The sequence below is a fragment of the Zoogloea sp. GW822-FHT05C07 genome (assembly GCF_058800215.1).
The window spans coordinates 2,301,503-2,527,357 of record NZ_CM179510.1 but is presented as its reverse complement, the minus strand read 5'-3'; the positions used below and the strand labels follow the sequence as shown (position 1 = coordinate 2,527,357).

The 225,855-nt window shown below is 66.0% G+C and carries 206 protein-coding genes, 3 tRNA genes, 3 rRNA genes, 1 pseudogene and 1 riboswitch (2 of these 214 only partly in view); of the genes and pseudogenes, 99 read left to right on the top strand and 114 right to left on the bottom strand.

Annotated elements, in window-relative coordinates:
* A protein-coding gene (locus AC3QL2_RS11900; protein WP_493235867.1) for a diguanylate cyclase domain-containing protein crosses the window boundary here: on the top strand, positions 1–1,293 show its 3' portion. Its footprint begins 72 nt before the window's first position; only the last 1,293 of its 1,365 coding nucleotides appear in the window; the start codon falls outside the window, past its left edge; its stop codon occupies positions 1,291–1,293.
* A 23-nt stretch (positions 1,294–1,316) separates the two neighbouring features.
* Here the strand turns inward: AC3QL2_RS11900 and AC3QL2_RS11895 are convergent, their stop codons facing one another.
* On the bottom strand, positions 1,317–1,952 hold the full coding sequence (locus AC3QL2_RS11895) for a MarC family protein (protein WP_493235868.1): 636 nt from the start codon (positions 1,950–1,952) through the stop codon (positions 1,317–1,319).
* A gap of 210 nt (positions 1,953–2,162) precedes the next feature.
* Between AC3QL2_RS11895 and AC3QL2_RS11890 the strand changes: the two genes are divergently transcribed.
* Complete coding sequence (locus AC3QL2_RS11890; protein ID WP_493235869.1) at positions 2,163–2,927, top strand: metallophosphoesterase family protein; 765 nt, start codon at positions 2,163–2,165, stop codon at positions 2,925–2,927.
* A gap of 146 nt (positions 2,928–3,073) precedes the next feature.
* On the opposite strand, the gene AC3QL2_RS11885 is transcribed toward AC3QL2_RS11890, so the two are convergent.
* The 3 genes from AC3QL2_RS11885 to AC3QL2_RS11875 form a co-directional block, all read right to left on the bottom strand.
* Positions 3,074–6,232: an ATP-binding protein gene (locus AC3QL2_RS11885; protein WP_493235870.1), complete on the bottom strand. Its 3,159-nt coding sequence runs from the start codon at positions 6,230–6,232 to the stop codon at positions 3,074–3,076.
* Positions 6,233–6,321: 89 nt separating this feature from the next.
* Entirely contained in the window at positions 6,322–7,701 is a 1,380-nt protein-coding gene (locus tag AC3QL2_RS11880; protein ID WP_493235871.1) for an NAD(P)/FAD-dependent oxidoreductase, read from the bottom strand.
* A gap of 172 nt (positions 7,702–7,873) precedes the next feature.
* The gene (locus AC3QL2_RS11875; protein WP_493235872.1) at positions 7,874–8,317 is read right to left on the bottom strand and encodes an amidohydrolase family protein; all 444 of its coding nucleotides are present in this window, start codon (positions 8,315–8,317) and stop codon (positions 7,874–7,876) included.
* Between the two features lie 14 nt (positions 8,318–8,331).
* Between AC3QL2_RS11875 and AC3QL2_RS11870 the strand changes: the two genes are divergently transcribed.
* The 3 genes from AC3QL2_RS11870 (at position 8,332) to AC3QL2_RS11860 (ending at position 10,226) form a co-directional block, all read left to right on the top strand.
* Entirely contained in the window at positions 8,332–8,538 is a 207-nt protein-coding gene (locus AC3QL2_RS11870) for a hypothetical protein (RefSeq protein ID WP_493235873.1), read from the top strand.
* The gene (locus AC3QL2_RS11865; RefSeq protein ID WP_493235874.1) at positions 8,535–8,834 is read left to right on the top strand and encodes a hypothetical protein; all 300 of its coding nucleotides are present in this window, start codon (positions 8,535–8,537) and stop codon (positions 8,832–8,834) included. The genes AC3QL2_RS11870 and AC3QL2_RS11865 overlap by 4 nt, the downstream gene beginning before the upstream one ends.
* A gap of 96 nt (positions 8,835–8,930) precedes the next feature.
* Positions 8,931–10,226 carry an amidohydrolase gene (locus tag AC3QL2_RS11860; RefSeq protein ID WP_493235876.1) on the top strand — a complete coding sequence of 432 codons (1,296 nt, stop codon included), beginning with the start codon at positions 8,931–8,933 and terminating at the stop codon, positions 10,224–10,226.
* A gap of 35 nt (positions 10,227–10,261) precedes the next feature.
* Here AC3QL2_RS11860 and AC3QL2_RS11855 read toward each other — a convergent pair whose 3' ends face one another.
* On the bottom strand, positions 10,262–11,386 hold the full coding sequence (locus tag AC3QL2_RS11855; protein ID WP_493235877.1) for an FIST signal transduction protein: 1,125 nt from the start codon (positions 11,384–11,386) through the stop codon (positions 10,262–10,264).
* Positions 11,387–11,399: 13 nt separating this feature from the next.
* The gene (locus AC3QL2_RS11850) at positions 11,400–12,596 is read right to left on the bottom strand and encodes a GGDEF domain-containing protein (protein WP_493235878.1); all 1,197 of its coding nucleotides are present in this window, start codon (positions 12,594–12,596) and stop codon (positions 11,400–11,402) included.
* Positions 12,597–12,810: 214 nt separating this feature from the next.
* On the opposite strand from AC3QL2_RS11850, the gene sbcD reads away from it, so the two are divergent.
* Together sbcD and AC3QL2_RS11840 are read left to right on the top strand one after the other, a co-directional pair.
* Positions 12,811–14,040 carry an exonuclease subunit SbcD gene (sbcD, locus tag AC3QL2_RS11845; protein ID WP_493235879.1) on the top strand — a complete coding sequence of 410 codons (1,230 nt, stop codon included), beginning with the start codon at positions 12,811–12,813 and terminating at the stop codon, positions 14,038–14,040.
* A complete protein-coding gene (locus AC3QL2_RS11840) occupies positions 14,037–17,486 on the top strand; it encodes an AAA family ATPase (RefSeq protein ID WP_493235880.1) in 3,450 nt (1,149 codons plus the stop codon). The genes sbcD and AC3QL2_RS11840 overlap by 4 nt, the downstream gene beginning before the upstream one ends.
* 101 nt (positions 17,487–17,587) lie before the next feature.
* Here AC3QL2_RS11840 and AC3QL2_RS11835 read toward each other — a convergent pair whose 3' ends face one another.
* The 4 genes from AC3QL2_RS11835 to AC3QL2_RS11820 form a co-directional block, all read right to left on the bottom strand.
* Entirely contained in the window at positions 17,588–18,625 is a 1,038-nt protein-coding gene (locus tag AC3QL2_RS11835) for an NAD(P)H-dependent flavin oxidoreductase (protein WP_493235881.1), read from the bottom strand.
* A 12-nt stretch (positions 18,626–18,637) separates the two neighbouring features.
* Positions 18,638–19,942 (bottom strand): HD-GYP domain-containing protein, encoded by a 1,305-nt coding sequence (locus tag AC3QL2_RS11830; protein ID WP_493235882.1) that lies wholly within the window; start codon positions 19,940–19,942, stop codon positions 18,638–18,640.
* 63 nt (positions 19,943–20,005) lie between these two features.
* Positions 20,006–20,695, bottom strand: coding sequence for an HD domain-containing protein (locus tag AC3QL2_RS11825; RefSeq protein WP_493235883.1), 690 nt, complete (start codon positions 20,693–20,695; stop codon positions 20,006–20,008).
* 88 nt (positions 20,696–20,783) lie between these two features.
* Entirely contained in the window at positions 20,784–21,263 is a 480-nt protein-coding gene (locus AC3QL2_RS11820) for a DUF3617 domain-containing protein (RefSeq protein WP_493235884.1), read from the bottom strand.
* Positions 21,264–21,659: 396 nt separating this feature from the next.
* Between AC3QL2_RS11820 and AC3QL2_RS11815 the strand changes: the two genes are divergently transcribed.
* Complete coding sequence (locus tag AC3QL2_RS11815) at positions 21,660–23,795, top strand: methyl-accepting chemotaxis protein (protein ID WP_493235885.1); 2,136 nt, start codon at positions 21,660–21,662, stop codon at positions 23,793–23,795.
* A 21-nt stretch (positions 23,796–23,816) separates the two neighbouring features.
* Here the strand turns inward: AC3QL2_RS11815 and AC3QL2_RS11810 are convergent, their stop codons facing one another.
* Both AC3QL2_RS11810 and AC3QL2_RS11805 read right to left on the bottom strand, forming a co-directional pair.
* Positions 23,817–24,488 (bottom strand): hypothetical protein, encoded by a 672-nt coding sequence (locus AC3QL2_RS11810; protein ID WP_493235887.1) that lies wholly within the window; start codon positions 24,486–24,488, stop codon positions 23,817–23,819.
* A gap of 5 nt (positions 24,489–24,493) precedes the next feature.
* On the bottom strand, positions 24,494–25,000 hold the full coding sequence (locus tag AC3QL2_RS11805; protein ID WP_493235888.1) for an acyl-CoA thioesterase: 507 nt from the start codon (positions 24,998–25,000) through the stop codon (positions 24,494–24,496).
* Between the two features lie 190 nt (positions 25,001–25,190).
* Here AC3QL2_RS11805 and AC3QL2_RS11800 point away from each other — a divergent pair, with 190 nt between their 5' ends.
* Positions 25,191–26,486, top strand: coding sequence for an ATP-binding protein (locus AC3QL2_RS11800; RefSeq protein ID WP_493235889.1), 1,296 nt, complete (start codon positions 25,191–25,193; stop codon positions 26,484–26,486).
* 82 nt (positions 26,487–26,568) lie between these two features.
* Here the strand turns inward: AC3QL2_RS11800 and AC3QL2_RS11795 are convergent, their stop codons facing one another.
* Positions 26,569–27,450, bottom strand: coding sequence for a TorF family putative porin (locus AC3QL2_RS11795; protein ID WP_493235890.1), 882 nt, complete (start codon positions 27,448–27,450; stop codon positions 26,569–26,571).
* Between the two features lie 171 nt (positions 27,451–27,621).
* Here AC3QL2_RS11795 and AC3QL2_RS11790 point away from each other — a divergent pair, with 171 nt between their 5' ends.
* The 7 genes from AC3QL2_RS11790 to AC3QL2_RS11760 are packed head-to-tail and all read left to right on the top strand — an operon-like array spanning position 27,622 to position 35,851.
* The gene (locus tag AC3QL2_RS11790; protein ID WP_493235891.1) at positions 27,622–29,316 is read left to right on the top strand and encodes an APC family permease; all 1,695 of its coding nucleotides are present in this window, start codon (positions 27,622–27,624) and stop codon (positions 29,314–29,316) included.
* Positions 29,317–29,327: 11 nt separating this feature from the next.
* On the top strand, positions 29,328–29,909 hold the full coding sequence (locus AC3QL2_RS11785) for a dimethylamine monooxygenase subunit DmmA family protein (protein WP_493235893.1): 582 nt from the start codon (positions 29,328–29,330) through the stop codon (positions 29,907–29,909).
* The gene (locus tag AC3QL2_RS11780) at positions 29,906–30,856 is read left to right on the top strand and encodes a PDR/VanB family oxidoreductase (protein ID WP_493235894.1); all 951 of its coding nucleotides are present in this window, start codon (positions 29,906–29,908) and stop codon (positions 30,854–30,856) included. Before AC3QL2_RS11785 ends, AC3QL2_RS11780 begins: the two co-directional genes overlap by 4 nt.
* Positions 30,857–30,888: 32 nt before the next feature.
* Positions 30,889–31,965, top strand: coding sequence for a heme-dependent oxidative N-demethylase family protein (locus AC3QL2_RS11775; RefSeq protein WP_493235895.1), 1,077 nt, complete (start codon positions 30,889–30,891; stop codon positions 31,963–31,965).
* Between the two features lie 51 nt (positions 31,966–32,016).
* Positions 32,017–33,399, top strand: coding sequence for an acyl-CoA dehydrogenase family protein (locus AC3QL2_RS11770; RefSeq protein WP_493235896.1), 1,383 nt, complete (start codon positions 32,017–32,019; stop codon positions 33,397–33,399).
* 20 nt (positions 33,400–33,419) lie between these two features.
* Entirely contained in the window at positions 33,420–33,950 is a 531-nt protein-coding gene (locus AC3QL2_RS11765) for a flavin reductase family protein (protein WP_493235897.1), read from the top strand.
* A complete protein-coding gene (locus AC3QL2_RS11760; protein WP_493235899.1) occupies positions 33,947–35,851 on the top strand; it encodes a DUF1989 domain-containing protein in 1,905 nt (634 codons plus the stop codon). Before AC3QL2_RS11765 ends, AC3QL2_RS11760 begins: the two co-directional genes overlap by 4 nt.
* 18 nt (positions 35,852–35,869) lie before the next feature.
* Here AC3QL2_RS11760 and AC3QL2_RS11755 read toward each other — a convergent pair whose 3' ends face one another.
* Complete coding sequence (locus AC3QL2_RS11755; RefSeq protein WP_493235900.1) at positions 35,870–36,709, bottom strand: HDOD domain-containing protein; 840 nt, start codon at positions 36,707–36,709, stop codon at positions 35,870–35,872.
* Between the two features lie 194 nt (positions 36,710–36,903).
* Complete coding sequence (locus AC3QL2_RS11750) at positions 36,904–37,695, bottom strand: IclR family transcriptional regulator domain-containing protein (RefSeq protein WP_493235902.1); 792 nt, start codon at positions 37,693–37,695, stop codon at positions 36,904–36,906.
* A 74-nt stretch (positions 37,696–37,769) separates the two neighbouring features.
* Between AC3QL2_RS11750 and AC3QL2_RS11745 the strand changes: the two genes are divergently transcribed.
* The 7 genes from AC3QL2_RS11745 (at position 37,770) to AC3QL2_RS11715 (ending at position 46,812) form a co-directional block, all read left to right on the top strand.
* On the top strand, positions 37,770–38,633 hold the full coding sequence (locus tag AC3QL2_RS11745) for a bile acid:sodium symporter family protein (protein ID WP_493235903.1): 864 nt from the start codon (positions 37,770–37,772) through the stop codon (positions 38,631–38,633).
* A 320-nt stretch (positions 38,634–38,953) separates the two neighbouring features.
* Entirely contained in the window at positions 38,954–40,777 is a 1,824-nt protein-coding gene (locus tag AC3QL2_RS11740) for a DUF1302 domain-containing protein (RefSeq protein ID WP_493235905.1), read from the top strand.
* A gap of 22 nt (positions 40,778–40,799) precedes the next feature.
* Positions 40,800–42,545, top strand: coding sequence for an arylsulfatase (locus tag AC3QL2_RS11735; RefSeq protein ID WP_493235907.1), 1,746 nt, complete (start codon positions 40,800–40,802; stop codon positions 42,543–42,545).
* Between the two features lie 193 nt (positions 42,546–42,738).
* On the top strand, positions 42,739–44,769 hold the full coding sequence (locus AC3QL2_RS11730) for a tetratricopeptide repeat protein (protein WP_493235909.1): 2,031 nt from the start codon (positions 42,739–42,741) through the stop codon (positions 44,767–44,769).
* An 822-nt stretch (positions 44,770–45,591) separates the two neighbouring features.
* On the top strand, positions 45,592–46,239 hold the full coding sequence (locus tag AC3QL2_RS11725; RefSeq protein ID WP_493235911.1) for a DUF6928 family protein: 648 nt from the start codon (positions 45,592–45,594) through the stop codon (positions 46,237–46,239).
* Positions 46,240–46,282: 43 nt separating this feature from the next.
* Positions 46,283–46,654, top strand: a complete 372-nt coding sequence (locus tag AC3QL2_RS11720; RefSeq protein WP_493235913.1) for an SMI1/KNR4 family protein — start codon at positions 46,283–46,285, stop codon at positions 46,652–46,654.
* Positions 46,543–46,812 carry an SMI1/KNR4 family protein gene (locus AC3QL2_RS11715; RefSeq protein WP_493236693.1) on the top strand — a complete coding sequence of 90 codons (270 nt, stop codon included), beginning with the start codon at positions 46,543–46,545 and terminating at the stop codon, positions 46,810–46,812. Before AC3QL2_RS11720 ends, AC3QL2_RS11715 begins: the two co-directional genes overlap by 112 nt.
* A gap of 77 nt (positions 46,813–46,889) precedes the next feature.
* Here the strand turns inward: AC3QL2_RS11715 and AC3QL2_RS11710 are convergent, their stop codons facing one another.
* On the bottom strand, positions 46,890–47,168 hold the full coding sequence (locus AC3QL2_RS11710; RefSeq protein WP_493235914.1) for a hypothetical protein: 279 nt from the start codon (positions 47,166–47,168) through the stop codon (positions 46,890–46,892).
* Between the two features lie 597 nt (positions 47,169–47,765).
* On the opposite strand from AC3QL2_RS11710, the gene AC3QL2_RS11705 reads away from it, so the two are divergent.
* From AC3QL2_RS11705 to AC3QL2_RS11690, 4 genes are all read left to right on the top strand, one after another.
* Positions 47,766–48,230: a penicillin-insensitive murein endopeptidase gene (locus tag AC3QL2_RS11705; protein WP_493235916.1), complete on the top strand. Its 465-nt coding sequence runs from the start codon at positions 47,766–47,768 to the stop codon at positions 48,228–48,230.
* An 8-nt stretch (positions 48,231–48,238) separates the two neighbouring features.
* Positions 48,239–48,610: a hypothetical protein gene (locus AC3QL2_RS11700; RefSeq protein ID WP_493235918.1), complete on the top strand. Its 372-nt coding sequence runs from the start codon at positions 48,239–48,241 to the stop codon at positions 48,608–48,610.
* Positions 48,611–48,731: 121 nt separating this feature from the next.
* Positions 48,732–49,334 carry a class I SAM-dependent DNA methyltransferase gene (locus AC3QL2_RS11695; RefSeq protein WP_493235920.1) on the top strand — a complete coding sequence of 201 codons (603 nt, stop codon included), beginning with the start codon at positions 48,732–48,734 and terminating at the stop codon, positions 49,332–49,334.
* 359 nt (positions 49,335–49,693) lie between these two features.
* Positions 49,694–50,236: a DUF2867 domain-containing protein gene (locus AC3QL2_RS11690; RefSeq protein WP_493235922.1), complete on the top strand. Its 543-nt coding sequence runs from the start codon at positions 49,694–49,696 to the stop codon at positions 50,234–50,236.
* A 47-nt stretch (positions 50,237–50,283) separates the two neighbouring features.
* Here AC3QL2_RS11690 and AC3QL2_RS11685 read toward each other — a convergent pair whose 3' ends face one another.
* Together AC3QL2_RS11685 and AC3QL2_RS11680 are read right to left on the bottom strand one after the other, a co-directional pair.
* The gene (locus AC3QL2_RS11685; RefSeq protein WP_493235924.1) at positions 50,284–51,903 is read right to left on the bottom strand and encodes a response regulator; all 1,620 of its coding nucleotides are present in this window, start codon (positions 51,901–51,903) and stop codon (positions 50,284–50,286) included.
* A gap of 12 nt (positions 51,904–51,915) precedes the next feature.
* The gene (locus AC3QL2_RS11680; protein ID WP_493235926.1) at positions 51,916–52,587 is read right to left on the bottom strand and encodes a sensor histidine kinase; all 672 of its coding nucleotides are present in this window, start codon (positions 52,585–52,587) and stop codon (positions 51,916–51,918) included.
* 450 nt (positions 52,588–53,037) lie between these two features.
* Between AC3QL2_RS11680 and AC3QL2_RS11675 the strand changes: the two genes are divergently transcribed.
* Positions 53,038–54,054: a zinc-dependent alcohol dehydrogenase family protein gene (locus tag AC3QL2_RS11675; protein ID WP_493235928.1), complete on the top strand. Its 1,017-nt coding sequence runs from the start codon at positions 53,038–53,040 to the stop codon at positions 54,052–54,054.
* A gap of 9 nt (positions 54,055–54,063) precedes the next feature.
* Here the strand turns inward: AC3QL2_RS11675 and AC3QL2_RS11670 are convergent, their stop codons facing one another.
* A complete protein-coding gene (locus AC3QL2_RS11670) occupies positions 54,064–54,714 on the bottom strand; it encodes a pyridoxamine 5'-phosphate oxidase family protein (RefSeq protein WP_493235929.1) in 651 nt (216 codons plus the stop codon).
* Positions 54,715–54,800: 86 nt separating this feature from the next.
* On the opposite strand from AC3QL2_RS11670, the gene pdxR reads away from it, so the two are divergent.
* The gene (gene pdxR, locus AC3QL2_RS11665) at positions 54,801–56,252 is read left to right on the top strand and encodes a MocR-like pyridoxine biosynthesis transcription factor PdxR (protein WP_493235931.1); all 1,452 of its coding nucleotides are present in this window, start codon (positions 54,801–54,803) and stop codon (positions 56,250–56,252) included.
* Between the two features lie 20 nt (positions 56,253–56,272).
* On the opposite strand, the gene AC3QL2_RS11660 is transcribed toward pdxR, so the two are convergent.
* From AC3QL2_RS11660 to AC3QL2_RS11605, 12 genes are all read right to left on the bottom strand, one after another.
* Entirely contained in the window at positions 56,273–59,293 is a 3,021-nt protein-coding gene (locus tag AC3QL2_RS11660; RefSeq protein ID WP_493235933.1) for a bifunctional diguanylate cyclase/phosphodiesterase, read from the bottom strand.
* Positions 59,294–59,306: 13 nt separating this feature from the next.
* A complete protein-coding gene (locus tag AC3QL2_RS11655; RefSeq protein ID WP_493235934.1) occupies positions 59,307–60,107 on the bottom strand; it encodes a substrate-binding periplasmic protein in 801 nt (266 codons plus the stop codon).
* A gap of 145 nt (positions 60,108–60,252) precedes the next feature.
* Positions 60,253–60,942 carry a response regulator gene (locus tag AC3QL2_RS11650; RefSeq protein ID WP_493235935.1) on the bottom strand — a complete coding sequence of 230 codons (690 nt, stop codon included), beginning with the start codon at positions 60,940–60,942 and terminating at the stop codon, positions 60,253–60,255.
* Positions 60,943–60,947: 5 nt separating this feature from the next.
* Positions 60,948–62,240, bottom strand: a complete 1,293-nt coding sequence (locus tag AC3QL2_RS11645) for an ATP-binding protein (RefSeq protein WP_493235936.1) — start codon at positions 62,238–62,240, stop codon at positions 60,948–60,950.
* A 110-nt stretch (positions 62,241–62,350) separates the two neighbouring features.
* The gene (locus AC3QL2_RS11640; protein WP_493235937.1) at positions 62,351–63,424 is read right to left on the bottom strand and encodes an RnfABCDGE type electron transport complex subunit D; all 1,074 of its coding nucleotides are present in this window, start codon (positions 63,422–63,424) and stop codon (positions 62,351–62,353) included.
* Positions 63,421–64,941 carry an electron transport complex subunit RsxC gene (gene rsxC, locus AC3QL2_RS11635; protein WP_481120452.1) on the bottom strand — a complete coding sequence of 507 codons (1,521 nt, stop codon included), beginning with the start codon at positions 64,939–64,941 and terminating at the stop codon, positions 63,421–63,423. The genes AC3QL2_RS11640 and rsxC overlap by 4 nt, the downstream gene beginning before the upstream one ends.
* A gap of 10 nt (positions 64,942–64,951) precedes the next feature.
* The gene (locus AC3QL2_RS11630; RefSeq protein ID WP_493235938.1) at positions 64,952–65,485 is read right to left on the bottom strand and encodes an RnfABCDGE type electron transport complex subunit B; all 534 of its coding nucleotides are present in this window, start codon (positions 65,483–65,485) and stop codon (positions 64,952–64,954) included.
* Positions 65,486–65,513: 28 nt separating this feature from the next.
* Positions 65,514–66,095, bottom strand: a complete 582-nt coding sequence (rsxA, locus tag AC3QL2_RS11625) for an electron transport complex subunit RsxA (protein WP_493235939.1) — start codon at positions 66,093–66,095, stop codon at positions 65,514–65,516.
* A gap of 15 nt (positions 66,096–66,110) precedes the next feature.
* On the bottom strand, positions 66,111–66,632 hold the full coding sequence (locus AC3QL2_RS11620) for a SoxR reducing system RseC family protein (RefSeq protein ID WP_493235940.1): 522 nt from the start codon (positions 66,630–66,632) through the stop codon (positions 66,111–66,113).
* 29 nt (positions 66,633–66,661) lie between these two features.
* Positions 66,662–67,348, bottom strand: coding sequence for an electron transport complex subunit E (locus tag AC3QL2_RS11615; RefSeq protein ID WP_493235941.1), 687 nt, complete (start codon positions 67,346–67,348; stop codon positions 66,662–66,664).
* A gap of 1 nt (position 67,349) precedes the next feature.
* Positions 67,350–67,988: an electron transport complex subunit RsxG gene (gene rsxG / locus AC3QL2_RS11610; protein WP_493235942.1), complete on the bottom strand. Its 639-nt coding sequence runs from the start codon at positions 67,986–67,988 to the stop codon at positions 67,350–67,352.
* A 254-nt stretch (positions 67,989–68,242) separates the two neighbouring features.
* Positions 68,243–70,048, bottom strand: coding sequence for a sensor domain-containing diguanylate cyclase (locus tag AC3QL2_RS11605; RefSeq protein WP_493235943.1), 1,806 nt, complete (start codon positions 70,046–70,048; stop codon positions 68,243–68,245).
* 158 nt (positions 70,049–70,206) lie between these two features.
* Between AC3QL2_RS11605 and AC3QL2_RS11600 the strand changes: the two genes are divergently transcribed.
* The 5 genes from AC3QL2_RS11600 to folD all read left to right on the top strand — a co-directional run bounded on the left by AC3QL2_RS11600 (position 70,207) and on the right by folD (position 75,701).
* On the top strand, positions 70,207–71,805 hold the full coding sequence (locus AC3QL2_RS11600) for an ATP-binding protein (protein WP_493235944.1): 1,599 nt from the start codon (positions 70,207–70,209) through the stop codon (positions 71,803–71,805).
* Positions 71,789–72,466 carry a response regulator gene (locus AC3QL2_RS11595; RefSeq protein ID WP_493235945.1) on the top strand — a complete coding sequence of 226 codons (678 nt, stop codon included), beginning with the start codon at positions 71,789–71,791 and terminating at the stop codon, positions 72,464–72,466. Before AC3QL2_RS11600 ends, AC3QL2_RS11595 begins: the two co-directional genes overlap by 17 nt.
* A 187-nt stretch (positions 72,467–72,653) precedes the next feature.
* Entirely contained in the window at positions 72,654–73,784 is a 1,131-nt protein-coding gene (locus AC3QL2_RS11590) for an aminomethyl transferase family protein (protein ID WP_493235946.1), read from the top strand.
* A 139-nt stretch (positions 73,785–73,923) separates the two neighbouring features.
* Complete coding sequence (gene purU, locus AC3QL2_RS11585; RefSeq protein WP_493240391.1) at positions 73,924–74,787, top strand: formyltetrahydrofolate deformylase; 864 nt, start codon at positions 73,924–73,926, stop codon at positions 74,785–74,787.
* Complete coding sequence (gene folD, locus AC3QL2_RS11580) at positions 74,784–75,701, top strand: bifunctional methylenetetrahydrofolate dehydrogenase/methenyltetrahydrofolate cyclohydrolase FolD (RefSeq protein ID WP_493240390.1); 918 nt, start codon at positions 74,784–74,786, stop codon at positions 75,699–75,701. Before purU ends, folD begins: the two co-directional genes overlap by 4 nt.
* A gap of 518 nt (positions 75,702–76,219) precedes the next feature.
* On the opposite strand, the pseudogene AC3QL2_RS11575 reads toward folD, so the two are convergent.
* From AC3QL2_RS11575 to AC3QL2_RS11545, 7 genes and pseudogenes are all read right to left on the bottom strand, one after another.
* Positions 76,220–77,316, bottom strand: a pseudogene (locus AC3QL2_RS11575) (IS5 family transposase).
* A gap of 189 nt (positions 77,317–77,505) precedes the next feature.
* Positions 77,506–77,618 (bottom strand): 5S ribosomal RNA (gene rrf / locus AC3QL2_RS11570).
* A 118-nt stretch (positions 77,619–77,736) separates the two neighbouring features.
* A 23S ribosomal RNA gene (locus AC3QL2_RS11565) occupies positions 77,737–80,619 on the bottom strand.
* Positions 80,620–80,855: 236 nt separating this feature from the next.
* Positions 80,856–80,931, bottom strand: a tRNA-Ala gene (locus tag AC3QL2_RS11560).
* A gap of 10 nt (positions 80,932–80,941) precedes the next feature.
* Positions 80,942–81,018 (bottom strand) — tRNA-Ile (locus AC3QL2_RS11555).
* 137 nt (positions 81,019–81,155) lie between these two features.
* Positions 81,156–82,693: ribosomal RNA gene (locus tag AC3QL2_RS11550) — 16S ribosomal RNA — on the bottom strand.
* The 16S, 23S and 5S rRNA genes sit together here with 2 tRNA genes alongside, the layout of an rRNA operon.
* Positions 82,694–83,150: 457 nt before the next feature.
* Positions 83,151–84,857 (bottom strand): ATP-binding domain-containing protein, encoded by a 1,707-nt coding sequence (locus AC3QL2_RS11545; protein ID WP_493234528.1) that lies wholly within the window; start codon positions 84,855–84,857, stop codon positions 83,151–83,153.
* 177 nt (positions 84,858–85,034) lie between these two features.
* On the opposite strand from AC3QL2_RS11545, the gene nirJ reads away from it, so the two are divergent.
* The 3 genes from nirJ to AC3QL2_RS11530 all read left to right on the top strand — a co-directional run bounded on the left by nirJ (position 85,035) and on the right by AC3QL2_RS11530 (position 88,256).
* A complete protein-coding gene (gene nirJ, locus AC3QL2_RS11540; protein ID WP_493234527.1) occupies positions 85,035–86,228 on the top strand; it encodes a heme d1 biosynthesis radical SAM protein NirJ in 1,194 nt (397 codons plus the stop codon).
* 103 nt (positions 86,229–86,331) lie between these two features.
* Complete coding sequence (locus AC3QL2_RS11535) at positions 86,332–87,891, top strand: cytochrome D1 domain-containing protein (RefSeq protein ID WP_493234526.1); 1,560 nt, start codon at positions 86,332–86,334, stop codon at positions 87,889–87,891.
* Between the two features lie 128 nt (positions 87,892–88,019).
* Positions 88,020–88,256: a DUF2249 domain-containing protein gene (locus AC3QL2_RS11530; protein WP_493234525.1), complete on the top strand. Its 237-nt coding sequence runs from the start codon at positions 88,020–88,022 to the stop codon at positions 88,254–88,256.
* A gap of 16 nt (positions 88,257–88,272) precedes the next feature.
* Here AC3QL2_RS11530 and AC3QL2_RS11525 read toward each other — a convergent pair whose 3' ends face one another.
* Positions 88,273–88,968 (bottom strand): Crp/Fnr family transcriptional regulator, encoded by a 696-nt coding sequence (locus AC3QL2_RS11525; protein WP_493234524.1) that lies wholly within the window; start codon positions 88,966–88,968, stop codon positions 88,273–88,275.
* A 92-nt stretch (positions 88,969–89,060) separates the two neighbouring features.
* Between AC3QL2_RS11525 and AC3QL2_RS11520 the strand changes: the two genes are divergently transcribed.
* The 3 genes from AC3QL2_RS11520 to AC3QL2_RS11510 all read left to right on the top strand — a co-directional run bounded on the left by AC3QL2_RS11520 (position 89,061) and on the right by AC3QL2_RS11510 (position 92,191).
* Positions 89,061–90,335 (top strand): NnrS family protein, encoded by a 1,275-nt coding sequence (locus AC3QL2_RS11520; protein WP_493234523.1) that lies wholly within the window; start codon positions 89,061–89,063, stop codon positions 90,333–90,335.
* A 117-nt stretch (positions 90,336–90,452) separates the two neighbouring features.
* Complete coding sequence (locus tag AC3QL2_RS11515) at positions 90,453–91,214, top strand: TerC family protein (RefSeq protein WP_493234522.1); 762 nt, start codon at positions 90,453–90,455, stop codon at positions 91,212–91,214.
* Entirely contained in the window at positions 91,211–92,191 is a 981-nt protein-coding gene (locus AC3QL2_RS11510; protein ID WP_493234521.1) for a serine/threonine protein kinase, read from the top strand. Before AC3QL2_RS11515 ends, AC3QL2_RS11510 begins: the two co-directional genes overlap by 4 nt.
* 11 nt (positions 92,192–92,202) lie before the next feature.
* On the opposite strand, the gene AC3QL2_RS11505 is transcribed toward AC3QL2_RS11510, so the two are convergent.
* Positions 92,203–92,679 carry an HAD domain-containing protein gene (locus AC3QL2_RS11505; RefSeq protein WP_493234520.1) on the bottom strand — a complete coding sequence of 159 codons (477 nt, stop codon included), beginning with the start codon at positions 92,677–92,679 and terminating at the stop codon, positions 92,203–92,205.
* Positions 92,680–92,860: 181 nt separating this feature from the next.
* Here AC3QL2_RS11505 and fabI point away from each other — a divergent pair, with 181 nt between their 5' ends.
* The 6 genes from fabI (at position 92,861) to AC3QL2_RS11475 (ending at position 98,280) form a co-directional block, all read left to right on the top strand.
* Positions 92,861–93,640 (top strand): enoyl-ACP reductase FabI, encoded by a 780-nt coding sequence (gene fabI, locus AC3QL2_RS11500; RefSeq protein ID WP_079434692.1) that lies wholly within the window; start codon positions 92,861–92,863, stop codon positions 93,638–93,640.
* Between the two features lie 16 nt (positions 93,641–93,656).
* Positions 93,657–94,250: a hypothetical protein gene (locus tag AC3QL2_RS11495; RefSeq protein ID WP_493234519.1), complete on the top strand. Its 594-nt coding sequence runs from the start codon at positions 93,657–93,659 to the stop codon at positions 94,248–94,250.
* A gap of 210 nt (positions 94,251–94,460) precedes the next feature.
* Positions 94,461–96,101: a methyl-accepting chemotaxis protein gene (locus AC3QL2_RS11490; RefSeq protein ID WP_493234518.1), complete on the top strand. Its 1,641-nt coding sequence runs from the start codon at positions 94,461–94,463 to the stop codon at positions 96,099–96,101.
* Between the two features lie 73 nt (positions 96,102–96,174).
* A complete protein-coding gene (locus AC3QL2_RS11485; protein WP_493234517.1) occupies positions 96,175–96,747 on the top strand; it encodes a DUF4337 domain-containing protein in 573 nt (190 codons plus the stop codon).
* An 82-nt stretch (positions 96,748–96,829) separates the two neighbouring features.
* Positions 96,830–97,876 (top strand): cyanophycinase, encoded by a 1,047-nt coding sequence (locus AC3QL2_RS11480; protein WP_493234516.1) that lies wholly within the window; start codon positions 96,830–96,832, stop codon positions 97,874–97,876.
* A 20-nt stretch (positions 97,877–97,896) separates the two neighbouring features.
* On the top strand, positions 97,897–98,280 hold the full coding sequence (locus AC3QL2_RS11475) for a TSUP family transporter (RefSeq protein WP_493234515.1): 384 nt from the start codon (positions 97,897–97,899) through the stop codon (positions 98,278–98,280).
* A gap of 41 nt (positions 98,281–98,321) precedes the next feature.
* Here the strand turns inward: AC3QL2_RS11475 and AC3QL2_RS11470 are convergent, their stop codons facing one another.
* Positions 98,322–99,230: a recombination-associated protein RdgC gene (locus tag AC3QL2_RS11470; RefSeq protein ID WP_493234514.1), complete on the bottom strand. Its 909-nt coding sequence runs from the start codon at positions 99,228–99,230 to the stop codon at positions 98,322–98,324.
* A 153-nt stretch (positions 99,231–99,383) separates the two neighbouring features.
* Between AC3QL2_RS11470 and AC3QL2_RS11465 the strand changes: the two genes are divergently transcribed.
* Entirely contained in the window at positions 99,384–99,791 is a 408-nt protein-coding gene (locus tag AC3QL2_RS11465; RefSeq protein ID WP_493234513.1) for a hypothetical protein, read from the top strand.
* Here the strand turns inward: AC3QL2_RS11465 and bluB are convergent.
* The 3 genes from bluB to AC3QL2_RS11450 form a co-directional block, all read right to left on the bottom strand.
* Positions 99,780–100,451, bottom strand: coding sequence for a 5,6-dimethylbenzimidazole synthase (bluB, locus tag AC3QL2_RS11460; protein ID WP_493234512.1), 672 nt, complete (start codon positions 100,449–100,451; stop codon positions 99,780–99,782). The two genes, AC3QL2_RS11465 and bluB, sit on opposite strands and share 12 nt — an antisense overlap.
* A gap of 84 nt (positions 100,452–100,535) precedes the next feature.
* Positions 100,536–102,002 (bottom strand): ATP-dependent RNA helicase DbpA, encoded by a 1,467-nt coding sequence (dbpA, locus tag AC3QL2_RS11455; protein WP_493234511.1) that lies wholly within the window; start codon positions 102,000–102,002, stop codon positions 100,536–100,538.
* Between the two features lie 58 nt (positions 102,003–102,060).
* Positions 102,061–102,861, bottom strand: a complete 801-nt coding sequence (locus AC3QL2_RS11450; protein WP_493234510.1) for a J domain-containing protein — start codon at positions 102,859–102,861, stop codon at positions 102,061–102,063.
* A 156-nt stretch (positions 102,862–103,017) separates the two neighbouring features.
* Between AC3QL2_RS11450 and AC3QL2_RS11445 the strand changes: the two genes are divergently transcribed.
* The gene (locus AC3QL2_RS11445; RefSeq protein ID WP_493234509.1) at positions 103,018–103,959 is read left to right on the top strand and encodes a VTT domain-containing protein; all 942 of its coding nucleotides are present in this window, start codon (positions 103,018–103,020) and stop codon (positions 103,957–103,959) included.
* On the opposite strand, the gene AC3QL2_RS11440 is transcribed toward AC3QL2_RS11445, so the two are convergent.
* The 9 genes from AC3QL2_RS11440 to AC3QL2_RS11400 all read right to left on the bottom strand — a co-directional run bounded on the left by AC3QL2_RS11440 (position 103,953) and on the right by AC3QL2_RS11400 (position 112,071).
* The gene (locus AC3QL2_RS11440) at positions 103,953–104,831 is read right to left on the bottom strand and encodes a pirin family protein (RefSeq protein ID WP_493234508.1); all 879 of its coding nucleotides are present in this window, start codon (positions 104,829–104,831) and stop codon (positions 103,953–103,955) included. The genes AC3QL2_RS11445 and AC3QL2_RS11440 overlap by 7 nt on opposite strands.
* An 18-nt stretch (positions 104,832–104,849) precedes the next feature.
* Positions 104,850–105,260 carry an OsmC family protein gene (locus AC3QL2_RS11435; protein WP_493234507.1) on the bottom strand — a complete coding sequence of 137 codons (411 nt, stop codon included), beginning with the start codon at positions 105,258–105,260 and terminating at the stop codon, positions 104,850–104,852.
* A 67-nt stretch (positions 105,261–105,327) separates the two neighbouring features.
* Positions 105,328–106,137, bottom strand: a complete 810-nt coding sequence (gene nudC / locus AC3QL2_RS11430) for an NAD(+) diphosphatase (protein ID WP_493234506.1) — start codon at positions 106,135–106,137, stop codon at positions 105,328–105,330.
* A 183-nt stretch (positions 106,138–106,320) separates the two neighbouring features.
* Positions 106,321–107,166 (bottom strand): putative RNA methyltransferase, encoded by an 846-nt coding sequence (locus tag AC3QL2_RS11425; RefSeq protein WP_493234505.1) that lies wholly within the window; start codon positions 107,164–107,166, stop codon positions 106,321–106,323.
* A gap of 113 nt (positions 107,167–107,279) precedes the next feature.
* Positions 107,280–108,287, bottom strand: a complete 1,008-nt coding sequence (locus tag AC3QL2_RS11420) for a diguanylate cyclase domain-containing protein (protein ID WP_493234504.1) — start codon at positions 108,285–108,287, stop codon at positions 107,280–107,282.
* Positions 108,288–108,435: 148 nt separating this feature from the next.
* Positions 108,436–109,125 carry an ABC transporter ATP-binding protein gene (locus AC3QL2_RS11415; protein WP_493234503.1) on the bottom strand — a complete coding sequence of 230 codons (690 nt, stop codon included), beginning with the start codon at positions 109,123–109,125 and terminating at the stop codon, positions 108,436–108,438.
* The gene (locus tag AC3QL2_RS11410; protein ID WP_493234502.1) at positions 109,122–110,342 is read right to left on the bottom strand and encodes an ABC transporter permease; all 1,221 of its coding nucleotides are present in this window, start codon (positions 110,340–110,342) and stop codon (positions 109,122–109,124) included. Before AC3QL2_RS11410 ends, AC3QL2_RS11415 begins: the two co-directional genes overlap by 4 nt.
* Positions 110,339–111,577 carry an efflux RND transporter periplasmic adaptor subunit gene (locus AC3QL2_RS11405; RefSeq protein ID WP_493234501.1) on the bottom strand — a complete coding sequence of 413 codons (1,239 nt, stop codon included), beginning with the start codon at positions 111,575–111,577 and terminating at the stop codon, positions 110,339–110,341. Before AC3QL2_RS11405 ends, AC3QL2_RS11410 begins: the two co-directional genes overlap by 4 nt.
* Positions 111,574–112,071 (bottom strand): peroxiredoxin family protein, encoded by a 498-nt coding sequence (locus AC3QL2_RS11400; protein WP_493234500.1) that lies wholly within the window; start codon positions 112,069–112,071, stop codon positions 111,574–111,576. The genes AC3QL2_RS11405 and AC3QL2_RS11400 overlap by 4 nt, the downstream gene beginning before the upstream one ends.
* 31 nt (positions 112,072–112,102) lie before the next feature.
* Between AC3QL2_RS11400 and AC3QL2_RS11395 the strand changes: the two genes are divergently transcribed.
* Positions 112,103–112,786 (top strand): DUF4197 domain-containing protein, encoded by a 684-nt coding sequence (locus AC3QL2_RS11395; RefSeq protein WP_493234499.1) that lies wholly within the window; start codon positions 112,103–112,105, stop codon positions 112,784–112,786.
* 13 nt (positions 112,787–112,799) lie between these two features.
* Here the strand turns inward: AC3QL2_RS11395 and AC3QL2_RS11390 are convergent, their stop codons facing one another.
* On the bottom strand, positions 112,800–113,564 hold the full coding sequence (locus AC3QL2_RS11390; RefSeq protein ID WP_493234498.1) for a hypothetical protein: 765 nt from the start codon (positions 113,562–113,564) through the stop codon (positions 112,800–112,802).
* Between the two features lie 160 nt (positions 113,565–113,724).
* Here AC3QL2_RS11390 and AC3QL2_RS11385 point away from each other — a divergent pair, with 160 nt between their 5' ends.
* The 4 genes from AC3QL2_RS11385 (at position 113,725) to AC3QL2_RS11370 (ending at position 118,133) form a co-directional block, all read left to right on the top strand.
* The gene (locus AC3QL2_RS11385) at positions 113,725–115,011 is read left to right on the top strand and encodes a Glu/Leu/Phe/Val family dehydrogenase (RefSeq protein ID WP_493234497.1); all 1,287 of its coding nucleotides are present in this window, start codon (positions 113,725–113,727) and stop codon (positions 115,009–115,011) included.
* A 43-nt stretch (positions 115,012–115,054) separates the two neighbouring features.
* A complete protein-coding gene (locus AC3QL2_RS11380) occupies positions 115,055–115,996 on the top strand; it encodes a glycosyltransferase family 25 protein (protein ID WP_493234496.1) in 942 nt (313 codons plus the stop codon).
* 145 nt (positions 115,997–116,141) lie between these two features.
* Positions 116,142–117,071 (top strand): glycosyltransferase family 9 protein, encoded by a 930-nt coding sequence (locus AC3QL2_RS11375; RefSeq protein ID WP_493234495.1) that lies wholly within the window; start codon positions 116,142–116,144, stop codon positions 117,069–117,071.
* A gap of 45 nt (positions 117,072–117,116) precedes the next feature.
* Complete coding sequence (locus tag AC3QL2_RS11370; RefSeq protein WP_493234494.1) at positions 117,117–118,133, top strand: transporter; 1,017 nt, start codon at positions 117,117–117,119, stop codon at positions 118,131–118,133.
* A gap of 14 nt (positions 118,134–118,147) precedes the next feature.
* On the opposite strand, the gene AC3QL2_RS11365 is transcribed toward AC3QL2_RS11370, so the two are convergent.
* From AC3QL2_RS11365 to rfaE1, 13 genes are all read right to left on the bottom strand, one after another.
* Positions 118,148–118,888, bottom strand: a complete 741-nt coding sequence (locus AC3QL2_RS11365) for a polysaccharide deacetylase family protein (protein ID WP_493234493.1) — start codon at positions 118,886–118,888, stop codon at positions 118,148–118,150.
* On the bottom strand, positions 118,885–119,952 hold the full coding sequence (locus AC3QL2_RS11360) for a glycosyltransferase (protein WP_493234492.1): 1,068 nt from the start codon (positions 119,950–119,952) through the stop codon (positions 118,885–118,887). The genes AC3QL2_RS11365 and AC3QL2_RS11360 overlap by 4 nt, the downstream gene beginning before the upstream one ends.
* Positions 119,949–121,031, bottom strand: a complete 1,083-nt coding sequence (locus tag AC3QL2_RS11355) for a glycosyltransferase (protein WP_493234491.1) — start codon at positions 121,029–121,031, stop codon at positions 119,949–119,951. Before AC3QL2_RS11355 ends, AC3QL2_RS11360 begins: the two co-directional genes overlap by 4 nt.
* Positions 121,028–122,083: a lipopolysaccharide heptosyltransferase II gene (gene waaF, locus AC3QL2_RS11350; RefSeq protein ID WP_493234490.1), complete on the bottom strand. Its 1,056-nt coding sequence runs from the start codon at positions 122,081–122,083 to the stop codon at positions 121,028–121,030. The genes AC3QL2_RS11355 and waaF overlap by 4 nt, the downstream gene beginning before the upstream one ends.
* A complete protein-coding gene (locus AC3QL2_RS11345) occupies positions 122,080–122,832 on the bottom strand; it encodes a polysaccharide deacetylase family protein (RefSeq protein ID WP_493234489.1) in 753 nt (250 codons plus the stop codon). The genes waaF and AC3QL2_RS11345 overlap by 4 nt, the downstream gene beginning before the upstream one ends.
* 80 nt (positions 122,833–122,912) lie before the next feature.
* Positions 122,913–123,590: a hypothetical protein gene (locus tag AC3QL2_RS11340; RefSeq protein ID WP_493234488.1), complete on the bottom strand. Its 678-nt coding sequence runs from the start codon at positions 123,588–123,590 to the stop codon at positions 122,913–122,915.
* Positions 123,591–123,595: 5 nt separating this feature from the next.
* Positions 123,596–124,312, bottom strand: a complete 717-nt coding sequence (locus AC3QL2_RS11335; protein WP_493234487.1) for a glycosyltransferase family 25 protein — start codon at positions 124,310–124,312, stop codon at positions 123,596–123,598.
* Positions 124,309–125,550 (bottom strand): O-antigen ligase family protein, encoded by a 1,242-nt coding sequence (locus tag AC3QL2_RS11330; RefSeq protein WP_493234486.1) that lies wholly within the window; start codon positions 125,548–125,550, stop codon positions 124,309–124,311. The genes AC3QL2_RS11335 and AC3QL2_RS11330 overlap by 4 nt, the downstream gene beginning before the upstream one ends.
* Positions 125,547–126,578, bottom strand: a complete 1,032-nt coding sequence (locus AC3QL2_RS11325) for a polysialyltransferase family glycosyltransferase (RefSeq protein ID WP_493234485.1) — start codon at positions 126,576–126,578, stop codon at positions 125,547–125,549. Before AC3QL2_RS11325 ends, AC3QL2_RS11330 begins: the two co-directional genes overlap by 4 nt.
* 4 nt (positions 126,579–126,582) lie before the next feature.
* A complete protein-coding gene (gene msbA, locus AC3QL2_RS11320; protein WP_493234484.1) occupies positions 126,583–128,328 on the bottom strand; it encodes a lipid A export permease/ATP-binding protein MsbA in 1,746 nt (581 codons plus the stop codon).
* Between the two features lie 121 nt (positions 128,329–128,449).
* Positions 128,450–129,598, bottom strand: a complete 1,149-nt coding sequence (locus tag AC3QL2_RS11315) for a glycosyltransferase family 9 protein (RefSeq protein WP_493234483.1) — start codon at positions 129,596–129,598, stop codon at positions 128,450–128,452.
* A 129-nt stretch (positions 129,599–129,727) separates the two neighbouring features.
* Positions 129,728–130,384, bottom strand: a complete 657-nt coding sequence (locus tag AC3QL2_RS11310) for a protein-tyrosine phosphatase family protein (protein WP_493234482.1) — start codon at positions 130,382–130,384, stop codon at positions 129,728–129,730.
* 15 nt (positions 130,385–130,399) lie between these two features.
* The gene (rfaE1, locus tag AC3QL2_RS11305) at positions 130,400–131,731 is read right to left on the bottom strand and encodes a D-glycero-beta-D-manno-heptose-7-phosphate kinase (RefSeq protein WP_493234481.1); all 1,332 of its coding nucleotides are present in this window, start codon (positions 131,729–131,731) and stop codon (positions 130,400–130,402) included.
* Positions 131,732–131,920: 189 nt separating this feature from the next.
* Between rfaE1 and AC3QL2_RS11300 the strand changes: the two genes are divergently transcribed.
* Positions 131,921–132,550, top strand: coding sequence for a Clp protease ClpP (locus AC3QL2_RS11300; protein ID WP_493234480.1), 630 nt, complete (start codon positions 131,921–131,923; stop codon positions 132,548–132,550).
* Between the two features lie 61 nt (positions 132,551–132,611).
* On the opposite strand, the gene AC3QL2_RS11295 is transcribed toward AC3QL2_RS11300, so the two are convergent.
* The 12 genes from AC3QL2_RS11295 to cobU form a co-directional block, all read right to left on the bottom strand.
* Positions 132,612–133,169: a PqiC family protein gene (locus AC3QL2_RS11295; protein ID WP_493234479.1), complete on the bottom strand. Its 558-nt coding sequence runs from the start codon at positions 133,167–133,169 to the stop codon at positions 132,612–132,614.
* Positions 133,166–134,803 (bottom strand): PqiB family protein, encoded by a 1,638-nt coding sequence (locus AC3QL2_RS11290; protein WP_493234478.1) that lies wholly within the window; start codon positions 134,801–134,803, stop codon positions 133,166–133,168. The genes AC3QL2_RS11295 and AC3QL2_RS11290 overlap by 4 nt, the downstream gene beginning before the upstream one ends.
* Complete coding sequence (locus AC3QL2_RS11285; RefSeq protein ID WP_493234477.1) at positions 134,796–135,440, bottom strand: paraquat-inducible protein A; 645 nt, start codon at positions 135,438–135,440, stop codon at positions 134,796–134,798. The genes AC3QL2_RS11290 and AC3QL2_RS11285 overlap by 8 nt, the downstream gene beginning before the upstream one ends.
* Entirely contained in the window at positions 135,437–136,066 is a 630-nt protein-coding gene (locus AC3QL2_RS11280) for a paraquat-inducible protein A (protein ID WP_493234476.1), read from the bottom strand. The genes AC3QL2_RS11285 and AC3QL2_RS11280 overlap by 4 nt, the downstream gene beginning before the upstream one ends.
* 67 nt (positions 136,067–136,133) lie before the next feature.
* Complete coding sequence (locus tag AC3QL2_RS11275; protein ID WP_493234475.1) at positions 136,134–136,604, bottom strand: hypothetical protein; 471 nt, start codon at positions 136,602–136,604, stop codon at positions 136,134–136,136.
* A gap of 120 nt (positions 136,605–136,724) precedes the next feature.
* Positions 136,725–137,567, bottom strand: coding sequence for an alpha/beta fold hydrolase (locus AC3QL2_RS11270; RefSeq protein WP_493234474.1), 843 nt, complete (start codon positions 137,565–137,567; stop codon positions 136,725–136,727).
* A gap of 61 nt (positions 137,568–137,628) precedes the next feature.
* A complete protein-coding gene (locus AC3QL2_RS11265) occupies positions 137,629–138,150 on the bottom strand; it encodes a GNAT family N-acetyltransferase (protein ID WP_493234473.1) in 522 nt (173 codons plus the stop codon).
* A 55-nt stretch (positions 138,151–138,205) separates the two neighbouring features.
* A complete protein-coding gene (gene cobC, locus AC3QL2_RS11260) occupies positions 138,206–138,757 on the bottom strand; it encodes an alpha-ribazole phosphatase family protein (RefSeq protein ID WP_493234472.1) in 552 nt (183 codons plus the stop codon).
* Positions 138,742–139,512 (bottom strand): adenosylcobinamide-GDP ribazoletransferase, encoded by a 771-nt coding sequence (locus AC3QL2_RS11255; RefSeq protein WP_493234532.1) that lies wholly within the window; start codon positions 139,510–139,512, stop codon positions 138,742–138,744. Before AC3QL2_RS11255 ends, cobC begins: the two co-directional genes overlap by 16 nt.
* Positions 139,513–139,546: 34 nt before the next feature.
* Entirely contained in the window at positions 139,547–140,593 is a 1,047-nt protein-coding gene (gene cobT / locus AC3QL2_RS11250; protein WP_493234471.1) for a nicotinate-nucleotide--dimethylbenzimidazole phosphoribosyltransferase, read from the bottom strand.
* Positions 140,594–140,701: 108 nt separating this feature from the next.
* Positions 140,702–141,010: a protease inhibitor I42 family protein gene (locus AC3QL2_RS11245; protein WP_493234470.1), complete on the bottom strand. Its 309-nt coding sequence runs from the start codon at positions 141,008–141,010 to the stop codon at positions 140,702–140,704.
* Between the two features lie 109 nt (positions 141,011–141,119).
* Complete coding sequence (gene cobU, locus AC3QL2_RS11240) at positions 141,120–141,668, bottom strand: bifunctional adenosylcobinamide kinase/adenosylcobinamide-phosphate guanylyltransferase (protein ID WP_493234469.1); 549 nt, start codon at positions 141,666–141,668, stop codon at positions 141,120–141,122.
* A gap of 103 nt (positions 141,669–141,771) precedes the next feature.
* Positions 141,772–142,018: riboswitch (cobalamin riboswitch) on the top strand.
* A gap of 132 nt (positions 142,019–142,150) precedes the next feature.
* Between cobU and AC3QL2_RS11235 the strand changes: the two genes are divergently transcribed.
* From AC3QL2_RS11235 to AC3QL2_RS11210, 6 genes are all read left to right on the top strand, one after another.
* Positions 142,151–143,965, top strand: a complete 1,815-nt coding sequence (locus AC3QL2_RS11235; RefSeq protein WP_493234468.1) for a TonB-dependent receptor domain-containing protein — start codon at positions 142,151–142,153, stop codon at positions 143,963–143,965.
* 62 nt (positions 143,966–144,027) lie between these two features.
* Positions 144,028–145,011: a FecCD family ABC transporter permease gene (locus AC3QL2_RS11230; protein ID WP_493234531.1), complete on the top strand. Its 984-nt coding sequence runs from the start codon at positions 144,028–144,030 to the stop codon at positions 145,009–145,011.
* On the top strand, positions 145,008–145,790 hold the full coding sequence (locus AC3QL2_RS11225; RefSeq protein WP_493234467.1) for an ABC transporter ATP-binding protein: 783 nt from the start codon (positions 145,008–145,010) through the stop codon (positions 145,788–145,790). Before AC3QL2_RS11230 ends, AC3QL2_RS11225 begins: the two co-directional genes overlap by 4 nt.
* 132 nt (positions 145,791–145,922) lie before the next feature.
* Positions 145,923–146,546: a cob(I)yrinic acid a,c-diamide adenosyltransferase gene (cobO, locus tag AC3QL2_RS11220; RefSeq protein ID WP_493234466.1), complete on the top strand. Its 624-nt coding sequence runs from the start codon at positions 145,923–145,925 to the stop codon at positions 146,544–146,546.
* An 87-nt stretch (positions 146,547–146,633) separates the two neighbouring features.
* Positions 146,634–147,587: a D-2-hydroxyacid dehydrogenase gene (locus tag AC3QL2_RS11215; RefSeq protein WP_493234465.1), complete on the top strand. Its 954-nt coding sequence runs from the start codon at positions 146,634–146,636 to the stop codon at positions 147,585–147,587.
* 24 nt (positions 147,588–147,611) lie between these two features.
* On the top strand, positions 147,612–149,030 hold the full coding sequence (locus AC3QL2_RS11210; protein WP_493234464.1) for a DHA2 family efflux MFS transporter permease subunit: 1,419 nt from the start codon (positions 147,612–147,614) through the stop codon (positions 149,028–149,030).
* Between the two features lie 18 nt (positions 149,031–149,048).
* On the opposite strand, the gene AC3QL2_RS11205 is transcribed toward AC3QL2_RS11210, so the two are convergent.
* Both AC3QL2_RS11205 and AC3QL2_RS11200 read right to left on the bottom strand, forming a co-directional pair.
* On the bottom strand, positions 149,049–152,408 hold the full coding sequence (locus tag AC3QL2_RS11205) for an SNF2-related protein (RefSeq protein WP_493234463.1): 3,360 nt from the start codon (positions 152,406–152,408) through the stop codon (positions 149,049–149,051).
* Between the two features lie 62 nt (positions 152,409–152,470).
* The gene (locus tag AC3QL2_RS11200) at positions 152,471–153,283 is read right to left on the bottom strand and encodes an SIR2 family NAD-dependent protein deacylase (RefSeq protein WP_493234462.1); all 813 of its coding nucleotides are present in this window, start codon (positions 153,281–153,283) and stop codon (positions 152,471–152,473) included.
* A 141-nt stretch (positions 153,284–153,424) separates the two neighbouring features.
* On the opposite strand from AC3QL2_RS11200, the gene AC3QL2_RS11195 reads away from it, so the two are divergent.
* The 3 genes from AC3QL2_RS11195 to AC3QL2_RS11185 all read left to right on the top strand — a co-directional run bounded on the left by AC3QL2_RS11195 (position 153,425) and on the right by AC3QL2_RS11185 (position 156,445).
* On the top strand, positions 153,425–154,243 hold the full coding sequence (locus AC3QL2_RS11195) for a class II glutamine amidotransferase (protein ID WP_493234461.1): 819 nt from the start codon (positions 153,425–153,427) through the stop codon (positions 154,241–154,243).
* A 125-nt stretch (positions 154,244–154,368) separates the two neighbouring features.
* A complete protein-coding gene (locus AC3QL2_RS11190) occupies positions 154,369–154,809 on the top strand; it encodes an HIT family protein (RefSeq protein WP_493234460.1) in 441 nt (146 codons plus the stop codon).
* Between the two features lie 16 nt (positions 154,810–154,825).
* The gene (locus AC3QL2_RS11185) at positions 154,826–156,445 is read left to right on the top strand and encodes a cyclic-di-GMP receptor FimW-related protein (RefSeq protein WP_493234459.1); all 1,620 of its coding nucleotides are present in this window, start codon (positions 154,826–154,828) and stop codon (positions 156,443–156,445) included.
* Between the two features lie 9 nt (positions 156,446–156,454).
* Here the strand turns inward: AC3QL2_RS11185 and phoR are convergent, their stop codons facing one another.
* Both phoR and phoB read right to left on the bottom strand, forming a co-directional pair.
* Positions 156,455–157,801 carry a phosphate regulon sensor histidine kinase PhoR gene (phoR, locus tag AC3QL2_RS11180; protein WP_493234458.1) on the bottom strand — a complete coding sequence of 449 codons (1,347 nt, stop codon included), beginning with the start codon at positions 157,799–157,801 and terminating at the stop codon, positions 156,455–156,457.
* 3 nt (positions 157,802–157,804) lie between these two features.
* A complete protein-coding gene (gene phoB / locus AC3QL2_RS11175) occupies positions 157,805–158,515 on the bottom strand; it encodes a phosphate regulon transcriptional regulator PhoB (RefSeq protein ID WP_493234457.1) in 711 nt (236 codons plus the stop codon).
* A gap of 166 nt (positions 158,516–158,681) precedes the next feature.
* Here phoB and AC3QL2_RS11170 point away from each other — a divergent pair, with 166 nt between their 5' ends.
* The 3 genes from AC3QL2_RS11170 (at position 158,682) to AC3QL2_RS11160 (ending at position 160,579) form a co-directional block, all read left to right on the top strand.
* Positions 158,682–159,107 carry a gamma-butyrobetaine hydroxylase family protein gene (locus AC3QL2_RS11170; protein WP_493234456.1) on the top strand — a complete coding sequence of 142 codons (426 nt, stop codon included), beginning with the start codon at positions 158,682–158,684 and terminating at the stop codon, positions 159,105–159,107.
* 56 nt (positions 159,108–159,163) lie between these two features.
* Positions 159,164–159,901, top strand: a complete 738-nt coding sequence (gene ubiE / locus AC3QL2_RS11165) for a bifunctional demethylmenaquinone methyltransferase/2-methoxy-6-polyprenyl-1,4-benzoquinol methylase UbiE (protein ID WP_493234530.1) — start codon at positions 159,164–159,166, stop codon at positions 159,899–159,901.
* 102 nt (positions 159,902–160,003) lie between these two features.
* Positions 160,004–160,579 carry a ubiquinone biosynthesis accessory factor UbiJ gene (locus tag AC3QL2_RS11160; protein WP_493234455.1) on the top strand — a complete coding sequence of 192 codons (576 nt, stop codon included), beginning with the start codon at positions 160,004–160,006 and terminating at the stop codon, positions 160,577–160,579.
* Between the two features lie 152 nt (positions 160,580–160,731).
* Here AC3QL2_RS11160 and AC3QL2_RS11155 read toward each other — a convergent pair whose 3' ends face one another.
* The 9 genes from AC3QL2_RS11155 to AC3QL2_RS11115 all read right to left on the bottom strand — a co-directional run bounded on the left by AC3QL2_RS11155 (position 160,732) and on the right by AC3QL2_RS11115 (position 167,806).
* Entirely contained in the window at positions 160,732–161,157 is a 426-nt protein-coding gene (locus tag AC3QL2_RS11155) for a F0F1 ATP synthase subunit epsilon (protein ID WP_481116575.1), read from the bottom strand.
* Between the two features lie 62 nt (positions 161,158–161,219).
* Positions 161,220–162,596 (bottom strand): F0F1 ATP synthase subunit beta, encoded by a 1,377-nt coding sequence (gene atpD / locus AC3QL2_RS11150; protein ID WP_079434625.1) that lies wholly within the window; start codon positions 162,594–162,596, stop codon positions 161,220–161,222.
* Between the two features lie 27 nt (positions 162,597–162,623).
* Positions 162,624–163,493 (bottom strand): F0F1 ATP synthase subunit gamma, encoded by an 870-nt coding sequence (gene atpG / locus AC3QL2_RS11145; RefSeq protein WP_079434624.1) that lies wholly within the window; start codon positions 163,491–163,493, stop codon positions 162,624–162,626.
* Positions 163,494–163,514: 21 nt separating this feature from the next.
* Positions 163,515–165,053 (bottom strand): F0F1 ATP synthase subunit alpha, encoded by a 1,539-nt coding sequence (gene atpA / locus AC3QL2_RS11140; RefSeq protein ID WP_493234454.1) that lies wholly within the window; start codon positions 165,051–165,053, stop codon positions 163,515–163,517.
* Positions 165,054–165,064: 11 nt separating this feature from the next.
* Positions 165,065–165,601 carry a F0F1 ATP synthase subunit delta gene (locus AC3QL2_RS11135; protein WP_493234453.1) on the bottom strand — a complete coding sequence of 179 codons (537 nt, stop codon included), beginning with the start codon at positions 165,599–165,601 and terminating at the stop codon, positions 165,065–165,067.
* A 3-nt stretch (positions 165,602–165,604) separates the two neighbouring features.
* Entirely contained in the window at positions 165,605–166,078 is a 474-nt protein-coding gene (locus AC3QL2_RS11130) for a F0F1 ATP synthase subunit B (RefSeq protein WP_481116570.1), read from the bottom strand.
* Positions 166,079–166,113: 35 nt separating this feature from the next.
* On the bottom strand, positions 166,114–166,359 hold the full coding sequence (gene atpE / locus AC3QL2_RS11125; RefSeq protein WP_079434620.1) for a F0F1 ATP synthase subunit C: 246 nt from the start codon (positions 166,357–166,359) through the stop codon (positions 166,114–166,116).
* Positions 166,360–166,430: 71 nt separating this feature from the next.
* Complete coding sequence (gene atpB / locus AC3QL2_RS11120) at positions 166,431–167,273, bottom strand: F0F1 ATP synthase subunit A (protein WP_493234452.1); 843 nt, start codon at positions 167,271–167,273, stop codon at positions 166,431–166,433.
* A 2-nt stretch (positions 167,274–167,275) separates the two neighbouring features.
* Complete coding sequence (locus tag AC3QL2_RS11115; RefSeq protein ID WP_493234451.1) at positions 167,276–167,806, bottom strand: ATP synthase subunit I; 531 nt, start codon at positions 167,804–167,806, stop codon at positions 167,276–167,278.
* Here AC3QL2_RS11115 and AC3QL2_RS11110 point away from each other — a divergent pair.
* The 7 genes from AC3QL2_RS11110 (at position 167,805) to AC3QL2_RS11080 (ending at position 175,519) form a co-directional block, all read left to right on the top strand.
* Positions 167,805–168,116 (top strand): ArsR/SmtB family transcription factor, encoded by a 312-nt coding sequence (locus AC3QL2_RS11110; RefSeq protein WP_493234450.1) that lies wholly within the window; start codon positions 167,805–167,807, stop codon positions 168,114–168,116. The genes AC3QL2_RS11115 and AC3QL2_RS11110 overlap by 2 nt on opposite strands.
* 18 nt (positions 168,117–168,134) lie before the next feature.
* Positions 168,135–170,273, top strand: a complete 2,139-nt coding sequence (gene aas, locus AC3QL2_RS11105) for a bifunctional acyl-ACP--phospholipid O-acyltransferase/long-chain-fatty-acid--ACP ligase (protein ID WP_493234449.1) — start codon at positions 168,135–168,137, stop codon at positions 170,271–170,273.
* Positions 170,274–170,298: 25 nt separating this feature from the next.
* Positions 170,299–171,066, top strand: coding sequence for a rhombotarget lipoprotein (gene rhlP, locus AC3QL2_RS11100; protein ID WP_493234448.1), 768 nt, complete (start codon positions 170,299–170,301; stop codon positions 171,064–171,066).
* A gap of 91 nt (positions 171,067–171,157) precedes the next feature.
* Complete coding sequence (locus AC3QL2_RS11095; RefSeq protein WP_493234447.1) at positions 171,158–173,083, top strand: MFS transporter; 1,926 nt, start codon at positions 171,158–171,160, stop codon at positions 173,081–173,083.
* 15 nt (positions 173,084–173,098) lie between these two features.
* Complete coding sequence (locus AC3QL2_RS11090; protein WP_493234446.1) at positions 173,099–173,335, top strand: hypothetical protein; 237 nt, start codon at positions 173,099–173,101, stop codon at positions 173,333–173,335.
* Entirely contained in the window at positions 173,332–174,096 is a 765-nt protein-coding gene (locus AC3QL2_RS11085; RefSeq protein WP_493234445.1) for a prolipoprotein diacylglyceryl transferase, read from the top strand. The genes AC3QL2_RS11090 and AC3QL2_RS11085 overlap by 4 nt, the downstream gene beginning before the upstream one ends.
* A complete protein-coding gene (locus AC3QL2_RS11080; RefSeq protein WP_493234444.1) occupies positions 174,062–175,519 on the top strand; it encodes a radical SAM protein in 1,458 nt (485 codons plus the stop codon). Before AC3QL2_RS11085 ends, AC3QL2_RS11080 begins: the two co-directional genes overlap by 35 nt.
* A 62-nt stretch (positions 175,520–175,581) precedes the next feature.
* Here the strand turns inward: AC3QL2_RS11080 and AC3QL2_RS11075 are convergent, their stop codons facing one another.
* From AC3QL2_RS11075 to earP, 4 genes are all read right to left on the bottom strand, one after another.
* Positions 175,582–176,298, bottom strand: a complete 717-nt coding sequence (locus AC3QL2_RS11075; protein ID WP_493234443.1) for a superoxide dismutase — start codon at positions 176,296–176,298, stop codon at positions 175,582–175,584.
* A gap of 109 nt (positions 176,299–176,407) precedes the next feature.
* Positions 176,408–176,953 carry a YaeQ family protein gene (locus AC3QL2_RS11070; protein ID WP_493234442.1) on the bottom strand — a complete coding sequence of 182 codons (546 nt, stop codon included), beginning with the start codon at positions 176,951–176,953 and terminating at the stop codon, positions 176,408–176,410.
* A gap of 69 nt (positions 176,954–177,022) precedes the next feature.
* On the bottom strand, positions 177,023–177,583 hold the full coding sequence (gene efp / locus AC3QL2_RS11065) for an elongation factor P (protein WP_374480639.1): 561 nt from the start codon (positions 177,581–177,583) through the stop codon (positions 177,023–177,025).
* 54 nt (positions 177,584–177,637) lie between these two features.
* Positions 177,638–178,747 (bottom strand): elongation factor P maturation arginine rhamnosyltransferase EarP, encoded by a 1,110-nt coding sequence (gene earP / locus AC3QL2_RS11060; protein WP_493234529.1) that lies wholly within the window; start codon positions 178,745–178,747, stop codon positions 177,638–177,640.
* A gap of 342 nt (positions 178,748–179,089) precedes the next feature.
* Between earP and AC3QL2_RS11055 the strand changes: the two genes are divergently transcribed.
* The 4 genes from AC3QL2_RS11055 (at position 179,090) to AC3QL2_RS11040 (ending at position 182,304) form a co-directional block, all read left to right on the top strand.
* Positions 179,090–179,359: a hypothetical protein gene (locus AC3QL2_RS11055; RefSeq protein ID WP_493234441.1), complete on the top strand. Its 270-nt coding sequence runs from the start codon at positions 179,090–179,092 to the stop codon at positions 179,357–179,359.
* A 360-nt stretch (positions 179,360–179,719) separates the two neighbouring features.
* The gene (locus tag AC3QL2_RS11050) at positions 179,720–180,625 is read left to right on the top strand and encodes a DMT family transporter (protein ID WP_493234440.1); all 906 of its coding nucleotides are present in this window, start codon (positions 179,720–179,722) and stop codon (positions 180,623–180,625) included.
* A gap of 29 nt (positions 180,626–180,654) precedes the next feature.
* A complete protein-coding gene (locus AC3QL2_RS11045; RefSeq protein WP_493234439.1) occupies positions 180,655–181,128 on the top strand; it encodes an SRPBCC family protein in 474 nt (157 codons plus the stop codon).
* Positions 181,129–181,257: 129 nt separating this feature from the next.
* Positions 181,258–182,304: a pyridoxal-phosphate-dependent aminotransferase family protein gene (locus AC3QL2_RS11040; RefSeq protein ID WP_493234438.1), complete on the top strand. Its 1,047-nt coding sequence runs from the start codon at positions 181,258–181,260 to the stop codon at positions 182,302–182,304.
* A gap of 7 nt (positions 182,305–182,311) precedes the next feature.
* On the opposite strand, the gene AC3QL2_RS11035 is transcribed toward AC3QL2_RS11040, so the two are convergent.
* The 3 genes from AC3QL2_RS11035 to AC3QL2_RS11025 all read right to left on the bottom strand — a co-directional run bounded on the left by AC3QL2_RS11035 (position 182,312) and on the right by AC3QL2_RS11025 (position 183,757).
* On the bottom strand, positions 182,312–182,875 hold the full coding sequence (locus AC3QL2_RS11035; RefSeq protein WP_493234437.1) for a CPBP family intramembrane glutamic endopeptidase: 564 nt from the start codon (positions 182,873–182,875) through the stop codon (positions 182,312–182,314).
* 296 nt (positions 182,876–183,171) lie between these two features.
* Positions 183,172–183,396 (bottom strand): hypothetical protein, encoded by a 225-nt coding sequence (locus AC3QL2_RS11030; RefSeq protein ID WP_493234436.1) that lies wholly within the window; start codon positions 183,394–183,396, stop codon positions 183,172–183,174.
* Between the two features lie 88 nt (positions 183,397–183,484).
* Positions 183,485–183,757 carry a ComEA family DNA-binding protein gene (locus AC3QL2_RS11025; RefSeq protein ID WP_493234435.1) on the bottom strand — a complete coding sequence of 91 codons (273 nt, stop codon included), beginning with the start codon at positions 183,755–183,757 and terminating at the stop codon, positions 183,485–183,487.
* Positions 183,758–183,907: 150 nt separating this feature from the next.
* Between AC3QL2_RS11025 and AC3QL2_RS11020 the strand changes: the two genes are divergently transcribed.
* The 4 genes from AC3QL2_RS11020 (at position 183,908) to AC3QL2_RS11005 (ending at position 188,490) form a co-directional block, all read left to right on the top strand.
* A complete protein-coding gene (locus tag AC3QL2_RS11020; RefSeq protein WP_493234434.1) occupies positions 183,908–184,075 on the top strand; it encodes a hypothetical protein in 168 nt (55 codons plus the stop codon).
* A gap of 135 nt (positions 184,076–184,210) precedes the next feature.
* Entirely contained in the window at positions 184,211–186,016 is a 1,806-nt protein-coding gene (gene tfpB, locus AC3QL2_RS11015; protein WP_493234433.1) for a type IV pilus assembly ATPase TfpB, read from the top strand.
* Between the two features lie 129 nt (positions 186,017–186,145).
* The gene (locus tag AC3QL2_RS11010) at positions 186,146–187,477 is read left to right on the top strand and encodes an NYN domain-containing protein (protein WP_493234432.1); all 1,332 of its coding nucleotides are present in this window, start codon (positions 186,146–186,148) and stop codon (positions 187,475–187,477) included.
* Positions 187,478–187,578: 101 nt separating this feature from the next.
* Positions 187,579–188,490: a DMT family transporter gene (locus tag AC3QL2_RS11005; protein ID WP_493234431.1), complete on the top strand. Its 912-nt coding sequence runs from the start codon at positions 187,579–187,581 to the stop codon at positions 188,488–188,490.
* On the opposite strand, the gene AC3QL2_RS11000 is transcribed toward AC3QL2_RS11005, so the two are convergent.
* From AC3QL2_RS11000 to fdnG, 9 genes are all read right to left on the bottom strand, one after another.
* A complete protein-coding gene (locus tag AC3QL2_RS11000) occupies positions 188,480–188,881 on the bottom strand; it encodes a DsrE family protein (RefSeq protein WP_493234430.1) in 402 nt (133 codons plus the stop codon). The genes AC3QL2_RS11005 and AC3QL2_RS11000 overlap by 11 nt on opposite strands.
* A complete protein-coding gene (locus AC3QL2_RS10995) occupies positions 188,871–189,347 on the bottom strand; it encodes a glycine cleavage system protein H (protein WP_493234429.1) in 477 nt (158 codons plus the stop codon). The genes AC3QL2_RS11000 and AC3QL2_RS10995 overlap by 11 nt, the downstream gene beginning before the upstream one ends.
* Positions 189,348–189,372: 25 nt before the next feature.
* Positions 189,373–189,469: transfer RNA gene (locus AC3QL2_RS10990), tRNA-Sec, on the bottom strand.
* A gap of 27 nt (positions 189,470–189,496) precedes the next feature.
* Positions 189,497–191,431 carry a selenocysteine-specific translation elongation factor gene (gene selB / locus AC3QL2_RS10985; protein WP_493234428.1) on the bottom strand — a complete coding sequence of 645 codons (1,935 nt, stop codon included), beginning with the start codon at positions 191,429–191,431 and terminating at the stop codon, positions 189,497–189,499.
* Positions 191,425–192,852: an L-seryl-tRNA(Sec) selenium transferase gene (gene selA, locus AC3QL2_RS10980; RefSeq protein WP_493234427.1), complete on the bottom strand. Its 1,428-nt coding sequence runs from the start codon at positions 192,850–192,852 to the stop codon at positions 191,425–191,427. The genes selB and selA overlap by 7 nt, the downstream gene beginning before the upstream one ends.
* Before the next feature lie 13 nt (positions 192,853–192,865).
* Positions 192,866–193,795: a formate dehydrogenase accessory protein FdhE gene (gene fdhE, locus AC3QL2_RS10975; protein ID WP_493234426.1), complete on the bottom strand. Its 930-nt coding sequence runs from the start codon at positions 193,793–193,795 to the stop codon at positions 192,866–192,868.
* A 97-nt stretch (positions 193,796–193,892) separates the two neighbouring features.
* Positions 193,893–194,519, bottom strand: coding sequence for a formate dehydrogenase subunit gamma (locus AC3QL2_RS10970; RefSeq protein WP_493234425.1), 627 nt, complete (start codon positions 194,517–194,519; stop codon positions 193,893–193,895).
* Complete coding sequence (gene fdxH / locus AC3QL2_RS10965) at positions 194,516–195,412, bottom strand: formate dehydrogenase subunit beta (protein ID WP_493234424.1); 897 nt, start codon at positions 195,410–195,412, stop codon at positions 194,516–194,518. The genes AC3QL2_RS10970 and fdxH overlap by 4 nt, the downstream gene beginning before the upstream one ends.
* 10 nt (positions 195,413–195,422) lie before the next feature.
* Positions 195,423–198,494 carry a formate dehydrogenase-N subunit alpha gene (fdnG, locus tag AC3QL2_RS10960; protein ID WP_493234423.1) on the bottom strand — a complete coding sequence of 1,024 codons (3,072 nt, stop codon included), beginning with the start codon at positions 198,492–198,494 and terminating at the stop codon, positions 195,423–195,425.
* A 389-nt stretch (positions 198,495–198,883) separates the two neighbouring features.
* Between fdnG and AC3QL2_RS10955 the strand changes: the two genes are divergently transcribed.
* The 4 genes from AC3QL2_RS10955 to phnE all read left to right on the top strand — a co-directional run bounded on the left by AC3QL2_RS10955 (position 198,884) and on the right by phnE (position 202,309).
* Positions 198,884–199,765, top strand: coding sequence for a putative selenate ABC transporter substrate-binding protein (locus AC3QL2_RS10955; RefSeq protein WP_493234422.1), 882 nt, complete (start codon positions 198,884–198,886; stop codon positions 199,763–199,765).
* Between the two features lie 137 nt (positions 199,766–199,902).
* Positions 199,903–200,724, top strand: coding sequence for a phosphonate ABC transporter ATP-binding protein (locus AC3QL2_RS10950; protein WP_493234421.1), 822 nt, complete (start codon positions 199,903–199,905; stop codon positions 200,722–200,724).
* Positions 200,721–201,542 carry a PhnE/PtxC family ABC transporter permease gene (locus tag AC3QL2_RS10945; protein ID WP_493234420.1) on the top strand — a complete coding sequence of 274 codons (822 nt, stop codon included), beginning with the start codon at positions 200,721–200,723 and terminating at the stop codon, positions 201,540–201,542. Before AC3QL2_RS10950 ends, AC3QL2_RS10945 begins: the two co-directional genes overlap by 4 nt.
* Positions 201,539–202,309 (top strand): phosphonate ABC transporter, permease protein PhnE, encoded by a 771-nt coding sequence (gene phnE, locus AC3QL2_RS10940; RefSeq protein ID WP_493234419.1) that lies wholly within the window; start codon positions 201,539–201,541, stop codon positions 202,307–202,309. Before AC3QL2_RS10945 ends, phnE begins: the two co-directional genes overlap by 4 nt.
* Here phnE and AC3QL2_RS10935 read toward each other — a convergent pair.
* The gene (locus AC3QL2_RS10935) at positions 202,306–204,405 is read right to left on the bottom strand and encodes a sensor histidine kinase (RefSeq protein ID WP_493234418.1); all 2,100 of its coding nucleotides are present in this window, start codon (positions 204,403–204,405) and stop codon (positions 202,306–202,308) included. The two genes, phnE and AC3QL2_RS10935, sit on opposite strands and share 4 nt — an antisense overlap.
* A 19-nt stretch (positions 204,406–204,424) precedes the next feature.
* Positions 204,425–205,807: a sigma-54-dependent transcriptional regulator gene (locus tag AC3QL2_RS10930; RefSeq protein WP_493234417.1), complete on the bottom strand. Its 1,383-nt coding sequence runs from the start codon at positions 205,805–205,807 to the stop codon at positions 204,425–204,427.
* Between the two features lie 200 nt (positions 205,808–206,007).
* Here AC3QL2_RS10930 and AC3QL2_RS10925 point away from each other — a divergent pair, with 200 nt between their 5' ends.
* The 5 genes from AC3QL2_RS10925 to AC3QL2_RS10905 all read left to right on the top strand — a co-directional run bounded on the left by AC3QL2_RS10925 (position 206,008) and on the right by AC3QL2_RS10905 (position 210,241).
* The gene (locus tag AC3QL2_RS10925; protein WP_493234416.1) at positions 206,008–206,520 is read left to right on the top strand and encodes a PAS domain-containing protein; all 513 of its coding nucleotides are present in this window, start codon (positions 206,008–206,010) and stop codon (positions 206,518–206,520) included.
* Complete coding sequence (locus AC3QL2_RS10920; protein ID WP_493234415.1) at positions 206,495–207,946, top strand: methyl-accepting chemotaxis protein; 1,452 nt, start codon at positions 206,495–206,497, stop codon at positions 207,944–207,946. The genes AC3QL2_RS10925 and AC3QL2_RS10920 overlap by 26 nt, the downstream gene beginning before the upstream one ends.
* A gap of 14 nt (positions 207,947–207,960) precedes the next feature.
* Entirely contained in the window at positions 207,961–208,290 is a 330-nt protein-coding gene (locus tag AC3QL2_RS10915; protein ID WP_493234414.1) for an SMR family transporter, read from the top strand.
* 72 nt (positions 208,291–208,362) lie between these two features.
* A complete protein-coding gene (locus AC3QL2_RS10910; RefSeq protein WP_493234413.1) occupies positions 208,363–209,172 on the top strand; it encodes a sterol desaturase family protein in 810 nt (269 codons plus the stop codon).
* A 31-nt stretch (positions 209,173–209,203) separates the two neighbouring features.
* The gene (locus tag AC3QL2_RS10905; RefSeq protein WP_493234412.1) at positions 209,204–210,241 is read left to right on the top strand and encodes an NAD-dependent epimerase/dehydratase family protein; all 1,038 of its coding nucleotides are present in this window, start codon (positions 209,204–209,206) and stop codon (positions 210,239–210,241) included.
* Positions 210,242–210,340: 99 nt separating this feature from the next.
* Here AC3QL2_RS10905 and ilvA read toward each other — a convergent pair whose 3' ends face one another.
* Positions 210,341–211,861 (bottom strand): threonine ammonia-lyase, biosynthetic, encoded by a 1,521-nt coding sequence (gene ilvA / locus AC3QL2_RS10900; protein WP_493234411.1) that lies wholly within the window; start codon positions 211,859–211,861, stop codon positions 210,341–210,343.
* Positions 211,862–211,958: 97 nt separating this feature from the next.
* On the opposite strand from ilvA, the gene AC3QL2_RS10895 reads away from it, so the two are divergent.
* The 3 genes from AC3QL2_RS10895 to AC3QL2_RS10885 all read left to right on the top strand — a co-directional run bounded on the left by AC3QL2_RS10895 (position 211,959) and on the right by AC3QL2_RS10885 (position 217,607).
* Positions 211,959–212,309 carry a RidA family protein gene (locus AC3QL2_RS10895; RefSeq protein ID WP_493234410.1) on the top strand — a complete coding sequence of 117 codons (351 nt, stop codon included), beginning with the start codon at positions 211,959–211,961 and terminating at the stop codon, positions 212,307–212,309.
* Between the two features lie 235 nt (positions 212,310–212,544).
* Positions 212,545–213,537 (top strand): SGNH/GDSL hydrolase family protein, encoded by a 993-nt coding sequence (locus tag AC3QL2_RS10890; RefSeq protein ID WP_493234409.1) that lies wholly within the window; start codon positions 212,545–212,547, stop codon positions 213,535–213,537.
* Between the two features lie 191 nt (positions 213,538–213,728).
* Complete coding sequence (locus AC3QL2_RS10885; RefSeq protein ID WP_493234408.1) at positions 213,729–217,607, top strand: DUF3683 domain-containing protein; 3,879 nt, start codon at positions 213,729–213,731, stop codon at positions 217,605–217,607.
* A gap of 101 nt (positions 217,608–217,708) precedes the next feature.
* On the opposite strand, the gene AC3QL2_RS10880 is transcribed toward AC3QL2_RS10885, so the two are convergent.
* Positions 217,709–218,434: a carbonic anhydrase family protein gene (locus tag AC3QL2_RS10880; protein ID WP_493234407.1), complete on the bottom strand. Its 726-nt coding sequence runs from the start codon at positions 218,432–218,434 to the stop codon at positions 217,709–217,711.
* 186 nt (positions 218,435–218,620) lie between these two features.
* On the opposite strand from AC3QL2_RS10880, the gene AC3QL2_RS10875 reads away from it, so the two are divergent.
* From AC3QL2_RS10875 to AC3QL2_RS10860, 4 genes are all read left to right on the top strand, one after another.
* Complete coding sequence (locus tag AC3QL2_RS10875; protein ID WP_493234406.1) at positions 218,621–220,609, top strand: SAM-dependent methyltransferase; 1,989 nt, start codon at positions 218,621–218,623, stop codon at positions 220,607–220,609.
* 24 nt (positions 220,610–220,633) lie between these two features.
* Positions 220,634–221,425 carry a uroporphyrinogen-III C-methyltransferase gene (cobA, locus tag AC3QL2_RS10870; protein WP_493234405.1) on the top strand — a complete coding sequence of 264 codons (792 nt, stop codon included), beginning with the start codon at positions 220,634–220,636 and terminating at the stop codon, positions 221,423–221,425.
* A complete protein-coding gene (locus tag AC3QL2_RS10865) occupies positions 221,422–222,714 on the top strand; it encodes a cobyrinic acid a,c-diamide synthase CobB (RefSeq protein WP_493234404.1) in 1,293 nt (430 codons plus the stop codon). The genes cobA and AC3QL2_RS10865 overlap by 4 nt, the downstream gene beginning before the upstream one ends.
* A 117-nt stretch (positions 222,715–222,831) precedes the next feature.
* On the top strand, positions 222,832–223,356 hold the full coding sequence (locus AC3QL2_RS10860; protein WP_493234403.1) for a hypothetical protein: 525 nt from the start codon (positions 222,832–222,834) through the stop codon (positions 223,354–223,356).
* A 10-nt stretch (positions 223,357–223,366) separates the two neighbouring features.
* On the opposite strand, the gene AC3QL2_RS10855 is transcribed toward AC3QL2_RS10860, so the two are convergent.
* Entirely contained in the window at positions 223,367–224,053 is a 687-nt protein-coding gene (locus tag AC3QL2_RS10855; RefSeq protein ID WP_493234402.1) for a flagellar basal body L-ring protein FlgH, read from the bottom strand.
* 193 nt (positions 224,054–224,246) lie between these two features.
* Here AC3QL2_RS10855 and AC3QL2_RS10850 point away from each other — a divergent pair, with 193 nt between their 5' ends.
* Positions 224,247–224,459 (top strand): hypothetical protein, encoded by a 213-nt coding sequence (locus AC3QL2_RS10850; protein WP_493234401.1) that lies wholly within the window; start codon positions 224,247–224,249, stop codon positions 224,457–224,459.
* A gap of 44 nt (positions 224,460–224,503) precedes the next feature.
* Here the strand turns inward: AC3QL2_RS10850 and AC3QL2_RS10845 are convergent, their stop codons facing one another.
* Positions 224,504–225,664, bottom strand: coding sequence for an aminotransferase-like domain-containing protein (locus AC3QL2_RS10845; RefSeq protein WP_493234400.1), 1,161 nt, complete (start codon positions 225,662–225,664; stop codon positions 224,504–224,506).
* A 73-nt stretch (positions 225,665–225,737) separates the two neighbouring features.
* On the opposite strand from AC3QL2_RS10845, the gene AC3QL2_RS10840 reads away from it, so the two are divergent.
* Positions 225,738–225,855, top strand: the 5' end (the start) of a protein-coding gene (locus AC3QL2_RS10840; RefSeq protein WP_493234399.1) for a MarR family winged helix-turn-helix transcriptional regulator. 317 nt of this gene lie beyond the right edge of the window; 118 of the gene's 435 nt are visible here — the first part of the coding sequence; its start codon is at positions 225,738–225,740; its stop codon lies off the right edge, out of view.

The following is a 225,855-nucleotide window of genomic DNA, read 5'->3' as shown; positions in this document are numbered from 1 at the left end:
TTGGGCGCGTTGATCTTCACCAAGGACCGGGACGGGGTCTACACCTATGCAAACCAGCGCTTCTGCGAAACCCTCGGCACCTCGCTGGACGCCATCATCGGGCGGAGTTCGGCTGATTTCTTCGATGCCGACACCGCCGCCAGGCTGCACCACGACGACCAGGAAGTCCTCGCCACCGGCCTGCCCCTGTCCCGCCGCGAAGCACGCCTGAACAAGGACGATCCCGAGGAACGCTATTACTTGGCCGTCAAGGCACCGGTCTTCGACAGCGACGGCCGCATTGCGGGCCTGTCCGGCGTGCTCATCGACATCACCGAACTGAAAGCCGCCGAAGATGAGCTGAAGCGCTCGGAAGCGCGCTTCCGGGTACTCTTCGAGGCCAGCCACGAGGCGCTGGCGGTCCTCGACGAAAAGCACCTGATCGACTGCAACCAGAGCACGCTGGACCTGCTCGGCATCCCCAGCCGGGAGGTCTTCCGCGGGCTCAGTGCCAGCATGCTGACCCCACCGGTGCAGCCCTGCGGCACCACATCGGCCGAACTGGCCGCCCGGCACATGGAGACCGCCCGCCGCCAGGGCCATCATCAGCTGGAATGGACTGTGCTGCGCCACGACACCCGGGCCGAAATACCGCTCGAGATCACCCTCAGCGCACTGGAGCTGGACGGCCAGCCGGCCCTGCTGGCCACCATGCGCGATCTTACCGAACGCAAGCGCTACGAGGAGCAGATCCACCAGCTGGCCTACTACGATGCGCTCACCGGCCTCCCCAACCGCCGCCTGTTCTTCGACCGCCTGGCCCAGACCCTGGCCCGCAGCCAGCGCAGCGGCCACCATGGGGCGATCATCTATCTCGACCTGGACAACTTCAAACCCCTCAACGACTGCCACGGCCACAAGGCCGGCGACCTGCTGTTGCAGGAGGTCGCTTACCGCCTGTCCGGCTGCCTGCGCGACGAGGACACGGTGGCACGCCTCGGCGGCGATGAATTCGCGGTGCTGCTGGCCCAGATCGACAACAGCCAGGCCGACAGCCAGCGGGACGCCACCTTGCAGCATGCCCGCGACGTCGCGGAACGCATCCGCGACGCGCTGGCCCGCCCCTACCTCCTCACCATGGACAAGGGCGACGCACCCACCAAACAGGTGGAACACCATTGCTCGGCCAGCCTCGGCGTGACCCTCTTCCCGCCCTGCGAAATGGACGGCGAAGCCATGCTCCGGCGCGCCGACGCCGCGATGTATGCCGCCAAGGCCGCCGGCCGCAACCAGATCTGCTTCGCCGCAGGCTGAGGCTCCAGCCCCCGGTGCCCCGGCTACGCCCCGCCGAGCAGCGGAAACAGCTGGCGCAGTCCGGTGGCCATCATCTCGATGGCCATCGCCGACAGGATGAAGCCGCTGACCCGCTCCACCACGTTCAGCGTGGCCTGGCGGATCTCCCGCCCGGCAGTGCAGGCGATGCGGAAACTGAGCCAGCACGACAGCCCGACCAGCACGATCGGCAGCACCACGTGGATCAGGTCCAGCCGGCTGTCCCACACGCTGTTGCCCATCACGTAGCTGAAGGCTGCCGGGCCGGCCAGCAGCGGCACCGCCAGCGGCACGATGGACGCCTCCCGGCGCTCCGGCTGGCCACCGTTGGCCGGCGAACCCTTGAAGCTGGTCTCCTTGCCGAGCACCATCGCAATCGCCAGCAGCAGCACGATGATGCCGCCCCCCACCTGCATCGCCCCCAGCGATACGCCGAGGAAGCTCAGCAAGGGCAGGCCCAGGAAGGCTGCCACCAGCAACGCCACCGTCACGCTGACGCCTATCGTCCGCGCGAAGCGCAGCCGGGCCGCTGGATCCAAGCCCTCGGTGGCGGACAGGAAGATCGGAATCATCGACACCGGCCCCACCAGCGCAAACAGGGTCACGGTCTTCTTGATGGCGAGGGCGGCAATGGCAAGCATGGAGCACACGGAACAGGACGATGCCCAGATTGTTGTCCGCCCCGCAGCGCGCAGGCAACCGGGGTTTCCGCCAACGCGGCCGACGCATCGCCGGCCCCCCCACCGAGGGCTGCGGACTTCCATGCACGGTGCGCTGGCGGCTATGCTTGAGAGCGGACGCCGACGGACCACCACTCCTGTCCAATCCCCCATACCGCTGAGCCACAACCGATGAAACTCCAGATCGTCTCCGACCTGCACCTGGGGCTGGCGCCCTGCGAACTGCCTGATACCGGCGCGGACCTGCTGATCCTTGCCGGCGACATCCAGCGTCCGCCGGCAGCGCTGCAATGGGCTGCGGCACTTGAGCGCCCGACAATCTACGTGGCCGGCAACCACGAGTACTACGGCTCGAGCATCCCGGCCACCAACCGGCTGCTGCAGGATCTCAGCCGCGACAGCCAAGTGACGGTGCTCGACTGCGGTGAAAAGCGCATCGGCGACATGCGCATCCTCGGCGCCACGCTGTGGAGCGATTTCCGCGTCGTCGGCGACGGCGCCGCCCGCGAGCGGGCCATGCAGGAAGCCGTCCGCTTCAGCCGCGACTTCAGCCGCATCGCCATCGCCGGAGACCGGCCGGACTACCTGACCCCGCAGCACTGTGCCACGCTGTTCGAGTGCCACGCGGACTGGCTGGCCCGCCGCCTCGCCGAACCCTTCGCCGGCCACACGGTGGTGGTGACCCATTTCGCGCCGTCACCGCTCAGCATCGCCCCGCGCTTCAGCGGTTCGCCGCTCAACGCCTGCTTCGTCTCCGACCTGGAAAGCCTGGTCGCCAGCAGCGGCGCCGCGTTGTGGATACACGGCCACACCCATGACAGCTTTGACTACCGCCTCGGCACCACCCGCGTGCTGGCCAACCCACGCGGCTACGTACGCGACGGCATCGCCGAGAATCCGGCTTTCGATCCTGGGCTGACGGTCACGGTGGGCTGACGGCGCCCACTGCACACCCGGCCCCGGCTTCCCCCGGCCACGAGCACATCGGACAACGCACCAATCCCATCAGCCCACGCTTCAAAACCACAACGACCACCGGACGGGGCGGCGGGAAGATGCGGGCAAGCCCGCCGGGCATCCATTCAGGCCGGCCGGTCCGTCCTGTCCTGCTCGTCCAGGAGTTGCAACGCCCGCGGGAAGTCGAGCCGGCCGACCGCGTCACCGATCTGTGCGTACGCGTCCGGCGCGAGAATCCCCTCCAGCCCGCCTGAAATGGACTTGAAGGTTTCCAGTGCGTCGAGGTTCTGCCCGGCCAGTTGTTCCTTGAAGATCGCAAGCGTGGCCGCATCGAGCGGATGAACGTCCGACTCGTGGCCAGCCCGCTGCGCGGGCCGCGATTCCCGCCAAGCATCCAGGCCTGTGACCAGTGCATCGACCTGCGCCCGGCAGGCCTCGAGTCGTTCCACCGACAGTTGCCCAGCGCGCGCATCGCTTTCGAGGCGTCCGAGCTCGGCCGCCAGCGCCATCGCGCCGATGTTGCCTGCCTGCCCGCGCAGGCGATGCAGGGCGCTCTCCGCCGAATGCCATTGCTGCGTGCCGATGGCCTGGCGGGCCTGCTCCATCAGATCAGAGGACTCCCCCAGAAAACCATCCAGCAGGCGGAGGAACAACCGGCGGTCGTCGGCGAGCCGGTAACGGACCTGTGCCAGCTCGATCCCCCTGATCGCCGGCCATCCTTCGTCGTCTGCCTGCGCCGCATCCGGGCGCGGCTCGATGGACAACGGGCGCCCCCGTCGCTGCTCGACGTGCTGGCGCAGCCGACGTATCAATTCGAGCGGTTCGATCGGCTTGGTCAGGAATCCATCCATCCCCGCCGCAAGTGCGTGCTCGCGCTCTGCAACGGTCGCGCCGGCGGTCAGCGCCAGCACCGGCAGATTCCGCCCGCCGGGCAGGGCGCGCATCCGCCGCGTCACTTCGTAGCCGTCCATTTCCGGCATCTGTACGTCCATCAGCACCGCATCGAAAGCCGCCGGACTCGTCTCCAGCTGCCCGAGGGCCTCCTGCCCCGAACTGCACAGGGTGGCCGTGGCGCCTTCGTGCTCGAGCAGACGCCGGCAAACGGCCAGATTCATCTCGCTGTCGTCCACCACCAATACCCGCAGCCCCGGCAGGCAGCGGCTGCCCCCTCCCTCCAGCGCCGCCAATTCGGGACCGGGGCTGTCATCAACGATGAGGATGGGCGGGTGGCCGGACGCCGTGGAGTCCGGCCTTTCGTCCTCCCGCGCCGCGATCCGCAGCGGCAGTTCGAACCAGAAAGTGCTGCCGCCGCCCGGCGTGCTTTCCGCACCAACGCGCCCCCCCATGTTTTCAGCCAGTTGCCTGACCAGCGACAGCCCCAGACCGCTGCCGCCGTACTTCCGCGTGGTGGAGGCATCGGCCTGCGTGAAGGGCTGGAACAGCCTGGGCAACACATCGCCGGCGATGCCGATGCCGGTGTCGGTCACGCTGAAGCGCAGCGTGACCACCTCGGCATTGCGGTCGACGACACCGAGTTGCAGCTCGATACGCCCCGCCGCGGTGAACTTGAGAGCATTGCCGACCAGGTTGATCAGTATCTGGCGGATCTTCTGGGCGTCGCCTTCGAGGCTTTCCGGATAGGCCTCCAGGTTGGCGGGGGGCAGGAAGATCAGCCCCTTGGCCCGGGCTTCGGGGCCGAACAGGCGCTCGACATCGAGAAGGATGTCCCGCAGCCTGAAGCGGACCGTTTCAAGCACGATTTCGCCCGCCTCGATCTTGGCGAGGTCGAGGACATCGTTGATCTGCGCCAACAGGTTACGGCTGGCGCTCTGGATCGTCGCCAGCTGTTCGCGCTGATCTGCATCCAGACTACTCAGGCCCAGCGTGTGCGTCATGCCGATGATCGCATTGAGGGGCGTCCGCATTTCATGGCTCATCGTGCTCAGGAACAGGCTCTTGGCCTGGTTGGCTTTCTGCGCCTGACGCCTTGCCTCCTCGATTTCCGTGATGTCGAAAACCAGGGCATAGAAGCCTTGCACTTCCCCATCGCGAACATCGGGGATGTATTCGGCCAATGTATGGTGCTGGCTGCCATCCGGCATCGTCAGCGTGCGCTCGAAGCGCTGCCGCTCACCTTTCAGGGCCCCGTCGATATACGGCTCGTTGAGACGAAAGAGTTCATCCCCCAGCAGATCCCGGATCGGTATTCCGCTCATCTGCTCGGCGGTCCTGCCGAACCAGTTCAAATACGCCCAATTGGCAAAGCGATTGCGCAGATCCCTGTCCCAATAGCCGATCATGCCGGGGACGGCATCGGCCACCGTGCGCAGAAAGCGCTCGCGCTCCTCCAGATCGTGGGTCCGCTCGTGGACGCGCCGGTTGAGTTGCGACATATGCGCCCCGAGCAAACTCGCCCATTTGAGCAACAGCCAGCCGATCACCAGGTTCGCCAGGGCGAGAACCCCCGCGGTCATCTTCCATTTGCCGGAAAAATCCGCCGTCGCGCGCCCGGCGGTCATCCAGAAGGGGAAATGTTCGAAGCGCTGATAGCAATAGACACGTTCCACACCGTCGATGGGCGCCACGACCGAGTAGGTGAAGTGATCGGCCGTCGGCCGGCTGCGCAGCAGATCCAGCGCGGTCTGCGAGACATTGCGATTGCCGACGCCGCTGTTGGCCCCCGACAGCGCGGGGTAGCGGACGACCTGGGCGAGATCCAGGGTTCGCACATTGATCGTTCCGTGCGCACCGAGGTCGATCTTCGCCAGGGCCTGCCCCAGTCTTTCAATCGGAATGACGGCAAAGATCATCCCCTGGAACTTGCCCTCCTTCTCATCGAGCGGGCGCGCCAATACCAGCGACCACTGGCCGTCGAGCTTCGCCTGCACCGGGCCGGCAAACTGGAGCCCCTTCAGCCCAGCCCTGGCTTTCGAGAAATACTCCCGGTCCGCGATGTTGGGGATGGCGTTCTGGCCGCCGCGGATCCCCGTATTCAGCACCACATTTCCATCCGCGTCGGCAACCCCGAGGCGTATCACCAGCGGATGTTCGGCCAGCTCGATGCTCAGCCTGTCGATGAAGTCGGCAACGAGCTGCGGGCTGCTGTGCGAGCGGTGATGCTGGAAACGCTGCCCGGTGGCCTTCAGCAAGGCATCAACTTCCGAGAACCCGCTTTCAACCTGGACAGCAACGGTCTTCGCCGTGTTGAGTACCGATATCTCCGCCAGGGTGTAGCTTTCGGCGCGGGAATTCCACACCACGAGCGCGGACAGCGCCGCGATCACTGCAATCGCAGACGCTGCGATCCAGATATACGGCGACGTGGTCCGAAGTCTTGAAAGGCGCATCGACCCGAGCACTTCAAGCGTGCATCTCAGTGCAGCTTGACGTGCGGCTCCGTCCGCTTGGTGATCAAACGCGCCAGCGTATCGAGCGCAACCTTCGTGAATCCGTGCAGCGCGAGTTCGTGCATCTTGTACAGGGAGTTGTACATGAGCCTGGCGAACAGGCCTTCGACCCAGATGTTGCTGCCAACCAGCCCGCCCATCAGGTTGCCGACCGTCGAATATTTGCCGAGGGAAACCAGCGAGCCGAAGTCGCGGTAGCGCCAGGGTTTGAGCGGCTGGCCGCGCAGGCGGGCGCGGATCTGCTTGAACATGTGCTGCGCCTGCTGGTGTGCCGCCTGGGCCCGCGGCGGGACCATGACGCCCGCTGGCTTCCCTTCCCACTGGCAGGCCGCGCAGTCGCCGATGACGAAGACGTTCTCGTCCCGGGTGGTCTGCAAGGTCGGCAAGACGAGCAGCTGATTGATCCGGTTGCTCTCCAGCCCGCCAAAATCCTTCAACATTTCCGGGGCCTTGACCCCCGCGGCCCAGACCACCAGTTCCGAGGCGATGATTTCCCCGCTGGCGAGCCGGATGCCATCGGCCATCACCTCGGCAACCGTCGCCTGCGTCTTGATCTCCACGCCGATCTTCTCCAGCAGGCGGGTCGCCCCGGCGGAAATACGCTCCGGCGCCGCCGGCAGGATGCGCGGGGCCGCCTCGATGACCACGATCCGGATGTCCTTCTCCGGATCGATCCGGTCGAGACCGTAGGAAACCAGTGCCCGCGCGGTGTTGTGCAACTCGGCAGCCAGCTCGACCCCGGTGGCGCCGGCACCGATGATGGCCACCGTCAGCTGCCCGGGACGGAACGGGGTGTGCTGGGCATGGGCGCGGATGCACGCATTGACCATGCGCCGATGGAAGCGGACGGCCTGCTCCGGCGTCTCGAGGGCGATGGCATGCTCCTTCACCCCCGGCACGCCGAAATCATTGGTCAGGCTGCCGACCGAAATGACCAGCGTGTCGTAGTGGAAGATGCGGGGGGCGATCAGCTCCTCGCCATGTTCGTCCACATAGGGCGCCGTGATGACCTGGCGCTTCTCGCGATCGATCGCCACCACCTCGCCGAACCGGTAGCTGTAGCCATGCCAATAGGACTGGGCCAGGTGATTCAACTCGTAGGTGCCGAGATCCATGCTCCCGGCGGCGATCTCGTGCAGGTGCGGCTTCCAGAAGTGAGTGCGCGACTTCTCGACCAGCGAAATGGCGGCCTGGCCTTTCCGGCCAAATTTGTCGCCGAGACGCGTGGCCAGCTCGAGTCCGCCGGCACCACCGCCGACGATGACGACTTGATGCAGGCCCGGATTGCCGGCCGCGACGTCGAAGGATGCATCAGGATGACGAGGTGTGGAATTGCTCATATTCATTGAGGGTCTTGTCAGTAAGTAAATCCGAAGATCCCGCCCACCACGGCAAGATGAATACACCCGGCGCACACGCGCCGGGCAGGCAATCAGGCCAGTGATTGTATTTCGTGGGGCCGAAAAAGGGGCGCGACGGCGCCGCTGGGAAGCCGACCTTCGATACGCGGCGGGCGCCTTATCGGGCCGCCAGGGTCGGTAGCAGGGACAGGGCATTTTCCCGCCCGATGGCCCGCAGCTCCGCGCTGGACAGGCCGAGGCTGTGGAAGTCGCGCGCGGTCTCACCCAGCGGCACGTAAGGGTTGTCGCTGCCCATCAGGATCTGCGATACCGGAACGACGCTAGTGATGGCGGCCACCGCCGGCTTGTTCGCCGTGCCGGCCAGATCGAAGAAATGCCGCCGCAGTTCCTGCTCGATGCCCAGCGGCGCAAGGGTGGACAGGCTTGCCGGCCCGTACTGCTTCATGCGCCCGACCATCATCGGCATGTTGCCGCCCGCGTGCGTGAAGATGAAGCGGATATCCCGGTAACGGGAGAAGGCACCGGGGAACAGCAGGTTGGTGATGGCACGGGCCGTATCCTGCGGAATCTCGGTGATCAGCGGCGTGACGTCGGGCAGCACAGGGCGATCGTCGGATGGCCGAAGACGACCGCCTTCAGCACATCGAGCGCGTACTCGATCTCCAATGGGCGCCTGTTGTACAGGCATGCATCCTGAACAGGCCGGACGACACCTTGCGCAGTCCATTGGTCTATAACGACAAAACCACCACCCCGGAAAGGAGCACGATCGCGGCAGTCCATAACCCTGCCATTCACTTCGACATGGGAGCACGTCCATGAAGATCAAAGTCAATTTCGCGCTGGCGGCACTATGCGTTCTGCCCACCATCGCATTTGCCCAGGGTCACGCTGGAAAGCGCGAACCGACGGCAGTCGCCCATTCAACGGCCGAAGCCACCGACCACAAGGGCAAGGCCGACCACTTCGCCCACAAGGATTCACCCTGCGCCCACGGGGAACGGGCCCGCACGCAGGCCGCGACCGAAAAAGCCCCCGACGCACCGCATGAAACCGCGTCCGTCGTCTACCCGCCCGGTTTCTCGACCGGCCCCAGCAGCAACGACAATGTTGAATGACTGAAGCTGTGCAGGGCAGCACATAGCGCACCCACGTGAATCCGACGGAGAACAAGAATGAACGAGAACCCATGCCTATCCCTGCTCTGCAGTTCAATGCTGATGATAAGCGTGGGGATCAGCAGTGCCCGCGCCACAGACAGTACAGCCCTTGAAACCGAGGTGCGCACGCGGGCGGCAGCGGTGGAAACCCAACTCATCGCATGGCGCCGCAACATCCACCAGCATCCGGAACTCGGCGACCAGGAAGTGCACACGGCAAAGCTGGTCGCCGATCATCTGCGCAGCCTCGGCATCGAGGTGCAGACCGGCGTCGCCCGACATGGCGTGGTGGGGATTCTGCGCGGGGCTCAGCCAGGCCCGGTAGTTGCCTTGCGGGCCGACATGGACGCCCTTCCGGTCAAGGAGCCAGCCGGCCTGCCATTTGCCTCCACGGCCAAAGGCAACTACCAGGGTAACGAGGTCTCCGTAATGCACGCCTGCGGCCATGACGCCCACACCGCGATGCTGATGGCGACCGCGTCGGTGCTGGCTGGTATGAAGCCGCAGCTGCCGGGTACGGTCATGTTCATCTTCCAGCCCGCCGAAGAAGGGCCAAGCCTGTTCATGCCGGGCCCGGGCAAGACCTGGGGCGCGCGCATGATGCTGGAAGAAGGCCTGTTCAAGCGGCTAAAGCCTGCCGCCGTGTTCGGCCTCCACGTGATGCCCGGCCGTTCCGGCGAGATCACCTGGCGCGTGGGATCGACCACGGCCAGCAGCGATACGCTCAACATCACCGTCAAGGGCAAGCAAGGCCACGGCGGCATGCCCTGGTTCACGGTCGATCCGGTGGCCACCTCGGCCTTGATGATCAGTGGCCTGCAGACCGTCGTCAGCCGCAAGGCCAACCTCACGGTGTCGCCGGTGGTCGTGACGATCGGTTCCATTCACGGCGGCACGGGCCCCAACATCGTGCCCGAAAGCGTGGAGATGAGCGGCACCATCCGCACCTACGACAAGCAGGTGCGCAAACAGGTCGGCGAAGACATCCGGCTGAGTGCCGAGAAGATCGCCGAGAGCAGCGGCGCCCACGCCGACGTGAGCATCGTCCCGATGTATGACGAAACCGTGAACGACGAAGCGCTGGCCCAGCAGATGGCCCCGGTGCTGAAACGCGCCACCGACGGAAAGGTCGGCACAGCAGCCCTACCGGGAGCCGCGGAGGACTTTTCGTTCTACGCCAAGCAGACGCCGGCACTGTTCGTGTTTCTCGGCATCACACCGGAAGGACAAGACCCTGCCAAGGCCGCCCCCAACCACAATCCCCAGTTCTTCGTGGATGAGAAGGCGCTGGTGGTCGGTACGCGGGCAATGGCGTCGATGGCAGTGAACTTTCTGGCTCGGCAGCGGTGACACGCACCCGTCGATGCGGCCACCTTACGCAACGCTCAAAAACACACCAGCGCCGCGTTGTGGAAATCGGGGATACCGATGTCCTCGAAGGAAGAGATTTCACCAAGAGACAGGGCCCCAACCAGGCGCTCTGCTCCGGTGCGACTGCGCAGCTGGCGCAGTTCCTCCAGGGAGTCACCCTGCAGGTGCAGGCGGCGGCCGGCGCAGTAGAAGGTCAGCAGCGCGTCGCGCGGTGAATCCACATCGCAGCCCAGGGCGTTGGCGATGGCCGCGACGCAGTGGCTGCTTTCCAGGTCGGGCGCCTTGAGCAGGCTGAGGATGGAACAGGGCGGGATCTCGCCGACGCAGATGATGGCGCCGTCCTCCTCGAAGCCGACCGGGATGCGCACCACCACGTTGGCGGCCATCACCAGTCCGAAGGGGTAATGCACCGCGTAGTCATAGAAATTGTCGTGGGTCAGCGTCACGCCGTACTCGGCCTGGATCAGCTCCCGATAGACGTCCATCGCCGGGCGCTGGTTGATCAGCTTGATCTTGTTGCCCTGGGCGGAGGTGGCCTGCATCAGACGCTTCGCAACGGGGTATTCGTGCTTGACGACGCTCTTGAGGGCCGGCATCAACAAGCTGGCCACGCCGTTTTCCACTAACCGCTCCCTGTCGAACAGGCAGGGGATGCGCTGGAAGGTCTCACTACCGGCATTGATGCCCGAATACTCAACGCTGTCCTGCAGTTCGCCATAGATGCCGAGCAGGATGGAGCCGATGGTGGGCACGGTGGCATCGAAGATCAGGAACAAGGTGTCGCCCCGGCCTTCATGCCGGCGAATCCGGCGGACTGCGTCGGCGATGCGCGCACTGGAGGACGGCACGTCCGCATCAAGCTGGTCGAGCAGGAAGGTCGGCGGCATCGGGTCGAGACCGATCAGCCAGGCACCGCGGGACACGAATTCGTCATTGACGATCAGCGCCGGGAAGATCGCACCGACCAGCGGCACATTGGCGTCCCGGAACACCGCCTGGAGGGCCGGAACCTGCGCCTTTTCCGCTTCGGGCAACAGCAACAGCACACCGACCTTGGGGTGGTCCTGCCGCCACTGGGCGATCATGCCCTCCACCGCGGCGGGGCTGGCGTCCGTATAAGCGAAAAGTCGATTGGGCATGGGTAAGTAAATTCTAACTTTCGGTAACCATGCCGCGGAACGCCAGGCACACCTGGTTACGCCCCTTCTGCTTGGCCTGGTACAGGGCCTTGTCGGCGGCCTTCAGCAAGGATGCCAATTCGGACGAATCGTCGGCCAGTTGGGCCACCCCCACCGAGACCGTGAAGCGGATCTCGGCCTCAGCGCTCGAAACGCAGCAGGCTCCCAGCACGCAGCGCAAGCGCTCGGCCACCACCAACGCCTCGTCCAGCGCCGTGTCGGGCAGTAGCGCGACGAACTCTTCGCCACCAAAGCGGGCCAGCAGGTCTTGCTCGCGCAGTTCCTGCTGGGCGACGCCGGCGAGCACGCGCAGGACTTCGTCGCCGACTGCGTGGCCGTGGGCATCGTTGATGCGCTTGAAGTGGTCCACGTCGAAGATCAGCAGGGACAGGGCACGCTGGTGACGCTGGGCGCGGGCCAGTTCGCGCTGGGCACCCATCTCGAAATCACGACGGTTGCTGACACCGGTCAGCGGGTCGATATGGGCCAGCGCCTGCAGCCGCTGGTTGGCTTCGGACAACGCCTCCCCGGTCATCTTGTCGAGCAGCGCGCGCAGGAAGGCGCGGCGCCGCTCCAGCGTGGTGCTCCAGCTGATGAACAGGCTGAACAGCAGCACCGGCAGATACACCAGCGAGAACACCAGCACCACTTCCCGGTTGCCGGCAGCCAGCCGGTACACACCGTGCATGATCACCGCCGAGATCAGCAGCGAGATCGCTAGGGAAGGCAGGAAGCGCACCTGCACGCACAGGTTGGCGAGCACGATGAAGATCACCGAGGCGTATTGGTAGCTGCTCACCCACGGGCTGTTGCTACGGGCCAGCAGCCAGAACCACAGCACCGCCGCAAAGAAGATCTGCACCGGCAGCAGCAGGTCGAGCAGGCGGATGTTCCGCGACCACAGGAACATCGCCAGCGTCAGCGGCAGCACCAGCGCAACGTAGGCCGAACGCACGGCGAGGGACAGGCCGAAGACATCCGGCACGACAATCATGTCGGCCAGCACGTAGGACATGTAGGCGACCTGCCCGAGCAGCGTGACCATCAGCAGAAAGCGCCGATAGTGCTCGTCCTGGTAGGCGTGGAAGGCATCCTGCAGGCCTGGCGGAATCAGCGACAGGCAATCCTTCAGGGCGCGCTCGATGATCTGGCGCTGATCCGGTTCAGACATGGATATCTCGGGAGCGTGTCTCCTCGACCGGCAGCGGGAAGATCGGCTTCCACTGCCAGGGTCGTGACGCTTTGTGCTTGGAATAATTGTAAATATATCAAATTTGATGATTCACTGAATTCGCACTTCAACCCGACAGTGGCAAATTTCCTCCCCGCCATCGGCGGACCGGCTGGAGTAAATTAGCGCCCCTGCCGCCTTCCGTTCCGACTCCATGCGCATCCTCCATACGTCCGACTGGCACCTCGGCCAGCATTTCATCGGCAAGACCCGCCAGGCCGAGCACCAGGCACTGATCGCCTGGCTGCTCGAACAGGTGCGGGAACACGCGGTGGATGCGCTGCTGATCGCCGGCGACATCTTCGACACCGGCACGCCGCCGAGCTACGCGCGGGAGCTGTATTCGCAGCTGGTGGTGGGCCTACACGAGGCCGGTGTGGCGCTGCTGCTGCTCGGCGGCAACCACGATTCGGTGGCGACCCTCGGCGAGAGCCGCGACCTGCTGGCCCGCCTCGGCGCCACTGTGGTACCGGCCGCCGACGGGGCGGACGAACAGGTGCGCGTGCTGCCCCGGCGGGATGGCACGCCGGGCTGCGTGGTCTGCGCGATCCCCTTCATCCGCCCCCGCGACGTGATCCGCAGTCAGGCCGGCGACAGCGCGGAGGACAAGCAGGCATCGCTGCAGGCGGCGATCCAGGCCCATTACCACGACGTTTTCGCCGCCGCCGAGATGCGCCGCAGCGCACTCGCCACCGAGCTGGGCCGCAGCCTGCCGCTGATCGCCACCGGCCACCTGACCACCGTCGGCGCCAGCGCCAGCGAGTCGGTGCGTGAGATCTACGTGGGCGCGCTGGAAGCCTTTCCGACCAGCGCCTTCCCGCCTGCCGACTACATCGCCCTCGGCCACATCCACCGCCCGCAGCGGGTCGGCGGGCTGGAACACATCCGCTACAGTGGCTCGCCGATCCCGCTGTCCTTCGACGAGGCCGGCCAGCAGAAAGAAGTGCTGCTGGTGGACCTGGACGCCGCTGGCCTGCAGGCCGTTACGCCGCTGCCGGTGCCGCGCTTCCAGGCGCTGGCCAGCCTCACCGGCAGCCTCGACGACCTGAAACCCGCCATCGCCGCCGCCGCGCTCGACGGCAATCCTGAAAACCCGGTCTGGCTGGAAGTGGTGGTGCGCACCGACGACTACCTGGCCGACCTGCCGGCCCGCATCGAAAGCATGACCGACGGCCTGCCGGTGGAAGTGCTGCGCATCCGCCGGGCCCGCGGCACCGCCGCGGCCAGCCTGATCTCCGAGGCCCGGGAAACGCTCGACGAACTGACGCCGGACGACGTCTTCGCGCGCCGCCTGGCCCTGGAAGAGCTGACCGACGAACTGCGCGCCGCCCTCACCGAGCGCTTCCGCAGCGTGCTCGCCGGCCTCGAGGAGAACCCGGCATGAAGATCCTGCGCCTGCGCCTCAAGAACCTGAACTCCCTTAAGGACGAGTGGAGCGTCGACTTCACGCGGCCGCCCTTCTCCGACAACGGCCTGTTCGCGATCACCGGCCCCACCGGCGCCGGCAAGTCCACGCTGCTCGACGCCATCTGCCTGGCCCTCTACCACGAGACGCCGCGCCTGAAGAGCATCTCCGCGTCGGCCAACGACATCATGACCCGCCACACCGCCGACTGCCTGGCGGAGGTCGAGTTCGACGTGAAGGGCACGGTGTACCGGGCCTTCTGGAGCCAGCGCCGGGCCCGCAACAAGCCCGACGGCGCGCTGCAGGCACCCAAGGTCGAGCTGGCCGAAGTGGATGCCGCCAGTGGCGAAGGCAAGATCCTCAGCAGCCAGATCAACGACAAGTTGAAGCGCATCGAGGCCATCACCGGGCTCGACTTCGCCCGCTTCACCAAGTCGATGCTGCTCGCCCAGGGCGGCTTCGCGGCCTTCCTCAACGCCAGCGCCAACGAACGCGCCGAGCTGCTCGAAGAGCTGACCGGCAGCGACATCTACGGCTTGATCTCCGAACGCGTCTACCGCCAGACCCAGGAAGCCCGCCAGCAGCTCGACCACCTGAAGGCCCGGGCCGAAGGCGTCGAACTGCTGAGCGCGGAAGCCCGCGCCGAGAAGGCGCAAGCCCTCGCCGCCCTCGCCAGCGCCCAGACAGAGGCCCGCCGCGAGCGGGACGCCACGCTGGCCCTGCGCCAGTGGCGGAGCGGCGTGGACGACGCCGAACGGGAAGCCGGCGTGGCCGCCACCCGCCTGCAGGCCGCCGACCAGGCCATTGCCGACGCCACCCCGCTGCTCGGCCGGCTGGCCGCCGGCGAACCTGCGGAAGCCCTCAAGCCGGTGCATGAACAATGGCAGCAGGCCGAAGCCGCCGTCCGCCACAGCGAAGCGCAGTTACAGCAACTCGCCACCGAACGCCTCACGCTGGAACAAGATCAGGACCGCCAGCACGCCACCGCCGACCAGCTGGCCCGCCACGTCGCCGCCGTCACGCGCCGGCACTGGCAACAACTGCAGGACGAGCAGCTGCGCCTCGACGCCTTCTGCACCAGCCACGCGCGCCGCGCCCAACTGGGCGAGCAGCTCGGCGCCTGGCGCCAGCAGTTCGAGCAACGCCAGTCGCTGCAGCAGGGCCTCATCGACGGCCAGCGCAGCCTCGACGCACTGGCCGCCGAAATCCTCAGCCACGACACCCGACTCGCCCAGCACACCCAGGCCCTGGCTAGCGCCGAACAGGCCCGGACGCAGGCCGAAGCGGAACTCAACGCTGCCCAGGCGACCCAGCTCCAGCGTCTGAACGGCGCCAGCCTGGACGCGCTGCGCCAGCGCTGGCAACACGCCCAGGGCACCGTCGCCCTGTGGCAGCAGCTCGACGAACTGGCCGGCCGGCGCCGCGAACAATCGGCCCGCCATGCCGAGCTGACGGGGCAACTGCAACGGGAGCAGGCCGTCATCGAGGCCCAGGACAAGGCCCTCGTCGCGCTGCGGGAGAAACACGCCGTCCTCAAGGAACAGGTCGGCGACAAGCAGAAGATGCTCGACCAGGAACGGCGCATCCTGAGCCTGGAAGCCCACCGCCAGCACCTCCAGCCCGGCCAGGCCTGCCCCCTGTGCGGCGCCACCGAACACCCGGCCGTCGCCGCCTACCAGGCCCTCGACGTGTCCGCCACCGAAGGCGCGCTGAAAGCCCGACAAACCGAACTGGAGGCGCTGATCGAACAGGGCCAGAAAGCCCGCAACGAGCTGACGGCGCTGCAAACCCGCCGCGACGCCGCGCAGGCCGAACACACCCGCCTCGGCGGCGAACTGGCCCGCCTGGCCGCCGAGTGGTCCGACCGCCACGCCGTACTGGCCGACACGGTCGCCGTCGACGACTGGCAGCAGCCCGAGCGCCTGCAGGCCGCCCGCGCCACCGCAACCCAGGCCCTGAACCGCCTCGCCGAAACCCTGCAAGCCGCCGAGCAGGGCGAACGCCTCGTCCAGCAGGCCACCCAACTCGCCCACGCACGCAGCCAGACCTGGCAGGCCGCCGGCAATCAACTGGAACTGGCCCGCCAGGCACTGGCCACCGCCCGGACCCGCCACGCCGATAGCGGTAAACAACTCGACGCGCGCCGGCAGGAGCTGGCCACCCTCGACGCCCGCCTCGGCAGCAGCCTGGCCGACGCTGGCTTCAGCCTGCCCACCGAGCCGGCGTCGTGGCTGCGCGAACGCGACGCCGAATGGCAGGAATGGCAGGGCGTACAGCAGCGCCGCCAGCAGCTGGCCGCCGAACTCAGCCGCCAGCAGGCCCGCTGCGAGGCCGCCGATGCCGACGCCGCCCAGTGGGAATCCCGCTGGGAGAAGCTGCAGGAGATGCGCGAAACCGTCGTCATCGAGCTACCGTCCCCCGGCGACGATGCCCCCGCCGCGCTGGCCCGCTGCGCCGAACGGATCAGCGGCCTGGCCGCCGAACTCGCCGCGCTGCACGGCCGCCGCCAGCAACTGGAACACAGCCTGGCCGACCAGCGCAGCGCGCTGCTCACGGCCACCGGAACCTGGCAAGCCGCCCTCGCCGCCAGCCCCTTCGCCGACCGGGACGCCTTCCTCGCCGCGCTGTTGCCAGCCGACGAGCGCCAGCGCCTGCAGCAGCACAAGGACGGCCTGCAGCAGGCCCGCCAGCAGGCCGACACCCTGCTGCGCGCCGCCCGCGACAAGCACGCCGGCCTGCTCGCCGAAGCCCGCACGGCGCTGCCGCTGATCGAACTGGAACGCCTGCTGGCGGAACAGGAAGGCCGCCTGAAGGACATCGACGAACGCCACGGCGCCGAGCGGGCGCTGCTCGACAGCGACGCCCAGCGCCGCAACAGCCAGCAGGCGCTGTTCGCGCAGATCGATGCCCAGGCCGCCGAAACCGAGCTATGGCTACGCCTCGACGGCCTGATCGGCTCCGCCAAGGGCGACAAGTTCCGCAAGTTCGCCCAGGGCCTGACCCTGGACCACCTGCTGCACCTGGCCAACCGCCACCTGGCCCGCCTGCACGGCCGCTACCTGCTGCGCCGCAGGACCAGCGGCGAGCTGGAACTGGACATCGTGGACAGCTGGCAGGGCGAAGCCGCCCGCGACACCCGCACCCTGTCCGGCGGCGAGAGCTTCCTGGTCAGCCTGGCGCTGGCGCTGGCCCTGTCGGACCTGGTCAGCCACAAGACCTCCATCGACTCCCTGTTCCTCGACGAAGGCTTCGGCACCCTCGACGGCGAGACCCTCGACATCGCGCTGGATGCCCTCGACACGCTGAATGCCAGCGGCAAGATGATCGGCATCATCAGCCACGTGGAAGGCCTCAAGGAACGCATCACCGCCCAGATCCGCGTGGACAAGGGCGGCGGCGTGGGGCATTCGCGGCTGGTGGTGTAGGCGCGCCACGCCCGTGCCGGCGATTGCGTTCGCCGGCACGGGCAATCCCCCAGTTCAATTCGCCTCCGCAGTCCGGATAGGCTGCGGCGCGGCCTCCTGACCTACGCCCCCTCGGCCAGCGCCCGCGTCACTTCCGCCGCGCCGACCTCCCGGCAGCCGAGCACGTTCTGGCCGCACCACAGCGGCGAGAAGTCACCGCTGCCACGGCTCTCTGCGGCGGCGCGCAGGGGAGCGATGGCGGCGGTGGAGAGGGGGAACTCCGGTGCCAGCGGGCTGAGCGGTCCCAACTCACGCATCGCACGATTGACGATGCCGCGCGCCGGGCGGCCGGTGAACAGGTTGGTGAGGGCCGTGTGGCCGGCGGCCGAACTCTTGAGGGCGGCACGGTGCACGGCGCTGGTGGTGGCCTCGGGGCACAGCAGGTAGGCGGTGCCGGCCTGCACGCCGGCCGCGCCGAGGGCCAGCGCCGCCGCCACGCCACGCGCATCGACGATGCCACCGGCGGCGATCACCGGCACTTTCACCGCATGCACGATGCGCGGCAGCAGCGCGAAGGTGCCCGACTGGACACTCAGGTCGTGGTTCAGGAAATGGCCGCGGTGGCCGCCCGCCTCCAGGCCCTGGGCGATGATCGCGTCGGCGCCGTGGGCTTCGAGCCACAGGGCTTCCTCCACCGTGGTGGCGGACGACAGCACCTTGGCACCCCATTTCCTGACCCGAGCCAGCAGGTCGGCGGACGGCAGGCCGAAGTGGAAGCTGACCACCGGCGGGCGAAAGACTTCGATGATGTCCGCCGTCTCGGCCGTGAACGGATTGCGGCCGGGGCCGGCCGGAATGCCCGCCGGATCGATGCCGAACTCCGCGTAGTACGGCGCCAGTGCGGCACGCCACGCAGCCTCCCGCTCGGCGCTGGGCTGCGGCGGGCGGTGGCAGAAGAAATTGACGTTGTAGGGCTTGTCGGTGGCCACGTGGATGGCCGACAGCTCCTTCTCCAGCGCTTCGGGGCTCAGCATCGCGCAGGGCAGCGAGCCGAGGCCGCCGGCCTCGGATACCGCGATGGCCAGCGCGCTCCCCTGCACGCCGGCCAGCGGGGCCTGGATGACTGGGAGGGTGATGCCGAAAAGCTCGGTGATGCTCATCAGAAGATCTCCTTAGATGCCGAAATGCAGGCGGACGCGTTCGTCCAGCAATTGTCTGGCCTGGCCTTCATCGCAATCGGCCAGGCGCTCGAATATGTCCCGCGCAATGGGCCGGAAGGCATCCATCACGGCGGGGTCGAAATGGCTGCCGCTGTCCCGGTCGAGGATCGCCATGGCGGCCTCGAAATCCAGCGGGGCTTTATAGGGGCGCTTGGAGCACAGCGCGTCGAACACATCGGCAACCGCGAAGATCCGCGCCGCCAGCGGGATCGCCTCGCCGGCCAGGCCGCGCGGATAGCCGGCGCCGTTCCATTTCTCGTGGTGGCCGGCCACCACCGCCGCGGCGCCTTCCAGCCAGCCGATGCCGGTGACGATCTCCTCGCCCTGCTGCACATGGGTATGCATGGTGTCGGATTCGTGCGCGTCGAGTTTGCCGGGCTTGAGCAGGATCGCGTCTGGGATGCCGATCTTGCCGACGTCGTGCAGGAAGCTGCCAGCTATCAGAGCCTGCATCGCCTGGCCGCGCAGACCCAGCCGCTCGGCGATGCGGGTGGCGATCCAGGCGACCCGGTAGTTGTGGGCGCCGGTGTCCGAATCCCGCTTGGCGATGGCGCGGCCGAGGGCATCCATCATCGAAATGTGCGAATCGAGCACCTCGCGGGCCTTGCGCTGGTTATCGGCGGACAGGCGCACGACCACCGGGTAGATCACCGCGCCGCACAGCAGCGAGGCCAGCCCGGCCAGCAGCGCCGCATGCAGCGCGTGGCTGCGGATCTGCTGGCGCTGCCAGTCGGGCACCACGCGCACGCCTTCGAAATAACCGGAGATCCGCGGCAGGCCATCGCCGGCAGCATCCTGCAGCGGCACGAAGATGCGCAGGATCCAGCGTGTATTGCCGTCCAGCCACAGGCTTTCGTAGGACGCGCTGCGGTGCGCCGGGCTGAGGTGTTCCGGCAGCCGCGCTTCGACCGTGGTCCCTTCGGCGGACATCGCGACGGCCAGCTTGTGGCCCTCGGCGTCGTAAAGCTCGGCAATGTCGAACAGCCCGCCGGCGATCGCGTGGGCCGCCTTGGCGGCCTTGTCGGCAGCCTCAGGGCCGTTGAGCGCCAGGGCATCGAAATGACGCAGCAGGCGGCGCGACTCTTCCATCCCCAGCGACACGGCGGCCTCCTCGGCCTGCTCCCGCGCCAGGAACCAGGCGATCGGGCCGGCCAGCACCGCCAGCAGCACGCTGACGGCAGTGATCCGCATGGCGGTACGCCGGTTGAAAGTGTTCATGCCCGCGACGATGCGCGCCTGCTGTGACGAGGATTCCATTATCGCCGCGGGGCACGGGTCACCGCCAACCCGTGCGAAGGCTGCCGCCGGATTGCGCCAGAGTCAGTCCCCGCCGGCAACATCGGTGGCGGGGACTGATTCCGCCCCCCACTCGGCCACGAACACCGCCCGGAATTCCCGCAGCCAGGCTACGCGCTGCTCGCCGAGACGCCTGGCGGCGGCGGTGTTCATCAAGGCCGGCAAGGTGGCCAGCTTCACCTCGATGTGATCGAGGGAATAGGCCCGGTCGTCGGCCGGGCGCCGCAGCGCGAGGGGATCGTCGGCGTGAGCCAGCGCCGAGCCCATGCGCCCGGCGGTGTAGAACATGCGTGCGAGGCCGACTGCGCCGAGGGCGTCCATGCGGTCGGCGTCCTGCACGATCTGCGCTTCCAGGCTGCGCGGCGGAATGCCCGCCGAAAAACTGTGGGCCTCGATGGCGTGGGCCACGGCGTCGAGCCGCTCCGCCGGAAAGCCCGCCTCCACCAGCCTGGCGCGGGCCTGCTGCGCCGCCAGCCGGGAGGCCTGGGCGCGGCGCGGGTCGTCCTTGGGCAGATTGACGAGGTCGTGCAGATAACAAGCGGCCAGCACCACCAGGCCGTCGGCCGCGGGGTACTCGGCCAGCAACTGCTGCGCAACGCGCCACACCCGGTGCAGGTGCTGCACGTCATGGGCGCCGTCACCATCGGCGGCAGCCGCGGCGAGGGCGATCATGCGCGGCTGCCAGTGAGCGAGAATGCCAGGGAAATCGGACATGGATGCAAACCTCGTGGTCGAAGGGCGGACAGAGCCGCGAATGATCCACGAGTTCGCGCCGGCCTGCCGGATCGAGGCGGCCGCCGACTTACAACTGCAGCATGTCCTTGGTACACGCCCCCGCGTACACCGAATCCATCGTGATGCGGATCTGCAGGTCCTGGTTGCCCTTGCGGACCGACTGCTGGACCTCGGAACGTACGTGACGGGCGGCGACGGTATTGTTGATCCACATCTCGACGGCGTTGCCGTCGGCCAGGGTGCAGGTCATCTTCCAGGCGGCGCTGGTCTCGCTGCGGGTCGCATCGGAAATGCTGCAATGGGCCCCCTGCTTTTCCATCTTGTCCCGGTCGAGCCCCGGCGTCAGGTAGGGGTCGCGGGCCAGGAAGGCCGGCGACAGGCAGATCTGCGTCGTGCTCTCCGACACCGTGCGGGGCGGACTGGCCGGCGTTTCGCGGGCGGTGACCACCGTCTTGACCTTCCAGCCGCCGGGCTGAACCGTGGTCGGACCAGCAAGGGCCGGCAGCGTGGCCAGCATGAGGGGCAGCATCAGGACACGGACAGACATGGAGACCTCCCGCCGGAAGATGAATGGATGACGCGATGGTGCCACGGCCGGCAGGGCCACGGTCAATGGGACATGGAACCCACGCGTAGCGACGTAGCCAGCCCGGTCGAAGCCCCGCCCCCAGGTGAGGCCATGGTATCGCCCTGCCTCGCAGGCACCACTACGGTGCATATACTCCCTTAGAGGTATATGAAGCCGGATTTTTCCCAGAATTTCGCACTAATACAGTGCGCAAGGTAAAAAACCGTGGCGCCAGCCGGAAGCGCCATATGGCATACGCCATAGCGCTAAGAGCCTGATTCACCAAGCTGGTGCGGCCCCTGAAGCTGGCGGGAAGGCAAACAGGCGCAGCTCTTGCTAAACGACCCTGCCTAGTTTTGTAGCAGGAATCAGTCAATGCTCAAGAGTCAGAACATGTCCCTCAGCGGCGCAGAGAAAGCCTGGCTGCCGTGGTTCGGCCGGACCGGCAAGATCGCCATGGGCTGGGCCACGTCGCGCAACCGGCACCGCTATCCCGCCATCGAACAGACCTTCGAGGCCTTCGCGCAGACCCGCGTGCGCATCCTGAGCACCTGGGCCGAACAGCAGTGGGCCCATCTGGAAGGGCTGGCTCGCGAGCTGGCCGGCAGCTGGCCGGACGTGGATGCCCGCCTGCTGCAGCAGCGCCGCCAGCGCGCCGAGGACTTTTCCGAACTGTTCGTCGTCAACCAGCAGGGCATGATCACCGGCTCCACCGCCAAAAGCCGCGCCGGCGCCCGCGTGGCGGCCACCGCGCCGCTGCGCGCCGGGCTGGCTGGGCGCTTCCTGCATGGCCCCTATCGCGACCCGGTCACCCAGAACCTGCCGCCGTCCACGTCCCGCTTCCACGATGCGGTGACGCTGATGTTCTACCAGCCGATCAGCGTGGATGGCAGCATCGTCGGCGCCCTGTGCGGCCGGGTGCCCAACGACGTGATCGGCGACCTGATCCAGCGCGAGGCCGGCCACATCTTCCACGAGTCCGGCGACAACTACCTGTTCATGGTCAAGTCGGTGTTCGACCCGCAGATCACCCCCGGCACGGCCCTGTCCCGCTCGCGCTTCGAGGACGCCACCTTCACCGGCGGCGACAACCTGAAGGACGGCGTCCGCACCGCCTTCGGCACCGTGCGCGTGCAGGAGCACACCGAGCTGGAACTGGTCTTCAACGATCCGGCCACCGGCCAGCTCCACCCCGGCGTGCGCGAGACGATCCGCAAGGGCGACAACCTCTTCGTCACCTACCCGGGCTATTCCGACTACCGCCACGTGCCGGTCATCGGCAAGGGCGTCACCTTCCGCCTGCCCGGCTCGCCGGACACCTGGGGGATGATGTGCGAGGCCGACCTGGAAGAGGTCTACCGCTACCGCAGCATCCCCTTCCGCCTGCTGCGCCTGTACATGGCGATCACGCTGGGCAGCTGGGGCGTCGCCGGCCTGCTCGCCGAGCTGGCCGGCCTCGGCCAGGCCGCCGTGCTCGGCACCGGGCTGGCCCTGCAACTGGTCGGCGCGGCGCTGTTCCACCAGCTCGGCTGCATGCCGGTCAGCCAGCGGCTGCGCGAGGCGACCCGCGTGCTGCGCTCCACCACCGAAGGCGGCGGCAACCTGTCCCAGCGCCTGCCGCGGGCCAGCGAACGGATCGACGAAGCCACCGTGCTGGCCCAGTGGGCCAACAGCTTCATCGACAACCTGGAGCAAATGATCCGCCAGGTCGCCAAGACCACCAGCGAGATCGGCGACACCAACCGCAACATGTTGCAGAAGAACAGCCACGCGGACCAGGTCTCGACGAGCATGCAGGGCGCCATCGACGACATCCTCAGCGCGATCCGCGTGCAGCTCAGCGAAATCGACGCCGCCACCACCAACACCGCCACCATGCAACAAGTCGTCCATCGCGTCAGCGAAGAGGCGCGCGAGCAATTCGCGCTGGTGGAAGCCCGCAGTCAAGGCATCCGCAGCTCGGTCAACCTGTCGGCGACGACGATCCGTCAGCTCGAACAGCGCACGCTGGAGATCGGCCGCATCGTCACGCTGATCAACGAGATCGCCGACCAGACCAACCTGCTGGCCCTCAACGCAGCCATCGAAGCGGCCCGCGCCGGCGAGACCGGGCGCGGCTTCGCAGTGGTGGCCGACGAGGTGCGCAAGCTGGCCGAACGCACCCGCGGCGCCACCGCCGACATCCGCGAGATGATCGACGGCGTGCAGAGCCAGGCCGAGGAGGCCGTGCGCACGATGGAAAGCGGCATGTCGGAGATGGAGGAAGGCCTGCGCCTGGCCACCGCCGCCAGCACCGACAAGCGGGAGATCGAGGCGGTCGTCGAGCGGCTGTTCATCACCATCAGCCAGATCGCCGCAGCGACCCATGCCTACGGCGACCGGGTGGAATCCATCTCCTCCGCCGCCGAGGCGATGCGCCACGCCACGCGGGAATCGGCCCGCAGCGCCGAGCTCACCGGCTTTGCGACCGGCAAGCTGGAACAGACCATGGGGCAGTTCCAGGTCGCCTGACGCGCGGCCTGGGAGCCGGCGTCACTCCGCTGCCGGTGCCCCGCCGGCCCGCCCGGACTCCACTGGCGGCAGCGGCGCGGCCTTGGGATGGGCATCGCCGCCGAGAGGCGGCTTGTGCGCCGCCCGGCTGATCCGCCGCACGGGGATGGACATGGCCACCACTTGCGGGTCCGGGTCGCGGATCAGCACGACATGGAGGGTCAGCGTGCCGAGCTTGCCCGCTTCGATCAGGCCCGGCAGATCCGCTTCGGTGAGCCCATCGTCGAAGGGCACATACGCAAAGGCCGCATCCCGGTGGCGCAGCATGATCGTGGTGTAGCTCTTCCAGTCGCTCACCACCCCCTTGGCATCGATCGGCCGGAACTTGATCTCGTAATCGCCCGTCGCGGTGTTGCCGTGGGCCGCGTTGCCCGCCTTGAGCTGGCGGCCGAAGCGGAAATTGGGATTCAGCACCAGCAGCGGGGCATCACGCAGATTGCGCACCTCGAAGTTGAGCGTATTCGGGTAGAGCGGATGCCCCGTGCCAACCGTGTAGGTGACATGCACCGAGAAGCCCGGCACCCGGCGGCGATACCAGGTACGGATGAACACGCCAATCGACACCGCCGCAAGGGTGGTGAGCATGTCCCAGATGCCATGATCCGCCAGCCACTTGAGGAGTTCCGCCACATCCGTCGGCGAGAAGGGCAGCATGTGCGTCAGCCCTCGCTGCGCGCACCATCCGCCAGGCCGTCGCGCAGCGCCGTGTAGCGCTGCTCCAGCTCCCGGCGCAGCTCCTTGCGGGCCTGGGCGGCCTGGTAGCGGCGCTTCTCGTCCGGCGTGAAGGCACGCAGCGCTGGCACACTGACCGGCTTGCGGTTCTCGTCCACGGCAACCATCGTGAAGAAGCAGCTGTTGGCATGGCGCACGACCTGGGTGCGGATGTCCTCGGCGATGACCTTCACGCCGATCTCCATCGACGAATTGCCGGTGTAATTGACCGACGCCATGAAGGTCACCAGCTCGCCAACGTGGATGGGCTGGCGGAACATCACCTGGTCCACCGACAAAGTCACCACATAGCAGCCCGAATAACGCGCCGCGCAGGCATAGGCCACCTGGTCGAGCAGCTTGAGGATGGCGCCACCATGCACGTTACCGGAAAAGTTGGCCATGTCCGGCGTCATCAGCACCGTCATGGTCAGCTGGTGGGCGGGGAAATTCATTGTTGTCTCCGTGGGGTCTGCAAGCATGGACCTCAGGATAAACGCGGTAAGGCGGGATGTCTCCCCACGCCGGGCGGAATCGGGCATCCTGTCATGCACGGAACGTGCAGACATGCAGACGGGCCCGCCCTGCACTGCATGTCCCTTGGAAAACCGCACTATCAATCCTGCAAGCACCCCGGACGCCGCCATGAATGCCCAGGACACCAGCGCACAGCCCCCCCACGCCACCCGCAGCGTGGTGCTCGTCGTCGACGACGAACCGGTGAACCGGCTGGTACTGGGCCGCGTCCTCGAACCCTTCTACACGGTCGTCAAGGCCGCCAACGGAACCGAAGCCCTGCAGGCGGCAACCCAGGCCCCGCCGCCCGACCTGATCCTGCTCGACATCATGATGCCGGACCTGGATGGCTTCGAAGTCCTCCAGCTGCTGCGCGGCGATCCCCGCAGCGCCGCCATCCCGGTGATCTTCGTAACCGCACTGACCGATGATGACAGCGAGCAGCGCGGCTTCGAGCTGGGCGCCTGCGACTACATCCACAAGCCGATCCGCGCGATCGTCGTGCGCGCCCGGGTGCGTGCGCAGCTGGAAGCCAAGGCCGCCCGTGACATGCTGGACAAGAACAACCTGCGCCTGCGGCACAAGGTGGAAGGCGGCGCCAAGGCGCTGGAAAACGCCCAGATGCAGCTGCTGCAGTCGGAGAAGATGGCCTCCCTCGGCCAGCTCGCCGCCGGCGTCGCCCATGAGATCAACAACCCTATCGGCTTCGTCGGCTCCAACCTGGGCAGCCTGGAGCACTACCTGCAGGATCTGTTCGCCATCATCGACGCCTACGAGGCCGGCGCCGCGGCCAGCGGCACGCCGACAGCCTATGCCGCCGCCACCGCCCTGCGCCAGCAGCTCGAATACGACTTCATCAAGGACGACGCGCTGCAGCTGCTACGGGAATCCGCCGACGGCGTGGACCGTATCCGCAAGATCGTCAGCGACCTAAAGGACTATTCCCGCACCAGCAGCGCCGACTGGCACTGGGCCGACCTGCACGCCGGCCTCGAATCGACGCTCAACATCGCCGCCAACGCACTGAAATACCACTGCACGGTGGTCAAGGACTACGGCGAGCTGCCGCAGGTCCATTGCCTGCCGTCCCAGCTCAACCAGGTCTTCATGAACCTGATCATCAACGCCGCCCAGGCCATCGAAGGCCAGGGCACGATCACCCTGGTCACCCGGCGCAGTGGTGACAACGCGGTGCAGATCAGCGTCAGCGACACCGGCAAGGGCATTCCACCGGAAGACCTGCAGCGCATCTTCGAGCCCTTCTACACCACCAAGCCGATCGGCCAGGGCACCGGCCTCGGCCTGTCCCTGTCATGGGGCATCGTCGACCGCCACCACGGCCACATCGATGTGACCAGCGAAGTCGGCACGGGCAGCACCTTCACTGTCACGCTGCCGATCGAGTCCCCCACCGAACGTACCTAGGCGCCTTCGGCAAAAAAACGGCCCGCCGTTGCCGGTGGGCCGAATCAGGTGCCAACTTGCCTGAGGAGAAACGGGGGCCGGATCAGAAGACCCGGTTGACCGACGCGATCCAGGTGCCGGCGTTCATGTCCTTGGTAGTGCCGTTACCGGCGACGCTGGGGTAGTTCTTCCAGTAATCGGCACCGGCTGTCGTCGTGTAGGCCAGACCCAGCGTCCAGCTGCCCGGCATGGCTTTGGTAACGCCGACCTTGTAATCGGAATAGTCCAAGCCCTTCGAATTTGCAATGGTCTGACGACCGGCATGCAGCGTGGCGGTCCACGTCGGCAGGAATTCGTAGCTCACGTTGGCTTCGATGTACCACGAGCCGGTGGTGTCCTTGCCGGTCACGCCCGCCCCCGGCTTGTTGGGGAAGGCGCCGGGGCCGGCGTTGTTGTCGGTGAAGCCGAAGTAGCCCACGTCGGTCATCGCCCGCGAGTACTTCAGGTTGAGCCACTGCCAGGTGCCGGAGAGGTAGAACTCGGTGGAGTTGTAGGTCTTCTTGGCGTAGCTGCCGGCCGGCGTGATCTTGTCGTAGTTGGCCTGCGGGAAGATGAACTGCAACACCCCCACGTCGTAGGCAAAATCACCCACTGCGCCCCGGTAGCCGCCGTACACATCGACCTCGATATTGGCGTTGGCGTACAGGTTGGCGCTGGTGTTGGACATCCAGGTGCCCACGTAGAGGCCTGACGCATGGGCGTAATCCACGCCCCCCTGGATCGCCGGGTTGCCCCAGGTCTGGCGGATGCCGCGGAACACGTATTCCGACACCACGCCGATGTTGCTGGTCAGTTCGGGGGCGGGCGCCGGCGCATCCTCGGCGCGGGCGGGCGCGGCCAGCGTGGCGGCAGCGATGGCCGGCAGCGCACAGCGGCCAAGGTGCCGGACAGCCTTCCGGAGAGCAGTCTTCTTCGCGGGTTTCATGCTTTTGCCTCTGTCGGTGTTGGGATGGCAGCCATTTCACGCCCGTGCGCCTACTCCCTCAATTCCCCCTCGGACCTACTCCCAAAGTCGAATTGTTCGCCCCCCCCCGGCGGCGGACAGTGCATGCCATTGCAGTCCCATCGCATTTTTTCGACATCGAGGAGTACGCAGATGAACACGACGACAGTGGATGCCGCGAGTAACGGCATCGGGAGCGGCGGCGCGAGCGCAACGCTCCACCGCAAGATCGGCTGGGCCGGGGCCTTCTGGGTGGCCAGCGGCGTTCCGGCCCTGGTGCTGTTCTCCATCGGCTCCATTGCCGCCACGGTGGGCAAGCCGTCCTGGGCGGTGTGGATCATTTCCATCGCCTTCGGCTTCCTGCAGTCCTTCTCCTACGCGGAGATCGCCGGCCTGTTCCCGCACAAGTCCGGCGGCGCGTCGGTGTACGGGGCGGTGGCCTGGGTGCGCTACAGCAAGCTGCTGGCGCCGCTCTCCGTGTGGTGCAACTGGCTGGCCTGGTCGCCGGTGCTGGCCATCGGCTCCGGGCTGGCAGCGGGCTACATCCTGTCGATCCTGTTCGCGCCGGACGCGGCCATCAACACCTGGCAGATCACCCTGCTCGACCTGGGCTTCATCAAGGGCGGCCTGTCCCTGCGCATCAATGCCACCTTCGTGCTCGGCGCGGCGGTGCTGCTGGCGGCCTTCGCCATCCAGCACCGCGGCATCCTGCAGGCGGCGCGCATGCAGATGGTGCTCGGCATCGCCGCGCTGGCGCCGCTGATGCTGATCGGCCTGTGGCCGCTGCTGTCCGGCGACATGCCCGCCGCCAACCTGACCCCGCTGTTCCCGCTGGCCAAGGACGCCAGCGGCGCGGTGATCGACGGCGCCTGGGACATGGGCGGCCTGACGCTGATGGCCGGCGGCCTGTTCATGGCGGCCTGGTCCACCTACGGCTTCGAGACGGCGGTGTGCTACACCCGCGAATTCCGTGACCCGCGCACCGACACCTTCAAGGCCATCCTGTATTCCGGCCTGCTGTGCATCTTCGTGTTCACCGTGGTGCCGCTGGCCTTCCAGGGCAACATCGGCCTCGGCCAGCTGGTCACGCCGGAGGTGAAGGACGCCGCTGGCAACGTGGTCACCCCGGCGGTCTACGACGGCATCCTGTCGCCGGACATCTACAGCGGCATGGGCGTCGCCCACGCCATGGCCCACATGCTGGGCGGCGGCACGCTGGTCGAGCACGTGCTGATGGCGATGCTGGTGCTGGCCTTGGTGCTGTCCATCATGACCTCGATGGCCGGCTCCTCGCGCACCCTCTACCAGGCCTCCGCCGACGGCTGGCTGCCCAAGTACCTGTCCCGCGTGAATGCCAACGGCGCGCCGGTCCCGGCGATGTGGACCGACCTCGGCTTCAACCTGATCCTGCTGTTGATGTCCGACTACGTCTTCGTGCTGGCCATCTCCAACGTCTGCTACATCCTCTTCAACTTCCTCAACCTCAACGCCGCCTGGATCCACCGCATCGACCGCCCGAGCTGGCCGCGCCCGTTCAAGGCCCCGCTGTGGCTGATCGCCATCGGCACCGTGCTGGCCTTCGCCAACCTGTGGCTGATGGGCATGGGCGCCGACATCTGGGGCGCCGGCACGCTGGCCTCCGGCCTGCTCGTCGCTGCGCTGATCGTGCCGGTCTTCCTGTACCGCCACTACGTCACCGACAAGGGCCAGTTCCCCGCCGCGATGCAGGAAGACATGCACCTCGGCAGCGAGGACGGCGTCGGCACCCGCGCCGGCATCCTGCCCTACCTGACCCTCGCCGGCGGCGCCGCAGTGGTGGCCATCGCCCACGCCTGTGCGGTGATCTGAGGAGAACGACCATGCTGCATTCCGACATCAAGAGCCGCCCCACCTACGCCCAGCTGGAACCGGACCTGTCCGGCAGCCAGCACCTGCTGATCGTCGAAGGCGACACCGTATTGCCGGGCCGCCTCGACTCCCTGGCCGGCACCTTCGCGCCGGTGGAAGAGAACCTGCACACCTGGCTGGTCGGCACCCAGGCCGGCGGCCTGGGCCTCGGCAAGGTGTGGCGCCTGCCCGAGGTAGCCGACGTGATCGATGCCTTCGCCTGCGCCACCCGCGGCTACGGCATCGGCGACCGCCTCTATGTGCAGGGCACCGAGCCCTTCCTGTGGTCGGTGGCCAAGGCCGCGGCGATCATCGGCTTCAGCGCCGAGCAGATCCACCTGCACCACGCCGGCAGCCTGCGCCGCCGGGTGTGGTGTACCCACTGCCACACCGTCACCGAGAACGTCACCACCAGCATCGCCAACTGTACCGGCTGCCACCGCCACCTCCTGGTACGCGACCACTTCTCCCGCCGCCTCGGTGCCTTCATGGGCGTGATGGTGGATGCGGAAGCGCCGGGCGAAGTGCCGGCCGTCGAGGAGAGCTTCGCATGATCGGCGAAACCCTCACGCTGAAGGTGGCCGCCGCCACCGCCATCTCGCCGAGCCTGCGCCACCTGCGCCTGGTGGCGGCGGACGGCCACAAGCTGCCCCCTGCCGCGGCCGGCGCCCACCTCCAGCTCGTGCTCAAGGGCGCCACGCGCACCCACCGCAACGCCTATTCGCTGATCAGCCGCCCCGGCGCCCGTGACGCCTACGAGATCATCGTGCGGCGCGTGCCCGACTCCCGCGGCGGCTCGGCCTTCATTCACGAGCAGATCAAGGTCGGCGACGTGCTGGAGGCCGGCTGGCCCGGCAACCTGTTCGCGCCGGTGCGCACCGCCCGCCGCCACCTGATGATCGCCGGCGGCATCGGCATCACGCCCTTCCTGTCCTACCTGGCCGACTTCGCCTTCGGCGGCGCCGACTACGCGCTGCACCTGTGCTGCCGCGAAGACGAGCAGCACGTCTTCGACCCGTGGCTGGCCGGCAAGAGCGGCGTCAGCGTGCACTGGGACGCCGACGGCCGCCGCCTCGAGATCCCCGCCCTGCTCGCCGCCCAGCCGGTCGGCACCCACCTTTACGTGTGCGGGCCGGCCGCCATGAACGACGAGGTGCTGGAACTCGCCGCGGCCGCCGGCTGGCCCGCCAGCCACGTGCATTGCGAGCACTTCGGCAGCGCCCTGTCCGGCGGCGAGGCCTTCCGCGCCTTCCTCGCCAAGTCCGGCGTCGAGGTCAGCGTCGGCGAAGACGAGAGCCTGCTCGAAGCCATCGAGCGACTCGGCGTCAAAGCCCCCTGCCTGTGCCGCGGCGGCGCCTGCGGCGTGTGCGCGACGCCGCTGCTGGAAGGCGAAGCCGACCACCGCGACCACTACCTGTCCGCCGCCGAGCGGGAAGCCGGCCGCCTGATCCTGCCCTGCGTGTCGCGGGCGCGGAGCGGGCGCCTGGTGCTGGACCTGTGAATCCGCCCCTGAGCGTCCCCGAGGAGATCGACATGAGCATCGCTTTCAAACCCGAAGAAACCTTCCGCGGCGACTACAGCTACCGCAACAGCGACGCCGCGGTGCTGCGCTTTCCCTTCCCCTTCGCGGAAGACCGCTACATGTACAGCGTCAATATCGAGCCGCACGTGCGCAGCGGCGCGACCGACGTGTATCTGCACGGCTTCGACGTGGATGAGCACTACATCGCCGAATGCCGCGACAAGGCCATCACGCTGGAGCGCGACCCCGGCCGCTGCCAGGTGCTGCCGCACATGATGATGGCCCAGTGGGACACGCTGGAGCTGCTGATGGAAAGCCTGTCCGCCGACTACCCGGAGCAGTTCTCGCTGATCAAGGAAGGCGACGACTTCGGCAGCCGGTGGACGTGGATCAACCGCCCGCTGGGCATCGAGCAGAGCTTCGTCTTCGGCAACGCCGAAACCCTGCCCTGCGAACCCTTCGAGTACATCACCCGCCAGGCCCAGGGCGACTTCGCGATCTGCGACCAGCGCGACGACAACCTCTTCATGGACGCCGGCATGGTCACCTCCCAGGCCGACTGGTCGCTGGAGTTCGACGTCGGCATGAGCTTCATGGAGTGGCACGGCCCGGTGCCGCTGGCCCACCAGACCGGCGTCTTCGAGCGCGCGCTGAAATACCTACTGATGCTGCGTCACGGCCAGCCGGTGCGCCGCCTCAACTGGACCATGAGCATCAACCCGCGCCTCGACACCTCGCCGGAGAGCTACCCCGAGTGGGGCCCGGACCGGGCCAGCGTCACCCCCGACAACGCCGGCCAGAAGGTGCACCTGCGCGTCGAGCTGCAGACCCTGTGGCGCCTGCCGCGCAGCAACGCGATTTTGTTCCCGATCCGCTGCTACCTGGCCTCCCTCGACGACCTGGCCCGCGTGCCCCGCTGGGGCGCCCGCCTGCACCGGGTGCTGTCCTCGCTGCCGCCCCAGCTCGTCGAATACAAGGGCCTGACCCGCTACCTGCCGGCCGCCCTCGAATGGCTGGCCAAGCACGACGACGGCCGCGAACTGCCCCTCGGCACCGAACCCGGCACCACCCTCCTCAGCCCCCGCTGAGGCGCCTGCACCGCATTCATCGACACCCGAAACCACAAAAAGGAAACAGCCATGAACGCCATCACCCAAATGACCCCCACCGGCATCGGTTCCGAATGGAGCCCCCAATGGCTGCTCACCCCTGAGCAGAAGGCCCTACAAGCCGACCTGATCGCCCTGTGCGAAACCACGCTGCGTCCCAACGCCATCGAGAGCGACAAGAAGTACATCTACCCGCGCAAGAACTTCGAAGCGCTGGCCGCCATGGGCCTGATGAGCCTGACCATCCCGAAGGAACTCGGCGGCCGCGGTGAAAGCCACCTGTGCGCCGCGATGGTGGTCGAGACCATCGCCCGCTACGGCTGCCCGTCCACCGCCATGTGTTACACAATGCACCTGGGCGCCTGCGCCGCCGCACTGCTGCGCCACCACGACAACGAGCGCCTGAAGGACATCCTGCGCCGGGTGGACAAGGACGTGCTGATCGGCACCCTGTCCTACTCCGACCCGGAAACCGGCTCCCACTTCTGGTACCCGATGTCGTCCCGCGCCGAGCGCACCGACAATGGCTGGAAGGTCTTCAAGAAGGCCTCCTGGACCACCTCCGGCGGCTTCGCCGACTGGTACATCATCCAGACCACCTCTCCGGACTTCGGCGGCGACTACTCCAACCTGTCCTGCTTCCTGGTCACCAAAGACCAGATCCACGCCGACCCGGCCAACTGGGATGGCCTCGGCATGCGCGGCAACCAGTCCGGCCCGATCGCGGTGGACGGCGTCGAGATCGCCCCGGATGCGCTGGTCGGCCCGATCGGCGACGGCGCCAAGTCCAACGACGAAGTGGTCGACCCCTTCTTCCTGGTGTGCTCCTCGGCCTGCTGGAACGGCATCTGCCTGGCCGCGATGGACATCACCAAGAACCACACCACCCGCAAGGTGCATAACGACGTGGGCATGCGCGTGGCCGACTACCCGACCATCCAGGACTACGTCGGCGAGTGCCTGATCGACACCAACGCCAGCCGCAGCTACGTGTACCTGGCCGCCAAGGCGCTGGACGAGCAGACCAACAACTGCGACTGGTCCGCCCACGCCACCATCGACCACCTGCCGCGCACCGAGCTGCTCAACTGGCTGTGGCAGGTCAAGTTCTTCGCCTCCAAGAACGTCACCTTCGTGGTGGACAAGATGCTCCACGCCTGCGGCGGCACCGGCTACAAGCCGGCCCTCGGCATCGAGCGCCTGCTGCGCGACGGCAAGGCCGGCTGGGTGATGGGCCCCACCAACGAAGTGCTGCGCCAGTTCGTCGGCAAGGCCGCGCTGCTCGGCTTCGAGGTGCTGGACTACTGGAACCAGTCGGTGAACCAGCGCGTCCTCAACAACGAGCTCAAGAAGATGAGCAAGGAAGAGAAAGCCGCCTTCGCCAGCAAGCTCCTCGCCGAGGCGCAAGCTTAAGTCCAGGGAGCCCCGCCGCCATGCACGCCACCACCAGCCAGCCCATCGCCGCCCACCGGGCGCCCTTCGACGGGCGTTTGTTCCGCCGCGTCCTCGGCCTCTTCCCCACCGGCGTCACCATCGTCACCACCTGGGACGACGAGGGCCGGCCGGTGGGGGCAACCGTCAGCTCCTTCAACTCCGTATCCCTCGATCCGCCGCTGGTGCTCTTCAGCCTGGCCAAGAACATGGCCTGCTGCGAGGCCTTCGCCGCCGGCGGGCCGCTGGCCATCCACGTGCTCGGCGACGAGCAGGAGTCGCTGTCCAACCGCTTCGCGCGGGGCGGCGGCGACAAGTGGGCGGACCTGGTCTACGGCGCCGGCGAGCACGGCGCGCCGCTGCTCGACGGGGCCCTGGCCACCTTCGAATGCCGGCCCTTCGCCCAGTATCCGGGCGGCGACCACACCATCTTCGTCGCCGAAGTCCATCAACTGCGCTGCCGCGACGGCGAGCCGCTGGTCTTCGCCGGCGGCAGCTACCGGCGCCTGGCCGAGCGGGAGGTGTGCGCATGAACGACGTCGTCCCGCCCGCGGATGTGGCGCAGGAAGGCGACCCCTTCCTGCTCGCCGCCGAGGCCGCGCCGCGCCTGGCCCAGGCCTTTCCCGAACCGCTGGCGGTGATCCGCGTCACCGCCGCCAGCGCCCGTGCCTTCGAAGTGAAGGCCGGGCAGTACATCCAGGTCATCGATGTGGATGGCCGCCAGTGCTCCGACCTCCTCGCCTTCGACGCCGCGGCGCTGGCCGCCGGCGAGGAATGGGGCCTCGACCCGACCGTGACACGCACCCTGGCCGGCGCCGCCTATCCCCAGCCCGGCCTGCACGCCAAGTACTTCGACGCCCGCATGCAGCCGCTGCTCGAAACCGTGCAGGACACCGTCGGCCGCCACGACGCCTTCGCGCTGGCGTGCACCGCCAAGTACTACGAGGACGCCGGCTTTCCCGGCCACGCCAACTGCAGCGACAACTTCAACGCCGCGCTGGCCGGCTTCGGCATCCGCCCGCGCGCCGGCTGGCCGGCCATCAACTTCTTCTACAACACCTTCATCCAGCCCTGCGGCAGCCTCGGCTTTGCCGAACCGTGGTCCAAGCCCGGCGACTACGTGTTGCTCAGGGCGCTGAAGGACCTGGTGGTGGCGGTGTCGTCCTGCGCCGACGACATCGACCCCGCCAACGCCTGGCAGCCCACCGACATCGAGGCGCGCGTCTACGACGCCGCCCATTCCTTCCCCCGCGCGATGGCCCACCGCATGACACCCGACTCCCCCGTCCGCCTGACCCGGCCGACCGCCTTCGCGCCGGCAACCGAAACCCTCACCCGCGACTTCATCGACTACAAGGGCTACTGGCTGCCGCGCAGCTTCGTCGGCCACGGCACGCTGGCCGAATACTGGGCCTGCCGCGAGAAGGTGGCGGTCATGGACCTGTCGGCGCTGCGCAAGTTCGACGTCACCGGCCCCGACGCCGAAGCCCTGCTGCAGAAGGTGCAGACCCGCGACCTGCGCAAGCTGGCCGTCGGCCAGGTGGTCTACACCGCCGTCTGCCACGCCCACGGCGGCATGATGGACGACGGCACGGTGTTCCGCCTCGGCCGCGATGTGTTCCGCTTCGTCTGCGGCGAAGACACCACCGGCCTGTGGCTGCAGGAACAGGCCGCCGCCACCGGCTTCAACGTGCATATCCGCGAAGCCACCGACGCCCTGCACAACCTCGCCGTGCAAGGCCCCAGGAGCCGCGAGTTGCTCAAGAAGATCCTGTGGACCAGCCCGCTGCAGCCGACGCCGGACGAACTCGGCTGGTTCCGCTTCGCCGCTGCCCGCCTTGGCGGCCCCACCGGCATCCCGCTGGTGGTGTCGCGCACCGGCTATACCGGTGAGCTGGGCTATGAGCTGTGGTGCGCGCCCAAGGACGGCCCCGCGCTGTGGAACGCAGTGATGGAAGCCGGCGCCCCGCTGGGCATCGTGCCGCTCGGCTTCGACGCCCTCGACATGCTGCGCATCGAAGCCGGCCTTGCCTTCGCCGGCCACGAGTTCTGCGACCAGACCGATCCCTTCGAAGCCGGTATCGGCTTCACCGTCGCCCTGTCAAAGCCGGACGACTTCATCGGCAAAGCCGCCCTGGAGGAACGCAAGGCCCACCCCCGCCGCAAACTGGTCGGCCTCGCCATCGCCAGCAACGAAGCCGCCAGCCATGGCGATGGCCTCTACGTCGGCCGCGCCAAGGTCGGCGAAATCACCAGCACCACCCGCTCGCCGGTCCTCGACATGCAGATCGCCCTCGCCCGCGTGGATGTCGCCTACTCGGCGCTCGACACCGAACTGCAGGTCGGTCAACTGGATGGGCACCGCAAACGACTGGATGCGAAAGTGGTGGTGTTTCCGCACTACGACCCGACGAAATCGCGGGTCAGGGCTTAACAGCGTGCGCAGCGACGCTCACTGATCGGAGTAGCTTTCATTGAGATCGCATACATCCTGCTCAGAGATGCCGAGGTGGGCCATCACCACGGACTTGCCACGGCTCCAGTTGGTGTCATCGGTCAGGTAGCGCTGGCTGTGTGCAATGTGCTCGGCGAGCGTCGCGAAGGACACCAGGGTGCGCGCTTGCGCGGCGGTGTGGTCGGCATCGTCACCGAAAATCGACAGGTCGTGATGCAGCAGCGTGGCCTTGCTGATCGCCTCGGGCAGCCCCCAGGTGCGCGTCAGAAAGTAGCCGACCGCGGAGTGGTTGGTCGCGTGGTGTTCTTCTTCGACGCTGGTGAAGCTCTGATCGTAGGCCGCGTTGGCGGCCTCCAGGGTCTCGGTGTAGCCGGGAAAGCGCTTCATCAGCACCGCGATGCCGCAATCGTGGAACAGGCCGAAGGAATAAGCCATCTCGGTCGGCACGCCCTTGAATTCGCGGCTCAGGTTCGCACACAAGCTTGCGACGCGCGCGGCAGAATCCCAGAAACGCTCAAGGTGCAGGCTGCTGCCGCCAGAGAGCGTGGCACGCAGCATGACCCCGGCCGTCAACGCGGAAAGCGCCCGCATCCCCAATATCGACACGGCCTGGGCGATGCTGCCGACATGGCGTGACAGGCCCAGGGCGGGGGAATTGGCGACCTTCAGCACCGAAGCGGCCAGCGCCACATCGGTGCTCACGATTTGCGCGATGCGCCCCAGCGAGCCGTTCGGGGAGGCAATTTCCTGCTGCAGCGAGAGCAGGACTGCGGGACAGGGCGGAATGTCGATACCGCGCAAAAGACGGTCGAGCGTGGCGTGGTCGGGAGACTCCATGGCGACGCGAAACCCGGAAAGAAAATGGTGATTTTAACAAATTTACCATTTTTAAAAAATAAAACTCGACATCGAAGGACCTCCAGCTGCACGGCCCCCTGTCGCCACCATACCCGCCACGCCTTGCTGGACTTGCACCGCCTCATCGGCGGCGCGCGCCCGGCAACGGCTTTGGCGTTAGGTAGAGCAAAGACTCAGCTGGCAGCAAGCACCGCACCGATTGCCGCAGCGGACTCCTTGAGGTCGGCAAGATGCGCCTGGACCAGCTTTGCGCGGAGCTGGAACTTGCGCGGCCACAGCAGGCTGATACACGCGATTACGTCGTCACCATGGAAAATGGGTACTGCGATGGCGTCGAGCTGGTCGTCATGCAAGCTCTTGTCCAGGTTCGATCCGCCGAACAGTGGATCACGGGCGCCGTAGCCCTGCGCGCGGGTTTCGGCGAGCATCGTGTCCAGTTCCCGTTCCAGCACCTGACGACTGCGGGGATTCGCAGGCGGGTTGGCGCGCGCACGGGCAATCGCGGCCTCGCGTTGTTCATCACGGCAAAAGGCAAGATAGGCGCGGCTGGGGGCCGCCAGGAACATGTCGACTTTATAGCCCAGCTCGTATTCCGCGATACCGAGCCCGACGTAGCGGCGTGAGGTTTCGACCAGTTCCAGGTAGCCCTCCCGCGGGACCGTCAGATCGGATGGCCAGATAGCCTTCTTCTGCAACTGGACGAGAAACGGTGCGGCTATCTCGGCGATCTGCAAGGTCCGTTCATCCAGTTGCCGGCGGGCCGCGATCGAGATCGTGCGGCGATAACATCCATCGCCCATCGCGCGCCAGATGAAGCGGTTCTTCCGGAGGGTTTCGAGGATACGCAGCAGCGTAGCCTTGGGAATGGCCGTTTTCTCGTGCAGTTCGGCAAGAGACTGCCCGCGCAGCTCATCCAGTTCCTGAAGTACAAGCAGCCCGCGTTCCAGCGTGTTGATGGTCTTCATCACCGTCGGCCCGTTTGACAAATCTCGAGATTAAATCAGAAAATTGATCGACCCGGCCTCAGGAAGTCACGCCCATGCACGCCGATCTCCAAGCGCTTCTGGTGGCCTGCGTCGTCACGATGATGCTCTGCGTCGGACTGGATTTCCCGCTGGCCTCCTGGCGATCCCTTCTCAGAAATCCCTTGCCGCTATGGGTTGGGTTGGCAACCCAGAATCTTGTCGTTCCCCTGGTGGGATTTACGGTCGCCCTGCTGTTTCGTGATCAGAGCGAAATAGCGCTGGGCATCGTTTTGATTGTAGCCGCCCCCGGTGGACCAATCGCGAACGCAATCGTGCATTTTGCCGGTGCGCGCATCGACATATCCGTGTCGCTGACGGTGATCAATGCGCTCGTCAGCCTGGTCACCGTTCCCTTGATCGCCAGCGCAGGTTTTGCGCTTCTGGCCGAAGAGAACACAGCTATCCGCTTGCCTGTTGCAGAGACGCTGGCCCATATCGCCTTCATCATCGTGATGCCGATTGTCAGCGGCTTCGCCATTCAGCGTATTGCGGGCCGGTCTGTTGCGCGGATCAGCAAATGGGCACGAGCCGGTACCGGGGTCATGATGACACTCATCCTCATCATCGTCTGTGTTGCAAACGCCCGGGGACTTTCCACCCATTTCAGCCAGATGGTCCCGGCGGCCCTGACACTTTGTCTGGCCATGCTGGCCTGCGCTCACCTGTTTTCGCGTTTCAGCCGCCTCGACGCCGAGACGCGCTTCGCGATCGCCAACGAGTCCAGCGTGCACAACGTACCGCTGGCCCTGATCATGGCCGAAGAGATCATCCATCGCCCAGAACTGGCCGCAATGATTGCCGTTTACGCGCAATCGATCGGCCTCCTGACGCTCGCCTGGGCGCTCATCCATCGGCGTCGGCTCACCCCCGCGAAATAGCCGGCCCCTCCTCGCATGTAACCTGGCTGTAGCAAAAAGCCCCGACGCACACAAGTCGAGAACCGCGTGCATCGGTGCATGGTTTCACCTGGTGACACGGATGCGCTTGTCGATTGTGCAAGCGACACATCACTGAAAAACTGAATCCCACGAAAAGCCGAGCCGACCGTGCCGGACTTTTCAGTGACACAGGCTGAATAAAAATAGCTTCAAGGTCTCCACGTGGCAGAGGGGTATCTCACCGCAGAAAGGTGATATCTCCGCTGCGGCAGATGATCGACCCATACAGCCAAAAAACAAAATAACGAGGAGACAATTAGTTGAAGATCAAGCTGCCATGCGGGCGCCACGCCCTCAGGCCGGCGGATTTCATTCGCCTGGCCATTCCCTGCGGACTCGCGCTGAACCATGCCTATGCGGCGACGAATTTTGAGCTTGCCGGCGCAACCGGCAGTTTCAAGGCCGACGTAACGCTGGGCACGCAATTCAGGACTTCTTCCCCCAGCGCCGAACTCCTCAATGGCAACAATGCCGCAACCGTCGGCCGCAGCGGAAACCCCAGCGGTGCCACGGGACGCAATAACGACGACGGCAACCTGAATTACAAGCGTGGCGACCAGACCTCCACAGTCGCGAAAGTCCTTCTGGAATCGTCCCTGAAGGGCGACGTGTTCGAAGGGGTCCTGAAGGCCAAAGCCTGGTACGACTACCAGTTGAGCGACGGCGGCGTTCCCTACGGCAATTCGATCAATGGATACACGGCGGGCGCAGCGCTGGGCCAGCGTGGCGCAAGTTCGCTGGCGCGGGCCTCGGGAATCAGCCTGCTCGACGCCTATGTGAAGGCCAGGATGCGGCTCGGCGCCGTGGCCTCGGACGTGTCCGTCGGCAATCAGGTATTGAGCGGATGGGGCGAGAGATTCGCCTTCGGTGGCGGCCTTTCCGCCCTCCAGCCACGGGATTTCGCGGCGGCGGCCAGGCCGGGCGCCTTGCCCGGCGAAATCTTCCGTCCTTTCCCGATGATTGCGCTGAAGGCGGCATCGGCGGATCTGGGCAGCGTGGAAGCCTTTTACCAGTTGGGACGGGCCGAGAATGCGCTGCCCCTGTGCGGCACATTCGCCAGCCCTGCCGACTTTCAGGCGGATGGATGCAACAAGGTCTATGTCGGGCCGGGTTCGGATGCATCACGCGACCGCATCGGCCAATATTTGACCCGCCCCGGCAATCTCCACGCCAGCGACCACGGCCAATACGGCCTGGCTTATCGCTTCACGCTGGAGCCGATCAAGACCCAGGTCTCCCTGCACTACGCCAATTACGCCTCGCGCATGGGCCTGATCGGGGTCACCAAGAGCACGAACCCGACCAACCCGCTGATCAATGGCGATCCGCTCGGCTCGAACGTCAGCTATTTCCTGGAATATCCGGAAGATATCAGGGTCTTTGGCCTGGGCTTCAACAGCCAGATCGGCAAGACAAAGATCTCGGGCGAATTGACTTATCGCCCCAATCAGCCCGTTTCCCTGAATGGCCCCGACATCCTGAATGCCTTTGCCAGCTACAGCGCGGCGACACCGCTGCGTTCCGCTGCGCAGAATGCGCCGCTGGGACAGCCTTTCCACGGCTTCGACCGTTTCAAGGTCAGCCAATTGCAGCTGGCTGCCACGCGTGCCTTCGACAATGTGATCGGTGCACAGGAATTCACGCTTTACGGCGAAGTCGGCATCCGGCATGTGGATGGGCTGCCCGACGTCAATGAAATGCGTTACGGCCGGGCCACGGTATTCGGAATCGGCCCTATTGGCGGCGTCTGCCAGGGCGGCTCGACAAAGGGTTCGGCCCAGTGCAGCACCGACGGCTTTGCCTCAAGCACCATGTGGGGCTATCGCTTGCGCGGAAGTGCGCGTTACGCAGGTGCCATTTTTGGCGCCGATCTGGTGCCGACGCTTTCATTCGGACAGGACGTCAAGGGCTGGTCCGACGAAGGCGTATTCAACCAGGGCCGCAAGATCATGAACCTGTCGGTGCGCGCCATCATGAACAAGAAATACTGGGTGGATGTGACGGCACAGTCGGCATGGGGCGGCACGTATGACCCGATGCGCGATCGCGATTTCGTGAATCTGTCCATCGGTGCAAGTTTCTAACGATCAAAAGGAGACACAGTTCATGAAGCTCACCCGCCTTTTGGGGCTGTCATTGCTTTCCGTCGGGCTCGCATCCCCGTCGTTCGCCGCCAACGCCCAGCGTCCCAATATCCTGCTCATTCTCGCCGACGATCTCGGGCTGACGGACGTCGGTGCCTACGGATCGGAAATCTCGACGCCCAATATCGACCGCCTGGCCAAGGGCGGCGCGCGCATGAGCAGCTTCTACGCGTCGCCCTTCTGTTCGCCGACGCGCGCGATGCTGATGTCCGGCACCGACAATCACCTGGCGGGCTTCGGCGACATGGCCGAACTCCTGTTGCCCGAACAACGGGGCAAGCCGGGTTACGAGGGCTACCTGAACGAGCGTGTCCTGGCCATTCCGCAGGTCCTGCATGACGCGGGCTACCGCACGGTCATGGCCGGCAAGTGGCATCTCGGTACCGCCGAGAATCAAAGCCCGGCAGCCCGCGGTTTCGATCAGTCCTACGCGATGGTGCAAGGCGGCGCCAGCCATTTCGGAGATCAGACGGGCATCGTCGCGCTCGACGCGAACAAGCCGCCCAAGGCGCTCTATCGGGAGAACGGAAAGTCCATCGATATTCCCCGGGACGGTTTCTATTCCTCCGAGGTCTTTGCCAACAAGGTCATGGAATACCTGGACAAGACCGACGACACTAAAAAGCCTTTCTTTGCCTATCTCGCATTTACCGCTCCGCACTGGCCTCTGCAGGCCCCCGATGCCGATATCCAGAAATACGTCGATCGCTATAAGGGCGGCTATGACCAGATCCGGCGCGAACGCGTGGAGCGCCTGAAGAAGGCGGGCTTGCTGGATCCGAATACGCCGGTCTTCGAGGGCAATTCCCGTTGGCCGAAATGGGATTCCCTGTCACCGGCCGAAAAGCGTGCGGAAGCCAAACGGATGGCCGTCTATGCTGCGATGGTGGACAACATGGACCGCCAGATCGGCCGCGTGCTTGCCTACCTCGAAAAGAAGGGGGAACTGGACAATACGGTCGTGTTCTTCCTTTCCGATAACGGCGCGGACGGCAATTCCGTCTATGACGTGGGCGAAACGCGGAAATGGCTGCACCGGGACATGGACAACAGCATCGAGAACACCGGACGCCCCGGTTCCTTTGTCGAATATGGGCCCGGATGGGCACAGGTCGGCATGACGCCGATGCGCATGTACAAGGCCTTTACCTACGAAGGCGGCATCTCGGTGCCGGCCATCGCCTGGGGCCCCGGCGTCGGGATCAAGGGCAGCGAGCGTGGCGCGCTGACCCATGTGTCGGATATTGCGCCGACCATTTATGAACTGGCCGGCACGCACCATCCGGGTACCCAGTATCGCGGCAAGTCCATCCTGCCGGTGCGTGGCAAATCCCTGTTGAGCTACCTGAAAGGGGAAGCGCCGAACGTGCATGACGCCAACGAAGCGATTGGCTGGGAACTGGGCGGGCGCAAGGCGCTGCGCAAGGGGGACTGGAAGATCGTGTATGCCAATCAGCCGTGGGGTAGCGGTCACTGGGAGCTCTACAACATCGTCCAGGACCGCACCGAGAGCCATGATCTCGCCACCGCGATGCCGGACAAGCTGAACGAACTGCTGGCCGCGTGGAAGCAGTACGTCGCCGAAACGGGCACGCTGGAGATCGAAGGACTGGCGAATCGGCCGGGCTACAGCAATGCGGGCCGCTACTACGAGGATCTGGCGGTGGAAGCTGCGCAGAAGCCCAAGGCGCCGGCAGCAACGAAGTAGGCTCCCGGCTGGCGTGCCCGTGATCTGCCTGCATCGATGGCTCCGAGTCCTGCTGCTGAGCGTCTTTGTGGCACTCAGCAGCGAAGCGGCGCCATCCGCGGGCACGCCCTCTGGCTACGTGAACGAGCGGGTCTGCGGTGAATGCCATGTCGGCGTAACGCGCGCCTGGCAAACCTCCCACCATGCATCGGCCATGCAAGCCGCCACCCGCCGCACGGTGGCGGGTGATTTCTCGGCCGGCACGGTGGGCGATGGGGCCGACAGCGTGCGGCTGGCGCAGCAGGGCGATGCCTTTTACGCCTGGGCCAGGGATGCGGACGGCCAGCGCCGCAAGCACCGCATCCTCTACACCCTCGGCGTGAGCCCGCTGCAGCAGTACCTGGTGGCCGCACCGGGCGGGCGCCTGCAGACCCTCACCATCGCGTGGGATGTCAGGCAACGGCGCTGGTTCAGCCTTGCCGAACCCGACGCACAGCCCGGCGACGCGATGCACTGGAGCGGCCGCTACCGTAACTGGAACCTCATGTGCGCCGAGTGCCACACCACCGGCCTGCGCAAGGGCTACGACAGCGCCACCGATCGTTATACGACCCGCTGGGATGCGCTCGGGGTCGGCTGCCAGGCCTGCCACGGCCCCGGGCAAGCCCATGTGGATGGGGCGCGCCGGGGCAAGAAGGTGGCGATGCCCGTCCTGCAGACGACGCAGGGGCGCGCGCAAAGGCAGGTCGATCTGTGCGCCCGTTGCCACACCGTCCGCAGCCGGCTGGTCGAGGCGGACCAACCCGATCACCCCTTGCTCGACCAGTTCCGGCCCGAGGTCCTACGCGAGGGCCTGTACTTTCCCGACGGCCAGCAGCAGGGCGAAGTCTTCGAGGCCGGCTCCTTCAAGCAATCTCGGATGTTTGCCGCCGGCGTCGGCTGCACCGACTGCCACGACCCCCACAGCGGAAAACTGAAGCGCGCAGGCAATGCCACCTGCACGCTGTGCCACAGCCCTGCCGGCAATCCGCGCTTCCCGACGCTGGCGCTGAAACGCTACGACGACGCCTCCCACCATCAGCATCAACCCGGCACGCCGGGCAGCGACTGCGTGGACTGCCACATGCCCACGCGCACCTACATGGGCGTCCATGCCCGCCGCGATCACGCGATCAGGATTCCGCGCCCTGAGCTCAGCGACGAACTGGGCGTTCCCAACGCCTGCGACCAATGCCATGCCGGGCGCGGCAAGCGCTGGGCCGCCAATATGCTCGCCGCCCGGCCCTTGCCTGCCGATGTCCAGTACGACTTCGCAGCAACCTTCCTGCGCGCCCGCAAGGGCGATGTGGCCACGGCAGGTGAATTGACCCGCATCGTGACCGATGGAACCCGCCCCACCATCATCCGCGCCACCGCCGTCGATCTGCTCGGCAGCCTCGGCGCGGAGATTCCGGAAGCGGCCCTCCGCGATGCCGATCCGCTGGTCCGCTCGTACGCCGCCGCCGCAGTCGCGACTGGCCGTGGATCGAGGAAGGCGCTGATCGACCTGCTGGACGATCCGGTACGCGCCGTACGCATGGCCGCAGCGCGCAGCCTCCTCACCCTGGGGCAATCCGTCCCGGCCGGGCACGCGCTGGCCTATGCGGTAGCCCTCGACGAATACAAGCAGGCCCAGTTGGTCATGGCCGACTTTCCGTCCGCGCGCTTAAACCTGGCGTTGCTGGCCCGCGATCAAGGCGCCGTCGACACCGCAATCGACCATCTGCAGTCCACCTTGCGGATGGACAGCCGATTCGAAGCTGCCCGGCTCGAACTGGCGCGACAGCAGGCCGCCCTCGGCGACACCACCAACGCAGAAACGACCCTGAGGGAAGGCCTTCCCCTCACCCGCAAGCCGGCGGAATTGCAGCTCGCCCTGGGCTCCTTGCTGTCGAAGGCAGGACGATTTGCCGAGGCCGAGCAGGCGTTTGCCGCCGCCATACGTGCCAATCCCGCGGCATCGCGTGCCCGCTACAGCCATGCGTTGGTGCTGCTTCGTCTGTCACGCTGGACCGAAGCCGGCACGGAATTGCAGGCATTGCGCGCCGCGTTTCCCGATAACGCCGATGTCGCCTACGCACTCGCATCGCTCTGGATACAGAGCGGCCAGACGGCAACGGCCCGCACCGCCCTTCCGGAACTGATGCGCGCCCATCCGGATGATCAGCGCTTGCGGCGCCTGTGGATGGAGCTGGGAGCGCCGTGACCCTCTGCAGGCAAACCCCCAGTAAGCCAATCCGCTCCATCGATTGGGCCTGATTCCCAAGCACCACCGCCAAGGACGGGCACACACCCCGCTCACTTGACGTCGCACCCATAAAGATCGAAGTGGTGCCGACAGTCTTACGACTGACAGCAGGCGACTGAATCCATTTTGCGCGGCAAACAGTCGACAGTGATGGCGGCACACGCGACGTTGACGAACGATGACCAAGTCATACATGCTTAACGCATTGACTCAATGCGTGACCACCAAACGACAAACAGCCGGACGAGGATACCTATGCTTAAACCCTCACGACGCTCCTTCCTTGGCCTGCTCCTGCTACTCGCATCAGGAGTTTCCGATGCATTCCTGGCCATCGAACGAAAACCACTTCCTGCAAATATAAAGGGATGGTCCCCCGACTGGTTGATCGGTACGACCTGGAACCTTGTCAGTGAAACAAGGGATTCCCAATTCCACTTCGGAGAAAACGGAAATGTAGCGCTTACTGAAGGTCCAAAAGGGGGTCCCTGGGCTGCACCATTGCTCTCATGGCAGATCAAGAACGGAAAGCTCTTCATTGGCGAGTCGACTCAACCAGACGATGGATTGGAGTTTGTATCAATAACTGGAAACACACTCCGGGCTCGCTCGAAAGGCAAGGAAGTTGTTTATGAGATTTTTCGTCACTGACGAGAAAGCTGGATGCCGTAAGTGCCAGTCACTTGGCTATTAGGCAGTGCCCCCTTTCACTACGGGGTAAGTTCGCAATCCAATGCACCGCTACCAAAGTACATTCTGGCAATCGACAGGAACTGATTCATGGGCGCAAAGACCTGGATGCTCGTACTTGCAGACGTCAATGCACGCGAAGCCCTCGCAGCGAAACCTTCGCTGGATCGGGACGCCAGCCTGAAATTCGCGCGCGCCCTGTTCCCTGGAGAAAGACTTGAACCAATCGGGGATGGCGATCTTTCCTATACCTGCCCTCCCGAAAACGAAGTTCATATCGGCTGCTTCCAGGGCGTCTCTATCGTTGCGGCGAGAGAGTTCGCCATCGACTACCCATCCAGGCTGCCGCATAACTTCATTGCCGCCGGTGGTCACGGAGTTGTCACGCTCCACGCAATGCACAGCGTGGTCAACTGGTTTGCCTACGCAGTATGGTCGGATGGACAGCTCGTGCGCGCTCTCAGCCTGTCGCCGGATGACGGAATCGTTGAAGACATCGGCCAGCGCTTACCTTTCGAAGAACCCTATTGGTCTGGCGAGCACCCGGATGCGGATGACGACGAAGAGGGGAGCACTTACCCGTTTCCGTTCCATCCCCTGGACCTCGGTGAGGAAGCTCTGAAGGACCGCTTCGGCTACCAACTCGAAGGCTTCATGGATCCTTCGCTGCTTGAACCAGGGTCAATTCCACTGCTCCGCTACAAACGCTCCCTGCCTTCCTGGTGGAAATTCTGGTGACGAGGCCAAACCCATCATTTCGCCAAATCGGTCGCAGCGATCCATGAGCAAACCGTTTCATGAGTTTCCCCTCTCCGATTTCTGGGAGAACTCGGATTACGCTCAAGAGCAGTATGTGGACGATCCTTTGACAGACGAGAAGGTGGCGGCTGTCGAAATGAGTCTCGGATATAAATTACCCATGGCCTATATCACTCTTGCCAGACTCCAAAACGGAGGCATTCCCAAAAAAGATCCAACCATCGCATGCACATGCGCACATCGTGGGCGGAAGATCACATTGCAATTTCAGGCATCTACTAAATCGGGCACATCAAACCCTGCTCTTTACTTGGCTCCTTCGGCAGTAAATTCTGGTGCATTGAGTGGGGATATCCACCAATCAGCATCTACTTTGCCGACTGTCCATCCGTAGAGCATGACATGCTATGTCTTAACTATCGAGCGTGTGGCCCCAACGGCGAACCTCGTGTAGTCCATGTGGACCAGGAATCCGATTACACGGTATCTCGCGTTGCCGATAACTTTGATGCCTTCATCAGCGGGCTGACATCCCATGATGATTTCGAGTGATTTGATGCGCGAGGTTTATAGGGCCGGAGGATCATTCCCGGCCCTCTTTCACTGAGAATCAGCCAGTTGTCTTTCCTTTATGGACTCTTTCTCTCCTCGTACTTCCTCGCTTCAATCGCTTCCACCAACTCCCGTGCCTCATCCGCAATCATCGAGCACGCCCACAAATAATTTTCCTGGTATTCCGCACCCATGCGCCGGAAAACATCGCCGGCGTTGCCGCGGGTCATGGCGAGGAGCGCCTGCAATTGGGCCTGTCTGGCGGTGAGTTGATCGGTGAGGGCCAGCGCGTCGGCTTCGTCAGCAAGGAGATAGACCGGGCGGGAGGGCGCGGGGAAGGTCATGGACGTACGCATGCGGTAGCCCTCCGCGAGGTGTTATGCGGTTGGCGTGATCCGCCGGTGCGGTGAGCAGGTGTGCGCGGACGGTCGGGTGCCGGAACGGAAATCATCATGAAATTGCCCCTTCGTTGCGGTTGAATCTCCGCCCCCACTTTCCACGGTGGGCGGCGGAACCGTGCGGGGGTGGAAATACCGGAACGAAGGCACCGGCCAGCCTTGCTGGCTGCCCCGCACGGCCCGCCATTGAACAGGCGCAACCATGCTGCCGATATGAGAAAGCCGCGACGAACGCGGCCTCATCGGCCTTCGTTATTTCCGGGTTTCCACGCCCGGTCACCATTGTTTAAGTGACGCGGGGAGTATGGGCAACAGTGTGGGGGACGTCAAGGGATGAGGGAGACACCCCACTTCTCATGCGGCAGGAACGCAACGCACCAAAACATCTTTCCATCACTATGACAATACAATAGTATACCCAAAAATCATCAACTCAGCTCTTCGAAAACTTGATCTCGATGCGTCGATTCTCGAAACCAACCAACATCGAATGAATGTCATATCCCGAAGATGCGAAAAAATAATTTCTCACGCTAAACAACAAGGACGGCTGAAATGAGTGAATTGGCAGCACAGGACTCAAGACGCTATTTTGTACTTCCCCAAGCTCCTGAGGGAGCTTCTTATTATGTGTACGGCACACCGGGTCGCGGCGCAGCACAATACGCTCATGCAACAATGCTCTCGTTCATATTCCTGCTCGACAACCGTTGGGCGGCAATTGACAGCCGAAAAATCGGCATAGGCAATATCAGCCTTGCTAATGGCTTGGAGTTTCCTCCACACCGCAGCCATAGAAGTGGACTGGAAGTCGATATTCGTCCAATCCGAAAGGATGGCAGGCAGACCCCCGTCAGGTATACGGATCTTCAATATGACAAACTCGCAACCAACAAACTGGTTGAGCTGATATGGCAGACAGGAATGATTAAGCGTGTTTGCTTCAATGATTTGACGATTCCACGAGTACAACGCATGGCAGGTCACGACGATCACCTTCATATAGAAGTGATTGCATAGGAGAGAAGATGAGAATCTACGTGGCTGCCTTCATTCTTGTATCTTCGGTCTCATTCAGCGCTCTTGCCGTCGACTGGCAATTCCGCTATCTACCAGCCGATATCAGTTACACCACATACGGCAACAGTCTGGGCGACCCAATCGCCCCGAAAAAGGACGACCGGAAAATTGCATTCGAGATTAGAGGCCACGCGGCACGAGAAATGTTCGAGGCCATCGGGCCCGACCGGCGGGACGTATGTACGGACGCACCAAGGCTACGCATGCGCAGCCGCGACGAAGAGAAACTCGTCTGCACGAAGAGTAGCGAAGGCAAGTACGCCTGCTATTTTGGCTTTGATCTCAAGTCCGGCAAGAGCATTGGCGGCAGCATTTGTTGATATCGCCAATACTCGATCACCCCCGAACAGCATGACATCTCACAATCGTCGTAATCAACAGTGTCCATTAGCCGCCTTGGCACGCTGAAGGAACTCAACACCAAGAGAAGGAGCCCACGCGATGAGCCTCGACCACTTCGCCCATAAGGCGGGCAGTTACGACGGGAACCCCAGCCGGGTGGACAACGTCGCGAACATTGCAAGGGCCATCCGAAATGCCATCACGCTCGGCCGGTCCATGCACCTCATGGATTTCGGTTCGGGCACCGGCCTGCTGCTGGAGCGGATCGCGCCGTATGTCGGGAAGATCACCGCGGTGGATGTTTCCAGTTCGATGAACGCACAACTCCTGGCAAAGCAGGCCGACTTGGGCTGCACGGTGGAGATTGTGGAAATCGATCTCGAAACGTCCGAACTCAGCGGCGCATTTGACGGCATCATTTCCTCGATGACCATGCACCACATCCGGAACACGGACGCGATGTTCCGGAAGTTCCACTCACTGCTGAAGGACGGTGGCTTTATCGCCCTGTCTGACCTGGATCGGGAGGACGGCAGCTTTCATACGGAAGACACCGGCATTCATCATTTCGGTTTTGAGCGCAATGAATTTGCGAAATCCGCGGCGGCAGCGGGGTTCCGGATGATTCAAACGTTTTCGGCCAGCGTGGTGCATAAGCCCCAGGGCGATTTCCCGGTGTTTCTGCTCACCGCGCTTCGATAACCCGGCATTCTGCCGCGTCCTTGTTACCTGCCCACCCTCCGTCGGGCCGCTCCGCATACGAAATCCGACTCACCGGAGGCCCCCTAAAACCGTCCCGACCATCCGAAAGCCCCTCGCGAGCCCCCCCCGCGGTGGTCACGAGTCGCGGCCGGAGCGACGCTCGCCTCAAGGATTCTGATCGGCACCAGGCCACAAAGACGTTCTTTGCCAGTTCCCTACCCGCCGTCATAATATCCATTATGACTTTCCTCTCTGCCGCTCGGATCGGGTTTCCGCAATTCAATCCTGGTACGTCGATACCGGGCAGCGAACCTGGCGGGCAGGTGGGGAAAGTTCTTTTGTAGTCATCGGCTGCCCATATGCCCACGAACATCCGCCCCATTGAAACCGAAGTACCCCCCCATAGCCGAATCCAGCGCTTCCTGGCCGGTGCCAGCTTTTACGATTCGTGGAGCATCACGTCGCACGACGTCGACCGCTCGGCGCTCGATCACTTCATCGCGGCGGCCCGGCGTACGCCGCGCTGGATCGATGCCTGCATGGCGGCACGCAACCGGGTGGTCCGCTTCTTCGGCTTGAAGGATCTCGGCGGACTATCCGGCCTGGAGGGGGGCCGGCGCGGGGTGGATTACATGCCGGGGGAGCGCGTCGGAATCTTTACGGTCTTTGAGAACGGCTTCGATGAGGCGCTGATCGGCGACCGCGACAAGCACCTCAATGTCGTGCTCAGCGTCCATCGCCATGCCCTTCCCGGCGGGCGGGAAGTCGTCGTCACCATCACGACGGTGGTGCATGTGAAGAACGCGCTCGGGCGTCTGTACATGCTGGCGGTCAAGCCCATGCACCGCGTCATCGCCCCGGCGGTGCTCGCCACGATTGGCGGCACCGCTCGCACGGCCTGACCGCGCAGGCTGTGCCGGGAAAACGCAAGGGCAACAGGCAGCGGCTATTAGCGGAGGGTTTCCAGCTTGGCCAGCAGTTCGCCGCAGCGCTTCTCGCCCGGCGAGATCTGGCGGGCGGTGAGGATGGAGCGGCGGGCGTCGTTGTCCATGTCGTGCCGCCAGCCGCCCTTCTGCATCAGAGCGATGACCACATAGGCGTGGTTGAGGAGCAGGCGCGGGTTGCGCGGCATCAGCGACTTGGCTTCGTTGAGGAATTCGAGGGCCTCGCTCAGCTTGCCCTGGCTGGCCAGGCGCACGCCCTGGTTCATGGATTCGGTCGCCTGCTGGCGGGTGGTCTTGATCAGTGCGCGGCCTTCGTCACCCATGCCGCCTTTTTCGAAAACGTCCAGGACGCGGGACGCCAGTTCCTCGTCTTCGTGGTTGTTGAATACGACGAATTGCAGGAGTTTGCTGGCCGTTTCCTTATTGCCCATGAGCATGAAGGTTTCCGCCAGATTCAGCGTGGCGGCGGGCGAAAGGTTTTGCGTGCCACTCTGGATGCGGGCGGCGACGTCACGGGCCGCTGCTTCCGCAAGTTGCGTGTTGCCCGCAACATGATGCACGCGGACTTCGGCCGCCTTGCCCTGCAACCGGGCTTCGTCGTTGTCGATATCGATGCTCAGTTGGGACAGCAGCTTGAGGGCTTCGCCCGGCTTGTTCTGGGCGGTGTAGACCCGGGCCAGGCCGAGGTAGGGTTCGGGCGTCTTGTAGGTGGTCTTGGCGGCGAGCTTGAGGGCCTTCTGATAGGCCGATACGGCGATATCGAGGTCATCGCAGTGCAGGGCGCTTTCCCCCAGGGCCGACTGGCGTTGGGATGAGTTGGGCGACACCATCACCGCGTGGTGCAACACCCGCTGCGCATCGCTCCAGGCCCCCTGGCGCTGGTAGGTGTGCGCCAGCACGTCGTAGGCTTCCAGATAATTCGGGTAGTCGCCGACGAGTTGCTCCAGGGTTTCGCGGGCGCGGGAAAAGTGGCCACGGTGGATATGCAGCTTTGCCATGCCGACCCGCGCCCAGGGCACATCCCGCCGCGCGAGGACGGCGTCGAACAGGCTGCCGGCCTTTTCGGGCTGGCCGAGGTTCAGATAGAGGTCGGCCTGGATGCGCAGGATCTCCATGGAGCTGGTCGGGTCCTGTTCCAGGCGCGCCTTGCATAGCTCGATGGCCTTTTGGTATTCCTTGGCACGCATCGCGGCGGCAATGCCGGCCAGGGCCGCCTTGCGCCCGATCAGCTTGGCCAGCCGGCTCTGCAGCGTGGCCTCGCTCACCGGCTTGAGCAGGTAATCGTCGGGTTGATGCTCGACGGCGCCCATGACCATGTCCGCGGTCTTCTCGGCGGTCACCATGATCCAGATCGTGGAGGCGCTCACCAGGCCATCATGCCGGGCCTCCTCCAGGATCTGCTGGCCGTTCTTGCCCGCGCCAAGGTGGTAGTCGCAGAGGATCACGTCGCACTTGCCCCGCCGCAGAACGCTCAAGGCCTCGACACCATTGGCGGCAACTTCGATGTGGCGCGCACCGCAGCGTCGCAGCAACTCGCGCAGAATCCCGCGCATGGCCTCGAAGTCTTCGACGAGAAGGAAGGAGCGGTCCGCGAAATTAGCCCTGCTCGGGTCTACGACTACCATTGCGATGATTCTCTAGGGCAGGCTCAGGATGAAGACAGCACCGCCCAAGGGGCCACCGTTCTCAAGGCGGGTAGTGCCGCGCAGGGCACGGTTGCCGTGCATCTGTGCGACCTTCGCGGCGAAATAAAGGCCCAGCCCGGTACTGCCGGTCATGGAATTGACGCCGTACGCAGCCTCCTCACTCGACTCCAGCATGAACGCCGGAAAACCTTCACCGTCGTCTTGAACACGGATCTCGAGGTGTGCATCCACGACCTGGAGCGACAGCAGAACCCGACTGCGGGTGTACTTGACCGCATTGTGCAGCGACTGGGTGATGAGGCTGACGATCAGCTCATAATCGAAATACCAACTACGTTCAACCCGCTCCGAGATCACCTCGAGGCCAATCCCCTTGGCGGTCGCAAACGGCAGGACACGGGCCACAACTTCCCTTTCGAAGGAGTCCAGTTCCACGTCCACTGGATCGAAGGGGTACATGTTGTGATTGATCTTGTAGAGGGCCAGCAGCTGGATCAGGTGATGGTTGAGGCGCTGCGCCTCGTAGAGGGCCTGGCAGGTCATGGCCCGGGAAGATGCGTCGGCGGGTAACTCAGCCAGTGCAGACTCGAGATACGCAGTCATGATGCAGACCGAATTCTTCATGTCGTGAGCCGACGATACGAGGAAGGTACTCATATCCATGACGGACAAAGGACTCCCGTCAGCGATGGACCGCGCGCGCTGAGGGGGTAGTTCCGGCATGCTTCAAGGCTCCATTGGATGAGCAAAAGTCAGGGGCGAATGTTACGCCGCGCCGTAATACCTCAGGCCCCTCTATATCTGTTCCTGCAGGGAAAGCCTCACGCTCGACGCGAGCTAAATCGGGCCCACAGGTCTCGTTCAGCGTTTTTCCGCTTCATCGCCGCTACAAAGGGAGCCTCCTCCCTCCTGAACGACACTGAACAACCCAGCGTCTCCGGGGCAACGGAGCTTTCGATGAACGAACGTGGATCTTTATGACTAATAGGTCAGATCACGCCTCCGTGCAATGAGATCCTGATGCATCGGCATGTCGGACATTGTCCTCTTGGCATTCATGCCAGAATGGATGCGCAAGCCCCCATACCAACTAACTACAGAGACAAACCATCCATGAAACGCTTCGAAGTTTTCCCGAACCATCCGGTTTCGCCGCTGCAGATCGCCGAGTTCGAGCCCGCCCCGCTGGGCGACACGGAGGTGGCGGTGGCCATCAAGGCCGTGTCGCTGAACTTCCGCGACATCCTGGTCACCCGCAATACCTATTTCGCCAACATCGTCGATGGCCTGGTGCCGTGCTCCGACGGGGCCGGCGAGGTGGTGGCGGTCGGCAAGGACGTGAAGGGGCTGGCGGTCGGCGACCGGGTCGCAACGCTGTTCTTCCCCCACTGGTACAGCGGCAAAGCCGACGCACGGGCGCTGTCCGACGCGCGCGGCGCGGAATCCACCGGGGCCTTCACCGAGCGTTTCATCACCGACGAGAGCGGCCTGATCAAGCTGCCCGACAGCCTGAGCTATGCCGAAGCAGCCACGCTGCCCTGCGCGGCCATCACGGCCTGGAATTCCCTCTTCGAGGCGGGCGACCTGAAGCCGGGCCAGACGGTGCTGCTGCTGGGCACCGGCGGCGTGTCGATCTTCGCGCTACAGTTCGCCAAGGCGGCCGGCGCAAAGGTGATCATCACCTCCAGTGACGACGCCAAGCTGGAGCGCGCCAAGGCCCTCGGCGCGGACCACGGTATCAACTACAAGACCCACCCGGAATGGCATGAGGAAGTGCTGCGCCTGACTGGCGGCGCGGGCGTGGACGTGGTGCTGGAAGTGGGCGGTCCGGGCACGCTGGAGCGCTCGCTGATGAGCGTCGGCGTCGGCGGCCGGATCGCCTACATCGGCGTGCTGACCGGCCTGGCCGGCGCGGCCAGCCCGGTGATGCTGATCCCGAAGGCGTCGAGCATCCAGGGCATCTTCGTGGGCAGCCGGGCGATGTTCATCGATATGCTGGATGCCATCACGACCCACGACATCAAGCCGGTGATCGACCGGGAGTTCCCGTTCGAGGAAGCCCCCACCGCCCTCAAGCACATGGAGAACGGCGGACACTTCGGCAAGATCGTGATCCGCGTCGGCGACTGAGGATCGATCTCAGTTTGATGGTTCGATGAAACCGGGATGGGCCGGCAGACTGTATGCCTCGCCGCCCACTTCCGGCAGCGGCGCCCCCGCCCGCAGCGCGAGCGGGATCACGCCGGCCCACACCGGGATCGCCATGTCCTCCTCGGAATCTTCCACGCCCCAGTTGCGGATCTTGGTGGCGGCTTCGGCCAGCGGCAGGCGCAGCAGGCGGGTGCCGGCCAGTTCGGCACGGGACGGCAGGCGCACCTGCGCAGCCCGCCCCGGGCTGACATGCTCGACGAAGGCGCGGAAGGCAGCCTCCTTGGCGTCCACCTCATCCACCGCCTCGAAGCGGCCATAGATCGCCACCGAACGGTAGTTCATCGAGTGGTGGAAGGCCGAGCGGGCCAGCACCAGGCCGTCCAGGTGGGTGATGCAGACCGCGCATTCGCCGTCGAGCAGGGTGTTGACCAAACGCGAGTTGTTGGCACCGTGGACGTACAGGAAATCCCCGTCCCGCCAGCAGGCGGTAGGCAGGCAATGCACGCTGCCGCCCTGGTTGAAGGCGATGTGGCAGACCAGGGCCTGGTCGACGATGGCGCGCACGGTGGCAAGGTCGTAGTGGGCGCGCTGGGCCTTGCGGTGGATCTCGGTACGTGGGCTGGGGGCAACGTGGGACATGCTGGGCTCCTTGAAATGTGCGGCCAGCATAGCCGCGGCATGGCACCATCCATGGAACCATGCCCACCTCCCTTCATGGAGCCACGATGTCCCTCGACCTGGAGCTGATCCTCGGTCCGCTGCGTGATGCGGCGGATGCCAGTGAGCCGCGCCAGTCACGGCTGTATCGCCTGCTCAAGGCCTCCATCCTCGACGGCCGCCTGACACCGGGCACGCGCCTGCCCGCCAGCCGCCAGCTCGCCACGGACTACCGCATGGCCCGCAACAGCGTGCTGTTCGCCTACCAGCAACTGCTCGCCGAAGGCTTCCTGGAGGCGGATCGCCAGGGCACGCGGGTGGCGGCGCTACCGCTGGCGGCGGGCCCGGCGCCGGCAACCCGGGTCGGGCAGGAGATCCTGTCCCGGCGCGGACGGCAGCTGCCGCCCATCGACCGGAGCGACGCGTCGCTGCCCTTCGCGCCGGGCATCGCCGATCTCAACGCCTTTCCGTGGCAGCGCTGGGCGAAGCTGCTGCAACTGGCCTGGGGCGAGGTCAGCGCACGCCAGCTGGCCTATACCGAACCGGGCGGCGAGCCGGCCCTGCGCCGGGCGGTGGCGGCCTTCCTGTCGGCGCGGCGCGGTGTGGCGTGCGCGCCGGAGCAGGTCTTCATCGTGGCGGGTGGGCAGGTGGCGCTGGATGCCTGTGCCCACCTGCTGGCCGACGAGGGCGACACGGTGTGGATGGAGGAGCCGGGCTATCCCCACGCTCGCAACGCGATGCTGGCCGCCGGCCTGCGCGTGCGCGGGGTGCCGGTGGACGAGGACGGCATGGCGCCGGACGAGGACTTGTGGCGGACCGATCCGCCGCGCCTGCTCTTTTTGACGCCGTCCCATCAGTATCCGCTGGGCAGCGTACTGAGCCTGGAGCGCCGACTGGCCTTCCTCAACCAGCTGGCGCCCGGTAGCTGGCTGATCGAGGACGACTACGACAGCGACTTCAACCACGCCCAGCCAGGCGCCCGCCCGCTGCCGGCCATCCAGGGCCTGCGGCCGGATGCACCGGTGATCTACGTGGGCACCTTCAGCAAGCTGCTCTACCCCGGCTTGCGCATCGGCTACATGGTGGTGCCGCGCTGGGCGGTGGCGGCCCTCGGCGAAGCCATCGGCACGCTGTACCGCAGCGGGCGATCCGTGGAGCAGCGAGCCCTCGCCCGCTTCCTCGACAGCGGCGAGCTGACACGCCACCTGCGCCGCATGGCGCCGGTGTATCGCGCCCGCCAGCAGGCCCTGCGCGATGCGCTGGGTGCCGCGTTCGGCACGCCGGAACACATCCTCGGCGGCCAGGCCGGGCTGCACCTGGTGCTGCGCCTGCCGGACGGGCCGGCCGACGAGGCGGTTGCGCGGGCCGCGCGGGAATTGGGCGTAATTACCCGCCCCTTGAGCAGCTATTACGCCGACGGCGCGGCGGCGGGCAACGGGCTGGTCCTCGGCTATGGCGTGGCCGACACGCAGCGCATCCCGGAACTGGTTGCGCGCCTGAGGGCGGCGAGCCTCGTCTAGCCGCCCGACCGGCCCCGGGCTCAGGCCCGCTGACGGATGATGCTGGCGACATTCCAGCTACCCAGGAAGCGCTCGAACTCGTCGATCGGCAAGGGTCGGCTGAAGAGGTAGCCCTGGTAGGCCGGGCACCCCTGGCGGGCCAGGAACTGGTGCTGCTCCGGCGTCTCCACCCCTTCGGCGATGACGTTGAGGCCCAGGTTGCGGGCCAGCGCGACGATGCTGCGGGCAATCACCGCGTCGTTGGGATTGGCCTGCACGTCATGGACGAAGGCCTTGTCGATCTTCAGCTGGTCGAGCGGCAGGCGCCGGAGGTAGGCCAGCGACGAATAGCCGGTGCCGAAATCGTCGAGGGAGAAACGGATGCCGCGGCTGCGCAGGGCGGCCATCTTGGCGACGACCTCCTCCAGGTCGGTGAGCATCAGGCTTTCGGTCAGCTCCAGCTTGAGCCGGTGCGGATCGGCCGCGGTGCGGGCCAGCACGTCCTCGACCTGGGCCACGAAATCCGGCTGGCGGAACTGCCGCACGCTGACATTCACGGCGATCTCGATATGCTCCCGGCCCGGCACGACAGCCCAGCATGCGAGCTGGCGGCAGGCCGTCTCCAGGACCCACTGGCCGAGGGGCAGGATCAGGCCGGTTTCTTCGGCCAGCGGGATGAAGGTGCCGGGGGCCACCAGGCCGAGGCCGGGGTGCTGCCAGCGGACCAGTGCCTCGGCGCCGATGACGCTGCCCCGGTCATCCACCTGCGGCTGGTAATAGAGCAGGAACTGCTGCTCCAGCAGCCCGATGCGCAGGTCTTTCTCGAGGGCCGCGCGCGAGCTGACGGCCTCCTGCATCTCCGGGTCGAAGAAGCGGATGGTGTCGCGGCCGGCAGCCTTGGCGCCGTACAGCGCCAGATCGGCGCGTTTCATCAGCTCCTCGCAGCTGCTGTCGGAATCGACAATCAGCGTGATACCGATGCTCGGCGTGCAGCGGTAGTCATGGCCAGCCAGGTCGTAGGGCTCGTCGAGGTTCTGCTGAATCTTGTCAGCGACGATGCGCGCCTGGGCGGCGGCATCCTGGCGGCCCGGGCGGAGATCGTCGAGCAGCACCACGAATTCGTCGCCGCCCAGGCGGGCCACCGTGTCGCTCTCCCGCACGCAACCGCTCAGGCGCAGGGCCACGTGCTGGAGCAGCAGGTCACCCATGTCGTGGCCGAAGGTGTCGTTGAGCGTCTTGAAGTTGTCCAGGTCGATGAACAGCAGGGCCCCCTGGCGCTGGCTGCGGCCCAGCGTGGCCAGCACGTGCTTGAGGCGGTCGAGCAGGAGGCGGCGGTTGGGCAGGCGGGTCAGCGGGTCGTAGAAGGCGAGGTTCTGGATCTCGTATTCCGCTTCCTTGCGCAGGGTGATGTCGGTAAGTGCGGACACGTAATGGCTGATCCGTCCGGCCGTGTCGCGGACGACGGTGATGGTCAGCCACTCCGGAAAGATCTCGCCGCTCTTGCGCCGGTTCCAGATCTCGCCCTGCCAGATCCCGGTCGTCTCGAGGCTGGCGTACATGCCGGCGTAGAACTCGCCGTCGTGGCGGCCGGAACGGAGCAGGCGCGGCGTCTGCCCGATGGCTTCATCCTCGCCATAGCCGGTGATCTCGGTGAAGGCGCGGTTCACCTTCAGGATGACACGGTCGGCATTGGCGATGAACATGCCTTCCTGGGACTCGAAGGCGATGGCCGCGATGCGCAGGTCGATCTCGGCGCGCTTGCGCTCGGTGATGTCGGTCAGCGTCCCCACGTAATGGGTGGGCTGGCCCTCATCGCCGTACACCGCGGTGATGGTCAGGAAATGCGGATGGATCGAGCCGTCCCGGTGCTTGTTGAGGATTTCCCCCGACCAGGCCCCGGTGCTCGCCAGACTCGTCCGGACGGCAGCATAGAAGTCGGCGTCATGCATCCCCGACTTCATGAAATTCATGTATTGACCGATGACTTCCTCAGCCCGGAAGCCGGTGATCGCGGTGAAGGCCTTGTTGACCTGCAGGACCTCGACAGCGGCATTGGTGACGACCATGCCTTCCTGGGACTCGAAGGCGATGGCTGCAATGCGCAGACGGGCGCGCTCCGACTCACGCTCCCGGGCAAGGCGCTCGAAGCGCATGAAATACAGGCCCGCCAGCGTCAAGGCGGCCAGCAGCACCGCACCAACGATGGTCGCGGTACGCATGGCCTCCTGATGCCAGACCGCCAGGGCATGCTCCTTGTCGAGGCGGACGCTGAGCACGAAAGGATAGGCCCGTGAGGCCCGATAGGCGGTGAGCATGGCCCGGCCGTCTGCGCCCTGCTCCTCGAACTGGCCGACTTCCGTAGCGGCGAGGCGGCTCGCCAGATCGTCACCGGGGCGCAGGCTGCCGGGTACGGCTTGCTCGTCGGTACTCAGCAACAACCGGCCGTCGTAGCCGCGCAACTCGACCACCCCCTGCTCCGGGCTGATGTGCGCGCTGTAGAAATTCAGGAAGTAATCGGTGTTGATCGAGGCGGTGACCGTCATCCAACGCGCCTCACCGAGGCGCACGTCGCGGGCGACCGGAATGAAGCTGACCAGCGGTGCGCGCCCCCCCACCGGGCTAGCATCGTAGAAGTCCCGGCCGCCCACGGTGTGGCCGGCACGCAGCACCTCCAGCGGGCGAGCGGCCACCGGCCGGAAATCGGCACGGGGTAGCAGGACACCGAGGTTTCGGGAATCGGTACTGGCCGCGATCCTGTCCTGCTCGTCCAGCACCGCAACGGAACGCAGATAAGGCGCATGGCGTAGGGCCTGGGACAACCCGGCCTGGCTCTGTCCCTCCAGCGCCAGGTAAACGAGGCTGCGTTCGATGACGTTGAGGCTCTGGGTCAGGTGGTTTTCGAAGGTGCGGGCCGTCATCCCGGCTGCTTCGAGCTGCCGGTCAATGCGCTCGGCACGCAGCCGCCACAGTCCGTAGGCCGTGGCGCTACAGGCACTGAGGAGCACCACCAGCACGACCAGCAAAAAGATGGAGCGCCGGCTGAGGCCGGCCTGGGCTGACATGGGGCGGGGGAGACTAGTTGCCTGACTGTCCGCGAATGGCGATCGGCTCAAGCCGGTGGCGCTTGATCGCGCTCATCAGCTGGCCGTTCTGCTTGACCCGGTCGAGAAACTGTTCCACCCGCGCATACCAGCGGTCGTCCCCTTTCTGCATCGCATAGGCGTAAGGCGTCAGGTGATAGTTGGACGTCGGAGCCACCAGGCGCGCCCAGTCGGTGGTCTCGAGCATCCGGCGGCTGAACGGGAAGTCCGTCATGAACACGTCGGCGCGCCCCGATTCGACCTCCTGCTCGCGGCCCTGGGTCGTATCGGTGACCAGCAGGGTGGCGTGGCGGAGCTTGTCACGCATGATCGGCTCGTGCAGCGTGCCCTTGGCGACGGCCACGACGACACCCGGCTTGTCGATGTCGTCCCAGGTCTTGATGCGCCGGTTGCTCCTAGTGGTGATGGCGTAGATGTCGCTGACCAGGTGCGGGCGTGTGAAGCGCAGCTTGTCGGCCCGCGCCGGCGTCACCCCGATGGCGAACATGGCGATGTCGCAGCGGTCCTGCGTGATGTCGTCGATCAGCCGGGCGAAGGAGCTGTCGATGAAACTCACCCGCACGCCCAGTTCCTGGGCGAGCGCCCTGGCCATGTCCACATCGATGCCGTCGAGGGCCTGGGTTTTCGGGTTGCGGTAGGAGATGCCGTAGTAGTCGGGCCAGATGCAGACGCGGACCTCACCAGCCGCCTTGATCCGTTCGAGATGCCCGCTCTCCGCGAGCGCTGGCGTCCCGCACAGCAGGACACACCCCACAGCAACAAGAAGTCTCTTCATTTCGATAGCCATGGAGAGATGCACGCGTCAAACCAATTTGGGCACACTGAATGTCGCGCTATTGTAGAAAAAGGGCCTGCACAAGTCGCGGCAGAAAACGCGAGGATCCGCCCCGATCCGTGACGGATGTGTCATACGACGGCGTTCAGGGCTCGAAACGGTAGCCGACGCCGATCTCGGTCAGGATATGGCGCGGGCAGGCCGGGCTGGTTTCGATCTTCTGGCGCAGGTGACCGACATAGACCCGCAGGTACTGGTGGTTGTCGGCGGCCTTGGCGCCCCAGATGTGGGTCAGCAGGTGGTGGTGGGTCATCACCCGCCCCGGATTGGCGGCCAGGAAGACCAGCAGGCGGTATTCGATCTGGGTCAGGTGCAGGGCCTCGCCGGCCCGTTCGACGACCCGCGTGACGCAGTTGATCTCGTAATCGCCGAAGCGGATCTTCGGCTCCGGCGCGGCGGGCATGGCCTGGCCGCGGCGCAGCAGCACGCGCACGCGGGCCAGCAGCTCGGCGATGCCGAAGGGCTTGGTGAGGTAGTCGTCGGCGCCGGCGTCGAGGGCTTCGACCTTGCTCTTCTCCTGGGTGCGCGCCGACAGCACCAGGATCGGGGTTGGCGACCAGGCGCGGTAGTCGCGGATGAAATCGATGCCGTCCCGGTCCGGCAGGCCGAGGTCGAGGATCACCACCTCCGGCCGCCGCGCCGCCGCCTCCACCGCCGCCTGGCTGGCACTGGCCGCCTCGCAGACGGCGAAGCCCTCGCACTCCAGCGCAGTGGCCACCGCCTCGCGCATCTGGCGCTCGTCCTCCACCAGCAGGATGGTCTTGCTGTCGCTCATCGCCGTCACCCCAGGGCCAGCACGTCCGGCGGATTGCCGATCGGCAGCGTGAAGCGGAAGCAGGCCCCGCCGCCGAGGCGGTTGGACGCGCCGATCTCGCCTTCATGGGCGTCGACGATGCTACGCGAGATGGCCAGCCCGAGTCCGACGCCGGCCACATCCGACTCCTGCCTGCCGCGCTGGAACAGGTTGAACAGGCGGCCGTCGTCGCCGTCCGGCAGGCCGGGGCCGGAATCGCTGACGCTGATCTCCAGCCTGTCGCCAAGCTGGCGCACGGCCAGCTCGATCGGCGCGTCGGCCGGCGCGTACTTGATGGCGTTCTCCAGCAGATTCCACAGCACACGCTCGATCAGCACCGCATCGATGCACACCGGCGGCAGGTTGCGCGGCAGGTCGACGCTGATCTCCCGGTCGCGCCACTGGCCGCGGATCTGCGTCAGCACCACGCCGACCACTTCATCCACCGGCTGCCAAGCACGGTTCAGCTCGACGCTGCCAGAGCTCAGCTTGGCCATGTCGAGGAGGTTCATCATCTGCTGGCAGATCGTCATGGCCTGCTTGCTGATCGCCTCCAGCAGGCGCTTCTGGCGCTCCGGCGAGGCTTTGCCGAGGGCCGCCGTGTCGGCCATGCTGACCAGCGCCGCCAGCGGCGTGCGCAAGTCGTGGGACAGGGCGCCGAGGATGGAGCTGCGCAACACCTCGGAGGCGTGCCGGACCTCGGTCTCCCGCGCCATCTCGGCGAAGCGCGAGCGCTCCAGTGCCACCGCAACGAGGGACGCGACGGTCTCGATGTATTCGACGAAATCCGGGTGGGACACCACCGCCGGCATCGCCTCGAAGGCCAGCACGCCCTGGGTGCCGCTGGCCGCGGCGAGGGGCAGCAGGGCGTGCAGCGCGCCGTCCGGCAGCGGCTCCCAGTTCAGCCGCGCCTGCTCGACGCAGGCCTCGAGGCGGCTGGCGCGCACCGGAAAAGGTGGTGCGATGAACTCCGCCGGCGGGATCAGGCGGGCGTTGCGCGCCCCGACGGCGCTGGCGAGGAAGGCGAAGGTGGTGTCGGCCACGTCGGCCGCGGTGAGCGCGGCGGACAGCTCCCGTGAGAACTCGTAGAGCGTCTTGCTGAGCAGCGACTTGCGCTCGGCGATCTCGGCGTGGCGGCGCAGGCGGAGCGTGGTGTGGCCGACGGTCAGCGCGACCGCCAGCATCAGCGCGGCAGGCAGGAAATAAGGCGTGTCGGTCATATCCGGGCCACGGCTCAGCGGGATCAGCACGAGCATCAGCAGCAGGGCCACCCACGCCATGGCCAGCCCGCCCCCAAGAAAACAGCCCGCAGCCGGGTGGGCTGCGGGCTGGACGGAAGGGCGGCGGCCGGGATCCTCATGGCGTTCGGAGGAAACCCGGCATGGGTGCCTCAATCCGCCACTTGCAGCGGCAGCCCCTTGCGGTTGCGGCCGTAGATGCGGGGGCGGAAGTGGCTGTCGATGATCGGCGTCAGCGCGTTCATCAGCATCACCGCGAAGGCCACGCCTTCCGGATAGCCGGCCCAGGTGCGGATCACGTAGGTCAGCAGGCCGCAGCCGAAGCCGAACACCAGCCGCCCCACCGGTGAGTTGGGGGACGTGACGTAGTCGGTGGCGATGAAGAAGGCACCGAGCATTACGCCGCCGGACATCAGATGGGTCTGGGCGTCAAGGAAGTGGGCCGGGTCGTAGGCGCTCAGCGCGGCGGCGGGCAAGGCAACGCCGGCCAGCATGGCCACCGGGATGTGCCAGCTGATGACGCGCTTGACGATCAGCATCAGACCGCCTGCGATGATCAGCCAGGCCGCCGTCTCGCCCATGCTGCCGGCGCGCTCGCCGATCATCGACAGGACCGGCGCGTGGGCCGCCGACTGCAGCAGATCGACGCCGCGGGACATCTCGGTCTTCGAGAAGCCCAGCGTGGTGGCGCTGGTCATCGCATCGAAGGCCGCCGGAATGCCCTTGAAGAGGATCACCAGGCCGTCCAGCGGGCCCGGCGAGCCATCGGCAAAGAGCGGCGCGGCGCCGACCCAGGAGGTCATCTGCACCGGGAAGGAGATCAGCAGCGCGACGCGGGCCACCATCGCCGGGTTGAAGAGGTTCTGGCCGAGGCCGCCGAAGACATGCTTGCCAAGGACGATGCCGAACAGGCCACCGAAGGCGCCGATCCACCACGGCGCCCACGGCGGCAGGGACACCGCCAGCAGCCAGCCGGTAAGGATCGCCGAGCCGTCGGTGAGCGCCTTGCTGGCCTGGCGGTCCATGGCGCGCAGGAAGAAGGCCTCGCCGAGCATCGCCGAGGCGATGGTGATCAGCCACAGGTAGATCGACGGCCAGCCGTACAGCCAGAAGCCGTACAGCGTGGACGGGGCCAGCGCGACCATCACGGTCGCCATGATGCGGCCGGGATTGTTGGAGGTGGTGGTGTACGGTGCGGCGACCGGACTGCCGAGGTTCTCGTTCATACCGTTTCTCCTTGAGCCTGACCGCTATCCTTGGCCGGTGCCTTGGCAGCCGCCGCCTTGGCTGCCGCGGCAGCGTCCTTCTCGGCCTTGCGGCGCGCGGCGGCTTCGGCCTTTTCCTGTTTCTCCCGTTCGATGCGCGCGGTGCGGGCTTCGGCCAGGCGCTTGGTGGCATCGGTGCGCAGCTTGACGCGCTCGGCGGCCATCAGCTCGCCCTTGGCGTAGCTGAAGTACTGCACCAGCGGGATGTGCGACGGGCACACGTAGGCGCAGCAGCCGCAGGAGATGCAATCGCCGAGGGCGTAGCCCTCCGCCCCTTCGAAATCCTCGACGCGGATGTGCGCCGCCATTTCCATCGGCAGCAGGCCCATCGGACAGGCATCGGCGCAGGTGCCGCAGCGGATGCACGGGCCGGCTTCCGGCGTGGCCGCTTCGGCGGCGTTGAAGGCCAGGATGCCGGAGGCGCCCTTGACCAGCGGGATGCGGTCGTGGGCCAGCGGCGTGCCCATCATCGGTCCGCCGAGGATCAGGCGGGCCGGCTCGCCCTTCAGGCCGACGAAGGCCAGCAGGTCGGTGACCAGCGTGCCGAGCGGCGCATAGATATTGCCCGGCGTGGCGATTGCCCCGCCGTTGAGGGTGACGATGCGCTCCACCAGCGGCTGGCCGAGGCGCACGGCCTTATGCACGGCGGCGCAGGTGGAGACGTTGTGGACCAGCACACCGACTTCCGCAGCGCGGGCGTTGGACGGCACTTCCTTGCCGGTGAGGGTCTGGATCAGCTGCTTGTCGGAGCCCATCGGGTAGCGCGTCGGCACCGGGCAGATCTTCACCTCGGAGAAGGACGCGGCGGCCTTGCGCATCGCGGCGATGGCTTCCGGCTTGTTGTCCTCGATGCCGACCAGCGCCTCTTTGGCGCCGATGGCATGCATGACGAGGCGGACGCCATCGACGACCTGGTCGGCGAAGTCGCGCATGATGCGGTCGTCGCTGGACAGGTAGGGCTCGCACTCGCCGCCATTGACGATCAGCGTTTCCACCTTGAGGCGCTTGCCGAGGGCGAACTTGACCGCCGACGGGAAGGTCGCGCCGCCGAGGCCGACGACGCCGGCTGCAGCGGCCTTGCGGGCGATGTCTTCCGGCGCCAGCGCGAAGGGATCGGCGACCAGGTCGGTATCGATCCAGCGGTCCTGGCCGTCGGACTCGATGGTGATGGCGCGGAAGGGCAGGCCCGAGGCGTGCGGCGCGGTCACGTCACCGATGGAGAACACGGTACCCGACACCGGCGCATGGATCGGCGCCGAGATGTTGCCCTGGGCGTCGGCCAGCAGCTGGCCCTTGAGGACCTTCTGGCCAACCACCACGATCGGGCGCGCGGCGCCGCCGACGTGCTGGCTGAGGGGCATGTAAACGCGCTCGGGCGTCGGCAGAATGCGCAGGGGGGCATCGGCGGCCGGACGCTTGTGGTCGTCCGGATGTACGCCCCAGCTGGGCTCTTTGAAGAAGCGGTCGAGGAATCCCATGATGGCGTACTCAGGCGGCAGAAGAAGCGGGTTGCGGCCAGACCCAGTGCTGCAGGGTCACCGGAATGGGCATCAGGCTCAGCGCTTCGGTGGGGCACACGTTCACGCAGGACGAGCAGCCGGTACAGGCTTCGCGGATCACGTTATGGACCTGCTTGGCGGCACCGATGATGGCGTCGGTCGGGCAGACCTTCAGGCATCGGCTGCAGCCGATGCAGATCTCCTCGGTCACGTCGGCGATCTGCGGGCCGGAATCCACCACCCCGGAGAGGTCCACCTTGATGCCCAGCTTGGCCGCCAGGGCCTCGGCGGTGGCCTTGCCGCCCGGCGGGCAGAGGGTTACCTGTGCTTCGCCCTTGGCCAGCGCGGCGGCAGCCTGGGCACAGCCCACGTAGCCGCACTGGCCGCACTGGGAGCCCGGCAGCATGGCCTGGATCTCGGCTTCGAGCGGGTTCTCTTCAACTGCCAGGTAGCGCGACGCTGTACCGAGCATGCTACCCAGGGCGAGACCCATCAAGGAAAGGCTTCCGACTGATACCAACATGATGATCGTCCTCGTTTCTGGTTTCTGATTAGCTCGCGGCGATGCCCGAGAACCCCATGAAGGCCATGGCCAGCATCCCGGCCACGATGAACGCGATCGGCGGGCCGGCGAACAGGCGCGGCACCTGGACCAGCGCCAGGCGTTCCCGCAGGCCGGCGAAGATCACCATCACCAGGCTGTAGCCGAGGGACGACGCGAAGGCGAACAGGGTCGCGTGGATGAAACTCATGTGCCCTTCGACCAGCAGCAGGGCGACGCCCAGCACCGCGCAGTTGGTGGTGATCAGCGGCAGGTAGATACCGAGCATCTGGAACAGCTCGGGCGAGACCTTCTTGATCGTCATCTCGGTGAATTGCACCGCCGAGGCGATCACCAGGATGAAGGTCACGGTACGCAGGAAGCCCAGCCCGTAGGCGTCGAGCAGGTAGGTTTGCACGGCCCAGTCGGCCATCGACGAGACGGTGATCACGAAGGTCGTCGCGAAGCCCATCCCCGCCGCGGTATCGATGCGCGTGGTCACCCCCATGAAGGAGCACAGCCCGAGGAAGCGGGCGAGGATCACGTTATTGACCAGCGCAGCGCTGATCATGATCATGGCAAATTCTTTCATGGTCTTGTCCCAAGCCTATTTGCAGGTTTCGTCGGGGCGCGCCCGACGCAGAAAACGGGGGGTCGCCTCGCCGCGCACGGCCAGGCGGTGGGCGCCGATACGCGCCACCAGCAGCCCGAAGGCCAGGCCGGCGGCCACGCCGAGCATGGACAACGGATCGCTCTCGTAGGCCGACTGCGCCAGGCCGCCGCCGCACAGAGCCGCCAGCAGCGGGAAGCCGTAGGCCAGTGCCGCGGCCTTCAGCAGCGCGCTGTTATGGACGCCGACCACGATCCGCTCGCCCTCGCGCAGCTCGCCGGGGCTCGACGGGTTGTCGAGGCGGAAACGGCGGGCCTGGATGCGGCTGGCGACCGAGCCGATGCCGGCCGCGCTGTGGCTGCCGCAGCTGGCGCTGGAGGCGCAACTGCCGCAGCTGGTGGTCTGCTCCGGCTCGAGCCAGGCCCAGCCCGGCTCGACGCGGACGACGCGGGCGATGCCTTCCACCATCGGGGTGCTGGAGTCCTGGCTCATGCTGGCGATCTCGCGGGTGGCGTTCATGATCGGGATGGCTGTCAGGGGGTGGCGACTCAGACCGCGTGGGCGCCGGCCATCTGGATTTCCTTGCCGGCACGCAGGTCGAGCACGCGCTTGGCCACCACCAGCAGACCGGTGACGATGAAGCCGCCCGGCGGCAGGATCATCATCAGCACGCCCATGTCGGCGGGCAGCAGGCGCATCTCGATGACCTTGAAGGAGTTGCCAAGCAGCAGCGAGGCGTCGGCGAACAGCGTGCCGGAGCCGATGATTTCCCGCACCGCACCGATCACGGTCAGCGCGATGGTGAAGCCGAGGCCCATGAACAGGCCGTCGAGCAGGGCTGGGAACGCGGGCTGCTTGGCGGCGAAGGCCTCCAGCCGGGCCAGCGGCAGACAGTTGGAGACGATCAGCGGGATGAACAGGCCGAGCACCTTATAGAGCTCATGCATCCAGGCGTTCATCGCCAAATCGACGAGGGTCACCATGGCGGCGACGATCAGGATATAGACCGGAATCCGCACTTCGGTGGTGATCTGGTTGCGGAACACCGCCACCAGGTAGCTCGAGGCGCCCATCACGACGGCGGTGGCGAGCCCCATGCCGAAGCCGTTGGTGGCGCTGGTCGTCATGGCCATCGTCGGGCACATGCCGAGCAGCATGCTGAAGACCCCGTTGTTGTCCCACAGACCATCCTTGACGATGGTGGAATACTGGTTCGAGTTTTCGGCGTTCGACATTTCAATTGCTCCCGGTCAGCTTGTCCTTGTTCGCGGCATAGAATTCCTGTCCGCGCCGTATGGCGGCCACCACGCCGCGCGGCGTGATCGTCGCGCCGGCGAACTGGTCGAAATCCCCACCATCCTTCTTGACCTTCCAGCGCTCAATGGACGGATTGCCCAGCGACAGGCCGGTGAAACGCTCGATCCACGGGCCCTTCTTCGCCTCGATCTTGTCGCCCAGGCCCGGGGTTTCCTTGTGGGCCAGCACGCGCACGCCGAGCAGCTTGCCGCCAGCGTCGATGCCCATCATCAGGCGGATCTCGCCGGCGTAGCCGGTGCCGAAGATCTCGTAGGCCACGCCGGTCACCTGCTTGTCCTTGCGGGCGCGGTAGACGGTGATTTCCTTGCCCTCTTCGTTCTTGACGGTGAGGGTGTCGAGGACCGGGTTGTTGTCGTGGATGTTGTCGGGCAGGACCTGGCTGAGGGAGTTCTGCTTGTCCTCGAGGGCGCGGGCGGCGATGTCGTCGAGGGTGACATCGTTGGTCAGCGCCATCACCAGACCGAAGCCGAGACAGAAGGCGAACAGGATCACCCCGTGGATATAGGGCTTTGGCTTGACGGCGACCGGAGCAATCGGCGAATCGTGCGTGGCGTTCATGATCTGTCGAAATAAGGGGGTTTGCCCTGATTTAGCAGGTCTTGTGCCAAGGACTCGCGGATGCGCCGGAAGGCCCGGAATTGCAGTGTTTTACAGTCGTTGCGGGGGTTTGGAAAGCGGACACGAAGGTACGTTTTGTGGAGGAGACGCTACATGGCCCGGTTTGTCGCACGTATAAAGACAACAAACGACAAAGCCTTGTTTTACGGTCCTTTTTAGGCGGGCCACCTATAAAGGATGCGTAAACAGCCCCTTCAGACGGGCGTTTGGGCGCTCCGCGCGGCCTCGATCAACAGCGCCTGGGCGTCGGCGCAGGCGGCCTGGCCGGACGCCTCGCCGACCGCGATGTCGAGCCCGATGGCATGGCCGTCGATGCGCAGCGGATGGCCGAGCAGCGCGACGAGGGCAGCCGTCAGGCGGGCGCGCCCCGGCGGCGAGGCTGGCTCGTCGGGCAGTGCTCCGGCCCAGGTCAGCGCCGCCGGGCGGAAGTCGGCGATCAGCACCGCGAAGCCGCTGCCGTGGCGAGTCACGCAGTTGCAGTCGCTGTGCAGCACGCGCAGGCGCTTGCCGCTTTCCACCAGCACCCGCTCGGCCATCGCCGCGCCATGTTCGGCGACGATCCGTTCCAGCGACGGAATGGCCAGGTGCACCACCATGAAGGGATAACCGGCGATCGTCGAATGGACGAACACGTGCTGCAGGCGGTCGAGAAACAGGCTGAAGCCGAGCAGGCCGGTGGCGTTGTCGAAGAACAGGCGGCGGCGGGCTTCCTCCTGGGCTTCGCGGCTGCTGCTGACGTCGGTGATGAAGCCTTCCAGGCCGAGGAATTCGCCGCGGCTGGAATGAATGCCGCGCCCCTGCTCCCATACCCAGCGGGTCTGGCCGTCCCGGTCGACGATGCGGTAGCTGAGCTCGTAGCGCTCGCGCCGGGCCAAGCGCATCTGCACGTAGTTCCAGACGAAATCCCGGTCCTCCGGGTGGATCAGGTCGGCGAAACTGGCGGAGCGGTTATCCACCAGTTCCAGCGGCGTGTAGCCGGTCAGCTCGAAACAGCCCTCGCTGACGAACTCCATCGTCCACTCCTTGTCGTTCTGTCCCCGGTAGATCATCCCCGGCAGGTTGTCGAGCATGGTATGCAGGCTGCGCCGCTGCGCACGCAGGGCTTCTTCGCCGCGCCGCCGCTGGTCGATGTCGAGGAGCATGCCGGCAATACCGGCCTCGCCGCCCGGCGGCAGCTCAACCGGCCAGGCGCGCAGCTCCACCCAGCGCGGGCCCGACGTGCGGGCGGCAAGCAGGCGGACTTCCAGCGTCAGCCCGTCCCGTTCGCCGGCCTGCAGCTGGCGCAGACCTTTGGTCAGCGCGGCGCGGTCTTCCACCGGAAAGAGCTGCAGGAAGGGCGTGCCGAGGCTGTCCGCCGCCGGTCGGCCGGTGGTCCGCTCCCAGCGGGAATTGAGATAGGCCACGTGCAATTGGGCATCCAGCGTGAACAGGATCTCCGCGGCGCCGTGGGCGAAGCGGTTGCCCCACTGGTGGTCCGCCGCGCTGCCGTCGTCTTCCGGCAGGGAGAAATGCAGCAGCGCCATCGGCGAACCATCGGCCCGAAACAGGCTGACCCGCGCCGGCCAGGACACGCCGTCGGCACGCAGCAGCGTGATCACGCCATCGCTGACCGGGGTGTCGGCGGCCAGCAGTTCGACCAGCCGTCCCTGATGCTTGGGATGCACGATGTTGTCGAGGGGCATGCCGATCAGCTCATCGCCGCGCTCTTCCAGGCCGAGCGCCTTGAGCAGCGCCCGATTGGCGTGGGCGATGCGCCCGTTCTCAGCGAGCACCGCCGGCTGGCCGCTGTGCTCGGCAAACTGGCTGAGGGACGGGTCGACCAGCGCCGGGCCATCGGGCCGGGCCGCGGCGAGACGCCGGCCGCCAAAGCGCAACGCGGTCCACGCCAGCCCGGGGAGCAGCGGCAGCATCGTGAGGACCGGAGGCTGGCGCCCGGCGTCGCCGCAAACGATGACGGCCAGCACCGAAACCAGCAGCGTCGCAAATAGATAGAGGGTCATGGCGGGAATCCGTAAGCGTGAGCGCCGCACCTGCACGGGGCAGCACCCGCATCAAGCAGGATTCACTCCATCCTGCATGGCATGGAGTCGATCGGAAACGAAAACAGCCGTTTCCCATAAGGCGCAAAAGTTGCTTAAAGAGAACGGCTTATCGACTGATGCTCCCCACCGCCAACGACGCTTACGTGCTGAAACGCTACCCGCTCCTGTCCCGCCTGAGCCTCATGCTGAGCTGCCTGGCCAGCCTGTGCGCGGCCTTGTTCCTCAGCGCCGGGGCCGCCGGCCGCCTGGAGGAAGCGGCCCGCGCAGCCCCCGGCAGCCTGGCGGCCAGCCGGCTGGCGGGCATCGAACTGATGGAGATCGTGCTGGCGCTGGCCTTCGTGATCGGCTGTGCGATCACGCTGCGCATTGCCTACCGGGCCCTGGCGCAACGCACCGACTGTGCGCTGGCCCGCCTGGCCGCGCACACGGTCGGTGCGGACGGGCCGGTCGGCGGGACCGACGAGCTCGACCGGCTGATACGCGCGCTGGACGGCGTGTCGGCCCAGCTGGCCTGCCGCGTCGCCGACAGCGAACGCCTGTCCCGCCACGCCCTTGAACAAGAACGCTTCGCCACCCGCTCGCTGGAATTCATCTACCGCGCCTGTACCTGCTTGGCCGAAAACAACGCCAGCACCCAGTGGCTGACCGCCTTGCTGGAGGACATGGCCGACTGCCTGCGCGCCCGCAGCTGTTCGCTGGGCCTGCTGACGCCCCTCGCCGAAAGCCTGGGCGTGCCGACCCGACTGGGCGCGCCGCGGCTGGCAAGCTTGCTCGACGAGTTCGACGCGGAAACCCTGGCCCGCAAGGGCGGGCTGCGCCGCCAGGCGATCCACGCGGATGGTGAGCGGGTCGAGCTGGCGGTGCCTGTCCGCGACGCCGACGGCATCTACGGCATCCTGGTGGTGGAGGCGCGCAGCGACGTGCTCTTCGAAAGCCGCTACAGCCGGCTGGTGGATGCGGTCGCCAGCCTGTTCGCGCTGTCCCTCGGCAGCCTGCAGCGCACCCAGCGCCGCCGCCGGCTGGCCCTGATGGACGAGCGCAACGCGATCGCCGGCGAACTGCACGACTCGCTGGCCCAGGCCTTGTCCTACATGAAGCTGCAGATCGCCCGCCTGCAGTTGGAGATCGGGCGCAGTTGTGGTGCCTGCACGCCCGGCGGCAAGGTGCTGGAGATCTCCGGCGACATCAAGACCGGCCTCGACAGCGCCTACCGCCACCTGCGCGAGCTGCTGTCGGCCTTCCGCACCAGCATGCCGCCCGGCGGCCTGCAGCAGGCCATCCGCGAAGTAGTGGAGGAATTGTCGGCCCGCGCTGGCACCGAGATCGGCCTCGACTACCGGCTCGGTGACACGCCGCTGTCGGTCAACGAGGAATTTCATCTGCTGCAGATCGTCCGCGAGGCGCTGACCAACGTGATCCGCCATGCCCGCGCCGAGCACGCGCTGATCCGCTTGGATTGCGAAGCCGGCGTGGTGGTCGTGCAGGTGGACGACGACGGCCGCGGGATGGCAGCCGGCAGCGGCGGCGAAGGCCATCACGGCGTCTCGATCATGCACGACCGGGCCCGGCAGCTGGCCGGCAACCTGGACCTGCAGCCCGGCCCCAGCGGGCGCGGCACCCGCGTGGAGCTGCGCTTCCGCCCGCGGGCCGGGCCTCCTCCGTCTTCTCCCCCATTCGCATCCGACAGGGACAGCCCCCATGCACAGCCCCACTGACGACACGCCGCCGATCCGCCTGGTGGTGGTGGACGACCACGCCCTCTTCCGCAAGGGCATCGGCCAGCTGCTCTCCATGTACGGCGACCTCCACGTGGTCGCCGAAGCCGCTTGCGGCGCCGACGGCATCGAAGCCGTACTGACCCACCAACCCGATGTGGCCCTGGTGGACCTGCACATGAAGGGCCTCGACGGCATCTCGGTAGTCCGCGCACTGAAAACCGCCGGCTCGGCAACGCGGCTGGTGATGCTCACCGTGTCCGACTCCAGCTTCGACGTGATGGAAGCGCTGAAGGCCGGCGCCAGCGGCTATCTGCTGAAGGACATGGAGCCCGACGAGTTCTGCCTGAAGCTGCGCCAGGTGGCGGCAGGCGGTACCGTGCTGTCGGCCGAGGTCGGCGGCATTCTGGCCAAACCCCAACCACCGAGCCGGGAGAGCATCGACGCCGGCTGGGCCTCCCTCACCGCGCGGGAGCAGGAAACCCTCGAGCTGGTCTCCAAGGGCGCATCGAACAAGATCGTCGCCCGCTCGCTGGGCATCGCCGAGAGCACCGTAAAGGTCCACGTGAAGCACGTGCTGCAGAAACTCAACCTGCGCAACCGCTTCGAAGCCGCCGTGTGGCTGCGCGAACTGCGCCAGGAGGAGAGCCGGCCGTCCTGAAGACTGGACCGGGCTCCGACTCCTGTCCCCCAATTTCCGTCTGCAGATCATCCCGCACGGGCGGGCGAATTTCGCCCCGGCGGGCCATGCCCTCCGCCTTGAAGTAGTACCAGAGTAGTATTTTCCGGCGCCGGCCCGGCTGGCCTAATGAACTCAAGCTTCATCCCTTTTCGATTAGGAGTTGCAGATGAGTTCATGGAGACTCTCGGTCCTCGCCGACCGCCACCGCGCCCTTGGTTCCAGCCTCGAAGACTGGAATGGCATGGGTACCGCCTGGACCTACCGGACCGATCTGGCCGACGAGCACGCGGCGATCCGCACCCGTGCCGGCCTGATGGACGTGTCGGGCCTCAAGAAAATGCACATCATCGGCCCCCACGCCGAGGCGCTGATCAACTTCGCCACCACCCGCAACGTCAGCAGGCTCTACCCGGGCAAGTCGGTCTATGCCTGCATGCTCAACGAGGCCGGCAAGTTCATCGACGACTGCGTGATCTACCGTAACGGCCCCAACGCCTTCATGGTGGTGCACGGTTCCGGCGCAGGTCACGAGATCCTGACCCGCGCAGCGGTCGGTCGCAACGTGGTGGTGCTGTTCGACGACGACCTGCACGACCTGTCCCTGCAAGGGCCGATGGCCGTCGATTTTCTCGCCAGGCACGTGCCGGGCATCCGTGAGCTGCCCTACTTCCACCACATGCAGACGACCCTCTTCGGCCGTCCGGTGATGCTGTCCCGCACCGGCTACACCGGCGAGCGCGGCTACGAGATCTTCTGTAAGGCCGCCGACGCCCCGCTGATCTGGGACACCATCGTCGCCGAAGGCAAGGAAATGGGCATCATGCCCTGCTCCTTTACGGCCCTCGACTGGCTGCGGGTGGAGAGCTACCTGCTGTTCTACCCCTACGACAACTCCGACATGTACCCGATGGACGGCGAACCGATCGGCGACAGCCTGTGGGAACTGGGCCTGGACTTCACCGTGTCGCCGGGCAAGAAGGAGTTCCGCGGTGCCGCCGAGCACTACCGTCTGCAGGGCAAGGAGCGCTTCAAGATCTTTGGTGTAGAGCTGGCCAGCAAGCAGGCAGCCCAGGCCGGCGACGCCCTCTACGACGGCGACACCAAGGTGGGCTTCGTCACCTGTGGAGTGTATTCGCGGCTGGTAGAGCGCTCGATGGCCATCGTCCGCCTCGACCCTGCTTACGCCGTTGCCGGCCGCAAGCTGCAGTTGCGCGGCCCCAGCCTCGAATGCGGCGCAACGACCCACACGCTGCCCTTCGACGACCCGGACAAGATCAAGCGCACTGCCAAGGGCTGAACGCCCGGATATCCGTGGGGGCGATGCCATTCGCCCTCCGTCGCGTGATCAAGTCCGCAGGCGAATGAATTCGCCCCCACGGGGCTGCCTCACGCAGCCCCCGATGGCCCGTCAGAGGCCGAGCAAAAGGAAACAGCCCATGAGCACCCCCACCCGACGTTACACCCTGTCCCTGTCCTGTCCCGACAAGGTCGGCATCGTCGCCGCCGTCAGCGCCTTTCTGGCCAAGAACCACGGCTGGATCACCGAAGCCAGCCACCACGCAGATCCCGAAGCCCGGCGCTTCTTCATGCGCCAGGAAATCCTGGCCGACTCCCTGCCCTTCGGCATCGACACCCTGCGCGACAAGTTCGCCCCCATCGCCGTCGAGTTCGGCATAGACTGGCGCATCTCCGACAGCGCCCGCAAAAAGCGCGTCGTCATCCTCGTCTCCAAGCAAGAACATTGCCTGTACGACCTCTTCGCCCGCTGGCAGTCCGGCGACCTGGACATCGACATCCCCTGCGTCATCTCCAACCACGAAACCTTCCGCGGTTTCGTCGAGTGGCACGGCATCCCCTTCCACCACGTCCCCGTCACCGCGGACAACAAGCCCGCCGCCTACGCCAAGGTCGAGGAGCTGTTCCGCGAGGCCGACGGCGACGTGATGGTCCTCGCCCGCTACATGCAGATCCTCTCGCCGGAGCTGTGCATCAACTACCCCGGCCAGATCATCAACATCCACCACAGCTTCCTGCCCAGCTTCGTCGGCGCCAAGCCCTATCACCAGGCCCACACCAAGGGCGTCAAGCTCATCGGTGCCACCTGCCACTACGTCACCAGCGAGCTCGACCAGGGGCCGATCATCGAGCAGGACGTCATCCGCGTGGATCACTCCGACGCACCCGACGACCTCGTCCGCTACGGCAAGGACATCGAGAAGGCCGTACTCGCACGCGGACTGCGCTACCACCTGGAAGACCGCGTGCTGATGCATGGCAACAAGACGGTGGTGTTCCGATGACCGCCCAGATCATCGACGGCAAAGCCCTCTCGAAACGCCTGCGCGAAGGCTTCCGGGAGCGCGTCGATCACCTCGCCGACCAGGGCGTTCAGCCCGGCCTGGCCGTCATCCTTGTCGGCGACAACCCCGCGTCCCGTGTCTATGTCGGCAACAAGATCAAGGCCTGCGAGGAGTGCGGCGTGCGCTCCTTCCACATCGCCCTGCCCGCCGATACGCCCCAGGCCGAGGTGCTTGCCACCATCGCCCGCCTCAATGCCGACCCAGCTGTGCATGGCATCCTGATCCAGCTGCCGCTGCCCCCGCACATCGAGCCGCGCAGCGTGCTGGAGGCGATCTCGGTGCACAAGGACGTGGACGGCTTTCACCTCTACAACGTCGGCGGACTCGTCGTCGGCAACACCATCTTCCCGCCGTGCACGCCCTACGGCGTGCAATTGCTGCTCGACACCACCGGCACCGACGTGGCCGGCAAGAACGTGGTCGTGGTCGGCGCCAGCAACATCGTCGGCAAGCCGATGGCCCTGATGCTGCTGCAGCGCGAGGCCACCGTGACGATCTGCCACGCAAAGACCCGCGACCTCGCCCAGCACACCATCCTCGCCGACATCCTCATCGTCGCCGCCGGCAAGCCGGGCCTGATCGTGCCTCAAATGGTCAAGGAAGGCGCCATCGTCATCGACGTGGGCATCAACCGCCTGACGGACGGCCCCAACGCCGGCAAGATCGTCGGCGACGTGGATTTCGACGGCGTGAAGGAAAAGGCCAGCTGGATCACCCCGGTGCCCGGCGGCGTCGGCCCGATGACCGTCACCATGCTCATCGAGAACACCCTGCGCTCCGCCGAACGGGCGCTACGCATGCGCCAGGCCGACGATTTTCAGGATTGGGAAGCACCGGTGCTGAAAGGCGCTTGAATACCGCCCAATACCACGAAATACCACCCGAGCACCAGCACTCTGCATCGTCCGGACGTGATCCGCAATTCGCAAGCCCAGCGCCCATTGAATTCAGGAATGCAGTCCGGACGATACCTTCTGATGCATTGCCGCGAATTCTATTTACCTATCCCCCACAACGGTCCCAAAACCAGGAACAAACCCACAGCTCTCCAATTCTGATGTGTGATGCGATGTGGGCAGATCGTAGGAGCGACTGGCCTCCGCCCCCATATGTTTTTCCCTGCAGGCTATCCATCACCAAAGCGCTCTTGCGCTTGGGCGTCCAACGGTGGATTTCGTCTTCCATCGCCGTACTCATGTGCCATTCCTTTCAGGGCTAGCAGGCCGATTCAAAAAGCTCAGACCCCACGTCCAGCCTGACGCTCATCATTCGGTCTCTCATGACTTCATTCCCGAAATTGGATTCTCAATCCCTTTCTGATGCCCATCGAATGTGCCCGGAAATGGGTTTTCTCCCGATTTCGAGTGCCGCGTCATGCTGCGCGCCCCGCGTCCTGTAATTTCGCAATCCACAGCAGGTTGTACGCCGCTGCCAACAAATAGGCGGCGATCTGGGGTCTCGGGCTTCTCCGATGAAGCGGGTCTTGCATTCCGCCCACCGTCTTCAGCCACCCGAAGATATCTTCAACCCGCATTCTCTTGCGCTGGCTGACCTTGTAGCCTTCGGTGCAGGTCGTCCGTCCATCGAGGCCCGGTGTCTTGCGTCCTTCAATTCGGGCGATATGAGGTTTGATCTTGTGCTCGCGCAAATGCTGGACAAAGTCCTTCACGTGGTAGCCCTTGTCAGCGCCCAGTGTCTTGGGATGAATCCTGCGGCGCCGGGCGCGGGTGAGCAGTTGGCGAGCCGCTTTGTGTTCGGCCATCGTCGCATCGGTGATGAGCAGATCGATGCACAGGCCGCTGCGGTTCTCCATGAGCGCATGGCCGCCGTAACTGAGCTTGGCCCGCTCGCCATTGCTCTTGCGCATGAGTTTCGCGTCGGGATCAGTTGTGCTCTGGTGGGTGGCGTTGGAACGCTTCGCTCCCTTGAAGTCCACCATGCCGGTGCCGTCCCCGCCGGACACCTGGGTGGCTCGTCGTCGTCCTTGCGCTTGAAGCTCTTGAAGGATGCCCAAGAGTCGATCAAGGTGCCATCCACGGTGAAGTGATCGGACGACAGCAGCTTGTCCTTGCGGGCCAGACGCACCACTTCGTCAAAGAAACGACGGGCGATGTCCGTTTCCACCAATCGCTCGCGCAGGCGGCTGAAATTGGATTGATCCAATCCACCCGACTCCAGGTCCAGATCGAGAAACCAGCGAAACAGCAGGTTGTAATCGAGTTGCTCACAGAACTGCCGATCCGAGCGCACCGAGTAAAACGCGATCAGCAACTGCGCCTTGAGCAGCCGCTCCGGCGGAATCGAGGGCCGACCGCCCTTAGCATAAAGCCCGTCGAGTTCCGCCGAAATGGCCGACAGTGCCGAGTCGGCCAGTTTCTTCACCGGACGCAGCGGATGATCGGCCGGAATCCGGGACTCGACCGAGAAATAGTGGAACATCGAGGGCTGGGGATCGACTTCGCCGCGCATCGATGCTGTGCCTAGGGTTTGGGAGATACGGCTAGGACAAGTGGGTATATGGATCGTTCGCTGGGTTCTGTATCAACCTGCTAACACCTGAGCAAGGGTTGAATGCAGGCGTTGGCGGGATCTTGTTTTGTGTTGCCGGCCAATACAAAAAGCCCCCGCAGAGAACTCTGCGGGGGCTTCGATGGGTTAGTCTGACGATGACCTACTTTCACGCACGGCTGTGCACTATCATCGGCGCGGTCTCGTTTCACGGTCCTGTTCGGGATGGGAAGGGGTGGTTCCAAGACGCTATGGTCGTCAGACTATAACTTGTACCGCTCAGGCGCGCTTTCGCGCTGAGCGTCAAAGGGAAGAAGTGTTCTGTGGGGTGTGTGACTGCGCTGTGCGCGGTGTTCATCTTGCACTTTTTTGCAAGGTTATAGGATCAAGCCTCACGGGCAATTAGTACTGGTTAGCTTAACGCATTACTGCGCTTCCACACCCAGCCTATCAACGTCGTGGTCTTCAACGACCCTTCAGGGGAATCAAGTTCCCAGGGATATCTCATCTTGAGGCGAGTTTCCCGCTTAGATGCTTTCAGCGGTTATCTCTTCCGGATTTAGCTACCCGGCGATGCGACTGGCGTCACAACCGGTACACCAGAGATCCGTCCACTCCGGTCCTCTCGTACTAGGAGCAGGCCCCCTCAAATATCCAGCGCCCACGGCAGATAGGGACCAAACTGTCTCACGACGTTTTAAACCCAGCTCACGTACCACTTTAAATGGCGAACAGCCATACCCTTGGGACCGGCTACAGCCCCAGGATGTGATGAGCCGACATCGAGGTGCCAAACTCCGCCGTCGATGTGAACTCTTGGGCGGAATCAGCCTGTTATCCCCAGAGTACCTTTTATCCGTTGAGCGATGGCCCTTCCATACAGAACCACCGGATCACTATGACCTGCTTTCGCACCTGCTCGACTTGTCGGTCTCGCAGTCAAGCCTTCTTTTGCCATTGCACTATCAGTACGATGTCCGACCGTACCTAGAAGACCTTCGTACTCCTCCGTTACCTTTTGGGAGGAGACCGCCCCAGTCAAACTGCCTACCATGCACGGTCCCCGATCTGGATTCACAGACCTAGGTTAGAACCTCAACGACACCAGGGTGGTATTTCAAGGACGGCTCCACCAGAACTAGCGTCCTGGTCTCAGCGCCTCCCACCTATCCTACACAAGTCCCGTCAAAGTCCAATGCAAAGCTACAGTAAAGGTTCATGGGGTCTTTCCGTCTAGCCGCGGGGAGATTGCATCTTCACAAACACTTCAACTTCGCTGAGTCTCAGGAGGAGACAGTGTGGCCATCGTTACGCCATTCGTGCAGGTCGGAACTTACCCGACAAGGAATTTCGCTACCTTAGGACCGTTATAGTTACGGCCGCCGTTTACCGGGGCTTCGATCAAGAGCTTGCACCCCATCACTTAACCTTCCGGCACCGGGCAGGCGTCACACCCTATACGTCCACTTTCGTGTTTGCAGAGTGCTGTGTTTTTAATAAACAGTCGCAGCCACCGATTCTCTGCGGCCTCTTCGCCCTTCGGATGTACTCCTACAAGCTACCGAGGCATACCTTCTCCCGAAGTTACGGTATCAATTTGCCGAGTTCCTTCTCCTGAGTTCTCTCAAGCGCCTTAGTATCTTCTACCTGCCCACCTGTGTCGGTTTGCGGTACGGTCACTCTATGACTGAAGCTTAGAGGCTTTTCCTGGAAGCAGGGTATCAATCACTTCGGTCTCAAAGAGACCTCGTCGTCACGCCTCAGCTAAGCTCTCCGGATTTGCCTAAAGAGCACGCCTACACGCTTAAACCGGGACGTCCAACACCCGGCTGACCTAACCTTCTCCGTCCCCCCATCGCATCATAGAGCGGTACAGGAATATTGACCTGTTTCCCATCGACTACGCATTTCTGCCTCGCCTTAGGGGCCGACTCACCCTGCGTCGATGAACGTTGCGCAGGAAACCTTGGGCTTTCGGCGAGGGTGCTTTTCACACCCTTTATCGCTACTCATGTCAGCATTCGCACTTCTGATATCTCCAGCATCCTTTACAAGACACCTTCACAGACTTACAGAACGCTCCCCTACCATCTCTTACGAGATCCGCAGCTTCGGTTCATGGCTTGAGCCCCGTTACATCTTCCGCGCAGGACGACTCGACTAGTGAGCTATTACGCTTTCTTTAAAGGGTGGCTGCTTCTAAGCCAACCTCCTAGCTGTCTATGCCTTCCCACCTCGTTTTCCACTTAGCCATGTATTTGGGACCTTAGCTGGCGGTCTGGGTTGTTTCCCTCTTGACGATGGACGTTAGCACCCACCGTCTGTCTCCCGTGTATCACTTTCCGGTATTCGGAGTTTGCTATCGCGGGGTAGATCGCAATGACCCCCCCAACGATTACAGTGCTCTACCCCCGGAAGTGTCCGCACGAGGCACTACCTAAATAGTTTTCGGGGAGAACCAGCTATTTCCAAGTTTGTTTAGCCTTTCACCCCTATCCACAGCTCATCCCCTAATTTTTCAACATTAGTGGGTTCGGACCTCCAGTGCGTGTTACCGCACCTTCATCCTGGCCATGGATAGATCACTTGGTTTCGGGTCTACGCCCAGCAACTGAATCGCCCTTATCAGACTCGCTTTCGCTACGCCTCCCCTATCCGGTTAAGCTTGCTACTGAACGTAAGTCGCTGACCCATTATACAAAAGGTACGCAGTCACCCCTTGCGAGGCTCCCACTGTTTGTATGCATGCGGTTTCAGGATCTATTTCACTCCCCTCCCGGGGTTCTTTTCGCCTTTCCCTCACGGTACTGGTTCACTATCGGTCGATCACGAGTATTTAGCCTTGGAGGATGGTCCCCCCATCTTCAGACAGGATTTCACGTGTCCCGCCCTACTTGTCGCACGCTCAGACCCGCCGGCTACTTTTCACATACGGGGCTATCACCCACTATGGCCAAGCTTTCCAGCTTGTTCTGTTAAGTAACCGGTTTAGTCGTGCAGGCTCATCCCCGTTCGCTCGCCACTACTTGGGGAATCTCGGTTGATTTCTTTTCCTCGGGGTACTTAGATGTTTCAGTTCTCCCGGTTCGCTTCCACTGACCTATGAATTCAGTCAGGGATACCTCAAAAGAGGTGGGTTTCCCCATTCGGATATCGGGGGATCAAAGCTCCATTGCCAGCTCCCCCCCGCTTTTCGCAGGCTTGCACGTCCTTCATCGCCTGTGATCGCCAAGGCATCCACCACATGCACTTTGTCGCTTGATCCTATAACGTTGCACTCTGATTGCTCAGAGACAAAGCTATCGACGAACTCGCGCTTGTGCGCATCACCACTGTGCTGGTTCAAAGCCAGCAGTGATGCAAATGCAATCACACAACCCATGTAGCCTCTGTCTCATCAACAGACGCTACACACTTCTTCCACTTTGTTAAAGATCGAACAGTCTTACTGGCAAAAACCAGAACAAAGCACACGCACCGTGCTGCTTTGTTCTGATCTCTGGTGGAGGCAGTCGGGATCGAACCGACGACCCCCGGCTTGCAAAGCCGGTGCTCTCCCAGCTGAGCTATGCCCCCTTTGATCGCTTGGTGGGTCAGGTAGGAATCGAACCTACGACCCCCGCCTTATCAAGACGGTGCTCTAACCGACTGAGCTACTGACCCCCATTACTGTTTCGAGGATCAGCCCAGACAGCCCGACATCAGCCCGCGATGTCTCACTGCCTGACGCCCAGCCTCTCACTGTTCTTTAAAAAACAACCGATAGGTTGTGGATACTCGATTCAGAGGTTTTTCTCTAGAAAGGAGGTGATCCAGCCGCACCTTCCGATACGGCTACCTTGTTACGACTTCACCCCAGTCATGAAGCTCACCGTGGTAAGCGCCCTCCTTGCGGTTAAGCTACCTACTTCTGGTAAACCCCACTCCCATGGTGTGACGGGCGGTGTGTACAAGACCCGGGAACGTATTCACCGCAGCATGCTGATCTGCGATTACTAGCGATTCCGACTTCATGGAGTCGAGTTGCAGACTCCAATCCGGACTACGATCGGCTTTCTGGGATTGGCTCCACCTCGCGGCTTGGCAACCCTCTGTACCGACCATTGTATGACGTGTGAAGCCCTACCCATAAGGGCCATGAGGACTTGACGTCATCCCCACCTTCCTCCGGTTTGTCACCGGCAGTCTCATTAGAGTGCCCAACTTAATGCTGGCAACTAATGACAAGGGTTGCGCTCGTTGCGGGACTTAACCCAACATCTCACGACACGAGCTGACGACAGCCATGCAGCACCTGTGTCCAGGCTCTCTTTCGAGCACCAAGCCATCTCTGGCAAGTTCCTGGCATGTCAAGGGTAGGTAAGGTTTTTCGCGTTGCATCGAATTAATCCACATCATCCACCGCTTGTGCGGGTCCCCGTCAATTCCTTTGAGTTTTAACCTTGCGGCCGTACTCCCCAGGCGGTCAACTTCACGCGTTAGCTGCGTTACTCAATGAGTCTCCTCACCGAACAACTAGTTGACATCGTTTAGGGCGTGGACTACCAGGGTATCTAATCCTGTTTGCTCCCCACGCTTTCGTGCATGAGCGTCAGTACTGGCCCAGGAGGCTGCCTTCGCCATCGGTGTTCCTCCGCATCTCTACGCATTTCACTGCTACACGCGGAATTCCACCTCCCTCTGCCGTACTCGAGTGATGCAGTCACAAACGCAGTTCCCAGGTTGAGCCCGGGGATTTCACATCTGTCTTACATCACCGCCTGCGCACGCTTTACGCCCAGTAATTCCGATTAACGCTCGCACCCTACGTATTACCGCGGCTGCTGGCACGTAGTTAGCCGGTGCTTCTTCTGTCGGTACCGTCATCCCCCCGAGGTATTAACCCGAAGGATTTCTTTCCGACTGAAAGAGCTTTACAACCCGAAGGCCTTCTTCACTCACGCGGCATGGCTGGATCAGGCTTTCGCCCATTGTCCAAAATTCCCCACTGCTGCCTCCCGTAGGAGTCTGGGCCGTGTCTCAGTCCCAGTGTGGCGGATCATCCTCTCAGACCCGCTACGGATCGTCGCCTTGGTAGGCCTTTACCCCACCAACTAGCTAATCCGACATCGGCCGCTCGTATAACGCGAGGTCTTACGATCCCCCGCTTTCCCCCTCAGGGCGTATGCGGTATTAGCGTAACTTTCGCTACGTTATCCCCCATTACACGGCACGTTCCGATGCATTACTCACCCGTTCGCCACTCGCCACCAGGCCGAAGCCCGTGCTGCCGTTCGACTTGCATGTGTAAAGCATGCCGCCAGCGTTCAATCTGAGCCAGGATCAAACTCTTAAGTTCAATCCAAAAACTCCAGAAACCTGACGATTTCTGCAGATACTTCAATTTCTTTGTGGCTTCTGATATAAATCAGTCACCCCTCAAAACCGAGCACCCACACCTATCGGTTGTTCATCTTTTTAAAGAACTGCTGCAGAAGCAGCGAAGAGGTGCGCATTATACAGAGCCTTTTAACCCTGTCAAGCAGTTTGTTTCAGCACTTCGAAACAAACTGCTTAACGCGCCAGCACCGAAACACACAAACCGCTTCAGCACCGCCTCCTCACCCCGTAGCGCCTACTTCGTAACGCGCTGCAGCGAAAGAGCTGCGCATTATAAAGAGTTATCGGAATGCGTCAACACTATTTGGGAAAATAATTCTCGAGCGCCGAGTATCGGGTGTTTGGCCTCTATATGTACCCCTCCAACAAAGACGTTCTTACAGGAAACACACGACCCAGTTGGTAACGTCCAACGCTCAAAAGGCCCTGTCCGCATCGTTCAGCCGGGCCTGGAGAATTGCTGCCGCCCGCTCCGATACAACCAGCGTCAATTTCATCGTAGCACGCGTGGCGCCAACAAAAAGCCGCCGCACAGCCTTGTCGTCGAGGCTTTCAAAATCCACCTCAGTGAGAATCACACAAGGCGCGGCCCGGCCTTTGAAGCGCAACACAGAGTCCGTCAGAATGTCGCCCTCGGTCAGGATCGGATTACCCAGCAGGTCGTAGCGCCCCGTGGGAGCCCTAAGCGAATAAGGGCCGAGTCTCGTGAATGGCGTCAGCGCCGAATGTTCGCGCCCGCGATAGCTGATCAGCGCAATGTGCGAACGCTTGAAGCCCAGACCGATGGCACGGGTGACTGCGCTGACCGAGCGGGCCACCAGTTCGTCGGGCGTCGTGTAAATCAGGATGTCGATGTCCGATCCGCTCAGAGGACTGCCGGCATCGACGGGGTGTTCCAGCGGCAGCAATAGATTGAGGGACGCGAGGATGTCCTTCGGGCTGCGGTAATTGATGTCGGAACGCAGCGTCACCCAGCCCGGCAACTGAACCTGTGGCAGGCCATAGAGGTTCTGCATCGGATCCTCCAGCCACCAGGCCCGCCCACTTGGGCGCAGGAAACGCAGCAGGTTGTCGGCCCAGCGGGCATGGAAGTCCTGCCCTTCGTCGATGATGATCTCGTCGAAACGATCCGCCTCATCCGGAACATGCTTGTCCAGAAAGCCCTCCAATCGGGCGAAGGCGCCTTCACGGCTGAAATCCGGCACTTCGCCGGCTGCCTGACAGACACGGTCAGCCAGTTGGTGATAAGTAAGGACTTGACCGCCCTGCGGGGCGATCAGCGCGATGTGATCGGCCAGCGGCCGGTTGTAGCAAACGTAGAGCGGCTTGCGCCCGGCGGCGAGCGCATCCCGATAGACCGCCATCGCCAGTTGGGTCTTGCCCGAGCCGGCAGTGCCGATCACGCGCAGGCGGAAGGGCTCGCACTCGATGCGCCGCGCCCACTCCGCCAGGCCACCGGCCAACCGTGTATATAGCGCATGCGCCTCGCCGACGACCGCATGCACTTCCGGCACCAGTTGCAGCACGTCGCCGAGGAAGCGGTGCAGCTTATCCTTATAGAGGACCGACTCACCCCGCGCCGGCAGTATGGAGCGCACGGTGTGCGCCAAGTAATCCCGCTTTCCCGCATCGATGATGCGCGCCGGGTCGATACCCGCGGTGCCGGGCTGCTTCACGGTGTAATCCGGGCAGAACAGTAGCGCATCGACCTGCGGCGATTCGATCCCGCAGATCGCCCTCAGACGCTGGGTGAACGCATCGACGGTCCGCGCGAGTCGGAGCGGCACGCTTTTGTCCTTCTGGGCATAGCGCTTCACCAGGCCTTCCGGCGTCTCGGCCAAGAAGCCGGATTTCTGCTCGATCAGCAGCAGCTTGCCAGTCGGCCCGACGACCGCGAAATCGATCTCGCCGACGATGGCGTAATTACCCTGCTGGACCCGCGTCCAGTGCACGCCGTGATAAACCGTGTAAGTGTCGTCCAACTCCGCAGCAAGAATCGCCAGGGTTTCGATTTCGCGCTGGGCGGCGCCGCTGGCCTTCAACTCGCGCCAGCCTTCGGGATGAATGACAGCCATGTCGGGGATTCTCGTGATCGGATCCGGTCTGGATCGCAACCCGGCCATTCTGTCAGCCCGGCCCACCGATTGTCATGCCGCCCGTTGCAGCGCACGCTGCTATACATATGTGAGGTCGCGGTCATCACAGATCCGCCGCCGCTGCAGATGCCCGGTTGATACCCATCAAGGCCGGGCGCCCCTCCCCACGGAGACAATGCCCAAAACCCTTCGGAAGGTGAGGCCATGTTCCGCATTTCGAGCTATATCCGCGAAATCACCACTCCCACGCCCCTCGGCCCACGCCGTGCGCCGCCGGGGCCGGTAGTCATCTGGAACCTGATCCGCCGCTGCAACCTGACCTGCAAGCACTGCTACTCGATCTCCGCCGACAAGGACTTCGCCGGCGAGCTCGACACACCGGAGATCTTCCGCGTGATGGACGACCTGAAGGCCTTCCGCGTACCGGTGCTGATCCTCTCGGGCGGCGAACCCCTGCTGCGGCCGGACATCTTCGAGATCGCCGGCCGCGCCAAGGCGATGGGCTTCTACGTCGGCCTGTCATCCAACGGCACGCTGATCGACAAGGACAACATCGATGCGATCGCCGCCGCGGACTTCGACTATGTGGGTGTCAGCCTCGACGGCATCCGCGCGACCCACGACAAGTTCCGCCGCCTCGACGGCGCCTTCGAGCGTTCGCTGGCCGGCCTGCGCCTGTGCCGCGAGCTCGGCGTGAAGGTCGGCGTGCGCTTCACGATGACCCAGGACAACGCCACCGACCTGCCCGCCGTGTTGCAGCTGGTGGAGGATGAAGGCATCGACCGCTTCTACTTCTCGCACCTCAACTACGCCGGGCGCGGCAACAAGAACCGCGCCGACGATGCCCACCACATCCTCACCCGCAAGGCGATGGATCTGCTGTTCGACACGGCCTGGGACTGCGAGCGGCGCGGCCTCGACAAGGACTTCACCACTGGCAACAACGACGCCGACGGCCCCTTCTTCCTGCACTGGGTGCAACAACGCTTCCCGCAGCATGCGGCCCACGTGGAGGCCAAGCTGCGGCAATGGGGCGGAAACTCCAGCGGCATCAACGTGGCCAACATCGACAACCTGGGCAACGTCCATCCCGACACCATGTGGTGGCACCACACCCTCGGCAATGTCCGCGAGCGCAGCTTCGGCGACATCTGGACCGATCTGTCGGACCCGCTGATGGCCGGCCTCAAACAGTCGCCGCGGCCGGTCAAGGGACGCTGCGCCGACTGCCGCTACCTGTCCATCTGCAACGGCAACACCCGCGTGCGAGCCCAGCAACTGACCGGCGATCCATGGCAGGAAGACCCCGGCTGCTACCTCGACAACACCGAGATCGGCGTCGCCGACGGCGAGCGCCTGGAAGTGAAGCCGTGGGTCCGGCTGCACTCCATCGCCTGAAACGGCAAACCGACGGCACACCGTGAGGGTGACTCGTTCGTCCCCGCCGCCTCAACAAAGCCCGCGGGTGGGCGCATTCGCCCGCACAAGGGACCGGAGCACCATGATCAAGCGCCTCATCCCCGCCATCGCCCTCGCCGCGCTGGCCTTCACCACCCTGCCGGCCCGGGCCGGCGCAGCGGAACTCTTCGCCCAGCACTGCGCCAGCTGCCACGGCGCCGGCCGGCTGGGCGCAATGGGGCCGGCCCTGTTGCCGGACAGCCTCGAGCGCCTCAAGCGCAAGGATGCCGTCGCGACGATCCGCGACGGCCGCACCGCGACGCAGATGCCGCCCTTCTCGGCGGTGCTGTCCGCCGCAGAGATCGACGCCCTCGCCGAGTGGATCTACTCGCCGGTCAGCCCCGCGCCCACGTGGAGCGCCGCCGACATCCGCGCCTCGCGCGTCGAACCCTATCCGCCCGGCAGCCTGCCGGACGCCCGCCAGGGCGACGTGGCCAAGGCCGATCCGATGAATCTGTTCATCGTCGTCGAAGCCGGCGACCACCACGTCAGCGTACTCGACGGCGACCGCATGGAGCGCATCTTCCGCTTCCCATCCCGCTACGCGTTGCACGGCGGTCCCAAGTTCACGCCGGACGGGCGTTACGTGTTCTTCGCATCCCGCGACGGCTGGGTCAGCAAGTTCGACATCTGGAACCTGAAGGTCGTCGCCGAGGTGCGCGCCGGCCTCAACACCCGCAACGCCGCCGTCTCCAGCAACGGGCGCTACGTGGCGGTAGCCAACTACCTGCCCGGCAACCTGGCCATCTTCGACGCCGACCTCAAGCTGCTCAAGCTCATCGACGGCCGCAACCTGAAGGGCGACGCCGCTTCGCGCATCTCGGCGGTATACGATGCGGCGCCGCGCAAGAGCTTCGTGGTCGGCCTGAAGGATCTGCCGGAGATTTGGGAAATCTCCTACGACCCGGCCGCCAAGCCTTTCCACGACGGCTACGTGCACGACTACAAGATGGGCGAGGCGATTTCCACGCCCGGCTACCTCAACCCGCGCCGCACGCTGCTCGAAGAACCCCTCGACGACTTTTTCTTCACCCAGGACTACACCAACGTAGTCGGCGCCAACCGGGACGGGCACGGCAAGGTGGTCAATCTCGACGTGCGCCGGTCGATCAGCAACCTGGACCTGCCCGGCATGCCGCACCTCGGCTCCGGCATTTCCTGGCTACGAGATGGTCACCGTGTGGTGGCCAGCACCAACCTGAAGGACGCGCGGGTCAGCGTCATCGACATGCAGAACTGGCAGACCGTCGCCACGATCCCCACCCTGGGCCCTGGCTTCTTCCTGCGCAGCCATGAAAACAGCCCCTATGCATGGGTCGATTCGATGATGAGCCCGACCGCCCGCGATACCCTGCAGGTGATCGATAAGCAGAGCCTGCAGGTCGTCGCCCAGGTCCGCCCCGAACCGGGCAAAACCTTCGCCCACGTGGAATTCGACCGCAACGGCCGCTATGTGATCGCCAGCCTGATGGAGAAGGACGGCGCGCTGATCTTCCTCGACGCTCAGACCTTCAAGGAGATCAAGCGCCTGCCGGCCTCGAAGCCGATCGGCAAGTACAATCTGTTCAACAAGATCCAGCGCTCGGAAGGCACCAGCCACTAGGCGGGCCGGATCTCAGCCGCACACAGGCACCCGCGGGCCGTCCGTCGCTTGAGCGCGGTCAAGGCCCGCGTTTCCGGCAGGGGCCAATCTGTCATGGCCCTGAGCAGTCCCCAATCGGAGAAGACACCATGAGCGATGCCCTGCCCCCCGTCATCGTCGATGCCCGCGGCCTGATGCCGCCGGAGCCGCTGAACCTGACCCTCGAAGCCCTCGACACCCTGCCGCCGGGCGGCGAGGTGATCCTGCTGATCTACCGGGAGCCGACACCGCTGTACGACATCCTGCGGCGCAACGGCTACACCCATCGCACCGAGATGAACAGCGATGGCGAATTCGCGATCCACATCCGCCACGCCGCCGCCTGAGCGGCGGAGCGCAGCCTCAGTCGTGTTCGGCCAGGCGGGCGGCGTCGTGAATCACGATGTGCTTGCCCTGCACCGAGATCAGGCCGGCATCGGACAGCTCGTGGAAGATCCGCGACAGGGTTTCCGGCGTCAGGCTCAGGCGCGACGCGATCACCTGCTTGCTGGTCGGCAGCTCGACGCTGTGCGTGCCGTCCTTCGGCGCACAGGGCGCGCTTTCGGCCAGCTGCAACAGGTAGCCGATGACCCGCTGGGTGGACGAGCGCAGCGCGTAGGACTCCACGTCCCGCACCATGGTGTGCAGGCGGATCGACATGCCGGCCAGCAGCTTGCGCGCAAAGCGCGGGTCCTGCTCGATCTGGTCGAACACCGCCGCCGAACCGATGTGCAGCACCAGCGTGTCGGCCAGCGCCTCACCGAGCACCGGATAGGGCTGGTCGAGGAACATCACCGCCTCGCCAAAGCTCTGCAGCGGCCCGAGGATCTCGACGACCTTCTCGTTGCCCTGGGCGGACGTGAAGGCCAGCTTGATCTGCCCCCACACGACCAGAAAGAAGCCCTTCGGCAGATCGCCGCGCTGGAACAGGCGGTCGCCCTTCTGCAGGCGCTTCTCCCGCGTCGCGGCGGCCAGGTGGGCCAGATCCTCCGGTGCCAAGGCGCTGAACAGGGGCATGCGGCTGAGCAAGCCGGGAATATCGATCTTGTCGGAGGACATGGCGCGGATTCTCGTATTGGGCGAAATAGCAGCTACAGATTCTAACCTTCTCCGCCCCCCCGGAAACCTCTGTACGGAGTCCTTACCCCTTTATGGATAAGCCCATCTCACTGCAGGCGCGCCCCACAGGTGCAGCGCCCCAACCCGCCGCCGAGCCGCCCGCTTCGGGTGCCGCGGTCCTGTTCGCCGCCCCCCACCGCGCCATGTTCCTGGCCGGCGCGGTGCAAACCCTGCTGGCCTTCGCGCCGTGGGCGTGGGAACTGCTGGCCCGCAATGGCCTGCTGCCAGCCCCCGCCTGGCCGTGGCCACCTGCCTGGGTACACGGCCTGTGGGCCGCCTACGGCATCTTCCCGTTCTTCGTGTTCGGCTTCCTGCTGACCGCCATGCCGCGCTGGCAGGGCATGCCCGACACACCCGGCGCGGTGGCGCGCGCGCCGTGGCTGCTGCTGGCGGCCGGCTGGCTGGGCTTCGATGCGGGCCTGTTCGTCGCCACGCCGGCGTTGCGGATCGGTGGGCTGGCGCTGGTGCTGGCCGGCTGGCTGCTGCTCCTGCGCGCGCTGTGGCCGGTGGCCTTCAAGCCGGAAGCCCAGCGCAAGCACGCGGGCACGGCCTGGTTCGCCCTCGCCGCTGGCGCGCTCGGCCTCATCGCCTGGCTGGCTTTCGCGGCCGGCGCTGCCCCACTGGCCGCCCGCATCGGCGTGTCCATCGGCGTGTGGTGGCTGCTCGCCCCGCTGTTCATGGTGGTCAGCCACCGCATGATTCCCTTCTTCTCGTCGTCCGCCCTGCCCAAGTACGAACTCGTCCGCCCGGACTGGGCGCTGCAGGTGCTGGTTGGCGCCAGCCTGGTCCACGGCCTGCTGGCGATGGCCGAGCACGACGCCTGGGCCTGGCCCGTCGACCTGGCCGCGGCCGGCACGGCCCTGTGGCTGAGCTGGAAATGGCAGTTCCGGCGCAGCTTCGCGGTGCGCCTGCTGGCCATGCTGCACATCGGCTTCCTGTGGCTGGGCATCGCCTGGCTGCTGGCCGGCGTACAAGGCCTGCTGCACGCCTTCGGCATCGTCACCCTGGGCCTGGCGCCGCTGCATGCAATGGCGGTCGGCTTCTTCGCGACGATGACGCTGGCGATGGTGTCGCGCGTCACCCTCGGCCACTCCGGACGGCCGCTGGTGGCCGACGAACTGACCTGGCGGCTGGCCCTCGGTCTCCACGCGGTCGCCGCGGTGCGCGTGCTGGCCGATGTGCTGCCCGGCGCGCAGACGGTGCTGCCGGCGGTCGCCGCCGTCGGCTGGCTGGCCGTATTCACCCCGTGGGTCGTGCGCCTGGTGCCGATCTACCTGAGCCGGCGCGCCGACGGCAAGCCGGGCTGAGCCCGGCCGTCACTGCCTTGCTGCAAGGCAGCGAAGCACATCGTTTTCATGCGACCATGCGCGAGCGCGGGCGGCTGACATGCCGCCCGCGTTTCCCGAAACAACCGCGCTATCGACATGGAATTCCTGACCGACCCGCAACTGCTGATCGCCTTCTTCACCCTCACCGCGCTGGAACTGGTGCTGGGCATCGACAACGTGATCTTCATCTCCATCCTGGTGGACAAGCTGCCGCCGGCCCAGCGCGGCAACGCCCGCCGGCTGGGGCTGTTCCTGGCGATGTTCATGCGGATCGGCCTCCTGATGCTGCTGTCGTGGCTGGCCGGGCTTACCGAGCCCCTCGTCACGGTGCTGGAGCACGGCTTCTCCGGCCGCGACCTGATCCTGCTGGCCGGTGGCCTGTTCCTGGTCTGGAAGAGCACCCAGGAGGTGCACCAGCTGATGGAAGGCGAGGAAGGCGAAGCCTCCAGCGCCGTGCAGGCCACCTTCGGCGCCGTGCTCGTGCAGATCATCCTGATCGACATCGTCTTCTCGCTGGACTCCATCATCACCGCCATCGGCATGGTCAATAACCTTCAGGTGATGATCGCCGCGGTGGTCGCCTCGGTGGGCCTGATGATGCTCGCCTCCGGCCCGATCGGCGACTTCGTGTCGCGCCACCCCACCGTCAAGATGCTGGCCCTGTCCTTCCTGCTGGTGATCGGCGTGGTGCTGATCGCCGACGCCTTCGGCCACCACGTGCCGAAGGGCTACATCTACTCGGCGATGGCCTTCTCGGTGCTGGTCGAAACCCTCAACCTGCGCATGCGCAGCCGCCAGGCCGCCAAGGCCGAGCCGGTCAAGCTGCACGCTGCCTATGCGCGGGAGGAGAAGCAATGACGGCCCCCTTCGGGCCGCTGACTCCCGATTTCGTGCTGTCGGCGGTGGAGGCCACCGGCCTCTTCTGCGACGGCCGGCTTCTGACCCTCAACAGCTACGAGAACCGCGTCTACCAGATCGGCATCGAGGATGCCGCGCCGGTGGTCGCCAAGTTCTACCGCCCGGCGCGCTGGAGCGATGAGGCGATCCTCGAGGAACACGCCTTCCTGGCCGAACTAGTTGCCGCGGAGATCCCCGCCGTGCCGGCGCTGGAGATCGGCGGACGCACTCTGCAGCACACCGACGGCTTCCGGCTGGCCCTGTTCCCGCGCCGCGGTGGCCGCGCGCCGGAGCTGGACGACCCGGAGGTGCTGACTTGGCTGGGCCGCTTCCTCGGGCGCATCCATGCCATTGGCGCCCGCCAGCCCTTCGCCCACCGGCCGACGCTGGACATCCGCAGCTTCGGCGAGGAGCCGCGCGACGCGCTGCTGGCCTCGCCCTTCCTGCCGCCGGAGCTGCGCGACACTTGGCTGTCAGTAGTGGACCAGGCCCTGAACGGCGTGCGCCGCTGCTTCGCGCGGGCCGGCGAGCTGCCGCAGATCCGCCTTCACGGTGATGTACATAGCGGTAACGTGCTATGGACCGACGCCGGCCCTCATTTCGTGGATTTCGACGACGCCCGCAACGGCCCGGCGATCCAGGATCTGTGGATGCTGCTGTCCGGCGACGCGCCGGCGATGGCGCGCCAACTCGACGCGATCCTCGAAGGTTATGAACAGTTCGCCAACTTCGACCCGCGCAGCCTCAACCTGGTGGAAGCCCTGCGCACACTGCGCCTGATCCACTACGCCGGCTGGATCGCCCGCCGCTGGGACGACCCGGCCTTCCCGGCCGCCTTCAGCTGGTTCGACACGCCGCGCTACTGGCAGGACCAAATCCTGGCGCTGCGGGAACAGGTCGCGTTGATGGACGAATCGCCGCTGCTGCGGCAGTTCTGAACGGAAAGAAGTCAGGCCGGCGCCGCCGCTTCGGGCGCCTTGAACTCGCCAGAACGGAAGGCGTCGAGCATGCGGCGCATGCGGCCGGCGTCTTCGTCGGTGAAGCCGCGCTTGAAATCAGTCAGCACCAACCGCGTACGGGTCGGCCAGTTACCAGGAGCGTCATCGATGGCCAGCCATTGCGCATCGCCACCCTTGCGGGCCAGCCACTGGCTGGCCTCCCGCTCGCGCAGGCCATACAGCTCGTCGGGCTTGCGCGGAAAGATCGTCGGCGTGGTGTCGATGACCCGCGGCCGGATGTCCTCCGAAAAGCGCACCACCAGCTTGGGCAACGAGAACAGCGTGCGCCAGTCGGACGCGATGACGACCCGCGTCTCCGGGTAGTCGCGCAACACGTCCTCCAGCGCCGGCAGGCAACGGAAATCCTCGACCTCACCCCAGGGATGGGTGACGCCGTCGAAGTCGAGGAAAACGTAAACCGGGCTCATCGCCCCGGGCGCCGGAGCGGCGAGTTTTCGATCAGGATTTGACGCATCGCAACAATGACATACCAAAAAGCTGGAAACTGAGCGTTAACGAAAAACACCCGTGTAACAGACACGCTAGACTATTCTAAAGTCAGCGATTGTTGCAGTGCGGTAAATTTTCTTATCCCTACGGAGCCCCTTTATGAAACCCATCATCAACCTCGAAGGCAAGGTTGGCCTGATCACCGGCATCGCCAACGAAAAATCCATCTCCACCGGGGTAGCCGAAGCCTGCATCGACGCGGGCGCCAAGGTCATCATTACCTACCAGAACGAGAAGACCCTGGCTTTCATCGAGCCCATCGTCAGCCGCCTGGGCGTCGAGGACGTGATGCTGCTCGACGTGACCAAGCCCGAAATCGTCGATGACGTGTTCGCCCAGATCGACGCCAAGTACGGCAAGCTCGACTTCGCGATCCACTCCATGGCTTTCGCCAAGCGCGACGACCTGCACGGCCGCGTGGTGGACACCTCCGCCGACGGCTTCGCACTGGCGATGGACGTATCCACCCACTCCTTCGTGCGCCTGGCCCGCAAGGCCGAGCCCCTGCTCGAAAAGGCTGGCGGCGGCTCGCTGATCACCATGACCTACCTGGGCAGCGAGAAGGTCATCGCCAACTACGGCATGATGGGCCTGTGCAAGGCCGCGCTGGAAGCCGCCACCCGCTACATGGCCTTCGAGCTGGGCTCCAAGAACATCCGCGTCAACGCGATCTCCCCGGGCCCGCTGATGACCCGTGCCGCCTCCGGCATCGCCGGCTTCGACGGCCTGATGGCCGCCGCGGTGGATCGCTCCCCGCTGCACCGCCTGGTCACGCCGGAAGACATCGGCGCCCTCACGGCCTTCCTGGTTTCCGACGCGGGCCGCAACCTGTCCGGCGGCGTACACTTCGTGGATGCCGGCTACAACATCATCGGGTAATCCCACCCGCTACGTGATGACGGAGCCGGACACCGGGAACGCCGCGGGCGACGCCATCGTCGCCCGCATCGCCGATCCGGTGCCGGCCCATCCGCTCCTCGACGGCCGCCCCGAGCTCGGGCGCGGCGAGTCGTCCATCGTCCTCGACGCCGGCGACGGGGAGCGGGTCTACAAAGTCGTCAGCTCGCCGGCCGACTATTACTTCCTGGCCGCCGACGACCGCCCCACCGGCATCCACTTTCCGCGCCTGTACCAGGACCACGGCGTGGTCGGCAAGGCGAGCAGCGGCTATTCCTTCCGCCTGCTGGAAATCGAGCGCCTGCTACCGGTCAGCGGCGAGGCCGAAGCCCTGGCCCACGTTCTTTCCGACGCCTACTGGCAGGGCTGCGAAAAATGGGCCAACCTGGGCGTCAACCGCGGCCGCCTGGCGCTCTACCACATCGCCCAGGAGCCTCCGCCGGGCCTGCCGGCCAGCATCGTGCAGGCCATCGCCGCGCTGTCCGACTTCATCGAGGAATACCCGGTCCAGCCGGACATTCTCAATCCCCACAACCTGATGATGCGTGCCGATGGCACCCTGGTCTTTTCCGATCCGGTGTTCCTGCCCTGATTCGGCCGGGGGCGTTTCGCCTCCATTCCATACGCACATACAGGGAGCATTTCTCCCCTCCGGCAGCGGCGATCCGGTGCGCCGCGCCTTTGTGGCTGTCACAAAACATTCATTTGATTCGGCAAGACGCCTGTCGATAAATGTGCGGGTTTTTCTGGTGCGACGCACAAAACCTGCCCGGACCACCCGGTTCGACACGGAGTCACCGCCATGAGCATTCGACGCTATCTGATCATCCTCATCACCATCACCACCACGCTGCTGCTGGCCGCCGGCGCGGCGGGCCTCATGATGTTCCAGCACAACACGCGGCTGGTACGCAACCTCACCGACGACGCGATTCCCGGCGCGCTGGCCGCCTCCGACCTGGGCGCCCAGCTCAAGCAGGTGCAGATCGTCCTCACCGAGATCGTCTATGCACCGAGCGCCGAGGTGGCCGCCGGAGCCAGGGAAAAACTGCTTGCCCAGCGCAAGGGGCTGCACGACGCCCTCACGGCGCAGGGGCCGCTGGCCCACTCGGACACCGAGCAGGCCATGCTGCACGAAGCGGAAGAAAGCCTTGCCCAGTACGAAGCGGCGATGGACGAGACCATTGAACAGGCGGTGGCCGGCCAGCGCGCCATCGCCGAGGCCAGCCTGTACGCCAACGTGGCCCAGTACCAGCAGGAACTGCAGCAGATCCTCGAGACCTTGCGCGTCGAGAAGCGCCGCACCAAGGACCGTTCGGTGGCAGCCGTGGAAGAAGGCTTCGTGCAGACCCAGTGGATCCTGTCCGGCGCCACCGGGCTGACGCTGGTCGTGCTGGTCGGCCTGGTGTTCCGCCTGCACGGCAACATCATCAAGCCGCTGCGCGCAATGGAAGGCACGATGGCCTCCATCGCCACCTCGCTGGACTTCACGCAGCGCGTGCCGGTGGTCCGCGACGACGAAATCGGCCAGTCGGTGCGCGCCTTCAACAGCCTCATCGATACGCTGCAGACCAGCCTCGGCGAGATGGTCGAGGTGATCCGCCGCAACGAGGTGGCCTCCATCGAGATGCACCAGTCGGCCGCCGCCATAGCCCGCCTGGCCTCCAACGGCACCCAGTCGTCCCAGGCCATCCACTCGGCGGTGCAGGCCATCCAGGCCCACATCGTCGACATCGACCGGGAAACCCGCCAGGCCGGCGAGATCAGCAACGACTCCAGCGCCCGCGCCACCGAGAACAGCGCGGTGATCCGCAATGCCGCTGGCCGCATCGAGCAGCTGGCCACCAGCATCGACAACGCGTCCCAGCGGGTCTTCGACCTGGCCGCGTCGGTGGTGAAAGTCGAGACCGTCGTCTCGGAGATCCGGCAGATTGCCGACCAGACCAACCTGCTGGCCCTCAACGCCGCCATCGAGGCCGCCCGCGCCGGCGAATCCGGGCGCGGCTTCGCGGTTGTGGCCGACGAGGTGCGCAAGCTGGCCGAACGCGCCGCCGGCTCCACCGAGTTGATCAACCAGCACATCTCGGAGATCCGCACGACCTCCCACGACTCCACCACGCTGATGCAGAAGGTCATCGGCGAGATGCAGGAAAGCACGACGCTGGCCCAGACCGCCGGCAACGCGGTGGAGCGCATCGAGGACTCGACCGGCAAGGTCATAGACGTGGTGAACGAGATCACCCGCCTGGTGGCCATCGGCCAGTCGTCCAGCGACGAGATCGTCGGCCAGGTCGGCATGATCGACAACCTGCTCGGCGACGCCAACCACGCCGCGCTGCACACCAAGCAGGCCGCCGACTCGATCCGCGACATCTCCCAGCACATGGCGCGCATCGTCAAACGTTTCCGCATCGGCGGGCCAGGCCTTGCGAGCGTGCGCTAAACCGCGCCGCTTGGCCTAGAATCCGCAGCGTTTCGCGGGGCGCGGCCCCGCACCCTCAACACGGAGAACCTGCATGTCCGGCGATCATTTCCATGTCCACGGCCCCCATGACCACGCAGTCGAGCACGCCAGCCACGGCGGCGACGGCTTCGCCTCGCGCATCGCGGCGATGACGGCAGTCCTCGCCACCCTCGGCGCACTGTTCAGCTACGCCGGCGGCGCCACCCAGAACGATGCGCTGATGCACAAGAACGAGGCCGCCATCCGCAAGACGGAAGCCTCCAACCAGTGGGGCTACTACCAGGCCAAGAGCTCCAAGCAGAACATCGCCGAGCTGGCCTTTGCGCTGACCAGCGGCGAAGCCCAGACCCGCTACCAGTCGGAAATCGAGCGCTACAAGCACGAGAAGGAAGACATCAAGAGCAAGGCCGAGAAACTCGAAGCCTCCGCCACCGAGGCCGAGGAAGCCAGTGAGCACTCCATGCACGAGCACCATCGCTGGGCCCAGGCGATGACCGCCATGCAGGTCGCCATCTCGCTGGCGGCGATCACCCTGCTGACCCGCAAGAAATGGATGGAATGGGCCTCCCTCGGGGTGGCCGGCGCTGGCTGCGCGATCGCCGCGGTGGCCCTGCTCCACCTTTGAAACCCAAAATGGTCAGAATGCCTTGACAGTCTGAGCACAGCTACGGAGCATGGAGCGGGTCCAACGTCAGGAGGGCCACACCATGCAACACCGTACGCGTTCCATCGAACAAGGCAGTGCATGGCGGCCCTGGCGCCGCCTCGCCGAGGCCTTCGCCGTCATTGTCGGTCTCGCCGTGCTGAGCCCGGCCCACGCCGACAAACCCTACCAATATTACGTGGTCGGCAATCCCGCCGACGCCAGCTCCAGCCAGCCACCCCGCGAACCGTCCGCGCTGCTGATGGGCGGCGGCCCGGACGTGGACGCGGCGTTCCAGTGGATGATTTCCCGCGCTGGCGGCGGCGACTTCGTGGTGATCCGCGCCACCGGCACCGACGCCTACAACCCTTACATCTATGCGATGGGTGGCGTGGATTCGGTGGAGACGCTGATCATCCCGTCGCGGGACGCCGCCAACGATCCCTTCGTGATCGACCGCATCAACAAGGCCGAGGCCTTGTTCATCGCCGGTGGCGACCAGGCCGACTACATCAACTTCTGGAAGGGCACCGGCGTCGAGCAGGCCATCAACGGCCTGATCGCCCGCAAGGTGCCGATCGGCGGCACCAGCGCCGGCCTGGCGGTGCTCGGCCAGTTCGACTTTGCGGCCCTCAACGGTACCGTCTATTCCGACGATGCCCTCAGCAATCCCTACAACAAGCGGGTGACCCTCGACCGGGGCTTCATCACCGCACCGGGGCTGGACTTCGTGATCACCGATGCCCACCTGGACACCCGCGACCGCATGGGCCGGCTGGTCACCTTCCTGGCGCGCATCGTGCAGGACGGCTGGTCGGGCATGGCCCGCGGCATCGGCGTGGACGTGGAGACCGCCCTCGCGGTGGCCGGCACCTCGGCCACGCGGCTTGGCAGCGGTTCGGTGTATTTCCTGCAGACCAACGGCCTGCCGCAGGTCTGCCAGCCTGGCACGCCGCTCACCTACCGCAACGTCGGCGTGCAGCGCCTGTCCGGCAGCGGCCGCTTCGACTTGCTGAACTGGCGCGGCTATGGCGGCGTCACCACCAACTACAACCTCTCGGCAGACCGCGGCACGCTGTATTCGACCCAGACGGGCGGAGCAATTTACTGACCAGACAGGAGGCCAGAGCGATGCCGTCCTGGTTGACTCTTGCCATCATCGGGATCTCCGGCGGCCTGGCTGCCGGAGTCTTCGGCATCGGGGGTGGCGTCATCCTCGTGCCCGCCCTGGTGTATTGGGCAGGGTTCTCCCAGCACCTCGCGACGGGTACCACCCTCGCCGTACTCCTGCCACCGATCGGGCTCGCCGCCGCCTACGAGTATTACCGCAACGGCAACGTGGACATCCGGGCCGCGCTGATCCTGGCCCTGATGATGTTTCTGGGCTCGTGGCTGGGGGCTATCCTGGCCAACCGGCTGGATTCGGCCTCCCTCCGCCTGGTCTTCGGAATTTTCGTGTGCGGCCTCGGCCTGAGCTTGATCGTCAGCGCCTGCAGGCAACGCGGCTGGCTTTGAGCGGGACGACGCTGACCGCCAGCCCCGCTCTGCCCTGACTGTCAGATCACCGCATCCTTCACTTCACCGCCGAGGGCTTCCAGCACGGCCGGGATCAGGCGCGACAGCTCGCCGCTCATCAGCGCGAAGTCGGCCTCGATCTGCATGTCGGTGGCGTCGGCCTGGCGCTCGGCCTCTTCCTTGATGATGTCGAGGAAGGCCAGGCGCTTGATCTCCATCTTCTCGGTGAGCATGAAAGAGACACGGTCGTCGAAGGTCAGCGCGAGGCGCGTCGGCAGCTTGCCGGCGGCCAGGTGGTCCTGCACGTCCTTGCCGTCCAGCGCGTGGCGCACGTAGCGCACGGCGGCCTTCTCGTCGGTGACGGCGCGCAGCTCGCAGTCCAGGTCGATGCTGAAGGCGCCCGACGCCTCGTTGGCGGCCAGCCAGCCGGTCATCACCGACACCGGCGACAGCTGGGTCTTGACCATCTTCACCGGCAGCTCGTCCAGCGTGTCGCGCAGGGCTTCGAGGACTTCCTCGGCGCGGGCCGGGCTGGAGGCGTCGATGACCAGCCAGCCGCCCACCGGGTCGATCCAGCTGAACACCTTGCGACGGCGCGTGAAGGCGCGCGGCAGCAGTTCCTGCAGCACCGCCTCCTTGATTTCCTTCATCTGCTTGCGGCCGGGCTTGTAACCCTGCTGGGCTTCGATCATCTCGGCCTTGTCGGCCGCCACCTCATTGACCACCGACGACGGCAGCAGCTTCTGCTCGACGGCCAGCGCAACCAGGAAATGGCCACCGACCGCCAGCACGAAGCGGTCGTCCTTGGTCGGCGAACTCCAGCCGCGGGTCGCCATGTCCTGGCTGCCGCAGGGCTGGAAGGGCCGCGCGGCGAGCTTCTCGGCGAGGGCTTCGGCAGTCAGGCCCCAGTTTTCGGGAAGACGGTAGATCTGGAGATTGCGGAACCACATGGGCGAGACATCCGTGCTGATGGAGAAGAGGCGGCATTGTAGCGGGACGCCGTCCCCCCGTCGCGGCGCAGCGGCCACAACACGGGCCCGATGCGTGCAGAATGCGGGCATTTCACGAACACGTCGCCTTTGCGCCGGCCACCCGATCTGTCCATGCCCGCTCCATCCCCACTCCAGCAGGCCGCAGCGCTGCCACCCGTCCTACTGGCCGGCTTCATCGGCTACGGCCAGGCCCTCGCGCTGGCCCACTGGCTGATGCCCGTCACGCCGGGCAGCCCGCTGACGCCGGCGATCCTGATGAGCCAGGGTTTCCTGGCCGCCACCCTGCTGGCCGCGCTGGCCTGTTACCCGCTGGCCTGGCTGTACGGCAAGCGGGCCGTGGCGGTCGCCGGCCTGATGACGCTGCCGGTACTGGCGCTGCGCGTGCCGGACAGCATCGCCCCCGGGCGGCACGCGCTGGCGATTTTCCTGTCCGCCTGGGAGATGCTGAGCTTCGTCGTGCTGCTAGTGGGCGGCACCTGGCTCGCCCGGCGTGCGCGCCTGGGCCCGTCAGTCGCCTGACGCTACCGGCTCGCCGGCCCGCCAGCCGTTCTCGAAGACCACCGTTTCCAGCGGCATGCGCTCGGCCCATTGGTGGATCTCCAGCATCGGCCTGGGATAGAACTCGTCCACGTGGCCGATGCACAAAATCGCGACGGGGCGCGCGCCGGTCGGCATGTCGAGCAAAGTGGCAAGGTCCACCGGGTCGAAGATCGACACCCAGCCGAGGCCGATGCCTTCGGCACGGGCCGCCAGCCACATGTTCTGGATCGCGCAGGCCACCGAGGCAAGGTCCATCTCGGGCAGCGTGCGGCGGCCGAAGACGTGCTTCTCGCGGCCGTCGGCCAGCGCCACGACGATCACCTCGCCAGCCTCTAGCAGGCCTTCCACCTTGAGGCGCATGAAGTCCTCTTCCCGCTCGCCGAGGGCACGGGCGGTGTTGCGGCGCTCCTTCTCGACCAGCACGTGCATGCGCTCGCGCAGGCCCCGGTCGGTGATGCGGATGAAGCGCCACGGCTGCATGTAGCCGACGCTGGGGGCGTGGTGGGCCGCCCACAGCAGGCGCGCCAGGATCTCGGGATCGACCGGGTCGGGGCGGAAGTGGCGCATGTCGCGCCGCTCGGCGATGACGCGGTAGATCGCCGCGACGTCGGCCTCCGGGAAACGATGGGAATCAGCCATGATGGAATCCTGTATGGGCCGCAGCAGCGGCCCGTGACGGTACAAATACCCGGGAGCCCACACTGCCCCCCGGCTGGCGGCGGCTCAGTCGTCGAGCAGGCGGACGCGGACCTTCTTGCCCTTGATCTTGCCGTCGGCGAGGCGCTTCAGGGCCTGGCGGACGATGTCGCGCCGCACGGCGACGTAGGTGGATTGCTCGGTCACGTTGATCTTGCCGATCTGTTCGGCGGCAAAGCCGGCCTCGCCGGTCAGCGCGCCGAGCACATCACCGGGGCGGATCTTGTCCTTGCGCCCGCCGAGGATCTGCAGCGTGGCCATCGGCGGCAGCAGCGGCGCGGCGTTCTCGGCCTGCAGTTCGGCGATGGATTCCCACTGCGGCTCGAAGCCCTGGCTGCGGGCGATGTTGCCGACGCGGTTCTTTTCCGTAGGGCCGACCAGGCTCAGCGCCCAGCCGTCGCGCTCGGCACGGCCGGTGCGGCCGACGCGGTGCACATGCACCTCCGGGTCGGGCGTCACGTCCACGTTGATCACCGCTTCCAGGCCGGCGATGTCGAGGCCGCGGGCGGCCACGTCGGTCCCCACCAGCACCGAGCAGCTGCGGTTGGCGAAGCGCACCAGTACCTGGTCGCGCTCGCGCTGGTCGAGGTCACCGTGCAGGGCCAGCGCATGGATGCCCTCGGCGTGCAGCGTGTCCACCAGGTCGCGGCACTGCTGTTTGGTGTTGCAGAAAGCCAGCGTGCTTTCCGGGCGGTAATGGCGCAGCAGCAGGCCGACGGCGGCCAGGCGCTGTTCCCGCGTCACCTCGTAGAAGCGCTGGCGGATCTTGTCGGCCTCGTGCTGCTCGGCCAGCGCGATCTCCCGCGGCTGGCGCATGAACTGGCGGGCCAGGCGCACCACGCCCTCCGGGTAGGTGGCCGAGAACAGCAGGGTCTGGCGGTTCTTCGGGCAGGCCCGGGCGACGTAGGCGATGTCGTCGAAGAAACCCATGTCGAGCATGCGGTCGGCCTCGTCGAGGACCAGTGCGCGCAGCGCATCGAGCTTGAGGCTGCCGCGGGACAGGTGATCCATCAGGCGGCCCGGCGTGCCGACGACGATATGCGCGCCGTGGGCCAGACTGTCGGCCTGCGGCCGGATCGGCGTGCCGCCGCACAGGCTGAGGACCTTGATGTTCTCTTCGGCACGGGCCAGGCGGCGGACTTCCTGGGCGACCTGCTCGGCCAGTTCGCGGGTCGGACACAACACCAGGGCCTGCACGGCGAAGCTGCGCGCGTCGAGGCGGTCCAGCAGCGGCAGCGCGAAGGCCGCCGTCTTGCCGCTGCCGGTCTTGGCCTGGGCGATCAGATCGTCGCCGGCCAGGGCCACCGGCAGCGCGGCGGCCTGGATCGGCGTCATCGTGTGGTAGCCGAGGCGCGCCAGATTGGCGATCACCGCGGCCGGCAGGGGCAGCTGGTCGAAGGGCGCCGGCACGGCGGCGACGGGAGGCGGGACGAAAGTCGCTTCGGGGGAAGCGGCGGAATCAGCGTCCGGCAGCGGGGGAAGAATCGAGCTCATGCCGGATTATCCCGGAAAGCCCCGCCTGCTGCTCGCCAAGCAGGCCAATGCCCCACCCTCAGTTGTTCAGTTGCAGGCGTGCCCGCTCCCGCGCCAGCCGCTCCTGCACGCGGCGCTGCTCCTCTTCCTCGGCGTGGCGTTGCTGCTCTTCCTTCTGACGCTGCTCATATTCGGCCTTGCGGCGGGCCGACTCCTCGGCCTGCTGCAGCTCGGACGACACCCGGTCGGCGTAGTAGCCGCGCTCCTGCAGGGCCCGTTCGCGCTGGCGCTCCTCTTCCTTGCGGGCATACTCGGCGCGCTGCTCCTCGTAGCGGCGCGCCGACTCCGCACGCTGGCGGCGCTCTGCAGCCTCCTGCTCGGCGATCTCCTGTTCCGACAGGTCGCCGTACATCTGGCGCCGCTCGGCCGCGATGACCTTCTGCTGGGCCTCGGCCGCCGCGTCACCGCTGGTGGCCCGCCGGAACGCAAAGACCGAGAAGAAGATCTGGATCAGCATGCCGATGATCATCAGCGTGCCGATCACGCCCAGCATGATGCGCAGCGGCGAGCGCTTGGCGGCCTTGATCTCCACCTGCAGCGGCAGCGGATCCTTGGCCAGCAGCGGCTCGACGGCGGCCTCGGCGACGGCCGGCTGGCTGCGTGCCAGGCCCGCATCGTAGGCAGCCCGCCGCCCCGGATCGGCGAGGATCCACACCGCCTCGCGGATCGCCTTCAACTTGTTGTCCGCGTCGGCGGGCGGCAGGCCGTGCTTGCCCGACTGGTAGTGGCGGGTCAGGCGCAGGTGCGCGGCCTGGATGTCGGCTTCGCTGGCGGTGGGCGCCAGCCCGAGCAGGTCGTAGAGCGTGGTCCTGGCTTTCATGCGGATAGGTCGGTAAGAACCCGGCGGACGGCCGGAAGACAACGGAATTATACGGATCGCCGCCGGCATCCTCCCCGTGAAACCGGTCACCGCAAAGGCGGCAAAAAAACCCGCCGCGGCCGATAATCGGGGCTCCGCCCCCCGACCCACGCCACGATGGAACTCGCCCAGCTCAGCCACACCCTCCGCCAGGACGCCGTCAGCGTGGTGTTCGTCAATGTGCTGCTGCAGCAGATGGGCGTACCGGTACCGGCGCTGCCGACCCTGCTGCTGGCCGGCAGCCTCGCCGCCGGGCCGGATGGACTCGGCAAGCTGCTGGCGGTGGCGGTGCTGGCCTCGGTCGTGGCCGACTGGGCCTGGTACGGCGCCGGTAAAGTGTTCGGCTACCGGGTGCTGGCCGGGCTGTGCCGGCTGTCGATCAACCCGGCCTCCTGCGTCAGCCAGACCGAAGCGCGCTTCATCCGCTGGGGCCTGTCGTCGCTGGTGGTGGCCAAGTTCATCCCCGGCTTCTCGACGGTGGCGCCGCCGATCGCCGGCGCGCTGCGCATGAACCTCGGCGGCTTCCTGCTGGCCGCGGCGGCCGGCGCCGCGCTATGGGCCGGTGCGGCGCTGGGGGCAGGATGGGTGCTGAAGGAGGCAGTCCAGGCCGCCATCCTGGCACTGGACGAACACATGGGCCGCGCGCTGGTGGTGCTCGGCCTGCTGGCCGGCGCGTGGCTGGGCTGGAAGCTGTGGCAGAAATACCGTTTCCGTCAGCAATGCGCGATCGCCCACATCACGCCGACCGAACTGCTGGCGGCATTGGAATCGGCCGACCGGCCGCTGGTGCTGGACCTGCGCGGCGCGACGATGATCGCCGCCACCGGCCCGCTCCCCGACACGCGGGTCGCGGAACACGACCGCCTGCACGAGGCGGTCGGCGACTGGCCGAAGAGCCGCCCCATCGTCACGCTGTGCGCCTGTCCGGAGGATGCCGGCGCAATCCAGGCAGCACGCCATCTGCTGGAAGCCGGCTACCTGTCGGTACGGCCGCTGCAGGGCGGCTACGAAGCCTGGCTGGCGGTCACCGGCCACGCCGTGCCAGCGGAGCCTCAGTAACCCGGCCATGGCAGCGGCGGCGCAACCAGGCGCCGCTCGCCGGGCCCCGCCACCGGTCCGAAGCGGGCATCGCCGGCCTCCCACTCATGCTGGGCCGCGGCGATCTCGTCCTTGCTGAAACCAACGAAGTTCCACCACATCAGCACCGGCTCGCCGAAGGGTTCGCCACCGAGCAGCAGGACGCGCCCGCCCGCCGACAGCTGCGCATCGAAACGCGCCTGCCCGTCACCGAGATAAGCCAGTTCGCCGATGCCGAAGCGCTCGCCATCGATGTCGATATGGCCTTCCAGCGGCAGCACCGCGTATTCGAAACCCGGCTCCAGTGCCAGGCCGACACGGCCGCCCGCCGCGCTGCTCACATCCAGCCCGACCAGCGGCGAATACAGGCGTGCCGGCGCCACGTGGTCGCCATGGCGCCCGGCCAGCAGCGTGAACACGCAGCCCTCGGCGTCCCAGCGCGGCAGGTCTGGATAGTGCTCGAAGGCCGGCTCGCGCTCCCGTTCTTCAAACGGCAGTGCAATCCACAACTGCGCGGCGTGCAGGCGCGTCTCGCCAGGCAGGGAATCCTCGGTATGCACGATGCCGCGCCCAGCGGTCATCAGATTGACCTGGCCCGGGCGGATCACCTGCTCGTGGCCAAGGCTGTCCCGGTGCAGCACTTCGCCCTCGATCATCCACGTGAAGGTCTGCAGGCCGATGTGCGGGTGCGCTCCAACGTGCATGCCCTGGCCGGTCTCGAAGTCCCGCGGCCCGATGTGGTCGAGGAAACACCAGGCGCCCACCATGCGCCGCTCGCGGGTCGGCACGGCGCGCCGGATCGTCAGCCCTTCGCCCAGGTCGGCCGTGCGGGCCTCGATACGCTGGATCGTCATGGTTCCGTCCTCCCGCCCTCAGGCACTCAGTTCGGTATGGATGCGCACCTCGCCGGTGAGCAACTTGTGCATCGGGCAGGCGTTGGCGATCTTCAGCAGCTGGGCGCGCTGCTCGTCGCTGAGTTCGCCGCCCAGGTGGATCAGGCGCTCGATGTCGTTGCCGGCCTCCGGCTTGCCCGCCGGGTTGAGCCGCAACTCCACGCGTACGCCGGTCAGCGGCCACTGGCGGCGCGCCGCCACCATCTTGAGGGTGATCGCCGTGCAGGTGCCGAGGCTGCCGAGAATCAGGCGCTCCGGCGACGGGCCGGCGTTGCCGCCGCCCAGTTCGACAGGTTCGTCGGCGGACCACACGTGGCCCAGGTCATCGGACAGCTGCACGAGGTAGGGCGTGTCCTGCAGGACGGCTTCGACGCGGGGTGTTCCGGACATGGTTCCTCCAAGGAATGACGGCAAGACGCCGGGTCCTGCTGCGACTCGCCGGACCTCGGAACGTTCCTCAGCGCGGATGCCGGCCCTGACGCACCGCATCGATCATCTGGAAGGCGATGGTGGCCGGATGGGGCAGCATCGGCAACGCATCGAGGGGATACCAGCCGATGTCCTCGATCTCGCTTTCCTGGGCCACGACCTCGCCACCGGCGTAATCGGCGAAGAAGCCGAGCATCAGCGAATGGGGGAAGGGCCAGGGCTGGCTGCCGAACCAGCGGATGTTGGCGATCTCGATGCCGGCCTCCTCGCGGATCTCCCGGCGCAGGCAGTCCTCGACGGTTTCGCCGGCCTCGACGAAACCGGCCAGCGCGCTGTAGATCCCCGGCGGGAAATGCGGCGAGCGGGCCAGCAGCAGCTCGTCGCCCTTCAGGATCAGGCCGATGCACACCGGCGAGATGCGCGGATAGGCCTTCGCACCGCAGGCCCGGCATTCCCGCGCCGGCTCGCTGGCGCTGGTGTGCAGCGGGCCACCGCATTCGCCGCAGAAGCGGTGCTGCTGCAGCCACGACACCAGCTGACGGGCACGGGCCAGGGCTTCGTGCAGCCCGTCGGGCCACCGGCCCCACAGCTGACGGTAATCGCGGGTGGTGAATTCCGGCGGCACGCCCAGGTGGGCCGGCCACAGGCGCAGTTCGCAGGGAATGCCATCGAGGCTGCCGATGGTGATCGCCTCCAGGCACGGGCCGAGGGAATCCAGCCGCGTCGGGTCCGGCAGTTGCAGATCGGGATCCAGCAGCAAGGACGTTCCGACAAACGGAAACACCCGCGACGCGATGGCGCCTTCGGCCACCCCAAAGCTCGGCACGAAACCCGACATAAGCAAACTCACCCTAGGCACGGGCCGCCGGCACGCGGCGGCGGAAGACAGGATCTACCCGATGGGGTAGGACAACGGCTTCACGATACGTAATTTTCGGCGCTGCGGCCAGCCGGCCGTCGCAACGCTGCAGCCCCCGCGGCAGGATTTCCCGGCACGCGGGCAGCAAAGCGTGCGCAGCCGTCAGCCCTCCCGCACGAAGCGCGTCAGGCTGACATCCACCGTCAGGTCCAGGGCCTCCAGCGCTGCCGCGCGGGCCCGGCCCTCCGCGGTGGCACGGTACAGGTGGGGCGTCATCGTCAGCAGGTCGGCGATCTGCGCAGCGCTGTCGAGGCGGATGGCGGCGCGCACGCTTTCCACGGCGTGCAGCCGGAAACCCTCCGGCGCCTGCGTCTCCTGCGGGCGTGGCGCCTTCAGCGTCGGGTAGATGATCTCGCGCAGCTCACGCAGGTGATCCGGCCCCGCGTCCACCTGCAGCAGCTCGCCGCCCGCCCGCAGCACGCGGGCGAACTCGCCATACACCGGAAAGCCGAACAGGCACAGCAGCCGGTCCACGGTGCCCGTCAGCACCGGCAGGTTGGCATTGCTGCCGACCACCCAGGCGACCCGCTTGTCGCGCTTGGCGGCGGCCTGCACGGCCCACTTCGAGATGTCGAGGCCCAGCACGGCCAGGTCGGCGCCGCCGGCATCGGCCGCTGCCGCCAGCTCGCGCAGGTAGTAGCCCTCGCCACAGCCGGCGTCGAGGCAGGCCGCCGGCCGGCGGGCGGGCAGATCCGCCAGCACGGCGCGGCTCACCGCATCGGCGATGGGGCCATACACGCCGCGCTCCAGGTAACGCCGCCGTGCCGCCACCATCTCCTTGCTGTCGCCCGGATCGCGGGAGCGCTTCTGCTGGACCGGCAACAGGTGGATGTAACCCTGGCTGGCGATGTCGAAGGTGTGGCCGGCGCCGCAGCGCCAGCTGGCACCGGCGCGCTGCAGCGGCCCGCCGTCGAGGGGGCAGGCCAGGGCCTGGAAGGGAGTGATCATGCGGATTCGGTGAGCGGACGGAAAGGCGGCGGGTCTGCACGATACCCGAGATGGCGGCCCGCCCCAACGCCTGCCGTGTCCCCGACCATTGCGGGTAACCCGGCGAACTTCGCTCAGTTGGGCACGCGGTCGGCGCGCCGGTGGCGACGCGCCTGTTTGGCGGAATACATGCGGCGGTCGGCGACTTCGAGCAACTGTTCGATATCGTCGCTGTCCTCCGGCAGACAGGCCGCGCCGATGCTCACGCTCAGCTCATGGGCCTGGTCCTCGTAGCTGAACGGCCCGACGACGCTGGAATACAGGCGCTGCACCACCGTATCGATGCCGGTCGGCTGGTCGACCGGGGTCAGCAGCATTGCGAACTCGTCGCCGCCGAGCCGCGCCACGGTGTCCGATTCGCGGGAGGCGGTGCGCAGGCGCCGGGCCACTTCGCGGATCGCCGCGTCGCCGACGCGGTGGCCGAAGGTGTCGTTGAGCTGCTTCAGGCCGTCCATGTCGATCATCAACACGCCGGCCGGTCGGCCGTCGCGGCTCCGGCGCGCCACCACGTTACGCAGGCGGTCCATGAACAGGGAGCGGTTGGCCAGATCGGTGAGGCCGTCGTGGGTGGCCTTTTGGAAGAGCTTGTCGCTGTCGAGCTGGGTGGCGAAATGCATCGCCGCCGCTACCAGATCGGACAGCAGGCCGAGCAGGGCTTCGTCCTGCACCCGGAAAGCCCGCGGCTGCTCGGACATGGCCTTCAGGACACCCACCACCTTGTTGTCGAACTTGAGCGGCATGACGATCATCGAGCGCAGGCCGATCCGGCGGCAGGCCGCCTGGTCCACCCGCACGTCGTGCTCGGTATCGTCGCTGCGCAGGATGGAGCCGCTTTCCACGCACATCCCCGACAGGCTGTTGGCCTGGCGCAGGCGCAAGCCCAGGTGAGGGCCGGCGATACCGGACGCCGCCGCATAGACCATATCGCCCTCCTGGGCCAGCTCGATCACCGCGCCGTCGGCATCGATCAGGTCCAGCGTGCGGTCGACCACCAGTGCCATCACTTCGCCCAGGTCCAGCCCGGCCTTGACGATCTCGGTCTGGATCTCGATGACTTTCAGCAACTGCTCCTGGGACGGCATGCCGGAGGGTCCTTGTGGTTATTTCAAAATTATCAAATTCGCGGCAAGACCATACTGAAGGCACGGGCAATTGGCAACTCGGCAGATCACGCCACAGCGCAATCTCTCACGGTGCGTTGAAGCAGCAGGAAACGCGGCAGATGGATGCTCAGCTGTCCGCAGCGAGGCGGCCGTCCACCAGCCTCACGGTACGGTCGCAGCGGGCCGCCAGGCGCGGGTCGTGGGTCACGATGAGGCAGGCACAGTCGGTCTGGCGGTTGAATTCCCGCAGCAGCGCGAAGATGTCGTCGGCGGTGTGGGTGTCGAGGTTGCCGGTCGGCTCGTCGGCGAGGATCAGGCGTGGCCGCAGCGCCAGCGCGCGGGCGATGGCGACGCGCTGCTGCTGACCGCCCGACAGCTCGGCCGGCTTCTTGTGGGCGTGGGCCTTCAGACCGACCGCATCGAGGAGCTGCTGGGCTGTCGCCTCGGCCTCATCGTCGGGCGCGCCGCGGGCAATGATGGCCGGCATCATCACGTTTTCCAGCGCAGTGAACGCCGGCAGCAGGTGGTGGAACTGGAACACGAAGCCGATGCTACGCCCGCGCAGCGCGGTGATCTCGGCTTCCGACAGGGCCGCCGTGTCGCGCCCGCCGATGGACAGACGCCCGCCGGTGGGCCGTTCGAGCAAGCCGATGATGTTGAGCAGCGTGCTCTTGCCGGAGCCGGACGGGCCGATCAGCGCGGCGAACTCGCCCTGCGCCAGGCTCAGGTCGATGCCGTGCAGCACCTCGGCCTCGACCGGCGTGCCGGCGTTGTAGACCTTGGTCAGGCCGGCGAGCTCGATGACCGGGGCGTTCATGAACGGATCGCCTGCACCGGGTCCATCTTCGCCGCGCGGCGCGCCGGGATCAGCGCCGAGGCGAGGCCGACACCGGTCGCCACCAGCGCCGCCAGCACGATGAAGCGCGGCTCCAGCTCGGCGGCGAACAGCGGGCTGCCGTCGGCATTGCGGTAGATCGCCGAGAACATGTTGAGCAGCCCGAAGGCCAGCAGGCTGCCGAAGATCGAACCGACCGCCCCGACCAGCGCGCCCTGGATCAGGAAGACCTGCAGGATCATCGCACGGCTGGCGCCCATCGCTCGCAGGATGCCGATCTCCTTCTGCTTCTGGACCACGCTCACCACCAGCACGCTGGCGATGCCGAGGGCCACGATGACAATCACGAAGCTGCGGATCAGGTTGTTGGAGACGGTCTGGTTGCGCAGCGCGGCGAGGAGTTGCGCATTGGTCTGCATCCAGCTGTCCACGGTGAGACCGGTGGCGCCCTGCAGGCGGGTCGCGATGGCCTGGGCGTCGAAGATGTCGGCCACGGTCAGGTCCAGGTTGGACACCCCGCCGGGCAGGTCGAGCAGGCTCTGGGCCAGCGGCAGCGTCACGAAGACCCAGCGGCGGTTGAGATCCTTGTTGCCGATGTCGAAGATGCCGCCCACCTGCAGCAGCTCGTCGCGCCCGTTGGGCAGCGCCACGCGCAGCTTGTCCTCCAGGCGGATGCCCAGGTCCTTGGCCAGCTCGGAACCGATCACCGCGCGGGTACCGTCCACCGCGAAGCGGCCGGCGACCATGTAGTCCTCCATGCGCACGATGCGCCGGTAACGCTCGGCGTCGATGCCCATCAGCGCGACGGACTTGTTGGCCTGGCCGCGCACGGCGAAGGCCGGTCCGGTGACGGTCGGCGACACCGCGGTGACGCCGGGCATTCCGGCGGCCAGGCGGGCGACGTTCTCCCACTGGTCCACCGAGCGCAGGCGCTGGGCGCGGGGCTCGATGACCGCCGCCGAGGCCGGATCGTCGAAGGCGCGGCGGTTGGCCTCCTCCAGCGGGCGGATCACCACGTGGGGCTGGGTGCCGAGCACCCGGTCCACGATCTGCGCCTGCAACTGGGTGATCAGCTGGGTCAGGAAGACGATCACCGCCACCCCGCCTGTCGTGCCGGCGAGGATCAGCAAGGTCTGCATGCGCCCCTCGCGCAGGAAACGCAGAGCGACCAGCGGGGCGAAAGGCAGGCGCAGCTTCAACGCATCATGCCCTGCGGAACCTGCACACCGCCGACCTTGGGCTTCTTCGGCTCGCGGATGCGCAGGGTGTCGCCTTCCAGCGCGCCGGAGGCCGGCAGCACGGCCAGGTCGCCCTCGGCGAGGCCCTTGAGGATTTCCACCTGGCCGATGCCGGCAAGGCCGAGCTGCACGTCGGCGCGCACCGCCACGCCGTCGCGAGCGACCAGCACCCACGGCTTGCCGCCATCCGGGTCGCGCACCGCTTCGGACGGCAGCACCAGCGTCGCATCGCGGCGGCCGGTGACGGTCTCGACCGACACGGTCATGTCGGGGCGCAGGAAGTCCGGTGGCGTCGGCACACGGAAACGGATCTCGACGGTGCCGCGTTGGGGATCTACCGCCGGCGCCAGGTAGTACAGCGTCGCATCGAAGGGCCGCGCCGGATAGGCGTCGGCGACGCCGCGGGCCTGCTGGCCGGGTTGCAGCAGGCGCAGGTTCTTCTCGTCCACCGTCGCATAGACGCGGGTTTCGCCGTTGTCGGCCAGCTCCAGCAAGACCTTGCCAGCCGCCGCCACGTCGCCGGGCTCGGCCTTGCGGCTGAGCACCACGCCAGCCGACGGCGCGGTGAGGGTCAGCAGCGCGGCCCGCGCGCGGGCGTTGGCGAGCTGGGCGCGAGCCTGGGCGACGCGGGCCTCGGCGGCCACCTTCTCGGTGCCGCCAGACTGCTGGGCGGCCAGTTGGGCGCGGGCCGCTGCCACCGCGGACTCTGCATTGGTGGCGTTGCGCAGCGCATCGTCGGCCTTCGATTGGGCGTAGAAACCACGGGCGACCAGCTGGCGGGCGCGCTCCGCCTCGGCGCGGGCCACCGTCAGGTTGGCTTCGGCCTGGGCCAGTTGCTGGGCTGCCACCGGACGGCCGAGGGCTTCGATCTGGGTCAGGCGTGCTTCAGCCTCGGCCACGGCGGCCACCGCCTGGCCGATCAACGCCTCGGCGTCGTCAGCGCGCAGGCGGGCCAGCACCTGGCCGGCCTTGACCTTGTCACCCTCGCGCACGGTAACTTCAAGCACCGTGGCAGCCAGCGGACTGCCAATGGAAATCCGCGCCGGCGTGACGATGCGGCCGGTAGCGACCACTGACTGGGTCAGCGGCCCCTTGCGCACCGCCGCCACGTCCACCTCGCGCCCCTTTGGCCACAGCAACACAGCAGCCAGCGCGCCGGCCGCGGCCAGCGCCAGGATCAACCCGCGGCGCGTCACGCCGGTTCGGCCAGGAGTTTGTCGAGGAGGGCGTGGAGCTTGGCGAAATCCGGCTCACCGAGGTATTTCTGGACGACCCGGCCCTGCTTGTCGAGCAGGAAGGTGGTCGGCGTCAGGCGCACGTCCTCGAAGCCCTTGGCGGCCTTGCCGCCGCTGTCGAGGGCCACGGTGAAGGGCAGGCCGTTCTTCTGCGCGTAATTGCGCACGTATTCGGGCGGGTCGTAGTCCATCGCGATGGCGACGGTCTCGAAACCCTTCGGTGCAAACTTCTTGTACGTTTCGACGATCTTGGGCATCTCGGCCACGCAGGTGGTGCAGGTGGTGGCCCAGAAGTTGACCAGCACCACCTTGCCCTTCAGGGACGACAGCTGGCGGGTCTGGCCATCGAGGGTCGTGAAGCTCACGTCGGGCGCCGCCGCCGGCTGACTGCAGCCGTGCAGGAAGGCCAGGATCAGGACAGGCGCGACAAGACGCGTGATAGCCTTTAATAACATCGTGTTCAACCAGAAAAGAAGGAGGTATGCCGTGCGTGCGATTCTGAGAGCTTTGCTGCTGCTTGTCATCTGTAGCCAGGCCTGGGCCCTGGGGCTGTCCGACCTGACCGACAAGGATGCGTCGGGTGGCCTGAAGGATGCCCTCGTCCAGGGAGCCGGCAAGGCGGTTGGACAACTGGGCGCCGACGGTGGTTTCCTCAACAATCCGAAAGTGAAGATCGGCCTGCCCGACAGCATCGCACCGCTGGAAGGGGTGCTGCGCACGATGGGCCGCGGCAAGGATGTGGACGCGCTGATCGCCACGATGAACAAGGCCGCCGAGCAGGCCGTGCCGAAGGCCAAGGTCCTGCTGGTGGACGCGGTGAAGAAGATGAGCGTCGAGGACGCCAAGAAGATCCTCACCGGCGGCGACGATTCGGCCACCCAGTACTTCAAGGAGAAGACCTCTGCCCAGCTGGCCGAATCCTTCCTGCCGACGGTGAAGGAAACCACCGACAAGCTGGCCCTGTCCGCCCAGTACAACAAGCTGGCCAGCAAGGCCGGCCAGTTCGGGCTGGTCAAGGGCGACGACCTGAAGATCGAGAACTACGTGACCCGCAAGGCCCTCGACGGCCTCTACCTGATGATCGCCGAGGAAGAGAAGGCGATCCGCAAGGACCCGGTCGGCGCCGCTACCGGCCTCGCCAAGAAAGTCTTCGGGGCACTCGGCCAGTAAGCCGGCGCCGGCCTCAGAAGCGGAAGCCCACCGTCAGGCGGGTGGCGTTCACGTCGCTGAAGTTCTGCCACGGCTCGTAGGCCAGGCGCAGGAACCAGGCCGGGAAGTCGTAGCCGAGGCTGAGGCCCCAGCCTTCCACCGGGCCGCTGTCAGCGATGCCGGTCTTGCGCAGCACGTCGACGGTGACCCGCTGCCCGTTGCCCACCGGCCAGCGCGCCACCGCGTGGACGTGCTGCTGGTGGGTGCCCAGACGGTCGTCGCGGATCGCCATCAAATAATAGGTGCGGCCGCTGTCGTCCCGATAGCCGGCGGCCAGCGACAGCGCGTCGTTGGGGTCGAAGTTGAGATTGAAGTAGGGCTTGGTGTTGGTGCGACCGATGCCGGCCTGCACGAACCACGGCTCGCCCAGCTCGACGCTGAAGCTGCCGCCCCAGAAACCGCCGGACGCCCATTGCAGGGACGGCTGCAGCGCCAGCGTCGAACCCTCGAAGGGCTGCCAGCTGGTATCCACGCCGGCCCGCCCCTGGCTGCCGAAATCCCGGTCGCGATACGCCCCCAGCCACACCGACGAGTCGCCGCGGCGGTAGCGCAGGTTCACGTCCTGGCCGCTAAAGTTACCGCCGTAGCGGTACTCACCGAGGCTCAGCTTGAAGGGCCGGTCGGCCGCCGCAGCCTGCACCGCGGCCGCGTCACCGGGCAGGCGGGCCTCGTCGGAAGCCTGGGCGGCAAGGCTCGCCGCACTGGCGACGGCAAGGACAATCAGCTTCTGGATACGCATCACGGACCGCCGTCGCGAAAAACACACAGCGCGATCATAGCCGACACAGTTCACAGCCGGGATCAACTGGGCGGAACCGAAAGCCCGGCGCACACTCTTCCTCATTAAGGAGGCCGGCAGAGCGTCCTGCCCCGGCTCTCTCATGGAGGAGGAAGACAAAGTGAACAACGTTTCGCATATCCCGTCCTACCTGTCGGCCGAGCACCTCGGCCCGTGGGAGACCTTCCTGGTGCAGGTGGACCGGGTCGAACCGCACCTGAACCCCGAACTGCGCCCCCTGACGCCGATCCTCACCCGCCCGATGCGGGCGCTGATCGTCAACGTGCCGATCCGCCTCGACAACGGCGAGATGGGGCATTTCGAGGGCTATCGGGTCCAGCACAACCTGGCCCGCGGGCCGGGCAAGGGCGGTATCCGCTTCCACCCGGACGTCACGCTGGCCGAGGTGATGGCCCTGTCGGCGTGGATGACCGTCAAGAACGCGGTGGTGAACGTGCCCTTCGGCGGCGCCAAGGGCGGCGTGCGGGTCGATCCGCGGCAGCTTTCCGCCGCCGAGCTGGAGCGCCTGACCCGCCGCTACACCAGTGAGATCCACATCCTGCTCGGCCAGGACAAGGACGTGCCGGCCCCGGACATCAACACCAACGAGCAGACCATGGCGTGGATCATGGACACCTACTCGATGAACGAGGGGCGCACCGCAATGAGCGTGGTCACCGGCAAGCCGATCAGCCTGGGCGGCAGCCTGGGCCGCAAGGACGCCACCGGCCGCGGCGTGTTCGTCGCCACCGTCGAGGCAGCCCGGCACATCGGCCTGGACATCGCCGATGCGCGGGTCGCGGTGCAGGGCTTCGGCAACGTCGGCGAAGCGGCGGCAAGGCTGTTCTCCAACGCCGGCGCAAAGATCGTCGCCATCCAGGACAGCACCGGCGCCATCGTCAATCCGGCCGGCCTCGACGTGCGGGCGGTCAAGGCCTGGCGCCACGAGCACGGCACGCTGCAAGGCGCACCGGGCGCCGAAGCGGTGTCCACCGACAACTTCTGGCAGCTGGAAACCGACGTACTGGTCGCCGCGGCAATGGAAAACCAGATCACCGCCGCCAACGCCGAACACATCCGCACGCGCATCATCACCGAGGGCGCCAACGGCCCGACTACGCCGGAAGCCGACCTGATCCTGCAGGAGCGCGGCATCACGGTGATCCCCGACGTGCTCGCCAACGCCGGCGGCGTGACGGTGAGTTACTTCGAATGGGTGCAGGACATCAGCGCCTTCTTCTGGAGCGAGGACGAGATCAACGCCCGCCTCGACCGCATCATGCGCGAAGCCTTCGCGGCGGTCTGGGATTCGGCCCAGGCCAAGGGCATTCCGCTGCGCACCGCAGCCTTCGTGCTCGGCTGCGAGCGCGTGCTGCTGGCCCACAAGGTGCGCGGGCTGTATCCGTAGGCGCGACTCGGCAGAAGTTTCCGGAAGCAGGGGTTACGGGGAAATGGTTGTTGAGACGCCGACGGGCCAGGCGGAACAGAGGTCCGTGCGCGGTTTTTCACTGGAATCCCTGTTCTCTCCACGTGATAAATTCAACGCGTCGTTTTACAGCCCCGTTTCATTTTTCATGAGCCTTCAAATATTCGTCATTTCCTTGGCTGGCAGTACGGAAAGGCGCGCTCGGGTCGAGACCCAGATGCGGCAGCATGGCGTCTCCTTTGAATTTGTCGACGCGGTGGACGGGCGCAAGCTGCCGGCGGACTTTCTCGCCACGCTGGCCGATCGCAAGAACCTCATCCACGGAGGTGTCTCTGCGACAACACCACGGGAAATCGGATGTGCGTTGAGCCATGTGCGCTGTGCGGACCTGATCGTCGAACGGAATCTACCCGGCGCGGTGATCCTTGAGGACGACGCCGAACTGCTCAAGGAATTTGCGGATTTCATTTTTCATTTTGATCCCCTTCACCCCAGCTGGCATGACGGGGCCGCAATCATTCTGGGCGGCCTGGAAGACGAGCGCCCCGGCGAGCTGGACCGGAAGCGCTGGCTGGTACCCAGCCTTTTCGGGCGGATCACAGTCAATCAACGGGTGCAGATTCTCAAATCGGTCAAAAGTGACCGGTTTTTCCTGAGGGCTTGTGCGTACTATCTGGATCGCACCGCCGCGGGCAAACTGGCGAACTTCAACCGAGACGTTCGCACGGTCGCGGATAACTGGTTATTGTTCTCTCAGAACAAGGTCCTGAGTGCCCTTTATTACCCGCAGCCCTGGCTGGTACGACACCCCCCAGAAAGTGAAACGCCCAGCCTCCTGGAGCCAGAGCGCGCCGCCTTGCGCAACCCTTCTAACGATCTCCGGCCCCATTCCTTGCCATCCGGCCACCGGCGGCTCCGGACACAGCTCCGCATTCTCTGGCGCAAGCGCTTTTGTCTCTTGCGCTGACACAGAAAAACTCTGGAACAACTAGAATCATTCGATCATTCCGGGTGCTGGCACCACTTCACTGGAATCACTCGAGCAGTCCCTTCCGCATTTCACGACAGCACCCGGCTCAAACTTCCACGCCCCCGAACAGAACCTCTCATTTATGTCGATCCACAACAGGGAAAACGACGACGCCCTCTCCCTGAATATCGCAAACGTCACCGCGTTCATCGACTGCACCACCATGCGTCTCGGCGACCGCATGGCCTGTGCCTGGCTCGCCCAGCAGCGGCACCGGCGCAGCGGGGAGCGCTTCGCAGTGCGCGACCGCCATCCTGTGCTGTCGAAGGATTTTCCGCTGCCGCACTACTTTGGCGAGACCTTCGTAGACTGGGACGAGGCGCAAATCACCGCTGCCGCCCTGCCTCAATGGCATTTGGGCAACCTGTGGCTCACGGCCCCGAATGCCTTCGCCGCCACACCCGATGCGGGCTGTTTCGAAACGCTACCGGATGCAGTCCTCGCCCAGGCCCGCGCGATCGCCGCCGGGAAATCGACGCGGCAGCCGCGGATCCTGGTCCACGTGCTCGACGACGCCGCCTACAACATGGCCCGCCGCTGGCGCCGCAAGGACGCCGACGCCCTGTGCGACGAACTGCGCCGGCTCGGCGGCGAGGTGGTCCTGCTCAACCCCGCCTCGGCCCAGTTCCTCGGCGGCTTCGAGCGGATGCTCGCCGAAATGCTGGCCGCCGACATCTTCGTCGGCGGCGACACCGGCCCCAGCCACGTCTTCGCCCTGCTGTGCGCAGACAAACCCCAGGTGGCGGTGTATCCCTCGATGCGGCGCGACGAGCGGAAGTTTGCCGTCGAGCAGGCCGGGCTTGGCCTGCCGAAGCCGTGGAGCAGCCTGCCGCTGCGCCCGGCGCTGCGGGTCATCGAGATGAAACGCCGACTGGCGCTGATCTGGCACGAGCGCCAACCTCTGGTGCGGCGTGCCGGCCTTTTCGACGGGAGGGAGGTCGCCCGCCAGGTGATGGCCGAACTGGCCGCCCATCCGCAAGGCAGCCGACAGGCCACTGTCACGGTAGCGTGACATGATGCAGGTAAGCTCGCCGGCTGGTCCTTCTGCCTACCCACCGTGCTGCCCAACGACGCCTCCTATGGCTCCGACCGCTCGGGGCTGATCTCCGGTTTCCTGTTCCGTCCCGGCTCGGCCGGGGAAGCCCTCGACACGACGCGGGCCGCACAGTGGCTGAGTGGCGCCGAGCCCGCCCTTGACGGAGCCTTCGCGTGGCTGCATTTCAACCTCGCCAACGCAGCCACCGAACGCTGGCTGCGCGAGCACCTGGGCGAGGTGGATGCCTTCTTCGACGCACTTCATGAGGGCTCACGCTCGACGCGCATCGAGTACGCCCACGACGCGCTGATCGCGGTAGTGAACGACGTGCTATACGAATTCGACTTCGAACCGTCGCAGCTCGCCACCCTGTGGCTGTACCTGGACGAGCGCACGGTGATCAGCGCCCGCCTGCAGCCGCTGCGCACCATCGACCGCCTGCGCGAGGCCGTGCGCCAGGGCGAGACCTTCGACTCCACGGTGGCCATGCTGACCCACCTGCTGCGCGATCAGGCCGACGTGCTGGTGCAGATCGTGCGTACCGCCACCGACCAGGTGGACGACGTGGAAGACACCATGCTCGCCGAACGCGGGCAGCGCAGCCGGTCCCGCCTGGGCTCCCTGCGCCGCGTGCTGGTGCGCCTGCGTCGCCTGCTGGCGCCGGAACCGGGTGCCCTGTTCCGCCTGCTCAACCAGCCGCCGCGCTGGATCGCCACCGACGACCTGCAGGACCTGCGCCATTCGACCGAAGAATTCTCGGCCGTGCTGGCCGACATGAGCGCGCTGCAGGAACGCATCAAGCTGCTGCAGGAAGAAGTGGCGGCGCGGGTCACCGAGGAAACCAACCGCAGCGTGTTCGTGCTGACGATGGTCACCGTGCTGGCGCTGCCGATCAACATGATTGCCGGCCTGCTCGGCATGAACGTCGGCGGCATTCCGCTGGCCGACCATCCGGAAGGCTTCTGGATCGTCGTCGCAATCATCGCCAGCTTCACCGTCGGCGCCGCCTGGTGGGCCTTCCGCAGCCACGACGAGTAGCCGCGCAGAGTGTTTTAGCGGCGGATCGGCGGGTGCTTGGGGGTGTTCTTGGCGAGCAGCTTCCAGGCCACGCCGAAGATGTCATCGCCGCGGGACACGGCCTTGCGCGGCAGGCTCAGCAGATCGTCATCCGGCGTCGCCGCAGCGCGCTCGCAGGTGGTGCCGCTGAGGTAACCGGCCGCAGCGGCGGCCTCGACGCAGCGCAGGTCGTGGCTGCCGTAGGGGTAGCAGAAGTGGTCCACGCGCCGGCCGAGCAGGTCTTGCAGCGCGGCCTTGCTGGCATTCAGCTCATCGACGACACGCTCCGTCGTCTGCTCGGCGAGGCGCAGGTGGCTGTGGGAATGGGAGCCGATGGTGAAGCCGAGATCCTGCACCTCGCGCAACTGGGCGGCATTCATCAGCGGCGCCGGCTCGGGCCCCTTGCCGGCATCCCAGCTGGAGGTCTGGCCGATCAGTCCGCTCACCGCATACACCGTCGCCGGGTAGCCGTGCTCCTTGAGCACCGGCGCGGCGTGGGTCAGGAAATCCACATAGGCATCGTCGAAGGTCAGCACCAGCGGCCGTTGCGGCAGCGGCCGTTCGCCGCGCAGGCCGGCCACCGCGTCGTCGAGGCTGATCACCGAATGGCCGAGCAGCTTGAACAGCGTCATCTGCGCGCGGAAACGCGGCAGGTGGCAGTACAGCGCGCCATGGGCCTTAACCCGGCCGGGGAAGTCGCCGACCCGGTGGTACATCAGGATCTGCACCCGCGTCATCGTTTGCAGGCCTCGCGATAAACGGCAATCGTGCGCTCGAACATCGCGTCCTCCGTGAAGCCGCCCTCGAAGATCTGTCGCGCACGGGCGCCAAAAGCGGCGCGCCGGGCCGGATCGCCGAGCAGGTCGTCGATGGCGGCAGCCAGCGTGACGGGATCGTCGGGCGGCACCAGGTGGCCGCTGCCGCCCTCCTCCACCACTTCGCCGATGCCGCCCACGTAGCTGGCGACAATGGGCAGGCTGCAGGCGGAAGCTTCCAGCAGCGTCAGCGACAGGGCTTCCCGGCGCGACGGCGCCAGCAGCAGGTCGGACGCCGCCAGCAGGGCCGGCACGTCTTCGCGCAGGCCGAGGAAACGGACCCGCCCCTCCAGGCCGAGCTCCCGCGCCTGGGCCTGCACCTGCGGGCCCAGGTCGCCGTGGTGGTCGCCGGCCAGCAGCAGCGTCCAGCGCCGCTCGCGGAGGCGCGCCAGCGCGGCCAGCGCGGTGTCGTGGCCCTTGGCAGAGACGATGCGGGCCGCCATCAGCAGGCAGGGTTCGTCGTCGGCCACGCCGAGCTCGCGCCGCGTCACCGCACGCACGTCGGCCGGCAGGCCGGCGGCGAGGTCGGCAATGCCGTGGTGGACCATTCGGATGCGCGCCGGATCGTAGCCGGTACGCTCCAGGAAATCCGCCACCGCCTGAGACACCGCGATGATGCGGTCGGCGCGGCCGAAGTGCTTGCCGGCGTTGTCCGAATGGGCGGTGGCCACGTTGGGCAGGCGCGCCAGCCTGGCGGCCAGGCCGGCGTACCAAGCGCCGCGGGTCAGGTGGCCGTGGATCAGGTCGGCGCCGATGCGGCGGGCGTACAGCGCCAGACGCACGGTGGACGGCAGGTCGTAGATGCCGACCAGCGGCAGGTCGATGCCGTCGAAGCCCTCGGCACGCAGCTGCTGGCCGAGCCAGCCGGCCATCGGCCCGGCGTAGAAGGCCTCGTGGCCGCGCGCGCGCAGGCCGCGCATGAGTTGCAGCGCGTGGCGCTCGGCACCGCCGCTCTTGAGGCTGCGCAGGACGGTGACGATCTTCACTGGCCGAGCACCTTGCGATAAATGGCCAGGTTGCCCTCGACCATGCCGTCGATGGAAAACTCGGCCAGGATGCGCGCCCGCCCAGCCTCGCCGTACTGCGTGCGCAAGACGGGATCGGCAACCAGGCGTTCGATGGCGGCGGCCAGCGCCGGCACGTCGCCCGGCGGACACAGCATGCCGGTCACCCCGTCCTGCACCGCTTCCGGCAAACCACCGGCGCGGCTGGTGATGACCGGCACGCCGGCGGCAGCGGCCTGCAGCAGCGACACGCCGAGGCCTTCCATCTCGGCCGGGTGGACCAGCAGGTCGAGGCCGCCAATCCAGTGGGCCAGGTCGTGGCGGAAGCCGGCGAAATGCACCGTGCCGCCGAGGCCACGGGCCGCCACGTCGGCGCGCAGCTCGGCCTCGAGCGGCCCCTGGCCGAAGACCAGCACCTGCAGTTCGGGATAGCGTTCGACCAGCTCGGGCAGCGCCGCGAACAGGTAGCGATGGCCCTTGCGCGGAATCATCTGGGCCACCACGCCGATCACCAGCGCGTCCTGCGGCAGGCGGAACTCGGCGCGGAAGGCTTCCGGATCGACGGACGTCAGGAAGGGCGCCGGGTCCACCGCGCTGCGCACGCAGCTGACCTTGTGCGGAGCCAGGCCTTCGGACAGCAGCACCTCGCGGATGCCTTCGGAAATGGTGATCACGTGATCGTAGAGGCGGTACTTGAGGGCCACCGCCAGCCTCGATTCCGGGTTGTCCACGCGGCGCGACAGCACGCAGGGCACGCCTGCCAACTTCGCCGCCAGCGCGCCCCAGGTGTCGGCGCCGCGGCGGCTGTGCAGATGCACGAGGTCGGGCTTCTCGGTGCGGATCACGCTGGCCAGGCGGAAGGCCAGGCCGACGTCGCCATCGCCGCCCATCTTCATCTCCAGCAGACGCGCGCCGGCCGGATGGCGGTGGGCGATGTCGCTGCCGGCCGGACAGGCCAGCAGGCTCTCGATGCCACGGGCGGCCAGGCCCTCGGCGATGTACTGGACCTGGCGGGCGCCACCGTAGAGGTGCTTGCCCGCTTCCACGTGCAGAATCTTCATGGTCTTGCTTCTTGGGTCTGAGCGGCCAGCATGGCCTGGGCCTGTTCGAGGACCATGGCCGGCGTGATGTCGCGCAGACAGGTGAATTTGCCGCCGCAGGTCGGCCGACGCCGGCACGGCGAACATTCGAGGCCGAGCCAGATCACGCTGCCGGTGGGGCGGCCGGTGTCCTGATAGGGGCAAGTGGAACCGAAGATGGCCACCGTCGGACGGGCCAGCGCGGTGCCCATGTGGGTCAGGCCGGTATCCACGCCGATCAGCAGCGCCGCGTGGGCGATGGCGGCCACCGCTTCCGGCAGGCGCGTGCGGCCAGCCAGGTTGACGATGCGCGGGTCGGCCGCCGCGATGCGCGCCGCCGCTTCGGCATCCGCCGGACCGCCAAGGATAACCGGGATCAACCCGGTGGCGGCGATCAGCTGCGGTGCCAGCGCCTGCCAGGCGTCCTCGAACCAGTGCTTCTGCGGACGCGTCGTAAACGGCGCGAACACCGCGTAGCGCCCCGGCGCCAGGCCATGCTCGGCGAGCTTGCCGAGCACGCAGGCCTCGGCCGCCGCATCGACGTGTAGCGTCGGCAGGAAGGCGCCGGCGTCGAGACCCAGCTGCTGGGCGAGGTACTGGTATTCGGAACCGATGCGCGCCTGCTCACCGCCGCGCGGGATCACCTCGCTCATCAGCAGCTGGCTGCCTTCCTTGGAACCGAGGCCGACCCGCCGAGGTGCGCCCGACAGCCAGGTGATGAAACCGCTCTTCAGCAGGCCTTGCAGGTCCAGCGCGGTGTCGAAGCGGCGCGCATGCAGCTCGCGCCGCAGCTGGCGCACGCGCCGCCACAGCTCGAGGCGGCGCCCTTCCTTCCACAGTTTGACCCACTCGCCCTTCGACCAGGTGATGACCTCGTCGATATTGGGGTCGGCGAGCAGCAGTTCGTGGATGCCCGGCTCGACCAGCCAGGCGATGTGGGCGTCCGGATGGGTACGGCGGATCGCCGCCGGCAACGCGGAGGCGAACACCACGTCGCCGATGGCGGAGCTGCGGATGATGAGGATGCGCTTCATGCACGCGCGGGCCGGCGGATCGCGGCCTGCCTGGCAGTGTTCTTGGTGAGCAGCTTCCACAGCACGCCGAAGGCGGTGTTGCCCTGGGAGACGGCCTTGCGCGGCAGCGTCAGCAGGTCGTCGGCCGACGTGGCGACGGCGCGCTGGCAGGTCGTGCCGGTGACGTAGCCGGCGTCAGCGGCGGCCTCCACGGCACGCATGTCGTGGCTGCCGTAGGGGTAGCAGAAATGCTTCACCGGCGCGCCGAGCACGTCTTCGAGCATGCGCTTGCTGGCCGTCACCTCCTCGACGATGCGCGGCGTATCGGCCTGGGCCAGGCGCGGATGGCTGACCGTGTGGGAGCCCACCGTGAAGCCCATCGCGTGGATCTCGCGCAGCTGAGCGGCGCTCATCAGCGGGGCGGGCACCAGGCCTTCCGGCGTGACCCATTCGGAGGTTCTGCCGAGCAGGCCGGCCACCGCGTAGACCGTGGCCGGGTAGCCGTGGGCCTGCAGCACGGGTGCAGCCTGTTCGAGGAAGTCCACGTAGGCGTCGTCGAAGGTCAACACCACGGGCTTGGACGGCAGGGATTTCCCGCCGCGCAGGGCCGCCGCCGCATCGTCCAGGCTCACCACCGAGTAGCCGCAGTAGCGCAGCATGGCCATCTGCGCCTTGAAGCGCGGCAGGTGGCAGATTTGCGCGCGATGACTGGGCATGCGCTGCGGAAAATGCCCCACCCGGTGATACATCAGGATGTGGATACGGCTCATCGAATCGGCAAATGACGCGTGCGGGATCGCATGATGCCAGAGGATCGCCCCCCTTGGCGTAAGCACCTGTTGCGGCGCAACTAGAACCAGCGGCTGGCCAGCCAGGCGGCCGCGGCGAGCACGGCGGCGCCGAGGGCCGCGTTGCGGGTTTTCTTGAGGGCGCGCTGCAGCTTGACGTGGCGCCGGCTGGCCTGGAAATGCTCGACCACCGGCGTTTCCGTGCCGCGGTCGAAGATCTTCACATAGCTTTCCGGCAGCGGCCCGATGCGCAGCGCCGGGTGGCGCTCGATGGCGGCGGTAAAGCTGTCCTGGTCCACGCCGAGCAGCATGCCGCCCTGGGCGGCGATCCAGTCGTCCACAAAGGCCCGCGCCGGCGGCGCGTTACGCAGGTACAGCGTGCCGGTCAGGTAGCGGTGGGAGAAGCTGCCGTCGCCCGGCGCCACGAAAACACCCATGTCGGCGTCGAAATCGAAGAACAGGCGCAGGGGCGAGCGCACTACCGAATCGGCGTCCAGATAGACGATGGCCCGCCCGGCGAAGCGCTGCAGGCAGTCGCGCAGGAACTCCGGCTTGATGCGCGTGTTGGCCTCCCAGTAGCCGCGGCTCGGGTAGCGCTTCAGGAAGTACGGCGTGCCGGTCTGCTCGAGGGATGCGCGCAGCTGGGCGGCCTCGGCCGCGTAGGTGTCGGTGTAGAAGGCACACACCAGGAAGGGCGTATCCGGGCGGTCCTGCAGGATTTCGTCGGTGGTGGTGGTCATCGTCGTCAGTGGGCGGCCTGGCGGAGCCGGCGGGCCAGCAGGAACACCGCGAGCTTGCGGCGCTTGGCCTCGATCACCCGCGCCAGGTGGCGGCCGATGGTCTTGCGCTGGTGGCCGTCCATGCGGGCGCCGATGGTGCTGGCAAGGCCCCCATCTTCCTCGACCACGCAGGGAAACACCACCGGAATGCACAGGTCGTGCTTCCAGTAGAGATCGAACTCGTCATCCACCGGCCGCTGCGGCACCGCCAGCCGCTCCAGCAGGCGCCGGGCGCCGGCCTGGCTGACGAGGTAGCCCTGGGCACCGCTGGGATTCTTGTTGGGCAGGATCAGCCGCCGGCCGTCGGCCAGACCGGCCACCGGGATGCCACGCACCGGACCGAGGGAGGACAGGCGGACCAGGTCGTAGGGCAGCGCGAGGCCCGCGATCCCGGCGATCACCCGCGGCAGCTCGGGGCTCAGCACCACGTCGTCCTCGAGCACGACCGCATGGGCCAGCCCGCGTTCGACGACGATCTCCCAGCTGCGCCGGTGGGACAGGTAGCAGCCCAGTTCGCCATTGCTCAGGCGCGGCTCGCTTCCGGCCGGCAGCATGCGCCGGTCGACGCGGGCGCCATCGACAGCCGGCAGGAACTCGGCGTCCAGCCCCAGCGCCGCCAGACGCTGCTGCATCAGCACGCGGCGGTCGGCAGCACGCTCGAGGTTGAGGACGAAGATCTTCATCGCAGCGCCGGCGATGGCAGGTCCCGGCTGCGCGCGCCGAGCAGCAGCACGGCAAAGAGCACGAACAGCAGCGAGGTGTTGGAGCGCCACAGGTAGTCCTCGAACAGGCAGCTGGTGCAGATGAAGGCCACCAGCGCGGTACGCAAGGGCGCCACACTGTCACGCCGGCCGCGCCACAGCAGCGGCGGAAAGTACACGGCAAACAGGACGGCTCCGCCGAGCAGGCCGGTGGTGGTGAGCACGAAGAGGTACTGGTTGTGGGGATTGTCGGTAGTCAGCCAGCCCGGGGAATAACGCGCGTGGAGTTCGGCGTAGTCCCGCGTGTAGTCACCCGCCCCGACGCCCAGCAGCGGATGTTCGGCAAACAGGCGGGCCGAATTCATCAGGAAGGTCAGGCGCAGGCCGGCCGAGGTATTCACCGAATCCTCGTAATGGGTAATCTCATGGGCGGCCATGTCCATCCGGCTGCGGAAATAGTCGTTGCCGGCATAGGCGCCGGCCAGCAGCGCCGACACCAGCACGGCGGACACCGCGCCGGCCAGCAGCGGCCTCCGCGCAAAGCGCTGGAAGACCAGCACCGCCAGCAGCACCAGGAACACCAGCTGCCCGGCCCGGCCGCCGGAAAACAACAGATTGCCGGCGCTCAGCACCGTCAGCAGTGCGCAACCCAGGCGCCGCACCGGCGGCCCCGACAGGCTGGCCCGCGCGGCCAGGTAGGCGGCCCAGGCCAGGATCGGTGCGTACAGGATGTGATCGACGAAGGGCGCCGTGTCCCCCGGCTCCTTGGCAACCCGCAGCCCGGCCGGCCAGGCCGGGAAGACGTGCATCTGCAGCCAGTTGTAGTAGGCCAGCCCCTCGGCCAGCAGGCAGCCGGCCAGGAAGGCGGCAATGCAGCGCGGCAGCAGCTCGCGGCGCGCGATCGTCAGGTACAGCGGGGACAGCAGGAAGAAGGCGTAGCGCCCGACCATGCGCCGCCCCTCGGCCATGTCCTCGGTCCACAACAGGGCCAGCGGAAACAGCCAGAAGAAGGCCTGGAAAATCCAGAACAGGCTGTCGCCGCGCAGCAGCGCCCATTTCTCGCGGAAACGCCCTTCCAGCACGGACAGCAGCAGCATCACCGCGCTCAGGGTATATACCGGCGCCACATGGCCGGGCAGGAAGAAGAAGCTGGCGGCAAACAGCGCTTCGTTGATGCGCGGAATTCGGGAACGCAGGGCCGCCAGCGGCGCTGCCGTCATCGCAGCTCGACCCCGCACACCGCAAAGGCGGCCTGCATGTCGCGCCGTTCGGCGTCGGATTTGAAGCGGACCCGGTCCCAGCCGAAGGCGATTACGCGGGTTTCGGCGGGGCTGGCCTGGCGCGCGAACAGCAGCGCCGTGGAGCGCACGCCCAGCACCGCATCGTAGGTATTGCGGGCGAGGTGCATTTCGAGGGGCTCGTCGAGGGTCACGACGGAGTAATCGGTGCAGTTGAGTTCCAGCGCCGGGTCCTTCGGATGCCCCTTGTAGAAGATCTGCCGGATACCTTCGGCGGCCAGCCAGGCATGGATCTCGGCGCTCACCGCGTCCCGGTCGGCGGGCTTCATCAGGCCGGCACCGACCAGCGGCTGACCGATCACCAGCGCGCGGCGCGGCCCTTCTCCCGCCCGCGCCCCATCGGCGGCCGGCGCGACGAGGGGCGGCAGCACTACTGTCTTGGCCGGGGGATACTCATTGGGCAGGCCCGGAAGCACGTAGATGCGGTCACAGAACCCGGCATCGGAACCGATGCGGTCCCCACAGAAACACCAGTAATCCAGCTCCGGCGCCACCAGGCGGCGCAGCTTGCGGGCTTGCTGGGACAGGCGGCGGAAACCGGTGAGCGGATAGCGGCGGACGCTGATGATGCCGTCCGGCAGGATGCGCGCCTTCATGTCGGCGCAACCGCACAGCCGGGGCAGCGCGCGCAGGAAGTAGTTGATCGCCTCGGTGTCGAACACCGCGCTGTGGATGTGCAGGCTGTCGCAGCGGCCGACCAGCCCGGCCACCAGCCGGATGTTGGCGCGCAGGCGGCGCAGACGGCCGAAGGGGCCGGGCAGCGGCTCGCGGCGCGGCCACGGCATGTAGCTCGATGCGTCCCACTCGGCGGCCCGCACCACGGGCGCCATGCCCGGCTTGTACCAGACCAGCACCTGACGCGCGCCGGCCTCGTGGGTCTCGGCGATGCGCCGCGCCGCCAGGTATTGCAGCGGCGACGCGACGAAGTAAAGGGCGACCCGGCTCGTCATGGCGTCAGGCGGCGTCCGCCGTCACCTGCTCGCCGCTGGCCAGCAGGCGGGCATAGGCCTCGCCGCGGGCCACCAGTTCGTCATGGGTGCCGGCTTCAACGATGCGCCCGCGCTCCATCACGACGATACGGTCGGCGTCGCGGATGGTGGACAGGCGGTGGGCGATGACGATCACCGTGCGGTTGCGGCGCAGCTCGACCAGCGCGTCCTTCACCGCCCGCTCAGATTCGTTGTCGAGGGCCGAGGTGGCTTCGTCGAGCAGCAGGATCGGCGCATCGCGCAGGAAGGCGCGGGCGATCGCGATGCGCTGACGCTGGCCACCGGACAGCTGGCTGCCGTTGGCGCCGACGCGGGTGGCGAGGCCGTCCGGCAGCTTGTCGATGAATTCCATCGCGTGGGCCGCCCGGGCCGCAGCGACGATGGCGGCCTCCGGCACGTCGGGACGGCCGTAGGCGATGTTGGCGGCAACGCTGTCGTCGAACAGCACGACCTGCTGCCCCACCCAGCCGAGTTGGGCACGCAGGTGGGCCAGCGGCAGGCTGTCGAGAGGTGTGCCGTCGAGCAGCACGCGGCCGGAACCGGGCTCGTAGAAACGGGCGATCAGGTTGATCAGCGTAGTCTTGCCGCTGCCAGAGGCGCCGACCAGGGCCACCGTCTGACCCGGATGCACGTCCAGGCTGAAGTGCCGCAGCGCCGCCTCGGTCTGGCCCGGGTAGGCGAAGCTCACGTCGTCGAAGCGCAGTTCGCCGGTGGCCCGCGGCAGCGTGCCGGTGGCGCTATCCACCTCGGGCGGCGTGTCGAGCAACTCGAACAGACTCTGGGCGCCGGCCAGGCCGCGCTGGATCGTCGCATTGATGTTGGTCAGGCGGCGGATCGGCTCGAAGAGCATCGACATCGCGGTGACGAAGGACACGAATTCGCCGGGGCTCAGCTTGTCCTGGGCCGACAGGGACGACGCGGTCCAGATCACCGTGGCCACCGCCGCCGCGGCCAGCACCTGCACCAGCGGCACGTTGGCGGACGACACCCGCACGGTGCGCATGGTCTGCTTGCGCAGCTTGTCGGACACCTCGGCGAAGCGCCGGTCCTCGTGGTCGTGGGTACCGAACAGCTTGATCTCGCGCACGCCGCCGAGGGTCTCCTCGACCATACCGGTCATGCGCCCGGTGGTCTCCTGCATCTCCTGGTTGGAACCACGCAGCTTGCGGCTGGCCACGCGGATCAGCCAGGCGACGATCGGCGCAATGGCGACGATCACCAGGGTCAGCTCCCAGGCGGTGTAGATCAGGTAGCCCGTCAGGCCGATGATGATCAGCGTATCGCGGACGATGATGATCCACGCGTTGGACAGCGCGGCGCCGACCTGCGGGATGTCATAGAGGATGCGCGACAGCATGCGCCCGCCGGTTTCGGCCTGGTGCACGGGAATCGGCAGGTGCATCTGGTGGCGGAAGACCTGCTGGCGCAGGTCGGTGATGGCCTGGTTGGCGATCCACTGGCTGGACACGCTGGCCACATATTCAGCCACGCCCTTGCCGAGGAAGGCCAGCATCAGGAACAGCGGCACCTGCCACTGGGCAACCTGGCTCTTCTTGATCAGGCTCTCGTCCACCAGCGGCTTGAGCAGGCCCGGCAGCACGGGCTCGAGGGACGCGGCGGCGATCATCGCCAGGATGGACAGGGCGACCACCTTCGAATACGGGCGGATCGAACCGAGCAGGCGGCGGTAGAGCTGGATGGAGTCTTTCATTCGTTCAGTGGCCCGGAACCCAGCGCATGGGCCGAAGAGTGCGCAGTGCGCAACACAAGGTCAAACTCGTTTTTGTCATCAGATGTGTGCCCAGCCCCGCTGGCCACGCATGTCATCACAATCAGCGGCCCGGTGATATGCCGGACGTCACTGCCGCCAGGGCGTCCTTCACGTCGAGCTGGTCCAGGGGCACGTGATTCAGACAGCGGATCGCCGGGTCGTGCAGCAGCAGGGGCCGCTTGCCGAGCAGGCAGATGGCCGGCTTGCCGGTGGCCGCCGCCATGTTGAGCACCCCCGTGTCGTTGCCGATGCAGCCGTCCGCCGCAGACAGGATGCCGGCGGTCTGCATGATGGTGCCGCGGGTAAACGGATGGATTGCCGCCCGCTGCGCTTCCGGAACGCCGGCGACGATACGACGGGCGCTCTCCTCCTCACCGGGCCCGCCAAGCAGAACGACGCCGTAGCCCTGTGCGATGAGTTCTGCCGCCAGCGCACCGTAGCGTTCGTCGCCCCAGTGCTTGTGCTTTTCGGAGGTACCAATGGCGAAGCAGACGGTCGGCCGTGGCAGGGCGGCGACGAGTTCCTGCCCGAAGGCGAGCTCCACCGCCGACACCTTCATGCGCGGCACGACGGCCGCCGGCACGATGCCGTGGGCCATCATCAGCGCGGTGGCTTCCTCGTAGATGCCGACGCCGTCGCCCTCGTACTTGGAGATGAAGGGTGGCTGGTTGAGGAACAGGCGCTGGCGCAGATTGGTGCCGAAACCGATACGTACCGGGATCTTGGTCAGCCAGGCGAGGATGGCATGGTGATAGCGACGGGAGAACAGGAAGATCCGCTCGAACTGGTAAACCTGGAGTTCCCGCGCGAAGCGCCGCATGCCCGCAAATCCCCGGTGGTGCCCCTTGCGCCCCTCGCTGCGGCGAGGGTTGCGGTCGTAGAGGATCACATCGTCGATACAGTCCTCGGCAGCGAGAATGTCCTTCGCCCGGGTGGACGGCGCCGCAATGACCGAAACCTTGCCGTTCCGGCTCGTCGCCGCGACCGCCCGGATATAGGGCAGATGCCAGACCAAGTCACCAATGCCAACGTGGCGGATCAGTACCGCGGTTTTCGGATCCGCCCCACGCGCCTGTAATTCCATGTCTCTAGGAGATTCCTGCTGCAGCACCTGCGCGCCGGCAACCACGGCCAGCAATCGCGATGCAGGTTGATGGGATGCCGTCCGTGCCTTTACCCGGCCGTCCGGCGACGCCGGCAGCAGTTTCACCCGCCGGTCCTTTCGGAAGCCTGACCAGCATCCCACGGGTCGATGCAAAGCGCTGTAGGGCAATCATCTGGATTGGCCAGCAATCTGTAATCAAATGTTCTGCCCCCCCTCGCCAAGGTGGCGGCGAGTCTATTCCCGGTGCAGTACCTTGTCCACGAGGAGGCTGGACCAGCCCTCTTCATGGAAACTGGCCTCCAGTGCGTCGCGGTCGTACTCGGTATCCACCCACTCCAGGAAGCCGATCGGGCTGCGCGCATTGCGGGCCACGTAGCTGGCCAGGAAGAAATCCAGGATGCCGGTCTTGGCGCCCTTGAAGTGGCCGTAGCGCCAGTTGAGCTCAGCCAGTGCGTCCTCGACCCGATGCCCCAGGTGCAGGATGCGGTACAGCGCCGAACCCAGCCCGGCCCGGTCGGCCCCCGACTTGCAGTGCAGCAGCGCCGGGAATTCCATGCTCTTGAAGAGTTCGTCCATCGCATGCACCTCTTCCACCTCCGGCGCGGTGCGGGAGTACAGCTTGACGTCGTGGAGCGCCAGGCCGAGCTTGTCGCAGGCTTCCTTCTCCAGTGCGTAAGAGCCGTAGCCGTGGGGCCCGCGCAGGTTCACGACGCTGCGGATGCCGTATTTCTGCTGGTACTTGGCGAGCTGTGCCGGGCTGGGCTGGCTGCAGCGGTACATGCCGCCGCCGAGATGGTAGAAATTGTTGTAGACGGCACGGATCATCCCGTGGTCCACCAGGTGCATGTCGAACCAGGCACGCACGCGCCCGGAGCGCGAAGAAATGTCCATCACCATGGCCGGGCCTCAGTCCGGCAGGGCCAGGGAACGCACGTCGGCCGCCGCCGCGCAGACGTCGCCTTCCAGCGTGGCGAGGGTCGCCTGGCGCGCGAACAGCATGTCGGGCCGCAGCGCGACCAGCAGGCTGTCACGGGTCGCCTCGTCGGCCCGCACGACCCAGTCCACCGGCCGCAGCGCCGCCAGCACCGCCGCAGCGCCGGCGGCAGCGCCAGCCGGTTCCACCACGAGCAGACGGTCCACGTCCTCGCCGGCGCTTTCCAGCCGGGCCAGCGTGTCCGCGCTGGGAACCCCCACCGGGCCCAGCACGACGGCAATCCGCTCGCCCGCCGCCCGGGCGCGCTGACAGGTCACCAGCACGCCATCGGCGGCCAGCACGCCACGGGCCAGCGGCGCGTGGGCATTCATCGCTTCGTAGAGTTCATCGATGCTGGCGGTGGCCGTGCCCAACTTGCCGACCACCACGCCGGCGGCCAGATTGGCCAGCGCCGTGGCAGCACGCAGATCGAGACCGGCGGCGATGCCGCAACCCAGCGCCGCCGACACGGTGTCGCCGGCACCGGTCACATCGAACACCTCCTGGGCCCGCGTGGGCTGATGATGGGCCGGCTGCCCCTTCTGCAGCAGCGTCACCCCCTGCTCGCCACGGGTCACCAGCAGCGCTTCGAGGCCCAGCTCGTCGCGCAGGGCTTCGCCACGGGCGATCAGCGTGGCCTCGTCCGGACAGGGGCCGACCACCGCCTCGAATTCCGCCAGGTTGGGCTTGACGATGGTGGCGCCACGGTAGCGCGAGAAGTCGGTGCCCTTCGGGTCCACCACCACCGGGATGCCCCGCGCCCGCGCCGCGGCGATCAGCGCCGCCACGTCGGACAGCGTGCCCTTGGCGTAATCGGACAACACCAGCACGTCAGCCTGCTCCAGATGGGCGGCCAGCGCGACACCGACCAGTGCGGCCTGGCGGTCGTCGAAGCGCTCCTCGAAATCCAGGCGGATCAGTTGCTGATGGCGGGAGATCACGCGCAGCTTGGTGATCGTCGGCGCATCGCCCACGCGTTCGAAGGCGCAGTCGACACCGCGCTCGACGAGCCCGCTCTCCAGCAGCCGGCCTGCCTCGTCGTCGCCGATCAGGCCGACGACCCGCGCCTGTGCCCCCAGCGATGCCGCGTTGAGGGCCACGTTGCCGGCCCCGCCGGCCCGCGCCTCGTCATTGCGCACCTGCACCACCGGCACCGGCGCTTCCGGCGAAATACGGGCGGTTGCACCATGCCAATAGCGGTCGAGCATCACGTCGCCGCAGACGAGCACGCGACAGGCAGAAAAATCCGGCAGGGAGAAGTGCATACACGGGCGGTGTCCGCCAGGCGGACACCGGAAAGACGTAAAGGCGGAATTATCGCATCAAGGACCTGATGCCGGACGGCCGCTGGCCATTTTGCTCACCGGGACCGCCCCGCGACGCCCCGGCGGTTGTCGCCGGCCAGCCGCAATCGCATACTGCCCCCATGTGCTTCCCACACGGAGGACGAGGCCATGCTGCACGCCACACCGAGCCGCAACCACGCCGCAGCACCACCGGAAGAAGAACTCGAGCCTTTCGGCGGGCTGATCCGCTATGAGCGGCAGGCGCCGATCCACCAGGTGTCCTACTACCTGTGCGGCGAGATCCACGAACCGCAGTTCTACACCGAACTGTTCTACACGCTGCGCACCGCCGCCGAGACCGACCTGATCTACCTGCACATCAACTCGCCCGGCGGCGACTTCAACACCGGCCTGCAGATCGTCAACAACATGCTCGCCTCGGAAGCCCACGTGATCACCGTACTGGAAGCGCGGGCCTACTCGATGGCGGCCTTCATCTTCCTGTCCGGCGACGAGCTGATCGTCCACGACAACTGCCAGCTGATGTTCCACACCTACTCGAGCAGTTTCGCCGGCAAGGGCAGCGAGCAGATGGCCGAGGTACATGCCCTCGGCAACTGGTTCGAGAAGGTCACCACGCGGCTGTGCACGCCTTTCCTGAGCGCCGCCGACATCAGCCACATCCTGCAGGGCAGCGACCTGTGGATGGACTCCGACGAGATCCGCCGCCGCCTCGGGCGCATCAAGCGCACGCCGGCCGGGCCGCGCAAGAGCACCTGCAAGAAGACCGAGAGCTGATCGGCGGCACGCCCAGCCCAGTCACCGGCAGCGATCGGCGAACGCCGGCGCTTGCCGGCCGTCAGGGCAGCGCGGCGGCGATGTCCCTGGCCAGTGCATCGATCAGCCTGCCGTGGGCGGCGGCGAGCGCCGCGTAGGTCGGCGCCGCCACCGGCTCGCTGCCGACGAAGCGCCGGCTGGCCAGGTCCTTGCCGCCCTTCCTGAGCGTCCACACCGCCTCCAGCGTGACGCGCTCGAACCCTTCGGCATCGAAACGCTGAACGTCGATCGGCAGGCTCAGGTCCGGCTCGGCCAGCGCCGCCTGCGGCCACGCGACGACGCGCCCATAGCCGCGCAGTCGGGCGATGTCGGAGGCGATGCGGCGGGCCATCTCGGTCTTCAGCGGGGCGGCCCAGCGGTGCCCGTCGGCCACCTCGACACGCACCCCGTCCACCAGGCGCACCATGTGCAAGCGGTCGATGGCCGCCGGCACGCCGACCGGCCCGACCACCAGGCTCGGCCCCGCCACGGCGGAGGCGCCGTCCGCCACGGCCTGCGGGCCGAGGCTGAAGAACTGGATCGGCGGCGTGGTGCCACAGGCCGCCAGCAGAAGGGCCAGGCTGGCCAGCACGGGTTTCATGGCTTGTCCTCGGGTTTGCCGCGCAACAGCGCTTCGGGGTGACGGTCGAGGCTGTCGGCCAGGTGGCGCAGGGCCTGAGCCGCGCGCGACAGCTCCTGCAGGCTGGCGCGCAGGTCCTGCTGCAGCGGCGCGTCGCTGCCCAACAGCTTACGGGTGTCGGCGATGGCGCCGCGGGCCTCGATGATGGTGTCGCGCACATCGCCGTTGGCCAGGCCGTCGAGACGCTTGACCAGCGCCTCCACCTCGTCGAGGGTGCGGCCGAGGCTGGCGATGGCCTTCTGGGTGTCCTTGCCGATGGCGTCCAGCGGCAGCTTGTCGATGCGCTCGACGACGCGCAGCAGCGTGGTCTGCAGCTCTTCCAGGCTGCCCCGCTGGGTCGGCAGCTGGGGCGGCGTGTGGCTCCAGTCGGCGCGGCCAGGCCCGGCGGCGGGGAAGAAATCCAGCGCCACGTAGAGCTGGCCAGTCACCAGGTTGCCGTTGCGCAGCTGGGCGCGCATGCCGCTGGCGATCAAGCGGTCGATGAAGGCGCGGAAATCCTTGTCCCGAAAATCCTTGCCAGCATACGGCGCCTGGCCCTGCTCGTTGCGCGCCTGCAGGCGGTTGGGGAAGATCGCCACTTCGACGAGCAGTTCGAGATCGGCGCCGCGGGCATGGAAGGCCGGATGGATCGCCGTCACCTCGCCGACCTGGATGCCACGGAAATCCACCCCCGCGCCGACGGACAGGCCGCGCACCGATTCATGGAAGCGCAGCAGATAGGTATGGGCATTGACGTTGGGCTGTTTGAGCGCCTCGTCCCGGTTGCGGAACAGGCGGAACACGTGGCCCTTCGGCGGCGCCTCGTCGGTGTCGCCCTCCGGCGTCTGGAAGGCCAGCCCGCCGGTGAGGATCGACGTGGCCGATTCAGTATTGACCTGCACGCCTTCGGCGCTGAGCTTCACATCCACGCCGCTGGCATTCCAGAAACGGGAGTTGGTGGTGACGAAACGGTCGTAGGGCGCCTGCACGAAGACCTGGATGTCCAGGTGCTTGCCCTGCGCGTCGAGCTTGTAGCCGGTGACCTGACCGGCCTGGATGCGCCGGTAGAACACCGGCGTGCCGACACCGATCGAGCCGAGGCTGTCCGCCTCCAGGCTGAAGCTGCGGCCGGGCACGTCGAAACTGACCACCGGCGCCTCCGGCAGCGCGACGAACTCGCGCCGCGGCTCGGCCGACTTGCCCACGTCCATGCCCACGTGGGCACCCGCCAGCAGCGTGTCGAGACCCGAGATGGAGCCGCCGGAAACCCGCGCACTGACCACCCAGAAACGCGTGTCGTCCACCAGCAGGCGAGACGCCTGGCGGGCCAGCTGGGCGGTGGCGATCACATGGCTGCCGTCCTCGGCGAGGGCCACCGCGGTAATCTGACCGACATCCACGTCGCGGTACTTGATGCGCGTCTTGCCGGGCTCCAGGCCGGTACCGGTGTCGAACTGGATGGTGATCACCGGCCCCTGCTCGTAGTAGCCGCGCACCGCCAGGAACAGGCCGATCAGCGCCGCCACCAGCGGGATGATCCATACCAGCGGAACGCGGAAACGGCGCGGACTCTCCACGACGGCGGTCGGCAGGGAGGGCGGCAGCGGGTCAGTCATGGTCGGCGGTTTCAGAATCGGTGAGGGGGTCCCAGATCAGGCGCGGATCGAATGTCAGCGCGGCAAACATCGTCAGCACGATCACCGCGCCGAAGGCCACCGCGGCCGGGCCGGCATCGACGGTGGCCAAACCCCGGAACTGTACCAGCGCCACCAGCAGCGTGATGACATAGATGTCCAGCATCGACCAGCGCCCGACGAATTCGACCACGCGGTACAGGCGGGCACGCTGCATCACGCGGTGACGGGAACGCATTTGCACGGACGCGGTGAGGTACCCCAGCGCCAGGATCTTCAGCAGCGGCACCACCACGCTGGCGAAGAAAACCACCAGCGCCAGCGGCCACTGGCCGTCCCGCCACAGGAAGATCACCCCGCTCATGATGGTGTCGACCTGGTGGTTGACCGGCGACGAAGTGACCATGATCGGCAGCAGGTTGGCGGGCAGATAGAGCAGCGCCGCGGCGACGAGCAGCGCCCAGGTCGTGTTGATGCTGGCCGGCTTGCGCTGGTGCAGCGGCGCCGCGCAGCGCGGGCAGCGCGACCGCTGGTTCGCGTCCGGCGGCGCCTGCGCCAGCTGGCCGCACACGTGGCAGCTCAACAGGCCGGCCTGGCGGGCGGTGAGTGCGGGTTTCATGCGCCCTCAGGATGGCTCATCCGCCACAACACGCGGCGGTCGAAAGCCCGCCCGGCCAGCGTGAGGATCAGGATCAGCGCCGCGGTGGCCCAGAAGGCCGTGCCGAGGATCACCGAGCCCGAGTGGGCCAGCTTGACCAGCGACACCAGCATGCCGAGCACGAAGACTTCCATCATGCCCCACGGCCGCACCGACAGCACCAGGCGGAAGAAGGTAACCAAGCGCGGCGAGCGGCGGCCGAGGCGCAGCGGCACCAGGACCAGCAGGATCATCAGCATTTCGAGCAGCGGGAACAGCTGCGCGGTGACGAAGACCAGCGCCGACACCGGCTGCATGCCGATGTGCCACAGGTTGCGCACCGCGGCGAACAGCGTCACCTCGGCGTAGCGCCCCTGCAGCTCAAGGCCGATCAACGGAAAGGCATTGGCCAGCACATACAGGATAGCCGCCGTCAGCGTGTAGGCCAGCGTACGGTCCAGGCTGTCCGGCGGGTTGCGCGCCAACTCGGCGCCGCAGCGCACGCAGCGGGCCGTCTCGCCGGGGGCGATGGGCACGTCGTGCTGCAGCAGGTCGCACTCATGGCAGGCGACCAGCGGCGCGGGCAGGTTCGGTGAATCGGCGGGCATGGGCGGGCCACGGACAATGGCTATCCATTGTGCGGTGCACGGCCAGCCCCTGCAAGATCGGGGCCGCTCAGCGCACCGGAGTCGCGGCCTTGATACTCCCCGGGGCCTGTGCCGGACCGGCCGCCGCATCGCCCGGACGGGACGGGACGGCTGGAGCCGGTGCAGACTGCGGGACCACCGCCAGCACAATGGGCGCGTTACTGTCCCGCTGGCGCAGGATCACCCGGTCGGCGAGCACTCGCTCGACACGCAGGTCCTCGTGGTAGGCCTGGCCTTCGGAAACCATCTCCGGCGGCCGCCCGTTGTCAGACAGAATGGCCACCCCGGCCGTCACCCCGTTACCGACGATGGCGCCCTGCGCGACCAGGCCCATCGCCTCGGCAGTCGGCGGCGGCAGATCCTCCTCCTGATAGGCACCCAGCTCGCCCACACTGATCCAGCCGGCCTCTTCAGCGATCCACAAGCCCGCCACGATCAGCACCCCGATGGCCAACAGCACGCGCCGTACGTCGGCCCCATCCACTCCGATCATCATCATCCCCCCTTTCTTCTTCGGGACCCCGCCGCACCGCGTTGCCCAATGACAGTCCCGATTGCATGACGACAGCAGCATTCGACGGCTAGTTTAACGCCGGCCAGCTGTCGACTTCCCTTCAGCTTAGCCTGCAGATTGAGCGGCGACGAAATCCAGCACGTCGCGCACGAAACGCTCCCGCTCCCACAGATGGGGCGCGTGATCGACGCCCTCGTAGATGTGCAGCAGCGCGTCCGGGATACGCTGCTGCACGAAACGCGCGGTACCCGTGGAGTAGAAGTTGCTCGCCCCGCCATAGACCAGCAGCGCTGGCACCGGAATGGCCTGCAGCACGTCCCGGTAGTCGGCAGCGGTCAGGCTGCGCCAGCACTCGATCAGCGGCCCGGGCTCGAGGGCCTGCAGGCGCTGGCGGGCGGTCTGGATGCCGTTGCCGTTCTCGGCGTACTTGGTACGGGCCCGCTCGTTGTGGCCGTCGGCCGCCAGGCGCAGCACCGCCTCGGCGAAGTCCCGCTGCAGTTCGCCGATGAAGGCCGCGTTGCGGCCAGCGTCGAAATCCCCGTAGATGCCGCTCTTCCAGTCGTCGTCGGTGACGAGACGCGGCGACTGGTCGATGAAGACCAGCCGCGACAGGCGGGCGGCACCGAAATCGCGCAGGTATTGCCACAGGGTCAGCGCGCCCATCGAGTGGCCGACCGCCACCACCTGGTCGAGGCGGTAGTGGTCGAGCAGGTTCTGCAGGTCGCGTGCCATGCGCGCGACGGTCGGCACGGTATCGGTCCGCAGCCCGTGCCCGCCGTGGCCGCGGGCGTCCCAGCGATACACGCGGAAGCGGGCCTCGAAGGCTTCGATGAAGGGGTTCCAGTCCCGATGGGTGGACGTCCAGCCATGCAGCAACAGCAGCGGCGGGCCATCGCCGGAGGTCTTCAGGTGCAGCTTTTCGCCGTCGTCGGCAAGGAAGTGGTCCATGTCCATGGGCCCGGCAGAATTCGGTGGATGCCGGAGTGTAGCGGACAAATATGATGAATGATCACCCGTCCACCGGCTGCAGCGGGGTTTCCAGGCGGCGCTGGTAGAAGCCCACGTCGAGCCAGCGACCGAACTTGAAACCGACTTCCGGCAGCGTGCCCGCATGGGCGAAACCGAGCTGTTCGTGCAGCGCGATGCTGCCAGCGTTGGCCATGTCGATGACGCCCACCAGCAGGTGGTAGTCCTGCGCCGTGGCCGCCTCCACCAGACGCTCCAGCAGGGCCCGCCCGAGGCCCTGGCCGCGCTGTTCGCGGTGCACATAGACCGAATGCTCGACGGTGTACTTGTAAGCCGGAAAGGCGCGGAAAGGGCCGTAGCTGGCAAAGCCCAGCAGCGTGCCGGCCTCGTCCACCGCGCCGATCACCGGGTAGTTGCCGGCTGTCTTGGCGGCGAACCAGGACGTCATGCTGTCGCGGCTGCGCGGCTGGTAGTCGTAGAGGGCGGTAGAAGTGGCGATGGCCTCGTTGAAGATGGCCAGGATCGCGTCGCCGTGCTCGGCGAGGGTGCAGGCAATGAATTGCATCGGTGGAACACGGGCTGTGGACACAGCCCCGATTGTGCCCCAGCCCGCCGTCTGCTCAGCGGTTGAACCAGCGCAGCAGCGTGCCCCAGTCGTGGAGGTCCAGGCGGGTCACCTCGCCGCACGCGAAATCCAGGCCGAGCCAGTGTTCCGGCGGCAGCTTGAGCAGGTGGCCGGCCAGCGCGCGCAGCGGGCCACCATGGGCGACCACCACCGCGGCGGGCGGCGGTGCGGCCTGCAACTCAGCGAGAAAATCGTGGACGCGGGCCGCCATCTGGCGCGGCGACTCGCCGCCCGGCGGCGCGAAATCCAGCGGTGCGTCAGCCCACGCGTCGAGTGCGGCGCGGCCGATGTCGTCGTAGCTGCGCCCTTCCCACTCGCCGAAGTGGATCTCCTTCAAACGCGGTTCGAGCCGCGGCGTACCGAAGGCTTCAGCCAGCAGGCGAGCGCGGGCCAGCGGGCTGGCGTACAGCGCGAAGTCGGCCGGCAGCAGCGGACGCAGGCGCGCCGCCACATCGGCGGCGGACTCGGCCAGCCCCAGGTCGGTCTGGCCATAGCAGATCCCCGGCGCCACGGCGGGCCGGGGATGGCGGATCAGGTAAAGCTCCACGCGGCGAGCATCCCCAGGTAGATGGCGATTTCGGCGAGCTGCTGGGTGGCGCCCAAACAATCACCGGTATAACCGCCGAGCCGGCGGGCAAACTTGCGCGCCGCGGCCACCGCCACCACTGCGGCGACGAGCAGCGCGGCCAGCGCCTCCAGCGGCGTCAACAGCAACAGCGGCACGATGCCGGCCAGCGTGGCGATGCCCAGCTCGGTGGCGCTCGGGCGGCGCGCCACTGGCGCCGACTTGGCGCTGTCGTCGCTGCGCGCGTAGTCGAGCACCGCCATTACGCTCACCGCGGCAAGGCGCGACAAGGGATGAGCCACCAGCAGCGCGGCGATCACCGGGTAGTCGTCATCGGCGCCCAGATCGGCGAGGGCCAGGTATTTGGCGAGCAACAGCAGCACCAGGCCGATGGCGCCGTAGCTGCCGATCCGCGAGTCCTTCATGATCGCCAGCGCCTGGTCCTTGGTCCACCCGCCACCGAGGCCGTCGCAGGTGTCGGCCCAGCCGTCCTCGTGGAAGGCACCGGTGGCGCGGACGGTCGCCGCCATCGCCAGCACCACCGCCAGATCCACCGGCAGCAGCTGCGCCGCCAGCCAGTAGGTCGCCGCGCCGATCAGGCCGATCAGCCAGCCGACCAGCGGCAGATAGCGCGCCGCGCGGCCCAGCTTGTCCGGCGCGAAGTCCACCCAGCCCGGCACCGGCAGGCGGCTGAAGAACGCGATGGCGATGAAGATCAGCTCGAGCTGGGCGCGGATCATGACGATGCGGCGGACTGGCGGCCGGCGGGGTTCACGCGTCCTTGCCGCTGACGCCGGCGGATTCGAAGCTGGCCATTTCGTTGAGGAAATTGACCGCCGCCTGCACCAGCGGGAAGGCCAGCGCGGCGCCGGTGCCCTCGCCGAGGCGCAGGTCGAGCTGGACCAGCGGCGCGGCGCCCAGGTGGGCCAGCTGCACGGCGTGGCCAGGCTCTTCGGAACGGTGCGCGAACACGCAGTAGTCGATGATCTCCGGCGCGATCTCGTAGGCCACCAGCAGCGCGCTGGTGACGATGAAGCCGTCGATCAAGAGCAGCATGCCGGCTTCGGCGGCGCCGAGCATCGCACCGGCCATCATCGCGATCTCCAGGCCGCCGTACTCGGTCAGCGCTTCCAGCGGATCGCCACGGCGCCCGCCGCGGGCCACCGCCTTGGCCAGCAAGGCGCGCTTGCGCTCCAGGCCGGCGTCGTCGAGGCCGGTGCCGCGGCCGATCACCACGTCCAGCTCGGTGCCGGTGAGGCAGTGGGTCAGCAGGGACGCGGCGGCGGTGTTACCGATGCCCATCTCGCCGAAACCGATCACGTTGCAGCCGTCGGCGGCCAGGCCGCGGGCCAGCTCGCGGCCACGAGCCAGCGCGGCGTCACGCTGGGCGACGGTCAGCGCCGGCTCTTCCAGGTAGTTGGCGGTGCCCGGCGCCACCTTGGCGTCGATCAGGCCGGGACGGTTGCCGAAGTCGTGGGCCACGCCGGCATCCACCACCGTCAGGCCCATGCCCATCTGGCGTGCGAAGACGTTGATTGCGGCGCCGCCGGCGAGGAAATTCTCGACCATCTGCCAGGTCACGTCCTGGGGATAGGCGGACACGCCGGCCTTGGCCGCGCCGTGGTCACCGGCAAACACCAGCATGTGCGGCCGGCGCAGCTCGGGGCTGAGGGTCTGCTGGATCAGGCCGATCTGGCGGGCCAACGGCTCGAGGCGGCCGAGGGCGCCGAGGGGCTTGGTCTTGGTGTCGATGCGCTGCTGCAGCGCGGGGGCGAGAGACTGGTCGGGACGGACGATGGCGTAGGTCATGGGACGCATCTGCGGACGGTGTCGAGGCCGCGGATGCTAGGACGCCCAAACCATTTGTTCAAGCGCCAACGCGCCTGGACAGCCGCCCCGCGATATCCGCCGGACGGCCGGGAAGCCTTAATTGGCGCGGTTTTGCCGACCCATGGAACGGACCTGCAGGACGACCCGGCGGCTGTTGCGCACCTCGCGCTCCCACGCGCGCTTTAGCACGAAACGCAGTTCGTAGTCGCCGGCCACCTCGCCGATCACCGAAAAGACCTGGCTGCCGTCGCACGGCTGCGCGGCCGTCGCCTGGCTTTCCTCAAGGCAGACGCGGACCGCGCCGTTGGCGCCGTCCACGTACCAGGTGGCGCCGCTGCCCGGATAGGACGGCAGCGCGATGCGGCAGATCTGCCCGACGTTGCTGGCAAGGCGTTGAGTGCTCATGGTGTGGATTCCCGTTTGCTTTTTTTAGGGGATCCATGGTGCCCTGCAGCAAGCTGACACCGCTATGCGGCGGGACATGACCGGGCTGTGACCTATTACCGCCCGGCCCTCAGGCCCCCTTGAGGATCAGCGGCAGGCCCGCGGCGACGAAAGTCACCCGTCCGCAGAGGGCGGCCACGGCCTGGTTGAGGCGCCCGGCCTCGTCGCGGAACAGGCGGCCCAGCGGGCTTTCCGGCACCAGGCCGAGGCCCACCTCGTTGGCGACGAAGATCACCCGCCCCGGCAGCCGCGGAATCAGTTCGAGCAGGGCCGAGCGCTCGCGGGCAAAGGCCGGCAGCAACTCGGCGCCGGCAGCGGGCGGCAGGTTCTCAGCCCCGTCGAGCAGGTTAGCCAGCCACAGGGTCAGGCAATCGACGACCACGCAGCGCTCCGCCGACGCCGTCGCCTGCAGCGCCTCCGCCAGCGCACGCGGCGCTTCGACGACGTTCCAGCCGGCGGGGCGGTCGACCTGGTGGCGGGCGATGCGCACGCGCATCTCTTCGTCCAGCGCCTCGGCGGTGGCGATCACATGCACGGCCAGGCCGCTGGCGGCGGCAGCCTGCTCGGCGTGGCGGCTCTTGCCGGAACGGGCGCCGCCCAGGATAAATTCAGATGACATAAGAAGGCTCCAGTTGATTGACGTAAACGTCAACCAAATTCGGGAAGTGACTGATTTTGGTGGTATTATCGCCGCCGTTGTCGCCACAGGGCCGAATCGGTCCGGCGACACGCGTGCTCCAGGTGCTCCAGCGGCCATCCAGGCCAGGAGTTAAACGGGAAACAGGTGCGCGTCCTTCCACGGAAGCCGCAATGCCTGTGCTGCCCCCGCAACGGTAAGCAAGCGCCAGACGCATCACACAGCCACTGGGCCCACCGGGCCTGGGAAGGCGATGCGTCCTGTCCGGTCGGCATTGTGCCGCACCGGCTCGGCTTGTGAGCCCGGATACCGGCCTCGATCACACAACAGCGGAAGTGCCACGGGGTGGTGGCAATGCGCGCGGCCGTGATCCTGTCCGGCCTTCTGCGGCTACTCCCCGGCATTTCCAGACGCAATCCACCCGAGTCGGCGGGGACGCCACCGGGTCCGGGAGAACCTGACAGATGATCATCCGCCTTTCCACCGCCGCCCTCGCGGTCGCTTCCGCCTTCCCCGCCATTGCGCTGGCTGCGCCGGCCGAGCAGCCCACCGTCGTCGTCACCGCCACCCGCCAGGCCCAGCGTGCCGACGAGTCGCTGGCCGACATCACCGTCATCGAGCGCGAGCAGATCGAACGCGCCGGCTCGACCTTCTCGCTGCCCGAACTGCTGGCCCGCCAGCCCGGCATCCAGATGGCTTCCAGCGGCGGCCCCGGCAAGGCCACCGACATCTTCATCCGCGGCGCCAGCCCGCGCCAGACCCTGCTGATCGTGGACGGCATGCGCCTCGGCTCGACGACCCTCGGCACGCCGAGCTGGCAGGACATCCCGCTGTCGCAGATCGAGCGCATCGAAATCGTCCGCGGCCCGGCCTCCGCGCTGTATGGCGCAGATGCCATCGGCGGCGTGATCCAGATCTTCACCCGCAAGGGCGAAGGCGCACCGAAGGTGGACGCCTTCGTCGGCATCGGCAGCTACGGCACCCGCGAAACCTCGGTCGGCGTGTCCGGCGGTACCGACAAGCTGTCCTACTCGGTGCGCGGCGGCTATGCCGAGAACGATGGCTACAGCGCCATCTACAGCAAGGCCAAGCAGCCCTTCTACTACAACCCGGACAAGGATCCGTACCGCAACAGCAACTTCTCCGCCAACCTGGGCTATCGCCTGACGGACGGCCATGAAGTGGGTGCCTCGATCCTCTACGCCACCAGCCGCAACCACTACGACTCGGGCGTCGGCTTCGACAACTACAACAACAATATCCAGAACGCCTGGAACCTGTTCACCCGCAATCGCCTCACGGACGTGTGGACCAGCACCGTGCGCTTCGGCCAGTCGGTGGACGATTCGAAGGACTTCGCCTCCTACGCCCCCAACGGCGCGTCGATCAAGACCACCCAGCAGCAGTTCATGTGGCAGAACGACATCCGCCTGCCGGTCGGTACCCTGCTCGCCGCCTACGAGAACCTGCACCAGAAGGCCGTCAACCAGGACACCTTCGACGTCAGCCGCACGATCAACTCGGCCCTGCTCGGGTGGACCGCCGGCTTCGGCCCGCACAAGGTCCAGCTCAACGCCCGCCACGACGACAACAGCCAGTTCGGCGGCAAGACCACCGGCTACGCCGGCTACGGCTACCAGATCCTGCCGACGCTACGCGTGCAGGGCAGCATCGGCAACGCCTTCCGCGCGCCGACCTTCAACGAGCTGTACTACCCGGGTTACGGCAACGCCAACCTGAAGGCGGAAAGCGCCTACAACAAGGAAGTCGGCCTGCTGTGGGAACAGCACGGGCACAGCGTCAGCGCTACCTATTTCCGCAACCGCATCAGCAACCTGATCGTCAACGACCAGAACTTCATCCCGCAGAACGTCGGCAGCGCCCGCCTAGAAGGCATCAGCCTGGGCTACGGCGGCCAGCTCGCCGGCTTCGACATCGTCGCCAATATCGACTTCCTCGATCCGAAGGACCTGGACACCGACAAGCGCCTGCAGCGCCGCGCCAACAAGACCGGCAACCTGGCAATCAGCCGCAGCTTCGCGGCCCTCACCGTGGGCGCCGAATGGCAGGGCGCCGGCGGCCGCTACGACCGCACCAACGAGGTCAACCCAATGGGCGGCTACGGGCTGGTAAACGCCTTCGCCAAGTACGCGCTGACCAAGGAGCTGGGCCTCGAAGCACGGGCCAACAACATCCTCGACAAGCAGTACGAAACCACCTGGGGCTACAAGACGGCCGGCGCCAACGTCTTCTTCGGCGTACGCTACGCACCGAAATAAGCCCCATGCACGGAGGGACCATGGCCGACGGGCACACCGCCGCCCGACATCAACCGGTGAGCATGCGCCACATGCGCCTGCGCGCCCGGCTGGTCATCACCGGCCTGATGGCAGCGGCGCTGGTAGCCTTCGCCTGGTCCCTGTCGGCTGGCGCCATGCCGGTGTCCGTGCAGGACATGCTGGCAGCGCTGGGCAACGGTGAAGGCAGCATGGAGGCGGACATCATCCGCCAGCTGCGCCTGCCCCGCGCCATCGCCGCCTTCGCCTGCGGCGGCCTGCTGGCCCTGGCCGGCACGCTGATGCAGGTGCTGCTGCGCAACCCGCTGGCCGATCCCTACGTGCTGGGCATTTCCGGCGGCGCGGCGGTTGGCGCGCTGGGCGCGATCGTGGCCGGCGCGACGGCCGGCTGGATCGACGGCGGCGCTTTCATCGGCGCCCTCGGCGCCACGCTGCTGGTGTTCGGCCTCGCCCACGGCGACGGTTCGTGGACGCAGACCCGTCTGTTGCTCACCGGCGTGATCGTCGCCGCCGGCTGCGGCGCGGCGGTGGCCCTGATGCTGAGCCTAGCCCCCGAAGGGCGGGTCAAGGGCATGCTGTTCTGGTTGATGGGCGACGCCAGCAACGCGACCCGCCCTTGGCCGGCACTGGCTCTGCTGACCCTCGGACTGCTGGCCGCCCTGCCCTTCGCCCGCGAACTCAACCTGCTGGCCCGTGGCGAAATCACTGCCCGTGCCCTCGGCGTGCGGGTCGACCGCCTGCGTGGCCTGGTCTACGGCCTCGGCGCGCTGCTCACCGCAGTGGCGGTGACCACCATCGGCTCGGTGGGCTTCGTCGGCCTGATCGTGCCGCACCTGGTGCGTCTGGCCATCGGCAACGACCAGCGCCTGCTGCTGCCCGCCGCCACGCTGGCCGGCGGCGTGCTGCTGTGCGCCGCCGACACCGCCGCGCGCACCGTAGTGGCACCGATCCAGCTGCCGGTCGGCGTGCTCACCGCACTGATCGGCGTGCCGGTCTTCCTGTTCCTGCTGGCGAAACATCCGCGATGAAGATGGACGTGCGCCCATCGATCCTCGCCACCGAGCGCCTCAGCGTGCAGGTGGGCCGCCGCGACGTGGTGCGCGCTCTGGATTTCACGCTGCAGGCCGGCGACACCCTGGTGATCCTCGGCCGCAACGGCGCTGGCAAGACCACCCTGCTGCACACTCTGGCCGGCCTGCGCGCGGCCACCGATGGCGCCGTGCTGCTGTCCGGCCAACCCTACGCGGCCTGGCCGCGCGGCCACGAAGCCTGCCTGCGCGGCCTGCTGGCCCAGAGCCAGCCCGATTTCTTCAGTGCGACGGTACTCGAAACCGCCCTCGTCGGCCGCCACCCCTACCTGGGCCGCTGGGACTGGGAAGGGCCGGAGGACGAGGCGATCGCCCTCGCCGCGCTGGCTAGCATGGGCCTGGGCGGCTTCGCCGAGCGCCAGGTGCCGACGCTGTCCGGCGGCGAGCGCCAGCGCCTCGCCATCGCCACGCTGTTGGTCCAGCGGCCGCGTCTGTATCTGCTCGACGAACCGCTGGCCCACCTAGACCTGCACCATGAAGTCGCGGTGCTCGACCACTTCCACGAGCTGGCCAGCGCTGGCGCCGGCGTGGCAATGGTCCTCCACGACATCAACCTGACCGCCCGCTACGCCAGCCACGTTCTGCTGCTCGACGGCGAAGGCGGCCATATCTTCGGCACGGCCGCCGAAGTGCTCACCGCCGAGCGCCTGTCGGCGGCCTTCGGCCATCCGCTGCGGGCCGTCGCCGACGGTACGGCAACGCTGTTCGTCCCAGCCTGAAAGCCGCTGGACACAGTCCAGACCTTTACTGTGCCTGTTGTACCTGTGGGGCGAACTCGTTTTCCCCACAAGAAATCCACAGGAAACTCACAAGAAAACCACAAGCCCTCCAACGAGCCCACAAACACCACCATGACCAACCACGACACATCCTCCGACACCGAACGCGATGCCCGTCACAAGACCCGCATGGAACGCAAGAAGGCCGTCGTCGACGCCGCCATCGCCGCTGCCACCGACCAGCGCGGCGTGCTGCTGGTGAACACCGGCAACGGCAAGGGCAAGTCCAGCGCTGCCTTCGGCGTGCTGGCGCGGGCCCTCGGCCACGGCCTCAAGGCCGGCGTGGTGCAATTCGTTAAGGGCCGCTCCGACACCGGCGAGGAAGCCTTCTTCCGCCGCCAGCCGGAGGTCAGCTGGCACGTGATGGGCGACGGCTTCACCTGGGACACCCAGGACCGCAGCGCCGACATTGCCAGCGCCAAGGCTGGCTGGGAACAGGCGCGGGCCTTCCTGCGCGATCCGGAGATCGGCCTGGTGGTACTCGACGAGCTCAACATCGTCCTCAAGTACGCCTACCTCGATGTGAACGAGGTGATCGCCGACCTGCAGGCCCGCCCGCCGATGCAGCACGTCATCGTCACCGGCCGCGGTGCGCCGGAAGCGCTGATCGCGGCGGCCGACACGGTCACCGACATGGGTGTAGTGAAGCACGCCTTCAAGGCCGGCATCGCCGCCCAGGCCGGCCTGGAGTTCTGAGCGCCGGCTGCGGTAAACCCCGGTTCTGCCGGCTGGGCCGGGCACGGTAAGCTTGGTCCCTTCCTTCCGTTTGTCGCCCCGACCACCATGCATCGCATCGTCTACCTGGAATCCGGCGCGCTGATCGCCGACATCCGCCGCCCCGCCTTCGCCCACGAGTGGACCGAGTACGAGGCCACCGCCCAGCATGAGGTAGCGGAACGCCTGGCCGGCGCGACCATCGCGATCGTCAACAAGCGCCAGCTGACCGCCGACATCATCGCCGGCCTGCCGGACCTGCAGATGGTGGCGATCGCCGCCACCGGCTACAACAACGTGGACCTGGAAGCCTGCCGGGCCCGCGGCATCGTCGTCTCCAACGTGCGCGGCTACGCCCGCGAGACGGTGCCCGAGCACGTGCTGGCGCTGATGCTGGCCCTGTCCCGTCAGCTGGCGCCCTACCACCAGTCGGTGGCCGCCGGCCGCTGGCAGAAGAGCGAGCAGTTCTGCTACTTCGATTACCCGATCCGTGACCTGTCCGGCCAGACCCTCGGCCTGCTCGGCAGCGGCACCCTCGGCCAGGGCGTCGCGCGCCTCGCCGAAGCCTTCGGCATGCGGGTGATCCGCGGTGAGCACAAGGGCGCAGCGACGCTGCGCGACGGCTACGTGGCCTTCGAGCAGCTGATCCGCGAAGCCGACGTGATCAGCCTGCACTGCCCCCTCAACGATTCGACGCGCCACCTGATCGGCGCCGCCGAACTGGCCGCGATAAAACCCACCGCGCTGCTGATCAACACCGCCCGCGGCGGCCTGGTGGACGAAGCCGCGCTGGCCGACGCGCTGCGCGCCCGCCGTATTGGCGGCGCCGGCTTCGACGTGCTGACCGAGGAGCCGCCTACCGACAACCCGCTGCTGGCCCCCGACGTGCTCGCCGCCGGCAACTTCATCCTGACGCCCCACGTCGCCTGGTCCAGCCGCGAGGCCATGCAGACCCTGGCCGACCAGCTGACCGGCAACATCGAGGCCTTCGCCGCCGGCGAGCCGGTGAACCGGCTAGTGTAAACACGCCGCAAGCGGGACACGCCCATGCCCCTGCTGCCCCGCGCCGCCTCGTTCGATGCCCACAGCCAGCGTTTCGGCGAGGGGTACAAGTGGATCGTACTGTCCATCATCGGCATCGGCACCGTGTCCGGCGTGCTGTGCACGTCCAGCTTCAACGTGGCGGTGCCGGCGCTGACGCGCCATTTCGGGCTCGGCCAGGACCAGGTCCAGTGGGCGATGACCGGCTTCATGACGGCGATGACCGTCGCCATGCTGCCCACCGCGTGGCTGATCGACCGCATCGGCTTCCGCCGCGTCTTCATGCTGGCCCTGGTGGTTCTCGCGCTGGCCAGCGTGGCCGGCTTCTTCGCGCCCAGCTTCAGACTGGTGGTTGCCGCCCGCATCCTGCAGGGCATCGCCGCCGGCGTGCTGCAGCCGATGGGGGTGCTGGCGCTGATGCGCCTGTTCCCGGCCGAATCGCGCGGGCAGGCGTCAGGCATCCTCACCGTCGGCATCGCCCTCACGCCGGCCATCGCGCCGGCCCTCGGCGGCATGCTGCTCGACCGATTCGGCTGGGAGGCGATCTTCCTGCTCGGCGTGCCCTTCGGCGTGGTGGCCTGGGTGGCCGCCCTATACCTGCTGCCGGAGCCGCGCCAGCTCGTCGCGCGGCCCTTCGACTGGCCCGGCCTGGGCTGGCTGACCCTTGCCACGCTGGCGCTGATCGAGGGCGTGTCGAGCCTCCACCACAGCGGCCCGTGGTCGCCATGGACCCTCGGCCAGGCGGGGCTGGCCTTCGCCGCGACAATCCTCTTCGTGCGCCACGCCCGGCGGCGTCCGGAACCCCTCGTCGAACTCGGGCTGTTCGCCGACCGCAGCTTCACAATGGGTAGCCTGGTGTCCTTCTCCTACGGCTTCGGCCTCTACGCATCCACCTACCTGGTACCGGTGTTCCTGCAGAAGGCGCTGTCCTACGGCGCCGGCGGTGCCGGCATGGCCCTGGTGCCGGCCGGCATCGCGCTGATCCTCACGCTGCCGGTGGCAGGGCGGCTGGCCGACCGCTTCCCGCCCAAGTGGCTCACGGTTGCAGGGCTGCTGGCCTTCGGCCTGTCCCTGGTGATCTTCGCGGTGGAGGCCGGACGCATCTCCTACACCGAGATCATCGTCGCCACAGTGATCGGGCGCATCGGCCTGGGGCTGATCCTGCCGGCCCTCAACCTTGCCACGCTGCATCACCTGGAACCGCACCAGCTCGGCCAGTCGACGGTCGTCATCAGCTACGCGCGGCAGTTGGGCGGCGTGCTGGGGGTAGCCATCGTGGCGGTCTTCGTCGAATGGCGCGAGGTGGTCCATGGCACCGCAGCGCCGGGCATCTTCAGCGCCTACGCGCAGGGCTACATGCTGCTGACGGCGGTCTTCGCCCTCGCCGTGGTGGCGGCGAGCCTGATGCGCGCCACGCGGCGCTGAATCCCGGAGCGCCGGCGTTCAGGCCTTCTTCGGCCGACCGCGTTTCTTCGGCCCGCCGTCCCCGTCGCCCTTCGCCTCGGGCAGCGGCGCCAGCAGCGCGCGGATGTCGTCTTCGCCGAACTTGACGCTGCCCTCGTGATCATCGGCGAGGATGCCGGCGGCCAGTTCGGCCTTCTTCTCCTGCAGGCCGAGGATCTTCTCCTCGATGGAGCCGGCCACCACCAGCTTGTAGACGAACACCGACTTGGTCTGGCCGAGGCGGTGGGCGCGGTCGGTGGCCTGGTTTTCCACCGCCGGGTTCCACCACGGATCGTAGTGAATCACCGTGTCGGCGGCGGTCAGGTTGAGGCCGACGCCGCCGGCCTTCAGGCTGATCAGAAAAACTGGCACGTCGCCGTCCTGGAACTGGCGGACCGGGGTTTCCCGATCGATGGTGTCACCGGTGAGCTGCACGTAACGGATGTAGCGGGCATCCAGCTCGGCGGCGATCAGCGCCAGCATGCCGGTGAACTGGGAGAACAACAGCACCTTGCGGCCCTCGTCCACCAGCTCCGGCAGCATGTCCATCAACAGATCCAGCTTGGCCCGCTCCTTCACCTTGGCGGCGGCGTCGGTCTTCAGCAGGCGCGGGTCGCAGCACACCTGGCGCAGCTTGAGCAGCGCGTCGAGGATGACGATCTGGCTACGCGCGAAGCCGCGGGCGGCGATCTCGTCGCGCACGCGCTGGTCCATCGTCGCCCGCACGGTTTCGTAGAGGTCGCGCTGGCGGCCATCGAGCTCGACGCTGCGCACCACGATGGTCTTCGGCGGCAGCTCCTTGGCCACATCCTCTTTGCGGCGGCGCAGGATGAAGGGCGCGATGCGCTTGGCCAGCAGGTCGCGGCGCACCGTGTCGCCGTATTTCTCGACCGGCGTGCGCCAGCGGGCGGTGAAGTCCTTCACGTCGCCGAGGAAGCCCGGCAGCAGGAAGTCGAACTGGCTCCACAGCTCGCCCAGGTGGTTTTCCAGCGGCGTGCCGGTGAGGCACAGGCGGTGCTCGGCACGCAGCGTGCGCACCACCTGGGCGGCCTGGCTGGCGGCATTCTTCACCGTCTGGGCCTCGTCGAGGATCAGCGAGTGGTATTCGTGGGCGGCGAGCTGTTCGCGGTCGCGCCACAGCAGCGGATAGGTGGTCAGGCACACGTCGGCGTCGGGGATCTTCGCGAAGGCCTCAGCGCGGCCGCTGCCGCGCAGGCTCAGCACCTTGAGGTCCGGCGCGTAGCGCTCCGCCTCCCGCTGCCAGTTGAAGACCAGCGAGGTCGGCACCACCACCAGCGCCGGCTTGGCGAGGCGCCGGCCGCGCTTTTCGACGAGCAGGTGGGCCAGGGTCTGGGCAGTCTTGCCGAGGCCCATGTCGTCGGCCAGGATGCCGCCGAGGCCGTGGCGGCGCAGGTGCTGCAGCCACGACAGGCCTTCCAGCTGATAGGGGCGCAAGTCGAGGGCGAAACCCTTCGGCGCGGCCACCGGCTTGATCGCACCGGCGCCGCGGATGCGCTCGATCCAGCGCGCCAGGCTCTCCAGCCCCTGGGCCCGCCAGCCGTCGCCGAGCACGTCGGCCAGGCGCGGCGCATCGAAGTGCGACACACGGATGGTGCCGGCCGGGTTGTCGAAGAGGTCCACCAACGTACGGGCGATCGGCTTGACCCGCTCGGCGGCCAGCGCCACGCGGTCGCCGTCGTCGAGCTGGACGATGACCTGGCTGTCGTCGGGAATGCGCTCGATCAGCTTGGGGTCGAGCCAGCGCGCGTCCTGCTTGAAGACCGCATGCAGCATCGGCGCCAGGTCCACACGGCGCCCTTCCACCTCGACGCCGAGGGACACGTCGAGCCAACCTTCATCACTCTCCTCGATCTCCACGTGCCAGTCGCTGGCGACCAGCAGGCGGTGGCGGAAATCCCGCGGGCACTCGATGTGCCAGCCGGCCTCGCGCAGCGCCGGCGCCACGAGGGAGAAGAAGTGGCTCCAGTGGGCTTCGCTCTCCAGCCCGTACAGGCCTTCGGTGGGAATCCCCTGGCTGATCAGCCAGCCGCGCTTGAGGGGCAGGAAACCGGCCGCCAGGAAGGCTTGCCAGGCGACCTTCTCGGCCTCCGGGTCGCGCTTCACGCGCACCGCGCGGCCGTCCTGCAGGGTCGCCACGTCATGGGTGGAGCCGGGCTCCAGGCGAGCTTCGCCATAGGCGAAGGCGGGGCTCGCCACGTCGTATTCGCTGCCACCGAAATCGGCCTCGTAGCCGCGATGTCGGCGCCAGCTCCAGCAATAGATGCTGCTCAGGCTCAGCACCGGCCGACACGCGGCGTCCACCAGCGGCAGCTCGACACTCTTGTTGCCCTGCGGCGACGGCAGCGCCGGCGCGAGTTCGGCCAGCGCGCTGGCCACCACCGGCAGTTCCACCGCCGACAGGGCCGGCAGGCTCAGCAGTTCGGCGATCACCGGGGCGTCATCCACCTGGATGCGGCCCGCCTCGCCGCGGCTGCTGTCGATGTAGGCCAGCGGCTCGGTACGCAGCACCAAGGTGGCAGCCGGCTCGGCGGCCACCCGGGCCTTGACGCCGTTTTCGCCGGGAACCCACTCCAGCGTGGCCGGCCTTAGCGCACCGCCGCGCAGCGGCTGGGCATGGCCGCGGCCGTCCATTTCCAGGTAAGCCCGGCCGGTGGCCACCGCCGCTTCCAGCACGGCCAGACCCGGTGCACCTTCGAGCAGCGGCCAGCCGTAGCCGCCGCCGAGCCGGTTGGATTCGCGCAGCAGGCGGAAGATGTGCAGATCCTCGTCGCGCACGAAGGCCGGCGGGCGCAGCAGGGCCTGTTCGTAGTTGGTCCATTCGCTGGCCGAACCGGTCAGCTCGCCGTCGGCCCCGGTGCGCGCCTTGACCAGGCTGAACTCCAGGCTGTCGTTGCCCAGCTGACGGAGGATGCGGCACAGGTAGAAGATGCTGTCCCGCGGCGTGGAGGCCTTGCGCACCTTGGCGGCCTTGTCCACCCGCTCGCGCAGCGTGCGCACCCAGGCCAGCACTTCGGCGCGCGGTTTGTCCACCAGCTTGCCGGGCCGCCGTGCGGCGAGGATCAGCGCCGCGGCGTGCTTGCAGCGGCTGCCCACCGGGCAGGTGCAGCGGGTGTTCAGTTCGATGGAGCTTTCACCGAAGAACTCGCGCCGTTCGATGCGCACGCTGACCCGGTAGGGCACCGGCTCGGTGCCCTGCACCAGGGCCTGCAGCTGGTTGCCGGCCGCCTCGATGTTGCGCACGCGGCCGATGTAGCCGCGGGCGCGGGTCAGCGCATTGGCGGTGAATAATTCACTGAGGAGGGTGTCGTCGAGCTGGGCGAGAAGACGTGCGAGATCCATGCCGGCAGTTTCTGGCGGGCGAAAGGCGGAATTCTAGGCGCACTCGTCGCCTCCGCGAAACCTCAGCCGCGGGCATCGCGGCCAGAGTCGAGGGAAAAGCCCGCCGCGTCGAGCAACGCCGGCAGCGCTTCGGCAGCACGCAGGCACAGGCGGAAATCCACCCTTTCGCTCAGCGGCGTATGACCCGGGTTGATCTCGATGGTCGGAATGCCGCTCTCGATGGCCCACATCACCGGCCCGGCGATGTACGGAAAGGCGCTGCCGGTGCCGACCGAGACGACCAGCTCCGGCCCGGCGGCAAGCACGCTCTCGAAACGGTGCACGGCCTGGTCGGGCAAGGCCTCGCCAAACAGCACCACGTCGGGGCGCAGGATGCCGCCGCAGTAGGGACACTCGGGCGGAATCGTCAGGCCGGCATAGTTGTCCACATGGCGGCCACGCCCGCAATCAACGCAGCGCAGGCGGCGCAGCGTGCCATGCATCTCGATGACATCGCGGGAGCCAGCCTCCAGGTGGAAACCATCCACGTTCTGGGTCAGCACCGTCACGCCATCGCGCAGCGCCTCCAGGCGGGCGATGGCGTAGTGGCCGGCATTGGGATGGGCGCCGCGGCAGCTGGCCTCGATCTGCGACAGGAAGCGCCAGGTGATGTCGGGCCGCCGGGCGAACATCTCGCCGGACAGGGCCTGCTCGATCGGCAGGCCGATGTCGGTGTGGGCATCTTCATAGAGACCGCCGACGCCGCGATAGGTCGGCAGCCCGGAATCGGCCGACAAACCGGCGCCGGTGATGAACAGAATGCGCTCTGCGGTAGCAAAAAGGCGACCTGCGGCCTCGATTTGGGCAACGTAGTCGGCTAGGGTATGGTCTGTCATGCGGAATCCCTGACGCTTGGCGACGGGAACAGCCCGCCGGCCGCCATGTTGCGGCGCGTGCCGCCGAAAGGCAAATGCCATTTAGCATAAGGCCCCGAACGATCGGCGCATCGGGGGCCATCGAGAAGGACCGGAACGACCATGTGCCAGCTACTGGGAATGAACTGCAACACGCCCACCGACATCTGCTTCTCGTTCGCCGGCTTCCAGGCCCGCGGCGGACTGACCGATGTGCACGGCGACGGCTGGGGCATCGCCTTCTTCGAGGGCCGCGGCGTGCGCGTCTTCCTCGATCCCAAGGCCAGCAGCAAGTCGCCGGTGGCCGAACTGGTACGCCACTACCCGATCCACTCCCTAAACGTCATCGCCCACATCCGCAAGGCCACCCAGGGCGTGGTGACGCTGGAGAACACCCATCCGTTCCAGCGCGAGCTGTGGGGCCGCTACTGGGTGTTCGCCCACAACGGCAACCTCAACGGCTTCGATCCCGAACTGCGCGGCTATTTCCAGCCGGTCGGGCAGACCGATTCGGAACGCGCCTTCTGCTACCTGATGGAAGCGCTGCGCCGCCAGTTTCCGGACGGCGAACCGCCACGGGAAGAACTGTTCGCGGTGGTGCGCCGCATCGCCGCCGAAGTCGGCCGCCACGGGGAGTTCAATTTCCTGCTGTCAAACGGCACCTGCCTGTTCGCCCACTGCGCCTCGCGCCTCACCTACGTCGTACGCAAGGCCCCGTTCGACCAGGCTCACCTGAAGGACCAGGACATCACGGTGGATTTCCGTGAGCTGACCTCGCCCGGCGACCGGGTCGCAGTAGTCGCCACCACGCCGCTCACCGACAATGAAAAATGGATACCGATCGAGCCCGGCAGCCTGCTGCTGTTCGTCGATGGCGCACCGGTGGACGCCGGCCCTGCAAACACATGTGCCTTCGTTCGGCAGGAGCCTGCAGCGCACTGAGGATTAATGTCAAAATGAGCGGACATTGCATTCGCATGCGGGAGGCGGGCCACGCCTCACCGCAGACCGGCAATCCGACGGGACCACAATCGTTCATCACAACCTGACCGCAGTTCATCATCGCCATGCCGACAAGTTCGCCGAAAGACTGCCCCTTGTGCTTCCCGGATCCGGAAAACGTGCTCTGGCAGGACGCCAGCTGCCGTGTCATCCGGGTGAACGACCGGGACTATCCCGGCTACTGCCGACTGATCTGGAATGAACACGTCGCCGAGATGAGCGATCTGTCGCCCGCCGATCAGCGCCATTGCTTCAACATCCTGATGGCGGTCGAGGTGGCGCTGCGCGAGTGCTTCCAGCCGGCCAAGATCAACCTGGCCAGCTTCGGCAACATGGTGCCCCACCTGCATTGGCACCTGATCCCACGGGAAGTGGACGACCGCCATTTCCCGGAGCCCATCTGGGGCCAGGTCCAGCGCGGCAGCAGCGGCACGTTCCGTGAAGTGGACGACGCGCGGCTGGCCCTGGCCATCCGCAACGCGATTGCCGAACAACTTTCGGGCTGAAGCGGGGACCGCAGCCATGACGGACAGCCAGCAAACCACCTACACCGACCTGCGCAGCGTCGAGCAATACCGCAAGCTGGTCAGGAATCTCCATACCCTCAACGCCAACGAGAGCCACGCGACTCTGGTGCGCATGCTCGAGGGCCTGCTGGCCAGTCCGCTGGGACCGGAGGAGCAGCTCGAGGTCCTCGAGGCATCGCGGCAGACGATCACCTTCGTCCAGTACGAGATGTCGTCCCGCTACGCCGCCCATCCGCTCCCGCCGGACAGCGCCGAGGACACCACGCTGCGCCAGGTGGTCCGCCTCTGGACCGCACTGAGCACGGCCTACGCACGGCTGGCGGAAGGCCATGCCAGCAGCTCGAACGAGTTCCGGGCCCAGCTGCCGCTGCTGGCCCAGCGCCGTATCCAGTACCTCGGGCAGATCATCATCGAGCATTACCGCGCCCACCGGGCCGAGCCGCCGGGAGCCTGGAAGGCGGTCCACGAGGCTTACCTGGAAGCCGACCGGGCCGGTGCGACGCACAGCCGGGTCATCGACCCCCTCAACAACACCTGGAAGGCCCAGAGTCCCGACGAAGCTTACATCGCGCTGCTACTGATCGACCTCACCAACCCCTACGGTCGCAATCAGCGCGAACTCAACTGGATCTGCCGCTGGGCGCAGCGCTTCGCGCCCTACTGCATCCTGCAGAGCAGCTGGGAACAGGACGACGCCCGCGCCTACGGCCTGGACCCCGGCGAGGATCACGGCCTGCGTCCTATTGCGCTGATCGGCTCGCGGCCCGGCATGCGCCGTTTCGACGGGCACCGGCTGGCGGCGCAGATCAAGGCCATGCTGGCGGAATTCAAGCAGGGCACCAGCCCGGCCTCCCTCGGCCTCGGCGACGATTGCTCCCAGCCGGCCTGCGCCCGGCTGCTGGTCTCCCTGTACCGCCCGTGGGGCATGTCGGCCGCCGGGCGGCGCTTTCCCCGCCGCAACAAGAAGGGGGAAAACAAGATCTGTACCGATTGGGAAGGCATTGGCCTGCTGGTATCGGGGCACCCCTTCGAGCCCCCCAATCGCCGCCAGTTGATGGGCAGCCGTTACGACATCAACGTGATCACTTTCGGCGCACGGGCCGAGGAGAACATGGCAGCGCCCCTGCTGGACGGGGAAACCGAAGCCATCCGGAACGGCTACAGCATCGACACCTGGGAAACCGTGGATCACTCGGTTTCGGGCTTCCGGCTGCAGCGCAAGCACCCGGAACAGCGCATCGAGCATCACCAGCTGGTCGGCATCAAGCCCAGCGACGGCACGCACTACCTGCTGGGCCAGGTCAGCTGGCTGATGTACGAACCGGACAGCACGCTGTTCACCGGCATCCACCTGCTGGCTGGCCTGCCGAGCACCTGCGCGGTGCGGGGCACCGGGATCAACGTCAGCCCGAGCGAACCCTATGTGCAGGCCTTCCTGCTACCGGAGATCGCCGCCATGCAGGCCCCGTCGACGATCGTGCTGCCGGGCGGCTGGTTCCAGGCCGCGCGGGTCCTCGAACTGCACAACGGTTCGTCCCAGCAGATCCGCCTGACGAACCTGGTGGCACGCGGCACCAACTTCGACCAGGCGACCTACGAGCACGTGCAGACCTGAGAAGTCTCCTTACTTCTCCACCAGACGCCGGACCGGGAAACAGGCCGTGAAGCGGCTGCCCCGTCCCGGCTCACTGTCGATCGACAGGTCGCCCTGATGGCGACTCAGGACGTGCTTGACGATGGCAAGACCGAGGCCCGTACCGCCGGTCTCCCGTGACCGGCCCCGGTCCACCCGGTAGAAACGCTCCGTGAGGCGGGGAATGTGCTCCGGCGCAATGCCGATGCCATCGTCTTCCACCGTGTATTCCACCACCGAGCCACGCTGCCGCCAACCAAGGCGGATGTGGCCACCGGCCGGCGTATAGCGCACAGCATTGATGGCCAGGTTGACGAAGGCGCTGTACAGCTCCTTGCTGTTGCCGAGCAGGCGTGCGCGGGTCGCACAATCCAGGGTGATCACATGACGGCCGCCGGACACCACCTGTGCCTCCTGCTGGATCTCCTTCAGCAGGCTGGCCACGTCCACCGGCTCCTCCTGGAGGATGGGTGCGCCCGTCTCCAGCGCCGACAGGGTCAGCAGATCCTGGATCAGCCGCTGCATGCGGCCGGCCTGCTCGGAGGCCAGGCCGAGGTAGTGACGGATATCGTCCTTGTCCAGATCATCGAGGCCATCGATGACGGTCTCCAGGAAGCCGCCCACCACGGTCAGCGGCGTACGCATCTCGTGGGACACATTGGCGACGAAATCGCGGCGCATGGCTTCCAGACGCTCGCCCTGGGTGATGTCCTCCGACATCAGCAGGCGCATGTCGTCGCTGAAGGGCACCACATGAACCATCAGGGTCCGTCCGATGGGACGGCCGGCCGTGAAGACCAGCGGCTCCTCGTAATGACCTTCCTGCAGATAGCGCACGAAATCCGGCTGGCGAACGATGTTGGTCACCGGCGCACCCTGGTCACGGGCCCGGTCCAGGCCGAAATGCTGCTCGCCCAGGCGGTTGACCCATTCGATGGTATTGCTCATCGACAGGAACAGCAGGCCGTTGGGCATCGCCTGGCTGGCTTCACGGAAACGCTCCAGTGCGGCGGACAGACGCTCCTGCTGGCGACTGGCGGTGCGTGCCCGCCGGTTTACATCGGCAAACACGTAGTCCCACAGGCCGAAGGCACGCGGCAGCGGGGCCGCCTCATCCACCGGCGTGCGCAGCCAGCGAACCAGCTTGAAGAGATTGTTGATGTGGTACAGCCCGACCAGCAGCAACGCCACCGCAAAAGTGACGAGTGCCGGCGCCAAGCCGAAGAACACCCCGACTCCGATCGCGAGCAGCGCGATAACCGTCAGAATCGTGAAAACAGCGACACGGATATAGCTGATCGGCCGGATTTCCGTGACTTCTTCCAGAGGCGCTCCCACGGATCAGCGCACCGCCGCCGGCGTCTCCTGCTGGGTCGAGAAGCGGTAGCCGCTGCCGCGCACCGTCTGCACCAGGCCGTCGTGGCCGGTGGGTTCAAGCGCGCAGCGCAGGCGGCGGATGTGCACGTCGACGGTGCGTTCCTCAACGAAGACGTGGTCGCCCCACACCTGGTCGAGCAGCTGGGCGCGGGAATGAACGCGTTCCGGGTGGGTCATCAGGAAATGCAGCAGGCGGAATTCAGTCGGGCCAAGGGTAATCGGGTTGCTGCCCGCTGCCAAGCGATGGGTCGCGGGATCAAGGCGCAGCCCACCCAGTTCGACCGGATCTTCAGTGGTTTCCGGAGCCCGGCGGCGCAGCACCGCCTTGATGCGGGCCACCAGTTCGCGCGGCGAAAAGGGCTTGGTGATGTAGTCGTCGGCGCCGGATTCGAGGCCGAGCACCTTGTCCTGCTCCTCGCCGCGGGCGGTCAGCATGATCAGCGGAATGCCGCGGGTACGCTCCTCGCTGCGCAACCGGCGGGCGAACTCGACGCCCGACATGCCGGGCAGCATCCAGTCGAGCAGGATCAGGTCGGGCAGTGCATCGCGCACGATGCGCTGGGCGGTTTCCGCATCCGACGCCCGCACCACATGGTGGCCAGCGCGCATCAGATTGGCGGCGATCAGTTCCTGGATAGCGGGCTCGTCTTCGACGAGCAGGATGGTGGCAGGCATGGATACCTCGGTGGAATCTCTGGACGCAGGCAGTGTATTTCAGCAACTTGAACTTTTCATGACATGTCACACCCGGCAGCAACCGTGCAATGACAGCCTTCAAGGGGAGCCGGGCTCACCTTCGAGTATCATTCGCACATTGCCCATAGAACCGACGGAGCCCCGCATGGCAGGCCTGCACAAGGACGACCCCATCCCCACCGAGATCAAGCTGCACCAGGTCTCACGCCGGATGGAAATTGCCTTCGATGACGGCAAGCGTTTCGAATTCACCTATGAGTTCCTGCGCGTCTTTTCCCCTTCTGCCGAAGTGCGCGGCCATGGCGTCGGCCAGGAAGTCCTGCAACTGGGCAAGCGCGATGTGGACATCACGCGCATCGAACCCGTCGGCAACTACGCGATCCGCCCGGTTTTCTCCGACGGCCACGACAGCGGGCTGTATTCCTGGGACTACCTCTACGACCTCGGCGAAAGGCACGACGGACTGTGGGAATCCTACCTGCTCCGTCTCGCTACCGAGGGCGGCAGCCGGGATCCCGCTGATCTGCCACCACCGACCCCGAAAACCGGCGGCTGCGGCCATCACCACTGAATCCCGATCACCGGCAGGCTGCCGGTGATCCCATGCATCGCTCCCATTTCCAGATCATGAACGACAAGACCACCCACTTCGGCTTCCAGAAAGTGGCCGAATCCGAAAAGGCCGGCAAGGTTCGCAGCGTTTTCTCCTCCGTCGCCAGCAGCTACGACGTGATGAACGACCTGATGTCCTTCGGCCTGCACCGCCTGTGGAAGACCTTCACCGTGCAGATCGCCGGTGTCCGCAAGGGCGACCGGGTGCTCGACGTGGCAGGCGGCACCGCCGACCTGTCCCTGGCCTTCGCCAAGCGGGTCGGACCGACCGGCCAGGTGTGGCTCACCGACATCAACCACGCCATGCTGTCCCGCGGCCGCGACCGCGTCGTGGATAACGGCTTCCTGCTGCCGGTCGCCCAGTGCGACGCCGAGAAGCTGCCCTTCCCCGACAACCACTTCGACGTGGTGACGGTGGCCTTCGGCCTGCGCAACATGACCCACAAGGATCAGGCCATTGCCGAGATGCGCCGCGTGCTGAAGCCCGGCGGCCGCCTGCTGGTGCTGGAATTCTCCAAGGTCTGGAAGCCCCTCGCGCCCGCCTACGACTTCTATTCCTTCAAGCTGCTGCCGCTGATGGGCGAAAAGGTCGCCAAGGACGCCGACAGCTACCGCTATCTGGCCGAGAGCATCCGCATGCACCCGGACCAGGAATCCCTCAAGACCCTGATGGAAGAAGCCGGCCTGGCCCGCGTCGAGTATTTCAATATGACCGCCGGCGTCGTCGCACTGCACCGGGGTTACAAACTCTGAACCGATAGTGATGCCTCCGGCGCAGGACGCCTGTCGCCGGGACACCACCAGCCTTGCATGACGCGGGGGCCACCGGTCCCCGCAATTCCTGATGGAGTGGAGATGCTTGCCTCTTCAGCCGTTGCCGGCCTCAACCACCTTCTTGCCGATGCGCCCTGGGCGCGGGAACGCCTGGCCCCGTTTGCGGGCCGGGTTGCTGCGCTGCGCCTGAATCCGCTGGAACTGTCCCTCGGCGTGGACAGTGACGGCTACTTCAACGAAACGGCGGCCCCTGAACCCGATGTCGCTCTGGAGCTGCCGCTGAGCACGCTGCCAAAGGCCGTCACCGGCGGCATGGACGCGCTGATGGCTGACATCCGCATCAGTGGCAATGCCGACTTCGCCGACACCCTCGGTTTCGTCTTCCGACAACTGCGCTGGGACGGCGAGGAGGCCCTCGCCAAACTGGTCGGCGACATCGCCGCCCACCGCGCGGTGACGACGGCGCGGGACCTCATCAGCTGGCAGCGCCAGGCGAGCCGCAACTTCGTCGACAACCTCGTCGAATACTACAGTGAGGAGCGCCCGGTACTGGTCAAGCGCCACGCGCTTGAAGAGCTGGCCAGCGCCAGTGCCGAATTGCGCGACGATCTGGCACGGCTCGAAAAACGTCTAGCCAGACTCGAAACGGCCCGCTGAAACGGCTCGCACCGGCCGGCGAGGCTGGTTCGACGGATACCAGCATGGGCGGATGAGTCCGCCCACACCAGGGCAACACAGAAAGCAGGAAGCCAAAAGAGAAAGGGCAGCCCTTGCGGACTGCCCTTTCTCTTTGCAACCGATCGTCTCGATCAGTGACCGCGCTTCTTCAACTTGCTGATTGCCGCGATCTGGGCCAGAGCCGATGCCAGTTCGGACTGGGCCTTGGCGTACTCCAGGGCGGAACCCTGGTTCTGCAAGGCTTCTTCCGCCAGGCGCTTGGCTTCCAGCGCCTTCGCTTCGTCCAGATCCTTGCCACGGATGGCGGTATCCGCCAGAACCGTCACGAGGTTGGGCTGGACTTCCAGCAGGCCGCCGGCCACGAAAACCAGTTCCTCTTCGGACTGGTTCTGGACCTTGACGCGCACGGCGCCCGGCTTGATCCGGGTCATCAGCGGCATGTGGCCGGGCAGAATGCCGAGCTCGCCGGCTTCGCCGGGGAGAGCCACGAATTCGGCCAGACCCGAGAAGATCTGCTCTTCCGCGCTGACGATATCGACGTGAATGGTCATTGCCATAGCTATTTCCTCCTCAAACCGGCGACCTCGTTAAGAGAGCCGCCGGGCGATGGTCGCATTGATCAGAGGGTCTTCGCTTTTTCGAAGACTTCTTCGATCGGGCCGACCATGTAGAAGGCCTGCTCGGGCAGGTGATCCACTTCACCGCTGAGAATCGTCTTGAAGCCCTTGATCGTTTCCTTCAGGGGGACGTACTTGCCGGGGGAACCGGTAAACACTTCCGCCACGAAGAACGGCTGCGACAGGAAACGCTGGATCTTACGAGCACGGGACACCAGAAGCTTGTCTTCCGGAGCCAGTTCGTCCATACCCAGAATCGCGATGATGTCGCGCAGTTCCTTGTAACGCTGAAGGGTCTGCTGAACGCCGCGAGCGGTGTTGTAGTGCTCTTCGCCAACCACCAGCGGATCGAGCTGACGGGAGGTGGAGTCCAGCGGATCGACTGCCGGGTAGATACCCAGCGAAGCGATGTCACGGGACAGCACGACGGTCGAGTCGAGGTGGAGGAAGGTGGTCGCCGGGGACGGATCGGTCAAGTCATCCGCAGGCACATACACGGCCTGGATGGAGGTGATCGAGCCCACCTTGGTGGAGGTGATACGTTCCTGCAGACGGCCCATTTCTTCGGCCAGCGTCGGCTGGTAACCCACCGCGGAAGGCATACGACCCAGCAGCGCGGACACTTCGGTACCGGCCAGGGTGTAGCGGTAGATATTATCCACGAAGAACAGGATGTCACGGCCTTCGTCACGGAAACGCTCGGCCATGGTCAGACCGGTCAGCGCCACACGCAGACGGTTGCCGGGGGGTTCGTTCATCTGACCGAACACCATCGCAACCTTGTCGAGAACGTTGGAGTCCTTCATTTCGTGGTAAAAGTCGTTCCCTTCACGGGTACGCTCGCCCACGCCGGCGAACACCGACAAACCGCTGTGCTGCTTGGCGATGTTGTTGATGAGCTCCATCATGTTCACGGTCTTGCCCACACCGGCACCACCGAACAGACCCACCTTACCGCCCTTCGCGAACGGACAGATCAGATCGATAACCTTGATGCCGGTTTCGAGCAGATCGACGGAGGGAGAGAGCTCATCGAACTTCGGAGCCTTCTGGTGAATGGTCCGGCGCTCGTCGCATTCGATCGGACCAGCTTCGTCGATCGGGCGACCCAGCACGTCCATGATGCGGCCCAGGGTGCCGTGGCCCACCGGCACAGCGATACCCTTGCCGGTGTTCGAAACTTGCATGCCACGACGCAGGCCATCCGAAGACCCCAGCGCAATGGTACGCACAACGCCATCACCGAGCTGTTGCTGAACTTCGAGAACCAGTTCAGAACCTGCCAACTCGAGGGCGTCGTAAATCTTGGGCATCGCGTCGCGCGGGAACTGCACATCCACCACGGCGCCGATGCATTGAACGATCGTTCCTTGACTCATCGTCGTTTCCCCAAACTTGTTAAACCGTTACACCGCGGCTGCGCCGCCGACAATTTCGGACAGTTCCTTCGTGATCGCGGCCTGACGGGTCTTGTTGTAGACCAGTTGCAGTTCGCCGATCACGCTTCCTGCGTTGTCGGAAGCTGCCTTCATCGCCACCATCCGGGCACTCTGTTCGGACGCCATGTTCTCGGCGACAGCCTGGTACACCAGCGCTTCGACATAGCGCACCAGGAGTTCGTCGATCACCACCTGCGCATCCGGCTCGTAGAGGTAGTCCCAGTTCCCTTCCGGGGTACCGAGACGCTCGCCGGTCAGCGGGAGAAGCTGCTCAAGCTGGGGCTCCTGCTTCATCGTGTTGATGAAGCGGGAGTAAACAATGTGCACTTCATCCAGCTCGCCATTCTGGAACGCATCGATCATGACCTTGACCGGTCCGATCAGCTTTTCCAGATGGGGGGTATCCCCGAGCTGGGTGACGTGTGAAACCACCTTGGCACCCAGGCGCTGCATGAAACCCAGCCCCTTGTTGCCGATGGCGGTCACGCGGATGTCGGAGACACCCTTGCTTTCCCAATCCTTGAGCGCATTCAACCCGACACGCAGAGTGTTGGTGTTGAGGCCACCGCACAGACCCTTGTCGGTCGTGACGACGATCAGCCCCACACGCTTGGCATTGTCCTTCTTGACGAGGAACGGATGCTTGTAGTCGGTGATGTTGGCAGCAGACAGATTCGCGGCGAGACGGCGGATCTTCTCGGCATAGGGACGGGCTGCACGCATGCGGTCCTGAGCTTTACGCATCTTGGACGCTGCGACCATCTCCATGGCCTTGGTGATCTTTTTAGTGTTCTGGACACTCTTGATCTTGTTACGGATCTCTTTGCCGCTAGCCATATTGCTCTCCGTATGCCCGCGTTAAGCCCAGCTCTTCTTGAACTCTTCGATGACGGCGGCGAGTTGCTTGTTGCCTTCGGCGTCGAGGTCCTTGGTCGCTTCGATCTTGGCAACCAGATCGGCGGCCTTGGTCTTCACGTACTGGTGCATCGCGGCTTCGCAAGCGAGGGCACGCTTGACCTCGACATCGTCGAAAGCGCCCTTCTCGACTGCGAACAGAGTGATCGCCATTTCGGAAACCGACAGCGGAGCGTACTGCTGCTGCTTCATCAGTTCCGTAACGAGGCGACCGCGCTCGAGCTGCTTGCGGGTGGCTTCGTCCAGGTCGGAAGCGAACTGCGCGAACGCAGCCAGTTCACGATACTGGGCCAGCGCCAGACGCACACCGCCGCCGAGCTTCTTGATGATCTTGGTCTGGGCCGCACCACCGACGCGGGACACCGAAATACCCGCGTTGATAGCGGGACGGATACCAGCGTTGAAAAGGTCGGTTTCCAGGAAGATCTGGCCGTCGGTAATCGAGATCACGTTGGTCGGAACGAACGCAGAAACGTCGCCGGCCTGGGTTTCGATCACGGGGAGAGCGGTCAGCGAACCGGTCTTGCCCTTGATCTCGCCCTTCGTGTATTGCTCAACGTACTCTTCGGACACGCGGGCTGCGCGCTCGAGCAGACGGGAGTGCAGGTAGAACACGTCGCCGGGATAGGCTTCACGGCCGGGGGGACGACGCAGCAGCAGGGACACCTGACGATAGGCCCAGGCTTGCTTGGTCAAATCATCATAAACGATCAGGGCATCTTGACCGCGATCGCGGAAGTATTCGCCCATCGTGCAACCGGAGTACGGAGCGATGTACTGCATCGCGGCGGACTCGGAGGCGGTGGCAGCGACAACGATGGTGTATTCCATCGCGCCGTGCTCTTCCAGTTTGCGAACCACGTTGGCGATGGTCGAAGCCTTCTGACCGATCGCAACGTAGATACAAACCATGTTTTCGCCCTTTTGGTTGATGATCGCATCAACCGCAACGGCAGTCTTACCGGTTTGACGGTCGCCGATGATCAGCTCGCGCTGGCCACGACCGACCGGAACCATGGCGTCAACCGACTTCAGGCCGGTTTGCACCGGCTGGGACACCGACTTACGCCAGATCACGCCCGGAGCAACCTTTTCGATTGGCTCGGACAGCTTGGCGTTGATCGGGCCCTTGCCGTCGATCGGCTGGCCCAAGGAATTCACGACACGACCGATCAGCTCAGGGCCAACCGGAACTTCCAGAATGCGACCGGTACACTTGACAGTGTCGCCTTCGGAAATGCCTTCGTATTCACCCAGGACCACAGCGCCGACGGAGTCGCGCTCGAGGTTCATGGCGAGGCCGAAAACGTTGCCGGGGAATTCCAGCATTTCGCCCTGCATGGCATCGGAGAGGCCGTGGATACGGCAGATACCGTCGGTCACTGAAACCACGGTACCCTCGGTGCGGGCATTCGCGGACAGCTGCAGGTTCTGAATCCGACTCTTGATCAGGTCACTGATTTCAGAGGGGTTGAGTTGCATTGCTTATGCTCCTAGTTCTTTAGCGCGGCGGCCATGTTCGCGAGCTTGCCGCGGACCGAGGCGTCGATGACTTCATCCCCAACGGCGATCTTCACCCCACCAATCAGTTCGGGGTCGACGCTGACGGTCACATTGAGCTTGGCCTTGAAGCGGGCTTCAAGGTCAGCAACCAGTGCGTTCAGCGTGGCATCGTCCATCGGGAAGGCGGAGGTGATGTTCGCCTCCTTGACACCTTCGTGTTCGTTCTTGAGTTCAACGAACAGGTCACGGATCTCGGGAAGCACTTGCAGACGCTCGTTCTCGACCAGGACACGGACATAGTTCTGCTGATCGGCAGACAGTCCGGCACCGGCGACATCGAGGAAAAGCCCTGCCAGTTGTTCCGGCAGGAGCTTGGGATCGGCGATGCAATCCCGCATTTGCGAATCGTTGGCTACGACAGCCAGACGATCAAGTGCTTCCGACCAAGGCCCCAGCGCGTTGCCCGCGGAAGCGAGCTGAAATGCCGCTTCAGCATAGGGGCGTGCGATGGTGACGTTCTCGGCCATGGCTTATTGAAGTTCCTGTTTCAGGTTGGCCAGCAGATCGGCATGGGCCTGAGCGTTGATTTCCTTGCGGAGAATCTTCTCGGCACCAGCGACAGCGAGTTGGGCGACCTGATCACGCAGGGCTTCCTTGGCGCGTTGAGCAGCGACACCGGCTTCGGCTTCGGCGGCTTCACGAGCCTGGGCAATGATACGGGCGGCTTCGGCGCGAGCTTCATCGAGGAAGGTGGCAGCCTGCTTTTCAGCAGAGGCACGCACGTCCGTAGCGGACTCGCGAGCCTTGCGCAGCTCTTCAACGACTTTCTTCTCGGCATGAGCGAGTTCGCTCTTCGCCTTGTCCGCAGCCGCCAGCCCGTCGGCGATCTTCTTCGCACGCTCGTCGAGTGCCTTCACAATGGGGGGCCACACGAACTTCATCGTGACCCACGCCAGAATGAAGAACACAACGAGCTGGGCTACCAGGGTTGCGTTCAAATTCACGGTAATCTTCCTTTAGTCAGGTTGAACCGCGAAACTTAGATCTTGAACGGGTTGGCGAACGCAAACATCATGGCGATACCGACGCCGATCAGGAACGCAGCGTCGATCAGACCGGCCAGCAGGAACATCTTGGTCTGCAGGGCGTTCATCAGTTCGGGCTGACGGGCGGATGCTTCGAGGTACTTGCTACCCATGATGCCGATACCGATACAGGCACCGATAGCACCCAGACCAATGATCAGACCAGCGGCCAGAGCAACAAAACCAAGAACGTGTTCCATGACGACTCCTTTAGTTGAGATGATTTAAATTGAAACTAAAACTGCAAATTGAAACTTGAAACCGGGACTGCTTAGTGGCTTTCGTGAGCCTGGCCGATATACACCAGGGTCAGCATCATGAAGATGAAAGCTTGCAGCGCGACGATCAGGATGTGGAAGACGGCCCAGATGGAACCGGCAACGATGTGGCCGAGGAAGCCGAAAACGGTGGCGGTGCCGCCCATCAGCGCGATCAGCATGAACACCAGCTCACCGGCATACATGTTGCCGAACAGTCGCATGCCGTGGGAAACGGTCTTGGCCAGGAATTCGATCATCTGCATCAGGAAATTGATCGGATACAGCAGGGGATGCGAGCCGAAGGGCGCAGTGAAGAGTTCATGCACCCAGCCGCCGAAGCCCTTGATCTTGATGTTGTAGTACAGGCAGATAAGCAGTACGCCGACGGACATGCCGAGGGTACCGTTCAGGTCGGCGGTCGGAACGACGCGCAGGAAGGCGTGCTCATCACCGGAAATCAGCGCCCAGATCTTGGGCAGCAGATCAACCGGAAGGAAGTCCATGGAGTTCATCAGGAAGATCCAGAAGAACACGGTCAGGGCGACAGGAGCAACGAACTTGCGGGATTCGGCGCTATGCACGATGCCCTTGGCCTGGTCGGCAACCATTTCGACGAGAATTTCGATGGCAGCCTGGAAGCGGCCCGGCACACCGGAAGTGGCGGCACCAGCGGCCTTGATCAGGATCAGCAGCGTGACGATGCCGAGACCGATGGAGAAAAACAGCGTATCGACGTTCCAGACGCTCCAGTCGATGATCGCGCTCTGGGCGTGACCAGTCGAATTGAAGTGGGTCAAGTGGTGGACAATGTATTCACCCGCGGTCGGGGCGTGTGCTTCGTGGCCAGTGCTCATGGTCAGGTCTTCACCAAAAATGCAAATAAATTCGCCTTCAGCGCCACGACCAACCCGAGAAACAACGCCAACCAATGGACGTCTGGATACACGAGTCGAACGGTCGCCAACAATCCTACGGTTGACGCGATCTTCAAGAACTCGCCAACAAAAAACGCAAGCGGGTACGACGCTGCTGGACGCTTGGAAACAGCGTGCAGACGCAGGGCGAAAAACAAATTGGGAAGAACACAGGCTGCGCCTCCCAACGCCGCCGACAACGCACCGCGCACCCCTGAAAATGCTCCAGCGATCAATGTCGCCAGAATCGTCGCGCCTATCTGCAGGAATACCGCTTTAAACATTGGCTCTCTGCGTGGCACGTCGGGTGTTGCGCCGTCCGCCGTACGAAAAACATGTGGATGATAGGGGTTAACCGCAGCCAAGTCAATCGCCACGGCACCGCAGCATGCACCTGGAGTGTCCGTGGAATATGTTTTTTCATGAATCCCCCCATTGACAGATTCCATAAACATATCGATCATTATCGACATGAAGAATGACTACTCCCGAGCTATTCCCGAGGAATGGCGTGAGATATCCGCCGTATTCAGCGCACTGGGCGACGAACACCGGCAACGCATCCTGCTGACCTTCGAGCCTGGCGAGCGCCTCAACGTCGGCCAGATTGCCGAAGTGTCCACGCTGGCGCGGTCGACGGTGTCCCATCACCTGAAGGTCCTGCGGGAATCTGGGGTACTGACTGCCGAGCGGGAAGGCAAGGAAATCTACTTCCATGTGAACAAGACCTATCTGCAGGACACCCTCGGCACCGTGCTGGACTACCTCTCCACCAATCTCTGACCCGCTCATTCCATCATCATGCGATCGTTCATCAAGGCCCTTCTTCGCAGTCTTGCGGCGTTGCTGTTCCGCGTCCGCCTCATCGGCACCCCTGCAGAGCGACATGAACGCCTGCTGATCGTCGCCAACCACGAGTCCTTTCTCGACGGCCTGCTACTGGGTCTGTTCCTGCCCTTTGATCCGGTCTTCGTCGTACACACCGGCATTGCGCAGAACCCGTTCTTCCGCCTGGCACTGTCGCTGGTGGACTATCTCGCGGTGGATCCGACCAGCCCGATGGCAATGAAGAAGGTCATCCGCCTGATCGAGAGCGGGCGCCCGGTGGTGATCTTCCCGGAAGGGCGCATCACGACGACCGGCAGCCTGATGAAGACCTACGATGGCCCGGCCTTCGTGGCCGCCAAGACCGGCGCGACGATCCTGCCAGTCCGCATCGACGGCGCCTCCCGCACCTATTTCTCACGCCTCGCGTCCCATGTGCCGCGCCGTCTGTTTCCACGCATCATGCTGAGCATCCAGCCGACAACGCAGCTAGCGATGCCCGACGGGGCGACCGCCCGCGCGCGACGGCGCAAGGCCGGCGAGGCGATGCGGCAACTGATGCAGGGGCTGATCTTCGCAACCCGCCCCGACCAGACCCTGTTCGAGACCCTGCTTGATGCAGCCGACATCCAGGGACGCAAGCACCGTCTGCTCGAGGACCTGAAGCAGATCGAATACAGCTACGGCGACCTGATCAAGATGGCCCTCGCCCTCGGCCGCCTGGCGGCACGGGAAAGCCGGCAAGACGAAGCGGTCGGCCTGCTTCTGCCCAATCTCACCGCCACCCTCGGCTTGATCTTCGGTCTGACGGCCCACCGCCGGGTCGCTGCAATGCTCAACTACACGGCCGGCACGGAAGGCATGCAGACCGCCTGCACGGCGGCGCAGATTCGGACCATCGTGACGTCCCGTGCCTTCATCGAGCAGGCCAAGCTGGGCGACAAGCTGGCAGCACTGCGCGACGTACGGGTGATCTACCTCGAAGACCTGCGCGAAAAGATCAGCCTCGGCGACAAGCTGTGGCTGGTGCTGTGGGCGCTGCGCTTCCCGCGTACGGCCCTACCGGCCGGATCGCCGGAAGATCCCGCGGTGGTGCTGTTCACGTCCGGTTCGGAGGGTAAGCCGAAGGGCGTCGTGCTGTCCCACCGGGCCCTGCTGGCCAATGTCGCGCAGATCCGTGCGGTCGTCGATCTGTCGATCGACGACAAGATCCTCAATGCGCTGCCGCTGTTCCACTCCTTCGGCCTCACCGCCGGTGCCCTTCTGCCGGTTTTGAGCGGCGCCAAGGTCTTCCTCTACCCATCGCCGCTGCACTACCGGGTGATTCCGGAACTGGCCTACGACCGCAACTGCACCGTGCTGCTCGGTACCAGCACCTTCCTCGGCAATTACGCCAAGTTCGCTCACCCCTACGATTTCTACCGCCTGCGCTACGTCATCGCCGGTGCCGAAAAGCTGGCGACGCCGGTACGCGACCTGTGGTTCGAGAAATTCGGCATCCGCATCTTCGAAGGCTACGGCGCGACCGAGACGGCCCCGGTGCTGGCGGTCAATACGCCGATGGCCTTCCGCAGCGGCACTGTCGGCCAGTTCCTGCCCGGCGTTCAGCACAAGCTGGTGGCGGTGCCGGGCATTCCGAGCGGCGGCATGTTGCACGTGAAATGTCCGAACCTGATGTCCGGCTATCTGCGCGTCGAAGCGCCCGGCGTGCTGCAGGCGCCAGCTTCAGCAGCCGGCGACGGTTGGTACGAGACGGGTGACGTGGTGAATATCGACACCGACGGCTTCGTGAAGATCGTCGGACGCATCAAGCGTTTTGCCAAGGTTGCCGGCGAAATGGTGTCCCTGGAAGTCGTTGAGAAGCTGGCCAATACCAGTTCCCCCGCGGCCCAGCATGCGGCCTCGACGCGCCCTGACGCCGCCCGCGGCGAAGCCATCCTGCTGTACACGACGGACAGGAACCTGACCCGCGAACAACTGCAGACCGCGGCGCGGGATGGCGGCTGGCCGGAGATCGCCGTGCCGCGCCAGATCATCGCCGTCGAAGCCCTGCCGCTGCTGGGTACCGGAAAGATCGATTACGTCACCCTGAAACAATGGGCCGAACAGGCCTGATAGAAACACCTGAAGGAGTCCGCCGATGAAACCCGTCCGATGGATTGCGATCATGCTTTCGGCCACCGCACTTGCCGGCTGTGCATCCTGGTTCGACAACCAGCACCGCACGGCGGAACGCGGGTCGGTCGTCGAATACCTGTATCCCCAGGGCGACAAGCCGACCCTCAAACCCAGCCTGCCCGAACTGCATATTCCGTTGCGGGTCGGCATCGCCTTTGTACCCGGCGACAATTACTCCAACCTAGGCGAAAGCGACCGCAACCAGCTCATCGACCGGGTCAAGGCAGCCTTCGCCAACCGCCCCTATATCGCCAAGATCGAGACCATTCCATCCAACTACCTGCGTTCCCGCGGCAGTTTCGGCAATCTGGAACAAGCCGCCCGGATGTTCAACGTGGATGTGGTCGTCCTGCTGTCCTATGACCAGATCCAATTCACCGACAGCAACCGCCTCTCGCTGCTGTACTGGACCATCGTCGGCTCTTATCTGATCAACGGCAACCAATACGACGTCAATACCCTGGTGGATGCCTCGGTTTTCGATGTCTCCAGCCGCAGCCTGCTGTTCCGGGCCCCCGGCACCAGCCAGGTCAAGGGCACGGCACCGCAGGCGATCCTGTCCGAAAATGCACGACAGGCGCGGGCGGAGGGCTTCCGGCTGGCAGTAGACGATCTGCTGCCCCGCCTTGATGCCCAGATCGAGAACTTCCGCACCCGCATCCGCGAAGAAAAAGCTGCCCGCATCATCAGGGCCGGCACCGCAGACTCGGCCGAAACCGCAAAGCCGTGACAGGGCGCGCGTTTTCATCATTACCCACCGGCATCCGCCATCGCGGGGCCGGACGCGTCGAAATCCCCCTATTCCCCGATCGGACCCACGCATGAGCTCACAGCCGGATCGTCCTTCGTCCCAAAGCGCCAGCCAACCGCACTCCCAGTTCGGCCTTCTGAAGGAAAAGCGTTTTCTCCCCTTCTTCCTGACCCAGTTCCTCGGCGCCTTCAACGACAACCTGTTCAAGAACGCCCTCGTCGTACTGTTGACCTTCCAGGCCGCCAACTGGACGAGCATCACCCCAGCACTGCTGGCCAACCTGGCGGCCGGCATCTTCATCCTGCCGTTCTTCCTGTTCTCGGCCAGCGCCGGCCAGCTAGCCGACAAATACGACAAGGCCTACCTGACCCGGCTGGTCAAGGTGCTGGAAATCGCGATCATGCTGGTCGCGCTGACAGGCTTCCTGCTGCACAGCCTGCCGGTGCTGTTCGGCGCGCTGTTCCTGCTTGGCTGCCACTCGACGCTGTTCGGACCCGTCAAGTACGCGCTGCTGCCCCAACACCTGCACGAAGATGAACTGGTCGGCGGCAACGCACTGGTCGAAGCCGGCACCTTCGTGGCGATCCTGATCGGCACCCTGATCGGCGGCCTGCTGGCCTCCGCCGAACAGGGCGAACTGTGGATCGCCGGCGGCGGACTGGTGGTTGCCATCGCGGGCTACCTGACCAGTCGCGGCGTTCCTCCCGCGCCAGCCCCCGATCCGGAACTGCGCGTCAATCCCAACCCGCTCACCGAAACCTGGCGCAACATCGGTTTCGCCCGCCAGAACCGCACGGTTTTCCTGGCAATCATGGGGATTTCCTGGTTTTGGCTGTACGGCGCGCTGTTTCTCGCCCAGTTCCCCGCCTATGCCAAGTCCATTCTCGGCGGCGGCGAAGGCACCGTCACGCTGCTGCTCGCTACCTTCACGGTGGGTATCGGCCTGGGCTCACTGCTGTGCGAAAAGCTGTCCGGCGGCCACGTGGAAATCGGTCTCGTGCCTTTCGGGTCCATCGGCCTGACGCTCTTCGGTCTCGACTTGGCCCTGGCATCGCCCTCCGTCCTGCCCACTGGCGCACCGCTGCCGGTCAGCGCCGTCCTGAGCCAGCCGGGAACGCTCCACGTACTGCTGGCCCTGATGATGCTCGGCGTTTTCGGCGGCTTCTTCATCGTGCCCCTCTATGCGATGATGCAGACCCGCTCCGCACCCGCACAGCGGGCGCGGGTGATCGCCGCCAACAACATCATCAACGCCTTGTTCATGGTGACCGGCGCACTAGGCGCCGGCAGCCTGCTCAGCGCAGGCCTGTCCATCCCGACCCTGTTCGGTGTAGCCGCGCTAATGAATGCTGCGGTGGCGATCTACATCTACAAGCTGGTGCCGGAGTTCCTGCTGCGCTTCATCGTCTGGCTGCTGGTACACACCGTCTATCGCCTGCGCACCGATGGCATCGAACGGATCCCCGAGGAAGGTCCGGCCTTGATCGTCTGCAATCACGTCAGCTACGTGGACGCATTGATCATCGCTGCCGCCTGCCGCCGCCCGATCCGTTTCGTCATGGATCACCGCATCTTCCGCTGGCCGCTGCTGTCCTTCGTGTTCCGCCACGGCCGCGCCATTCCCATCGCCCCGGCGAAGGAAGACCCGGCCATGCTCGACACCGCCTACACAGAAGTTTCCCAGGCACTGGGCGCCGGTGAGCTGGTATGCCTGTTCCCGGAAGGAAAGATCACTGCCGACGGTGAGCTATCACCTTTCCGCCCGGGCGTCACACGCATCCTCGAGAGCAATCCAGTACCCGTGATCCCGCTGGCATTGCGTGGCCTATGGGGTAGCATGTTCTCCCGCAAGGACGGAACAGCCCTGCCGCGCCCGCTGCGACGGGGCCTGTTCAGCCGCATCGAGCTGATCGCCGGGGCGCCGCTTGCGGCAGCAGCGGTGAGCACCACCAGCCTGCAGACCGTCGTGGCGGAGCTCCGCGGCGACGGGAGATGAAAGGATGAATGCCCGGTGAAGATTGTCATCACGCTGATCAAGATCGCAGTCCTGATCGTCCTGCTGCTGGCCGTCTTCGCCGGCGGCGTGTGTGTCGTCCTGGGCACGGGCGAACCGGCGATTGCCGGCATCGGGCTGGTTTCAATCCTCCTCTTCAGCTGGCCGGCCTGGCTGGTCTGGAAATCCCTCCTCGACCGGAACGACACGGAGGACGAGGACGAAACACCCCCACCAGCCGATCCGCCCCCGTGATCACCGACCCGGCGACCGCACACGCCGTCCATGCGGTGTTCGAGGCTCTGGGCCTGGCCGCCGGAAGCCAGCTATTCTTCCGCTCTCGGCGGCAACAGACCACCGACAGTGCCCTGCGCGGCCCCCGCTTCCTGGTCTTGTGCGCCTGCCTGCTCGGCGCCGCGATCGGCAACAAGCTGGTTTTCTGGGCCGAAATGCCCCATCTGCTCCATGAAACCACCGGCTGGCGCCTGCTGCTGGCCGGGCAATCGATGGTCGGCGGGCTGCTCGGTGGCCTGATCGGCACCGAAATCGCCAAGAAATGGGCTGGAATCCGGACCTCCACCGGCGACGCCTATGTGATGCCAATCCTCCTCGGACTGGCGATCGGCCGGATCGGCTGCTTCCTCGCTGGCCTCAATGACGGCACGTACGGCGTGCCGACCTCCCTGCCGTGGGCGATTGACTTCGGCGACGGCATTCCACGCCATCCTACCCAACTCTATGAAATCGCCTTCGCCGGCGTGCTCGCGCTGCTTCTGCACCAGGCCACTCCATCTTTAGCGGCCTCCAGCGGATTGCGCTTCAAGCTGATGCTGTCCGCCTATCTGGCGTGGCGGCTGGGAATCGACGCACTCAAGCCCGCCCCCTTCCCATGGCCGGGTGGTCTATCCGGCATCCAGTGGATCTGCGCGCTGACGCTCGCCGTCTATCTTCCCTTCACTCTCCGCCAGTGGCGTCGCCTCCATGTCGCGCAAGAACCGTCCCTACCTGTTCCATGACACCACCAGCTCGGTGTGTTCCCAGTGCCTGCGTCGCGTCGAGGCCAAGATCCTGATCAAGGAGGAGCAGGTCTTCCTCGAGAAATGGTGCCCGGCCCACGGTACCGAACGTGTACTGATCGCCGACGATGCCGACTATTACCGGCTTGGTCGCGAAGTTTACGTGAAGGCGCCGGAAATGCCCGAGAATTTCTCGACGCGCATGGAATTCGGCTGCCCCTACGACTGCGGCCTGTGCCCTGACCACATGCAGCACTCCTGCCTGACGGTTCTGGAAATCACCGATCACTGCAACCTGCGCTGCCCGGTGTGCTATGCCGGCTCTGGCCCCGAGCGCCTGAACCACCGCCCGCTGGCCGTCATCGAAACGATGCTGGACGCCGTGGTCCGCAACGAAGGCGAACCGGACATCGTGCAGCTTTCGGGCGGCGAGCCGACGCTCCACCCGGATTTCTTCGCCATCCTCGATGCCGCCAAAGCCCGGCCGATCCGCCACCTGATGGTGAACACCAACGGCATCCGCCTGGCCCAGGAGCCGGAATTCGCCGCCCGGCTGGCCGAATACAAGCCAGGGATCGAGATCTACCTGCAGTTCGACTCCCTGCGCGCCGACGCGCTGCAGGACTTGCGCGGCGCCGACCTGCGGCGTATCCGCGAACAAGCCCTGGACGCCCTCGATCGCCACAACTTATCCACAACCCTGGTAATGACGCTGAAAAAGGGCGTCAACGACGACGAGATCGGCGACATCATCCGCTACGCGCTGACCCGCCCCAGCGTGCGCGGCGTCACGCTGCAGCCGATCCAGGACGCCGGCCGCAACGAAGGCTTCAGCACCGGCACGCACCGCCTGACCCTAAGCGAGATCCGCCGCCGCATCGCCGAACAGTCCGGCTTATTCAGCCTGGACGACATCGTGCCGGTTCCCTGCAACCCGGACACCCTGGCCATGGGCTACGCCCTCAAACTGGGTAGCCAAATCCACCCATTGACCCGCTTCCTCGGTCCGGAAACCCTGCTGGCGGGCTCAGCCAACACCATCATCTTCGAGCGCGATCCGGCCATCAAGGCGCAGCTTTTCCGGCTCTTTTCCACCAATCACTCGCCGGAATCGGGCGCCCGCTGCCTGTCCGACCTGCTGTGCTGCCTGCCAAAGATCGATGCGCCCCAGCTGGGCTACGAAAACGTCTTCCGCGTGCTGATCGTGCAGTTCATGGATGCCGCCAACCTGGACCTGCGGGCACTGAAGAAATCCTGCGTGCACATGGTGCAGCCGGACGGACGCATGATCCCGTTCGAAGCCTACAACCTGTTCTACCGGGACGATCAAAGCCGGCATCTGGCACAGATTCGCGCCGAAATCACGGCAGATACCCAACAACGACGCCAGCACGCAGCGCCGGGCACCACGCGACCCGACTGAAACAGAACGACAACGCCCCTGCGGCAGCATCGGAAACGTCTGCAGCAGGGGATTCGACGGAATCAGCCCAGGTTCTTGAGCGCGAATTCCCAGTTGATCAGCTTGTCGAGCACCGCGTTCACGTAGTCGGCCCGGCGGTTCTGGTAATCCAGGTAGTACGCGTGCTCCCACACGTCGATGGTCAGCAGCGGCTTCAGCCCAGCGGTCAGCGGCACGTCGGCGTTGCCGGTCTTCACCACCTTCAGCTTGTCGCCATCAGCCACCAGCCAGGCCCAGCCGCTACCGAACTGGCCAGTCGCCGCCGTGGCGAGCTCCTTCTTCAGCGCATCCACGCTGCCAAACGAGGCTTCAATCCGCTGTTTCAGGGCTGCCGGCGGCTCACCGCCGCCATTCGGACGCAGGCTGTGCCAGTAGAAGGTATGGTTCCAGGTTTGCGCGGCGTTGTTGAAGATGGCCGTCTTGTCGGCCTTGCCAGCCACTGCGGCGATGATCTTTTCGAGCGACAAATCGGCCAGTTCGGAGCCCGCGATCAGCTTGTTGAGGTTATCCACGTAGGCCTTGTGGTGCTTGCCGTAGTGGAAGCCGATCGTATTGGCGCTGATGACCGGATTAAGGGCATTTTCCGCGTAGGGCAGTGCAGGCAGGACGATGGGGCTGGCGGCCTGCGCCGGGCGGGCCAGACTACCCAGGGAGGCCGCTGCCAGCAAACCGAGGGACGTACCCAGGAACTGGCGGCGACCGGCGACCTGCTCGGACGGGAAAAGCAATGGGGAAGACATGCGGACTCTCCTGTCGGGATTTATCTTTCCGACCCCCGAGACTGAAGGCCGGTACGCGCATTATTCGCATTCCGGCAGGCTTTTGTCATCATCGCTGCAATGCTTCAGGCTAAGCCGCCGGGTAAACGCCGCGCGGATTGAGCGTCAAGGTGGTTTCCCCGGCCGAAAACCATAGCTGTCCGTCCTGGACCGTGCAGCTCAATTCCATGCTGCGCGCCGCCAGTGCGGCAAGCGCCTTTGATTCTTCCTGAGCCAGCGCCAGCACCTTCAGATTCGCCAGCTTGGAGAGCGTTGCCGCATCCTTCTGCCACCAGATATCCACCGTACGGCCACCATAGGCCAGCACGGTGACTTGGTCGGCCCTTCCGGCCGCGCGACGCAACAGGCGCTCATCCGGCAGACCGACTTCGATCCAGTCGAGGATGCGCCCAGTATCGTCCTTGCGCCACAGAGCTGGCTCGTCGTCGGAGGAAATCCCGCGCCCGAATTCGAGCCGCTCGTCCGCATGCAACGCAAAAGCCAGCACACGCACCATCATCCGCTCATCGGTCTCGGACGGATGACGGGCGAGGGTCAGCACATGTTCGCCGAAATGGCCCCGATCCAGGTCGGAGACATTCAATGTGGCGCGAAAAATGGTGGATTTGAGGGCCATGGCGCTTGTTCAGAAAAAAACGAAAGGCCACCTGACGGTGGCCTTTCACCGGACCGGACCAACCTCGACTTACTTGACGCGGTTGCGGTATTCGTCGGTACGGGTGTCGATTTCGATCTTGTCGCCGATTTCCACGAAAGCGGGCACGGACAGTTCGAAACCGCTGGGAGCGATACGGGCGGGCTTCAGAACCTTGCCGGAGGTGTCGCCCTTGACGGCGGGCTCGGTGTATTCCACTTCGCGCACGACGCTGGTCGGCAGTTCCACGGAGATGGCCTTGCCGTTGAAGAACACCACTTCACAGGGCATGCCGTCGATCAGGTACTTCAGCGCGTCGGTCATGTTTTCGGCTTCGACTTCGTACTGTTCGTACTCGGCGTCCATGAAAACGTACATCGGATCGGCGAAGTAGGAATAGGTGACTTCCTTGCGATCGAGAACGACGACTTCGAACTTGTCGTCAGCCTTGTAAACCGACTCGGACGGCGCACCGGTGAGCAGGTTCTTGAGCTTCATCTTGACGACAGCGGCGTTACGGCCGGACTTGTTGTACTCGGCCTTCTGCACCACGAGGGCGTCGCTGCCCACCATGATCACGTTGCCGGAGCGGAGTTCCATTGCGGTTTTCATGCTATTTCCTGCTTGCAAATTGCGCGGCACGTGCCACGGATAAACGGTAACTTATTATTCTAACTTAAGTTTACAGAATTGCACCAGCCGCGCAGCGAGATCCCCGCCCTCCTGTAACTGTGCCGCCCACGTCGTGGCGTGGGTCTTGAGCGCAGGTAAAGCCGCCCGAAACGCGGGCCAGGCCGCCGCCACGCCTTCCCCCCGGTTCCAGGCCAGCCAGAAATCGGACAGCGCACCGGCAACCTCTGGATCGAGCCCTTCCTGGTAACGCGCCAGAAAAGCCCGCAACTTTTCCAGGTGCGCATCCTCTTCCTGCACGTAGATCTGCCACACGAAAGGGATCTCGGCCCACTGGGCGCGCACGAAGGAATCCTCGCCACGCACAAAATTGAGATCGCACGCCCACAGCAATTCGTCATATTTCTGCTGCTCGACAAAGGGCAGGACACGCACGACGAGCTGGTCGCACAGCAACTGATCACCGGCACGCAGGCCACTCACCCCGAATTCGGCCGCCAGTTCAGGCAGGATCCGCCCCTCCGGCACCAGACAGGTGACAGGCGAATCCCCTGCCGACCAGACCTTGATGAGTTCTCTCAAACCCTTGTTTTCATAGGAGAACAAGGAGATCCGAAGTTCATTCGGGCGACGTTCCGGCCAATCAGGCACGGCCAGGAAAGCGGCCGGCACACAAGCTGCCCGGCGCACCGAATAATCCGCCTCGCGGATGAATCCACCCGAGTTCGTCCCCAGGCCGGGGAAAAAGAAGAACTGCGTCAGGGGAAGTTGCGGATGCGGCGATGGCAGACCATGGCAGTCGCCGACCCAGTCCTCGGCGCTGAGGTACTCGAGGTTTATCCACACCGGTTTCGGAGCGCGACGGGCCATCGCGTGCAGGAAAGCGTCGGGGAGATTGCCTGCAAAGGCCGAAATCACCACTTCTCCAGGTTCGACGTCCGGCAGCGGCGCAGCCCAATGGCGGATTTCCACGCCATCGATCAGTTGGCTGGCGGCAAGCACATCGAGCCGGGGAATCAGACGGCGGGCCACCTGGAGGTCATCCACCCACAGACGCACGGCAATCCGGTATTCGGCCGCCAGTTGCCGGGACAAGCGCCAACACACGCCGATGTCGCCGAAATTATCTACAACCGGACAAAACACATCCCAGATGCCCCTGGGGGGCGCAGCAGGAGCGGAAGAGGGCGAACGTTTCGACAAAACTGGGGACAAATCGGGGGTGGACAGGCGGACAGATTGTGCACAAAGCTTCTTTCTGAGGCGAGGCAAAATTTCCTCAACAATCCTCCCACACACTATGCAGTTGCTTTCCGACATCCTTATCAACGCATCAAAACTTTGATAAAAAATGATTTTTCTGTGTTATCCACAGAAATGCGCGTAGCGTAAACGTAAACAGTACTTATATATAAAGAAAAACAGTCAACAATCTCTACCAACCTGAGCCCGTGCCAAACGAGCCACGGCGACCGCAAAGGAATCTCCATGCTTTCGATCACCGACTTGCTGGACTTCATCGAAGTGGATTGGGAAACCGTACAAGTCGTACGCAACGCAACCGGACTCTCCGACGATCAGGCTCATGGACTTGCCAGGGAATTGTTGAAGACCCCCCAAGGGCTCTATCTGGTGCACCAGATGTTTCTGGACCAGCTGTCCATCGCCGAAAAACAGTTCGATTTTCTGCGCCGACGCCACCTGGACAAGGCCTACAGCTACTTTTCCCGCAAGTATCCGCTGACGGAAACCCTCTGAAAGCCGCTTCCTGTGTACAAGCGGACGGTAAACAGTCGCAAAAAATGTGGACAAGCCACGAATCCATGGGAAACGGAATTTTCCTCCCCAATCTGTCCCCGTACTGTTACTGCGGTTCTCCAGAACCTTTTACATGATTCAAGTTTTTGAATCCTAAATGGTTTATTGGGTTATCCACAGAAAATGGCGGTGTACCGTTAACAGAGTCTTATATATATAAAGAAAAACTAAGAACAAAACACCAAGCTGAACCGCAGGAGCCACACCCACACAAATCCCGTTTGGTAGCACCGCAATCGTCGTGTCCGAGTGGACGGTTCTCGCTGATAATCCGCGTCAACGCATCCAGAAACCGTATTTGTGTCCGATCATCGCAGCCCACGTTTTCTCGGCCATCCCTACCTTCTGCTGACGCTCACCGTCCTGTTCTGGTCAGGCAACATGGTGGTTGGACGAGGAATGCGGGACCTGGTCCCACCATTTTCCCTGGCTATCGGACGCTGGATCCTGGCCTTCCTGCTGACCCTGCCCTTTGCCTGGCCGTACCGGCAGACCTTGAAGGGGCTGGATCTCCGGCAATGGATGGTGCTTGTGGTGTTGGGCATACTGGGGGTCGGTGCATACAACACGCTGGCTTACATCGCACTTGCCCACACCACGGCTACCAATGCGGCGCTGCTGAATTCCTTCATCCCGATGGCGATCATCGCGATTTCCTGGTTTTTCGGTCATCGGGCAAAAGGACTCGAGCTTTTTGGTGTCGGCGTCTCTTTCTGTGGCGTGCTGACCATCGTCAGCCACGGTGATCTGGCAATCCTGGGCAGATTGAGCCTGAATGTCGGGGATGTCTGGATGTTGGCGGCGGTGTTGTCCTGGGCTTTGTACACTCTGGGGCTGCGCTGGCGTCCCCCCGGTGTGCATCCGATGGCCCTGCTGGCGGCGCTGACTGCGATCGGCCTGGTGATCCTGCTGCCGTTTGCGTGGCGTGAACTGGCTACGGGAGCGGTTCTGCACCCAGTACCGGCGGCGTTCGCCGGCATCGTCTACACGGGAATCTTTCCGGCTTTTCTCGGTTATGTGTTCTACAACCGCGCTGTTGCCGAGGTCGGGGCTGCCAAAGGTGGACTGTTCATCCACCTGATGCCGGTTTTCAGCACAATCCTGGCCGCCATTTTTCTCGGCGAAGTGCCGCAGCTGTACCATCTGCTCGGAATCGCGATGATTCTTGCCGGCATCTGGCTGACGACCGGTTTCAATCGACGCTAAACTGCGCGACGAACTTAGGGAGCCACTTCTTGCATTTCGAACATCTCATCGAGATCAACAATCCCCTCAACCCGCTCATCGAGTCGCTGAGCGTCGAGCAGGTATGGACTGGCCTGATGTATCGCGTCGAGGAGCCGGGGATCTTCCTGCAGGGGCTGGATCGTTGCGAGATCCTGTCGCGCAGCGAGGGCCAGGTGGAACGGGTTCTCCACTTCGGGCAGGCCAGCATCCGCGACACGGTCACCTATCGTGCGCAGGAGTGGATGTGCTTCGAATCGCGGGCGACCGCCGAGCATGCCGGTGGAACGCTCACGATCCGGCTCGAAGCTCCTGATTCAACGAGAATTTTTCTCCGTTTCACGTACGAGACGACTCTGTCGGAGAACGCTGCCGAGGGGGAAGTGGTGCAGGTGTCCGAATTCGTCAAGTCTGCGTACCGGGAATCGGATGTGGATACGGTGCGCATCATCCGCATGATTGCTGCCAACGGGCGGCCTCAGTAGCATGCCTGCCCGCGGTATTTCAGACTGTCTTCAGGAGAAACCATGAAGGTCGCAAGTCCCGAAATCCGTTCTTTCCAAGTACCGGCCCGCACGTTGATGGGGCCTGGGCCGTCGGATGTGCCGCAGCGGGTGCTCGCCGCGCTGGCGCGGCCGACCATCGGCCATCTCGATCCGGCGTTTGTTGGCATGATGGACGAGCTGAAAAGCCTGCTGCGTTACGTTTTTCAGACCGAAAATGAGCTGACTTTCCCCCTGTCGGCACCGGGTTCGGTGGGCATGGAGAGCTGTTTCGTCAATCTGGTGGCTCCCGGCGACAAGGTCATCGTCTGCATCAACGGTGTTTTTGGCCAGCGCATGGCTGAAAACGTCCGCCGGATCGGCGGTATCCCGGTGATTGTCGAGGATCCATGGGGCGAAGCTGTGGCTCCGGACAAGGTCGAGGATGCTTTCCGAGCCAATCCTGATGCGGCACTGCTGGCCTTCGTCCATGCGGAAACCTCGACCGGTGCGTTGTCCGATGCGGCGACGCTGGCGGCGATTGCCCGCCGTTTCGGTGCGCTGACGATCATGGACTGCGTCACGTCCCTCGCTGGCGTGCCGGTACTGCTCGACGAATGGGGCATCGATGCGGCCTATTCGGGCAGCCAGAAATGCCTGTCGAGCGCTCCAGGCCTCTCTCCGGTCAGTTTTTCCGCCGCGGCGGTGGAGCGGATTCGCAACCGCAAGACCTCCTGCCAGAGCTGGTTTCAGGATTTGAGCCTTGTGCTGGGCTACTGGAGCGGCGCGAAACGCACTTATCACCACACGGCGCCGGTCAATCCGCTCTATGGCCTGCACGAATCGCTGGTGCTGGTGGCCGAGGAAGGGCTGGAAAACGTCTGGCAACGCCACCGGGACAATCATTTGCGCCTGCGTGCCGGGCTGGAGGCGCTCGGTTTGCGTTTCGTTGTCCGTGAGGAAGCACGTTTGCCGCAGCTCAACACGGTGTGGGTTCCGGACGGCATCGATGAAGCGGCTGCACGCAATCGCCTGCTCACCGAATTCGGGCTGGAGATCGGGGCCGGTTTGGGCGTTCTGGCTGGCAAGGTATGGCGTATCGGCCTGATGGGGCATTCCAGCCGTCTTGCCAATATCGCGCTGTGCCTGGAGGCACTGGAGGCAGTGCTCCGGCGGTGACGCGGTTTCAGCTACCCAGGCCTGGGTAGCTGAAACCAAAAAAATGCATCGAATTGACGACAAAATGCACAAAAATTGCCGCTTCTATGCGTCTCGCATGCGCATACGCCCAAGCATAGGAGAGGCCGGCGACAACGGCGAGCGCTGCGTATTGCACGCCGCCAGCCAGATGGGCGGCGCCGAACAATAGGGTCGACAGCACCACCGGGATGAGTTTTCCCCGGTGGCTGAAGTGCTGGTGCAGTTTTTCCTGGATCAGCCCGCGAAAGAAGCATTCCTCGGCGATGCAGGTGAACAGCAGGTTGATTGCCAGGAAATGGCCGGCGAAGGCCGGCCATTTTGGATCCGGACGGACGAATCCCGTCAGCCATGCGAGTCCTAGCGTCGAGATTGCGCCGAATACTGAAAATATCAGCATTAAGGCGCTAATTCGACGGAGTTCAAGTTCTGATTTGATGCGTTTGCCGAAAAATGCCAAGAGTATGAGCCCGGCGGCCGCCTTGTCGAAACCGACACGGAGGTTGAAGGCGTGGGCACCGGGGCTCAGTACTGCCTTGTCGACGACGGTCATCGGGTGAAATCCCGGCCACACATGCAGGGCCAGGATCAACGCAAGGGCACCGGTTGCCCAAGGGCCGGTCTTCGGCAGGTAGCGGACGGAGGCCTGGCTGGCCAGCAGCAGGAGTGCCAGGCTGGGCAGTGCGATCGGAGTGACGGTTTTGCCAGCCAGGGCGAACCCCAGCGCGAGTGTGAAAAGAACGGCCCAAGGGGCGATGGATGTGCGGGCAGGCCACCATACGGCCAGTATGGCCGCACCCAGAAAAACGAAGCTGATTTCCGGCAGATTCTTTTTAATTCAGCGGTTTGCTAGCGGGTTGCGGCGTCGATCTGCTTGCGTCGTTCCTCGGCCTGCTGGTTGGCGGCTTCCAGCTGTTGCTCGATCTGAGCTTTGGCCGCCTGAGCCTGTTCGGCTTCCCGGGCCTTGAGTTGGGCGGCGGTGACTGCGGCAGTACCCGTGTCGGAGACGCCGCAGGCGACCAGCAGTAGTGCCATCGGCACGATGGCGAGGCGGGAAATGAATGCGGAAGGCATGGCAGGCTCCAGGGGATCCGGAAAATGGAGGTGATGATCAACACTACCGCCATTTGCTGCGTTCGTCATGCCTTCCGTCGTCAAAAAATCACTTTTTGGCGCTATCTCCACCGCTAACGCTCAATTCGCCCTTCAGCTTGGTGATGCTCTTGTCGCCGAAACCCTTCACATTCTTCAGGTCGTCGAGGCTCTTGAAGGGGCCGTTCTTGGTCCGGTAGTCGATGATCGCCTGGGCCTTGGAGGGGCCGATGCCCTTCACGCCGTCGAGTTCGCTCTGGTTGGCGGTGTTGATGTTGACGGCAGCCAGCGCAAGGTGGATGCCGACGAGGGACAGGCCGAGGAAAGACAGGATGTGCTTCATGTGGGTCTCCTTGTTGATGACATGGTTATTGTGTAGGTAAATACCAACGTCATCAACATGGAGCGGCAACATTTGGAGACTGTTTGCCACCAACCAAACGGACATCTCATGCGTTAAGGGGAGACATCAACCGATTCCAGGAGTACTGCCATGAAAAAGGGTCTTGTCTGCAGCATTCTTCTCGCCGCCTTGCTGGGGGGCTGCGTCGTTGTGCCGGCTGGTCCGGGCTACTATGGCCGCTATCACCACTACGACGGGCCGCGCGGCTATGGTCCGGGTTACCAGCAGGGCTACGACCGCGGCTACCGGGGCTGGTAGACGCTGCGGGGCCATGGGGTAAAAGCGTGCAAATTTCTGGCGGCGGCGGGGATATGCCTTTATGCTTGGGTCGCATCCGATTCCCGGTGGTCAGGGGCTGCGTTCCGTGGTCTCTCTGCCCATGCCATGTAGCCCATGTCCCGATACTCCGCGGCTGCGGTCGCCATTTCCGAACACCGACTGACCCTTGCCGAAGTGCTCGACATGCTGGTCGGCGATCAGTTCGTCGAGCCCGGCGACGCGGATGCACTGCGCATCGCGCAGGCCAAGAAGCCGGCTGATGTGCATCCCCTGATCGTCGTGGCCGGCCAGAAATGGGCGGCGCGAGGGGATTCCCACCAAGTCCTGACACTGGAAGTGTTGTGCGAATGGCTGGCCAGCCGGGTTGGGCTCGATTACATGCGCATCGATCCGCTGAAGATCGATTTCGCGGCGGTCACCGCGGTGATGTCCTCGGCCTACGCGACCCGCTTTGGCGTACTGCCGCTGGAGGTGGGGCTGCGCGAGGTGGTGGTGGCGACGACCCAGCCTTTCCTGCGGGAATGGGAGAAGGAAGTCGCCGGTATCCTGAAGAAAGAGATCCGCCGCGTCGTCGCCAATCCGGCTGACGTGGCGCGTTACCTGGTCGAGTTCTACAACCTGGCCCGTTCGGTCAAGAAGGCCGCGCAGAGCAGCGGGCATGGCGGCGGCTCGTCCTTCGAGCAGCTGGTGGAACTGGGGCAGGTCAATCGCCAGTACGACGCCAATGACCGCCACATCGTCAACATCGTGGACTGGCTGTGGCAGTACGCCTTCGAGCAGCGGGCCAGCGACATCCACATCGAGCCCCGGCGCGACATGGGCCTGGTGCGTTTCCGCATCGACGGGGTGCTGCACCAGGTGTACCAGATGCCGATGAGCGTGCTGGCCGCCGTGACCAGCCGCATCAAGATCCTCGGCCGCATGGACGTGGTGGAGAAGCGCCGGCCCCAGGATGGCCGCGTGAAAACCCGGGTGACCAGCGGCAAGGAAGTCGAGCTGCGCCTGTCCACGTTGCCCACCGCCTTCGGCGAAAAGTTGGTGATGCGGATCTTCGATCCCGACGTGCTGGTGCGCAACATGGCCGAACTGGGTTTTTCGGACGCCGACCAGTCCCGCTGGCAATCCATTTCGGGCCAGCCCCACGGCATCATCCTGGTCACCGGCCCGACCGGTTCCGGCAAGACCACGACACTCTATTCGACGTTGAAGCAGCTCGCCACGCCGGAGGTGAACGTCTGCACGATCGAGGATCCGATCGAGATGGTGGAGCCCAGCTTCAACCAGATGCAGGTCCACCAGGCCATCGAGCTGGGGTTTGCCGAGGGTGTGCGGGCGCTGATGCGGCAGGATCCGGACATCATCATGGTCGGCGAGATCCGCGACCTGGAAACCGCCGAAATGGCGATCCAGGCTGCGCTCACCGGGCACTTGGTGCTGTCCACGCTGCACACCAACGATGCGCCGTCGGCGGTTACCCGTCTGCTTGACCTGGGCGCGCCGGCCTATCTGCTCAACGCGACGCTGCTTGGCATCATGGCCCAGCGTCTGGTCCGAGTGTTGTGCCCCCACTGCAAGGAGTCCCGGCCGATGACGCCGGAGGAAGAGGCGATCTGGGATCACCTCGTGACGCCGTGGAAGGCGCAGCGGCCGGCCCGCATCCACCGGGCTGTCGGCTGTATCGAATGCCGCATGACCGGCTACATGGGGCGCATCGGCCTCTACGAGATCCTGCTGATGTCGCCGGAGCTCCGCAAGGCGATCACCGGAGATATCGACTTGGCGCGCATCCGCGACCTGGCGATCCGCGAGGGCATGAAGCCGCTGCGGCTGTCCGGGGCCCTCAAGGTGGCGGCCGGCATTACGACGCTGGAGGAGGTCGTGAAGGTTGCGCCGCCGGCGGAGTCCGGCCACGGGCGCTGATTGGGTACCACTCCTCCTGTAGGCTAGAATGAATTCGGCCCCACGGGGCTCAACAAGGGCAAGTACCTGTCTCAACGCCCCGATTTGCGCGTACCCTGCGCGCACGTCCGCCTCATTCAGGAATTTCCCATGGCCGCTTCTCCCGACAACGTCAGCATGGCCCTGTTCTGCGACTTCGAAAACGTCGCGCTCGGCGTGCGCGATGCGAAGTTCGAGAAATTCGATATCAAGCTGGTCCTTGAGCGCCTGCTGCTGAAGGGCAGCATCGTCGTCAAGAAGGCCTATTGCGACTGGGAGCGCTACAAGGGTTTCAAGGCCGGCATGCACGAGGCCAATTTTGAGCTGATCGAGATTCCGCATGTGCGCCAGTCGGGCAAGAATTCCGCCGACATCCGGCTGGTGGTGGACGCCCTCGACCTTTGCTACACCAAGAGCCACGTCAATACCTTCGTCATCATCAGCGGTGATTCGGATTTCTCGCCGCTGGTCTCCAAGCTGCGCGAGAACGCCAAGCAGGTGATCGGCGTCGGGGTCAAGCAGTCCACGTCGGACCTGCTGATTGCCAACTGCGACGAGTTCATCTTCTACGACGACCTGGTGCGCGAAACCCGCCAGGCGGTGGCCAAGCGCGAGCCGAAGGAAGCCCAGCCACAGGTGCGCCGCAGTCCCGAGGAGGAAAAGCGCCGCCGGGAGGAGATCGAGGCGCGGCGCAGCCGCGCGGTGGACATGGCCGTCGAGACCTTCGATGCGCTGCTCGCCGAGCGTGGCGACACCGGCAAGATCTGGGCTTCAGTGCTGAAGGACGCGATAAAGCGCCGCAAGCCGGATTTCAGTGAGACCCGCTTCGGTTTCAAGGCCTTCGGTAATTTGCTGGACGAGGCCCAGTCCCGTGGTTTGCTGGAGATCGGGCGCGACGAGAAATCCGGAACCTACGTCTATCGCCGGGCCGGGGCGCCGATGTCCGTGGTGCATGAAACGGCGTCGGTGCTGGCGATCGAAGTTCCGACCCTGGCTCCGGCCGTGTCGGCGGGAGCCGAAGGGCTGGTGGAAGGCAAGCGCAAGAGCCCGCGGGCGCGGCGCAGCAAACCGACCGTCGAGTCGGCAAGCGCCATGACGCCGGAAAATGTGCCTTCCGCCGCCGTTGCCGAGGAAGGCAAGAAGGCGCCGGCCAAGCGCAGCAGAGGGCGTCGGCCCGCCAAGGGCGAAGCCGGGGCGGGGGTGATCAACGTCGAGTCGGCCGTTGCCGCGCCGGAAGTGGTCGCGGTATCAGCTCCGCCCGTCGAGGCGGCGGCTCCGTCCGAGCCCATCCGCCCGGCGCGGGCGAAGCGCAAGACGGCCCGGCCGGCGAAGGCCGCTGCCGTTGAAGCGGACTCGGCTGCTGTCCCGCCGCCAGCCGACGAGGCCCGCAAGTCGGCGCCGCGGGCCCGGCGGCCGCGCAAGAAGGTGGAAGCCACCGAATGAGATCCTGAGATCCGTGCAATTGCCGGAGGGCGCGAACTTCGCTCTCGCCGGCGGGTCTGCTTTTCTTCCGTTTCCCGCCGTCTCTCGCGACGGTTCCACGCATGTCTGTATCGTCCGCTTCCACGCCGCGCTGGTTGCCCGCGCTGGCGCTCATCGTCCTGTCGTCCACCTGGGGCTATACCTGGGTCCTGCTCAAGCAGGGGCTGGTTTTCGCGTCGCCCTTCGCGCTGGCGGCGCAACGCACCGTCGGCGGTGCGCTGGCCCTGATGCTGGCTGTGCGCCTGAGTGGACGTTCCCTGCGCCTGGTGGCACCGCTGGCGACCAGCGCGATCGGATTGGTGCAGGTCAGCGGCTTCGTGGTGTTCCAGACCTGGGCGCTGGTGGAGGGCGGGCCGGGCAAGACCGCGGTGCTGATCTTCACGATGCCGATCTGGACGCTGCTGATGGCCTGGCCGATCCTCGGCGAGCGGGTGCGCGGCAAGCAGTGGCTGGCGGCGGCGTGCACGCTCGCCGGCCTGTTGCTGATCATCGAGCCGTGGAACATGCACGCCAGCCTGTTCAGCAAGCTGCTGGGCCTCAGCGCGGCGCTGTGCTGGGCCATCGGCACCATCCTCATCAAGCGCCTGCGCAGCCGCCAGCCGGTGGATCTGCTGGTGCTGACCACCTGGCAGATGATCGTCGGCGCGCTGCCGCTGGTGCTGCTGGCCGTGGTGGTGCCCGGGCCGGCGACGGACTGGTCGCTGCACTACGTGGCGATCCTGGCTTTCCTGTCGGTAGCCAGCGTGGCCTTGTGCTGGTGGCTGTGGATCTGGATCCTCGACCGGGTGCCGGCCTGGGAGGCCAGCTTGTCGGTGCTGGGGACGCCGGTGGTGGCGATCCTGTCGTCGCGCCTGACCCTCGGCGAGGAATTCCGGACTACCGAGATCGCCGGCATCCTGCTGATCGGCGGTGGATTGACGCTGCTGTCCCTGTTCGGCTGGCTGGCCAGCCGCCGGGCTACGCTCAGAAGCTGAGGGTCCGCCAGGTTGGGTCCAGGCTGCGGCCGATGAAGGCGGCGGCGCCCGCCTGACCGGCGACGGCCGCGATCAGCGTGCCGGCATTGACGCCGTGGCTGGCGAGGGCAGTCGGGCATGCGTACATTTTCACGCCGAAGGCGAGGGCTTCGCGGCGGAAATCGGCGACCGATTTGCCGCTGCCGGCGGCGGCTTCCAGCTTTTCGGCGACGCCGACCTGCAGCAGTTCCACCGAGCGGGCGGTGAAATACATCTCCACGTCCACGTCCATCGCGGCGGCCGCGGCGGCGAAATAGAAGGGCGTCGCGCACAGCTCCGGCCGCCCCGGATCGGCCGCCCACACCAGGATGGCCAGTTTTTCCGCCGGGCGGGCGGCGGTGTCAGAAGTCACGGTCGTCCTCGTGGAACAGCGGGGCGGAAAAATCCGTCAGGTTGCGGAAGGCGTAGCGGTCCATGATCTTCTCGATCTCCGGCTGCGCGTCGTGCCATGGCAACAGCAGGCCGGGTGGCAGCGGCGCAAGGGCCTGCAGCTCCACCAGCCAGGCCTCGAAGGGCTGCCGGTTCATCGTGCGGGCGGACGGATCGAGGGTCGGGTTGGCGTCCAGCAGGCGGGCGTCGAAGGGCGTCTTGACCGGAAACACTGTCTTGCCGGCTTCCAGCAGGCCGAAACCGCGCCCTGCGTCCAGTTCAACGCCCAGAGGCTTGGGTGTGAACAACAGGATCTCGCCGGACAGCGCGATGCCGAACTGCGTCACGCCGACCCGGAAACGCTCTGACCCGGTGGGCTGGAACCACAGGTGGCTGTCCGCGTGGTACAGCAGCTCGTCAGGAAAATTGCAGCCGCGCAGCTGAGACATGGTTGGAGCTTGGCGTGAGGAAGGTTGGCGGAAGGGAATGGGAGTCGAACCCACCAGGAACCGGTTGACGGCCCCTCCTGGTTTTGAAGACCAGTCGCCCCACCGGGGGACGTGTCCCTTCCATATTTGAATTTTACCGTATTTTAAATCTAATTTACCGGAAGATCGCCGCGAATTCGGTGATGTTCGTCGTGTCCGTGACCGATCTTGCGGGTGAAGCCGACGCGGTCGAAGTACTCGAGGATCTGGATCGCCCGCTTGCGTCCGACGCCACTGCGGTCGCGGAAATCGGCGGCGCGGATGGTGCCCTGCGCGTCGGTCAGTTCGCTGGCGATGCGGCCCAGGTTGCGGATGGCCGCTGGGGCGTAGAACAGGTCACGCACCACCTGGCAGGCTTCGCCGCGGGCGGCAAGGCGTTTGAGCAGCTCGCGGGTGTGGTTTTCCGGTTCGCCAAGCCGGGCGGCGATGTCGCGTACCCACGGCGGATCGAAGGGCTTGTCGAGCAGCCACGGCAGCAGTCTGTCGGCCCGCTGGCGGTCGCGGGCGTCCAGCTCGACCCGGTGGTCGGGCAGATGCCAGGCACTGCCGCTGCGCGCCAGGCGGCCGGCGGCGAGCCAGGTTTCCAGCCAGTTGGCGAAGGCGGCGGCGGGCACTTGCGGGGCGAGCATGCGCCGCAGGCGGTCGCGTTCGATGCCCAACTCGTCGCTGTTGTGTGCGTGGTAGTCGGCCAGGCGGGCCGTGGTACGCGTTGCCAGTACGTGCAGTGACGCGCTGGCGATCAGCCAGTCGGCCTTGTCGCTGTAATGGATGCTGGCGGTGGGTAACAGGGCCAGCAACTGCTCGGGGCGGCGATTTTCGGCGGCGGTGAGCTGGTGCAGGTCGACGCCCAGTGGAGCGTGGTCGAGTACCGCGCACAGGCGCTGGGTGGGATCGGCGATGGCCTGGGCCGCTAGCGCCGCCAGCCGCGCGGGGGCACGCCGCTGGCGCGGCGGCCCGAAGGGATCGAGGATGCGTCCGCCGCCGAGGGTGTGCTGGCCATGGCCATCGCGCAGCACCAGCAGGTCGCCCCGGCAGGCGTGTAGCGGCGTGTCCGTGACGACCTGGGCAAGGCAGTGTTCGTTGGGTGGCAGGCCGCTCTTTTCGAGGGCGGCGTCGAGCAGCGCGACCCGCCCCAGCACGTGGCGCGTACCGTGGTGGATCTGTACGACGGCGCCGTGGGCCAGTGCGCGCGGGGCGTCGGCGGACAGCTGGAGATCCAGGTCGAGGCGTTGGGAGGGCAGGGCGTCGGCGCGGCCGACCAGCCAGTCGCCGCGCTTGATCCCGTCCACCGCCAGCCCAGCCAGGTTAAGCGCGCAGCGCTGCCCGGCGTGGCCGCTGTCGGCCTTGCGGTTCTGCACATGCAGGCTGCGCACGCGGGCGCTCTTGCCGGACAGGGCGAGGTGCACCGTGTCGCCGATCTTCACCTGGCCGGCGTGCACGGTGCCGGCGACGATGGTGCCGGCGCCGGCCAGCGTGAACACCCGGTCCACGGCCAGCCGGAATTCTCCGTCGGCGGCGCGTTGCGGCAGGCGCTGCGCGGCGTCGAACAGGTGCTTGCGCAGTTCGGCAATGCCGTCACCGTTGATTGCGGATACCGGGAAGATCGGTGCGTCGGCTAGGGCCGTCGGGGCAAGCAGGGTGCGGATTTCTGCGCTGACTTCGGCGAGGCGTTCGGGGCTGGCCCGGTCGGCCTTGGTGAGCGCCACCGCGCCGTTGGTGAGGCCCAGCAACTGGAGGATCTGCAGGTGTTCGCGGGTCTGCGGCATTGGGCCGTCGTCAGCGGCGACCACCAGCAGCGCGAAATCCACGCCGCTGGCGCCGGCCAGCATGGTCGGCACGAATTTCTCGTGGCCGGGCACATCCACGAAGCCGATCACCTGTTCCTGTCCGTCGGCGTCTGCGGCGACGGGCAGGTAGGCATAGCCCAGCTCGATGGTGATGCCGCGGCGCTTTTCCTCGGGAAGACGGTCGGTGTCCACGCCGGTGAGGGCGCGGACCAGCGTCGTTTTGCCGTGGTCGATGTGGCCGGCGGTGCCGATCAGCATGGCTTGAACCCCTGCCTGAATTGGGCGAGGAAGGCGGCTTCGTCCCGTTCCGGCAGGCAGCGCAGGTCCAGGTGCAGCGCGTTGTCGGCGATGCGCCCGATGACCGGCAGCGGCAGGCCACGCAACGCGGTTTCGAGGCGGTTGAGCGCGCCGCTCTTGCGCCCCTGCGGGCGGAACACCAGGCCGGCCGACGGCAGGCGGTCCACCGGCAGGCTGCCGGAGCCGATCTGCGACAGCATGGGTTCGATGCTCACCGTCAGCGGCCAGCTGGCCACGGCCTGGGCGATGGTGGGTTTGAGGCGCTCGGCCTGGGCCAGCATTGCGTCGCGGGGGCGGGTCAGCAGGCGCAGCGTGGTCAGCCTTTCGGCCAGCGTGTCCGGGTCGCGGTACAGGCGCAGCACGGCCTCCAGGCCAGCGAGGGTGATCTTGCCGACGCGCAGCGCGCGCTTGAGGGGGTTCTTCTTGATCTTGCCGATCAGGTCCTTGCGGCCGACCAGGATGCCGGCCTGGGGGCCGCCGAGCAGCTTGTCGCCGGAAAAGGTCACCAGGTCGGCGCCGTTGGTGATGGCTTCCCGCGGCGTCGGTTCATGGGGCAGGTTCCAGCGTTCCAGGTCGGTCAGCGTACCGCTGCCCAGATCTTCGACGAAGGGCAGGCCGTGGGCGTGGGCGATGTGCGCCATGTCGGCCTGGGCAACGCTGGCGGTGAAGCCCTCGATTGCGTAGTTGCTGGTGTGGATCTTCATCAGCAGGCCCGTGCGCGGGCCGATGGCTTCCTCGAAATCTCGCGGGTGGCTGCGGTTGGTGCAGCCCACTTCGATCAGTCTGGCGCCGGCCCGCTTCATGATGTCCGGCACGCGGAAGGCGCCGCCGATCTCCACCAGTTCGCCGCGGGAGACGATGACTTCCTTGCGCTGGGCTAGGGTATTGAGGAGCAGGAAGACCGCCGCCGCGTTGTTGTTCACCACGGTGGCGGCGTCGGCGCCGGTGAGTTCCTGCAGCAGCTCATTGACGACATCATCGCGGTCGCCGCGGCCGCCGCTGTCCACGTCGTATTCGAGGGCGCAGGGAGAGCGGGCGGCGTCCACCATCGCGACGATGGCTTCGTCGGGCAGCACGGCCCGCCCCAGGTTGGTGTGCAGGACGGTGCCGGTCAGGTTGAACACCTGTTTCAGGCGTGGACAAGCGCGCGCCGTCAGGCGCGCGCTCGCGTTTTCCAGCAGGCTGGCGCTATCCGGGGCTGCCTCGCCGGCGCCGATGCGGCGGCGGGCGTCGGCCAGCGTGTCGCGCAGGGCCTGGGTGGTTTCAGTGCGCCCGTGCGCGGCGACGAGGCCGGGGGCGGCGGTGAGCAGCCGGTCTAGACTGGGCAGGGCGCGGTAGGCGGTGCTGTCGTCGGACGTGGTGCCATGGACCATGGACGCCATCGTGGGGAGTCTCCTAGGGGGTGAACAGGAACAGGCTGCGGCCGGCCCGGTGGAAACCGCTCTCGTCCACCAGCATGTCGAGGGCGAGGGTGGCCAGGTCGTCGGCGAAGGCGTCGACGAACGGATCCTTCTCCATCGACACGATCTTCAGGCTGGAATGACACTCGGGGCAAGTCTCCGCCTTCACTGCGGGATGCGGATTGCCTTGGTCGTTGGCGAGGCCCTGGTAGGCGATGTCGCGGGTGTTGTGGCAGGGCACGCACTTGATACGCGTCACGTGCCATTCGCAAGCGCACAGGCTGCAGGCGGCGTAGCGCACGCCGTGGCCGGCGTCGCCGATGCGCACGATGGAGGCCACCGGGTGGGAGCCACAGGCGGGGCACAGGCTGTCCTCGAAGCCGGCCGGGATGTCGCCGATCTGCAGGGCCTGTACACGGGCGGTCCACAGCATCTGCAGCGCGGCGCCGATCAGCGGCGCGAGGGCCAGTTCAAGCGGGTTGGAGAGGTCTTCCTCGCAGCGCAGGATGGCGCGGGCGAGGGCGTCGAGGCGCTCGGTGGGGACGTCGGCCAGTTCGGCGATGGCGTTCTGCAGGCCGGCCGGCGCGTAGGGGGCGACATCGGCGGCGAGGGCTTGCAGCACGTCCTGCCAGCCGGCGGGGAGTTCGGCGCCGTGGGCGTCGAGGGGCGGCATGCCGTGCTGGCGGCAGCGTTCCAGGTAGGCGGCGTCGGGGCGGGGGGCCGCGCCGAGCTTATCGAGCCGGCTCTGCTGGGCGTCGGCAAGGCGGGCGGCGAAGCGCAGGAAGTCGGCCATCGCGTGGCCATCGGCCAGGGTGCGCAGGCGGGCGGCACGCTCGGCGAACAGGCGCGGGGCGGGCAGGCGGTTGGTGCTGCCGTCGCTGCCGGCCTGGGTGGCGATTTCCTCGGGGGAAAGCAGTTTCTGCATGGCGATCCAAAAAGTGCGGGGCCGGGCTTGGAGCAGGCCCCGTCGAACAGGGAAATTCGGCTGCGGGAGCGGCCGGAACCGCCCCCGCAGGGATGCGTTACTTGCCGGTTACCTGACGATACCAGGCACGGTGATGCTGCTTGGCCCAGGCGCGGGTCACGGTACCGTACAGCATGGCCCGGATGGTGCCGCGTACCCAGATCGCCGCATACACGTGCACGATGATCGCGATGATCATCAGCGCCGCGAAGGCGGCGTGCAGCAATGCGCCGGTGCGGATCACGCCGATCGGGAAGTAGGCCGAGAAGTACGCCCGCCAGATGACGATGCCCGATGCGAAGAGCACCAGCATGGCAGCCCCGAGGAACCAGAACAGCAGCTTCTGGCCCCCGTTGTACTTGCCCATTTCCGGCATGTTGTGGTCGTCGCCGTCCACCATCTCCTTGGCCCGTTTGACCCATTCCCAGTCGGTCTGGGTCATCTGGTTGAGATGCTTGAAGCGGAAGAACATCACCACGAAGAACAGCATCATCACGACGCCCACGAAGGGGTGCAGGATGCGCGTCCATACGCCGCCGCCGAACAGGCCGGTGAGCGGGAACAGGGCCGGATGGAAGAGGGCCAGGCCGGACAGCGCGAGCAGGATGAAGCAGATGCCCACGACCCAGTGGTTGGCCCTTTCGGACGCGTTGTAGCGTTTCAGGTCGGACGGATCGCGGATCATTTTTCGGCCTCCAGTTCCTTCTCGACTTCGGCTTCGACTTCCTTCGACACTTCGTTCGGACCCTTCATCACGTAGTGGAACAGGCCGCCCAGTGCCGCGACGGCGATGCCGGCCATGGCCAGGGGCTTGGTGAAGCCTTTCCACAGGGATACGGTGGGTGCGATCGTCGGGTCGTTCGGCAGGCCGCTGTACAGGCTCGGCTTGTCGGCGTGGTTGAGCACGTACATGACGTGCGTGCCGCCCACGCCGGCCGGGTCGTACAGGCCGGCGTTCTTGAAGCCCCGCTCCTGCAGCTCGGCGACGCGCTCCTCGGCCAGCTCCTTCATGTCTTCCTTGGAGCCGAAGCTGATGCTGCCGGTCGGACAGACCTTCACGCAGGCCGGCTCGAGCCCGACCGCGACGCGGTCGGAGCACAGCGTGCATTTGTAGGCCTTGCTGTCCTTCTTGGAGATGCGCGGCACGTTGAACGGGCAGCCGGTCACGCAGTAGCCGCAGCCGATGCAGTTTTCCTGGTGGAAATCCACGATCCCGTTGGCGTACTTGATGATGGCGCCCGGCGACGGGCAGGCCTTCAGGCAGCCCGGGTCCTCGCAGTGCATGCAGCCGTCCTTGCGGATCAGCCACTCGAGGCCGCGTTCTTCCGATTCGACCTCGGCGTAGCGCATGACCGTCCACGACTGGTCGGTCATGTCCGTCGGGTTGTCGTAGGTGCCGCCGCAGCTGCCGACTTCATCGCGCAGGTCGTTCCACTGCATGCACGCCACCTGGCAGGCCTTGCAGCCGATGCACTTGGAGACGTCGATGAGCTTGGCGACCTCGATGGTCTTGCGCGCGTGGGGGGGCTCGGTGGTCGTGGCCGAGCGCTTGGCGATATCCAGTGATTGCAGTGCCATGGTGCGTTCCTCAGGCTTTCTCGACGTTGACCAGGAAGGACTTGAACTCCGGCGTCTGGGTGTTTCCGTCTCCCACGAAAGGCGTCAGGGTGTTGGTGATGAAGCCGTTCTTGGCGACCCCCTTGAAACCCCAGTGGAGCGGAATCCCGACGTGGTGGACGATCTTCCCGTCGACCTTGAGGGGCTGGATGCGCTTGGTCACCACCGCCACCGCCTTGATGTAGCCGCGGTTGGAGCTGACCTTGACCCTGTCGCCGGCCTTGATGCCCTTCTCCGCGGCCAGCGCTTCGCCGATCTCGACGAACTGCTCCGGCTGGATGATGGCGTTGGACTCGACGTGCTTAGTCCAGTAGTGGAAGTGCTCGGTGAGCCGGTAGGTGGTGGCCGCGTACGGGAACTCCTTGGCCTTGCCGAAGGCTTCCATATCGCCCTTGAACACCCGCGCGGCCGGGTTGGACGTGGCCTTGGGGTTGTTGGGGTGCATCGGATTGACGCCGATTGGCGTCTCGAAGGGCTCGTAGTGCTCGGGGAAGGGGCCTTCGTTCATCATGCCACGGGCGAAGAAGCGGGCCACGCCTTCGGGATTCATGATGAAGGGGCTCATGCCGTCCTCGGGGGCGGAGTCCACCTTGAAGTCGGGCACGTCGGAACCCACCCATTTGCCCTGGGCGCCATCCCACCAGACCTGCTTGCGCTTCGGGTCCCACGGCTTGCCGGACGGGTCGGCGGCGGCGCGGTTGTAGAGGATGCGCCGGTTGGCCGGCCACGCGAAGGCCCAGCCGAGGGTCTGGCCGTTCTGGTACGGGTCGGCGTTGTCGCGTCGGGCCATCATGTTGCCCTTCTCGGTCCACGCCCCGGTGAAGATCCAGCAGCCCGATGCGGTGGAGCCGTCGTCCTTCAGCTGGGCGAAGGAGTCGAGCAGTTCGCCGGCCTTCCTGACGACCTTGGTTGGGTCCTTCGGGTCGAACTGGTCGGCGAAGGTCTTGCCGTTGTACTCCTTGGCCAGCTCTTCGGACGAGGGCTCGTGGGGCACCTTGTAGCCCCAGGTGAGGTTGAGGATCGGGTCCGGGAAAGCGCCGCCGTCCTTCTTGTACATCTCCCGCAGGCGCAGGAAGATGCCGGCCATGATTTCCGGGTCGCCCTTGGCCTCGCCGGGGGGCTCGGCACCCTTCCAGTGCCATTGCAGCCAGCGGCCGGAGTTGATGATTGCCCCGTCTTCCTCGGCGAAGCAGGTGGACGGCAGGCGGAACACCGTGGTCTGGATCTTGGCCGGATCCACGTCGTTGAACTCGCCGTAGTTCTGCCAGAACTCCGAGGTCTCGGTGGCCAGCGGGTCGATGATCACCAGGAACTTCAGCCTGGACAGCGCCGCGCCGACCTTCGCCTTGTTGGGGAAGGAGTTCAGCGGGTTGAAGCCCTGGGCCACGTAGCCGTTCATCTTGCCCTGGTGCATCAGCTCGAAGACCTGCAGCACGTCGTAGGTCTTGTCCAGCTTGGGCAGGTAGTCGAAGGCCCAGTTGTTCTCCCTGGTGGCGGCCGCGCCGTACCAGGCCTTCATCAGGCTGACGTGGAACTTGCCGTAGTTCTGCCAGTAGGACAGCTGGCCCGGGCGCATCGGCTTGGGTGCGCGCTTGGCGATGTACTGCTCGTAGTCGGTTTCCTTCTCGCCGGGCAGCGTCATGTAGCCGGGCAGCAGGTTGGACAGCAGGCCCAGGTCGGTGAGGCCCTGGATGTTGGAGTGGCCGCGCAGGGCGTTAACGCCGCCGCCGGAGCGGCCGATGTTGCCGAGCAGCAGCTGCATCATTGCCGCGGTGCGGATGATCTGCGAGCCGACGCTGTGCTGGGTCCAGCCGAGGGCGTAGAGGATGGTCATCACCCGGTCCGGCGTGTGGCTGGAGGCGAGCAGCTCGGCTACCTGCAGGAACTTGGCCTTCGGCGTGCCGCAGATGTTCTCCACCACGTCGGGTGTGTAGCGGCTGAAATGGGCCTTCATCAGGTTCCACACGCAGTGCGGGTCCTGCAGGCTCGGGTCGGTCTTGACGTAGCCGTCCGCGCCCATCTGGTATTCCCAGCTGGCCTTGTCGTACTTGCGCTTGTCGGCGTCGTAGCCGGAGAAGAAGCCTTCCGCGAAGGCGAATTCCTCCTTCACGAGGAAACTCATGTCGGTGTAGGACTTGATGTAGTCCATGTGCACCTTGTCGTTGGTGATCAGGTAGTTGATCACCCCGCCGAGGAAGGCGATGTCGGTGCCGGTGCGGATCGGCGCATACAGGTCGGCCAGCGCGGCGGACCGCGTGAAGCGCGGGTCCACGACGACCAGGCGGGCCTTGTTCTTGGCCTTCGCTTCGGTCACCCATTTGAAGCCGCAGGGGTGGGCTTCGGCGGCGTTTCCGCCCATGATCAGGATCACGTCCGCATTCTTGATGTCGGTCCAGTGATTGGTCATGGCTCCGCGGCCATACGTCGGGGCAAGACTTGCCACCGTCGGGCCGTGTCAGACACGCGCTTGGTTATCGAATGCGAGCATCCCCAGGCTGCGCACCACCTTGTGGGTGATGTAGCCGGATTCGTTGCTGGAGGCGGAGGCGGCGAGGAAGCCGGTGGTAAGCCAGCGGTTCACCGTCACGCCGTCGGCGTTCTTGGCGATGAAGTTGGCGTCGCGGTCTTCCTTGATCAGCTTGGCGATGCGCCCGTAGGCCTCGTCCCAGCTGATGCGTTTCCATTCCTTGCTGCCCGGTTCGCGTACTTCCGGGTACTTGAGGCGGTTTTTACTGTGCACGAAGTCGAGCAGGCCGGCGCCCTTCGGGCACAGGGTGCCGCGGTTGACCGGATGGTCGGGGTCGCCCTCGATGTGGATGATCTCGGCGTGGGCGTTTTTGGCCCCGTCGCCCAGGCTGTACATGATGATGCCGCACCCGACCGAGCAGTACGGACAGGTGTTGCGCGTTTCGGTGGTGCGCGAAAGCTTGAAAGTGCGGACTTCGGCGAGGGCCGCGGTGGGCGAGAAGCCCATCGCGACCAGACTCGAGCCCGTCAAGCCCCCGGCGGCCACCTTGAAGAACTGGCGCCGTGAGAGTTGCATAATGACTCTTCCTCCTCCGGTTGTTGTGAAAACAGAGCGTCTGTAAACACTGCAATCCCTGCGCCAGGGTTGGGTTCGAGAGGAATCAAGGACTTGAAAGTCTTCTTCGCGCTTTCTCGGGACATTCTGTCCACCCGCTGGACAAAATGTCCATCTGCGCCGCAGCAAGCTCCGATGACGTCCGGGAATCCGCCTCGCTGCAGGCCTCCTGCGAGGTTCTCAGCCCCTTCACTGATCCCTTCCCGCTCGTTATAGTCCGCCCCGCGGTCTGTGTACCGCTTTGGGTTTTTCCGCGGGATCGCGTGCAGCCATCCCGCCCATCAAGCCGGGGCCGTCCTCCCCCGTCCCGGCGGCTGGTGTCCGCTGGACGCCGTATTGAGGAGCCATTCATGCCTTCCGTGCCGTTTTCCCGGCGCGCGCTGCTGCGCGCCTGTGCCGTTTCCGCCCTGTCCGCCGTCGCCGGCCTGCCGGCCCTGTCCCACGCCGAAGACGTGCTGCGCGTGTCGGCGATTCCCGACGAGGCGCCCACCGAGCTGCAGCGCAAGTTCGCGCCCCTCGGCGCCTACCTGGAACAGGAGACCGGGATGAAGGTCAGCTTCGTGCCGGTGACCGACTACGCTGCCGTCGTCGAAGGCCTGGCCACCCGCAAGCTCGACCTGGCCTGGCTGGGCGGCTTCACCTTCGTGCAGGCCAAGATCCGCACCAACGGCACGGCCGTGCCGCTGGTGCAGCGGGTCGAGGATTCGAAGTTCACGTCGAAATTCATCACCGCCAACGACAACATCAAGAGCTTCGCCGACCTGAAGGGCAAGACCTTCGCCTTCGGCGCGCCGTCGTCCACCTCCGGCCACCTGATGCCGCGCTACTTCCTGAGCCAGGAAGGCCTCAACCCGGACAAGGACTTCAAGAACGTGGCCTTTTCCGGCGCCCACGACGCCACCGTGGCCTTCGTGCAGGCCGGCAAGGTGGACGCCGGCGTGCTGAACGCCTCGGTGTGGGACAAGCTGGTCGAGCAGAAGAAGGTGGACACCACCAAGGTGCACGTCTTCGCCACCACGCCGACCTACTTCGACTACAACTGGACGGTGCGCGGCGACCTGGATCCGAAGATCCAGGCCAAGATCGCCCAGGCCTTCCTGAAGCTCGATCCGGCCAATCCGGCCCACAAGGAAATCATGGCCCTGCAGCGCGCCAGCAAGTTCATCCCCACCAAGGCGGAGAACTACAAGGGCATCGAAGCGGCCGCCCACGCGGCCGGCCTGCTGAAGTAAGGCCGCAAGCCGGCCAGGGCGATCGGCGGGGCGAGTCTGCGGCTCAGCGTGTCGGCTGAGTCCGTCCGGGCAATGCACTGGCTCGAACGGAACGTGCTCCCCCGCACTTGCACCGGCCGGTGGATACAAGGATCACCATGGGTTTTTCCCTCGAAGGCGTCGGGCTGACCCACGCCAACGGTTTCCGCGCGCTGCGCGGCATCGACCTGCGCATTGCGCCCGGCGAGCGGGTGGCGCTGATCGGTGCGTCGGGCGCCGGCAAGACCACGCTGCTGCGGGTGCTGGCGGCCTCCCTGCGCCCCGGCGAGGGGCGGGTGAAACTGCTCGACGGCGAGCCGTGGGCCTGTGCGCCGGCCGCGCTGCGCAGCCTGCGCGCGCGCATCGGCCTGGTGCACCAGTCGGCGCCGATCCCGCCGCGCCAGCGGGTGGTCAGCGCCGTGCTGGCCGGCCGCCTTGGCCAGTGGCCGCTGTGGAAATCCCTCGCCTCGCTGGTGCTGCCGGTCGATCCGGACGGCGCCCGCGCCGCGCTGGCCCGCCTGGATCTCGCCGAGCGCCTGTACGACCGCTGCGACCGTCTGTCCGGCGGGCAGCTGCAGCGGGTCGCGCTGGCCCGCGTGCTGTACCAGCAGCCGGACCTGCTGCTGGCCGACGAGCCGGTGTCGGCGATGGACCCGGCCCTGTCCGAACTCACCATCGCGCTGCTCAACGAAGAGGCGACCCGCCGCGGCGTGACGCTGGTGGCCAGCCTGCATGCGGTGGACCTGGCGCTGCGCCATTTCCCGCGGGTGGTCGGCGTGAAGGACGGCGCGATCCTGTTCGACCTGCCGGCGGCGCAGGTCGGCGACGCCCTGCTGCGCGAGCTGTATGCCGCCGAAGGCGGGCTGCCGCTGGTCGGCGGCCTGCGCGCGCCGGAGCCGGCCGAAACCGCCGGCGAACTGCCGCCGCTGCGCTGCGCATGAGCACCGCCGTGCGCGATCCGGCCGCCTTGCCGCGGCTGGGCTGGACCTTGGCGGTGCTGGTGCTGCTGTGGCCGCTGCTGCGCCTTACCGATTTCCACCCGGCGGCCTTGTTCGAGGCCGGCAACCTGACGGCGATGGGCAATTTCCTGGCCGGCTTCCTGCCACCGGAAACCTCGCCGGACTTTTTGTCCCTGCTCGGCAAGGCCACCGTCGAGACGCTGGCGATGGCCACCGCCGGCATCGCGCTGTCGATCCTGCTGGCGGTGCCCTTGGGCCTGGTGCTGACCCGCAGCCTGTCCATCGCCCGCCTCGGGCCGGGCCGGCGCGGCTGGATCGGCCAGCTGCTGCGTGCCGTGGCGCGGGCGCTGCTGGCCGTGCTGCGCGGCGTGCCGGAACTGGTGTGGGCGCTGCTGTTCGTGCGTGTCTTCGGCCTTGGCGCGGCGGCCGGCGTGCTGGCGCTGGGCATCACCTACGGCGGCATGCTCGGTAAGGTGTATGGCGAGATCCTCGAATCCACCGACGCCCGCCCCGCGCGCGCGTTGCTGGAGGCCGGCAGCGGCCGCCTGGCGGCGCTGTGCTACGGCCTGCTGCCGAATGCGGCGCGCGAGCTGGTGTCCTACACCGTCTATCGCTGGGAATGCGCGGTGCGCGCGTCGGTGGTGATGGGCTTTGTCGGCGCCGGCGGGCTCGGCCAGCTGATGGACCAGTCGATGAAGATGCTCAACGGCGGCGAGGCGGCCAGCATCCTGGTGACCTTCCTGGTGCTGGTGGTGGCGGCCGACGGTCTTTCGGAACTGCTGCGGCGGAGGTTGGCATGAGGGCCGGGGTGTCCTTCGGTGGTCTGCTGGCGGTCGTGCTGGTCGTGGCGGCGGTGGCCGGCAGCTTCGCCTATCTCGACATGCCGCTGGGCGCGCTGTTCACCGGTGCGGCAGCGGGGGAGATTGCCGATTTCGTCGGGCGTTTCTTCCCGCCTGAGCTGGGGCCGGATTTTCTCGCCAAGGTCGGCTGGGCGGCGCTGGAGACGCTGGCGATCTCGCTGGTCAGCACCGTGCTGGCGGCGGTGGCGGGCGCCGTGCTGGCGTTGCCGGCGGCCGGGCGCCACGGTGTGGCCGGGCGGGCGGCGGCGCGTTTCGTCCTCAACTTGCTGCGTTCGGTACCGGAGCTGGTGTGGGCCACGCTGATGGTGCTGGCTGCCGGCCTCGGGCCTTTTGCCGGCACGCTGGCGCTGGCGCTGCACACCACCGGCGTGCTCGGCCGCCTGTTTGCCGAGGCGCTGGAAAACACCCCGCCGGAACCGGCGGAAGCGCTGGCCGGTACGGGGGCGCCGTCCCTGGCGGCCTTTGTGTACGGCACCTTTCCGCTGGTCGCCGCCCAGTGGCTGGCCTACGCGCTGTACCGCTGGGAGATGAACATCCGCATGGCGGCGATCCTCGGCTTCGTCGGCGCCGGTGGGCTCGGGGCGCTGCTCTACTTCAGCTTGTCCCTGTTCCACGAAGCCGAGGCCAGCACGGTGATCCTCGCCATGCTGGCGATGGCGGTCGCCGTGGATGGCGCCAGCGCCTGGCTGCGGCGGGCGTCGGCCTAGCCGGCAGACGGGCTGCTGCCCGGTTCGATGCGCCGGGCGGTGAAGCCGGGGGCCGACGGGGTGTCGGCGTAGCGGGCTTCGCAGCGCAGGTGGATGGTGAAGCAGGCGCCTTCGCCGGGACGGCTGCTGACCTCGATGTGGCCGCCGTAGCGTTCGACGATGGCGTAGCTGATCGACAGGCCGAGGCCGGTGCCGGAACCCTTCTTGGTGGTGAAAAAGGGGTCGAAGATGCGTGACAGGTCTTCGGCGGCGATGCCGTGGCCGGTGTCGCAGACGGCGATCGCGGCGCCCTGGGTGTCGCCGTGCTCATCGGCCCAGTCGCGGGTGCTGATGCTGAGGGTGCCGCCGTCCGGCATCGCCTGGATCGCGTTGACGATGAGGTTGATCAGCACCTGCTGGAGTTCGCTGGTGTTCACCTCGACGCGGCAGGTAGCCGTGTTGTCCACTTGCACGGCGATGTTGCGGCGATCGAGGTTGTGGCGGGTCAGCACCAGGCAGTCGGCGATCACGGTGGCGGGGGCGATGGCCTCGCTGTAGCCGGCGAACTCGCCGGGCCGCGCGAATTGCAGCAGCTTGGTGACGATCAGCCAGATGCGGTGGGTCTGCTCGTGGATCAGGCGGATCTCCTCGCGCACCGGTTCGGCGGCGGGGCCGAGAATTTCCTTCAGCACGTCCAGGTTGCCCTGGATGACCGCCACCGGGTTGTTGATCTCGTGGGCAACGCCGGCGGTGAGCTCGCCGATGGCGGCCAGCTTCTCGGTCATCGCCAGGTGGCGGCGGGCCTGTTCGAGGGTGGCCAGGGCTTCCTGCAGGGCCTGGGTGCGCTCGGCCACCTTGCGGTCGAGTTCGTCGCCCCAGCGCTGCAGTTCGGTGCGGCGGGCGGCCAGGTTGTCGAGGAGGTCGTCGAAGGCGGCGGCGAGCAGGCCGATCTCGTCGCGGCTGGCCACCGGGCCGACGCGGGCGTCGGCGTCGCCGGCGCCGATGCGGCGGATCGTCGCATCCACCTGTTCGAGCGGCTTGAAGATGCTGCGCGCCCAGCGCAGGGACAGCACGCAGCCGCCCAGGCTGACGCCGACGAAGACGACGAACAGGGTCAGCAGCGCGTTGCGCATGGCGACGCTGAATGGCGCTTCGAGGAAACCCACGTAGAGCATGCCGACCCGCTCGCCGAAGCTGTCCACCACCGGCTCGTAGCCGGATACGTAGTAGTCGTTCACCACGAAGGCGGTGTCGAGCCAGGTCTTGCCGTCGTTCAGGACGTGGTTGCGCACCGCCTGCGAGGCACGGGTGCCGAGGGCGCGCCGTTCGCCGAACAGGCGCACGTTGGTGGCGATGCGGGTGTCGCCGAGGAATAGCGTGGCGGTGCCCTGGCTGCCCAGCGGCAGCGTGCCGTCCCGGTAGATGATGGCATTGAGGCTGTCCACCAGATTGGTGTTGCCGTTGAGCAGCACGCCGCCTTCGAGTACGCCGACCAGCCGGTCGCGGCCGTCGCGCACCGGGATCGCGGTGTGGATCAGCAGGCCGCGGTTTTCCTCGCGGCGCTTGTCCGGCGCGGCGTTGGCGGTGGGGAGCAGCGGCAGGCGGCAGCGCTGGGCGAGGGCCGGGTCGATGGCGGCGAGGTGGTCGGCATCGAAGACGTCGATGGCGGTGAAGGGGGAGCCGGCCAGCGCGGCGTTGACCACCGGCCAGGCGGTCCGCCGGGCACGCGGCAGGTTTCCGGGCAGTGGGTGGCCCAAGGGCTGGCCGTGGGTGTCGAGCAGGAACAGGAAGTCCAGCCCGGCTTGGCGGCGCGCCTCGTCCAGGTAGCCGGCGAGGGCGTCCGGCGTGTCGGCGGCCATCGCCTGGGACAGGCGCTGGGAGCCGGCGACGGCGCCGAGATCCACCGCCACCGTGTGCTGCATGCGGCCGAAGTACTCGTGGGCGGTGACCAGATCGGAGCCGACCTTGTAGCTGAGCAGCCGGTGATAGCCGTCGTTGCCCCACAGCCACACCAGTCCGAGCAGGATCGGCACGCCGAGGAACAGCGGGGCCAGCACCATGGCCAGCAGCTTGGCGCGGACGGAGCCGGCGAAGCGCGCGAGGAGCGGGCGGATCATCGTTTTGCGGCAGTGGGCGTCAGGCCAGGCCCCATTCGACGGCCTTGCGGTCGAGGGTCTTGCGCGACACGCCGAGCAGCGCCGCGGCGCGGGTCTTGCTGCCGCCGCACTGGTCGAGGACGGCGAGGATGTGGCGCTTCTCGATTTCGGCGAGGCTCAGCGGCAGCGGCTCGACGAAGCCCGGCGCCTGGCTGTCGGCCGGCAGGCCGCCGAGGATCAGCGAGCGCTCGATGAGGTTGCGCAGTTCGCGTACGTTGCCGGGCCACGCGTAGGCGGCCAGCCGGGCCAGGTCGGCCTGGGCCAGGGGCAGCGGCGGCAGGCCCAGGCGGCTGGCCAGCTGGGCGTTGAAATGCAGGGCCAGTTCGGCGATGTCCTCGCGGCGTTCGCGCAGCGGCGGGATCGCCAGCGTGACCACTTCCAGGCGGTAGAACAGGTCCTGGCGGAAGCGCCCGGCGGCCACTTCGGCGCGCAGGTCGCGGTTGGTGGCGGCCACCACGCGGACGTCCACCGGTACTTCGGCCTCGCTGCCCACCGGGCGGATGCGCCGCTCTTCGAGTACGCGCAGCAGCTTGGTCTGCATGGCCAGCGGCAGCTCGCCGATCTCATCGAGGAACAGGGTGCCGCCGTTGGCGTAGTGGAACAGGCCGCGGCGCGCTTCGCGGGCGCCGGTGAAGGCGCCGCGCACGTGGCCGAACAGCTCGCTCTCCATCAGCTCGGCGGACACCGCGGCGCAGTTGAGGGGCACAAAGGAGCGCTCGGCGCGGGGGCTCATCTGGTGCAGCGCGCGGGCGGTGACTTCCTTGCCGACGCCGGATTCGCCGAGGATCAGCACCGTGGACGGGGTTGGCGCGACGCGGTGGATCAGCTCCGACAGGCGGCGCATGGCCTCCGAGTGGCCGACCATGCCGTCCACCAGCCCGCCGAGGCCGGCCACCTGGCGCTGCAGCACGAAGTTCTCGCGGTCGAGGCGGGCGCGTTCGAAGCAGCGCTGCAGGGAGTTGACGATCTGGTCCACGCGAAAGGGCTTGAGGACGAAGTCGGAAGCGCCGGCGCGCAGCGCGTCGATGGCGGTCTCGATGTCGGCGAAGGCGGTGATCAGGATCACGTCGCCGGCGAAGCCGTCGTTTTTCAGGCTGCGCAGCCATTCCATGCCGGAGCGGCCGGGCAGCGCGATGTCCAGCACGATGGCGTCGAAGTGGTGCTGCTGCAGGCGCTCCATGCCTTCTTCCGCCGAGCCGGCGGTGTCCACGCGGCAGCCGCGGGCGCGTAGTGCCCGTTCGAGGAAGTTGCGTACGCCGGCTTCGTCGTCGACGACCAGTACGGCGTAGTCCGACCAGGCCGGTTCGCGGCCGGAGGGAGGAGGGGAGGCGGGATCGGTCAAAGTGGGCGGCGGCGGGGTCATCGCCCGATTTAACCACGCGGCCGGCGGCGCTGTCAGGGCGGGGCTGTTCTGTTTCGATGCACTTTTTTGGTAATACCGGCCTTCAGTGTGGACAATAATTGCCGACATAGCCTCTGGCCCTGCCCGCTCGTGCGCCCTGCGTACCCGTCCGGCGGGGCCACGTTATTGGAACCCGTACTTATGAAGGGCAAGGCCAGGCCATGAAGCCGCGTGTGACGCCGACCAGCAGCGAACGTTCGCTGGGTGAGCAGGATTTCATCGTTTCGAAGACCGATCCGAAGGGGCGCATCCTCTACGCCAACCGGATCTTCATCGCGCTGTCGGGCTACAGCGAGGCGGAGCTGGTCGGTCGCCAGCACAACATCATCCGCCACCCGGACATGCCGCGCAGCGCCTTCAAGCTGCTGTGGGACAGCATCGCCGTGGGGCAGGAGTTCATCGCCTACGTGAAGAACATGGCCAAGGACGGCAGTTTCTACTGGGTGATGGCGACGGTGACGCCGGACTACGACGCCGCGCGGCGGATCGTCAGCTACACCTCGGTGCGCCGTAAGCCGCGGGCCGAGGCGGTGCGCGCCGCCGCCGGGCTGTACAAGGAGATGCTGGCTGCGGAGAGCCGCGCCGGCGCGCGGGACGCGATCGCCGCCGGGACGGCGGTACTGACTGAAGTCTTGAATGGAAAGAGCTATGAGCAGTTCGTCCTTGCACTCTAAGCTGTCCCTGGTGGGCTGGGGGCAGTCGGCACTGCTGCTGGCGACCCTGCTGACGGTGTTCTTCATCACCGGCCTCCACCCGGCGCTGCTGGTCTTCCTGGTGCTCGGCGTGGGCCTGACGGTGTGGGGGCAGTGGCAGTTCCGCCGCTCGCTGGCGCCGCTGCAGTCGGCGGTGGAACTGGCCGAGAAGATCGGCCGCGGGCATTTCGTCGACCGCGTCACCGGGGTGTCGGACAAGGACGAGATCGGCCGCCTGATCTGGGCGCTGAACGACATGCTCGACCAGCTGGAAGCCTATTTCCGCGAGGCCGACAGTTCCTTCCGCGCTCAGATGGAAGGCCGCTACTGCCGCCTCGCCCAGTCGGCGGGCCTGCACGGCAGCCTGTTCGAGGCGATGGAAACCCACAACACGCTGCTCACCAACATGTCCTCGCACCTGCGCGACCAGGCCCGCAACCGGGTGCTCAGCAATGCTGGCCTGCTCAACGCCGGCAACCTGATCGCCAACCTGACCGGCAACCAGGCCGACCTGCTGGAAGTCACCACGCAGATGCGCAAGGCCGCCACCGCCGCCACCGAGACGGCCAGCGAGGCGGCGGAGAACCAGCACGCGGTGGCCGAAGTGGTCAGCCAGCTGTCGGGCATCAGCGAGCGCATCGTGCACGTGGCGGACGCCATCGGCGGCCTCAATGCACGCAGCAAGGAAGTCAGCCAGGCGGTGACGCTGATCACCGAGATTTCCGACCAGACCAACCTGCTGGCGCTCAATGCGGCCATCGAGGCGGCGCGGGCCGGCGAATCGGGCCGCGGCTTCGCGGTGGTGGCCGACGAGGTGCGCAAGCTGGCGGAGAAAACCCGCAGTGCGTCCCAGGCCATCGGTGAGGTGATGCGCGGGTTGATCACCGACGGCGAGGCGATGCAGGAGGATGCGCGGGAAATGCGCGAGATCACGGCCCGCTCATCGGTGGTGGTCGGCGAGCTGACCCAGACTTTCGGCCGTTTTGCCGCGTCGGCGCGGGAAACCGAGCAGGAGTCGGTGCGGGTGCACGACAAGAGCCTGGTGACCCTCTTCAAGCTCGACCACATGGTCTATAAGCAGCGTACCTACCTGGCCCTCAACGGGACCTGCGACGCGGACGCGGCGCGGGCGGTGGCCATGGATCACCACCAGTGCCGCCTTGGCACCTGGTATGACAGGGAGGGGCAAGAAAGCTTCGGTACGCTTCCCTCCTATCGCCGTCTGGAACAGCCCCATGCCCGGGTTCATGACGGTGCCCATCAGGTGATGGCGCAGATCGACCAGGATTGGCAGAACGATGCCGCGCTGCAGGCGGCGATCGTCAATGGGCTGGAGAGCATGGAGGCGGGCAGCCGGGAGGCGATGGATCTGCTTGATCGGCTAGTTGCCGAGAAGCATCCCGATTGATTTAGAGGGTTTGGATGAACTGGGTTTTTCTTGGGATTGCGATCGTTTCGGAGGTTCTGGCGACTTCGGCGCTGAAGGCGTCGGAGGGCTTCACGCATCTGGTCCCGTCGGTGATCGTCGTGCTCGGTTACGCGTCGGCCTTTTATTTTCTGTCGCTGACCATCCAGGTCATCAATCTCGGCGTGGCCTATGCGATCTGGTCCGGCGTGGGCGTGGTGCTGATTTCGGTGGCCGGCTGGCTGCTGTATGACCAGAAGCTCGATCTGGCCGCGGTGATCGGGATCGGCCTGATCACCGCCGGGGCACTGGTCCTCAACCTGTTTTCCAAGTCGGTGATGCATTGAAACGGGACCTTGTTCCGGCTCGCCGTTCGACTGGCATGGGCCGGGGCGGGCGTCAGTATCAGTGAGTTGAACATGCCCGAAGAGTTGCTGAGACTGCTCGCCTTCATCGTGCTGGGGATCATCGTCTGGGCGTTGGCCCGGCGTTTCCCGATGGATGAATACGGGCCGCAGCCGGTGGAGCCCTTCGACCGCTGGTTCCTGGCCGTCGCGCTGGCCCTGGGGGGCGCGGTGGATGTGATCTTCGGGCCGGCCCTGAATGCCGTGGCCAATGGCCTCTACGCGTGGGCCGCCCCGGCGCGGCAGGCCGTTGCCGGCTGGAGCGTGACGACGCAGGTCCTGGTCTATCTGATCACCACCGACTTCCTCGGCTACTGGGCCCATCGGCTGATGCACTCCAGCGCGGTGTGGCGCATTCACGCGATGCATCACTCCGCCCGGAGCCTGAACTGGTTTTCGGGGATGCGCGGGACGCCGATGGACATGGTCTTCATCCTGGCGCCCGGCGCATTGATGGCGCCGCTCTTCCTGCTGACGGAAAGCCACACGGCCTTTTTCATCCTGCTGTTCATCCAGATGGCCAGCGAACACCTGACCCACTCGAATCTGCGCCTGCCCTTCGTGCGGCAGCTGGAGTGGTTCCTGGTCACGCCACGGATGCACTTCATCCATCACCACCGGGACATGGCCTACGGGAATTCCAATTACGGCTTCTATTTCTCGATCTGGGACCACCTGTTCGGCACCTACATCGATTCGGACGATGTGCCCGACAAGGGGCCGCTGGGCCTGATGGAGGACTACACGATGAAGTCCCTGTTCCTCGGTGTCCGGCTGACCGAGCCGGCGGCTGAAAGAGGCCGGGCGCAGTCGGCGCAGGCTTGATCGAATGCAAACCACAACCTGGGAGCAAGCCTTGGAGCCTGTCGAAAACACTCTTGCGCTGGTGACCGGTGCCACCGGCTTCGTTGGCGGCGCGCTGGCCCGGCGCCTGCTGCGGGAGGGCTACCGGGTGCGGATTCTGGTCCGCAACGCGAACAATCCGCAACTGAAGGAAGTCGGGCTGGATGCGTCGGCGAACGGTCGGCTGGAGATCGTCGAAGGCGATATCGCCGTCAAGGAATCCCTCGAGGCAGCCTTCGACGGGGTGCGCTACGTGTTCCACGTCGCGGCGATGGTCAGCACCGAGGCATCCTGGGAGGCCTACCGTTCGGCCAATGTGAGCGGCACCGAGAACATGTGCGAACTGGCCTTGCTGCATGGCGTCGCCAAGTTCGTCTACGTCAGTACCGCCGATGTGTTCGGCCTGCCCAAGGCCGGGGAGGTCGTCACCGAGGCCACGCCACATGCGGCCTGGAACGAGAAATACGCGGACACCAAGATCGCCGGCACGCAGGTCGTGAAGGACTACCAGGCCCGGGGGCTGGTATCGACGATCATCTATCCGGGCTGGGTGTATGGGCCGGGCGATCGGGCTTTGCTGCCTTCGGTGCTGGAGCAGCTCGAGAGCGGCTTCCTGCCGCTGTGGAGTCCCAACAGCTATCCGCTGGGCTTCATCTATGTCGAGGATCTGGTCGATGCGCTGCTGCAGGCGCTGGCGAGTCCCGCCGCCGACAACGAGGACTTCCTCATCCTCGATGCCGAGACCCAGGCCGGCATGCTCGACCTGTGCGCGCGCATCGCCGAGCGCTTCGGGCTCAAGTACCGGGTGGTGAAGCTGCCCTACTGGCTGATGTACGGGCTGGCGGCGCTACTCGAGGGGGTGGCGAAGATCGGCATCGGCGGCGAGCCGCTGATCACCACGGCGGTGGTCAAGTCATTCGGCCACTGCTTCATCTATTCGACGGAAAAAGCCGCGGCGCGCCTGCACTGGACGCCGGCCACGTCCTTCGAGACCGGCATCCGGCAGGCGCTGGACTGGCATTGCGAGCATCTGGCCGTTGGCCGCGATTGAGCCCGGCATTCTGGGCCGCCGGGCGGGGACGGTGAAACGGTGGTGGTGGGCAGCCGGCCCCGTTCGGGGCTAGCGCCGATGCACTGAGACCGGTCGGTTTCAGCCGAGGAACATCCGGTAGACCGGGTTGGCGGTTTCATCCACGTACTCGTAGCCGAGCCGCGCCAGGAAGCCCTGGAAGGCCTCCCGGTCGGACGGCGGCACCTGCATGCCGACCAGCACGCGGCCGAAGTCGGCGCCGTGGTTGCGGTAGTGGAACAGGCTGATGTTCCAGTCGGAGCGGAGGGTTTCGAGGAAGTTGAGCAGCGCGCCCGGACGTTCCGGGAACACGAAGCGGTACAACACCTCGTTGTCCGCCTGCGGGGCGTGGCCGCCGACCATGTAGCGGATGTGGCTCTTCGCCATTTCGTCGTCGGTCAGGTCCAGGCAGGGCAGGTCGTGGCGCTGCAGCAACTCGGTGATGCGCCCGCCCTCGACCCGGTTGTGTACGCCGACACCGACGAAGATGTGGGCTTTCTGTGTATCCGCGTAGCGGTAGTTGAATTCGGTGATGTTGCGGTTGCCGAGCAGGTTGCAGAACTTCTTGAAGGAGCCGGGCTTCTCCGGGATGGTGACGGCCAGCACGGCTTCGCGCTGCTCGCCGACTTCTGCCCTTTCGGCGACGAAGCGCAGGCGGTCGAAGTTCATGTTGGCGCCGGAGGCCACGGCGACCAGGGTCTTGTCCTTCAGGGCGTTGCGCTTGGCGTATTCCTTGGCGCCGGCCAGGGCCAGTGCGCCGGAGGGTTCCAGAATCGAACGCGTGTCTTCGAAGACGTCCTTGATGGCGGCGCAGATGGCGTCGTTATCCACCAGGATGATCTCATCCACATACTCCCGGCATACGCGCAGCGTTTCGACGCCGACCTGCTTGACGGCGGTTCCGTCCGCGAAGAGGCCGACGCTGTCGAGCGTAACGCGTTCGGTGCCGGCGAGGGAGCGCGCCATGGCGTCGGAGTCGACGGTTTCGACGCCGATCACCTTGATTTCGGGGCGCACCCGCTTGACGTAGGCTGCGACGCCGGCGAGCAGGCCGCCCCCACCGACCGCACAGAAGATCGCCTGGATGGGCTTGGGGTGCTGGCGCAGGATCTCCATGCCGATGGTGCCCTGGCCGGCGATCACTTCCACGTCGTCGTAGGGGTGAACGAAGGTCAGCTTCTCGGTCTTTTCGAGTTCCTTGGCATGGCCGTAGGCGTCGGAATAGCTCTCGCCGGCCAGCACCACTTCGCCACCGTGGCGCTTGACCGCGTCGATCTTGATCGCCGGCGTGGTGGTCGGCATCACGATCACCGCCCGCGTGCCGAGCTTCTTGGCCGACAGGGCGACGCCCTGGGCGTGGTTGCCGGCGGAGGCGCAGATCACGCCGCGCTTGAGGGCCGCCGGGCTGAGGCTGGCCATCTTGTTGTAGGCACCGCGCAGCTTGAAGCTGAAGACCGGCTGCATGTCCTCGCGCTTCAGGAAGATCCTGTTGTGAATTCGTGCCGACAGGTTGGGCGCCGGGTCGAGGGGCGTCTCGATGGCGACGTCGTAGACCTGGGCGGTAAGGATCTTCTGGAGGTAGTCCGGATGCTGCGCGCTCATGACACAAGACCTTTGCTTCGGCTGGGGAAGCAACAAAGGGTAGCAGCCGGAGGCGCCGCGCTGCAACATTGCGTCCTTTGACCTTGCGGAGCTTTCCATGACCCCGATCCAGCGTGCCGGCACCACGCCGCGCTATTCCGACTACACGATCCACAACGGCGTCGTGCATTGCGTCGAGGTGCCGCCGGACGAGCACGCCGACATCACGGCGCAGACCGCGGCGATGCTGGCCAGCCTGGAAAACCTGCTCGCCCAGGCCGGCAGCGGCAAGGACCGCCTGCTGATGGCGACCCTGTACCTGGTGGACATGGCGGATTACGACGCGGTGAACGCGGTGTGGGACGCTTGGTTGCCGGCGGGCACGGCGCCCGTTCGCGCCTGTGTGCAGGTGGTGCGCCTGGCCAGGCCGGGCTGGCGGATCGAGGTGGCGGTGCAGGCGGCCTGCTGAATGATGTCGGGAAATCTTACAAATGCCGTAGGGATTAATTGAGAACGATTTTCACAATTGATGTGAATATTTGATGTAAAGGGATTTTTTCACGCTTGGTATCTTATTTGCTTGGCATGGCGCCACCCGGTTTCGTGGCGTGAGAAGACTGGCGATGCTTGTCCGGTCGACGTCCTTGCCACGCTCCAGCGACACCGGTTTTCCACCAAGAACTCAAACCAATGAGGGGAACCCCATGTCCTGGTCCAAGCGACTGTCCCGCGGCCTTGCCGCCCTGTGCCTGACGATGACGGCCTTTGCCGCCGAGGCGGGCTATTCCAGCGTCTATTTCTTCGGCGACAGCCTGTCCGATACGGGCAATGTCTATGCGGCGACCAAGGGGGGGTATCCGCCGTCGCCCTACTACCAGGGGCGCTTCTCCGACGGGCCGGTATGGACCGAGAAGATCGCGGCGGGGCTGGGACTGGCCGCCGATTCCACGGCCTGGCTGCAGGGCGGCAACAACTATGCGTGGGGGGGCGCGCTGTCCGGCGCGGATGGCCATGCGGGGGCCGGTACCGGCTTGTTGTCGCAGGTGTTCGGACAGTGGGCTCCGACGACGGGCGGTGTGGCGGATCCGAACGCCCTCTACGTGATCGGCATCGGTTCCAATGACCTGCTCGACGCGGTGCGTACCAACAGCGGCAGCACGCTGGCCGACGTGGCCTTCCGCCAGTCGGTGGCCGATACGGTGCTGAGCAACCTGACCACCTCGCTGGGCTACCTGATCAGTACTGGCGCGCGCAATTTCCTGATCGCCAATGTCACGGATCTCGGCTTGACGCCCGAGATGAACCTCGGCGGCAAAGGCAGCGCAGCGACGGAAGTGAGCGAGTACTACGACGCCCTCCTCGATACTGCGCTCAACAACCTGCGCAAGATCTTCGCGGTGAATGTCGCCGAGGTCGACCTGTTCAGCATGCTCGAGGATGTCGTCGCCGACACCAATTCCGGTGGCCAGCGTTTTGGCCTCAGCAATGCGCTCTATCCGTGTTTTGCACAGAATGCACCGGCGTGCAGCGACTCGGTGTTCGCCGACGAGATCCACCCGACGCAGATTGTCCAGGTTCGTGCCGGCGTGCTGGCGCTGGCGGCGCTGGGCATCCCGGAGCCGGGTACGGTGGCGCTGCTGGGGGTTGGCCTGGTGCTGCTGGTGACGACCCAGTACCGCGGCCGGCGCGCAGTCTGACATCCGCAGCTGCAGAAGCGACGATCGAGGCTGGCGGTTGGGCGCCGGCCTCGCCTGTTTTCAGGGGGGCTGTTGTGGCCGGGAGGCCGCGGAGCAATGGCCCCACAGGCGTTAAGGTATTGATTTGACGCCCCGGCGTCGCTTCCCATTGGATACAATTGGCAGTTCCCCTGTCGGTTCCGGTGTGTTCCATGACCCAACGCCTGCGCGAAATTCCCTACAACTACACGTCGTTCTCGGATCGCGAGATCGTCATTCGCCTGCTCGGCCCCGAGGCCTGGCGGACGCTGGATGACCTGCGTACCGAGCGTGTCACCGGCCGTTCTGCGCGGATGCTGTACGAGGTGCTCGGAGATGTGTGGGTCGTCCAGCGCAATCCCTATCTGCAGGACGATCTGCTCGACAACCGGGACCGCCTCGGTGCGCTGATCGGCGCGTTGCGCCACCGCCTGCACGAGGTGGAGAAGCGTCGCGAGGAGTCCCGCGACGAGGATCCGGAGCGCAGCGCCAAGGTGGCCAGCCTGGTGCAGGCTGCCTACGCCGCGGTGGATCGCTTTGCCAAGCTGTTCGACGACACCGCCGAGCTGCGCAAGAAGGTGCGGCATGAGCTCGTCCGCCACACTCGCAAGGACAACATCTGCTTCGACGGTCACGCCCGCGTGTCCCACGTGACTGACGCTACCGACTGGCGCGTCGAGTACCCCTTCGTGGTCCTCTATCCGGACACCGAGGAGGAGATGGCGCCGCTGGTGAAGAGCTGCATCGAGCTCGGCCTGACCATCATCCCGCGTGGGGGCGGCACCGGCTACACCGGCGGCGCCGTGCCGCTGGATGCGAAGTCGGTGGTCATCAACACCGAGAAGCTGATTTCGATGGGTCCGGTCGAGGATGTGGTGCTGCCTGGCCACTCTGAGCCCTACGCCACGATCCGTACCGGCGCCGGTGTGGTCACCGACCGGGTGTCGGAAGCGGCGGCCCTGGCAGGCCGCGTCTTCGCGGTGGACCCGACCTCGGCCAGCGCATCGTGCATCGGCGGCAACATCGCGATGAACGCCGGCGGCAAGAAGGCCGTGCTGTGGGGCACCGCGCTGGACAACCTGGCCTGGTGGAAGATGGTCACGCCGGACGGCAACTGGCTGGAGGTGGAGCGCCTCGACCACAACTTCGGCAAGATCCACGAGCAGAAGACCGTCCAGTTTCGCCTGAAGCGCTTCGATGCGAAGGGCTACAAGCCGATCTCCGAGGAGATCCTGACGATGCCGGGTGCGTCTTGCCGCAAGGACGGCCTCGGCAAGGACGTCACCGACAAGTTCCTCGGCGGCGTGCCGGGCGTGCAGAAGGAAGGCACCGACGGCCTGATCGTGGCGTCGCGCTGGGTGCTGCACAAGATGCCGCCGGTGACCCGCACGGTATGCCTGGAGTTCTTCGGCCAGGTGCGCGAGGCGGTTCCGGCGATCGTCGAGATCACCGACTACTTCAAGCCGGGTGGCGCCGGCAACGACGCCGGCGTGTTGCTGGCCGGCCTGGAGCACCTGGACGAGCGCTACGTGAAGGCGGTGGGCTACACCACCAAGGCCAAGCGCCACGGGCGGCCCAAGATGGTGCTGATCGGCGACATCGTCGGCCACGACGAAGCGGCGGTGATGACTGCCGCCTCCGAAGTGATCCGCATGACCAACACCCGCGGTGCCGAAGGCTTCATCGCGGTCAGCCCCGAGCAGCGCAAGAAATTCTGGCTCGACCGTTCGCGCACCGCGGCGATCTCCCGCCACACCAACGCCTTCAAGGTGAACGAGGACGTGGTGATCCCGCTGCCGCGGATGGGCGACTACTGCGACGGCATCGAGCGCATCAACATCGAGCTGTCCACGCAGAACAAGCTGGCCTTGTGCGACGCGCTGAAGGAATACCTGCAGGGCGAGCTGCCGCTGGATACCGGCGATGCGACGATCTCCCGCGACGAGCTGATCGGCGACCGCCGCGAGGCTGCCATCAACTACGTGGAGGCCGTGCGTCTGCGCTGGGAATGGCTGCTCGACAACCTCGACACGCCACTGGAGCTGGCCGAGCCGAGCTTCGTGTCCTACGGCATCGTGGCCGGCGAGCTGAGCAACCGCGCCGCCAATCCGAAGCTGTTCCACCGCCTGCAGGACTACTCGGTCCGCACCAGCTGGAAGAACGAACTCAAGCCGCGCCTCGACAAGATCTTCGACGGCCAGCTGTTCGGCCCGGTGCGCGAGGGCATCAAGAAGCTGCACAAGCAGGTGCTGCGCGGCCGCGTCTTCGTGGCGCTGCACATGCACGCCGGCGACGGCAACGTGCATACCAACATCCCGGTGAACTCCGACAACTACGAGATGCTGCAGACCGCCAACAAGGCCGTCGACCGCATCATGGAGCTGGCCCGTTCGCTGGATGGCGTGATCTCCGGCGAGCACGGCATCGGCATCACCAAGCTCGACTACCTGACCGACGCCGAGATGGCCAACTTCTGGGACTACAAGCAGAAGGTGGACCCGGAAGGCCGCTTCAACCGCGGCAAGCTGATGCGTGGCGGCAACCTGGACAACGCCTACACGCCCAGCTTCAACCTGATGGGCCACGAGTCCCTGATCATGGAGCAGACCGCCATCGGCGAGATCTCCCATGACATCAAGGACTGCCTGCGCTGCGGCAAGTGCAAGCCGGTGTGCTCGACCCACGTGCCGCGCGCCAACCTGCTGTACAGCCCGCGCAACAAAATTCTCAGCACCTCGCTGCTGATCGAGGCCTTCCTTTACGAGGAGCAGACCCGCCGCGGCGTGTCCCTGGCCCACTGGGCCGAGTTCGAGGACGTGGCCGACCACTGCACGGTGTGCCACAAGTGCGAGAAGCCCTGTCCGGTGGATATCGACTTCGGCGACGTGTCGATCAAGATGCGCAACCTGCTGCGCGAGCAGGGCAAGAAGTCCTTCAACCCCGGCAAGGCGGCGGCGATGGCCTTCCTGACCGCCACCGATCCGGCGACGATCAAGACCATCCGTGCCGGCATGATTGGCCTCGGCTACAAGGCCCAGCGCCTCGGCCACGCGGTCGGCAAGTCCCTCGGCCTGATCCAGGACCAGGTTCAGCATCCGCCGGCAACCCTCGGCAAGCCGACCATCAAGGCCCAGGTGATCCACTTCATCAACAAGCCGATGCCGGGCGGCCTGCCCAAGCGTACGTCCCGCGCGCTGCTGGACATCGAGGACGACACCATCGTCCCGGTGATCCGCAACCCGCAGGTCAAGCGCGACGAGTCGGACGCGGTGTTCTACTTCCCGGGCTGCGGCTCCGAGCGCCTGTTCAGCCAGGTCGGCCTGGCCACCCAGGCGATGCTCTACCAGGTCGGTGCCACCACCGTGCTGCCGCCGGGCTACCTGTGCTGCGGCTATCCGCAGAGTTCCGCGGGCGAGGACGACAAGGGGCAGCAGATCACCACCGATAACCGGGTGCTGTTCCACCGGGTCGCCAACACGCTCAACTATCTCGACATCAAGACGGTGATCGTGTCCTGCGGCACCTGCATGGACCAGTTGCAGAAGTACCAGTTCGAGAAGATCTTCCCGGGCTGCCGCCTGCTCGACATCCACGAGTACCTGATGGAGAAGGGCCTCAAGCTCGACGGCATCACCGGTACCCGCTACATGTACCACGAGCCCTGCCACACACCGATGAAGGTCCATTCCGGCATCAAGGTGGCCAACGAGCTGATGGGCACGCGGGTCGATCTGTCCGACCGCTGCTGCGGGGAGTCCGGCACGCTGGCGGTGTCCCGCCCGGATATCTCGACGCAGGTGCGTTTCCGCAAGCAGGAGGAGATCGAGAAGGGCGCCGAGAAGCTGCGCGGTGCCGACGCCACCGCCCAGGTGAAGATCCTGACCTCCTGTCCGAGCTGCCTGCAGGGCTTGTCGCGCTACGCCAACGATGCTGGTGGCGTGGACGCCGACTACATTGTCGTCGAGATGGCCAAGCACATCCTCGGTGAGAACTGGATGGCCGACTACGTGGCCAAGGCCAACAGCGGCGGCATCGAGCGCGTGCTGCTGTAAGCTGTTTTTGCTCTGCTGAAACGACGAGGCCCGCGCAAGCGGGCCTCGTCACATGGCGCGGGGGATCCATCGTGGATCCCCGAAGCTGCGCTGAGGTTGGCTCAGTACCAGGTCACCTTGCCGTTGCTGGTGTCGTAGAGGGCGCCGACGATCTTGATCTTGCCTTCGTCTTCCAGGCCCTTGAGGATCGGGCTTTGGTCGCGGATGCGCTGGACGACCTGCTTCACATTGAGTTCGGTCACCTCGTTCACCAGGGCGTGATTGTGGGAGCTGTGCTCGCCGGGCGTGGAGGCGGCGGCGACGGCCGGCTTGAACTTGGCCAGCAGGCTCGTCAGGTTGCCCATCTGCACGTCGTCGCAGGCACCCTTGATGGCGCCGCAGCCGGTGTGGCCAAGGACCACCACCAGGCGCGAGCCCGCCACTTTGGACGCGTATTCGAGGCTGCCGAGTATGTCCTCATTGACCGTGTTGCCGGCTACGCGGGCGGCGAAGATGTCGCCGACGCTCTGGTCGAAGACCACCTCCGGCGCGGCGCGGGAGTCGATACAGCCGACCACGCTGGCGAAGGGGAACTGGCCGAGGGCGGTAGCCTGGACCCGCGCCTTGAGATTGCGCTTGAGGGGCTTGTCGGCGGCGAAGCGGGCGTTGCCGGCTTTCAGGATCTCCAGCGCCTTGTCCGGCGTGATGCTGGCCTGCACGGCTTTGGTGAGAGTGGCGCCGGTGGTGTAGGGCTTCGGAGCAACCGGGCCGCCGTGATCATCGGCCAGAACCGGGGTGCTGACGGCGAAGGCCGCGAGGGCCAGGGCAAGGATAGGTTTGGTTTTCATTATGTCTCCGCTAGTGTGTTGTTCAGACATCGCAATATCACGATGTGCTGCGCTGAAACGGCATTGCCGCGGCTGAACTTTAGTCCAATCTGCGAGGCTTGCTGTCCCCGTCCGCGGGTGCAAATGGCTTCGTGCTATCCTGCGTCCCCCGTTTTTCCGGTCGTGCATGGACGCGGCCGCCAGAACATGAGCGAAGAACAGAATTTCGAGCCGCCGGCGGTGCCGGCGGACGCGGAGGCGCCCGCCAAGCCGGCCCGCCGCAAGGCCCCCGCCCGGACGTCGCGCAAGAAAGCCGAAGTCGTGGCAGAAGCCGCCGCCGAGGTCGCCCCCGTCGCAGCAGAGGCTGAGACCGAGGCGCCCGCCGCGAAGAAGCCGGCCAGGCCCCGCGCCAAGCGTGCGCCGCGCAAGCCGAAGGCCGAGGCGCCCGTCGTCGTTGAGACGACCGCGGATCTCTTCGCGGCAGTGGATGCCGTTGCCGACGTGCCGGCGCCGGTTGTTGAGGCGCCCGTCGCGGAGGTGTCTGCCATATCGGCTTCGGTCGAAACCGTGATGCCGCTGGAGCAGCCGCAGCCGATTGAGGCCGTGCCTGCGCCGGTACAGGAACCGGTGCAGGAAGCCCCCGCCGAAGCGGCAGATGAGGCCGCAGGCACGGCTGACGAATCCGACGACCTGCAACCGGCCGCCGACGGTGAAGCCGTCGATGCGCCCGCCGGTCCGCGGCGCAAGCGCAAGCGTCGGCGTGGCCGTGGCGAACGGAACGGCCAGGGCGAACGTCGGGAGCAGACCGATGAGGTGCTGCCGGAAGGCGAATCCGATGAGCCGGCTGCCGAGGTGACGGATGTGCCCGCCGACGCGGAGGACGCAACGCCAGCCGCCATGCCCGTCGATGCTGAAACCGTCGAGGCGCTGCCGGCCGTCGATGGCGAGGCCGCGGTCGAACCCGAACCTGAACCCGCTGCCGCCGAGCCGGCCCCGCTGACCGTCGTCAGCCTGGGCCTGGACGTGCCGCCGGTGCTGTCCGCCGAGGCGCTGACAGCGCTGCGCAATGCGCGGGTCGTGCTGGGCACCGCCGATGCGCTGGACCGCCTGGCCGGCCTCGAACTGAATGTGCCGCAGCAGCTGTGTGCCGCCGAATCGGCGCACATCGACGTGCGCGCCGTCGGCCATGCCGGCAGCGTGCTCGTGGTGACCGGCGACGGTGCCGGCGACGGTCCGGCCGCCGAGCTGTTGGCCGAACTGGGCCCGGCCCATGTGCGTGTGCTGCCCGGTGTCGGGCGCGTGCAGGCGGCTTGCGCCGCGCTGGGCTTGTCGGCGGAGATCGTGTCGGTGGTGGACCTGCGCCGGGCGCCGCTGGCGACGCTGCGCGGCCAGCTGCGCGCCCATCGTCTGCTGGCCCTGCCGCTGGCCGACGCCGCGGCGCCGGTGGCGGTGGCGCGCCTGCTGCTCGACAGCGGCTTTGCCGGCGCGCGGGTGTGGGTCTGCGAATTCGCTTCGGGTCAGCTGCAGGCGCGGGCCTGGCTGGCCTCCGAACTGGTCGAGCTGCGCGAGGCCTTCGATTCGCGGGCGGTGCTGATCGTCGCCACCGGTCCGTCGAGCGGGTTGTTCGCCGAGCTGCCGGGCCTGTCCGACGCGGCTCTCGGTGAAGGGGCGCCTGCTGCGCTGCCGCTGGCCGTGCGTACGCTGGCGCTGGCCTGGCTGCAGCCGGCGGCGTGGGAGACCGGCTGGGCGATCTCCGACGGCGAAGCCAGCCTGGCCCTCGAATGGGCGCGGGCGGTGCCAACGGCGCGAGTACGCGCGGTGGGGATGGAGCCGAGCCTGCTGGGCGTGAGCATTCCGCTGGCCGGGGTGGGCGACAACCTGTCGGCGATCGGCAGTGCGTCGCCGCTGCGTTGCCGCGAATGGCCGGCGCCGGAGGCAGTGTTCATTCGCGGCGGTGTGGGTCTTGGCGACTGGTTGGCTGCTGCGTGGGCGCGTCTGGCGCCGGGCGGACGTCTGGTGGCCAGCGCCGAGGACGACCAGGCCCGCGGCGACTTGCTGGCTTTCGCCGCCCAGGTGCCCGCCGAGGCCTGGCAGGAGCTGAGCCTGTCCCGCGGCGAGACGGTGGCCGGGCGCCTGCGTTTCGCGCCCAGCGCGCCGGTGCGCCTGGCCCTGTGGCGCAAGCCGGCTCTATCCTGAAACTTTCGACCGTGGAGCGCTGACGTGCCTGCTGCCTCTCTTCCCCGCGAACGTTCCCCGGCCAAGCCGGGCTGGGTCTACCTGGTCGGTGCCGGCCCTGGCGATCCGGAACTGCTGACGCTGCGCGCCTTCCGCCTGCTGCTGGAGGCGGACGTGCTGGTCTATGACAACCTCGTCAGCAAGGAGGTGCTCGACTGCGTGCCGGCTACCATCGAGCGCATCTACGTGGGCAAGAAGGCCTCCAACCACGCGCTGCCGCAGGAAGGCATCAATGCGCTGCTGGTGCGCCTGGCCCAGGAGGGCAAGCGCGTCGTGCGCCTGAAGGGCGGCGATCCCTTCATCTTCGGGCGTGGCGGCGAAGAGGTGGAAGAGCTGGTGAAGGCCGGCGTGCCCTTCGAGGTGATTCCGGGCATCACCGCGGCAGCCGGCATTGGCGCCTATGCGGGGATTCCGCTGACCCACCGGGATTTCGCCCAGTCGTGCATCTTCGTCACCGGCCACCTGAAGGACGGCTCGGTGGACCTGGACTGGGACATGCTGGCCCGCCGCAAGCAGACCCTGGTGTTCTACATGGGTATCACCCAGCTGGCGACGATCTGTGCCGAGCTGGTTGCCCACGGCCTGCCGGCGACGACGCCGGCAGCGGTGGTACGGCGTGGCACGACCAAGGCCCAGCGGGTGGTTACGTCCGACCTGGCCAATCTGGCCGAGGCCGTGAAGGCGGCCGGCATCACGCCGCCGGCGCTGACCATCGTTGGCGACGTGGTCAGCCTGCAGTCGCGTCTGGCCTGGTTCCACCCGGAGGTGAAGGAATGAGCGCGGCCGCCTGTCCGGCCCTGTTCGTCGCGGCCCAGGCCTCCGGCCAGGGCAAGACCACCGTCACCGCGGCGCTGGCCCGCCTGCATACCCGCCAGGGGCGCAAGGTGCGGGTGTTCAAGTGCGGTCCGGACTTCCTCGATCCGCAGATCCATGCGGTGGCCAGCGAGGCGCCGGTGTACAACCTGGACCTGGGCATGTGCGGCGCGGAAGACGCCGCCTGGCGCCTGCACGCGGCCGCGCAGGAGGCCGACCTGATCCTCGTCGAGGGGGTCATGGGCCTCTTCGACGGCGCGCCGTCCGGTGCCGACATCGCCCGTCGCTTCGGCATTCCGGTGATGGCGGTGATCGACGCCAAGGCGATGGCGCAGACCTTCGGCGCGCTGGTGCATGGCCTCGCCACCTGGCAGCCGGATCTGCCGTTCTCCGGTGTGCTGGCCAACCACGTGGGCAGCGAGGGCCACGCCAAGCTGTTGCAGGACAGCCTGGGGCCCGGCATCGCCTGGTACGGCGCGCTGCCGCGGGATGCCGACGCGGCGCTGCCGGAACGTCACCTGGGCCTGCTGCAGGCGGCCGAGATCGCCGACCTGGACGCGCGCCTCGATCGCCTCGCCGACCATCTGGCTCGTACCGGTGCGGCGGATCTGCCGCCGCCGGTGAGCTTTCCGGCCGTCGAGGCGCCGCCGGTGGACGCGGCCCTGCGTGGCCGGCGTATCGCCGTCGCCCGCGACGCGGCCTTTGGCTTCATCTACCCGGCCAACCTGGATACGCTGGCCGAACTCGGTGCCGAGGTGAGCTTCTTCTCGCCGCTGGCCGGCGATGCCTTGCCGGTCTGTGATGCGCTGTGGCTGCCCGGCGGCTATCCCGAGCTGCACGCCGGGACGCTGGCCGCCAACACACGCTGGCAGGCCGACCTGCATGCCCATGTGGCGGCCGGCAAGTCGTTGCTGGCCGAATGCGGCGGCATGATGAGCCTGTTCGAGACCATCACCGACAAGGAAGGTGCGACCTTCCCCGGTTCTGCCGTGCTGCCCGGCCACACGCGCATGCAAGCGCGGCTGGCGGCCCTTGGCACCCAGGTGGCGGAACTGCCGGAAGGGCGGCTTACCGGCCACACCTTCCACTACTCGAAGAGCGAGACCCTGCTGCAGCCCCTGACCCGCGCCAGCAGCCTGCGCGGCGGCAAGGACGGCGAGGCCATTTACCGGGTCGGCAGTGTCACCGCCTCCTACGTGCATTTCTATTTCCCGTCCAATCCGGCCGCCAGCGCTGCCTTGTTCGGCGCCTGATTGCCCCGCAAGGGTAAAGAAGGCGGGAATAAGGTAATTTCGCGTAAATCCCCGGAGCCGCTATTTTCCGGCTGCTAGAGTGCGCCCCATCGTGCAATGGGATTCCGGGAAAAGGCGGTGAAAGTCTTCAGATATCTGATGTTCTGGGCGGGGGTGGTGTCTATTCCGGGCTGCATGATCATGACGCCCACGCCTACCGCCGAGGCCATGCAGGTAATCAGCTCGGCCGTGACCACCATGGCCTCCCTTTCACCGATTTCGTCCAATTCAGACTTTAGCCGCGACTATTCCATTCCGGCTTCGGTGTGCATCGAATGGAATCCGCAGGTGCCCATCGAGGACTTGGTTCCGACGGTGCAGAGCGAATTGAAACGCCTCAAAGTCGATAGCCGGGTATACGACGTGGGAATGTCGCCTTCTTCCTGTCCGGCGATGCTTCAATATGTGGCGCGGGTTGCGTGGGGAAAGCCCTTGCTCGGCGACGATTACGCGCCCTATATCACTTCCTTATCCCTTTCCCTGCGCCGGAATGGCTCGGTGCTGGCCAGCTCGAGCTACCAGATCGACGACCTGGGCTACGACCGCTGGAAGGCGACCCGCAAGAAGGTGGCCCCGCTGGTGGACAAGCTCTTCGTGCGCTGATGCGGTCGGCTTACCAGACGGCCAGCAGGCTGGCAAAGAAGCGCTGGACGGTATTGCGGGAGGTGGTGTCGGCGATCACGCCATTGACCAGGTGTTCGATGCGCGCCTCGCCCACGTCGTTCGACGCCACCACGTTGCCGGGACGGATGTCGCGGCGGTTCACGACGCCGGAAAAGCGCAGCGTCGTATTGTTGCCGGCGACCGCCAGGGTCTTTTCTCCGGCCACCACGAGATAGCCGTTCGGCAGCACCTCGATCACCGACACCATCACCGTGCCATTGAGAGTATTGGCCGTATTGAGCTGGCCATTGCCCTTCAGGCTGGTGGAGCCGGAGGCCGTGCCGCTGTAATCGAAGATCTCTTTCAGCAGGCCGCCCATCGACGGCAATGCGCCGGGGCCCTGCTGGCTGATCGACGAATCGCGGGTGGCGGTGGTGGTGGATTTGTTGTTGCCGCTGAGGCTGTCGGCAATGCTGATCTTGAGGGAGTCGCCGACGCGGCTGGCGGTGGGTTCCTCGAACAGCATCATGGCGCGGCTGGGCTGGAAGAGCCCGCCCGGATTGCTCTCGAGGTTGGCGGTGATGATCGGTGCCCGGATGCGCGTCGGTTGTGCAACGATCGGCGCGGGGGAGGCGCAGCCGACGATCTCGAATGCACAGGCAATGCTTGCGCCGGCATACAGGGCAATTCGTTTCATTATGAATGGATCGATTCGTGGATGGTCTTTCTTTTAATCTATCCAATTGATCGGTTAATGAGGCTATTCAAGTGCTAAGTTTGGTAAAGGGGCGTAAATGATCCGGAATGCCGGCCGTTATCTTAATGGCCCGGGATAATCGGACCGGCTTTTTCCGATGCTTGCGGGTATTCCGAATATAAAGGAGTGAATCATGAGCATGATTGATACCACAATGGCGGCGGTGGGAATCGCCGCCTACAAGCCAATAAGGGACGCGGTTGTCGGAGGTGTAAAGGAAATAGAAGGGGATTTAATCCAGGTTGGAAAGACAATTGGGAGTGGAGTTTCCGCGGTGGTGGGTGAAGTGAATAGGGTGAAAAATGCGGTGGGCAGCATTGGCCGGACCATAGATACGTACGTTTGATGTATTTGGCAGCAAATCTCCCCGGCTTTGCCGGGGAGAGTGCATTACGGATGACGGGCGACCAGTTCGGCCAGTCGGGCTAGCCCGCGTTCGATCTCTTCCTCACCGGCATGGCTGAAGTTGAGGCGCAGCGTGCCGGTAGCGTCCGGAGAATCCGGGTAGAAGGCTTCGCCGGGCATGAAGGCGACGTTCTGTTCGATGGCCAGCGGCAGCAGTTTGCGGGTGTCGATGCGGCGCTTCAGCTGCAGCCAGAAGAACAGCCCGCCCTTGGGCACGCTCCAGCTCGCCAGTTTGCCGAAATGGCGTTCCAGCGCCGCCGCAAACAGGTCGCGCTTGTGGCGATAGAAATCGGCCAGCCCGGCGAGGCGTTCGGCCCGTGCGGGTGATTCCAGTTGTTGCAGAACCAGCCACTGGCTGAGGCGGTTGCTGTGCAGGTCGGCGGCCTGCTTGAGGCGCACCAGATAGGGAAACAGATCAGGGGAGGCCGCCAGAAAGCCGAGGCGCAGGCCCGGCGCCAGACTCTTTGAGAAAGAGCCCTGGTAGATCCACGGGCTGTCGGTCAGCGCCGCGCACACCGGGCGCCGTTCGCAGGTGTCGTAGACCAGGTCGCGATAGGGATCGTCCTCGAACAGCGGCACGCCGGCTTCGCCGCAGGCCGTCGCCAGCGCCTGCCGTTCGGCGGCGCTGTAGCAATACCCGGTGGGGTTCTGAAAGGTCGGGATGGCGTAGGCCAGCGCCGGCTTGCTGTCGCGGAGGGCGGCGGCATTGACCTCGGCTGCCGTGAAGGGCACGAAGCGCGCGCCGAAGAAGCGGAACACCTGCAGCGCGGCCAGGTACGTAGGCGATTCGACGGCCACCGGCGTGCCCGCATCGACGAACAGCTTGCCGACCAGGTCGATGCCCTGCTGGGAACCGGACAGCACGAGGATGCGCTCCGGCCCGCAGTCGAGGCCGCGGCGGCCGAGTTCTTCGGCGATGCGCGTGCGCAGTTGCGGATCGCCTTCGCTCGCGCCGTATTGCAAAGCCTCGGCAGGCGCGGCGAGGGCGAGTTCGGGAAAGGTCTCGGCGGCCGGCAGTCCGCCGGCGAAGGAGATCATGCCGGGGCGCCCTACGACGGCCAGGATCTCCCGGATCGGCGACGGGTGCAGATCGCGCACACGGGCGGAAAGGGAGGTCGGGAGGCGTGGGGCGGGGGTGGTCGGCATGGAAGTCTCCAGAAAGAATTAAGTCAATAATATTGACCTATAAATCCTGATCTTCTTCGGGAATAATGTCAACATGATTGACCTAAATCGCCAGGCCGAGCTCCGCGAGGCCATCGAACTGTTCTACTTCGCCTACCGGGCCTTTACCGCGCCGCCGGACGACATCCTGGCCCAGCGCGGCCTCGGCCGCG

Excerpts from the sequence above, each read along its gene's own strand:
- AC3QL2_RS11895 (WP_493235868.1), bottom strand. The coding sequence starts at position 1,952 with ATGCTTGCCATTGCCGCCCTCGCCATCAAGAAGACCGTGACCCTGTTT.
- AC3QL2_RS11890 (WP_493235869.1), top strand. The coding sequence starts at position 2,163 with ATGAAACTCCAGATCGTCTCCGACCTGCACCTGGGGCTGGCGCCCTGC.
- AC3QL2_RS11880 (WP_493235871.1), bottom strand. The coding sequence starts at position 7,701 with ATGAATATGAGCAATTCCACACCTCGTCATCCTGATGCATCCTTCGAC.
- AC3QL2_RS11870 (WP_493235873.1), top strand. The coding sequence starts at position 8,332 with ATGGCCGAAGACGACCGCCTTCAGCACATCGAGCGCGTACTCGATCTC.
- AC3QL2_RS11865 (WP_493235874.1), top strand. The coding sequence starts at position 8,535 with ATGAAGATCAAAGTCAATTTCGCGCTGGCGGCACTATGCGTTCTGCCC.
- AC3QL2_RS11860 (WP_493235876.1), top strand. The coding sequence starts at position 8,931 with ATGCTGATGATAAGCGTGGGGATCAGCAGTGCCCGCGCCACAGACAGT.
- AC3QL2_RS11855 (WP_493235877.1), bottom strand. The coding sequence starts at position 11,386 with ATGCCCAATCGACTTTTCGCTTATACGGACGCCAGCCCCGCCGCGGTG.
- AC3QL2_RS11850 (WP_493235878.1), bottom strand. The coding sequence starts at position 12,596 with ATGTCTGAACCGGATCAGCGCCAGATCATCGAGCGCGCCCTGAAGGAT.
- sbcD (WP_493235879.1), top strand. The coding sequence starts at position 12,811 with ATGCGCATCCTCCATACGTCCGACTGGCACCTCGGCCAGCATTTCATC.
- AC3QL2_RS11840 (WP_493235880.1), top strand. The coding sequence starts at position 14,037 with ATGAAGATCCTGCGCCTGCGCCTCAAGAACCTGAACTCCCTTAAGGAC.
- AC3QL2_RS11835 (WP_493235881.1), bottom strand. The coding sequence starts at position 18,625 with ATGAGCATCACCGAGCTTTTCGGCATCACCCTCCCAGTCATCCAGGCC.
- AC3QL2_RS11830 (WP_493235882.1), bottom strand. The coding sequence starts at position 19,942 with ATGGAATCCTCGTCACAGCAGGCGCGCATCGTCGCGGGCATGAACACT.
- AC3QL2_RS11825 (WP_493235883.1), bottom strand. The coding sequence starts at position 20,695 with ATGTCCGATTTCCCTGGCATTCTCGCTCACTGGCAGCCGCGCATGATC.
- AC3QL2_RS11820 (WP_493235884.1), bottom strand. The coding sequence starts at position 21,263 with ATGTCTGTCCGTGTCCTGATGCTGCCCCTCATGCTGGCCACGCTGCCG.
- AC3QL2_RS11815 (WP_493235885.1), top strand. The coding sequence starts at position 21,660 with ATGCTCAAGAGTCAGAACATGTCCCTCAGCGGCGCAGAGAAAGCCTGG.
- AC3QL2_RS11810 (WP_493235887.1), bottom strand. The coding sequence starts at position 24,488 with ATGCTGCCCTTCTCGCCGACGGATGTGGCGGAACTCCTCAAGTGGCTG.
- AC3QL2_RS11805 (WP_493235888.1), bottom strand. The coding sequence starts at position 25,000 with ATGAATTTCCCCGCCCACCAGCTGACCATGACGGTGCTGATGACGCCG.
- AC3QL2_RS11800 (WP_493235889.1), top strand. The coding sequence starts at position 25,191 with ATGAATGCCCAGGACACCAGCGCACAGCCCCCCCACGCCACCCGCAGC.
- AC3QL2_RS11795 (WP_493235890.1), bottom strand. The coding sequence starts at position 27,450 with ATGAAACCCGCGAAGAAGACTGCTCTCCGGAAGGCTGTCCGGCACCTT.
- AC3QL2_RS11790 (WP_493235891.1), top strand. The coding sequence starts at position 27,622 with ATGAACACGACGACAGTGGATGCCGCGAGTAACGGCATCGGGAGCGGC.
- AC3QL2_RS11785 (WP_493235893.1), top strand. The coding sequence starts at position 29,328 with ATGCTGCATTCCGACATCAAGAGCCGCCCCACCTACGCCCAGCTGGAA.
- AC3QL2_RS11780 (WP_493235894.1), top strand. The coding sequence starts at position 29,906 with ATGATCGGCGAAACCCTCACGCTGAAGGTGGCCGCCGCCACCGCCATC.
- AC3QL2_RS11775 (WP_493235895.1), top strand. The coding sequence starts at position 30,889 with ATGAGCATCGCTTTCAAACCCGAAGAAACCTTCCGCGGCGACTACAGC.
- AC3QL2_RS11770 (WP_493235896.1), top strand. The coding sequence starts at position 32,017 with ATGAACGCCATCACCCAAATGACCCCCACCGGCATCGGTTCCGAATGG.
- AC3QL2_RS11765 (WP_493235897.1), top strand. The coding sequence starts at position 33,420 with ATGCACGCCACCACCAGCCAGCCCATCGCCGCCCACCGGGCGCCCTTC.
- AC3QL2_RS11760 (WP_493235899.1), top strand. The coding sequence starts at position 33,947 with ATGAACGACGTCGTCCCGCCCGCGGATGTGGCGCAGGAAGGCGACCCC.
- AC3QL2_RS11755 (WP_493235900.1), bottom strand. The coding sequence starts at position 36,709 with ATGGAGTCTCCCGACCACGCCACGCTCGACCGTCTTTTGCGCGGTATC.
- AC3QL2_RS11750 (WP_493235902.1), bottom strand. The coding sequence starts at position 37,695 with ATGAAGACCATCAACACGCTGGAACGCGGGCTGCTTGTACTTCAGGAA.
- AC3QL2_RS11745 (WP_493235903.1), top strand. The coding sequence starts at position 37,770 with ATGCACGCCGATCTCCAAGCGCTTCTGGTGGCCTGCGTCGTCACGATG.
- AC3QL2_RS11735 (WP_493235907.1), top strand. The coding sequence starts at position 40,800 with ATGAAGCTCACCCGCCTTTTGGGGCTGTCATTGCTTTCCGTCGGGCTC.
- AC3QL2_RS11730 (WP_493235909.1), top strand. The coding sequence starts at position 42,739 with ATGCAAGCCGCCACCCGCCGCACGGTGGCGGGTGATTTCTCGGCCGGC.
- AC3QL2_RS11725 (WP_493235911.1), top strand. The coding sequence starts at position 45,592 with ATGGGCGCAAAGACCTGGATGCTCGTACTTGCAGACGTCAATGCACGC.
- AC3QL2_RS11720 (WP_493235913.1), top strand. The coding sequence starts at position 46,283 with ATGAGCAAACCGTTTCATGAGTTTCCCCTCTCCGATTTCTGGGAGAAC.
- AC3QL2_RS11710 (WP_493235914.1), bottom strand. The coding sequence starts at position 47,168 with ATGCGTACGTCCATGACCTTCCCCGCGCCCTCCCGCCCGGTCTATCTC.
- AC3QL2_RS11705 (WP_493235916.1), top strand. The coding sequence starts at position 47,766 with ATGAGTGAATTGGCAGCACAGGACTCAAGACGCTATTTTGTACTTCCC.
- AC3QL2_RS11700 (WP_493235918.1), top strand. The coding sequence starts at position 48,239 with ATGAGAATCTACGTGGCTGCCTTCATTCTTGTATCTTCGGTCTCATTC.
- AC3QL2_RS11695 (WP_493235920.1), top strand. The coding sequence starts at position 48,732 with ATGAGCCTCGACCACTTCGCCCATAAGGCGGGCAGTTACGACGGGAAC.
- AC3QL2_RS11690 (WP_493235922.1), top strand. The coding sequence starts at position 49,694 with ATGCCCACGAACATCCGCCCCATTGAAACCGAAGTACCCCCCCATAGC.
- AC3QL2_RS11685 (WP_493235924.1), bottom strand. The coding sequence starts at position 51,903 with ATGGTAGTCGTAGACCCGAGCAGGGCTAATTTCGCGGACCGCTCCTTC.
- AC3QL2_RS11680 (WP_493235926.1), bottom strand. The coding sequence starts at position 52,587 with ATGGATATGAGTACCTTCCTCGTATCGTCGGCTCACGACATGAAGAAT.
- AC3QL2_RS11675 (WP_493235928.1), top strand. The coding sequence starts at position 53,038 with ATGAAACGCTTCGAAGTTTTCCCGAACCATCCGGTTTCGCCGCTGCAG.
- AC3QL2_RS11670 (WP_493235929.1), bottom strand. The coding sequence starts at position 54,714 with ATGTCCCACGTTGCCCCCAGCCCACGTACCGAGATCCACCGCAAGGCC.
- pdxR (WP_493235931.1), top strand. The coding sequence starts at position 54,801 with ATGTCCCTCGACCTGGAGCTGATCCTCGGTCCGCTGCGTGATGCGGCG.
- AC3QL2_RS11660 (WP_493235933.1), bottom strand. The coding sequence starts at position 59,293 with ATGTCAGCCCAGGCCGGCCTCAGCCGGCGCTCCATCTTTTTGCTGGTC.
- AC3QL2_RS11655 (WP_493235934.1), bottom strand. The coding sequence starts at position 60,107 with ATGAAGAGACTTCTTGTTGCTGTGGGGTGTGTCCTGCTGTGCGGGACG.
- AC3QL2_RS11650 (WP_493235935.1), bottom strand. The coding sequence starts at position 60,942 with ATGAGCGACAGCAAGACCATCCTGCTGGTGGAGGACGAGCGCCAGATG.
- AC3QL2_RS11645 (WP_493235936.1), bottom strand. The coding sequence starts at position 62,240 with ATGGCGTGGGTGGCCCTGCTGCTGATGCTCGTGCTGATCCCGCTGAGC.
- AC3QL2_RS11640 (WP_493235937.1), bottom strand. The coding sequence starts at position 63,424 with ATGAACGAGAACCTCGGCAGTCCGGTCGCCGCACCGTACACCACCACC.
- rsxC (WP_481120452.1), bottom strand. The coding sequence starts at position 64,941 with ATGGGATTCCTCGACCGCTTCTTCAAAGAGCCCAGCTGGGGCGTACAT.
- AC3QL2_RS11630 (WP_493235938.1), bottom strand. The coding sequence starts at position 65,485 with ATGTTGGTATCAGTCGGAAGCCTTTCCTTGATGGGTCTCGCCCTGGGT.
- rsxA (WP_493235939.1), bottom strand. The coding sequence starts at position 66,095 with ATGAAAGAATTTGCCATGATCATGATCAGCGCTGCGCTGGTCAATAAC.
- AC3QL2_RS11620 (WP_493235940.1), bottom strand. The coding sequence starts at position 66,632 with ATGAACGCCACCCGCGAGATCGCCAGCATGAGCCAGGACTCCAGCACC.
- AC3QL2_RS11615 (WP_493235941.1), bottom strand. The coding sequence starts at position 67,348 with ATGTCGAACGCCGAAAACTCGAACCAGTATTCCACCATCGTCAAGGAT.
- rsxG (WP_493235942.1), bottom strand. The coding sequence starts at position 67,988 with ATGAACGCCACGCACGATTCGCCGATTGCTCCGGTCGCCGTCAAGCCA.
- AC3QL2_RS11605 (WP_493235943.1), bottom strand. The coding sequence starts at position 70,048 with ATGACCCTCTATCTATTTGCGACGCTGCTGGTTTCGGTGCTGGCCGTC.
- AC3QL2_RS11600 (WP_493235944.1), top strand. The coding sequence starts at position 70,207 with ATGCTCCCCACCGCCAACGACGCTTACGTGCTGAAACGCTACCCGCTC.
- AC3QL2_RS11595 (WP_493235945.1), top strand. The coding sequence starts at position 71,789 with ATGCACAGCCCCACTGACGACACGCCGCCGATCCGCCTGGTGGTGGTG.
- AC3QL2_RS11590 (WP_493235946.1), top strand. The coding sequence starts at position 72,654 with ATGAGTTCATGGAGACTCTCGGTCCTCGCCGACCGCCACCGCGCCCTT.
- purU (WP_493240391.1), top strand. The coding sequence starts at position 73,924 with ATGAGCACCCCCACCCGACGTTACACCCTGTCCCTGTCCTGTCCCGAC.
- folD (WP_493240390.1), top strand. The coding sequence starts at position 74,784 with ATGACCGCCCAGATCATCGACGGCAAAGCCCTCTCGAAACGCCTGCGC.
- AC3QL2_RS11545 (WP_493234528.1), bottom strand. The coding sequence starts at position 84,857 with ATGGCCGGGTTGCGATCCAGACCGGATCCGATCACGAGAATCCCCGAC.
- nirJ (WP_493234527.1), top strand. The coding sequence starts at position 85,035 with ATGTTCCGCATTTCGAGCTATATCCGCGAAATCACCACTCCCACGCCC.
- AC3QL2_RS11535 (WP_493234526.1), top strand. The coding sequence starts at position 86,332 with ATGATCAAGCGCCTCATCCCCGCCATCGCCCTCGCCGCGCTGGCCTTC.
- AC3QL2_RS11530 (WP_493234525.1), top strand. The coding sequence starts at position 88,020 with ATGAGCGATGCCCTGCCCCCCGTCATCGTCGATGCCCGCGGCCTGATG.
- AC3QL2_RS11525 (WP_493234524.1), bottom strand. The coding sequence starts at position 88,968 with ATGTCCTCCGACAAGATCGATATTCCCGGCTTGCTCAGCCGCATGCCC.
- AC3QL2_RS11520 (WP_493234523.1), top strand. The coding sequence starts at position 89,061 with ATGGATAAGCCCATCTCACTGCAGGCGCGCCCCACAGGTGCAGCGCCC.
- AC3QL2_RS11515 (WP_493234522.1), top strand. The coding sequence starts at position 90,453 with ATGGAATTCCTGACCGACCCGCAACTGCTGATCGCCTTCTTCACCCTC.
- AC3QL2_RS11510 (WP_493234521.1), top strand. The coding sequence starts at position 91,211 with ATGACGGCCCCCTTCGGGCCGCTGACTCCCGATTTCGTGCTGTCGGCG.
- AC3QL2_RS11505 (WP_493234520.1), bottom strand. The coding sequence starts at position 92,679 with ATGAGCCCGGTTTACGTTTTCCTCGACTTCGACGGCGTCACCCATCCC.
- fabI (WP_079434692.1), top strand. The coding sequence starts at position 92,861 with ATGAAACCCATCATCAACCTCGAAGGCAAGGTTGGCCTGATCACCGGC.
- AC3QL2_RS11495 (WP_493234519.1), top strand. The coding sequence starts at position 93,657 with ATGACGGAGCCGGACACCGGGAACGCCGCGGGCGACGCCATCGTCGCC.
- AC3QL2_RS11490 (WP_493234518.1), top strand. The coding sequence starts at position 94,461 with ATGAGCATTCGACGCTATCTGATCATCCTCATCACCATCACCACCACG.
- AC3QL2_RS11485 (WP_493234517.1), top strand. The coding sequence starts at position 96,175 with ATGTCCGGCGATCATTTCCATGTCCACGGCCCCCATGACCACGCAGTC.
- AC3QL2_RS11480 (WP_493234516.1), top strand. The coding sequence starts at position 96,830 with ATGCAACACCGTACGCGTTCCATCGAACAAGGCAGTGCATGGCGGCCC.
- AC3QL2_RS11475 (WP_493234515.1), top strand. The coding sequence starts at position 97,897 with ATGCCGTCCTGGTTGACTCTTGCCATCATCGGGATCTCCGGCGGCCTG.
- AC3QL2_RS11470 (WP_493234514.1), bottom strand. The coding sequence starts at position 99,230 with ATGTGGTTCCGCAATCTCCAGATCTACCGTCTTCCCGAAAACTGGGGC.
- AC3QL2_RS11465 (WP_493234513.1), top strand. The coding sequence starts at position 99,384 with ATGCCCGCTCCATCCCCACTCCAGCAGGCCGCAGCGCTGCCACCCGTC.
- bluB (WP_493234512.1), bottom strand. The coding sequence starts at position 100,451 with ATGGCTGATTCCCATCGTTTCCCGGAGGCCGACGTCGCGGCGATCTAC.
- dbpA (WP_493234511.1), bottom strand. The coding sequence starts at position 102,002 with ATGAGCTCGATTCTTCCCCCGCTGCCGGACGCTGATTCCGCCGCTTCC.
- AC3QL2_RS11450 (WP_493234510.1), bottom strand. The coding sequence starts at position 102,861 with ATGAAAGCCAGGACCACGCTCTACGACCTGCTCGGGCTGGCGCCCACC.
- AC3QL2_RS11445 (WP_493234509.1), top strand. The coding sequence starts at position 103,018 with ATGGAACTCGCCCAGCTCAGCCACACCCTCCGCCAGGACGCCGTCAGC.
- AC3QL2_RS11440 (WP_493234508.1), bottom strand. The coding sequence starts at position 104,831 with ATGACGATCCAGCGTATCGAGGCCCGCACGGCCGACCTGGGCGAAGGG.
- AC3QL2_RS11435 (WP_493234507.1), bottom strand. The coding sequence starts at position 105,260 with ATGTCCGGAACACCCCGCGTCGAAGCCGTCCTGCAGGACACGCCCTAC.
- nudC (WP_493234506.1), bottom strand. The coding sequence starts at position 106,137 with ATGTCGGGTTTCGTGCCGAGCTTTGGGGTGGCCGAAGGCGCCATCGCG.
- AC3QL2_RS11425 (WP_493234505.1), bottom strand. The coding sequence starts at position 107,166 with ATGATCACTCCCTTCCAGGCCCTGGCCTGCCCCCTCGACGGCGGGCCG.
- AC3QL2_RS11420 (WP_493234504.1), bottom strand. The coding sequence starts at position 108,287 with ATGCCGTCCCAGGAGCAGTTGCTGAAAGTCATCGAGATCCAGACCGAG.
- AC3QL2_RS11415 (WP_493234503.1), bottom strand. The coding sequence starts at position 109,125 with ATGAACGCCCCGGTCATCGAGCTCGCCGGCCTGACCAAGGTCTACAAC.
- AC3QL2_RS11400 (WP_493234500.1), bottom strand. The coding sequence starts at position 112,071 with ATGTTATTAAAGGCTATCACGCGTCTTGTCGCGCCTGTCCTGATCCTG.
- AC3QL2_RS11390 (WP_493234498.1), bottom strand. The coding sequence starts at position 113,564 with ATGCGTATCCAGAAGCTGATTGTCCTTGCCGTCGCCAGTGCGGCGAGC.
- AC3QL2_RS11380 (WP_493234496.1), top strand. The coding sequence starts at position 115,055 with ATGGTTGTTGAGACGCCGACGGGCCAGGCGGAACAGAGGTCCGTGCGC.
- AC3QL2_RS11375 (WP_493234495.1), top strand. The coding sequence starts at position 116,142 with ATGTCGATCCACAACAGGGAAAACGACGACGCCCTCTCCCTGAATATC.
- AC3QL2_RS11365 (WP_493234493.1), bottom strand. The coding sequence starts at position 118,888 with ATGACGCGGGTGCAGATCCTGATGTACCACCGGGTCGGCGACTTCCCC.
- AC3QL2_RS11355 (WP_493234491.1), bottom strand. The coding sequence starts at position 121,031 with ATGAAGATTCTGCACGTGGAAGCGGGCAAGCACCTCTACGGTGGCGCC.
- waaF (WP_493234490.1), bottom strand. The coding sequence starts at position 122,083 with ATGAAGCGCATCCTCATCATCCGCAGCTCCGCCATCGGCGACGTGGTG.
- AC3QL2_RS11345 (WP_493234489.1), bottom strand. The coding sequence starts at position 122,832 with ATGAGCCGTATCCACATCCTGATGTATCACCGGGTGGGGCATTTTCCG.
- AC3QL2_RS11340 (WP_493234488.1), bottom strand. The coding sequence starts at position 123,590 with ATGACCACCACCACCGACGAAATCCTGCAGGACCGCCCGGATACGCCC.
- AC3QL2_RS11335 (WP_493234487.1), bottom strand. The coding sequence starts at position 124,312 with ATGAAGATCTTCGTCCTCAACCTCGAGCGTGCTGCCGACCGCCGCGTG.
- AC3QL2_RS11330 (WP_493234486.1), bottom strand. The coding sequence starts at position 125,550 with ATGACGGCAGCGCCGCTGGCGGCCCTGCGTTCCCGAATTCCGCGCATC.
- AC3QL2_RS11325 (WP_493234485.1), bottom strand. The coding sequence starts at position 126,578 with ATGACGAGCCGGGTCGCCCTTTACTTCGTCGCGTCGCCGCTGCAATAC.
- msbA (WP_493234484.1), bottom strand. The coding sequence starts at position 128,328 with ATGAAAGACTCCATCCAGCTCTACCGCCGCCTGCTCGGTTCGATCCGC.
- AC3QL2_RS11310 (WP_493234482.1), bottom strand. The coding sequence starts at position 130,384 with ATGGACATTTCTTCGCGCTCCGGGCGCGTGCGTGCCTGGTTCGACATG.
- rfaE1 (WP_493234481.1), bottom strand. The coding sequence starts at position 131,731 with ATGCACTTCTCCCTGCCGGATTTTTCTGCCTGTCGCGTGCTCGTCTGC.
- AC3QL2_RS11300 (WP_493234480.1), top strand. The coding sequence starts at position 131,921 with ATGCTGCACGCCACACCGAGCCGCAACCACGCCGCAGCACCACCGGAA.
- AC3QL2_RS11295 (WP_493234479.1), bottom strand. The coding sequence starts at position 133,169 with ATGAAACCCGTGCTGGCCAGCCTGGCCCTTCTGCTGGCGGCCTGTGGC.
- AC3QL2_RS11290 (WP_493234478.1), bottom strand. The coding sequence starts at position 134,803 with ATGACTGACCCGCTGCCGCCCTCCCTGCCGACCGCCGTCGTGGAGAGT.
- AC3QL2_RS11285 (WP_493234477.1), bottom strand. The coding sequence starts at position 135,440 with ATGAAACCCGCACTCACCGCCCGCCAGGCCGGCCTGTTGAGCTGCCAC.
- AC3QL2_RS11280 (WP_493234476.1), bottom strand. The coding sequence starts at position 136,066 with ATGCCCGCCGATTCACCGAACCTGCCCGCGCCGCTGGTCGCCTGCCAT.
- AC3QL2_RS11275 (WP_493234475.1), bottom strand. The coding sequence starts at position 136,604 with ATGATGATGATCGGAGTGGATGGGGCCGACGTACGGCGCGTGCTGTTG.
- AC3QL2_RS11270 (WP_493234474.1), bottom strand. The coding sequence starts at position 137,567 with ATGGACCACTTCCTTGCCGACGACGGCGAAAAGCTGCACCTGAAGACC.
- AC3QL2_RS11265 (WP_493234473.1), bottom strand. The coding sequence starts at position 138,150 with ATGCAATTCATTGCCTGCACCCTCGCCGAGCACGGCGACGCGATCCTG.
- cobT (WP_493234471.1), bottom strand. The coding sequence starts at position 140,593 with ATGCGTCCCATGACCTACGCCATCGTCCGTCCCGACCAGTCTCTCGCC.
- AC3QL2_RS11245 (WP_493234470.1), bottom strand. The coding sequence starts at position 141,010 with ATGAGCACTCAACGCCTTGCCAGCAACGTCGGGCAGATCTGCCGCATC.
- cobU (WP_493234469.1), bottom strand. The coding sequence starts at position 141,668 with ATGTCATCTGAATTTATCCTGGGCGGCGCCCGTTCCGGCAAGAGCCGC.
- AC3QL2_RS11235 (WP_493234468.1), top strand. The coding sequence starts at position 142,151 with ATGATCATCCGCCTTTCCACCGCCGCCCTCGCGGTCGCTTCCGCCTTC.
- AC3QL2_RS11230 (WP_493234531.1), top strand. The coding sequence starts at position 144,028 with ATGCGCCACATGCGCCTGCGCGCCCGGCTGGTCATCACCGGCCTGATG.
- AC3QL2_RS11225 (WP_493234467.1), top strand. The coding sequence starts at position 145,008 with ATGAAGATGGACGTGCGCCCATCGATCCTCGCCACCGAGCGCCTCAGC.
- cobO (WP_493234466.1), top strand. The coding sequence starts at position 145,923 with ATGACCAACCACGACACATCCTCCGACACCGAACGCGATGCCCGTCAC.
- AC3QL2_RS11215 (WP_493234465.1), top strand. The coding sequence starts at position 146,634 with ATGCATCGCATCGTCTACCTGGAATCCGGCGCGCTGATCGCCGACATC.
- AC3QL2_RS11210 (WP_493234464.1), top strand. The coding sequence starts at position 147,612 with ATGCCCCTGCTGCCCCGCGCCGCCTCGTTCGATGCCCACAGCCAGCGT.
- AC3QL2_RS11205 (WP_493234463.1), bottom strand. The coding sequence starts at position 152,408 with ATGGATCTCGCACGTCTTCTCGCCCAGCTCGACGACACCCTCCTCAGT.
- AC3QL2_RS11200 (WP_493234462.1), bottom strand. The coding sequence starts at position 153,283 with ATGACAGACCATACCCTAGCCGACTACGTTGCCCAAATCGAGGCCGCA.
- AC3QL2_RS11195 (WP_493234461.1), top strand. The coding sequence starts at position 153,425 with ATGTGCCAGCTACTGGGAATGAACTGCAACACGCCCACCGACATCTGC.
- AC3QL2_RS11190 (WP_493234460.1), top strand. The coding sequence starts at position 154,369 with ATGCCGACAAGTTCGCCGAAAGACTGCCCCTTGTGCTTCCCGGATCCG.
- AC3QL2_RS11185 (WP_493234459.1), top strand. The coding sequence starts at position 154,826 with ATGACGGACAGCCAGCAAACCACCTACACCGACCTGCGCAGCGTCGAG.
- phoB (WP_493234457.1), bottom strand. The coding sequence starts at position 158,515 with ATGCCTGCCACCATCCTGCTCGTCGAAGACGAGCCCGCTATCCAGGAA.
- AC3QL2_RS11170 (WP_493234456.1), top strand. The coding sequence starts at position 158,682 with ATGGCAGGCCTGCACAAGGACGACCCCATCCCCACCGAGATCAAGCTG.
- ubiE (WP_493234530.1), top strand. The coding sequence starts at position 159,164 with ATGAACGACAAGACCACCCACTTCGGCTTCCAGAAAGTGGCCGAATCC.
- AC3QL2_RS11160 (WP_493234455.1), top strand. The coding sequence starts at position 160,004 with ATGCTTGCCTCTTCAGCCGTTGCCGGCCTCAACCACCTTCTTGCCGAT.
- AC3QL2_RS11155 (WP_481116575.1), bottom strand. The coding sequence starts at position 161,157 with ATGGCAATGACCATTCACGTCGATATCGTCAGCGCGGAAGAGCAGATC.
- atpD (WP_079434625.1), bottom strand. The coding sequence starts at position 162,596 with ATGAGTCAAGGAACGATCGTTCAATGCATCGGCGCCGTGGTGGATGTG.
- atpG (WP_079434624.1), bottom strand. The coding sequence starts at position 163,493 with ATGGCTAGCGGCAAAGAGATCCGTAACAAGATCAAGAGTGTCCAGAAC.
- atpA (WP_493234454.1), bottom strand. The coding sequence starts at position 165,053 with ATGCAACTCAACCCCTCTGAAATCAGTGACCTGATCAAGAGTCGGATT.
- AC3QL2_RS11135 (WP_493234453.1), bottom strand. The coding sequence starts at position 165,601 with ATGGCCGAGAACGTCACCATCGCACGCCCCTATGCTGAAGCGGCATTT.
- atpE (WP_079434620.1), bottom strand. The coding sequence starts at position 166,359 with ATGGAACACGTTCTTGGTTTTGTTGCTCTGGCCGCTGGTCTGATCATT.
- atpB (WP_493234452.1), bottom strand. The coding sequence starts at position 167,273 with ATGAGCACTGGCCACGAAGCACACGCCCCGACCGCGGGTGAATACATT.
- AC3QL2_RS11110 (WP_493234450.1), top strand. The coding sequence starts at position 167,805 with ATGAAGAATGACTACTCCCGAGCTATTCCCGAGGAATGGCGTGAGATA.
- AC3QL2_RS11115 (WP_493234451.1), bottom strand. The coding sequence starts at position 167,806 with ATGTCGATAATGATCGATATGTTTATGGAATCTGTCAATGGGGGGATT.
- aas (WP_493234449.1), top strand. The coding sequence starts at position 168,135 with ATGCGATCGTTCATCAAGGCCCTTCTTCGCAGTCTTGCGGCGTTGCTG.
- rhlP (WP_493234448.1), top strand. The coding sequence starts at position 170,299 with ATGAAACCCGTCCGATGGATTGCGATCATGCTTTCGGCCACCGCACTT.
- AC3QL2_RS11095 (WP_493234447.1), top strand. The coding sequence starts at position 171,158 with ATGAGCTCACAGCCGGATCGTCCTTCGTCCCAAAGCGCCAGCCAACCG.
- AC3QL2_RS11080 (WP_493234444.1), top strand. The coding sequence starts at position 174,062 with ATGTCGCGCAAGAACCGTCCCTACCTGTTCCATGACACCACCAGCTCG.
- AC3QL2_RS11075 (WP_493234443.1), bottom strand. The coding sequence starts at position 176,298 with ATGTCTTCCCCATTGCTTTTCCCGTCCGAGCAGGTCGCCGGTCGCCGC.
- AC3QL2_RS11070 (WP_493234442.1), bottom strand. The coding sequence starts at position 176,953 with ATGGCCCTCAAATCCACCATTTTTCGCGCCACATTGAATGTCTCCGAC.
- efp (WP_374480639.1), bottom strand. The coding sequence starts at position 177,583 with ATGAAAACCGCAATGGAACTCCGCTCCGGCAACGTGATCATGGTGGGC.
- AC3QL2_RS11055 (WP_493234441.1), top strand. The coding sequence starts at position 179,090 with ATGCTTTCGATCACCGACTTGCTGGACTTCATCGAAGTGGATTGGGAA.
- AC3QL2_RS11035 (WP_493234437.1), bottom strand. The coding sequence starts at position 182,875 with ATGACCGTCGTCGACAAGGCAGTACTGAGCCCCGGTGCCCACGCCTTC.
- AC3QL2_RS11030 (WP_493234436.1), bottom strand. The coding sequence starts at position 183,396 with ATGCCTTCCGCATTCATTTCCCGCCTCGCCATCGTGCCGATGGCACTA.
- AC3QL2_RS11025 (WP_493234435.1), bottom strand. The coding sequence starts at position 183,757 with ATGAAGCACATCCTGTCTTTCCTCGGCCTGTCCCTCGTCGGCATCCAC.
- AC3QL2_RS11020 (WP_493234434.1), top strand. The coding sequence starts at position 183,908 with ATGAAAAAGGGTCTTGTCTGCAGCATTCTTCTCGCCGCCTTGCTGGGG.
- tfpB (WP_493234433.1), top strand. The coding sequence starts at position 184,211 with ATGTCCCGATACTCCGCGGCTGCGGTCGCCATTTCCGAACACCGACTG.
- AC3QL2_RS11010 (WP_493234432.1), top strand. The coding sequence starts at position 186,146 with ATGGCCGCTTCTCCCGACAACGTCAGCATGGCCCTGTTCTGCGACTTC.
- AC3QL2_RS11005 (WP_493234431.1), top strand. The coding sequence starts at position 187,579 with ATGTCTGTATCGTCCGCTTCCACGCCGCGCTGGTTGCCCGCGCTGGCG.
- AC3QL2_RS10995 (WP_493234429.1), bottom strand. The coding sequence starts at position 189,347 with ATGTCTCAGCTGCGCGGCTGCAATTTTCCTGACGAGCTGCTGTACCAC.
- selB (WP_493234428.1), bottom strand. The coding sequence starts at position 191,431 with ATGCTGATCGGCACCGCCGGCCACATCGACCACGGCAAAACGACGCTG.
- selA (WP_493234427.1), bottom strand. The coding sequence starts at position 192,852 with ATGGCGTCCATGGTCCATGGCACCACGTCCGACGACAGCACCGCCTAC.
- fdhE (WP_493234426.1), bottom strand. The coding sequence starts at position 193,795 with ATGCAGAAACTGCTTTCCCCCGAGGAAATCGCCACCCAGGCCGGCAGC.
- AC3QL2_RS10970 (WP_493234425.1), bottom strand. The coding sequence starts at position 194,519 with ATGATCCGCGATCCGTCCGACCTGAAACGCTACAACGCGTCCGAAAGG.
- fdxH (WP_493234424.1), bottom strand. The coding sequence starts at position 195,412 with ATGGCACTGCAATCACTGGATATCGCCAAGCGCTCGGCCACGACCACC.
- AC3QL2_RS10955 (WP_493234422.1), top strand. The coding sequence starts at position 198,884 with ATGCCTTCCGTGCCGTTTTCCCGGCGCGCGCTGCTGCGCGCCTGTGCC.
- AC3QL2_RS10950 (WP_493234421.1), top strand. The coding sequence starts at position 199,903 with ATGGGTTTTTCCCTCGAAGGCGTCGGGCTGACCCACGCCAACGGTTTC.
- AC3QL2_RS10945 (WP_493234420.1), top strand. The coding sequence starts at position 200,721 with ATGAGCACCGCCGTGCGCGATCCGGCCGCCTTGCCGCGGCTGGGCTGG.
- phnE (WP_493234419.1), top strand. The coding sequence starts at position 201,539 with ATGAGGGCCGGGGTGTCCTTCGGTGGTCTGCTGGCGGTCGTGCTGGTC.
- AC3QL2_RS10935 (WP_493234418.1), bottom strand. The coding sequence starts at position 204,405 with ATGATCCGCCCGCTCCTCGCGCGCTTCGCCGGCTCCGTCCGCGCCAAG.
- AC3QL2_RS10930 (WP_493234417.1), bottom strand. The coding sequence starts at position 205,807 with ATGACCCCGCCGCCGCCCACTTTGACCGATCCCGCCTCCCCTCCTCCC.
- AC3QL2_RS10925 (WP_493234416.1), top strand. The coding sequence starts at position 206,008 with ATGAAGCCGCGTGTGACGCCGACCAGCAGCGAACGTTCGCTGGGTGAG.
- AC3QL2_RS10920 (WP_493234415.1), top strand. The coding sequence starts at position 206,495 with ATGAGCAGTTCGTCCTTGCACTCTAAGCTGTCCCTGGTGGGCTGGGGG.
- AC3QL2_RS10915 (WP_493234414.1), top strand. The coding sequence starts at position 207,961 with ATGAACTGGGTTTTTCTTGGGATTGCGATCGTTTCGGAGGTTCTGGCG.
- AC3QL2_RS10910 (WP_493234413.1), top strand. The coding sequence starts at position 208,363 with ATGCCCGAAGAGTTGCTGAGACTGCTCGCCTTCATCGTGCTGGGGATC.
- ilvA (WP_493234411.1), bottom strand. The coding sequence starts at position 211,861 with ATGAGCGCGCAGCATCCGGACTACCTCCAGAAGATCCTTACCGCCCAG.
- AC3QL2_RS10895 (WP_493234410.1), top strand. The coding sequence starts at position 211,959 with ATGACCCCGATCCAGCGTGCCGGCACCACGCCGCGCTATTCCGACTAC.
- AC3QL2_RS10890 (WP_493234409.1), top strand. The coding sequence starts at position 212,545 with ATGTCCTGGTCCAAGCGACTGTCCCGCGGCCTTGCCGCCCTGTGCCTG.
- AC3QL2_RS10885 (WP_493234408.1), top strand. The coding sequence starts at position 213,729 with ATGACCCAACGCCTGCGCGAAATTCCCTACAACTACACGTCGTTCTCG.
- AC3QL2_RS10880 (WP_493234407.1), bottom strand. The coding sequence starts at position 218,434 with ATGAAAACCAAACCTATCCTTGCCCTGGCCCTCGCGGCCTTCGCCGTC.
- AC3QL2_RS10875 (WP_493234406.1), top strand. The coding sequence starts at position 218,621 with ATGAGCGAAGAACAGAATTTCGAGCCGCCGGCGGTGCCGGCGGACGCG.
- AC3QL2_RS10865 (WP_493234404.1), top strand. The coding sequence starts at position 221,422 with ATGAGCGCGGCCGCCTGTCCGGCCCTGTTCGTCGCGGCCCAGGCCTCC.
- AC3QL2_RS10855 (WP_493234402.1), bottom strand. The coding sequence starts at position 224,053 with ATGAAACGAATTGCCCTGTATGCCGGCGCAAGCATTGCCTGTGCATTC.
- AC3QL2_RS10850 (WP_493234401.1), top strand. The coding sequence starts at position 224,247 with ATGAGCATGATTGATACCACAATGGCGGCGGTGGGAATCGCCGCCTAC.
- AC3QL2_RS10845 (WP_493234400.1), bottom strand. The coding sequence starts at position 225,664 with ATGCCGACCACCCCCGCCCCACGCCTCCCGACCTCCCTTTCCGCCCGT.